Source organism: Enterococcus sp. AMC1157 (assembly GCF_058216555.1).
Map to the genome: position 1 here is coordinate 57,672 of NZ_CM177099.1, position 230,686 is coordinate 288,357.

Genomic DNA, 230,686 nt, shown 5'->3' on the forward strand with positions numbered 1-230,686 from the left:
TGCTCAATGGAAAAATCATCAAAACCTTGAGGCAGGTTTGAAAAAACAATTAGAAGATTTAGAAGGGCAGTCATCTGAACTAGAAGATGCCTTTTATGCTTCCTTAGAATTCGGAACTGCGGGAATGCGAGGCGTCTTAGGACCAGGGATCAATCGTATGAATCTTTACACGATTCGTCAAGCAACAGAAGGCTTAGCACGCTTTATGAACACACAAGATCCAGATACAAGAAGACGTGGAGTGGCAATTGCCTATGATTCACGCCATTTTTCTCCCGAATTTGCAATGGAAGCGGCTAAAACATTAGCAAAACACGATATTCCTGCTTATGTATTTGAAAGCCTACGTCCAACACCAGAATTATCTTTTGCTGTTCGTTATTTAAAAACCTTTACTGGAATTATGATTACCGCATCTCATAATCCATCTAATTACAATGGATATAAGGTGTATGGTGAAGATGGGGGACAAATGCCACCTGCAGATGCAGATGCATTGACTCGTTTTGTAAGAGAAATCGAAAATCCACTAGAAGTACCTGTTTTATCAGAAGAAGAAGCAAAACACAGCGGATTAATTAATATTATTGGCGAAGAAATTGATATTGCTTACTTGAAAGAAGTGAAAACAGTTACTGTTAATCAAGAATTAATTGATGAAATGGGCGATAGCTTAAAACTAGTTTATACACCATTACACGGAACTGGAAAAATGTTAGGAGAGAAAGCTTTAAAACAAGCTGGTTTCAAACAATTTATTTTAGAACCTGAACAAGCAATTGCAGATCCAAACTTTAGTACGGTTAAGTCACCGAATCCAGAAGAACACTCTGCTTTTGAATATGCAATTCGTTTAGGTGAAAAAGAAGGCGCAGATTTATTAATTGCGACGGACCCAGATGCCGATCGTTTAGGAGCGGCTGTTCGTTTACCGAATGGAGAATACCAAGTATTAACAGGAAACCAAATTGGTGCAATCTTAGTTCGTTATATTTTAGAAGCGCACAAACAAGCAGGTACTTTACCTGAAAACGCAGCGGTATTAAAATCAATCGTTTCTAGTGAATTACCAACTGCGGTTGCTAAAAGCTACGGAGCAACAATGTTTAATGTATTAACTGGCTTTAAATTTATCGCAGAAAAAATCCAACAATTTGAGGAAGATCATTCTCATACCTTTATGTTTGGTTTTGAAGAAAGTTATGGCTATCTTGTGAAACCATTTGTACGGGACAAAGATGCCATTCAAGCATTAGTTTTATTTGCCGAAGTTGCTGCTTATTACAAAAAAGAAGGCAAAACTGTATATGATGCTTTACAAGAAATTTTTGAAGAATATGGTTATTATGCAGAAAAAACAATCTCTGTTACGATGAGTGGTCAAGAGGGAGCTGCAAAAATTGCTGCCTTAATGAAAACTTTCCGTGAGAAATCACCGGCTGATTTTGCAGGTGTGAAGGTTGCTCAAACAGAAGATTTCAAATTATTAACACGTCAAACAGCAGATGGAGCAACAGAAGAAATGACAACACCACCGTCTGATGTATTGAAATATGTCTTAACGGATGAAAGTTGGATTGCTGTTCGTCCTTCAGGAACAGAACCTAAAATTAAGTTCTACATTGGAGTTAAAGCAGATAGCGACGAACAAGCACAACAGAAAATTGCTGATTTAGAAGCCGCAGTGAATGAAATTACTGGTGCTTAGTAGTATACTAAACACAGGAATCTTCGGAAATGTAGCCTATCATTAATTAAATCAAGAGACTGTGATGAAATTTATTTCCGAATAATAATAATGTCAATCATTATTGGAGTTTATTTTCACGGTCTCTCGTTTTTGTTGGAGGATTAATTATGGAAAAACCAACTATCCAAGAGATAGAAAAAGTCAGCCAAATTTTTAAGGTGTTAAGTGATGTGACTCGTTTGAAAATTGTTCTGACGTTAAAGTCAGGTGAACGAAACGTGACATCTATTGCTGAAGTTGTTGAAATGGAACAATCAGCGGTTTCTCATCAATTAAAATTATTGAGAGATAATGATGTGGTTAAGTCCAGACGTGATGGAAAAACGATTTTTTACAGTTTGAATGACCATCATGTATTAGAAATTTTAGACAAAACCTTTACACATATTCATCATTTGTGAAACAAAAGGGTTTCCATAGATGGAAAGTCCTTTTTTTTTATACAAATATTTGGTATGCTAGTAGAAAAAATTATGAGAGAAAAATGAAAGTGTTTTAATCTTACTTTCAGTTAGGAGTTTATATGAAAGAATTACGAGTGGGCATTTTAGGTTTGGGGGTTGTTGGCAGTGGAACGGTTAAAGTACTGTCAGATCATCAAACGAAAATTAAGGAACAAACTGGGAAAACTCTTTCGATTGTGAAAGCTCTGATTCGTCCAGGGGAAGACAAAGAAGATTTTGCCAAAGAATATGGCTTAACCTTAACAACGGAATTATCTGAGATTGTTGAAGATGATTCATTAGATATAGTAATTGAATTGATTGGTAAAGTTCATCCGGCTAAAGAATTTATTACGGCAGCTTTACAGAATGGCAAACATGTTGTAACAGCTAACAAAGATTTAATTGCCCAACATGGCGTGGAATTAATCGACATCGCTAAAGAAAATCATGTGTCCTTATTCTATGAAGCCAGTGTAGCTGGTGGGATTCCAATTTTGCGCACACTGACTGCCAACTATTTAGCAGATGAGATTACTAACATTCGTGGAATTGTTAATGGAACAACCAACTACATGCTAACAAAAATGTTAGAAAATGGAACTTCTTATGAAGAAGCTTTGTCCGAAGCACAAACATTGGGTTTTGCCGAATCAGATCCAACAAATGATGTAGATGGAATTGATGCTGCCTATAAAATGGTCATTTTAACTCAATTTGCTTATGGTATGGATGTTACTTTGGATGACTTAGAGATTAAAGGGATTCGCGGGTTGTCTGATTTAGATGTTTCCCAAGCAAATAAATTTGGTTATGAAATTAAATTGATTGGTGAATCAGTAAAAACAGAGGGCAGTGTAGATGTTTCAGTTGGTCCTGTCTTAGTGCCAAAAACACATCCATTAGCTTCTATTAAAAATGAATTTAATGGCGTATTTATTAACAGTACTGGTATTGATCAATCGATGTTTTACGGACCTGGCGCAGGGTCGTTACCAACCGCAACAAGTGTAGTTTCCGATGTTGCCGCAATTGCTAAAAATCAGGCATTGGGTATTCCAGCCCCACAATTTAATGAATACCGACGTCCATTAGTTTTAACAACTGCTGAACAAGCAAAATCTAAGTATTATTTTGCAATAAATGCCACAGAAGAAACAGTCGCAACTATCTTCAATGAATTAGCGATTGCTACTGAAGAAATTGATGAAAATAACGGACGTATTTCTGTTATAACTACTTCGATAAATCGTGTTCAATTAGCGGAACTTGAAGAAAAGTTAGCAACAATTTTAGAGCAAAGAATGAAGGTAATGGAGGCGTAATAAATGAAAATTCGTGTCCCAGCTACTAGTGCCAATTTAGGACCTGGTTTTGATTCTTGTGGTATTGCTTTGTCGATGTATCTATCGATCGAAGTATTAGATGAACATGATAAGTGGGAGATCAATCATTCCCTTGGAGAAGATATTCCTAGCGATGAAAATAATTTATTAATTCAAACAGCATTAAAATTGGTTCCTTCATTGAAACCTCAAAAATTAAAAATGACTTCCAATATTCCATTAACTAGAGGTTTAGGAAGTAGTTCCTCAGTGATTGTAGCTGGGATTGAATTGGCGAATCGTTTAGGGCAGTTAAATTTATCCAATCGACAAAAAGTTGAGATTGCAACTGAGATTGAAGGTCATCCGGATAATGTAGCTCCAGCAATTTGCGGAGATTTTGTCGTCGCGTGTCATTTATCTGAGCAAGGTGCTTCAACGGTTCCATATGTTAAACATTATTTTCCAGAATGCGACATTCTAGCCTTTGTTCCAAACAAGGAATTGGCTACTAGTGAAAGTCGAGGAGTTTTACCAGAGTCACTTTCTTATAAAGAAGCGGTGAAAGCAAGTGGAATTGCCAATGTAATGATTGCAGCAATTATTAACGGAAATCTACCATTAGCGGGAAAAATGATGGAAGAAGATCGTTGGCATGAAAGTTATCGCGGAAAATTAGTCCCTCATTTAGGAGCAATTCGTCAAATTTGCCATGAGGAAGGTGCTTACGGTTGTTTCTTGAGTGGAGCAGGACCGACTGTATTAATTATGACACCTCCAGAAAGAACAGAAACAATCAGTAAACTATTGCGAGCATTAGATGGGACAGCTAAAATTGAGTCTTTGTCTGTTGATCGTGAAGGAGTACAAGTCTTCTAATCAAGGAATTGACAAAACAATAGAACCAGTTATACTTATAGTAAATTCAAATACAAATTGCGATGAAAAGAAGAGTAAAAAATAAGGAATTTCAAGAGAGCTTCGATGGGTGGGAAGAAGCAAGGAATTATTTTTGAAGATGGTCTTTGAGCAGATAATGAATAGATTATCGGGTTAGCCCGTTATAGCTTCCCAGTATGATGGTACTGGTTGAGGTCATTTTTGTGAAAAAATGACAAAAAAAGGTGGTAACACGCAGTGATAGCTCGCGTCCTTTCCAAGTGGAGAGGGTGTGGGCTTTTTTTGTCTTAAAAGTAAGTAAATTGAAATTTCAAGTAAAGACAAAAGTACTAAAGTATAACGAATTTTATTTAATTAAAGGAGGTAATGGAATGCCGATTAAACTTCCAGCTGATTTTCCTGCAAAATCAGTATTAGAACAAGAAGATATTTTTGCAATTGAAGAAAAACGAGCCAAACACCAAGATATTCGACCTTTGCGCTTTTTATTGTTGAATTTAATGCCAAATAAAATTGATACGGAAATTCAGCTTCTGCGTTTGATTAGTCAAAGTCCGTTACAAATTGACGTGGATTTTTTAAAACTGATCTCTCATAAAAATAAAAATACGAGCCCTAATCATTTGTCTAAATTTTATTTGTCATTTGAAGAGATTCTTAATCAAAGTTACGATGGTTTGATTATTACAGGAGCACCCGTGGAAACCTTGCCTTTTGAGGAAGTTGATTATTGGGAAGAGTTGGTTCAAATTATGGATTGGAGTCAGACCAATACCACATCGGTCATCCATATTTGTTGGGGAGCTCAGGCAGGTTTGTATCATCATTATGGTGTAGAGAAGATTCCTTATGATCAAAAATTATTTGGTATCTATCCTCAACGCTTAAAAATCAACCATCGTCTGTTTCGAGGATTTGATGATGTTTTTGTCGGACCACAATCTAGATACACAGGAATTAAAGAAGAACAGATTGATGAAAAAAAATTACGGATTGTTGCGAGTGACGAAGAAATTGGGGCAACCATTTTAATTTCCGCAGATGATCATAACATTTTTCTTTTAGGTCATTTTGAATATGATACGGATAGTTTAAAAGATGAGTATCTAAGGGATTTAAATAAAGGAATAAATCCGCAGTTTCCAGTAAATTATTTTGATGATGAAAAAACCATGACGACCACGAATTGTTGGCGAGGAAATGCTCACTTGTTGTATCATAATTGGTTAAATGATGTTTATCAAATGACACCTTATCACTTAGAGGATATCCCTAAACTGAATAGGGAGAAACAAGGAAGATAATAAAAAAGCATAACAAGCGACACAAATAGTTGCTTGTTATGCTTTTATTAATAAGAAAATTAAAACTCATCTACATCAGTTACATAATAGCTATGGTCAACTAAGTCTAACTCACTTAAAATCATTGAAGCTGTTTCCTCTATTGATAGGGAAGCAACATTAATAATTGTACAACCTAATTTTTGATATAAATCATTGGCAAATTCCAATTCTTCTTTAATTTTTTCAATATCAGAATAAGCAGTATCGGGATTTAATCCATAAGCAATCATCCGCTCTTTTCGAATATTGTTTAAGACATTCGGATCATTAGTTAAACCAACGATTTTTTTAGGATCTATTTCCCAAAGTTGCTTAGGAATATGGGCTTGAGGAACCAGTGGGAGATTAGCTACTTTTAAATTTTTATTGGCCAAAAAGAGACTTAATGGTGTTTTAGAAGTACGAGAAACACCTAACAAGACAACATCTGCTTCCAAGAAACCACGAGGATCTTTTCCATCATCATATTTCACGGCAAACTCCATTGCTTTAATTCGTTTGAAATAGTTTTTGTTCAGATGATGTAATGCCCCAGGTTCTCTTGTTGGTTCGACACCAGTACGATGTGCAATTTCTGCAACAGGAGGTGTCAAAACATCAAAGTGAAACAATCCACTCTCTTCACAAAAATGATTCACTAAATCAACTAATGATTCTTCAATTAAGGTGTGTAAAATTAAAGCATCATGTTTTTTTGCATCAGCTAAAGTTTGCAGAAGTGCCGATTTTGTTGTGATAAAAGTGCGTCGAAATACTTCGAACTCAACAGATGGATATTGTGCCATCGTCGCTTGCGCTAGTTTTGAAGCAGTTTCCCCAGCAGAATCTGAAATAACGAAAAAAGTTAACAAGTTTTCTTTTTTTTGTTCAGTCATATAATCTCCCTCACTTGCATTTTAGTCAATCTTATTATACCATACACTCATTAAAAACAATCGGAATGATTTTGATTTGGAGGGATGAGTATGAAAAATCAGTCAGCGATTGATCAAGCGATGCAAACCTTGAAAGAACATGGATTGAAATATACTAAAAAAAGAGAAACAATGATTACTTTTTTGGCAAGAAGCAATCGATATGTGGCTGCTAGAGATTTACACACTTACATGAATGAAAAGTATCCTGGGCTAAGTTACGATACCATTTACCGAAACTTACATGATTTTTCTGAAATTGGTATTTTAGAAGAAACTGAATTAAATGGAGAAATGAAATTCCGTTTCCACTGTTGTTTACATGTAGGAGGGCATCATCACCATCATTTTATCTGTACAATTTGTGGAAAAACGAAAGAATTATCTTTATGTCCAATGGATTTTTTCCAAGATCAGTTACCTGGATGCAAGATTGAAAGCCATCGTTTTGAAATTTTAGGACGTTGTGAAGAATGTCAGCTTGCTTAATTTTTTCAATGGGTTTTCAAAATATTCAGAAAAAAATTGTAAAAACATCCAATTTCTTTAGAAGTTTTTCCTATAACGACTTGACACTGTTCGGACACTTAGCTATAATTTTTAAAGGACAGTATTGCTATAGGAAGTATTTATTTCAATAGCAAAAACGGTTACTTTTTAAGCTCGGAGGGAGGGGAATTTACATGTCAAAAACAGTCGTTCGTAAAAACGAATCTCTTGATGATGCTCTTCGTCGCTTCAAACGTTCCGTTTCAAAAGCTGGTACGTTACAAGAATCACGTAAACGTGAGTTTTATGAAAAACCAAGCGTGAAACGTAAGAAAAAATCTGAAGCAGCTAGAAAACGTAAAAAATTCTAATACGCTGTAATGAAGTGGAGCTGGTAGTGTGTCACTACTTAGTAAACTGAACGATGATATGAAGACGGCGATGAAGGCAAAGGAGAAAGAGACCTTGCAAGTCATTCGCATGTTAAAAGCATCGTTGCAAAATGAACAAATCAAGGTCGGTCGCGACTTGACAGAAGATGAAGAGTTGACAGTTTTATCTCGTGAGATGAAACAGCGACGTGATTCTTTAGCCGAATTTGAAAAAGCGGGTCGTGAAGACTTAGCTGAAAAAACCAAGGGTGAAATTACAATCGTTGAACAATATTTACCTGAGCAATTAACTGATGAAGAAATTCGTCAGATAGTTACTACTGCGATTGAAAAAACTGGCGCAACTTCTCCAAAGGAATTTGGAAAAGTTATGGGTGTTGTAATGCCTCTAGTCAAAGGTAAAGCAGACGGAAACCAAGTGAACGCAATCGTAAAAGAATTATTGAATCAAGCGTAATGATCCGCCGCAGACAAGCAATTGTCTGCGGTTTTTTTTGCTTAAACGAATCAATTTATTTAATTGTTAATAATGGATAATTTATCTTCTTCTTCGGATTGTGAATGAAGGATTTCATTCATTGGAAAATTTAATTTCTGTAAACACTAGCTTTGGTACTCAAGGTAGAAAATTTCAGCTATATTTTTCCAAATTTAAAATAGTGCAGAAACTGGAAATACATATTGGAGAAAAGTCAGGCATAGCGAATGGAAGATGAGGATGAATTATACAGTGTTGGAAGTAGTGAAATTCTACTTCTTACACTGTATTTGAACGCCGAAAGGACTGAGACTCTAAAGAGGCTCAGTCCGGTTTCTCGCAGTGCCTGTACTTTTCGGAAAGATGTATTGGAAGTTATAAAATGTTAATTTTTATTATTCGTTTATGGTTAATTATAAATAGTCTAGCTCTTTCTTTAGAAGACTCTCATCGTATAAGAATAACCAATTTTTCTTTTAGCAAGAATATGTTATTATTATATAGAATGTAGATAAAAAAGGAGCGGAAATTTTTGACAGAAGAGCAATCTTTAGAAATTAAACTAACAGAGTCTGATGATGTCAGTATGCTGTTAGGAAACCATGATAAACATATTAAGGTTATTGAAGATACAACTCAAACAACGATTCGTTCAAGAGGAGAAATTATACAAATCAAAGGAAGCCAAGAAAAAATTGAATTAGCAGCCTCTGTCATTCGTTCGATACAAGAACTAATTAGACGAGGAATTCAAGTGCATACACCCGATGTGGTGACTGCCTTAAAAATGGCAAGTAAAGGCACACTATCAACATTTGTTGATATGTATGAAGAAGAAATTCTTAAGGACCGAAATGGGAAGCCAATCCGAGTAAAAAATGTTGGGCAGAAGAAATATATTGATGCTGTTCGTTCCCATGATGTAACTTTTGGTATCGGACCAGCAGGAACAGGGAAAACCTTTTTGGCAGTTGTATTAGCGATTGCTGCTTTAAAAAAAGGGCAAGTTCAAAAAATTATTTTAACAAGACCGGCAGTCGAAGCTGGTGAAAATTTAGGTTTTTTACCAGGAGACTTAAAAGAAAAAGTCGATCCTTATTTACGACCAGTCTATGATGCCTTGTATCAAATTTTTGGTATGGAGCATACGAATCGCTTAATGGAGCGTGGAGTGATTGAAATTGCGCCTCTTGCCTATATGCGAGGACGTACCTTAGAAGATGCGTTTGTCATTTTAGATGAGGCACAAAATACCACAATTGCTCAAATGAAGATGTTTTTAACTCGTTTAGGTTATAATTCAAAAATGATTGTCAATGGAGATACCAGTCAAATTGACTTACCTAGAGGAGTAACTAGTGGATTAGTTCATGCAGAGCGCACACTAAGTAAAATCAACAAAATTGCTTTTGCTGTATTTGAGGCAAGTGATGTCGTACGTCATCCAGTTGTCGCAGAAATTATTCAAGCATACGATCAAGCAGATCTACGTGACGTAAGATAATTTTGTTGAGAAGGAGGGGAAATCAATGATTATTCTACCTTTACGAAAAATTCGAGAACGGTTAGGTAAATTTTTTACTCCGATCGTTTTATTAATATTTTTCTTATCAATGGGTGGTTTAACTTATACAAGTGTTCAACCACGAACTGTTGATTATCGAGAGGGACAAGTAGCAGAGCAAAGTATTCGTGCAAATAAGACCATCGAAAATACAACTGCTACAGAACAGAAACGTCAGTTAGCTGCAGAATCAGTGATCCCAGAATATACGTATCAACAAGATATTGCCCAAACTCAACACAATTTAGTGGAACACTTATTTAATTTAGTAGCGAATGTCAATCAAGCAAGTGATGAAGAAAATCAACGTCGAGAATCGGAAAGTGGAGACGAAGATGCTCGTTTAGTTTCGACAGACGAAAAGATAGCCATGCTAAAAAAGGAATTTGAAAGTATTGATTCGGATAATTTGAATTTTTATCAAAGAATCAGTAATACTTTTTTCCAAAATGTATTTGCTTTAAATGAAGAAGAATTAACGTCGGTCAAAGAAAATAGTTTAAATCTAATTGATGAACAGATGGGAAATCAGATTCGTCAATCTGGTTTAGCGGAAGTTCGTCGAGCAGCAGAAGACAAGTTAGAGATGTTGGATTTGTCCAATACTCAAGTCCAAGCAGTTCGAACCATGATTAATCAAGGAATTGTTGCTAATACTTTTTTAAATGAACGTCGTACTGAAGAATTGCAAGAAGCAGCCAAAGATGCGATTCGTCCGGTTATGATTTATCAAGGAGAAATTATTGTTCGTGAGGGCTCGCAAATTGATGCTAATGCCATTGAAAAACTTACATTATTAGGGATGACTAGTCAAAGTACCTCAATTTTTCCAATTGTAGCGATGACAGCGGCAATTATATTACAATTAATTGTGTTAATGTACTACATGAAACAACTAGAAGATAATGAAAAACGCCAAAATGCTGTCGCTTTTTATGTCATAATGATGGTTTTAAGCATTTTGGTTATGAAATTTTTCCAGATTTTCCAAACGGAATTAATGCCTTTTATCCCGTTGTTTTATCCAGCGGCATTTGTACCTCTTGTATTGAGTTTATTTATTAACCGTCGTTTAGGTATTTTGTCGGCTGTTTTTCAAGTGATTTCAGCTATGCTGATTTTTTATCACTCGATTGGAACCAATAATTTAACCATTATTTTGATTTCGTATATGTTTTCAGGATTAATGGGAACAGTTATTTCAAGAAAACGAATTGCTGATCAAGGAATTACTTCCTTAGTATGGGTTGTTGTGTTTCCATTTATTATGAATGTCATTTTAGTGATTTTCCAAGGAATGGATTTTGCAAGTGGTCAGACATGGATTACACTCGTGGCAAGTATCGCCGGAAGTATTCTTTCCTTATTATTGACAATCGGCTTGCATCAATACATCGAATTATTGATTACAGACGATAGTGTAATTGTTTTGAATGAACTAAGTAATCCAAATCATCCGTTATTGAAACAATTATTAGAAGAAGCACCAGGAACGTATCATCACAGTATGATGGTCGCAAACTTGAGTGCCAATGCCGTGGCAGAAATTGGTGGTGAGTCGCTACTAACTCGAGTAGCTTGTTACTATCATGATATTGGAAAATTAAAACATGCGAATTTCTTTGTGGAAAATTTACCAGCAGGAGCAGAAAATCCACATAATTTCTTACTACCTGAAGATAGTAAACAAATTATTTTTGGACATGTCATTGATGGGGCTAAAATTTTAGAAGAAAAAAATATGCCACAAATGGTGATTGATATATGTCGTCAACATCATGGAACAACCTTAATGAAGTTTTTCTATGTAAAAGCGAAAGAACGTAACTCAGAGACAACGGAAGAAGAATTTCGTTATCCTGGACCAATTCCACAAACGAAGGAAGCAGCAGTGGTAAGTATTGCGGATAGTTGTGAAGCAGCAGTTCGTGCGATGGACAATCCAACGAATGAAAAAATCAGAGAATTTGTTTCTAACTTAATTACTGGTCGTATTTTAGACGGTCAATTAGATGACTCAGGATTAACGTTAAAAGAAATTCGGATTATTGAAAAATCATTGATTAATGGTTTATGTAGTACCTTCCATTCAAGAATTAAATATCCGAAGATGAAATCTGAAGCGGAGAAAATGAAAGAAGAACAGGAAAGAAGAGAAAAATGATGGAGATTACCTTTATTGATGAAACAAATTCTGTTTCGCAAGACAAAATTACTGATATTGATTCATTATTACAGTTTTCTGCAAATTATTTAAAATTATCAGCAGATACTGAAATGTCTGTTACTTTCATGGACAATGCAGCGATTCAAGAAATTAATCGGACATATCGTGGCAAAGATACTCCAACTGATGTCATCAGTTTTGCGATGGAAGACGAAGGAGAAGACGAAGTACCAATTATTTTTGAAGAAGAACTTGAGTTTGATATGCCACGTACACTAGGTGACATTATGATTTCAATCGAACGAGCACAAGAGCAAGCGGAGGAATATGGACATAGTTATGACCGAGAATTAGGCTTTCTAGCATTGCATGGCTTTTTGCATATTAACGGTTATGATCACATGACACCCGAAGATGAGAAGGAAATGTTTGGATTACAAAAGGAAATTTTGGATGCCTATGGACTGGAAAGATAGAAGTGTAGATAAGAAAACAAATATTGCGAAGAACAAACGATTCATTAACTCAGTAGAATTTGCAATCACTGGAATAAAGACCGTCTTTCATGATGAACGTAATATGCGTAATCATTCGTTCGTAGGAGTTTTAGTAATAATTCTAGGATTCATTTTCCAGTTGAATCGTTTTGAGTGGCTGTGGTTATTGTTGTGCATTTTTTTAATGCTCATTATGGAAATCATAAATACTGCTTTTGAAAATGTAGTAGATATGGTCACCAATAAACATTTCCACCCATTAGGAAAAAAAGTCAAAGATATGGCCGCAGGTGCGGTCTTGATTACTTCTGTTTTTTCAGTTGTTGTCGGTTTGATTATTTTTCTCCCTAAAGTACTTCAGTTCTTTTTTAACTAAAAACTATTAACTATTGAAACAGAAACAATCAGGAGGATATTATGACAGAACATAAATCAGGCTTTGTTGCGATTGTTGGTCGCCCAAATGTTGGGAAATCTACCTTATTAAATCGCATTGTTGGGCAAAAAATTGCTATTATGAGTGATAAAGCTCAAACAACTAGAAATAAAATTCAAGGAGTTTACACAACTCCAGATACACAAATTGTCTTTATTGACACCCCCGGAATCCATAAACCGAAGCATCGTTTAGGTGACTTTATGGTGGAAACAGCTTATAGTGCGTTAAGAGAAGTTGACGTGACGTTATTCATGATTAGTGCGGATCAAAAACGTGGTAAAGGGGATGACTTCATTATTGAACGCTTGAAAAAAAGTGAAGTTCCTGTTTATTTAATCGTCAATAAAATTGATAAAGTTCATCCAGATGCTTTACTAGAAACAATTCAGGACTATTCAAGTCAAATGGAGTTTGCAGAAGTTGTACCGATTTCTGCAACTGAAGGTAATAATTTTGAAACCTTGATGAATGTGTTAGAAGAAAATATGCCTGAAGGACCACAATATTTCCCAGAAGATCAAATTACAGATCACCCTGAATATTTTATTGTTTCTGAATTAATTCGTGAAAAAGTACTATTGTTAACAAGAGATGAAGTTCCTCATTCAGTTGCAGTAGTCGTTGATTCAATGAAACGTAATGAAAATGATAAAGTCCATGTTCAAGCAACAATTATCATCGAACGTGATAGCCAAAAAGGGATCATTATTGGTAAAGGCGGTAAAATGTTAAAAGTCATTGGTACCAAAGCCCGTCAAGATATTGAACGTCTATTAGGTGATAAAGTTTATTTAGAATTATGGGTAAAAGTTCAAAAAGATTGGCGCGACAAACAAACCTACTTGAAGGACTTTGGTTACCGTCAAGATGATTACTAATCAAACGAGCTAGATGAATTTCAAATACTTCTGTTTACTAGAAACTTGAAAAGTAAAACTTCCAGTCCAATTGTCCGAAAAAGTCACTCATTACCAGAGACCGCTCTGAGCCTCCTAAAGGAGTCTCAGAGCTTTCGGGGTTCAAACACAGTGTAAGAAGTAGAAAAACACTACTCCTAACACTGTGTAATTCATCCTCATCTATAGCTGGTGATGAGTGCTTTTCTCCCAGTTGGACTTCCAGTTTTGAAATTCATAGTTGCATTAAATACATAATTGCAATTATTTACACTCAGAAACTGGAAGGACAAACGGAGAAAAATCCTTGTCGTGGTATAAAGAGCTGAATGAATTACTCTGAATTAGTGCAACTAGCACCTAGTCAGAGTTTGAACGATAGCAGCCAAAGAGACTCTGTCAAGAGGCTCGTGGCGGTCTTCCACAACAAGGTAGTTTTCGGAGCTTTGTTCTGGAAGTTTCCGTTTTCATCTAATTTTAATTGTACATAATAACTTTCAAACAGTTATCAAAGTAGTGAGGAGGAGAGAAGATGGCGATTGCTGAATCAAAGGGAATTCTTTTGTTTAGTAGAGACTATAAAGAAAAAGACAAGTTAGTTAAAATTTTTACTGAATCAGCTGGTAAACAAATGTTTTTTGTCAAAGGCGCCCATCGGAAAAATAATCCTCTCGCTCCGGCATTGTTGCCCTATACCGAAGCCGTTTATATTGGTAAGTTTAATAGTGAAGGACTTTCTTTTTTAAATGCGGCAAAAGAGGTTCATCCTTTTCGAAACATCCAAAACGATATTTTTGCGGCAGCCTATGCAACGTATATGATGAATTTGGCTGACGCTGCGATTGAAGATCGGGTCTATGATCCTAATCTGTATAGTTTTTTGAAACAAGCACTTTTGATGATGGATCAAGGAAATGATGGGGAAGTTTTAACTAATATTTTTGAAATTCAAATTTTACAAAGATTTGGTATTGCTATCGACTGGCAGAAATGTGCTATTTGTGGAGAAACTCATGGAAAATTTGATTACACCTCTGCTCATAATGGAGTTCTGTGCCAACGTCATTGGGAAAGAGACCCAAGGCGCTATCATGCCGATCCTGTGGCCATCCATTTTATTCGAATTTTTTCTCAAATTACTTACGATCAAATTAAAAATATCGAATTAAAGCCAGAAACAAAAAAAAGCATTCGTCAAACGATTGATGCCCTTTTTGAAGAGTATGTAGGACTTCATTTAAAGAGTAAAAAATTCATTGATCGAATGGGCGATTGGGAAAATCTTCTTCAGCCAAAGACATGAGTCTCATAAGAGATTGATGTCTTTTTTTCATAGCCAAAAATTTCTCACGATTGTCAAAAGTATCGTTGGAGGAGAGTATTCTTGTTGAAGTTTACCTCGCCATTTAATTTTATTCGGGAATTGCAGGAATAATTTATAGAAAATTTAGAAATCTAGCCAGTATTGATTGATTTTTAATGAAAATATAATTATGATAATCTTAATACATTTTAATCTATAATAGAGGGAGTGGGGTTTTGGAAAATCTGTTTTCAGTATTAAGACCTGAAGAACAAATCGCATTACATCTTAGAGGGCTTTATCAGTGGCATGGTTTTCAACTATACCACCTAAGTAGTTTTGAAGAATATGGACTATATAGCCAAAATAAAAATTATTTAGATGAGTCCCAAGTCATCACTTTTACAGGTGGTGATGGTCGAATTATGGCATTAAAGCCAGATATTACTTTGTCGATTGTCAAAAATACACCACCAGGGGAGACTCGTAAGGTTTATTATAACGAGGACGTGTATCGACATGACCGTCAAAATAGTGAATATTTACGAATCCATCAAACGGGTTTGGAATATATTGGCGATATTGGTCAAAAAGAAGAGTTAGAAGTACTACATTTAGCCTTAGAAAGTTTATCGGTGGCTGGTGGGGGAGTTTTAGATATTTCTCATATGGGAGTCTTAAAAGCTATCTGTCAATTGTTTCCAAATGAGTGTCATCAAGAAGTTATTAAAGCCTTACAGCAAAAGAGTCCCCATACTTTGCGTATTCTAGGTGAAAGATCAGGAGTTTTGGAAGAAAAAATTCAATTGTTGGAAGAATTAACTACACTTTCTGGAGATTTTAATCAAGCTTATCAAAAAGCAGAAAGATTACTGAAAAATCCAATTGCTTTGGATGCTTTAGAAGAAGTAAAAAGTTTATATGATGCTTTACAAAAGGAAGAACGTATACCTCAAAACATGGAAATTCGTTTAGATTTTTCGATTGTTAATGATGCGGCTTATTATAGTGGCTTATTGTTTCAGGGTTTTGTTCAAAATAATAAGCAAGCGGTTCTTTTTGGTGGTCGTTACGATCATTTATTGCAAAAACAAGATAAAAGCCAACGTGGTATAGGATTTGGTATGCACTTGAATGATTTAGGTCGTGAAAAAGAGTTAGATCACTCAAATGATTATCTTTGTTTTGCTCTACCAAAAGGACGGATGGCTGATTCAGTTTACCAACTTCTTGTAGCAGCAGGTTTTGCTAGTGAAAATGTTTTTGAAGATAATCGAAAATTAATTTTTATAGACGAAGAGAAAAAACTGAAATTCTTCTTAGTGAAACCTAGTGATGTAGCTATTTATGTGGAACATGGTGTTGCTGATATTGGAGTTATCGGCAAAGATGTTTTAGATGAAACCGAACCAAATGTTTTAGAAGTTTTAGACTTACAAAAAGCAAAATGTAAAATGGCAGTCGCAGCACATAAGGATTTTAAGCAGGATAATTCTCGTATCTTACGTGTAGCGACTAAATATCCAAATACGACACGTAAATTCTTCAGTCGCAAAGGACAGGCTGTTGAGCTGATTCAATTACATGGTTCAATTGAGTTGGCCCCGTTATTGCATTTATCTGATGTTATTGTGGATATTGTCGAAACAGGAACGACTTTAAGAGAAAATGATTTAGAAGTCATTCAAGACATTGCTTTATCCTCTGCTCGAATGGTAGTTAACCATTCAACATGGCGTTTTAAGGAAAAAACTGTACAAAGATTGTTAGAGAAGGTGAAGGAACAATTATGATTAAGATTCGAACGACCAAAGAAGAAAGTATTGAGTCATTAGTTGCTCGTCAAGCAGGCGAGAGTCAAGATGTTTCCGCATCAGTCTCTGAAATTTTACAAGAAGTACGTAAAAAAGGCGATCAAGCCTTGCAATTTTTTACCAAAAAGTTTGATCAGGCTGAAATAACCAATTTCCGTGTGGAAGATAGTGAAATAGAAACTGCGTTACAATCAACTTCTGCAGATTTTTTGAAAATTTTAGAAGAGGCAAAAAAAAATATCACTGTCTTTCATGAGAAGCAATTACAACGTGGTTTTATTACAACCGATGAAAAAGGAATTGTGATGGGGCAACGAGTGATTCCACTTGATAGTGTCGGTGTTTATGTTCCAGGTGGAACCGCGGCTTATCCAAGTACGGTATTGATGGATGTTTTACCAGCCAAAATTGCTGGGGTTGAAAAAATTGTGATGATTACTCCTCCAAATAAGGAAGGAAACATTCCGACAGCCATTTTAGCGGCTGCTCATATAGCAGGTGTGGATGAAATTTACAAACTAGGTGGTGCTCAAGGAGTCGCTGCTTTAGCTTATGGAACTGAAACTATTCCAAGTGTCGATAAAATTGTTGGTCCGGGAAATATTTATGTAGCGACAGCTAAACGGATGGTCTATGGCATCGTAGATATTGATATGATTGCTGGTCCAAGTGATATCTTGATTGTAGCGGATGAAACGTCGGAGCCTAGTTGGCTGGCAGCTGATTTATTGGCCCAAGCGGAACATGATACCTTGGCACAGGCAGTCCTAGTGACGACCAGTCAAACAATTGCTGAAAAAGTTCAAGAAGAGTTGACGATTCAGTTAGCTGAATTGCCTCGAAAAGCAATTGCTCAAACTTCTCTTGAAACAAATGGCAAACTGATTGTTGCCGAAAATGTAACGGAAGCACTAGAAATTGCCAATCGTATCGCACCAGAACATTTGGAATTGTGCGTAGCGGAACCTTTTGCTCTCTTAGGGAAAGTCAAACATGCAGGCAGTGTATTTTTAGGACATCATACGCCAGAAGTATTAGGGGATTATTTTGCTGGACCTAATCATACATTACCTACTGAAGGCACAGCTCGCTTTTATTCTCCATTGTCAGTCGATGATTATATTAAGAAAAGTAGCTATCTATACTATTCAAAAGAAGCTTTACAAGGAGCCGCCGATTCAGTGATTGAATTTGCCGAAACAGAAGGCTTAAGCGGTCATGCCCGTTCAATGGCTATTCGTAAAGATACCCGTTAGAAATTTTAATACTTTATTAGAAATAAGGAGAATATTCAATGAGTTTTTTAGATCAAAAATTTCAATATTTAACACCGTATGTTCCTGGTGAACAAGCAATACAAGAAGAAGTTATTAAATTAAATACTAATGAAAATCCTTATGAGCCACCGAAAGCTGTGGTTGAAGCTGCCAAAGCTGCTTCTGAAACACTCAATCGTTATTCAGATCCAGATTGTCAGGAGATTGTTATTCCTTTAGCCGAACACTTAGGAGTGGCACCTGAAAATGTCATTGTGGGAAATGGTAGTGATGAAATTCTTTCTTTTCTTTTTCAAGGTTTTATGGAGAAAGGGGCTCAATTTCCTGATATTACTTATGGTTTCTATCCAGTCTATAGTGACTTGTTTCAATTAAAAGCTAGTACGATTCCTTTAAAAGACGACTTAACAATTGACTTAGAAGATTATGCCGGTGAAGAAACAGTTATTTTTGCGAATCCCAATGCGCCAACAGGTTTAGGTATCTCACCAACAGTTATTTGTGATTTTGCCAAAGCAAATCCTAATCGTTTGATTATTATAGATGAAGCTTACGGGGATTTTGGTGATGTATCTGCCGTTCCTTATTTAAAAGACCATCCTAATTTGTTAGTAGTAGGAACTTTCTCAAAATCGCGTCAGTTAGCTGGCGGACGTTTAGGGTACGCAATAGGTTCTCCTGAAGTTATTGCTGATTTGAATAAGTTACGTTTTAGTTATAATCCTTACAATGTTAACAGTATGACTTTAGCTTGTGGCGCTGCTTCATTAGCTTCACAAGATTATGTTGAAGCATGTACCAATAAAATTATCGAAACTCGAGAATGGATGAAGTCTGAATTAAGAAAATTAGATTTTGAAGTAACAGACAGTCAAACTAATTTCTTATTTTTACAACATCCAAGAGTGACAGGTGAAAAAATATTTACGTATTTAAAAGAGAAAAATATTTTCATTCGTTGGTTTAACCAGTCGAGAATTGTGAACTATGTGCGAATTTCCATTGGTACACAAGCGGAGATGGAAAAATGCCTAGCAGTAATAAAACAAATCGAAGGAGTGGAGTCATGAGAACAGCTTCAGTGACGAGAAATACGACCGAAACAAAGATCAAGTTAACCGTAAATATTGATGGAACAGGGAAACAAAGTTTTAAAACCGGTGTGGGATTTTTAGATCATATGTTGGAATTATTCTGTCGTCATGGTCGCTTTGATATTGAATTAGTTTGTGATGGAGATGTTCATGTGGATGCCCATCATACAACAGAAGATGTGGCAATTGCTTTAGGAAGAGCTTTTTCTGAAGCTTTAGGAGAACGCCGAGGAATTATTCGTTATGGTAGTTTTTTACTTCCAATGGATGAAAGCTTAGTCATGACGGCGATTGATATTAGTGGTCGTGGCATGGCAGTTGTGAAATTGGAAATCCCAAGTCAAAAAATTGGCACACAGTTTGATACGGAATTAGTAGAAGAGTTTTTTATCGCTTTTGCTAGAGAATTAGGAGCAGCGATTCATCTTCATCAAATCGCTGGAACAAACAGTCATCATATTGTTGAAGCGTGTTTTAAAGGATTTGGAAGAGCGTTAGGGCAAGCAACAAGTATTGATGAGGTTGCACCAGATGAAATTCCTTCCACCAAGGGTACAATTATTTAGGAGGTCAACAATGATTGCAATTATTGATTACGGAGTTGGAAATTTATTTAGTTTATCGCGATCTCTAGAATTTTTAAGAATTGAAAGTACGATAACTAACGATGTGGATGTCTTAAAAACAGCTGATCAAATTATTTTACCCGGTGTTGGTGCTTTTGGTGACGCCATTCAAAAACTGCGAGAACATCAATTAGAAACACCAATCAAAGAATTAGTTGCAGCTGGAAAACCATTTCTAGGTATTTGTTTGGGAATGCAATTGTTGTTTGAAAAAAGTAGTGAATTTGGCGAACATCGCGGTTTAGGTTTACTTTCGGGAGAGATTGTTTCTTTAAAAGAAGCTTTGCAAAAAGAAAATCTTTCTTTGAAAGTACCTCATATTGGTTGGAATGAACTGCTGGTAAAAAAAGAATCGGTTTTATTAAAGGAATTTCAACAAGGGGAACAAGTCTATTATGTACACAGTTTTTATGCGACCAATTGTGAGGACAGCTTGATTGCCACCAGTGAGTATGGTATTGAGGTTCCCGGCTTAGTTGAAAAAGGCAATGTCTATGGTGCACAATTTCATCCAGAAAAAAGTGGCGCTGTTGGTTTGCAAATGTTAAAAGCATTTTCGGAGGTGAAGGCATGAAGATTTTCCCAGCAATTGATTTGTTAAATGAAAAAGTTGTCCGACTATATCAAGGAGATTATGAACAACAAGAAATTTTTGGCGAAGATCCTGTGGCTTTTGCGAAAGGATTTGAAGACAAAGGCGCAAAATATCTGCATTTGATTGATTTAGATGGAGCAAAAGATGGCGAACTACGCTACTTTAAAACGGCTGAAAAAATTGTTGAACAGACAAACTTATTTGTTGAAGTAGGTGGAGGAATTCGTGATGAAGCAACGATTGAACGCTGTTTACAAGCTGGCGTACATCGCGTTATCATTGGGACCTTACCTCAAAAAAATCCATCTTTAGCCAAAAAATTAATTGAAAAATATGGCGAAAAAATTGCTGTTGGAGTAGATGCTCGTGATGGGAAAGTGGCGGTAGAAGGTTGGTTAGAAACCACTGAAACAGATGCTTTTGAATTTTGTAAAGAATTAGCATCCTGGGGTGTTAAAACAATTATTTTTACTGAAATTTCTCGTGATGGTACTGGACAAGGGATCAACATCCCATTGTATCAACAGCTTCTGGAAATTGAAGGAGTGGAATTTGTTGCTTCAGGTGGCGTAGCAAGTATACAAGATATTACTTTATTGAAGGAAATCGGTGTTCCTAGTGTAATCGTCGGCAAAGCCTTATATAAAGGTGACTTGAAACTAGAAGATGTATTGAAGGAAGGGGAATAAGATGATTTCAAAACGAATTATTCCCTGTTTAGACGTTCGTGATGGTCGGGTTGTGAAAGGTGTTAATTTTGCAGGACTAAGGGATGTCAATGATCCGGTTACTTTGGCTAAATTTTACAATCAACAAGGTGCGGATGAATTGGTCTTTTACGATATTACCGCTTCTGCAGAAGGGCGAGGAATTTTTACCGACATTTTACAAGCCGTTGCCTCCGAGGTCTTTATTCCTTTAACTGTTGGTGGTGGAATCAATGAATTAAAGGATTTCGAACGGGTCCTAAACTGTGGCGCGGATAAAGTCAGTGTCAATTCAGGAGCCATTCGTCAGCCTAAATTGATTGAAGAAGGTGCTAAACGTTATGGAAGCCAGTGTGTCGTGTTGTCGGTTGACATTCGACGTGTTGGCAATCAATGGCATGTATTTGCTAAAGGTGGTCGAGAAGATACTGGAATTGATGCATTAGAATGGATCCGTCAGGGAGAAGCAAATGGTGCAGGAGAATTAGTCATTAATAGTATGGATACCGATGGCGTAAAACAAGGCTTTGATTTACCGCTGTTAAAAGCTATTACTGAATTTTCATCCTTACCGATTGTTGCTTCCGGTGGTGCAGGAAATGCCGAAGATTTTATTGAGCTATTTCAGTTACCGAATATTGAAGCTGGTTTAGCCGCCTCCATTTTTCATTATGGGGAAGTAAAAATTCCTGATTTAAAAGCACAATTAGCTAAAGAAAATATTCCTGTACGCAGAGTTTAGACAAGGAGGATTTTATGGAATTAAAATTTGATGCCAATGGTTTAATCCCAGTTGTGGTTCAAGATGCCACAACTAAAGAAGTTTTAACTGTGGCTTATATGAATAAAGAAAGTTTCGAACTAACCTTAAAAGACAAGCTGATGACGTATTATTCACGTAGTCGTCAAGAATTATGGCGCAAGGGAGAAACTAGTGGAAATTATCAACATTTGGTTTCTCTAAAAGCCGATTGTGATCAAGATGCACTAGTGGCACTAGTTCAAAAAGACGGTCCTGCTTGTCATACAGGAGCAGAAAGTTGTTTTTACGAAACAATCGTTGAAGGAGAAGAATCAGAAGTATATTCTTTGCAACAGCTATACGATTTAATTAAAACTCGCAAAGACACTCCACAAGAAGGAAGCTACACCAGCTATCTTTTTGAAAAAGGCAAAGAAAAAATCCTCAAAAAAATTGGAGAGGAATCCACGGAAGTTGTAATCGGTTCTATGAAAGAAGACACCGAGGAAACGATCTATGAAATTGCTGATTTAGCCTATCATCTACTAGTGTTAATGAATGAAATGGATATTTCTGTCGATCAAGTAGCCGATGAATTAGCAAAACGACACGTTGTCGATCATAAAGTAAAACAAGAAACCAAACAATAAGAGTGAACCAAGAAGTCATTTTATGGCTTCTTGGTTTTTGTTTGTGGATAGAGCCGAATTTATAAGAGTGTAGAAATCAGATTTATGCACCAAAAGCGGTGAAAAAGGTGCAAATCACCGAGCATTGCACCAAAAGCGTTTAGAAAAGGTGCAAAACGCCGAGCATTGCACCAAAGGCGGCAAGAAAAAGTGCAAACAACCGAACTTTGCACCAAAAACGGTAGAAAAAAGTACAAAAGCCAGATTTATGCACCAAAATTCTAAAGAAAAGGTGCGAAACTCAATTATAGGATAAGCTATTCAAATACAATCGGAAGGTTTCTAAATCTTCTGGAAAAAAATAATCTTTAATCTTCCTCAAACGAGGAGGTCCGTACAATTCTTTCAAATACTTCGGACCTAGATAGCTACCTGAAGCAAATGTTTCTCGAATAGCCAGAATCGCTGATTGTGCGCCTTTTTCAGGACTTTGTGCAATTAAATTTGTCGCCAGACGAATCCATTGTTTTGTTTTTCCAGCGATACGACCGTTAAAAATTTCAGTATTAGAGTAACCAGGATGTGCTGCTAGTACTTGCCAAGTCGGGTGTTCTTCGGCAAACAATGCAGTCAACAACAAATCTGCATACTTACTTTGACCATAAACTAATTTAGGTAAATGACCATCAATTGTTGAAATATCTAAATGTTTGTGGTGGCCAGCGACACTACACATAAAGATGCATTTAGGTTTAGTGGCTTTATCTAAAAGAGGAGCTAATTTTTTAGTTAATTGATGAGGGCCAAATGTATTTGTCATCCAAACTTTACTAAAAACGTGATTCATGGCAGAAATTTTTGCCCCAGAATTTTCAAAAATTCCAGCATTATTTACTAGAATATCTATACAAGGATAACGATTATTTAAATCATTTACCAAAGAATCAATAGAGGACAAAGAACATAAATCCAAAGCAACAACATCGAAACTGCCCTTTAAGGAACGTATTGCTTCTTTTCCTTGCATTACATCTCGACAAGCAACAATAATATGAGTATCGGGAGCAGCCAACCCTTTGACAATTTCTAATCCAAGCCCACGATTTCCACCAGTGACTAAAATATATTTCATATGATTTCCTCATCTCATTAAACTTTTAACGCACTGCTACATTTTGAAAATTATCAAACCATTCTTCAATTTCTTCGTCACTATCAATCTTTAAAATTTTGAAAATTTGATATGCAAATTCAACTGCTGCCGTTTCATTTGCAGTTATAAACCCGTTATCGTAAACAACTTGGGCGAAGATATAGAAATTTTCGCCAGTGTATTCTTTTACACTTTGAAATAGACTTAAAGCATCTCCTGTATGACGGATTTCATTAAAAAATCCATGCTTGCAAAGGAAGTAAGTTGCGCCACAAATTGCAGCAACTGGAATCTCCACTGCTCTACTGTTTTGATAAAATCAGCAATTTGCGGATAATTAACTGTTTCTCATGAAAGACCTCCAGGCATGATAACCATAGCAAGTTCATCAAAATTGGTGAAATCTGCTACACTAAAATCTAAGCTACTATTGATGCCACCCATCGATATCTTATTTTCATTATCCACCGCAATTGTTTTAACCGTATAGTCAGAGAATGAATTAGCGACAGCCATAGCATAAATCGCTTCCCAATCATTCCAATGATCAGTTGACACAACAAGAATTAATTTTTTTCCAAGAGCAAAACTTCTTCAATTTTTTCTATCTTATTTTCTATTGTACTTGAGAATTCATGGAGATTCTACAATTGATAGGGTGTTTCAACAATAAAGATTTGTTATTTGAAAAATAAACATGAAACTTTCATTTGACAAATCACCTCTATAAGAATTATTATAGATGTAATCAAATACGTGCATTGAACAATTTTAAGGAAAAAGAGCCCCCTTTGATAGCGAACTTGGGAAAGTGAGAGCCAAGCAAGGAACTTTTTACCGCAGGCGATTGAGAGCACAAGACAAACGAAGCTGCCGAGCAATCGGAAGTAGGGTGGAACCGCGAGTAAATCTATTCGTCCCTATATCTAGACAATTATTTTAATTGTTTTAGATATAGGGACTTTTTGCTGTGAATCACTACGATTCGCCGAACAAAGTGAGAGCGAGAGTAGATCCTTCAAGAACTTAGCGATTTATCGCTTAGAGCTTGATGAGATCGTAACGAAGTGGAGTGATGAACAGTACTAGCTGAGCGAAGCGAGGGTAGTTACCATAGTTCGAATCACTACGATTCGCCGAACAAAGTGAGAGCGAGAGTAGATCCTTCAAGAACTTAGCGATTTATCGCTTAGAGGTTGATGAGATCGTAACGAAGTGGAGTGATGAACAGTACTAGCTGAGCGAAGCGAGGGTAATTGCCTTAGTCCCAAAAAACTACGATTCGCCTAAAAAATTTCACAACTTTCAACCGCAATAAAAATTTTGTCAAAAACACGAAAAAGGAGCATAACTATGAGTCAAAAATTATCTGTTCAAGAAATGATTTTAACATTACAAAAATTTTGGTCTGACAATGGTTGTATGCTGATGCAAGCATATGATACTGAAAAAGGAGCAGGAACCATGAGCCCGTATACGTTATTACGTGCGATTGGTCCAGAGCCATGGAATGCTGCTTATGTAGAACCTTCACGTCGTCCAGCTGACGGTCGTTATGGTCAAAATCCAAACCGTTTGTATCAACATCATCAATTCCAAGTGGTGATGAAACCTTCACCAGAAAATATCCAAGAATTATACTTGGAGAGCTTAGAAAAATTAGGTATCAATCCGTTAGAACATGACATCCGCTTTGTAGAAGATAACTGGGAAAATCCATCAATGGGTTGTGCTGGTTTAGGTTGGGAAGTTTGGCTAGACGGAATGGAAATCACTCAGTTTACTTACTTCCAACAAGTTGGTGGCTTAGCTTGTAATCCTGTGACCTCTGAAATTACTTATGGTTTAGAACGTTTGGCTTCTTATATTCAAGAAGTGGAAAGTGTCTATGAATTAGAGTGGGCACCAGGAGTGAAATACGGAGAAATTTTCAAGCAACCAGAGTACGAACATTCAAAATATTCCTTTGAAATTAGTAATCAAGAGATGCTTTTAGAGAACTTTGTTAAGTTTGAAACTGAAGCAAAACGTTGTATTGAAGAAAGTCTTGTGCATCCAGCCTATGATTATATTCTAAAATGTAGCCATACCTTTAACTTGTTAGATGCAAGAGGAGCCGTTTCAGTAACTGAACGTGCTGGATATTTAGCTCGTATTCGTAATATGGCTCGTGAAGTTGCAAAGTTATTTGTAGATGAACGTAAAAAACTTGGTTATCCATTATTAGATCGTGAAACCGCTGAAAAATTATTGCAGGAGGAAGAATAAGATGGCAAAAAATCTACTATTTGAAATTGGTTTAGAAGAATTACCTGCACATGTTGTTGTTCCAAGTATGAACCAATTAAAAGAAAAAACTGAAAAATTTCTAAAAGAAAACCGACTAGATTTTGAAGAAATTCAAGCTTTTTCAACACCTAGACGTTTAGCAATTCATGTAAGCAGTCTTGCTGAAAAACAAGAAGACGTGGAAGAAGAAGTGAAAGGGCCTGCCAAAAAGATTGCTTTGGATGCAGAAGGTAATTGGTCAAAAGCAGCCCAAGGATTTGTTCGTGGACAAGGACTAACAACCGAGGATATCACGTTTAAAGAGTTAAAAGGTGTCGAGTATGTTTATGTAACGAAACATACGGCTGGGAAAACTGCCACAGAAGTACTAACTGGTTTAAAAGAAGTTATCACAAGCTTGGCCTTCCCAGTAACGATGCATTGGAACAAATATGAGTTTGAATACATTCGTCCGATTCGTTGGTTGGTGGCTTTATTAGGGGATGAAGTGATCCCTTTTGAGATTTTAAATGTGTCGACAGGTCGTATTTCTCGTGGTCATCGATTCTTAGGACATGAAGTGACATTTAAACATGCAGACGACTATTTAGAAAATTTAAAAGAACAATTTGTTCTAGCTGATTCAAAAGAACGTGAAGCATTAGTTGTCAAACAAATCGAACAAATTGCCTCAGAAAATAATTGGCAAATTGATTTAGATGAAGATTTATTGGATGAAGTAAATAATTTAGTTGAATATCCAACCGCTTTTGTTGGGAATTTTGATGAAAAATATTTAGCTGTTCCAGATGAAGTTTTAGTCACTTCAATGAAAGAACACCAACGTTACTTTGATGTCCGCAATGCAGCAGGAGATTTGTTGCCTCATTTTGTCTCTGTTCGTAACGGAAATAGCGACAAAATTGAAAATGTCATCAAAGGAAATGAAAAAGTCTTAATCGCTCGTTTAGAAGATGCGGAATTTTTCTACAGTGAAGATCAAAAATTAACGATTGACCAATGTGTAGCTAAATTAAAAAATGTGACTTTCCATGAAAAAATCGGTTCGATTTACGAAAAAATGCAACGGGTTGGTGTGGAAGCACAAATTATTGGTGAGAATGTTGGCTTAACAACAGAAGAGTTAGCTGATTTACAACGTGCTTCTGAAATTTATAAATTTGACTTAGTCACGAATATGGTGGGAGAATTCCCTGAATTGCAAGGGATTATGGGTGAAAAATACGCCCTATTACAAGGGGAAAAACCTGCAGTTGCTCAAGCGATTCGCGAGCATTACTTACCAATTTCTAGTGAAGGTGAACTACCAATCTCAAGTGTTGGTGCTGTTTTAGCGATTGCTGATAAATTAGATAGTGTGCTTTCATTCTTTGCAGTAGGCATGCGTCCAAGTGGTTCTAATGATCCATATGCGTTGCGTCGTCAATCTTATGGAATTGTGCGTATCATTGCAGACAAGGAATGGAAGTTCCCATTTGCTGGCTTACAACGAATGATTGAAGCGAAAGTTAATGCTGATCAAACACTTTATGGTGTAGAATTAGCTGATGCGGATAAACAAGTACTAGACTTTATGTACGCACGTTTGCGTCAGTATTTCTTAACCCAAAATATTCGCCACGATGTGATTGATGCAGTGATCAATGCAGAGGAAGAAGATATTCATCGTTTATTTGAGACAGCTGAGATGCTAAAATCTCATCTAAATGACGAAGACTTCAAGCCATCGATTGAAGCTCTTACACGTGTTATCAACTTAGCGAAAAAAGCACAAGCAGAAGAAATTGCAATTAATCCTGCACTATTCGAAAATGAAGCAGAAACAGCTTTATACAATGCAGTGATTGAATTAAAAGCTAGATTTGAACATCAAACAGTGGAACAAAATTATGGTTCATTAGTCGCTTTACGTCCATTGATTGAAGCTTACTTCGAGCAAACAATGGTCATGGTGGATGATGAAGCCGTTCGTAATAATCGTCTGTTACAATTAAGACAAATTGCTGAAATGGCACAAACTATCGCAAGTTTAGATTCATTGATTACGAAATAAACTAAAATGAGACAATGAAAATTAAAGTTCATTGTCTCATTTTTTACTATCATAGACGCTGAAAGAAAAGAACTAGGTGTCTATAAATAAAGGAAGTGATCCAATATACAGCAAAAAGTCATTCAAAGAATGTGGGCATTTGTGTTAGCTATCTTTTTTTCATTAGGTGTAATCAAGCAATTAGTGGATGGTTTGCAGATCAATGATTCTTATGAAATGGGTGTGTTTATCGGAACGTTAGTCATTCCAGCTTTCTTCTATTTTCTTGCGTTTAAGAAGAAACAAAAGTGAATTCTCTTAGAAGTAATTGCTGGTATTTTCATATATAAGCTTAATTGAAAATATCGGAAAATTGCGTTAGACTTATTTTTTAAGGCTTTTTTTTAAAGCATATGTCGATTTATTAGAACAAATGATTAATCAGTGATTGTATATTTGAATAAGAGTAAGTTAAAAAAGACGATTTCTAGCTTAAAAATCGTCTTTTTTCATTCTAATTAGGTTACATCAAATAAATCAATTTCAACAATATCGGAATATATAGCATATACAGTAACACTGAATAGCCCATACTAGAAGCAGCAAATTCTTCATCAGCGTGATAATTTCTTGCCAGAATAGGGACTGAATTTTGAACAGGCATAGCTGATTGGATAATAAATACTTGCAGCATCAAAGTTGGGACGGTAATCCATCTACCAATCAGCCAAACAATCAGTGGAGAGACAATGAATCGACCAATCAACACACCTAAAATATCTTTGTTCATTTTCAAATTTTTCACCCCATTAAAGTAAACCATAATTCCGATGGAGAGCATGGATAATGGTGTAGTTAAATCAGCTAGATAAGTACCGAAGCTGTTGACGATAACAGGAACTCTTAGTGAAAGTAGCATCCAAATCAAGCCAATAATAAAACCGATTAACGCTGGAGAAAAGATTTTTTTCAAGGCAACCAGTGGGTGAAATGAAATTCGAGCTTCTTCAATTTGTGGACTGTCTGTCGCAATCAAATAGATACCAATTGTCCAAAAAATAGTGGTATTAATGATGTAATAAAGTAAAACAAAAGGAATCGAGATTTCGCCAAAAATCGCTAAATTAATGGGCAAACCAATAAAAATCGTGTTAGAACAGGTGACCATTGTCGAAAAAGTTCCTTGACGGGTCTCAGTAATCCGAAAAATTTTACGATAAAGAAAAGTGAAAAGTAGTGTAACTAACATAGACAATAACGGGATAACCATTCCCGAAAATAAAGATAAAAACTCATCTCTTGAAAAGTTAGCAGTAATGTTTAAAAACATACTAAATGGTAGCGAAAAATTTAAAACAAGTTTGGAAAATACATCCGCTGTACGATTGCTGAACCATTTTTTATAAGATAACAAATAACCTAAAAACATTAATAAGAAAATAACAATAATATTTAAATACGCCTCTAACAAAATAACACCTCCTTTTTACAAAAAATGTTCTTTCCTTAAAAATAAGAAAAGAACATTTTTTTATTTATTATTTTTTGCGTTGTTGTTTACCTGCGTTTCGTCCAGTACCATTTTTAGGTCTTGGATTAGCAGCTACAGCTTTTTTAGGAGCTGCTTTTGGTACTTCATCCATAGGTGTAACTACAACTTTTGGTGGGTTTTCTTTCATTTCTTGGGCAACTTGTTCTTTAATTTTTGGTTTCATGATAACATTTGTAATGAACGTTTGGAAACAACCGAACAATCCACCGACTACCCAATACAAAGTCACACCAGCTGGCGCAGATAATGACATGAAGGTAATCATCAATGGTGAAACAATCATCATGCTTCTCATTGATTTCTTTTGTTCTTCTGGGACACCAATCATAGAAATAAAGCTTTGAGCAACATAAGAAATACCTGCAATGGCTACTAATAAAATACTACGTTCTCCTAATGGAATACCATAGAAGCTTGCTGACTCAATCCCAGGTGTGAACTGAGCAGTAAAGAAGAGTGCGGTAAAGATTGGCATTTGGATTAACATTGGTAGACAACCGATTCCACCCATCATACTCATATTGTTTTCTTTATAGATACTTTGCATTTCTTGGTTGGCTGCTAATTGTTCTTCTTGTGTTTTGGCAGCTTTTGCTTTCTTTTGTGCAAGTGTAATTTGTGGCTTAATGTATTCCATTTTTTCACTTTGGATCATCGATTTTTTCGATTGATTAATTCCTGTTGGTAAAATAAGGAAACGAACAATAATGGTTACGATAATAATTGCCCAACCAAAACCAAAGCCCCAGTTTGTCGCAATATAGGTTAACGCTCTGCCTAACGGTTCAACTAAAAAGCGATAAACTAAACCAGTGGTATCCGGAGAACCATCTTCCAAACGACTAACACATCCTGACAAAACAATCATTAATCCGATAAGTCCAGAACCCATCAACCATTTTTTCATTTTTCTCATGTACTTCTTCCTCTACTTATACTTATTTAAATTTAGACAATCATAACTATACTAAAAATTCCGAAGCATTTCAATGAACAACGCCCAATTTATTTGTGAAGGAAATATGAAGAAGTGACTATGGATAGTTAAACAGAAAATAAAAATGTACAAACTGTTCCTTCTTTAAGTTATTCATTGCTAAAAAGAGAACTCATCAGTTGTACAAAAAAACACAGTGGAGGAAGTAGGAAAGGACTCCCTTAATCACTGTGTAGTTTGTATGTCTCCAATATTAAGAAGAAGTATAACTCGCCCATACGTAATAAAAGAATTAATTTGTCACAAAGGAATCTCTTTCGGTAATAGAGGCATCTTCTTCTAGATCAAACTTAGATACTCGTCCAACAGGAGTAGGGGACTCTTTAACTTTTTGAATAAATAGTTCGATCACCTCGTCTTCTCCCATGGCTTCAATCGTAACAGAACCATCATCTTCATTTCGAGCGCTGCCATAAACACCTAATTGATCAGCTAACATTTTTGTTGTAATTCGAAAGCCAACTCCTTGCACGCGACCGTCCACATTCATTCGAATTTTTCTCATGATTTTTCCTCCTATTCATTGTCCTTACAAATTAAATGATAGCGTTTTTTTGATGTTTGGACAAGTCTCAGCAAAACATTCATGTTATAATGATGCGGGGTGAGAAGATGAAAGAAATCCAATCAACAAAAAATCAATTAATCAAAGAACGAAAGAAATTACATAAACGAAAATTTCGCGAACTAGAAGCCAGATATTTATTAGAAGGATTTCATCTAGTTGAAGAAGCTTTAAATTGTGGCGCACAAATCGAAGAGCTTTTTGTTGATGAACGTGGTTTAAAGGAATGGAAAAGCTGGAGAAATCAGTCCATTGATCAAGTTTATTTCGTTTCTGACGAAGTGATGAAGAGTTTGTCTGATTTACCTACACCACAAGGTATGATTGCGGTTGTACAAAAAGAAGAGCCTACATTTGATACTTTATTGGGAAAATGGCTCTTATTAGATAATGTGCAAGATCCGGGAAATGTAGGAACGATGATACGTACAGCGGATGCTGCAGGCTTTTCTGGAGTGATCTTGGGTACAGGTACAGCAGATATTTACAGCACAAAAGTTTTGCGAAGTATGCAGGGAAGTCAATTTCATTTGCCAGTTGTCTCAAAAGATTTACTTGAATGGATTCCTCAGATGAAAGAACATGGGGTACCAGTTTATGGAACTGAATTAAATACCGAAGCAGTGACGGTTTCTGAAATTTCTAAAAGTGAAAATGTTGCTTTAATCTTAGGAAATGAAGGACAAGGTGTTTCAAAAACTATTTTAGAAATGACGGATAAAAATTTATACATTCCTATCTATGGCAAAGCTGAGTCGCTAAACGTTGGTGTTGCAGCCGGAATTCTAATGTATGCATTTGTGTGAAAAAAGAAGACTCTTTAAGGAACTATTAAAAAATGCTTTTTTATATTAAAAGTTCTAGAATTCATAGAAAATCGTGTTATACTTGATGGTGAACAAAAAAATTAAAAAGGTGGCCAATCAGTTATATGACAGCAGCATGGCAAAAAGACAAAGAGTATCTCTCTTACGTAGAAGATTTACTTGCAACTGAAGAAGTCCAAAAATTATCAGAATTCGTTCAACATATGCATTCTACTCGTTTAGAGCATTCGATTAGTGTTTCTTATCAAAGCTATCGACTAGCGAAACGTTGGAATGGCGATGCCAAAGCAACTGCTCGTGCTGGCTTGCTACATGATCTTTTCTATTATGATTGGCGTACCACAAAATTCGATGAAGGTACACATGCATATGTACATCCAAGAATTGCTTGTAAAAATGCAGAGAAAATCACAGAGCTTTCCGAATTAGAAAAAGACATTATCATTAAACATATGTGGGGTGCGACCATTGCTCCTCCAAAGTACAAAGAAAGTTATATTGTTACGTTAGTAGATAAATATTGTGCTATCGAAGAAGCAACTAGCCCGATTGTTGAATCCCTTCGTTTGAAATGGCATCGTGCTATGCGTTGGACACAGTCTGTATAAGAATTTAAAAATACCTGACAGCATACTGTCAGGCATTTTTTATCCATAAATTTTAGGCACAATTAGTAAGATAAGAGAAACTAGTAATAAACCTAAAGCTATTAATCCAACGATAATAAAATGTCGTTTTTTATTCATAGCTACAATGGCGATAAACTCTCTTAAGAAAGCATTAGGTAAATAATAAAAGGCAGTTTTAGAACCAATTCCATCTGCTTTTAAACCAGCCCATCTTGCAAAAATCCCTGCTCGAAAAATATGATAGTTGTTAGAAGAAAAGATAACATTGGCTTTAGATATTGGTTGTTGCAGGATGATTTCTTTTGAAAACTTCATATTTTCTAGGGTTGTTGTAGAATTTGTTTCAACCAAGATATTTTCTTCGGGTATGTTTTGTGTTAGAGCATAATTTTTCATGGCAATCCCTTCAGGAATTTTTTCATCGGGGCCTTGGCCACCTGACATGATAAGTTTTGGCGGTTGTTGATATTTTTCTTGTCTACGATAGAAAGCAATCGCTTTGTCAATTCTTTGTGCCAATAGTGGTGTTACTCGTTCGCCATCAATCAACCCAGCACCTAAAATGATAATAAAATCCTGCTTGAGACGAGGTTGATTAAATTGATATAAAATCGAGACTGTTAAAAAATTTAAAAATACACTCGCAAAATAAATGAATCCTGCAGGTAAAATAGCCATTATGGGACTTAACCATTCTGGAATTCGGTTAGAGATAAAATGATCGTAAATGAGTAAAAACGTCAGTCCAATAGCAGTAATCAAAGTCAAAAGATTAGCCAATGAACGAGATTCACGGCGAAGAACAATCACTGCATTCCAGTACAATAAAATGGTTAATCCAGTTATTCCAAATAAAGTAACTGCCAATAAAATAAATAGTGCACCAAAAATTAATAAAAGTACCATTGAATTATTTGTGCGTATATAGTTAAAAGCTAAATAAATACCGGAAATAATTAAAAAGATGTTAAATAAAAAGCCATTTCTCAAATGAGTTTTTTCATACCGATAGCTCAAAAAGAACAATCCGAAAAATGTGAGAGGAATTATCCAAAAAAAGGAACTTTCCTGAGACTCAATAATGCCTAAATAGACTGATAAATTCAGCAATGTCCAACTACCCCAATAAAAAAATTGCTGAGAGTCTTGTTTATTTTTCTGCCATAAATATAAGATTCCCATCCCCGATATATAAGGAACCATAAAAGTTAATACCTGTCTAATATCCATTCCATCCCTCCGTTCAATAATTAGTATAGCGAACTTTGTCAGATAAATCTTGTATTATTTTTGTTCGCTCAAAAAAGAAAAATCCGTTACAATAGAAGAGAAGGAAGTCATTTTCTACTAAATGACTTAACTAGAATAAGATCTACATCGAAAGAGGAGGAATTTTTTGTGGAGATTGGTGAAGTGATTCGTAAAATATTACCAGAATTTACCGTAATTGGAAAAGAAGGAAAAGGACTTGCTTCTGAGGGTGGTTCGTGGGTACCTACACTATGGGAACTAGCAACAGAACATTTTGAAGATCTTGCAGAAGTAGCGGGAGACGTTGATATCGAACCTGTTCAGTTATGGGGATTGATGAGTGACGAAATCTCGTGGTTAGATCCTTGGCAAGAGACAGGGAGATATTTAGCGGGGATGCAACTACCGCCAGAAGTAGAGACTCCTGAAGGATGGACTAGATGGGTGATACCAGAAATGGAATATTTGGTAGTTAAAACCAATGAAGCTAATTTGGAAACAATGACTCAAAAAATGTTTGAAGAGATTTTACCTCAACAAGGAGTTGCTTTAGTTGCAGCAATTCAAGAACATTACTTACCAGAATTTACTGCTGGAGAAGTAGAATTATATTTCCCAATTAACATTTTATAGAAAGAATACCCGGATGAGAGAGATTGCCTTGAAAAAAGCATCTTATCGTCCGGGTATTTTTTGTATTTAATTAATTAAACCAACCACTTACTGTTGTATAAAGACTACGATATAAACGAACAAAGAAATTCACTCTTTCAACTTCTTGCGTGGTTTGAATAGCACCCATAAGAGTGGTTTGATCATCTTCTTCTAAATAACCTAATGAGTCATCAAGATTAACCTCGAAAGTTCCTACGGATGTTCCTTGAGCAATCGGTGCTTGAAGTTCTCCATCAGTTAATAAATTCTCCATTAGCTCAACAGTAAATGTTAGAGTTTCGGAATCTACTGATGTAGGAAACCAAGCTGTCAATGCTTGAGCTGCAATGACAGGAACAGAAGGCTCTTTTCCTTCATGAACTGGAGCTACAGGAAAATCAGGTACAGTATCTCCGGCTGCAATAATTTCTTCTTGTCGCCAATTGTCGTAACTATAATCCATGAGACGAGCTGTTTCTGTGAAGCGAGCAGCAGGATCATCTTCATGATTGGTAGCATTTAGTACCACAGTAATAATTCGTTGACCATCTTTAGTCATTGTTCCAACAAAACAAGCACCTGCTAAATCGGTAGTGCCTGTTTTCAATCCATCGACACCATCTTTAGGAAAGTGGCTTTCTGGCAACAACCAATTCCAATTTTCCATTTCTACTGGCGAATAAGTATGCTTACCAAATACTTTAGTGTGGGTAGCAGCCACTTCTAGTATATGAGGGAAATCTTGAATTAAATGACGCGCAACAATGGCTAATTCACGAGCTGTTAAAAGATTTTCATCGTCTTCTTGAGAGCCTGGGTAAAGAGTTGTCAAGTATTCGTTGTTTAAACCTGAACTGTTTACAATTTGGGCGTCTTGAATACCCCATTCAGCTAGCTGTGCTTTCATCATGTCAACAAAAGCCGCCTCTGAACCAGCGATACGAATAGCTAAAGCCATAATTGAGGCATTAGCAGATTGAATCATAGTGGAATCGTAAAGTTCTTGAACAGTATAAGTAAATTCTGGATATAAAGGGACGTTTGAAAGTAATGGGTGGGTACTTAAGGCAGCGACTTCTTCATCGATCGTAATTTCTTCATCCCAAGACAGTCGACCTTCAGCCACTTCTTTTTCAACTAAATAAATACTAATTAATTTGGTAATGGAGGCAATCCCCATTTTTTCGTCTCCGTTTTGATTGTAAAAAATCTTTCCAGTTTCCACATCAACAGACAAGGCTGCTTTTGCTTCGATTTGGAAATCAGTTTCTTCGGCAAAAACTGTAACTAATGGCAAAAAGTTGCTCATTAAAAAAAATAATCCCATCAATAAGGGAAGTAGGCGTTTTTTATTCACTCTTTCGTCTCCTTTATGTAGTTTCAACTACAGAGTGTAACAAAGACTACACAAGGTTTCAATAGTTAGGCGATAACTCAAAGAAAAAAAGAAGGAATGATTCTATTAATTATCTTTGGAGAAGAAATTTCAAAAACTCCCAGTCCAGTTGTCCAGAAAAATTCTCATTTTTATAAGAGACATATTAAACAGCCTAGAATATCCTAACTATGAGTAGTTGGATTTTCTAGGCTGTTTGAAAATTATAGTCAATGGATCTTGTTTGAATGTGACTGTGTTTTAACAGGAACTTTGACTTTGGTATCTTGTTGTAAGACTTGATAAGCAAGAACTGTTAAACCAATTAGCAATATACATAACGCAAATATTGAAAACAGAGAAACAAATGTTGCTGCCATAAACACTCCTTCTTTCTAAATATATTTGAACGTGGACGATGGGAATCGAACCCACACCTTAATATATAAATAAGTACCCCTTATTTAACGGAACACCTTGTTCATCCACAATAAATTAAATTCTAGTTAAAGAAAACGAAGTATCTTCAGTTTCGTCATAAAAAGAAAAGTGATCTTCCTTTTTTTCGAAGGCAATTTCATAACCCATTGAATCGATAAAAGCTAATCGATTATCTGATTGATATAGGACAGTATCAGCTTCTAGTTTGTCTTGAATATGCACTTGTAAGTCTTTGGTAACTGTTAATTTGATAGGCCGTTTATGCTTATCGTAGTACATCCAATTCCCAATAAATACTTGCTTTTTAACTTCCGTCTTTTTCCGATGAATGAGTACTGAGCCAATGATTCCTGTAAACAAGGAAGCGCCCAGAATAAACATTCTTTTTTTCAAAGAATCACTTCCGATCTTTAATGAATTCATACTATTATTATATCATGGGAAGAATGAAAATATCTCGCAGGAAGATTGGATTTTTCAAGAAGTTTTTGTGATTATGTGTTAAACTTTTGCTATGCATAGATAGAGAAAAGGAGCCCTTATGAACTATTCAGCCGTGCAATCTGCTTATTTTTTGACTCGCGATAATCGCTTTATCGCTAGCTGTCGTCTAAAAGAAACAAATGAAATTGTGACAGTGCATGTAATAAATACAGTAAGAAGCAAAGAACTCTTACTTTCTAATGCTTTAGTTGCTTTAGAATATTGTCCAAGTCCAAAGCGAAAAACAAGTTATGACTTAATTGCAGTAAAAAAAGATAACGATTGGTATAATATAGATAGTCAAGCTCCTAATCAACTAGTGTCAGATGGAATAAAAGAAAAAAAGATTCTTTTACCCCATTTAAAAGGATCAATTGATTATTTGAAACGAGAGGTTGTCTTCCAACATTCGACTTTCGATTTTTATTTTGAAACCACACAAGGTGAAAAAGGATTTATAGAAGTGAAAGGCATGACTTGGAAAATCAAAAAGTAGGTGCTTTTCCAGATGCACCTACAGTTCGAGGATTAAAACATGTCAATGAATTGAACCTCGCTCAAAAAGAAGGTTTTCATTGCTACGTGCTTTTTGTAGCAAAATTTGAAAACTTAGAAATTGCTACGATTCATACGACAATGCAACCAAAGCTATACCAAGCAATGAAGTTTGCCAAAGAAAATAGTGTAGAAGTGTTAACCTATGCCTGTAAAGTAACACCTAGAAAAATTGATATTCATCAACCAATTCCTTTCGATTTAGAAAAAGAATTTATTGATCCAAATTTATAGAAAAGAGGGAAATACTATGATTAATTTAGGGATTATTGGAACAAACTGGATTACCCATCAATTTGTTGATGCGGCTTTAGATTCAGGGAAATATGCATTAAGTGCAGTTTATTCAAGAAAAATAGAAACAGCACAAGAATTTGCTTGTAAACATTATGGAGAAATTGCTTGTGAGACAGAATTAGAAGATTTCTTGACTACACCAAGACTAGATGTTGTGTATATTGCTTCACCAAATAGCTTGCATTTTGGTCAAGCCAAAGCAGCGATTCAAGCAGGGAAACACGTGATTGTAGAAAAACCCGCATTTTCCACACCAAAAGAAATGGCTGAAATTATCGCTTTATCAAAAGAAAACAAAGTGTTTTTCTTTGAAGCAGCTCGAAACGTTCATGAAGAAAGTTTTAAAGTAATCAAAGAATCCTTGCCTGAACCAAAACACATTATTGGGGCTAATTTTAGTTATATGAAGTATTCTTCTCGATATGACCAAGTATTAGAGGGCCAAGAACCTAATATCTTTTCTCCACGTTTTTCAGGTGGCTCATTGGCTGATTTAGGTGTATATCCTATCTATGCAGCATTAGGTTGGTTTGGGAAACCTCAAGAGGTGCATCATTTTGCTCGTAAGATTGCGACCGGTGTAGATGGAATTGGAACAGCTATTTTACGCTATGAAAACTATGATGTTACGATTCAACATGGAAAAATTGGTAACTCTGCTTTGCCTTCAGAAATTTATTTCGACAATGGAACACTTTATCTGAACGCGATTAACGCAATTGAAAAAGCAAAATTAGAGATTCGCGGTGAAGAAACGGTTGAACTAGAAGTGACTGCTAAAGCTAATCCGATGATTGAAGAAGCGATTAATTTTGCGGAAATCATTCAAGATCCAGATAATGCTGAAAACCAAGCACGTTATCAAGAATTGCTTGATTTAGCAAGAGATGTTAATGAAGTATTATATGAACTAAGAACACAAGCAGGCGTGCATTATGCCGCTGATGAAGAATAGAGGAACGAAAAAAGATGTTTGAAAATAATTTGCCGGAAAAATGGCAAAATCGATGGACAGAAGAGGGATTTACTGCCCCTTCTGTCATTCAAGAGAAAGTATATCAACCACTATTAGCTGGTGAGAATCTAGTAGGAATTTCGCCAACTGGTTCAGGGAAAACCTTAGCGTATCTTTTACCGACTTTAGCCAAAGTTATTCCAGGAGAAGGCAATCAACTACTTGTATTAACTTCTTCTCAAGAATTGGGTATCCAAGTAGCAGAAGTTGCTAGAGTTTGGGGAAGAGAACTAGACTTAAATGTTCAACCGATCATTGGAGGAGCAAATGTTAAGCGACAAATTGAAAAACTGAAAGCCAAACCAGAAGTTTTAATTGGGACACCTGGACGAGTAGTCGAACTGATTAAGCAGAAAAAAATTAAAGCGCATTTGCTTCAAACAGTTATTTTTGATGAAGCAGATCAATTATTTTTACCAGGAACTAGTGAATTAGTAGAAGAAATTATAAAAAGTTTCCAACAGGAGTTACAGTACGCCTTCTTTTCAGCAACAGCGGATCAAGCGTTGCCGGCGATTGAAAAGGTTGTACCGAATATCTTTGTTTATGATGTAACAAAGGAAGACCGTAGCAAAGGTGAAGTTAAACATTATTATTTAGTCTATCCAGCCCGACGAACAGTAGATGCTTTGCGTCGTTTTGCTCACTTGAAAGACTTTCAAGGATTGGTGTTTTTTAATCAACTCCAAGATTTAGGCAGTGCAGAAGAAAAGTTACTCTTTCATCAACTTCCAGTCGCTTCTTTAGCTTCTGATCAATCCAAAGAGTTAAGAAGAATGGCATTAGAACTATTTAAACAAGGAAAAATTGTTGAACTATTAACAACAGATGTTGCTTCAAGAGGAATTGATATTAATGAATTACCTTTTGTCATCAATCATGAAGTACCTCTGACTAAAGAAAGCTATTTGCATCGCTCTGGTCGTGTCGGTCGAATGGGAGCTTCTGGGGAAGTTATTACCTTGGTTCAAGACAACACCCTATCTTACCTAAAAAAAATAGCTAAAGAATTAGACATCACTATAGAAGAAGTCTTTTTACATGGCGGTGCTTTACACACAGAACGTCCAGAAAAAGAAGAACGAGAAGTTGTGAGAGAGTCAAAAGCTAAACCAAAAGTAAAAGAGCTTCGACCGATTGAAAAGCCGATGAAAAAAAATAAAAAGCGCAAGAAGGATCAAAAAAATAAAGGAGCTCGAAAAAGAAAAGACTAATGATGAGGGAGGTGTGTCATGTTCTCTAGAAAAGATGAAATCTTACAGACGATTGAATTACACAAAAATGGCTTGACTGCAGCAGAAGTCGCAGACATTTTACAAATGGATCGAAGTAATGCGAGTCGCTATTTAAGTGAGCTGTTTAAAGAAGATAAAATTGCCAAAAAAAGTGGTCGCCCCGTCATCTATCAACCAACTTCTGATGAACAAATACACGTAGATGCTTCCACTGATATTAGTTTTGATACCTTGGTAGGAGCGAATGCTTCATTGAAAGTTAGTATCCAACAGGCGAAAGCAGCTATTTTGTATCCGCCAAGAGGTTTGCATACCATTATTTTTGGTGAAACTGGAACAGGTAAGTCCATGTTCGCTGAATGTATGTATCATTTTGCGATGCAATCAAAAGTTTTAAAAAAAGATGCTCCCTTTGTTTCTTTTAATTGTGCGGATTACGCACAGAACCCTCAATTATTATTTGGACATATTTTTGGGATTCGTAAAGGAGCCTATACTGGAGCAAGTGAAGATTCTCCAGGATTAATTGCGAAAGCTGATGGAGGCATTTTATTTTTAGACGAAATTCATCGTATGCCTCCTGAAGGACAAGAGATGCTTTTCACTTTTATTGATAAAGGAATGTATCGACCGTTAGGAGAAAGTAGTCAAACCTATGAAGCTTCAGTACAAATCATTGGAGCGACAACTGAATCATCGGAAAGCTTTTTAACAACCTTTAACCGACGTATTCCAATGGCAATCACACTCCCTAACTTGACCTCACGTTCATTAGATGAGCGGTATGAAATTATTTCATTATTTATCAAACAAGAAGCCAATCGATTAAATCAAGGAATTCAAGTAGAAAAAGATGCAATTTTATCTTTTATGCTTTATGATGCGGAGGCAAATATCGGACAAATCAAGCGAGATTTGAAATTGGTTTGTGCAAAAGCTTTTTTACGATACCGTACTCACAAGCAAAATAATTTGATGATTCGAAAACGAGATTGTTCATTACAAGTTCAAAAAGGATTATTAAAAGTCAAGGAGATGTCTGATCGTCTGGAACGTTTTTTAGAAGGGAAGGGAGATTACTTAACCTTCGAACCAGGGGAACCAGATGTTGTTTGGTCACAAGATCCCGAACGTAATATGCAAGTCTATAACGATATAGAAGAAAAAGTGGCAACTTTAAGCCAAACTGGTGTGGAAAGTGTCGATTTAGAAAAATTGATTTCACGAGATGTAGATGCTTATTTTGAAGCTTATGTGGAAGAATTAACTCAAACACCTGTACACAAGAACCTAATTCCTCAAAAGGTTTGGCAATTAACGAATCAGTTATATGATATTGCTGAAAAAGAATTGGATCGGAAATACAATGAAAAAGCTCGTTTTGCCTTTGCTTTACATTTACAAAGCACCTTGGATCGAATCAATGATGGACATATGATTGTCCATCCTGATTTAAATACTGTACGCAAACAATTGAAGTCAGAATTTCAAGTGGCTCTTGATTTATCGTCTTTAATTGAAGATGAATGTGACATAGAAATTCCATTTGATGAAATAGGGTTCATTAGTATGTTTTTATCCATTCAAGTGGGTGATTTCGAACCATTACCTATCAACAAAGTAGCAATTGTTGTTTTGATGCATGGGTGTGGGACTGCTAGTAGTATGCTAGAAACCGCACAAGAATTATTAGGTACAACAACAGGTCACGCGATGAATATGTCTTTAGATACAGAAGTGAAAGTTATGTATGATCAATTATTAGAATATGTAACAGAAAATAAAGTTAAGTTATCTAATGGTTTGTTGCTTTTGACTGATATGGGATCATTGAATTCTTTTGCCAATTTAATTTATGAAGAAACAGGTATTCGAACTAAAGCGATCTCAATGACTAGTACGATGATTGTAATTGAAGCTTTACGAATGTCAGATTCTGGTCGTAGTTTAGAAGATATGTATCAAAATATTCAGATGTCCTTTGAATCAATTGTCCGTGAGCAATTTAGAAGCACACAAGAAGCGAAAGGTTCCAAAAAGGCCATTGTTGTTACTTGTTTTACCGGAGAAGGAGTTGCAGCGAAATTGTACCAACGAATTTCTCCAATTGTGGATGAATCAAAAGTTGAAATTATTCAAATGCAATTTATCGAACGAGAAACATTTAAGAAACATATCGATGGTTTGCTAGAAGAATACGAGATAAAAGCCATTGCTGGAACAGTTGAGGTAGATTATCAAAATATTCCTTTCTTCTCAGCATATGATGTTTTTGATGATGAAAAACTAAATGTTTTAAAACGAATTGTCGGAGATGAAGTACCGATTGAATCTATTGTAGATTCCTTGAGAGATACCTTAGTGAATATTCGCTCACTAGGTAACTTAATCAAAGACTTACAACAAGCCGTACATCAAATTCAGAATCAGTTACATTTAGTTGTAGAACCTAGTGTCGAAGCAGGCTTGATTATTCATTTAGCATTTTTAGTGGAAAGCTTATTGAAAGACGAAGAAACACGTCGTTTCCCAGATCTTGTGGAGTTTCAACGCCAATATAGATTGGAAGCTGATCAAGTTCGAACTATTTTAATGCCTATTGAACGGAACAACTATGTGCGAATTTCAGAAGACGAAATAGCCTTCTTATTAAAAGCCTTTATTGAAAATCACATCGAAAGTGTGTCTGATACTTACACAGTTAATTAAGTGTGTAAACACAAATGAGTTAGTGTGTAAATATTTGATATAGACCAAAAGCTGATTTATCAACTTTTGGTCTATATTATTTTTGGCACACTTCTTGCTTTATAGTTAAGTGTAAAGATTAAACAGTAAGGGAGTGAAAAAAATGGCTCAAAAAACAATCATGTTAGTTTGTTCTGCGGGAATGAGTACTAGCTTATTGGTTACTAAAATGCAAAAGGCAGCAGAAGACAAAGGAATTAGTGCGGATATCTTTGCGGTATCAGCTTCTGAAGCTGATCAGCATTTAGAATCAAAAAACGTTGATGTTCTTTTATTAGGACCTCAAGTTCGCTTTATGAAAACTCAGTTTGAACAAAAATTAGCACCGAAAGGAATTCCTTTGGACATCATCAATATGGCAGATTACGGTATGATGAATGGGGAAAAAGTTTTAGCTCAAGCGGAAAGCTTGATGAAGTAAAAAAATGGAGGGTACAAAGATGGATGAACAAAATTTAGAAGCAATCATGGGTTTGATTATGTATGGAGGAAATGCGAAAAGTGACGCAATGGAAGCAATTGCTGCAGCAAAAGCAGGTGATTTTGAATTAGCAGATCAAAAAGTCAAAGATGCTGAAGCCTCTTTAGTAGAAGCTCATCATTCCCAAACTGGTTTACTTACGCAAGAAGCACAAGGCAACCATATGACGGTTACTTTACTAACTGTTCATTCTCAAGATCATTTGATGACTTCAATTGCATTTACCGATCTAGCTAAAGAAATTATTGATGTTTACCGACGTATTGAAGAAAAATAAAATTTGAATTCATAGCTACTTTGAACGGATAGCAAGTTGGTAATAGACACACTACTTTTATGAACTTATAGGAGGAACACAAAATGGAAGCATTATCAGGATGGTTAGAAAGACACGTCTTACCTATCGCAGCCAAAGTTGGCTCACAAAAACATTTAGTCGCAATTCGTGACGCATTTATCAGTATGATGCCTGTTACAATGGCAGGAGCAATTGCTGTATTGTTAAACGCCTTTGTTCGTGATTTCCCAGGAGCATATATCAAATCTGGTGCACTTTACAACGAAGCAGAAGGAATCAACGTTATTACAAAATTCTTCCAACCATTAATCGCAGTTAATGGTTTGGTATGGACAGGTACTTTAGCTATTATGGCGGTTGTATTCGCTGCTTCATTGGGTTATAACCTTGCTAAGGCCTACAATGTGGATGGATTATCAGGAGCTTTAGTTTCATTATCAGCATTTATTATGGGTATTCCACAGTCAGCTAGCTTGTCTTTAACTTTAGGTGAAACATTACCAACAGAAGCAGTCGATATCATTAACAATGCTGGTTGGACTGTAGACGGAACAACAATTAGTGCTGGTGGTTGGGGTTACTTCCCATTTGGTGCTTACATGGGCGGTACAGGATTATTTACCGCATTGATTTTTGGTTTCATTTCAGTAGTTATTTTTGCTAAACTAATGAACAAAAACATTATTATCAAAATGCCTGATTCAGTGCCACCAGCAGTAGCTCGTGCATTTGCAGCGATTATTCCAGGTTTAGCAGGTTTATTCGCCTCAGGTTTAGTTTACTACTTATTCGAAAGATTTGTAGGTATGCCAATCATTGACTGGATTTCAACATCTATTCAAGCACCTTTATTAGGTTTATCTCAAGGTTACCTAGCAGTATTTATTATCGTATTGTTAGTTCACGTTTTATGGTTCTTTGGTTTACATGGTACTAATATTATGGGACCAGTATTACAAACTGTATACGGTGTAGCAATGGTTGAAAACACAAATGCTTACCAATTAGGTGAACAAGTACCTTATCAATGGGTTGCAGGTTCATTTGAAGCCTTTGTTTGGCCGGGTGGTGCCGGAGTAACGTTGATGTTGTTAGTAGCAATCATCATTTTCTCTAAACGTGCAGATTACAAAACAATCGGGAATTTAGCTATCGGACCTGGTATCTTTAACATTAATGAACCAGTTATGTTCGGTTTACCAATTGTATTGAATCCATTGTTCATGATTCCGTTTATCTTAGCTCCAATTGTAACAGCAACAATAGCTTACACTGCAACTATGATTGGTTGGGTAGCACCAGTAGTGGTAAATGTTCCATGGGTAATGCCAGCTGTTTTAAGTGGATTTTTAGCAACAGGTGGTGACTGGAGAGCGATTATTCTAACACTTATTAACTTAGCAGTAGCTTTAGTTATCTGGGCACCATTTATTATTGCCGCAAACAGAATCGATCCAGCGAATCAAGATTAATCATTAACTTCTAGCTGGGTGGCTACCACCCAGCTAGTAAGTTATAATAAAGAAAGCAGGTATCATTTATTAAGATTAGGAGAATTTATATGATTACAATTAATTCAGCAATGCAACAAGAGAATATTAAAGCATTATTAGCAGCTATCGATCAAGATGGTATTACTTATACATTCAAAGAGAAAAAAGGAATTGCTTTGGTTTTTGACGTAACAGGAGATAAAGAAGCAGCTATTCGTTTAGCTAAAGATGCTATCAAAGCAGAAGATTGGGGTCGCGTATTATATTTTAACGTAGTTTAAGATGCTATAATAAATAGGAACAGGTGAATAAAATGGTAAAGAATGGTTTAGCAATTATAACTTTAGGTTTGCTCTTTTTCATATTTAGTGCCAATGCTAGAACCGGTGATTATAATTGGCCGAATATCATTGTCTCTGTTTTCTTTATTATCATTGGAATCGTCGTCTTTAAAATAGGCAATCGAAGAGAAAAAGAAAAGAAAGCTGAGGATAAAAAGCATGGAAATCGTTAAAAAATTACAAGTTCCAGCTGATTTTTTCTATCAAAAAGTGATCGAATCAGTTATTTATGAAGTGCAAGATACCACTGGCAGAACCTTAAATGAGTCACAATTAGCGGGTTTCGAATATGTAAAAAAATACAACGATAAAACTAGTGCGACAATCAAAATAGAATCGGCTAAAACCAATGAAAATTACGCCTTTCGCACATTAACGACTCGTAATGATTTTCATGTAGAATATCAAATTACGGCAATTGATGAAACAAGTTGTGAAGTTAAATATACTGAAAAAATGAATTCGAACGGGTGGATTCAAAGTATGAATGACATGGTTGTTGGCTCAGTGCTAGGATTTTTAAAGAAACGTCAATTTAAACGTATGTTAACGATGATAGAAGAAATGTATTAAAGGGTCAGTAGGGCTCTTTTTTGCGTTTTACATATAAAATTTATTGAGGTGATTATTTTTGAGACAGACAAATAATGAAAAAGCTTTTGAGTTAGCCCAATACGCTTTCCGATTTAACAAGGATCAAAAAACGCAAAATCGATTTAATTTTTTATTGGATCATTCCAAACATTACGCTTCTTTTGATGGAGAAATTTTGGCTAGTCAAGTGATAGCCACTCCTCTTAAAATTCAATTTTTCCAAGAAACGTTTGATATGATGGGGATTGGTTTTGTTTCTTCAGATCCTTCTTTTCGTGGAGAAGGTCGAATTGATCAACTGATGAGGAAAATTTTACAAGATTGTCGAGAAAATAATGTATTGTTTTCTTATTTAGCACCTTTTTCTTATCCTTTTTATAGAAGATATGGCTACGAATTAATTTTTGAACGAATTGCTTATCAAGTTCCTAGTCATGAATGGCCAGATAGTCCTAAAGTTACTGGTTATGTTCGACGAAAACCATGGACGGCTTGTCAGTCTACTATCAAAAAACTTTATCAAAGCTCTTCAAAGAATAAACATGGAGGAGTACAGCGAGAAGATTGGTGGTTAGAATACAAATATCATTTACCAGAAAGTTTTGATTTTGCTATTTATTACAATTCACAGGACAACGCTCAAGGTTATTTAATCTATCAAGTAAAAGACGATATTTTTTCTTGTGTGGAGTGGGTTTATTTAACAGGAGAAGCATACAAAGGATTAAATCGTTATATCGCTTCCCACAAAGATTCAACTAAAGAAATTCATTATGAACACGGATACGATAAAAATAACCATTTCTTTCTACAAGCAAAGCCATTATCAAAAGCTAGTATTCGACCGGAAATGATGGCAAGAATTGTTGATGTTGAAGCTTTTCTAGAAGTATATCCTTTTGAAAATTTAGAAAAACCTTTTGCAATTGTGATCGAAGAAGATTTGTATGCTCCATGGAATCAAGGTGTGTTTGAAATTGATCAGTCTGGAATAGTTTCAAAAGTCGATACAACTAAACTTCCTAAACTAACGACAGATATTCAACGATTTACACAATTATTTTTAGGTTATCAATCGATCGAAGAACTGAGCTTTCACGAACTCATTCAAATAGATAAAGAGATAGGTCCGTCAATTGCTAAAATTTTACCCACACAAGTTCCCGTATTGGAAGATTATTTCTAAAAAAAACCACTTCATTGAGTAGTCGATGAAGTGGTTTTATCTTTGTGAAATTCGCGTTGAGTTAGTAGGCAATGATTTGAGCTTCTGGATTAAAAAAGTGTACCAATGCTAAATCTATGCACTAAAAAATAGGAAAAAATGGAAAACCCAAAAATGGATTCCTTCTTGCCTATTGGTAAAGTTAGCGATAAAATAGAAGAAGTCATTTTAGTCCTCTTAGTTTAATGGATAAAACAAGAACCTCCTAAGCGGTTGTTGGGGCACACGCCCAATTCTTTCCTGTCCCAGTACCTCAGTAGGATAGAGGGACCGCCTCCTAAGCGGTACGTCGCAGGTTCAATTCCTGTCTGGGACGTTTTTTATCACGTCAGAAGCCTGTTGATATAAGGTTTCTGACTTTTTGTATTTTGGGAATAATTAAATAGATGAGCTTATAAAGTGTTAGCAGAACACCCGCCTTTTTCATTTTTTTCAATTGAAATTTGCTAACACTTTTTTTATTTTCGGGAAATTTAGGTATTTTTTGCTAACACTGCTAACACTTTTTTTGCTGAAAGGAGAGCAACCCCCTTTGCTAACACTCCGAAATTGCCGAATTTAACAATTTTTCTTTCGCTTCTGGAGATAAATTTTTAAGCAAGGCCAATAACTTCTCCTCATCATTTATCGGATCATCAAGAGGTGCTGCTTTCAAATTGTCATAGAATTCGTCATCTAATTTCTTCGCATTGAAGCGTCGGTCTTCATCAACGATTTCTGAATACACGTCGGTGACCATTTCTGCTTCCGCATGACCCGTATCGCCTTGAACCGATTTAATATCGCCATTGGTTATCTTTAGCTTATATTTGGTGCTTAAATGACGGAGACTGTGAAAGACAACGACTTCGAGGTCATTTTCCTCACACAAGAGCTGGAATCGATTGCGGATAATCCGGCTTTCAACTGGATTACCATTTTCTAAGGCAATAACAAGCCCATAGTCGTGATAGTCCTCGCCTAAAAATTCCTTTAATTCCGCTTGATCTTTTTTATATTGGACTAAGGACAGTGCCAAAGTCTTTGGCAGCCAGACCGTGCGATTACTTGATTCTGTTTTAGGCGTTTTCAAAACTAAGCGGGTGGTGCAATGTGGTTTATGCGTCGGAAAAACTTTGAGAATCTCTTTGTCTTTAAGTTTCTGCATAGCTGAATAAGAAGTTCGAGCCAGTTCTTTATTAACAATCACACGAGCATTCCCATTTTCGATCGATTCCTCATCGATGATCACGTCCTCCCAGGAAAAGCCTGTGATCTCGCCAATGCGTAGAGAACAGGAGAAAGCCAGATGCATGCATAAGAGAAGTAAATCGTCTTCTGCAAGGTTTATGGCCTTTTTAAAGGTATTAATATCCCATACCTTCCGCTTTGCCCTGATCAATTTTGGCAAAGTCGCAAGCGAAGCAGGATTTCTCATTTTTGTATCCAAGTATTCCCATTTGATCGCCTGATTTAAAGCATAGCGGATAATATCGTGAATCTTCTTGATATTCGCTGGCTGAACACAGCGGTCGGTCTTTTTACGATTGGCTCTGGGAACTTCTGGAACACTCAGCAGTTGAATATAATACTGTGAAAGAACTTTAGTCGTGATATCCGTTAACTTCATTTTGCCAATCAAAGGATTAATATAATTACGAATGGTACCGACTTTACCGCTGTAAGTATTGGTCGACCACTTTGAGACACCATAAACATTGACAAAAATCTCGAGAAATTCACTTAAAGTAATCTCACTGTCTGAGGCTTTTGATTCTGCTATTGATTTTTTCTGTTGGATGATGGCTTGTTCTTCCAAAGGAACAAGCGTATAACCGTTTTTCTGCTGATAATACTCAATAAAAGACTTTCGAGCTTTGGCTTCTTTTTTTGTATACATGCTATCCCATTTCTGTTTCCGTTTTCCCTCAGGATCAAGATACCAATAGATAACTGAAAATTTGGTTTTTCTTTGTTTAATTGTTGCCATGACTATCTCTCCTTAAATGATTGTGGATTCAACCATTTATCGAAAGAGGATTTAGATACTCGAATCATTCTGCATACGCGAATGGAATGAAATTCTTGTCGTCTGATCAGCTGTTAGACGGATTTCTTACTGATGTCCAGAATAGAGGCAATCTCATCAACAGTATATGTTTTCTTATTGCAAGGGGGCGTACCCACAGTGTTTTTATCTTTAGCAATCATAAAATTAAATAGCTCCTTTCTTTGCGTCATTAAGATAAGGAAAGCACTGCTTCTAACATCTTCATCTTAACAGGATGATTCAGTTTTGAATATAACTGTTTGCAGTGCTTTGCCTTATCTTATGAATTGAAAAGCAATCGTTACAATGAATTCATGATCTAGACGGTCGAGGAAGACCCACAGAAATTTTATCTCTTCTCATACGCGGAGAGCTACCCAATGCGGTGAAGCGTTCAAGGTAGGTGTATCATTATCTCAATTTACGTTTCATGGCTTTCTCAAATCCCTACAATGAGAATTTTTACTCAAATGAACTCGCTCGTTTCTGTTAGAAAGTCTTGGCGGATTTGGTAAAATAGCTCCACATAAATTGAACGTACCTAATCATGTTATGTAGTTTTCAAAGGACAAATAAGCAGAAGTGAATTGTAAGTCTTATCAAGTGACTAATATCTTTTCACACTAAGTACCAATCAGAAGGTGAAAAACTTGCACTTCTAGCGAAATTTTTTGAGCTTATTAACAAAAACTAAAGAAATTCTGAAAGTAAAAGCTAAAATTTCAAAGTTCAAATACCGTTCACACTATAACCCGACGACAAAAGAAAAAATGACGGAAATTTTGAATGAAACTTTTAACTCTTGATAGGATTCAATAATTTCACCTAACGGGGACGACATAATCATTGAATCTTAAATTTAAGAATTTCGGTTATCAGACAGGTTTCAAGTAGTTAAAATCAGAAGGATAGTGATTCACACTTTCAAATTGACTGACAACATAATCATCTAGTTCTGAAAAAAATAAATTCACTTTTAGAGAGACGACTCAAATATTTTAGGAAACATTTGCGTTTGTTTTCGATAGGTCTTTTATAGATATAGTCAAATTGCATCCCAATTCTAGTTTAAAATTGGGAAGAGCTCATTTTTGTCTACATCTCCTTTCATAATATAACCCAACACAAAAAGTCAAAATGACGGAATTTTTCAAAAAAAGTCCCATTAAATCAATATGGAATAACTTCTTTCCATGAAAAATTCCCTTTTGAATAGAACTAAAAATCTAGGTATGAGCTTGAATGAAATTCAACACTTCATCAATGATAATCAGCTTGATATTCAGATGTTTATTGAAGAAGAAAAAAGAAGAGTTAAAAGGGCGATTACAGATTTACAGTTAAGTTTGATGCACTTATCTAGATTAAGGGAGAAGTTAGAAAAGGATCTAGAGATAACGCCAACAGTTCTAACATTTTTTTCAAAGATGGATAACAAAGAAGATCTTCAAAAATCATACACGGATAGACTACCGAAGAATATTGATAAAATTCCAGCATTTAATGCATACGAATGGCGTATGTTTGTGAAAGATTTAAGTTTTTGTTTCGAAAAAGATTTACCGGTGACTCAAAAGAAAATGATTAAGTGTATTTTATATTGGAAAAAAGAAGTTTTGAATAGACAAGAAGTGACCCAGCCGTTGATAGAATTTGTGGAAAATTTTATAAACAAAATTTCACTAGTGTTGCATAAAAACATTTTAGAATATTCTGAAAAGTCGGTTTTCTGAAAATAGGTCAAAAGAAACTGTGCTGACGCAGAGGATGACTTTTTCCAGAAAATTTTTTACTTGTTATTCAACTGAAAACCAAAAGTAACGAACCATTTTTCCTCTTTCTCAGGTGGGAATTAACTTTTCAACCCAACATTCAAAGGGCCGAAATAGTAAATAACGAAAGAAACGTTTGATTTGGAACACCGATTTTTTCGTTTTCGTCTCCAATTTGACGAGAAACGTAAGGAGAGCGGAAATCATGGTTAAAATCAACTGACTCTGCACGCCTTTTTCACTTTGAGAAAAGAACGTTTTACTGGTCATGTGTTGTTTGATGTGTTTGAAAAACAATTCGATTTGCCAACGAGCGTGATACATATCGGAAATCTCTTTTGAAGAGACGTCCATTCGATTGGTAATAAATTGAAATTCACGTCCACTTTTATCTTGAATAGTAACTAGTCGGAAATTTGCGGTCAGATAGGTTTTAGAACCTAAACGAACGAGCTCATCTCGTAGAATTTCTGCTTCCGACGATTTCTCCAGGGGGTCTATCACGTGAACGTTGGTATTTTTCTTGATCCGAGTGACGAAGAAATAGCCGTCCCAATGCATCTGATCCATTTTTTCAAAATCTAAGTAGCCACGGTCAAAAACGTAGGTCGCTTCAGGTTTGTTCACCAGCAAGGGTAGTTGATTGACATCATGTTCACGAGCATTCGTTAAGGTAAAATCAGTAGGATACATCGTAGTATCATCCATATAACAGTAGTTTAAGTGCAATTTAATCCCTGACTTGGTTTTCCGAAAAGTCGCCCATTTGTGGCGATTGAGACTCAGAGAAAACGTACTGGAATCAATTAGATACAGACTATTTCGCTTAGTTGGCTTGATTTGATGTTGGACTTTTTCTAACAGTTGTTGGAAAATTTCCTCTAATATTTTGGGTTCAAGGGCATTAAAGGCACGAGACAATTGGGAATGACTAATGGTTGTCACATCGGTTTCAACTTGAAGGGATTCGTTGATAAGAGACGTGCTCAAGTCACGCAAGCTCTCTTTTTCTTCGTTAATGCCGTAGAGAAAAAGCTTCAAGACGGATTCAAAAAAAAGCTTTTTACGATACGCATTGTAGTGAATAACAAATTTTTTTGAGTAAACAGAAAGATTTTCTAAATTTATGGCAGAAAACCATTTATTAAATGCAGAATTTGTTTTATACTTATCCATGCTTTGGTCCTTTTTATTGGTCTTGGATAAGTCATCCAAGTGCTAGTATAAAGGATTTTTTTGTTTCATGGAATAGGTTATAATTTTAATGCAACACTAGTGACAAAATTTAAGTAATACTTTAGGAATGACAGAAGATCTCTATAAATTTTTAATTAAACGCATCAATGAATATGATAAATAAGGGTAACATTCGTTCATTTCAGTGAAGAACAGTTACTTTTTTAGCCACCATGATTGGTTTTAAAATTGTGTCACCACTGAAGGATATAGTTTAATGAGTCATGGGTACTTCCAAAAGTTACTAATTACTTTGGGCTTATCAAGTTGTGTGAAGACTACAATGTTTCTTTTAGTAACATGCATTAGGATGCTTATTTTCTAGTAAAAAAGGAATGTCAACTATTCGTAAAAAGTTGACATCAAAAAAATTCAATCAAAGGTTGTTATATCAACATTTTCAAGCTTTTTTTGTTTATTTGTTTTGTATTTCTACCCCCCTGTTAGATATAGGGGGTAAACGAAAAGTTGACGCGAAAAACGCGCCAACTTTTAAACAGCCAAAACCGGGATTTTATGCTTCGCACAACCCGGCTTTGACTGTTAAGTATGACTTTTGAGAAACTATTTTTTTAATTTGTACTTTAGTAGAAAAACTTCTAAACTAAATTTGCTAAAGATTTCTATTGAAGTTGCTAAACTATTTTTCAGGAAACTCGAAAATTGTTTCAATGGGAACATTGAGAACTCGTGAAATATCGATGGCTAGCTTTAGGGATGGATTATATTTAGCAGATTCCAGTCGGATAATAGTTTCACGGCGGACACCGACTTGATTGGCCAAGTCTTCTTGGGTAAGTTCTGCAAGCTGACGGTATTTTTTTAAATGACTAGTGTATTGTTCCATTCTCTAATTCACTCCCACTATTGTTTTTCATAGTACCAAAATGACAAAGCATAGGTAATGAAAGTAATACCCCAACCTAAAGCAGCAATTATAAGAATAGTCACACGTGAAATATCAAATAAAACAATGCCTGTTCCTACGATAAATAAAGTAATGGTTGGAACAAATAGGGTAGCGGCTTGTGCTTTTAAACGATTTTCAAAATAACGTTCGTCGGGCATTTCAGCTGCCAACTTGGCAGTAAAATACACGCTAAAAAATGCCAGAAAACTAAAATTGAATAAGTCGTTGATATTGTGAGTAAAAAAATAACGAAAACCCAACAAACCGAAAAAGCCGAACAACCAGATGAAACGAATATACTTTCGTCGGGTATACTTTTTATTACTTAGTTTAAGATGAGACATGTTACAGACCTCCTGATAATGTTGATAAAATGATTGCAAATAGTATCATAATCACCGGCACGATATACTTTCGTGGATGATGCCATAAGTCACTTTCTACTTTCCAATCAAGTAATGGAAATTTCATTTCCAAAGTAACTGTTAGTAACGAACTGGTAATTGAAAACAGTAAGGAATTTAAGACCATGACCGAAGAGAATGGCCCAATTATCATTTGCCAGCTGACCAATAAAATTATACATGAAACGATGTTTACAAAAAAGAGAAAATTCGCATATGGTAAGAGGATTTTTTTTGTCTGTCTTGGCAGAGCTCGTATTTGATGATATAAATCTTTATCACTCGACAAAATGATGCCTAAAGGCGTATTTAGGCACATAAATACAAATCCAAAGGACATAAAATTGGAAGGCAAATAATGTCCAGCCATTAGTGAAAACAAGACTCCAAAAAGCCATATCATCAGTGTATTTATAATATATCTTTTATTGCTTATCAAGTATCTTAAAATATAAAAAATAAAATTATCTCTTGTATGTTCAATGATATCCTTACTACTTTCTTTTTTTTCAGTGTGTATAGCAAAAGGAAAGATGAGAAATCCACTAATAAAGAAACACGCTATCATACCAATCAAATTAGATGGATAAAAATGACTGACCGCCAAATAAACAATCAATAAGGTACCTACTTTTGTAAGAAAGATGTATAAAGTCGTGGTCAGAAAAACAGCTGAGTAAAATTTTATAGGATCTTCCGGTAACATCAGCTGCCCCTGTAGGTTTTCGATTGTCGTGTCAGCAGATAGAACTTGAATAAAACCTCCAATCGTCAGAAAAGCCGTTGTCAGATAAAGAACCGTTGGACTGATCATTAGCTCAATTCCAGAGGTATGTATTCCTGCAAAGAGAATAACCCAAAGGATAAGGTTTCTGGGCAAACGTTCATACTTTGCGCCCATAAAGTTTTTCATATTAATTTTAAGTATTCTTAACATGAAGAGCCTCCCGGATGATGTCCTCGTTAATTTGCTGGTCTTTAAACTCCCTGTCAATCTGTCCTTTTTTTAAGACAAGAACTCGATCAGCCGTTAAGCAGATACTTTCTAAAATATGAGAAGAGAACAGAACGGTTCCAATTGTGCGGTAATTGTTGATTAAGTCATAAAGATATTCAGTACTTTGAAAATCCAATCCGTTTACTGGCTCATCAAGAAATAGAAAAGGAGGACAGAGGGCAAACCCAGTGATTAGAAAAACTTTTTTTCTATTTCCGGTAGATAAATCACGAATCAACTTATTCTGATAATTAGTAAAGTTAAAACCTAGCAGCAAATTTTCTTTTTTTTGTAAATCGATTTTTTTGTCATATGAATCGAAAACGTGCTGAAAATACTCATTGAAAGTATAATACTGGAATGAATTATCTTCTGAAAACACAGTATAACGAGTCTTTTTAAAATTACGATCGGAGTAGTTTATTCCACCTGTATAGTTCTTGTGTACTCCGGATAGAGTATTAATCAAGGTGGTTTTCCCAGCACCATTCAATCCTATAAGTCCAACTACTTCATTAGTAGAAAGATTCAAAGTTAAATGATCAATGATAGGTTTTCCTTTTTGGTACCAGATGGTTAAATCTTTGAAAGATAAGCAACTATCCATAATTTAAACTATCCTTCCTTATTTTGTTTGAATGCAGAATAGAGAAACACCGCACCAATTATAAGCGACAAAGCACTGTACCACCAAGACAGGTTTTCACTGACTAAGTTAAGTATCCCCACAATAATCCAAATTAGCCCAATAATTATTCGAAAAAATTTTTTACTCATAACAATCATATCCTTTCTTAGTGATATATTTGCAACTTTATATTACAAATATATCACTTTTTGTGAAGAGTTCAAGTGAAAAGTTTAATAATTTTTGCTTTAAATAAAAAATAAAAGTTGGCCTAATAATTGTGCCAACTTTAATCAACGTCGATTGTAAAATTAAGCTAGACAACTAAAAAGATCATTTGTGCTACACTCAAAATAGTTCCGACCAAAGAATTATTAAAGAGTGAGTACAAATGACCTACACCCATCTTACAACAGACGACTGGTAATCATAGAGTCTTATTTCAAAAATAATCAATCCGTTGCCAAAACTGCGCAATGCTTAGGACGTGCGCGACAAACGATTCATAACGTGTATCAATTTTTGAAAACTGGTGCTACGATACTGAACTACTATCAACAATACAAAGAAAACAAAAAACGCTGCGGTAGACGCTCGATTGCTTTACCAGAGGAACAAAAAGAATATGTTCAAAAGAGGGTTGTTCAAGGGTGGACACCGGATGTGATTGTCGGCCGCTCGGAAATGAAACTTGATTGTTCAGTCCGTACACTGTATCGAATGTTTCAAACTGGCGCATTTAATGTGCGTGATTTGCCTATGAAAGGCAAACGAAAACCAAATGGACACCAAGAAAAACGTGGGAAACAAGCTTTTCGGCGCAGTATACATGAGCGCATCAAGGAGCATCCAGAATTTGAAAACGAGTTTGGCCATCTTGAAGGAGACACTATTGTCGGTCGAAAACACAAAAGTGCTGTTATTACATTGGTGGAACGTTTGTCAAAAGTGATTATTACATTGAAGCCAGCCGGTAGACAGGCAATGGACATTGAAAATCGAATTAATCATTGGTTTCAAATGGATCCTAAACATCTGTTTAAATCAATTACGTTTGACTGTGGGAAAGAATTTTCAAATTGGAAAGCTATGGGAAATCAAAATGATATTGATATTTATTTTGCGGATCCAGGCACCCCGTCACAACGCGCTCTAAATGAACATTCAAATGGATTATTACGTCGTGATGGATTAGTTAAAGCCATGGACTTCAATGAAGTATCAGAATCATTTATTCAAGCTGTTGCTTCCAAACGAAATCACATCCCAAGAAAATCTCTAAAGTATCAAACACCGATGGAAATATTTTTGAGAAATATAAAACCAGATGATTTGTCTAACTTAATTTGACAAATGAAATTATTAAAAGATATGAATGATTTATTAGCTTTGGAAAATCAGAGAGATACAAAAACGGCTTTTCTTATCCAAAATGCGATGTTTTATGTAGATGATGCTTACTTTGCAGCTCAAATAGAATCAGGTAGTGAAAATAAAGAGTGCTAAGAGTGGGTGAATTAATGATATTTTCGGTGAAAGTGACTCCATCTGATTATGAAGAAATAGAGTGTTTGTTGATTAATGCTGATAGTGTTGAAACAGCTTTGTATTTAGCTGAAAAAGAAGTGAAAGAGAATAATGAGTATTTAGGTATAGAAATAGAACCGAATTTTAACATAGAAGAAGTTGTTCTGAAAAATAATAAAGTATTAGCCACTGTGATTAACTGGTAGTATAGTCAACATGTCATTTATCTTATAAGTAAAAACTTCACGCCTTTATCATCAGCGTGGAGTACATAAAGTTTTTAAAATAAAATTTACCACAATATATTGTAGCATACCTCATGTAAATTATAGATAAATCCCATTAAAACACTATATATGGTGTTTTTGACTAGAAACACAAGGTTTGACATTTTTATTTATCCGAAGTATTATTTCGTTAGTAGATCTAGCTCATACCGTCCGCGGTTGGGCATTTTTTTTTAGGGAGAAAAGCTAATGAATGCTAGAAAGAGTATCGCTGATAACCGTCCATTCAAGACAATAGATGATCAAATATTAGGGTTAAAAAGTAGAGGTTTAATAATCGAAAATGTTAGTCACACTAGAGATGTATTGTTGAAAAATAATTATTATTGTGTGATAAACGGCTATAAAAAACCGTTTTTAAAGTTAGATAATAACAGTAAATGTGTTATACCTGAGGAGTATAATGAAAAAACTAGATTTTCAGAAATATATAACCTTTATAAAATGGATAAAGAACTCCGGAGTACATTGTTGAATGTTATTTTGAGTTTTGAAAATAAGATGAAGGCACTAGTTTCCTATCAATTTTCTCTCCAACATCCAGAAAAGTATAGTTATTTACATTATTCGAATTATTCAGATAATCCCAATGATCTTTCTGATGTTCTAAAGAATATTCAAAAACTCTCGAATAAAATTGAAGTACATAAAACAAAGAAATATGATAATGCGATTAAACATTATATTAACAGACACAGTAATGTTCCTCTCTGGGTTTTGTCTAATTTTTTAACATTTGGAGAACTGCAGTACTTATTTTTATCTTTGGAAGATAAAGTAAAAAACGATGTTGCTAAAGTAGTTAGTATAGATTTTCAAAAAGAAACTAAATCGGTCGAGAAAATTGATATTGAAGAGTTGAAGATGATATTAAAAACAGCAAACCTCTTTAGAAATGTATGTGCTCATGATGAGGTTTTATATAATTACAAAATGGGTAAGAAAATAAAATCTAGGATATTTATAAAATATTTTGATGATAACCGAAGTTTCAATCCTTCTTCTGGATTGAAGGATTGCGATGCAACCCTATTTGTTATGATTTCACTCTTGAAATTAGTGTTATCTAATAAAGAATTTAGGGAGCTTATCAGAAATATTGATCGAATTTTCAAAACTTATCATAATAAATTTAACTCTGTGGATTTTAAAATAATTATGGCAGAAATGGGGTTCTCTCCGAATTGGAAAGACCAGTTAAAAATAAAAGTATAGCTCCATCCACACTTGGATAGGGCTTATTTTTTTGTGCCAAATTTTGTGCCAAAAATAATTGCAACACCAAGAAACGTATAGCTATTAAATTGCAATATAAAAGAAGAAACTTGCTTTTTAGCAACGTAAATTAGCTAAATGTACATAATGAAGTTTGTAGGGGACGTTTAAAAAGGATCATCAACCTTGAATTATATGAGGGAGACGATCCTTTTTGTTAATTTTCTTCTAAAATTCCACCAAAAAATCTTCCACTACTTTCGCAAATAAAAAAGATTGCTCTGTATTTAATTCATGTTTACCATTGGTGATGAGATATAATTGGCTATTTGGAATTAGACTAGCTAATTCTTTGGCTGAGGGTAAATTAGGTTGATCTTTTTCTCCGCAGATAATAAGTGTTGGCAGGTTTATGTTAGCCACTTAATTTTATAAATGAAGTGAAGATAAAGAACCCATCAATTGAAGAGCTTGTTTTTTCGCTAAACCTAGTTGAGTAAAACTTTTTTTCGGTAAAAATCGGAAAACGGTATTTTGAAAGAAAAGTAATGCTTTATTAGGTGTTTCAAATTGTGGAGCAGATAGAATAACACCTTTTAAAAATGGATGAGGAGTGATAGCTTGTTTCAACGCCAAAATTGCTCCTAAAGATAATCCGCAAAGAACAAAAGGTTCGTCAACGAATCCAAGTTTTTTGAGAGAAATGAATCTAGACTATCTAAAGAAAGAATTTCATCATCCGTCACATGATGAAATAAATGAATGAGAGATGAAGAATAGTTTGTCGGTAAGCATTCGATCACAGAGTCCCAAGATTTTGCTGTTTGTCCTAATCCGTTTAGAAAGATGATTTTCATTTTCAAACTCATTTGTATATAAAATATGTCTTATTTTATCATAAGAAACTATGTTATAAAAAAATCATATCCATCCGAAACTGATTATCTTTATCATTTAGCCTTTTTGGTGTGTAAAAGTGCTATAACAGAAGTAGAGAAGAATCAATCAGAAAAGGGGATGGAAATAATGAGAGCACGGATAGGTACGATTATTTGTACAGTTTTTTTGATTATTGGCTTCATTTTTGATCTGGGTTTACAATGGGAGTATAGTTGGTTGCTTTACTTATTAGCTATCGTTGCTGGTGGAATTGAGCTTACGATTGATGGTGTAAAAGAGCTAATTCAAGAGAAACATTTTAACGTAGATTTACTTATGATGATTGCGGCAGTTAGTGCAGGGATGATTGGTGATTGGCGCGAGGGAGCTTTGTTGATTTTTATTTTTAGTATGAGTCATTTGCTAGAAGAGTATGCAACTGAAAAAAGTGCAAGAGAAATTAAACGTTTAATTAATCGGCAACCTCAGACTGCTCGTAAAATATTGGAGCAAGGTGGTTATCAAACGGTGCAAGTGGAAGATCTATTAGTAGGAGATCATCTAGCAGTTTTTAAAGGTGAGAACATTCCAACGGATGGTATCATTTTAATGGGAGCATCGGAAATTGATGAATCAGTGGTGAATGGTGAAAGTATGCCACAGATGAAGGAAATTGGAAAAGAAGTTTTCGGTGGAACTATCAATCTAGGAAACGAATTAACCATTGAAGTCAACAAAGAAAAATCGCAAACGGTTTTTGCAAAAATCATTCAGTTGGTGGAAAAGGCTCAAAATAGCCAAACGACAACTGAAAGTTTTATTCAAAAAGTGGAAAACAGATATGTTATGACAATAGTTTTGGGTGTTCCCTTAGCGATTTTATTCTTTCATCTTATCTTAAATTGGACATGGAATGAAAGTTTATATCGTGGTGTGAATTTGTTAGTTGTAGCTAGTCCTTGTGCTCTGGTTGCGAGTAGCACACCAGCGTTATTGAGCGCGATTAGTAATGGCGCGCGTCATGGTGTCATATTCAAAGGAGGAACTTATTTAGAAGAATTAGCCGAAATTAAAAGCATTGCTTTTGATAAAACTGGCACGCTTACGAAAGGACAACCTAGTGTGACTGATGTTGTTTGGGTCGCGCCTGAAGAAGAGATTCTACCTTATGTCCTTGGTTTGGAAGCGAAAAGTACCCATCCTTTAGCAAAAGCTATTCTAAATCATTGGGAAAATATAAATAGTAAACGATTGGTTACCGAAGAATTGACGGCACAAGGAATTCAAAGCACGGTCGAGGGAACTATTTATTATATTGGAAAAAAACGAGGCAATTATCCTGATACAGAAACAATCGAAACTTGGAAAAAACAAGGAAAAACAGTTATTTATGTAGAGTGTAATCATGATTTTGCTGGAGCAATTGCTTTACTGGATACCTTAAACAAAAATGCCAAATTAGCAGTAGACTATTTTAATCAAGTAGGAGTCCATACGCTGATGTTGACAGGAGACAACTATCAAACTGCAGAAACAATCGCTAATGAATCCGGCATTAAAGAATTTAAGGCAGAGTTATTACCAGAGGATAAAGTGAATTTTGTGCAAAATCAAAAAAGTACTTTAGGGAAAAATGCGATGGTTGGCGATGGCGTTAATGATGCTCCAGCTCTTGCGACAGCTACGATTGGTGTAGCAATGGGTGAGGGAACTGATGTGGCAATGGATATTGCAGATGTAGTTATTATGGAGAATAACTTAGCTAAGTTAGTATACACTCACAAATTGTCTCAAAAAATGAAAAAAATTATTAAACAAAATATTATATTTAGTGTGGCGGTGATCGCTGTTTTGATTGTTGTGAACATTCTTCAAGTTTTGACAATTCCTTTAGCAGTTGTCGGTCATGAAGGGAGTACAATTTTAGTCATTTTGAATGGTTTAAGAATGTTGAAAAAAATCAAATAAAAAACAAGTCCATGGTAGATTGTGATCATGGACTTGTTTTAATTGAATAGCGATTGATGTATATAAGAAAAGTGGTAAAAAAATTTCAAATCGATTCCACCGTTCGAAAAAAACGAAAAAGTCGAACACGAGCTTGCGCCACTGTTCGAAAAAACGAGAAAATCGAACGCGGGCTCATGCCACCGTTCAAAATATCCAAAAATTCACTTGTAGAATTAATTTTTCTTAGAATAAACCGAACCATCCGATAAGACTACTAATCATCATGATACTGATTGGGCTAAGTTTTTCCTTTGTCAAAAAAAATAATGAGACTAAAACAAATAAGAATGAATAGATACCACTTATAGCTGAGAATCCTAGTTGAATAGCAACGAAAAAAATAATTGCTACAGATGCGGCATTCACACCTTCTAATAGGATAGTTATCCAAGTGATAGATAATAATTTTTCGTAAAAGGGATAAACAATACCGATAAATAAAAATGGGGGTAAGAAAATGCCAACAGTAGCTAAAAAACTGCCCGACAGTCCGTTTAAAAGATAACCGATAGCTGTTGCAGTTGTAAAAACTGGGCCAGGTGTTACTTCACCAATGACGACCATATCTAATAGTTCTTGATGAGTTATCCATTGTAAGTTTTCAACAAAAGTGGTTCTTAAAAAGGAAATCAATACATACCCACTACCATAAAGTACGGAGCCAATTTTGATAAACGAAAAGAAGAGGAAACTTAAACTAAAAGGTTCTATACTAGATAATTTATTTTTTGAATGAAAGAAGTGTAAGTAGAGTGATAAGAGCCCACCAAGTGCTAAAACAGTAAACTCTGAAAAATTGAAGAATAAGAGCATTAAACAAATGATAAAAATAAAGCTGGTATTTGCTGTTTTAAAACTACTTTTAGATAGTTTATAAACAGCTACCAAAATAATGGAAAAAATAGCAGGTACTGCACCTTCGAAGATAGTTGCAATTTGTGGGATATCTTTGTAAGAAACATAAAACGCAGTGATGGCAATAACGACACTTACAGCAGGTAAAATAAAGGAGAAACCAGCGATGAGTAAACCGATAAATTTCGCTTTTTTATAACCGATAAGTAAAGCCATCTCAGTTGAATTTGGTCCGGGAATTAAATTGGTGAAGCTTAACATAGTTAAAAATTCTTTATCACTATACCAATGTCTTTTTTCTACAACTTCTTCTCGCATGAGGGCAATATGAGCAGCTGGTCCACCATAAGCAAAAAATCCTAATTTTAAAAAAATATGCAATAATTCTTTGTAAATTGACATGGGAAAACCTCCGTTAGAAGTTAATTTATTTAAAATAAGTATAGCAAGGGCAATTTTCTGAGGTCAAAGTTAATTTTGTGTTATTTATGTAAATTTTATTGTAGAAACTTCAACTTCGGTAATAACACATAAAAGTGAGTACTTGAAAACGATTTCTGATACAATAGAAATAAGAAAAAAAGTTCAAAAATAACTGAGGTGTATGGGATGTATAGAGCAAAGAAAAATAGACAAAGAATAGTTATCATCATCTTGTCAATAATATTGGTGATTACTTGTCTTGTTACGGGGTGGCTAGTGATGAATAGTTTATCCAACACTAATGAAGGGCAGGTAGAATCTTCACAGGGAGTTGATCATTCATCATCCAATGAAGAATCAGAGAATGAGAATCAACCAGAGGACGAACAGGAACCATTGAGTGAACCCTTGCTAGGATTGACGGAAAAAGAAACATTTGAAGAGACGTTTACCCCGAAAGAAGGAGAATTTATTTTACGTTCAGTTGGAGATTTATTGATACATGATCGGATATCTAATTTAGCAAATATTGAACATCCGATCCATCAAGAAGCCATCGCTCAACTTGAAAAAGAAGGAATCGACGTGAATTCTATTAGTGTGGAAGATTTTGGAGATTCAGAGACACACTATGATTTTGCACCGATGTTGGCTAAGATTACACCTTATACTGAATACGCAGATGCGACAATTGCTAATCTGGAAGTTATTGCTGCTTATCCAGATTTACCGGTTTCTGATTATCCACAGTTTAATGCTCCAAATACAATTTTAACAAACATCAAAAAGATGGGCGTTGATATTGTTAGTAATGGAACGAATCATACTTTGGATTATTACAGTGAAGGGGCGCTATTATCAATCAAACATATCAAGGAAGCTGACCTGATGTATGTAGGTAGTTATGAAAGCTTTGAAGATCAACAAACACCGAGAGTGATTGATAAAAACGGCATCAAAGTAGGTTTTTTAACGTATTCATATGGAACAAATGGTATCCCCGTAGAAGCGGAAAAAGAATACACAATCAGTTTAGTTGATATTGACCGTATGGTAAAAGAAGTCCGAGAATTGGATGAAATTGTTGATGCGGTGGTAGTGACCCTTCAGTTAGGTCAGGAATATGATACGTTGCCAGATGATAATCAACGCTTTGTCTTTGAAATGCTTAGTGAAGCAGGGACGAAACTAATTTTAGGTGGACATCCTCATGTCTTACAGCCGATGGATTGGTACAACAATAATCAAACATTTGCCATTTATTCTCAGGCTAGCTTTCTTTCAGGACAGGAACGTGCAGATAATAAACAAGGTGGAATTACAGAAGTTACTTTCAAACGTCAAGAAGATGGAGAAGTAGTGGTAGCAAATCCTAAATTTATGCCAACTTATATTTTTGGCGCACCCGAAGAACAAATGTACGAAGTAGTTCCTTATGCAGATTTTGCTAAATATGGTATCCCTGATGGTCAGGCATGGTGGGATACGATCAAAGCGAGAATGACTACTTATACAGATGAATTTAAATATGTCACTTATTTGGAAACAAGTAAAACAATTGAAGAAGAAAATAAGTATCGTTAATCTTAAATTCAAGAAAAATTTAAAAAAAGAAGAGCAAAACTGCAACAAGAAATTTTGTTCTTCTTGTTTTTGTATTTTTTCGTAAAAAAGTATAATTTACCTATAGAACTTGATAAAATAAAAGCAACGTCATGTACGTAAATAAATGAACTAATTTTCCATAATTTGAAAACGGTTAAATTAGCTTGTTAAATTGAAAGGAATGAAGAAGATGGGATTTCCAGAAAATTTTTTATGGGGTGGGGCAACAGCCGCCAATTAGTATAAAGCTGGCTATGTATCAGGAGGAAAAGGTCTAAGCACGTTGGATGCTATTACTGGAGGTAATCAAAATGAACCTCGAATGATTACTTTTAAAAAAATGGAGAAATCAAACGAATTACCAGAGAAGAGAGTCTTCCTGAAGGTGCCGTTGGTTATATCGATCCAGAGCAATAATATCCAAGCCATGTAGCAACTGATTTTTACAATCATTATAAAGAAGATATCGCTTTATTTGCTGAAATGGGCTTTAAATGTTTCCGCTTCTCTTTCGCTTGGTCAAGAATTTGTCCAAAAGGAACAGACGAGATTAATGAAGAAGGCTTGAAATTTTATGATGATGTCATTGATGAATTATTAAATTATGGGATTGAACCAGTTGTAACAATTAACCATTTTGATATTCCAATGTATTTGGCTGATGAATATGATGGTTGGTCAAATCGTAAAGTAATTGACTACTTCTTATTCTTCTGTGAAACAGTCTTTAAACGTTATAAAGATAAAGTGAAGTATTGGATGACCTTTAATGAAATCAATTTCTTAAGAAGTTGGACACAAATTGGGATTCACAATAGTGATCAACAAACGAAATTCCAAGCGGTTCATCATTTATTTGTAGCAAGTGCAAAAGACGTTCTTTTGGGTCACGAAATTAACCCAGATTTCCAAATTGGAATGATGGTCTCTTATATTCCTAGCTATCCAATGACGAGTCAACCGGAAGATGTTTTCGCAGCAATTGAATACAATCGCCAACACGAATTTTATATTGATGTTCAAGTAAAAGGTTATTATCCTGAACACAAATTGAAAGAATTTGAACGTAAAGGTATTACAATTGTTAAAGAAGACGGCGATGATGAAATTATTGCCAAAGGAAAAGTTGACTATATTGGTTTTAGTTACTATATGTCAACAGCTTCTACAGTCAATCCTGAAAAAGTAAAATACGTTGGTGGTAACCAAGTGCCAGCAGTTAAAAACCCTTATTTAACAGAATCTGAATGGGGTTGGGCTGTTGATCCATTAGGTCTAAGAATTTCATTAATTCAAATGTACGAACGTTACAATGTTCCATTATTTATTGTTGAAAATGGTTTTGGAGCTATTGATGAATTTAACGAAAATGGTGAAATTATTGATGATTACCGTATCGATTACTTTGCCAAACATATTCAATGTATGAAAGATGCAGTTGAACTTGATGGGGTAGAATTGATTGGTTACACTCCTTGGGGTTGTATTGATTTAGTTTCCGCTGGAACGGGTGAAATGAAAAAACGTTATGGCTTCATTCATGTAGACATGGATGATACAGGAAACGGCACACTAAAACGTACGAAGAAAAAATCATTTGATTGGTACAAAAACTTCATTGAATCAAATGGTGAAAACTTATAAAAACAACGAATAGTTGATTGAACACGTATGAAAAGAAAATTTTAAGTTTGTGGAAACTTAGAATTCTTCTTTAAATGCGTGTTTTTTTGATGAATCATTTAATTACATAAAGCTGGAAGGAAAAATGTAGAAAGATTATGGGTTATTTTCTCTAAATTTTTAAAATCAGTAGGTTAAGTGAAGATAAAAAGAAGCTTTTTGGTGATCTAAAATAACTAATAGCTTTAATTTTCTTAATTATAATAAAAAAATCATTTTACATGTAACTTTTTATGACATGAGTCTTGATTTTTAAATTTCCCCATGATATAGTATTAAAAACGAATAACAGAGTTGCAAAACTCGCCTTATGAAAGCATGTTCGTTTCCCTATTTTATGTAATTTCCTCTATTTTTATTGGAAATACCGGTAGTTTTGGTATGCTACCAACCCTTATTTGGTCGAAGAAAAAGTTAGTGCCTTTTTCTTCGATTTTTTTTATTTAAAAAAGAACAGAGTGAAATTTTCAAGCTACTTATGTTAATTTATTTAACATAAAAAGGCTTGGGAATTTATTTTATTTATAAATGATAGAATAAAGTATGTATATTATTCATACTCGCGCATGAATTTTAAAGAGAAAAATTGACATTTGTTTCATTTTTAACTAAAATTTCCCTTGTAATGTAAATGTTATGTTTTATAACATTTGCAAAAAGAGAGGAGTGACAAAGATGAATTCAACTATTCTATTGGTTTGCTTAGCCGGAGAGAGTGCAAAACTTTTGGCTCAACGGATAAAAGAAGCCGCATCAGAAAAAAGTGAACCGTTAAATATTCAGACGTGTTCTTTTGCGGAAGTTGATTTTTTCATTCGACAAGATGTAAAAATGATTCTTTTAGCTCCCCATGTCAGTTTTTTAGAGAAACAATTAATAGAAAAAATAGATTCAACAGTTACTTCATTAGCGATTATTCCAGCAGCCTATTATGGCAGAATGAATGGTTTAGGTGTACTCAATTTAATTAACAACCAATTGGAACAATTAGTTATTTAAGAAAGACTAACTATATAAAGTCAAGTGAAAATAAATAAAATCTTCTGATTGAAAAATAACGAATAAGTGCATCACAAATAAACCTCAGAAAGATTATTTTTTCACTACTGACGAATTTCATACGGTTCATTCTTTGTTAGAATGGCATGAATAATATAGCATAGCTTTCTTGAAACAGCGCCAATCGCTGTAAGATGGTGTTTTCCTTCTGCTCGTTTCTTATCATAAAAGGCTTTGAAAACTGGATCACATCTGGACGCAATGAGTGCCGCTTGAAACAGTGCTTTTCTTAAGTAGGGAGAGCCACGTTTACTCATCACGTTGTGAGTGGCTTCATATTCACCAGATTTTGAGACAGACGCATCGATTCCTGCGTAAGCTACTAGTTTTTTAGGCGTAGAAAATTTCTGAATATCGCCAATTTCACCTAAAATCGTCGCACCAAGGACAGCTCCAATACCAGGAACGGTTTCTATGACCGAATGAAGAGAAGCCATTAATTGTGCAATTTCTTCTTCTGTTCGTTTAATTTGTTCTTCTAAAAAGCTGAGTTGATCAATCATAGAACGTAATTGAAAAACAAAGGCATCTTGAGCAAAACGAACACCAAAAGAATGAGCGGCGGCTGTTTTCAGTGCCTCTGCCTTGCTTTGTCCAACACGACTTCGACTCGCTACACGGAGTGTTTCAGCTAATGTTTCGGCAGAAACTTGATTGAATTCATCAGGAGACGAAAACTCAGATAGGACGGCTTTGGAGGCCTTGCCAAAAATGCCAACTTTTGAAAACACCTTTTCGTACTCAGGAAAGATTTGGTCTAGTATGGCAATGACTTTTCGTTTAAAGTCGCCAGCTGTGCCAACAAGATATGAACGATAACGAGTCAATTGACGTAAGGAGAACATGGTTTCGTCCGCTAAAGCTGTTTCGTTGAATGAACCGTAGCGAATTAAGTCAGCAATTAATACTGAGTCGATACTATCATTTTTTCGTTTACGAATTTCAGTTCCTTTTCTCCAGCCATCTGTTTGAATGGGATTGATGACGTGAACAAGAAACTGTTGTTCATCAAGAAATGAGAAAAGGGCTAACCAATAGTGACCGGTGGCTTCCATACCAACAAGAAAGTCCTCTGTGGAATCAGAGAAAGAAGTAAGTCGTTCTAAAAGAGCGTGAGTACCGTCCAAAGAATTCGCAAAAGAAAAAACTTTAAGTAGGACTTTTCCTTCGTCATTCATGACGGAAGCGACGTGTGTTCGTTTGCCAATATCAATACCTAGATAAAACATAAGCACACCTTCTTTACAAAATTTGGATTGATTGCCACTCAACTGAAAAGCGTCACTACCTTGTTCTAGATACGGAGTAAGGCATTTGCCTTCAACATCTAACTCATTCGTAAACAGCTTAATAGAGAGAGGGATTAGTCTTTCGATTACGAGTTTGAAAACTCAAGGAAGAAACAATCTACCTCTCAATCCATTAAGTATATTTTCTCAAATAATTGAGTAAATACCAAATAAAAAATAACAAAAGGTTCCTAAGGTTCTCCTCTAAAAATCGGAAGATTAAAGCCTTAAATATAATATACAAGGAAGATAGACAAGTGACTTTACAAGAGAAAATCATCGAAGAATTAGGTGTCAAACCAACGATTGACCCCACAGAGGAAATTAGAAAAAGTATTGATTTTTTGAAAGAATATTTAAAGAAACATCCTTTTTTAAAAAGTTATGTGCTGGGAATTAGTGGCGGACAAGACTCGGCATTATGTGGAAGACTAGCCCAATTAGCTGTGGAAGAGTTACGAGCTGAAACTGGCGATGATTCTTATCAGTTCTTTGCTGTTCGGTTACCCTATGGCAAACAAGCAGATGAAGAAGATGCCCAACGATCTTTGGCCTTCATTCAACCAGATCACGAATTACGAGTGGATATCCAAGCTGCTGTTGATGGAGAAGTGGCTGTTTTAAAAGAAGCTGGTGTGAATGTTTCTGATTTTAATAAAGGGAACATCAAAGCCAGACAACGAATGATTACACAATATGCGATTGCTGGTGAACATGCTGGAGTAGTGATTGGGACAGACCATGGGGCAGAAAATATTACTGGATTTTTTACAAAATATGGAGATGGTGGAGCAGATATTCTACCTATTTTCCGATTAAATAAGCGCCAAGGAAAACTATTATTAGCAGAGTTAGGTGCTTCAGAAGACATCTATACAAAAATTCCAACGGCAGATTTGGAAGATGGTCAACCATTGATTGCGGATGAAGTAGCTTTAGGCGTGACATACGATGCAATTGACGATTATTTAGAAGGCAAAGAAGTACCTAAAAAAGCCAAAGAAACAATTGAGAATTGGTGGAATAAAACCCAGCACAAACGTTATTTACCGATTACTATTTTCGATGACTTTTGGAAATAATAAGGATAAAAACAAACAGGCTATGACGAACTTTTAAAGACGTCATAGCCTGTTTGTTGATTATTCGGGTTTGATTTCTAGTAATTTTTCAAATTCTTCACGAACCTGAGGAACATCTAGTCCCACAATTACTTGCAGGGAAGTTCCTTTTCTAACAACACCATGAGCGCCAATTGAACGAAAGGTACCATCTTCTGCGACTAGAGTTTCATCCGCTACACTGACTCTTAAGCGTGTGGCACAGTTGGTTACAGTTTTTATATTATCTGTTCCTCCTAAGGCTTCTAGATAATAAGCTGCTTTTTCAGCGAAAGGACTAATTTCAACAGTTTCTTCATTAGCGGAACCTGATTTTTTTTCTTTATAATCTTGACGACTATACAATTTAATATCAACAGTTTCTTTTTCTCTTCCGGGAGTTGGAAGATCCCATCTTAAAATTAAGAAGCGGAAGACAACTAGATAGATGCCAACAAAAAGTAAACCAATAATTAATTGGGTGAAAATTTCTGTTTTATGATTTGCAAACATTGGGATCCAGTTATTTGCCAGTAAACTTAACACTCCACCAGGCATATTTCCTACAACCCCAAAACCAAACATTGTGGCAGCCATTGTTGCTGCTAAGATAGAGTGAATCAAAAATAAAGGAGGAGAGATAAATAAGAACGTAAATTCTAAGGGTTCTGTAACGCCACCAACCATAGCGGTTAATGTCACAGGAATTAAAATAGAAAGGACTCTTTTTTTATTTTCTGGTTTAGCAGTTAAGTAAAGTGCTGCAGCAATTCCGACTGAGGCGAAAATTTTTGCATTCCCTTGAAGGGCAAAGCCACCAGCAGGGAACAATTCTTTTAAAGGTTGTGTGGATGCAGCAAAAGTATTCAAATTTTCCATCCAAGCAAATGTGATTCCTTCAGGAACAATTGCTGGACCATATAAAAACGGAGAAGCGACAAAATGATGGAGACCTGTTGGAATAAGGAATCGATCAAGGAAAGTATAAATCCAAACACCTAAAACACCAGAACCAGCCAAGAATGTTTGCATTGAAAAAATACCCACTTGAATTTTTGGCCAAATAAAGGCAACTAAAAAGGCTACAGGTAACATTACAAAGAAACCGAGTATGACGATATAAGCAGAGCCTTGAAAAATGCCTAACCAATCAGGTAGTTTGGTTTCAAAATAACGATTGTGTAGCCAAACTACGATGGCTGAGATGATAATAGCCCCAATAATCCCTGTGTCTAAGGTTTTAATATTAGCAATCATCTTTAATCCACTAGTCCCACCAGCATCTGTGGCAAAGTCTACTCCGAAGAAACCACCGAAATTCTTGAGCATACCGCTAACAAAATATTGAAAAGTTAAATAAAGCACAAAAGATTCCATAACAGCACGAGCATTGGCTTTTTTTGCTAAACCAATAGGTAAACCAATCACAAATAATAATTCCATTTGATTAAAAACTGTCCAAGCACCAGATTCAATAATTGACCAAATGCCATGCCACAAAGTACCTTCCGTTGCTATACTGCCAACAATCATCGGGTTTTTAAAAACTACTGCTAAAGAAACCATCAAACCTGAAAAAGTAAAAAGTAGAACGGGTGTAAACATTGCGCCCCCAAAACGCTGAATTTTTTCCATCAATTTCTATCACTCCTTCTATCTATTTGGTTGATTAGAATGACAATCATTCTAATCAACCAATCTGTACTAACTAACTCAAGAGCTAATAATTACATCAAAATCTGCATAAACTTTGTTAACATCCGTTCCGATGACAATTTGTAAGTCATGTTCGCTTTGTTTAACGATTGCAAGTGCCCCAGTTTTACGAATAGATTCTTCATCTACGACACTCATATCTTTAACGTTTAATCTCAAACGAGTCATACAGTTTGAATAACTAGAAACATTGTCTTTGCCACCAACAAATTGTAGAATTTTTTTCGCCATATAATAGTAGTTACTATGATTTAGTTTAAGTTGTAACTCTTCTTCAGTGACTTCATCACTAATTTCAATTTGTTCCACACGTCCAGGAGTTAGGACATTGTCTCTGATAATGATTGTTTTAAAAGTAAAATAGTAGAGAACCCCAAAGACTAGACCGATTGGGAAAATCATCCAAGCGCGTTCACCCAGATTGTATAACAAGGCGTATTGAATAATATTTTTACCACCACCGTGACTGACACCTAATAATGCGGTTACGACACCAGCTAAACCACTATACAATGCGTGGAAGAAATACAGCTTAGGAGAAGCAAACATGAAAGTAAACTCAATTGGTTCAGTAATACCACCTAAAACAGAAGTAATTGCTCCAGAAGTCATCAAACCTTTCACTTCTTCTTTTTGATCATCAAAGGCTGTTCGATAAATTGCATATGCAATTGCTGGTACACCGAAGAAGAAGGCAATATAAACACCGGGACCGTAAATTCCAGCAGCGACATCTCCTGCAAGGAAGCGAGGGGTAAGTCCTCTGACGATTTCACCTGTTTCTGTTGTATATGTGCCTAATTCAAATAAGAAATAAGCATTTAGTACATGGTGTAAACCGAATGGAATTAAAATTCTTTGTAGGAAAATGAAGAGAAATACACCAAGTACACCTAAACTAGCAATTCCGGTACTTAGAGCTGCCAACCACATTTGTGGGTAAACCCATACGATTGAAAACACATAAGCCATAACAATTGCTAAAATAGGAGAAAGGGTAATAACCATTTTTTCTCCACCAAAGAAGGCAAGGAAAGCTGGCACATTCCATTGACGGGAATAATTATATAAAATAGCGACCATTGCACCAAAGATAATTCCACCAAAAACGCCCATATTAATTGTTTCGTTCAAAAGAGCTATATTTGATTTGAATATCAAAAAAGAAATAGAAGTAGCAAACATGACGTAAACTTTTTCATTACCTTTTGAATAAGCAACTGCGGCAGCCATCGCAAAAATTAAATCTAAGTTTCCTATAATAATAGAACTAGCATTAGCAATGACAGGAACATCCATCATGGCTGGTGAGAACAGATTTCCGATGATTGCGGTAATTGGAATAATCGCAATAGGAATCATCATTGTTTTACCTAATAAAGACAACTGAGTAGAAATTTTATTCCATACTTTTTTCATTTGAGAAACATCCTTCCGTGAATCATTTATTTTGTTGTAATTGTTGAATACGTAAAACATGAATACTTAAATAAATTTGTTCGTTTTCACTAAGTTTTTTTTCAAATAATTGTTTAGATAGAACATTTGCTTTGTTTGTAACCTGATTCAATTTAATCAAGTCCATTTCTTTAATTCGCAAGAATCCATCTCCTAAAATAACTTCGCTGGTATCTTTTTGATTGCTAATCAATCGTTGGGCTAAAAATTTTAAGTGAACAATTAATCGCTCGTAAATCCAATCATTGTAGGCCCCTTCGACTTCGTAGCTTTCGCTAATGATTCGAATCATTTCTTTAATAAATTCTGTGATTCGATAAACATCAGTATTATTTCCTCGCATGGAAGCATTCAAAACATGCATTGCTAAATAGGAAGCTTCATCATCATCGAAAGTTGTCTTGTATTTTTTATTTACCAACTCAACTCCAAATTGCCCAACAGCAAATTCTTTTGGATAAAAAACTTTAATTTCCGTCATCAATAAATTAGGAACAATAATGTCTTGATGAAACATTTCTATTTTAAAGGAAATATGATCTGCAAGTTGGAGTAGTAGAGAGTCCAATAGAGGATAATCAATGGTTGCTTGAGCTTTAATAAAAATTTCTCGGGCAATTTCTAAAACTTCTACATCAATGCGATCAATAATTTGTTGAATGTCTTGTTTATTTGGTTCAGATAATTTAAAAAATTGATAACTTTCATCAAAGGGTAATTCTTTTTTGCCACGCACTTTATGTCCAATTCCTCGACCGGTAACCAAAGCAACTTGATCGGTATCAGTAAGCACGGCAACAATGTTATTGTTGTATATTTTTAATATTTCCATAAGCTATCTCAAACCTTTCATCACAGAGTGTGGAGAAACTTGATTTCTTGTTCGGTATGAGCAGATTGACCTCCTTCGTGTCCACTAAAAGGATAGTAGAAGATTTCTTTTGGAGACTGTATGCGATTATAGGTGGCGAAAAATGCTTCTGCCGGACAAACATTGTCAACACCACCAACTGAAGCGAGTAAAGGAACAGTTAGTTTTTCCGCTAAATTTTTGGTGTCAAAATAACTTTGATTGTGTAAGATGAGTGCTAATTTATCTGGATCATGTTTACAAATTGATTGAAAAGCCTTAAAAGAACCAGTTCCTTTCAAAATACGTTGATCAATGTCGCTGTTACTTGGTACATTGGCAAGTATGGCGGTTGCATTTTGTATAAGGCAACCAATTGCTACAGCTAAACCACCTGCTTGGCTAGTTCCTTCTAGCACGTACTCAGAATAGCCTAACTTTTCTGGTAAAAGAGAAGCCAGCATCATATCAGTGTAAATCATTTTTAAGTAACACGTTTCTAAATTAAAAGCATTTAATGTGATAACTTCTGACATTGGACCCATTAGTGGTGTATTACAACCAGTTTCTCCTCCTTGAAGTCGTACATCAAAAGTTAATACATCGTAACCAGCATCTAACCAATGAAAATAAAGATGAGGTTCACGCTTTGAACTTCGATAACCATGGCTGGTTAACAAACATTTTTTGTTTTGATTATTCTTGCTACGAATGTACCAACCATAGACTTTTGTGCCATCTAATGCAGGAAATACAATTTTAAAAATTTCTTTTGTTGAATAAAAATAAGTTTCTTCTGTTAATGAATAAGTCAAATTAAATTGGATTACTTCTCGAATCTGTTGTTCCCAAAATTCATCAAAATCTTTTGCTTTTGTCTCCTTTCCAAGGTAAGATAAGTAGTTTTCGGGGATATTTTTGGCCATTTTTTCTCCTCCATTCCTAAAAAAGCGCAAAAAAAGGCAAAACTTGTAAGTTTTGCCTTTAGCAGTAGCACCTTATCCAAAATATAGCACAGTGAAAAAAGGATGTCAACGCTTTCTTTTTAAAAAAATGATATTTTGTGTGAGATTAGCTAACAAAATAAGAAAATACAAAAATAATAATTATTTTTTTAACTTTTATTTCTAAGGTTTTGCTTGGATTATGCGAAGTGTAAAAATATTGTGTTATTATTGAAGGGAAAATATTTATGTACTAAAATTTGAATAAGAATGATTTAATAAATACTACAGAGAATGTATCACACCGATGAAGTTATCAAAACAAAATTTTTTGAAATCACAGATTACAGTAACTGAATAATCAAATTATTAAGAACTTTATCTAAAATTGAATTATTTCGTGAACAAATAGAGCGGAGCCAATAAACAATGAACCTAGAAGAACAAAACAACAAATCTTAAGTGGTGTTATATACAATGACTTAACCAAAAAATTAGTTGAAGCTCGAGAAAAAGCCGTAATATTGACTAACCAATACAATCAAAGTTTTGGTCAAGTGCCAGCAGTCAGAGAAAAACTATTGAAAGAACTGTTACACTTAGTAGGAGAAGAGGCTTATTTTGAGCCGAATTTTCGTTGCGAATTTGGATTTAATATTTCTGTAGGCAAACAGTTTTATGCCAATTTCGATTGTGTCATGTTAGACGGTGAAGGAATTGAGATAGGCGATCATGTCTTATTTGGCCCAAGAGTCGGCATTTATACTTCTAATCATGCAATCGATGCCCAAGAACGTGCTGCTGGCGGCTGTTATGCCAAAAAAGTGACTATCGGAAATAATGTTTGGATTGGTGCAGGCGTTCATATCAATCAAGGAGTAACAATTGGCGACAATTCGATTATCGGTTCAGGAAGCGTCATTAATAAAGATATTCCGGCGAATGTCATTGCTGCTGGTGTTCCTTGTAAAGTGATTCGTGAAATTACAGAAGCGGATAAAACAGGTTTTCGTCCTTAAAGCTACATAATGATTTTTATAGAAAGGATACAAAATGATTTTATCAAAAAAAGAATTAAAAAAAGCTTTTCAATTAGTCGGTCTTAAACAAGGCGATTATGTCATTGTGCACACTTCTTTAAGTGAGCTGGGGTATGTGATTGGGGGACCGCAAACAGTCATTGAGGCTCTATTGGAAACAGTCGGATCAGAAGGCACGATTATGATGCCTACTCAAAGTTGGAAAAATCTATCACCAGAACAGGGAGTACATGGAGACGTTCCAGAAGAAGCATGGGAAAAATTAAAAGAATATTTACCTGCTTACGATAAAAGAATCACCCCAACCAATACGATGGGAGCAGTCGCTGAAATGTTTCGCATTTGGCCAGGAACTGTCAGAAGTGATCATCCCGCTCGTTCGTTTGCAGCGAATGGTTCAAAAGCTGAATATCTGATTGAGAATCATGATTTGAGCGATATTTTTGGTCAAAGCTCACCTTTAGGGAAGTTATATGAATTGGAAGGAAAAGTACTCTTAATCGGAGTGGGTCATGATAAAAACACATCGATTCATCTAGCAGATGTTCTTGCAGACTATCCGGAAAAATCAAATGAAACTGTCAGCAGTGTTGTCACCGTGAATGGACAAAGAAAATGGGTTGAATATACGACCTTAAAAGTTGATGGAGAAGATTTTGTTTCAATTGGTAAAGATTTTGAACGAACCAATAGTGTGATGCAAACCTCATTAAATGGCGCAGTCATCACAAGTATGAGTCAGAAAGCGCTAGTTGATTTTTCGATAGAGTGGATGGAGAAAAATAGATAATTTTTTAATAGACTCTTTACATAGGGCGCACTCCAAACTGTATACTAGAATTAAATTCAACTAAAGGAGTCACTATATGAAGAAAATACTCTATTTAATGCGTCATAGAGAAACCTTATTTAATATCCGCCGAAAAATTCAAGGAGCCTGTGACTCTCCGCTAACAGAAAAAGGAATAGCTCAAGCACAAGCAGCACGTAAATTATTCGAAGAAAAGGGAATTACCTTTGATACTGCCTATTCATCTAGTTCCGAACGTTGTTGTGATACGTTAGAACTTATTACCGATCTACCTTACAAAAGATTAAAAGGACTAAGAGAAATGAACTTTGGAGGAGAAAGTGAAGATTTGAATCCTCAAGATAAAAGTACATTCTTTTTACAATTTGGTGGTGAATCTAGAGAACAGATCCGACTACGGATGCGAGCAACGTGCACAGAAATCATGAAAAATGACGGACATCAATCAGTATTGGCAGTCTCTCATGCGGGAGCTGGCTTACATTTTATTTCTAATTGCATGGATCCAATGGAAGAATTATACAAAGGTTTTGGTAACTGTGTAATTATTAAATATGAGTTTGATACTGAAACAGAAGAGTTTACTTTCTTAGATTCCTATCGCCCTGTTTAATTAATAGAGAAAAGAGTAGATGAATATGAATATTTCAGAAGTCAGTAAAAAATTTGACTTAACTCCAGATACTTTACGTTATTATGAAAAAAAGCGATTGACCTTACCTGTTACTAGAGATAAAAATAATAATCGAGCATATACTGAATACGATTTGAAGTGGGTTTATTTTGCTAAAGTCATACGAAAAGCTGGCGTTTCAGTGGAAGCATTGGCACAATATGTCGCTTTATTTAAACAAGGTCGAGAAGAATCAATGGAGGACCGACAAGAAATTTTGTTGCAACAAAAACAAGCATTACAGCAGAAAATAGCTGACTTAAACGAGGCACTGGATTATCTTTCTCATAAAATGGAAAATAACGGCAAACACCTAACTCAATTTGAAAAGACACTAGATCCAGACGAAAACTCTGATTTAGGATAGTCAAAGAGCGTTCTTCGAAAAAAAGAGAAAAACGAAAGAAAACAGCCGTTCGTTCTTCGAAAAAAGGGAAAAATGAAAGAAAACAGCCGTTCGTTCTTCGAAAAAAGTAAAAAACGGAAGAATACAACCGTTCGTTCTTCGAAAAAAAGTAAAAATCACAGAAGATCCCCCATAAAAACAGAGAGAAGAACTCACAATAGTGTTTCTCCTTTCTGTTTATATTGTATTAAGCTTCTAATGTTAAAAAATCAGGAATCCGAACTGGATGTTTATCTAACACAATTTGTGTTGGTTTAACACCGTTGTTTAAAAGAATATCAATATTTTGGATTAAAAATTCATCACTGCCGACAACATAATAAAGACCTTCTTGGTCACCAGCAAGTTTCTCAACTTCTTGATAATAATCCGCACGGTTATTTACGTATTCTGAAGTGAAATTCTTTTCTGAATCAGTCTTAAAAATATCGGCAAATAGGTTATTTTTAGTGGATTCAATATTAAGTGAATGAACACTTCTTACTTGCTCTTGATTGGCAAAGTAGTCTAGAACTAGGGGTCTAAAGGTTGCTAAACCAACACCAGATGAAAGTAAATAAACATTTTGACTGGATCGTTTTAAAGGGACGTTTGTGCTCACTTTGAATAAAGCAACTTTTGAACCAACATCCATTCCTCTCAAAATGCTCTTGAACTCAGAGCACTGTTCTTTAATTCTAGTAGTGATTCCAATCAATTTTTCTTCTGGTAAAGTAGAAATTGACATATGACGAACCAAACTACGATTCGGACGTTCTCCGGCATTAAAACCTTCCAATGCAAGATGGGTATGAGCGCCTTCTTCCCAACTAAATCCTTCCGGGCAATCCAGAAAAAATGTCTTTACTTCCGGTGTTTCATCTATAATACGATTAATTGTTGTCCAATGAATTTGCATAAAAACACTCCTTTGAAATAAAAAACTTTAAAAAAGTTTCTGTATAATCCTTTTTTTAAAAACTATTGAGAACGATTCTCAATTAGTAGTATAAGCGATAAAAAAATAAAAAGAAAGGAAGAAGTTTTAAAAGAGAAACTCAAGAACCTCTAGTACTGTTGATGCTAGAGTTTATTTGATTAGTAATCGGTTGTCTGACTAAGGTTTTGCCAGTAATTTCACTGGAAACATTCCAAGTATGCGTCCTAGACCTAACTCTAAGGGAAGAGAAAAGTATTGACTTGGAGTATACTCCAAGAATTATAGTAAGGATAAGAATATTTTTTTAAGGAGAAGATAAGATGACTGATGTAGTAGTATTAACTGGTGCTGGGCAAATTGGTATGGCAATTGCTCGTAGAATGAGCTACGGTAAAAAAATGATTGTCGCTGATAAGCAAAAGAAAAATGCGAAATTAATCGCCAAGACTTTGATAGAAGCAGGATTTGATGCGGAAGCTACCATAGTAGATATTTCTTCACGAACATCGATTCAAGCTTTACTGGCTAAAGCACAAAAATATGGTGAAATAAGTACGTTGATAAATGCTGCGGGTGTTTCTCCTAGTCAGGCATCAATTGAAACCATTTTGAAAATTGATTTATATGGAACAGCAGTGTTGTTGGAAGAAGTAGGAAAAGTAATTAAACCAAATGGTGTGGGAGTGACAATTTCCAGCCAATCAGGCTATCGGATGCCAGCGTTGACAACCGAAGAAGATTATTTTTTAGCAACCACGCCGACAGAGGAATTATTATCGTTAACTTTCTTACAACCGAAAAATTTAGAAAATAGTTTACATGCTTATCAAATGGCAAAGCGTGGCAATGTCAAACGAGTAATGTCAGAAGCAGTTAAGTGGGGAGAAAATGGAGCTAGAATCAATTCAATTTCACCAGGAATAATTGTCACGCCGCTAGCTTTAGATGAATTTAATGGGGAACGAGGAGATTTTTATAAAAATATGTTTGCTAAAAGTCCAGCTGGCCGTCCTGGAACAGCAGATGAAGTGGCAAACGTTGCAGAACTCTTAATGAGTCAACAAGGTGCTTTTATTACTGGTTCAGACATTTTGATTGATGGTGGGGCAACAGCTTCCTTTTTTTACGGACCGTTGCAGCCTAACTAAAATCAGCTATTGCCAGAAGAAGGAAAATAGCGCATTATTTAGGTAGAGGATTGGTGAAGAAGATGAATATGAAAGAGCTTTGTCAATTATGTGAGATTTCTGCAGATACAATTCGATATTACGAAAAAATTGGGATTATTCCTCCAATAAAGAGAAATACCAGTGGGATTCGTACCTTTGACGAGGAAGATATTCGTTGGATTGAATTTGTAAAACAAATGCGCAGGGCAGATATTCCGATTAAAATGTTGACGGAATATCTGGCATTATTTAGACAAGGAAATCAAACGATTGAGGAACGCAAAGCATTATTACGAAATCAAATTGAAGAAGTTGAAACAAGAATTGTTGCGATGAATCAAGGTTTGGAGCGTTTGAAGTATAAACTAATTAATTATGAAAATCATGCCTTCCCAGCAGAACAAGCATTAAAAAAATTTGAAGAGTAGGGGTTACTAAAAAATGGAAATTCGATTATTACGCTATTTTTTAACGATTGCTTCAGAAGAAAGTATTTCTAAAGCAGCCAAAATTTTAGGAATCACTCAACCTACTTTAAGTCGGCAATTAAAGCAATTCGAAAACTCCTTAGGTACGGAATTATTTTATCGAGAAAATGCCAAAATGTTTTTAACCGAATCTGGACAATTTTTAAAAAGTCGCGGAGAAGAGATTTTGTTGTTAAATGATCGTACGGAACAAGAATTTTTGAACCAGAAGGAAGAAGTTTTGAATGGTCATATCATGATTGGTTGCGTGGAGGCAGACAACTCAGACACGATTGCAATGTTTTTGGAAGAGTTGATGGCTCAACATCCACAGGTACATTTTACTATGTTTAGTGGTACAAGTGATATTATCTCGGAACGATTGGATAAGGGACTGTTAGATATAGCACTCTTGCTTGAACCAGTTTCTACAGAAAAATATGAAAAAATTATACTGCCTAGAAAAGAACGCTGGGGTCTGCTTGTGTCGAGAGAATCTTTTTTGGCAACAAAAGATAGTGTAACACCAGAAGATTTGATTGGTATTCCATTATTGTGTACTTCTCGAGTTGAAGTACAAGAGATGATTCAATCTTGGATTCCTTCAGAAGAAAAACTTAATATAGTAGGAAGCTACAATTTAGTCTTTAATGTCTTTTCTCTGGTAGATAATAAAGTGGGCTCTGCTCTGGCAATCGAAGGAGCAATCTCCAATCGAAAAAATGAGAATTTAAAATTTTTACCCTTATTACCTAAAAAACAAACCAACTGTGTCTTGGTTTGGAAAAAGAATAGTCTGTTGACACCAACTGTTTCAAAATTTGTTGGAATGGTGAGAGAAGCCTTTGAATCTTAAATAGATTTGAAGGCTTTTTAGTTTATCTTGAAAAAGATGAAAAAAGCAAAGATAAAAGACAGTTTATCATTGAAAATGAAAAACTGAAGATAATTTTGAATCAAGAGTATACCTCATAGGCATATATATCTGTCTAATGGGCATTGGACGCATAGTTCTTGAGAGCGTAAAATAAACATATATTAAAAGTTGACCTAATTTTCGGAGGTGATGGAATGACAATTGTCTTATATTTTTCAAGGAGTGGTGAAAATCTGATTGAGGGGCAAATCCAGCCTTTATCAAAAGGAAATACTCAACTATTAGCGGAAAAAATTAGTCAAAAATTGAATGTACCTATTTTTGAAATCACGCCAATTTTAGCTTATCCCTATAGTTATAACGAGACAGTCAAACTAGTTGAACAGGAGAAAATAGCTGGAGTGTATCGTAAATTTCAAAAGATAGAATGTGACTTTGATTCTGTTGATCAGATTTTTTTAGGATTTCCCAATTGGTGTGGCACCATGCCGAAAGTCGTGCATCATTTTTTAAGTCAAATGAATTTGTCTGATAAAGTTATTTATCCCTTTTGTACCCATGAAGGGAGTGCTTTCGGAAGCAGCTTGATTGAATTAAAAAAGATTTGCCCAAATTCGGAAATAAAAATTGGATTGCCAGTGAGAGGATCTAGGGTAAAAAAATCAGATTTATCTATCCTAAATTGGTTAAGTCAGTATCAAATGAATGGAGGAGCATATTATGACAAAGTTTGAAGAAGTTAAAAATGGAGTAATCTTTCCCAGTGGAGAAAAAAATGAAGCTTTTGCACAATATTTTATTGGTCAAAGCTACTTAAAAAATTTGGTAGCTGATCCAGCGATTAATGTAAGTGTTGGTAATGTGACTTTTGAACCAGGATGCCGCAATAATTGGCATATTCATCACGACGGTTTTCAAATCTTACTCGTTACAGGTGGCGAAAGTTGGTATCAAGAAGAGGGAAAAGAAGCGCAATTTTTGAAAGCTGGAGATGTAATTGTGACACATAATGGCGTGAAACATTGGCACGGTGCAGCAAAAGATAGTTGGTTTGAGCACATCGCTATTACAGCAGGGACACCTGAATGGATGGAACCTGTTTCTGATGAATTGTATTTAGCTTTATAAAATAAAGAAAGAAGGAATTTAACATGCCAAAACAAACAGCAGGAAGAGATAATCTAGGAGAATTTGCCCCACAATTTGCAGCTTTAAACGATGACGTATTATTCGGAGAAGTCTGGGATCGAGAAAAACAACTCTCTCCTCGTGATCGTAGTTTAATTACTGTTGCAAGTTTATTGACCCAAGGAGTTCCTCAATTAGAAGCTCACTTAAATATTGCCAAACAAAATGGTGTAACTAAAGAAGAAATCGTTGAGTTAATCACACATTTAGCTTTTTATGCAGGATGGCCAAAAGCGTGGTCAGCATTTAATTTAGCGAAAGAAATTTTTGGGGAAGAGTAAAAATAAACAGAAGCTTCGTTACTTTTATGAATAACGAAGTCTCGTTTGATAAATAGACATAGGAGAAATGATGATGAAATTTTTTTCAACGAAATTATTAGCTATTTTTTCTGCAGCTTTGATGGTTGCATCAGCACCCGCTATTTCAGCAAACATCCCGGCAATCCAAGCAGATTTTCCTCAAGTTGATCCGATTTATGTAGGATTATTGACAACTATTCCATCTTTATTTTTAATTTTAGGTGTATTTTTAACTAGTTTGTTGGAAAAATTGGTAGGTAGTAAATCCACAATTCTAATTGGTTTAGCCATTGTCGGTATTTTTGGAACCTTACCGGCATGGTATCAAGGAAATTTTGCTCTGTTGTTTATTTCTAGAGCATTATTAGGATTGGGAATTGGTTTATTTAATCGTTTATTAATTCAAATTATTCGTCGACTATACGAAGACAATCCTCGATATAAAGCCAAAGCTCTTGGTTTAGAAAGTGCTTTTGAGGGTCTAGGTGGAATCATGATGACATTTACCGTTGGACAACTTCTAAAAATTAATTGGACCTATTCTTTTGTTGTTTATGCGATGGCATTTTTAGGCTTCGTATTGATTGCTATCTTTATTCCGAATAAAGAAACCAATTTAGCGGAGAATCATCACCAATTGGATCACAAAATTGATAAAAGTCGTCAAATAAAAATGTATAGTATGGGGTTTTTCTTGTTTTGTATAGTTATTTTATTTATTAATTACAATTTACAAATCACACCTTTATTAATTGAAAAAGGTTTAGGAAATGCTACGGAAGGAAGCAATATGATTGCTGCTATTGGTGCAGGGGCATTTCTGGCAGGAAATTTATTCGGACGAACTTTACAAATCTTCGGAAAAAAATTATTACCAATTGCTATTTTTTTAGCGGGAACCTTCATTTTTTTAGCAACTTTATCCAATCATGTTTTCTTAACATTGCTTTGTTCAATGGGTCTAGGTTTTTCTTTCCGAAATATCATGCCATACTTTATGAACACTTTTACGAATGGTGGGGAGAAAATTGCCAAACTTGGTACGACAATTGTTTTAGTTGCTTATAATATAGGAGCAACATTATCCCCGTATATTTCACGTTTTATCACTCGTGTTAGTAGTAAGGAAGTTGCTACTTTTCAGCTGTCTATGACTGCTTTTAGTTTTTTTTGCTTTAGCAGTTATTGCTGTATTTGTTTACAAAAGAATGTCATTTGAAGAGTAAAGGAGAATGGATATGGATTACGTAAAATTAGGTAATACTGGTCTGGATGTGTCTCGTATTTGTTTAGGTTCAATGAGTTTTGGTGATCCGAAAAATTGGATTCACAAATGGGTTTTAGAAGATGAAGACAGTCGTCCGATTATCAAACGAGCACTGGAACTAGGAATTAATTTTTTTGATACAGCAAATGTGTATTCTTTAGGGCGAAGTGAAGAAATTTTAGGGAAAGCCTTAAAAGATTATGCGAACCGAGATGAAATTGTTTTAGCAACAAAAGTGCATCAAAAAATGTTTGATGGACCAAACGGACAAGGGTTGTCTCGCAAAGCAATTATGTCACAAATTGATCAAAGTCTAAAACGTCTGCAAACAGACTATGTGGATTTGTATATCATTCATCGGTGGGATTACAATACACCGATTGAAGAAACAATGGAAGCTTTGCATGATGTTGTAAAAGCCGGAAAAGCACGTTATATAGGAGCTTCAGCGATGTTTGCTTATCAATTTCAAAAAGCCAACAACGTCGCAGAAAAAAATGGTTGGACTAAATTTGTGTCCATGCAAAATCATTTGAATCTCATGTACCGTGAGGAAGAAAGAGAGATGATTCCTTATTGTGTTGATCAAGGAATTGCACTGACTCCATACAGTCCATTAGCTTCTGGAAGACTAGTAAAACCTTTTTCAGAAACGAGTTTAAGAAGAGAAACGGATTCCGTTCAAAGTGATAAGTATGATGAATCTGCAGAAAAAGATCGAATCATCATTGAACGTGTGGCGAAAATTGCAGACAAACACCACGTTAGTCGAGTTGAAGTGGCTTTAGCATGGCTATTACAAAAGAAAAATCTCGCTGCACCAGTAATTGGGGCAACTAAACTTAGCCATGTGGAAACAGCCGTCAAAGCAGTAGATTTCAAACTGTCGCCAGAAGATGTCACTTATTTGGAAGAAGAGTATGTGCCACATAAGATTGTTGGATTTTCGTAGAGGTAGGAGAACATTTCAAAGAACCAATACAATCAGTCAATATGCTTTTGGAGCTTTGTTTGGAGATTTCAAGCTTAGATAAACGAATTTTATAAAAGCGCTTGACTTAAAGTTATCTTTAACTGATACAATTTATTTAAAGAGTAATTTTTAAATAAATCACTCAAAGCAAAGGAGCGAATGAGAAATGGAAAAAAGATTATTAGGTAAAAATGGTTTGATTACTTCAGAATTAGGATTTGGATGTATGGGCTTAAACTAACATAGAGGTCCAGCTAAAGAGCGTAATGAGATGATTAAAGTTGTTCATGCGGAAATTGATGCTGGAATTACTATGTTTGATACTGCGGAAGTTTATGGACCATTTACGAATGAAGAATTGGTAGGAGAGGTTTTAGTTGGACGTAGAAAAGAAGTTCAAATTGCTACTAAAGGAGGTTTTAAGAATGACGGTTAAAACAATGAAGTAGATAGTAGTCCAGAAACAATCACTGCTGTAGAAGGCTCGCTAAAACGTTTGAAAACAGATTATATTACCTTGTATTATATCCACCGTATCGATCCTAACATTCCGATTGAGGAAGTTGCTCACACTATTCAAAAGTTAAAACAAGAAGGAAAGATGCTACATTGTGGGATTTCGGAGGCCAGTGCACAAACCATTAGACGAGCTCATGCGGTAGAGCCAATAGCTGCTGTTGAGAGTGAGTACTCCTTGTGGTGGCGTGAAGTTGAAAAAGATGTGTTCTCTGTGTTAGAAGAATTAGAGATTGGCTTAGTTGCTTATAGTCCATTAGGTCGAGGATTCTTAACAGGAAAAATGGGAAATGCTTGTCAGGAATTATTAGCTGTAGCAGATGATGTGACTGCTAGCCACAACGAGGATGGTATTGCATTATCTTTGAAGAAATATGGATTAATTTAATTGAAAGGAGCAAAATAATGGAGATTGGAATTGGAACATATTCATTTGGAGGAGTTGCAAGTTATCTAGGATTAGGTCCGACATTATTGGAAAAACTACAGAAAATCAAATCATTGGGTTTTGATTTTTTGGAGTTATTACCTAGTGATTTAGCCTATGAGACAGACGATATCAAACGATGATTGAATGAAACTGGGCTGAAAGCACAAACGATTCATGCAGAACCAACAGAAGAGATTGTTCAAAAATTTGTAGCAATCAGTGGTAAAGCAGTGATTTGGGCTGGTACTCCATTTTGTAACAAAGAAGAAGCCATTGAAGTTGCTCATCTATTGGATCAAATGGCTAAAATGGCAGAGCCCTATGGAATTAAAATTGGGTATCATAATCACAGTCAGGAATTTTATTTTGATCAAGGACAAGCGTTACTAGAGTATTTGTTGGATAATAGTGAAAAATGTTTCGTTCAACTAGATTGTGGTTGGGCAATGAATGGCGATATGTATCCACCTTATTTTATTCGCAAATTTAAGAATCGAATTATCTCTATTCACGTCAAAGAAAATAGCAAAGTGGTCGGTCCAGGAGAAAGACCAGCTTCTAGAAAAGAGCAACAGCCAGCATTTTTCCCTCCGAACGTTGAACAATTACCAGTAGAGGAACGTCAAAAAATTCTGGATGACTTAACGGAACAATTTAAAGACACGACTGTCAATTTTTCGAATCAATGTAAAATGGGGGCTGAAGAATCCAATCTAAACTGGAAATAAAAGCAGCTTTAGAAGAACAAGATTTTGCTGCCTATTGGGTTGTAGAGCGTGAAGGATTTTATGATGATCATGACAAGTGTATTGCAGATGATTGTGCTTGGTTGAAAGAGAATTTATAAAAGAAAAGCAAAATCCCTTTATTCAGGATTTTGCTTTTCTTTTAGTTTTTTTGGAATAGTAATTTGGACAGTCGTACCTTTGCCCAGTTGAGATTCATAGTTTATCGCATCATTTAAACCATAGTATAAAGCAATACGTTGTCTGACATTACGAATTCCATAATGCTTTCCCTTGTGTGTTAAAACAGATTGTGTTTGTTCAGGAGTCATTCCATGACCATTATCAATAATTTCAAATTGCAAATTATCTACTAAGTCAATTCCTCTGATAACTAATTTTCCACGACGATCGTCTTCAATGTGATCAATACCATGAAAAATGGCATTTTCAACAAACGGTTGAATCAATAGAGTAATAATTTCATACTGCTTAATATTTTCATCAATATCTAACTCTAAATCAAATGAATAGTTGTGCATTTTCATCTGAATTTTTGCATAGGTAATTGTTAAGTCTAGCTCTTTTGCAATCAATAATCGACTTTTTCCATCATTTAGACTTAGACGATAAAACTGAGACAATAATCGTGCCATTTCACTGATATCATCATTTCCACTGATGACTGCTTTATTATTAATCAAAGAGAGCGAGTTATAAAAAAAGTGAGGATTAATTTGAGCTTGTAAGGCCCTAAGTTCATGTTTTTGTTGTTGGATTTCCGATTTGTAAACTTTATCAATTAACTCCTGAATTTGTTGAATCATTCGATAAAAGCTATTGTATAATTTTCCAATTTCATCATTGCTTTGGTAAGTCGGTTTTATATTCAAGGTTTTTTCAGGTAAGTCATTCATTTGAGTTGCCAATTTTTGAATAGGAGCAACGACTGTTCTAGACAATGCAGTTATCGATAGACTTAATGTAATAATCGCAAATAAAAATATTAAAAAAGCGACAAATACAAGAGCAAAAACGCCATTATAAATCGAGTAAGTTGGTCTGGATAAAACAATCTCCCAAGAATTATTCAATGATTTTTTATTTTCAATACTAGAGTGATCAAATTTTTGAAAAAATCTTGAGAAAAAAGATAAATTCTCTGATTTTGTTTCATTTGAAAATTGAAAGAGCACTTGATCTTCTAAGTTAACAACTTTTAGATTATAAGGATCATTTGAAACAGTGTCTAAATCTTCGAAAATAGCTTGAGGAGAGAGCTGAAACACAATAATGTTGGTATCCTTATTTCTTGCCGAAAATAATTGGCTATATAAATAAATTTGTTGATTTTCTTCATCAAAGTAATAAGAAATACTAGTTGTATTATTCAATTTAAAATTAGAAGTAATATCATTAGGCTCAATTTTTTTTACATATCTTCCGTGATTGTAAAGATTGATTGTGGTGTACAGTGTAATATTTGCAATAGAGTCTTTTTGAGAGTAAATACTTCTGAATAAAGGAACAACGGTGTTGATATACAAGTCATATTGCTCAAAATTAGAAGGATTTTCGATCGCTAATTCATCAATCAAGAACTGAGAACTTGTTATAAAAGAAATTGCTTCTTCGTAAGTTGTCAAACGTAAATTAATCTGTTGGTAAATGGAACTTAAGTTATCTTGATTATTGATGGTTTCTCTTTCAAAAATAAAATGGCGAATAATTCCAATACTGAAAAAAGTTAACAATAATAATGGAACGATACTGGCAAGAAAGGAGATAGTAATAATCTTTCTTTGAAAGGACGAGTTTTGAAAATTGGTTCTAAATTTCTTTTTCATGAGCGATCTTTCCTTTGGCTTTTCTAAATCTATCAGGTGTCGTTCCCGTATATTTCTGAAAACTTTTAATAAAGTAAGAATAGTTGTTGAAGCCGATCATTTCACTTATTTCACCTACACGGTGGTGGGATTCAACTAATAATTGTTTGGCTCTTTCCATACGAATTTCATTTAAATATTTTGTAATACCAACTTTTTCTTCTCTTTTAAATAAATCACTCAAATATTTTGGAGCTAGATGAACATTGTTTGCGAGTATTTCTAAATTCAAATCCTCACTATAATGATTCCAAATGTAGTTTTTTGTTTCTCTTACGTAATCATTGGTTGTTTTATTCAGAACTTCCATCCTCTGTTCAACTAGTTGCATCAAGGCATCAAGAGCTGGGGCAATTTGAACAAATTCTGTGGCTTCTAAAATAGTTTGTAGACCAAGTTGGATATTTAGAGAGTCTATGTTGGTTTCTGTCATAATTAACCGATAAATGTTAGCAAAGAAAAATTTAACAATGCTAGGTGATTCACTGGCAGATTGTCCATAGTTTGTTAATAGCGAATTCAATGTATCTGTGACATTTTGAAAATCATGGTTTTGTAGACTATCCTTGAGTTGATTAAACAGCTCATTTTCATTTACTGCATTATCTGTAGATAATGATATTTTTTCTTTTCCAATATTTTCTTTCTTATAAAAACTTTTCGTAATTTTATCTTCTAATTGTTTATAGACAGATTCGATTTTTGAAGGATTTTCGATGGGTGCAGAAATTTCAATAGTAACCTCAATTTTCAGTTCTTTTTTTAAGTATTGTTGCAATATTCTTCTTTGAAAAATTAATTCGTTTATGCTTTTCAAATGGACTAATCCCAAAAATCTTGTGAGATTTGTTCGAATAAAGGTCATGTTATCAATTGAATGATAATGCAAATAATTTTCTAGTTTTCCTGCTTCATAATTGTCTACGTCCAATGTCATCAAATAATAGGTATGAGAAATAATGGGCGAAGCAATCGATTGCTCATATTGATCAAGCTTATCAAAGGGAAGCCCTTTAAAAAGTTTAATCAAAATATCTTGTTGTTCAACACGTTCAATTTGTTTGTTTGCTATTTTTTTCTTTTTAATTATTTGAATGAGTAAATCTAATTGATTATTAAACTCTTCAGGATTAATTGGTTTTAAGAGATAGTTAACTGCTTGAAGCTCCAGAGCTTTCTTTGCATAGCTAAAATTGTCATAACCACTGATAAATAAAATAGGAACATCAGGATTACTTTCTCTAATAACCTCAGCCAATTCGATTCCTGTTGTGAAAGGCATTTGAACATCAGTTATCAATAAGTCGACAGTTTGATTCTTCATGATTTCAAGAGCTTCTTTACCGTTTTTGGCTTCATATATATGCCAGACTTCAGCTCTTTTTTCTAATAAAAACCTCAAAAGTTGTCGTTGATCTAAATGATCATCTGCAATTAGTACTTTATACATGCTGAAACCTCCTATTAAACTAGTTCAACAATAAAATTATAGACTTATTTACTGATACATACAAATAAGTTTCAAATAAATAAATGAAAACGCTTCACTTTGTGGAATTTTTACTATAAAAATGGAAAAAGTTTTATTTTAAGAATGTAAACGATTGCGTATACTTGAATTATCAAATAACGGAGGGAAACAAAAATGAAAAATTGGAAGAAAAAAGTATTATTTTCAATGTTAGCGATTGCACCACTAGCTTTAGCTGCTTGTGGAGGGGGAGAACAGACAGATGAAGCCCCAGTAAATGAAGATGGAAGTATTGTGGTTACTTTAGGACAACAAACTTCTGCAAATCCCAAATTTCCACAAGGTGATTCATATGGAGATAATGCATATAGACGTTTAGTTAAGGAAAAGCTAGGAGCAGAATTAGAAAGTGCTTTTGAAGCTAACGGAGATGATTATGATCGTCAAGTTTCTTTAGCGATTGCCGCTGGGGAAATTCCTGACATGATGATTGTAGGCAGAGATGAATTAGAAGAACTTGCAGACAATGATTTAATTGCAGATTTGACAGAAGTTTATGAAGAATATGCAAGTGATAATATTAAAGAAATTTATGAATCTTTTGACAGCGTACAGTTAGATGCTGGTACTTTTGATGATAAATTAATGGGTCTTGCAGGGACTGCTAATGATTTTGGACCTAATATGGTTTGGATTCGACAAGATTGGTTAGACGATTTGAATATTGAACTTGACCAAGACGGAAATAACGCCATCACATTAGAAGAGTTAGAGAGCACAGCAAAAACTTTCCAAGACCAAGATGCAGGTGGGACAGGGAATACTATGGGCTTGGCTTTTGCACACTGGTTAACAGGAGATAGTCATGGTGGTTCAGGTTATACAGCAAATGCGATGATTAATGCCTTTGGTGCCTATCCAAAAACATATTTAACAGAAGCCGGTGGAGAACTTGTTTATGGATCGAATACTCCTGAAATGAAAGAAGCGTTAACTCAAATAAATGAATGGTTTAATTCTGGTATTTTAGATCCTCAGTTTGGTACAAGAACGTATGATGATATCAATGCAATGATGGTAAATGGTGAGCTTGGAATTATTCCAGGACCTTGGCATATGTCAGATTGGGGATTAGTTCAAGCAAGAACGGCTAATCCAGAAGCTGAGTTTATTCCTTACGCTATTGAAAATAATGATGGAATTGTAAATGGAGTTAATAAACCAGGAGTTGGCGGATTTGTTGTTGTACGAAAAGGATTCGAAAAACCTGAGTTAGCTATTGAGATTATTAACTTGATTTATGATGAAGTACCAAATGCAGAAGATATGGAAAATGATTTTCCAGAAATGTATGCCTATGCTCAAGCTGCTGTTGATGGAACTGCAAGACCATTTAATATTGAAGTATTTAGAAACTTAAGTGAGTTAGCAGATGCGTCTGAAGCATCTGAAGCAGCTTTAGGAAATTCAAATATTGAAGACATTTCAAGTTTCATTGTTCAAAATAATGCACGTAAGATTAAAGCTTACCTAGATAATCCTGCAGAATCTGATCCTACTGACTGGGCAGTTTATGCTTCTCGCTTACTTGCAGTGGATAATGTTATGGGCGGTGTTCGTGAAAAAGAAGTATTTAATGAAGTAATTCCAGTTGCCGTTTTTGAAACTATTAGAGCAAATGAACGTAATGGAGCTCAAATTGCTAAGCTAGAAGAAGAAACATTTATCAAGTTTGTAACTGGGGAAGAGCCAATGGAAAACTTTGATAATTATGTAAATACTTGGAATGAACAAGGCGGAACAGCAATCTTGGAAGAAATGCAAACTATCTTAGAATCAAAATAATAAGTTAGTAAAAAGTGGAGCATTTGATTCTTAGGACCAAATGCTCTCTTTTTAGTTAATCAAAGGAGTAGATGAAATTGGAAAAGAAAATACCGAAAAAAAATACTTGGTTTTCTAAAGATCAATGGCTATTTTTAGCAATGATTGTTCCAGGTATGATCTTTTTATTAGTTTTTGCTTATGCACCAATGTTTGGCTTAATCATGGCTTTTCAGGATTTTGTACCTGCAAGAGGATTTATTCGTTCTGATTTTGTTGGACTCGAAAATTTCAGATATCTTATGAACTTACCAGATATCTGGAGAGTAACCTATAATACAGTATTCATTGCTGTGGGTAAAATTGTCTTTAATACGATTATTCCAATTATGTTTGCTATTTTATTAAATGAGATTCGTGTGAAATGGATGAAAAAATCTATGCAGACAATTGTTTACTTACCTCATTTTCTTTCATGGGTAATTTTGGCTTCCGTTGTAGTAAATTTATTCAATTTAGACGGTACAGTCAATCAAATTCTAGAGAGTATTGGCTTGAATCCAATTAATTTTTTAGGAAGTAATAAAGCATTTCCTCATTTGTTAATTTGGACAGATGTATGGAAAGGCTTTGGATATAACTCAATTATTTTCCTAGCAGCTATTACTTCGATTGATCCAGGTACTTATGAAGCAGCAAAAATGGACGGAGCGAATTGGTTCCAACAAGTCAGATATGTCACATTACCTGGTATGATGCCATTTATTATTTTGATGACTATTTTAGCTTTACCGGGAATCTTGAGTGCAGGTTTTGACCAAGTCTACAACTTATATTCACCGCCCGTTTATGCAAGCGGAGATGTTTTAGATACCTATATTTATCGAATAGGTTTAATTGGACGAGACTATAGTTTAGGAGCAGCGGTAGGATTAGTTCGTTCAATCATTGGATTAATTCTTATTTATGGTTCGAATAAAGTTGCAGAAAAAGCAACGAATCGAGTGATGTTCTAAATGAGAGGAGAGAAATTTTAATGAAAGAAAAATTTGGTGTTCGCCAATTTATTATTTATCTAATTGTTATATTATTGACACTTTCTTGTTTAATTCCATTATTGAATGTTGTCGCTCTGTCATTAAGTAGTTCTCAAGCGGTGACAGCTAATCGAGTGGGGCTTTGGCCAGTAGATTTTACTATAGGAGCTTATGAACGAATCATGAGTGATTCGCAATTCTGGCGTTCATTTGGTATTTCTGTTTTTCGTGTATTTGCTTCATTAATATTAAATATTGTATTAATCGTTACTCTAGCTTATCCATTGTCAAAATCACATAAAGTATTTAAATCTAGAAAATTCTTTATGAGTTTAATGATTTTTGCAATGTTGTTCAATGGAGGGATGATTCCAACATATTTAATTGTGCGAAATTTGGGTTTACTTAATAGTATCTGGTCCTTAATTTTACCAGGTGCAGTGCCAATTGGTAGTGTGATTCTGGTGATGAACTTCTTCCGAGGTGTACCAAAATCATTAGAAGAATCTGCATTACTTGATGGTGCCAATTCTTGGGATATTATGATGAAAATTTATGTACCGATATCTTTGCCATCGCTGGCGACTGTTTCATTATTTAGTATTGTAGGAAGTTGGAATGACTTCTTTGGTGGACTAATTTATATGACTAAAATTGAAAATTATCCTTTGATGACTTATATCCAATCACTTTCAATTAATATTGCTGAGATGCTACAAAATTCAGCTGGAATGACCAGTGAGCAATTGCAGAGCTTGTTGTCGGTATCCAATCGAAATCTAAATGCAGCAAAAATCGTAATTGCGATTATTCCATTGTTAGTGATTTATCCATTTTTACAAAAATATTTTGTCCAAGGAATTGTTGTTGGAGCAGTAAAGGAGTAGAGAAGTTATGCAAGATTTTTTCCGTGTCGAGGGTCTATTTTATCGTGTGATGTCGAAAGTTTGGGGATTACTTATTCTTAATTTGTTGATGTTGTTAACTAGCCTTCCGATTCTTACTATAGGAGCAGCCCAAACGGCAGGTTTTGTAATCACTACAAGGATCATTAGCGGAAATGAAACACAGATTGTTTCTACCTATTTTAATTCTTTTAGAAAAAATTTTAGGCAAAGTACGATCGTATGGGGAATTTTATTAGCTATTTTTATGGTGTTAATTACAAATTGGATGTACTTAATAAATGGTAATCAGTTGTTGAGTTGGATAACTGTTGGAGTTCTGATTGTAACACTACTAGCTTTTAACATCTTTCAGTTTTGTTTCTTCTACATTTCAAGGTATCAAGATTCTCTAAAACAAATGGTTCAAAATCTTGTAAAACTATCTTTAAAATATCCAATTTACAGTATTTTATTAATGTTAATTTTAGTGATTCCTTATTTATTTATGTTACTTTCTCCGTATTTAATGGTGTTTGTTATTTACATTAGTATTTTTGTAGGAATTAGTTTCATGCATTTTTTACGCACATATGTGTTATTAGCTCTATTTAATAGAGTTGAAGAATAGATTTTAGAGAATAAAAGGAGACAATCAAAAAATGACAAAACATTGGTGGCAAGAAGTGGTGGTGTATCAAATTTATCCACGAAGCTTCAAAGATAGTAACGGCGATGGAATCGGTGATATCCGTGGCATGATTAGTGAATTGGATTATTTACAAAACTTAGGCATTGGCGCCATTTGGTTATCGCCAGTTTATCAATCGCCTAACGATGACAATGGTTATGATATTTCTGATTATCAAGCGATTATGGATGAATTTGGCAATATGGCAGATATGGACGAATTTTTAGCGGAAGCCAACAAACGCGACATTAAAGTTGTGATGGATTTAGTAGTCAATCACACTTCTGATGAACATCGTTGGTTTGTTGAAGCCAAAAAAGGCACAGACAATCCGTACCGAGAGTATTATGTCTGGGCAGATCCGGCAGAAGATGGTGGTGTGCCGAATGGCTTACGTTCAACTTTCTCAGGAACGGCTTGGGAATTGGACGAAACAAGTGGCCAATATTATTTACACTTATTCAGTAAAAAACAGCCCGATTTGAATTGGGAAAATCAAGAGATGCGCCAAGCTGTCTATGACATGATGAATTTCTGGATTGACAAAGGTATTGGTGGGTTCCGTTTAGATGTGATTGATTTAGTTGGAAAAATTCCAATGGAAGGCATTACTGGTAATGGTCCGAAGTTACATGAGTATTTACAAGAAATGAATCAAGCGACTTTTGGCAAGCATGATTTGTTAACGGTAGGTGAAACTTGGGGAGCCACACCAGAAATTGCTAAATTGTATTCCAATCCTGAACGCAAAGAATTATCAATGGTCTTCCAGTTTGAACACATCGGCTTGGACCAACAAGCAGGCAAAGAGAAATGGGATTTAAAACCTGTTGAAATTGCCGAATTAAAAACGGTTTTAGCCAAATGGCAAACTGAACTAGGTAATGAGGGTTGGAACTCTCTGTTTTGGAACAACCATGATTTACCCCGCATGCTTTCTCGTTGGGGGAACGACCAAGAGTACCGTGTGGAAAGTGCTAAGATGTTAGCGATTCTTTTACACATGATGAAAGGCACTCCTTATATCTATCAAGGCGAAGAAATCGGGATGACCAACACGGCTATTACCGATATTTCTCAAGCCGAAGATATTGAAACAGTGAATATGTACAACGAACGATTAGCGCAAGGTTATGAAAAAGAAGATATTATTGCGTCAATTAATGCCAAAGGTCGAGACAATGCTCGTCGTCCAATGGCTTGGACAGCCAGTCGCAATGGTGGTTTCACGGATGGCACCCCTTGGTTGGCATTAAATAAAAACTACCAAGAAATCAATGTCTCCCAAGCCTTGGCAGATAAAGACTCCATTTTTTATACCTATCAAAAATTGGTTCAACTGCGGAAAGCACACCCAATTATGATTTGGGGAGACTTTGAATTAGTGGAAACAGCGGATGAAGTATTCAGCTATAGCCGTAGCTATCAAGGAGAGCGTTGGTTAGTGGTGACGAACTTCTCGAATGACAAGCAAACTTTCTCTTCAAACGAGGAAGTCGAAAAAGTAATCATTCAAAACACAGCAACAGAAATCACTTCATTGCAAGAAATGAGCTTAACCCCTTGGCAGGCATTTGTAGTGAAAGTTAAATAAGAGAAAATGAAAAGACAATCAAATCTGGTTGTCTTTTCATTTTAGAAAGGAATAACTAAATGGAAAAAATAAGACAAGTTATAGCATTGTTTCTATTCGTAGGAATGGTTTTACTAACCGGTTGTCAAATAAGTGGAGGTGAAATAATGATTACTGATTTTGTAACTGATAAAGCAATGTATCATCCTGCAGAAGAAATAAATTTTGAGATGACTTTAAAAAATAAAACGGCAGAAGAAGGAAGCGGGACATATCGAGTAACTATATATCATTTAGAGAAATTGGTTGATACGATTGAAGGTCAATGGTCATTAAACGAAGAACGTCTCGATTTTTCTTGGCAAGCACCTGAAGAAGATTTCAAAGGCTATTTGATCAAAGCGGAAATTTTAGATCAAAAAGGGAAATTATTAACAGAAAAAACAACAGCAGTAGACATTTCTTCAAATTGGACAAAGTTCCCGCGCTATGGCTATTTGACCGACTTTACTTCAGAAGCAAATCCAGAAGCAATCATTGAGCAAATGAAAAATTGGCAATTAAATAGTATTGAATATTACGATTGGAAATTTTTACACCATCAACCAATACCAGAAGATGGTTCGATGAGTTGGCAGGATTGGGCAGGAAGGAATATTGATGGCAATATTGTCAAAAAATACATTGAGGAAGCAAAAGATAAAAACATGGTGAATATGTCCTACAACATGATCTATGCAGCTACCAATAATTATGAAGAGTACGGTATTAAAGATGAGTGGGGACTTTGGTATGCAGAAGATCATGGAGAAAGAACTCGTCGACCAGGTGATCGTTTCACCTTCCACATGGGAACAAGTCCTTCAAGACAATCAGATTTATTTTTCTTTGATATTGAAAATCCAGAATGGCAAGATTATATTATCGCTAAAAATTTAGATGCCTTGGAAATTATGGGATTTGATGGGTGGCATGGTGACACTGTTGGCGAATGGGGACGTATGTGGACCGTAGATGAAGTGGATAGTGAGGCTTCAGGAAAATATGTCAAAGATGGTTACACAAAATTTCTTAATCGGGCTAAAGAAAAATTGGGAGAAAAATACCTTTCCTTTAATCCGGTGGGAGCACAAGGAATCGAAAATGTAAATAAAGCCAATGTGGATGTATTGTATGCAGAAATTTGGCCGTGGGATTTTGATAGTGAAGGAAATCAATATGATACGTACATGTCTTTGAAGCGTGAGATTGACCAATCCAGACTAGAAAGTGGTGGAAAATCACTCATCATCCCAGCGTATATGCAGTATGACTATGCAGAAATCGCGATGAATAAACCCTTTAACATGTCTGCAGTTTTATTAACAGATGCCGCTGTCTATGCCGCTGGAGGTTCTCGAATAGAATTGGGAGATGGTATGAGCATGCTGTCCAATGAATATTTTCCAAAAAATAATTTAAAAATGAGTGAAGAGCATCTACAAAGACAACAAAATCTACAAAATTTTATTGTTGCCTACGAAAATTTGTTACGTGATGGGTTGGAAGATAACCATAATAAAATTCATATTGATGGGTATGAAAGCTCATCTCAAGGGGATCCCAACAAAATTTGGGCATATAGTAAAGCCAATGAAAACTATGAGACCATTCAGTTAATCAATTTATTGGGTGTTCAGTCTGATGACTGGCGGGCAAATGAAGGAAAAAAAGAAACACCAACCAAAGTTGAACATATTGAAATCAAATATTATACAGACGAAGCAATTAATTCTGCTTGGGTCACCTCACCAGATTCAGATTTTAATTCGGTATCAATAGAATTAAAAATAGAGCAGGGAACAGATGAGACAGGAGATTATGTACAAGTTACTGTTCCTTCATTGGAATATTGGACGATGGTTTATTTCAAGAAATAAGTGAATAAAAATTACAAAGACAGAGATACAATGATGTCGAAGTCAAGAAATTTTTCAACACTCCTTGACTTCGACTATACTCCAAGGGATATAGTAAATTCAACTATTTATTGTAGATGGAGGGATGAAATGGAGAAGAAACGATTATTTAATTATCAAGTTGATTTTATAAATGGCAATATTTTCTCGTCATTAGTTCTTTTTGCAGTTCCTATATTTATTTCAAATATTTTTCAACAACTATATAATACGGCAGATGTGATGGTTGTTGGGAATGTGTTGGGCGATACGTCTTTAGCAGCTGTTGGAAGTACCACGGCTATTTATGATTTATTGTTAGGTTTTTGTTTGGGAATTGGTAGTGGCTTATCGATAGTAACAGCTAGAAGTTTTGTCTCTAAGAATAAGGAGTTACTAAAAAAATCTATTGCAAGTGCACTGATTATCAGAAGTGTCGTGTCTATTCTGGTAACAATCATTGCTCATTTTATTTTATATCCTTTGCTAGAGATTCTAGGAACGCCTGCGGATATTGTCTAGGAGGCTTACGAGTATATTTCGACATTGACTACATTTATCATTGGAATGAAAAGAATAAACTAACACAAAAATTGCTTCTCTTACAGGATCAAATCAATCAATTAGATAGCTATATTAAAAATATTTATATGAATGAATAGAAAAAAGAACTGGATTAGTAAGCAATCCAGTTCTTTTTATAGGGGGAGAATTAGTTAATGAAAGCATCGTCAGCGCCATCTTGTGTAATTTCTATGACTAATTTGTGGGGGAGGCAAATACTCGTTTGCCCATTTTTTGAAATCCAACTTGTTTTTACAGCAATTTGATCTGGACTGTTATCTTCTTTTACACGGATTTTTCCATCTTGAATTTGTACGATATTATATTGTCCATCTGCTGGATAGTAGGTCTTTTCCATTTCTGCTTCTTGATCCAAATTAAATCTGTCCACTTCTTTGCCATCAATACGTACTATCGCGTATCGATCATAAGTATCGTCGATTTCTTTTGTCTGAGTAGCAAAAATATAGTGAGGGAGAAAAGAGAAGACAATTAAACCAAAAATAATGATAAAATCAAAAGGTTTTATTTTATACTGTGCCAGTTTTTTCATAGGTTACCAACTTGCCTTTGTTATACCAGGAATCTGTCCTAGATGAGCATATTTTCGAAAATTTACTCGAGACATGCCAAACTTTCGCATGTAAGCTCGTGGTCTACCGTCAATCTCATCACGATATTTAAGACGATTAGGATTAGAGTCCTTTGGTAATTTTGCCAAGGCGGCAGTATTTCCTTCTTGCTGTAGCTCTCTTCTTAAATCAGCGTATTTAGCAACGAGTTCTTTTTGTTTTTGATACTTAGCTATTTTTGATTTTTTTGCCATTTATATCATCCCTTAGTTTTATTTCTTTTGTATAGCTTGATAATTTTAAGTGCACGTTTTCTTGTTTTGATATTTGGGCTTTTTAATCGGCGATAAGCACTAGATACATCTTGTTTTTCCATAATGATTTCCTTTCTTAATGAGCCAGCATTTCTTGAGCAATTTCTTGGTCTGAAAGGTCAGCAGGATAATAAGTTGGCCAATTGTCCACTTCGTCTATCAATGCTTCTTGGCTCTCATTACCAAAATAAATATGGTAGTGATACGATTTTGTAGGTTCAATCGAGTGATCACTGAATTGTACATATTTAAAGGCTTCAGATTCTGCATCTGTTGCTTCAAATAAGAAACGCACGCCACGGTTACCAGCTTCATAATTCAAAATTTCTTTTCCAGCATAACGATAGTTAGATTTTACTGAAGTACCATCATCAAAAATGAATTCCATTGAATCATCCGTGATGTTGATTTCTTTCACATCTGTTTGGTAACCAACCGTATAGTATTCTTTATACTCTTCGGCTGTTTTACTATCACTTTGTTTCGCTTTATAATCGAACACTTGATCTAAAGTCCCGTTTTCAAGTAGAGGATAAACTGAACGCCATTCACCAGCCCAATCAGATAATGGTCTATCTTGGACAGCATCATCTTCGAAATAACCATTATAGACTGTTTTTTCTTTTTCTTCAACATGGTCATGATCGTCTTCAGTAGGGTTTTCTGTATCAGTTGTTTTTCTTAAAGCAGTAAGATTTTCTGCCATCACAGACAGATAGTTTACTCCAGCGTCAATATCTTCTTGAGTTAAACTTTCTAATGGATTCAAGACTTCTAATTCCACATTTGCCTCACTAGCTAATGTGCGAGCAATTGAATCTTTTGCGTTCGCTTCAAAGTAAATATATTGTACGCCATGTTCAGTGACAAAGTCTTTTAATTCCGCTAAACGAGCAGGAGAAGGTTCTTCGTTAGGTGACAATCCAGCAATGGGTACTTGTGTCAAACCGTAATCTAAAGCTAAATAACCGAATGCAGAATGTTGAGTAACAAAACTTGTTTGTTTGGCTTGACTAAATGCTTCACGATATTCTTGATCTAAGGCAGTTAGTTCGCTTAATAAGTTTGCAGCATTTGTTGTAAATACTACTTCTTTTTCAGGATAAGCAGCAATTAGTTGGTCACGGATACTTTCAACTTGGTGTATGGCACGGTAAGGTGAAATCCATACGTGTGGATCCAATTCATGAAAATGTCCATCTTCACCATGGTCATGACCGTCTTCTTCGTGTTCATGATCGTAATCATCTTCATCGTGATTGTGAGTGTCAGCCTCGTCATGATCGTGGTCATAATCATCTTCACCATGACTGTGACCATGGTCGTGGTCATCAGATCCAGGAAGTAAAAGCATACCTTCCGTTGCTTTAATCACTTCTACATTTCCTTCTTCTAAGGATTGGGTAATAGAAGGGACCCACATTTCCATATTTTCATTATTGTAAACAAACACGTCTGCATCTTGAATACTCGCCATATCTTTAGCGGAAGGCTCGTAGTCATGGGAATCGGTTCCCGCAGGCATTAGTAAATGAACGTCTCCTTCATCGCCAATAATATTTTTAGTGAAATCATACATCGGGTAAAAAGTTGTCATTACCTGTAATTTTTCTGTTGAGGAGTCTCCTGAAGAGTCTCCAGATGTATTTGTCGAACAAGCTCCAAGCACTAAAGCACTCAAGAGCGATAAACCTAACAAAACTTTTTTCATTTTGTTACACTCGCTTTCTAAAAATGATTAATTGAACTAAAACGTAATAATTACGATTTGTAACAAAAACTAATTTAGCACAATCTAAATTTGAAAGTCAAGTGTTTTATTGGAAGTTTTATTTGAAAAACTATTTAAAGGTGATTATTTACAAACAAAACAAAAATTACTTCCGATCAATCTTTGTGAAAAATAGCAGATATTATGAGAGAAAAGTTTCATTTTTTTACTCCTGATCAATAAAAAATTTTGTTTCATAGGAAGTTTTTTGAATTGGATGGTAATGTAAGTAGCCAATTGGTTGTTTTCTTTTGGTTCGTAACCTTTTATAATAGTTCAAAGGATGTGAAATGATGGTTTTAAAAATACTAACAATTGGTGGCTCTGACACTTGGGGTGGCGGAGGCATTCAGACGGATCTCAAAACATTTGAAAACTTACAATCATTTGGTTTGAGTGTCTTAACTTGTATAGCGGTTGAAAAAAATGAGGACTTTGTTATTCGAAGTTTGCCAGCCTATTTAATAGATGAACAATTGAAAACAATCGAATCATCTTTTCAATTGGATGGAATCAAAATTGGACTGTTAAGCAATCTTGAGACTATCGAACTTGTCCAAGACTTTTGCAAACGAAATCGCGGTAATTTTCCAATCATTTTAGATCCAGTTTTGGCATTTAAAGAGACAGAACAACATTTACAAGATGAATATATAGATAAAATAAAAAAATTAATTCCATTTGCAGATGTTGTGACCCCAAATTTGAAAGAAATGAAATTATTGACTAACTATAGTGAAATTCAAACTATTTCTGATATGGAAAAAACATGCCAACAATTATTTGCTGAAACGGGCACACCGATTCTTTTAAAAGGTGGTACTAAAATCGCTAAAGATTCGGCGATAGATTATTATATGGATGGTAAAGTCGCTCAGAAATTTGATGGCCCAATCTCTGAGAAAAAGACAATTAATGGTGCAGGCTGCTGTCTTTCTGCAGCCATCTGTTCCTATCTAGTACAAGGTTTTTCAATGATTGAAAGTATTAAGCTAAGCAAACGTTTTGTTTATGAAGCTATCGAAAATGGAGTATCACTAGGGGCTGATGGCAACGTCTGGCATCCTAATCTTGAAAGGAGCTCTCAATAATGAGTTTACAAAAAAATTTCGTACACATCGCTATGTTGACAGCATTGACTGTTGTCGTTTCGCTTTTATTTATTTTTCCAGTTCCTGCAACAAATGGGTTTGTGACTCTTTGTGAAGTTGGGATATACACAGCAGCTTATTTACTCGGTCCTTTGGGTGGTTTTTGGGTAGGTGCGTTAAGTGGAGGATTGATCGATTTATTTTCTGGTTACCCTCAATGGATTATTTTTTCAATTGTGATTCATGGAATTCAAGGAGCAATCGCGGGTTATTTCTTTCAGAAGCAGTGGAAATATAAAAACTGGTTTGGTTTAGGAATTGCAAGTTTGGTGATGGTGGTTGGTTATGCATTGGCGACAGCTCTTTTATATACTTGGCCAGCAGGAATTGCTTCAATTTTTGGTAATATCGTCCAAAATATTTTTGGCAGTGCCTTGACGGTATTGTTAATTTCAGCGCTACGTAAAATTAAATTGCCTTTGATGAAAGAAGGGAAATAATGGAAAAAGAGGCGTTAATTCAAGAACTAAGCCAAATGGTTGAAGAAATTTTAGAAGCAGCCAATTTAAAAGACGGCGACACCTTCGTTTTGGGTTGTAGCACGAGTGAGATTTCAGGAGGAATCATTGGGAAAAATCCTAGTAAAGAAATTGGAGAATGGATTATTACAACATTAAAAACAATTTTAGATCCTCAGGGTATTTTTCTTGCTGTGCAAGGTTGTGAACATCTTAATCGAGCATTAGTTGTCGAACGTAGGATTGCAGAAAAGAAAAATTGGGAAATTGTATCCGTGTTGCCAAGTCTACATGCAGGTGGAGCGTGTTCAGTGGCTGCTTTCAAATACTTTGAAGATCCAGTTGAAGTTGAATCAGTCATTGGACAAGCGGGAATTGATATCGGTGATACTTCGATTGGTATGCATATTAAACATGTGCAAGTACCTGTTAGACCTACAAAAAAAGAACTAGGTCATGCGCATGTCACAGCATTACGTTCTCGTCCAAAATATATTGGTGGCCCAAGAGCTGCTTACTAAAAATATATCTTATAACAAGTCACTAGTGTTGCATAAAAGTATTTTAGAATATTCTGAAAACTACTTTCTCTGGAAATAAGCCAAAAAAACTGTGCTGACGCAGAGGATGACTTTTTCCAGAAAATTTTTTACCTGTTATTTAGCTGAAAACCAAAAGTGACACGCCATTTTCTTGTTCTCATGTTGGAATCAACTTCTCTAACCAACACTCAAACGGAAGAAACAGTAAATAACGAAAGAATCGTTTGATTTGAAACACAGATTGTTTTGTGTTGGTTTCTACTTTAATAAGAAAGGTTAACAGTGCGGAAATCATGGTTAAAATCAACTGATTATGCACGCCCTGTTCACTTTGAGAAAAAAACGTTTTACTGGTCATGTGTTGTTTGATATGTTTGAAAAACAATTCAATTTGCCAACGCGCGTGATACATATCAGAGATTTCTTTTGAAGAGACGTCCATTCGATTGGTAATAAATTGAAATTCACGTCTACTTTTATCTTGAACAGTAACGAGTCGGAAATTGGCAGTCAGATAAGTCTTAGAACCCAAACGAACCAGTTCATCTCGTAGAATTTCTTTTTCTGGTGATGTTTCCAGTGTTTCTATCAAGTGAACATGGGTGTTCTTTTTGATACGTGTAACGAAGAAGTAGCCGTCCCCATGCATCTGATCCATCTTTTCAAAGTCCAAGTAGCCACGATCAAACACGTAGGTCGCTTCAGGTTTATTCACCAGCAAGGGCAGTTGATTGACATCATGTTCACGGGCATTGGTTAAGGTAAAATCAGTGGGATACATCGTGGCATCGTTCATATAACAGTAGTTTAAGTGTAACTTAACGCCTGATTTTGTTTGGCGAAAAGTCGCCCATTTGTGGCGATTGAGACTCAGAGAAAACGTACTGGAATCAATCAGATACAGACTATTTCGCTTAGTTGGTCTTGTCTGAGAGTGGATTTTTTCTAAAAGCTGTTGGAAGATTTCTTCTAACACGCTGGAATCAAGTGCATTGAACGCACGTGATAATTGCGTATGACTGATGGTGGTCACGTCGGTTTCTAGTTGAAGTGATTCGTTGATGAGAGACGTACTCAAGTCACGCAAACTCTCTTTTTCTTCATTAATTGCGTAGAGAAAAAGCTTCAACACCGCTTCAAAAGAGAGTTTTTTCCGATATGAATTGTAATTGACAATGAATTGTTTAGCAGAAACAGAAAGATTTTCTACATTTATGGCAGAAAACCATTTATTAAATGCCGAATTTGTTTTATACTTATCCATGAGTTAGTCCTTTTTATTGGTCTTGGATAAGTCATCCGAGTACTAGTATAAAGGATTTTTTTGTTTCATGGAACAGTACAATTTTTTATGCAACACTAGTGATAACAAGTATCAATTAAATTTGAAAAAGTTCTAACTAATGTCATTTTTAACATTAGTTAGAACTTTTTCTTTTGGAAATTTTTTATTAATAATAGACAGACTTTCAGAATTTTTCTTTAAACTGTACATTCTTCACACAAGCCAAAGATGGTAATGTCATGTCCTGTAATTTTGAAATGGTTTTCGGAAGCTAATTCGGGTAAAAATTTTTTAATCAGGCAACCGATGGGGATCATTTTTTGACAATTCGTACAAATCATAAAATGATTGTGACCAGAGTTCGCTAAGTAAAAATAAGCAGTGGATTCTACCATCGTTTTATTAATCATTTTTTCTTCCAATAATTTATCCATATTTCGATAAACAGTCGATAGATTCATCGTATCATCACCTACAAGTTGATAAATCATTTCCGCACTTAGCGCGTTGTCAGGTCGTTTTTCAAATAAATCAATAATGGCTTTTCTTTGCTTGGTCATTCTCATAAAATCGAACTCCTTTCTCTAAGAAAATATATGTATTAGTATAGCTAAAATGCGAATGATTTGCAATTAATCGTTGACGAAAGGGAATCATGTAGTTTAGAATACTTGCAAATGGTTCGCAATAACTATTTTGTTTTTTATATAACAGAAATAATTAATAGAAAGAAGAGGGATATAAGATGGCGTTAATACCAGTGACGATTTTAACTGGCTTTTTAGGGTCGGGAAAAACAACTTTGTTAAATCAATTATTGAAAACAAAGGGGCGAGAAAAAGTCATTATCATCATGAATGAATTTGGTGATACAAGCATAGATCATGATCTTGTCTTAATCGATGAAGACGAGCGAATATTTCAAATGAACAATGGCTGTATGTGTTGTATATTGCGTGAAGATCTAGCAGAAATGTTCTTAGGGATTATGTCGATAATAGAGGGTAGTCAGATTGATATAGATCGAGTGATTGTTGAAACAAGCGGTTTGGCAGAACCTAGCCCCATTGCGCAAACAATTTTAAGAACACCAGTTTTAAGTGAATCTTTTATGATTGATAGTATTTTAACTTTAGTAGATGCAAAAAATGCAACCTATCAATTAGATCACTACCCAGAAGCGGCAGAACAAATCGCATTTGCAGACCGGCTACTACTGACAAAAACAGATGAAGTACCAAAGGAAGAATTAAGTGAATTGCAGAAAAAATTAGCCAAAATTAATCCATTCATTGATAAGTATCCTCTTCAATCAACAGAAATCTTCAATGAACTAATTGGTTTGAATTTATTCGATCATGATCTAGACGATAATCAAATTGAAGCAGATATTGATCATATGATTGATAATCATCAGCATCACGATACTCATGACCATAACGAGCATCATCACCATCATGTGCATACTCCAGTGAACAGCTTTGTCATTCAAATAGACGAGAAGCTTGCACCAGATGATGTTGCTTTTTGGATTCAACGTTTGATCCGATTGTACGGCATGGATCTAATGCGTTACAAAGGGCTGTTAAATATTGAAGGTCATAAACGACCAGTCGTTCTTCAAGGTGTAAATATGGCTTTTCGATTAGATGAAGGAGAATCTTGGAAGGGAGAACCAACAACTAAAATTGTTTTGATTGGTCAAAATCTGCCAGAAGCTGAGATTCGTGCGTTGATTATTGGAAACCGAAGTTAGTCTTTACAAAGAATATCAAATCAATTCAATTCTTAAAAAAAGTAACGATTATCTAGTTTTGATCGAAAAATTCAGTCAATAGAAAGAGATGTATCTTATGGACAAGGAAAAACAGGCTTATTTAATGCCAATTACAATTGTATCAGGATATTTAGGTTCTGGAAAAACAAGTTTACTTTTGCATTTATTAAAATGTAAAGGAGATCTTCGATTGGGAATTATTGCTAATGATTAAGCAGAAATTAATGTTGATGCCAAAATTATTCAAAAATCTCCTTTTTTTACAGAAGAGGACCAATTAATTTCTCTTCAATCAGGTAGCATCAGTCGGTATTTGAGTGGCCAATTAATCGTGGCAGTGAATCAATTAACGAAATCTCAAGCTGTAGACTATATTCTGATTGAATCTTCAGGAATTGCACAACCGGATTTAATTGCTAAATCTATTGCTCGAGGTGAAACGATTCTCGGTGAAAAATTAAAAGAGTTCTGTCGTCTAGATACCTTGGTGAGTGTGGTAGATGCCTTTCGTTTATTGCAACAATTTACACCAGAGAATGGGCGCTTTAACATGGAATTTCAAAGCAGTAACCAAGTTATTATTAATCAGATCGAGTGTTGTGACGTTCTCTTATTCAACAAAATTGATTTGATTAGTCCGGAAGAGAAAAAATATTTACTATCTTTGATTCGACAAATTCAGCCACATGCAAAAATTGTAGAAAGTACTTTTTGCCAATTTCCAATCAGTCATGTGCTAAATACACATTTATTTGATGAAAAAACCAGTTTCAGACAAATTGCGTCTCATCTAGACAATTCCAGTCAAATCGAAAAAGAGTTAGCCATTCAAAGCTTTGTCTATTGTCGAAGAGAACCTTTTCATCCAGAACGTTTTGATGCTTGGTTAAATCGTTGGCCTAAAGAAATTATTCGTTGCAAGGGAGTTGTATGGTTTGTCACTCAGCCTAACAATGCTATTAAAATCTCACAATCAGGTAGGGCAATAGATACTAGTCATAGCGGGTATTGGATTGCATCTTTAAAACAATGGGAAGTTGAACAAATGATGAAAATCAGAAAAATCTACCAGAAATCTGGGATACAAATTACGGGGACCGTATGATTGAATTAGTTTTTATTGGAACAAATTTAAACCAGGGAAAACTGATTCAGGAGTTAGATACTTGCTTGATTACTAGTCAAGACACTATAGCAAATGTAAAAGATCCATTTGAGTTTAAAGAAGTGTAAAAAGAAAAATTTATTTTTTATTGTTGACAAGGTATTTAAAAACTGATAAATTGTACATTGTCTAAAACGTAATTATTACGATTTGTGTTTTTTAAATAAAGAAAGGGCGATTAAATGGCTAAAAAATCGAAAATAGAAAAAGCTCGTAAACAACGAGAATTGATTGAAAAATATGCAGACTTGCGTAGAGAATTAAAAAAAGCTGGTGACTACAAAGCCTTAGCTAAGTTACCTAAAGACTCTCATCCGAACAGATACAACAATCGAGATTTGATTGACGGAAGACCGAGAGCCTACATGAGAAAATTCGGCATGTCCCGAATTAATTTCAGAAAGCTTGCACACAAGGGACAAATTCCTGGTGTAAAAAAAGCAAGTTGGTAAAACTTTAAGAATAGGAGAGAAGATAATGGCAGTTCCAGCACGAAAAACTTCAAAAGCAAAAAAGAATTTAAGACGTACACATCAAAAAGTAAGCAAACCCGAGATATCTTATGATGAAACTATTGGTGAATATCGCCGTAGTCATCGTGTATCTTTGAATGGTTATTACAAAGGAAAAAAAGTAATCGATTAAGAGGTGAAAGCTATGAATATTATTTATCCACCCCTAGTTGAACAGAGTATTCAATTTCATTTTCCAGAACATCAATCGACAGAACTACCAAAAGCGGAGATGTATCGAATGATGGTGGAAAGAGGGATTATTACAGAAAATGGCATGCCTACCGAATACGCTTTAGAAAATGGATTAGTTAAAGATTATTATGAAGAAGAGAATCTCAGCTTCGAAGAATTTTTGATGATTTATCCTTATTTTGAGCGATATGATGCGGATTTATTTCAGAACATTGATGGTTTCTGGGAAATGCCACTAAGAATAAAAGAAGAAATTTTACAAGAGTTGTCCTCTGGTAATTTAGATTATGATGAAAAAATGCAAGTAGAGGAATATTTAGCAGATCGTTAATTTTCCTATTACTCGTTAAAGGAGAGCATGAACATGAGACAAAATATTATCTTGGAATGTGTAGAAACCAAAGAACGAATTTATCTAACTAGTAAAAATAAACGAAATACTCCAGATCGTTTGGAGTTGATGAAATACTCACCGAAATTAAAAAGAAAAGCACTTTTTAGAGAAACAAAATAAGTAAACGAAGCAAGAAAAACTCCTTATTTCGAGAATTTCTTGCTTGTTTGTTTTAGGATTTACAAGCCATCTAGGCCACCAGCACCACCATCATGTCCGCCAACTAAATGACTTCTGGCAACACTTCTTGCACCTTCTAATTTACTGGTCGCATGAATAATCGAAGTAAAGCCATATTTTTCTCGAATAAGGTCAATAATTTGATCCAATCTTTCATTAGATTCTATTTTATTCGGATCTTCAAAGAGGGTTAGTTGTCGATTTCTGGTATAAACCAACTTTGAATAACTGATGCCAACATGGCGAATGGCTTGACCTTGATAATATTTATCGAAAAGGTAAAGGCAATAACGTTTTAATTCTTTCGTCTGGTTTGTTGCATCAATTTTCATCTGGTGAGAAAAACTTTTGTCTTTTTCACCATAAGCGGAACCAATATAAAGACTGACACATTGAGTGAGACAACCATGTCTGCGAATCCTTGCTGCAACTTGTTCGGCCATTTCCCCTACAACTATTCTGATTTCATGAACATCTGTATAATTTTTGGGTAAAACTTGACTGTTACCATAAGATTTTTCTTTAGGAACGGGAGAAGTTTCCGATAGAATAGTTCGATCGATACCATTTGCATGATAATTCAATTGCTCACCAATCACACCAAATCGCTGAGCAAGTAAATCAGGATCTGCATGAGCCAATTGGTAAATAGTATCGATACCTAGTTTATATAGTCGTTTTTGTGTTCGGTATCCAATCCCCCAGAAATCAGTCATCACTGGAATTTTCCAAACAGTATCAGCAATAGTATCATAAGTCCATTCAGCCTTAAATTTGTGTTGGTAATTATGTTTTGCAGCATTATCTAAAGCTAATTTGGCAAGAAGAGGATTATCTCTAATTCCTACGGTTAAAACAAGTCCCAGTTCTTCATGTACTGTTTTTTGAATCAAAGAAGATATCTAATAACGTTTTTGTTGTATAGTTAATCTTGGATCAGGAAAAAATAAGTTGAGTGATGCCGTGACATCTAGGATTGCTTCATCAATGGAGTAAATCAATAAATCTTCCTCTGCAACAAAACGACTAAAAATTTCGATGATTTGCATATTTTTTTCAATATAATAGCTCATACGCTGAGGTACTTTGTGGAGTTCTGGATGATTAGGTACATTATCTGATCGGGTAACATTTGAAACACCAAGAACTTCTTTGGCTTTAGGTGACGCTGCTAAAATCAAGCCATTACCAGTATTATCACTACTACTCATGACTACCAGCATTGTCTCTAAAGGATCAAGTCCAAGCGCCACACACTCGACAGTAGCATAGAAGCTTTTTACATCGATAAAAAAGAATATCTCGCCTAGGCTCATGAGTGTAATCTATTTTTGGTATGGGGATTCACCTAATTTCTATTAATGTATTAAAATTTCTTAAAACCGAAATTTTAGTCTAGTTGAAATTTCGGATACCATCCTACTAGCTTGGAGTTCCTAGTGCTACTTCGATTTAGAGTATTCAAATTTTCAAAATCAAAAATTTGAGTCCTATTCTCTCCACGCATACCATCTCACTAGTTTGAAGTTCCTAGTAAGTGAGACTGGCAAAGTAGGAGTGGCAACCTCGTTCGTAATAAAGTATTTAAATTTCTCAAAGTTGCAATCTTACTCTGACAAATCTGTAAAATATTTTACCTGCCATTTTTGAGTAGCGAGAGCAGTTTTATTTAGTTGAGAACACCATGTTGGATAAAAGCGCATAGCCATTTTGCCTTTTGTATGTTGACTAGTGAGTATATTTTTCTTGATGGCAATGTCTTTTGGTATTAGAAAAATACCTTTTCGATTTTCATCATGGATTACAATAGCTAATAGTTCTGGAGAAGTTACATCAGTATAGGGAACATTTTGATATTGCTTATTTTTCATCCAAAATACAGTAAAATATCCAGCTTTCTTTGAAGTTTTTTTGGCGAGTCTTGATCGAATGAATTGATTGGAATCTACTGTTTTTATCAGAATCCCTTCATAATCAGAATTCCATCGTTCTTCTTTTAATACTTTAAATTCACCGAATGTTTTTTTTAAAATATCAAATGACAGCATATAATTGTGTTCTCCTTCGTAAATATAGTTACATTATACGAACTAATGTTCTTGTTTGTAAAGCGTTAATTTTTTGTAACCGTTTCATTTGGATGGAAGTCTCTGTCATGATACACTGAATATGTAAGATATAATTTGTAGGAGGGTATGTTTATGGCGAAAATTGGAAAAGAATTGTTGGATCAACTTACTTCTGAAGGTGTCAAAGGACCGTTTCTCACGATTATGTTAAACACTCATGTGGCACATCAGGATATTGAAAAAGATCAATTGAAGTTTAAAAACTTTGCGAAAGAAGCAAAGAAAAGATTTGAAAAAAAATATCCTGATCAAGACTGGTCAAATTTTCAAGACAAAATTGACACATTATTGAGTGATCGAGATTTCTGGCGCAGTGCAACAACGAGTGTGGCGGTAATTTTAACAGACAAGGAAACTTATATTCATCGATTGAGTATTCGTGTCGATGATCAATACTATGTAGGGGATACTCCTTATTTACTTGCGATTATCAAAAATGCCCAATTTAACTATGATTACTATTTATTAGGTTTAAATCGGGACTCTCTAAAGCTATATGTAATGTACAATAAAAAAGTATCTGAAGTACCATTGCCAGATGATGCACCAACAGATATCAAAATTGCTTTAGGAGAAGAAATCACAGGTGGAAATCTGAATTTTCGTGCGCAAGGTTCAAATGGTGGACGAGATTCTGTAGCCTACCATGGTGTGAGTGCAAAAGATGAAGAAGTAGAAATCGATTGGATCAACTATTACCAAGCAGTGGATAGTTATCTGAAAGATGAGTTTCCAAATGAAGAAAAATTACCGATTTATCTGTATGCTTTACCAGAAAACCAAACGATGTTTAAGAAAGTTGCGAAAAACCCAAGTGTCGATAGCCAATTTGCAGTCTCTGCTTCACCTTCACAATTATCGACTAGTCAAATTGAAAAAAGCGTCAATCAACTTGATGAACAACTAGCAGCAAAAGAAGTAGAAAATTATCAAAAATTAATTGAACGAAAACATTTTGATCAATTAGCTGATATCAAACAAGCTGCGTCATCAGGTCGAATTTCCGATTTGTTTATTTCCACTTCTAATTTGATTGATGGTTTTGGTGAAAATCCTGAAACTGAGTATGATTGGAGACAAGTTTTAAACACATTGGCAGACGATACGATTCGCAATGGTGGTACGGTATATGTATTGGATCAAGACGATGCACCAGGACAAAAAGAATTAGTAGCCATTTTACGGTATTAAGCGATTTTGATTTTGGACAAGGACCTGCTTTTTCTTAAAAAAGTTTGATAAATAGTACACTTAATAGTCAGATAAAAAATGATAAGCTTTCAAGTCATTCGTGCGTAAAGAATAGACATTCTGAGAAATCAATCTTAATCTATTTACAAGAGTTTCAAACATTTCGAAGTTCAAACGTTGTGTAAGAAAGTGATTAAAACTGGAAGAACAAAACGTAGAAAGTCATTGGTCGTTTTCCAAAGAGCTGAATGAATTACACTGACTTAGTGCGATTAGTGCGATTAGCGCTTAGTCAGCGTTTGAACGTCAGCAGCCAAAGAGACTCTGTAAAGAGGCTCGTGGCGGTCTGACATGACCAATGAGCTTTTGGAGTTTTGTTCTGGAGGTTTCAAGGTTGATTTAGCTTTGACTGTAAATAGTGATAGCTAAATAACAGATTCTTTTTAAATAAACATAAAAAAAGTAGCTATTTTTTATTTACCTGTGCTATAATATATTTGTAGTTTTTGTACGGTAAATTATGGTAGTTTGTTTCATTTAAAAACATCTTCCAAATTTTCACCTAACAAGTAATTGCAAAATATGTGTGAATACACAAGGAGGATTTTTTAACATGGAAACAGGTACAGTAAAATGGTTTAACGCAGACAAAGGTTTTGGATTTATCACTGCAGAAAATGGAAACGACGTATTCGTTCACTTTTCAGCTATCCAAACTGATGGTTTCAAAACATTAGAAGAAGGCCAAACAGTAACTTTTGATATCGAAGAAGGTCAACGTGGCCCTCAAGCTACTAACGTTGCTAAAGCTTAATTCTATATGATTAGTCAAGACGAAGCATTGTGCTTCGTCTTTTTTTGTGCACTAAACTTTATAAGAAACGTTTTTCTTAAAAAGATCTTTGATAGTTTTTACTAAGCTAGTCGAATTTCCTTGGTTTGTAGTATAATAGAAAAAGCGGATCAAGGAGGGATAAAATTGAAAACCACCACCTATGCAATTGTAGATATTGAGACAACAGGGACGGATCCGAAAGTCGATCGAATTATTCAGTTTGGCTGTGTTTTAGTAGAAAATAGTGAAATCGTTGGACGTTTTTCTGCTGATATTAATCCAGGGCAACCAATTTCGAAACAAATTCAAAGTTTGACTAAAATTTCTAATAAGCGTGTGAAGAAAGCACCTTTTTTTGAAGATATTGCGATCACTATTTTTAATCTGTTGGAAGATACGGTTTTTGTTGCTCATAATATTCATTTTGACTACAATTTTTTAAATCATGAATTACAACGCTGTGGTATGCCTCCTTTAACCATTCCCGGTGTGGATACAGTCGAGTTAGCACAGATTTTTTTACCGACAGAAATTAGTTTTCGATTGGGAGATTTGGCAGAAAGTCTAGATCTTTCTCATGATAATCCTCATCAAGCGGATAGTGATGCTGAAGTGACAGCGGAATTATTAATTTATATCGAAAAGGTTATGAAAAAGTTACCATTAATTACTGTCGAACAAATAGCTAAGTTAAGTGAAGCAACCAGTCGTCAAACAGGAGAATATATCCAAAAAATTCTTCAAGAAATGCAAGAAAGTCCAGAAAGGCTAAATCCTGAGATAGCAGTGATTGATGGGATTGCCTTAAGAAAAAAAGAAGTACAGTTATTTGAAGAACAACAATTTGCCAAAGCGTTTCCGGTAAGTAAAAAAGAAAAAATAACTCTTTATCAAGAAAAACTAACTTATCGTAAAGAACAAGGCAAATTAATGAATAGTATTTATCGACATTTTGCTGAAGAAGGACCTAAGGATTTGTTGATGGAGGCCTCTACAGGTATGGGAAAAACCATCGGCTATCTTTTACCGGCTCACTATCTAGCAACACCAGAAGAGCCAGTCATTATTAGTACCGTATCTATTTTGTTGCAACAACAGTTGATGAATCAAGATATCCCTTTGCTTAACACAATTTTAGAACAACCGATTCAAGCAACAATTGTTAAAAGCAAACGACACTATATTGATTTGCAACGATTTAAAGCGACATTGACCGTACCTTTAAAACAAAAGCAATACGCGATGTATCAAATGGGTATCTTAGTCTGGTTAACCCAAACGACAACAGGAGATTTTGCGGAACTTAATTTGATTCGTTTGAATCATACTTTGTTTCAAGAAATACAACATCGTGGAATTGAATACTTATCAACGAAGCAAGCCTTTTATCAGGAAGATTTTTTACGCCATCTTCATGCAAAGATGAAACAAAGTAATGTTTTGATTGTGAATCATGCCTTATTGGCACAAGAAACACAGCGAAAAGAGCAGCTAATTCCTAATAGTCGTTACTTGATTATTGATGAAGCCCATCATTTGCCTGATACTTTGGAAAAAGTGTCTAATCTATTTGTAGATACCGCTTCTTTTGAGAAAAAATTAGGACAATTCCAAGACTCGGGTCAATTTTTTGATTTGATTGAGATGTTATTAGATAACAATGAAGAATTGTTACGGATATTTCAATTATACCGACAAGAATTAAGAGCAATTATTGATGTACAGGAAGATATTTTTGCGGAATGGACAGCTAATTGGCCAGTTAAAGAAGAAAAAATTGTGACCGAAACAGAGCGCCAAGCAGTTAGTTTAAGTACCGAAAAAAATATTCAACGTTTATTGCTTTATTATGAAGAGGTTTTGCAATTACAGGAAGAGTTATTACCAGGAATGACCCAAATCAGTGATGCGTGGCTTAATCGTCAACAGATTCTTTTTGGTCAATTGATTTCTTTTTTTGAAGAAATGTCTAAACAAGCAACAATCATTCAATGCTGGTTTAATGACTGGTCGAAAAACTATGTGCATTTTATTTTTCCTTATGGGAATCGAATGACAGCAAAAATTCAGCTCGTTGATTTTGATGCAGCTCTTTTACCTAATACTCGTTGGTATGACCGATATGAAAAAATCTTATATCTTGGAGGAACATTAAGAGTTTCTGGTAATCGCCAGTATTTTGCCAATCGCTTAGGAATTCCAGAAGCATCGTTAAAAGTGATTCCTTCTGTATATGATTATGAAAAACAAGCACAACTTTTTGTTCTAGATACTGATATTGTTCCTAAAGAGTTATCTGTACCAGAATATGTTTATTTTTTAACTCGTCAATTAACGATTTTATTAAAAGACACGAATCAACCGGTATTGGTTTTATTTACTTCCCATGATATTTTGCAAAGAGTCTATGAACGAATGCATATGCACTTTTTAGAACATGGACGTGAAATTATCGCCCAAGGTATTGGAGGGAGTCGAGAGAAGCTTTTAAAACGATTCATGCAATCGAAGAACAGTATTTTATTTGGAGCAGATAGTTTTTGGGAAGGGGTAGATTTGCCAGGTGATGCCTTGCAGTTGTTAATTGTAACAAGATTGCCTTTTGAAAATCCTGAACGCTTATTGGTCCAAGCTAGATATGACTACTTAAAAGAAGCCGGTATGAATCCATTTATGGAAGAAACACTTCCTAAAGCAGCTTTAAAACTAAGACAAGGTTTAGGACGTTTAATTCGTTCTGAAGAGGATAAGGGAACGATGGTCATTTTAGACTCTCGGATTGTGCGTACGAAATATGGAAAAAAAATCGCCCGTGCGCTCCCTAAGGAATTACCAATAATCGAAGCATCTATAGAAGAAATAAAAGAAGCTACCTTAAATTTTATCGAAAAACAAGAAAATGAATAAAAAATAGTACAGATTCCTAAAAAGTTTTTGTATAATAAAAGCTAGTTATGAAAGGAGTGTAAGACTTGGACAAAAGCGAAAAAAGAGAAAAAAAATTAGCGATTACTGCTTTGACGGCAGCTACCGTTATGTTAAGTATTATTCTTTTTTCATCAATTTTTTACATTCGATCTTCTCGCCCTTTGAGACAAGCGAAGGCCGAGGCGACACAATTGGCACAAGAATACGTTGACATGGAAGAAATTGATTCTTTTTATTGGTTTACTCGTGAGGAAACGTATTTTACTGTTTTTGGGGAAGATGCAGACAGTCAAGAGCTAATTGCAGTGATTCCAAAATCTGGTGAACAGATTACCGTACTTAATCAAAATGAGGGGATTTCAGAGGCGGACGTAAAAAGCATCATTCGCTCAGAATATTCTGATGAAGAAATTGAGAAAGTTAGTTTCGGTCTATTTGATAATCAAGCAGTTTGGGAAGTAATGACTGGCGGTGCTTCTGGAAATACTTACTACTTGGTAACATTTAAAGAAGGCGAAATAATAAAAGTGATTGAAAATATTTAAGTAGTGGAAGGGTGAATGGTATGAAATTATCGAAACGTATGGAAACATTAGAACCATCAGTAACTCTTATGGCATCAGCGAAAGCCAAAGAACTTAAAAGTCAGGGAGTAGATGTTTTAAGTGTGACTTTGGGAGAACCAGACTTTCCAACACCAAAACACATTCAAAAAGCAGCAATCGAAGCGATTGAATCAGGAAAGGCAAGCTTTTATACACCAACGTCAGGTATTCCTGAATTACGCCAAGCAATTATTTCTTATATAAAGGAATTTTATGGACTTACTTATGATATTTCACAAACTTTGGTCACTGATGGAGCAAAATTTGCATTGTATGCTTTATTTCAAGCTCTTTTAGACGAAGGTGATGAAGTGATTATCCCTACACCTTATTGGGTTAGTTATGGTGAACAAGTGAAACTTGCAGATGGGACACCTGTCTTTGTACAAGCCAAAGATGAAAATCAGTTCAAAGTGACCGTCGAGCAATTGGAAGCAGCACGTACAGAAAATTCGAAAGCTGTGATTATCAATTCTCCTTCTAATCCAACTGGGATGATTTATACGTATGAGGAATTAAAAGAAATCGGTGAATGGGCAGTTACACATGATTTATTAATTATTGCAGATGATATTTATGGACGTTTAGTTTATGGAGACAATCAATTCACACCGATTGCGACAATTTCTGAAGAGATTTGCAAACAAACGTTGATTATTAATGGAGTCTCAAAATCTTATTCTATGACAGGTTGGCGAATTGGGTTTGCTGTAGGAGATAAAGACTTAATTAAAGCGATGACAGATATCGCCTCACAAGCGACTAGTAATCCGACAGCTGTCAGTCAATATGCTGCGGTTGAAGCATTAATAGGAAATCAATCTCCAGTAGAAGAAATGCGCCAAGCTTTTGAAGAACGATTAAATAAATTATATCCTTTAGTATTAGAAATTCCGGGAGTAAAATTAACAAAACCTCAAGGAGCCTTTTATCTATTTCCAAATGTAAAAGGAACAATGGAATTATGTGGCTATACAGATGTAACTGCGTTTACTGATGACTTATTAAAAGAAGCTCATGTAGCGCTAGTTACTGGTGCTGGTTTTGGTGCAGAAGAAAACATTCGAATGAGTTACGCTTCAGATTGGGTAACTTTAGAAGAAACCGTTAATCGAATCAAAGCTTTTGTTGAAAAGAAACGCAGAAAGTAATACACTTTGATAGTATGTAAAAAAGAATGGAGAGACACAAGTGGAACAAATTCAAATTATTGATGCAAAAAATCACGTAGGCGAAACAGTCAAAATTGGTGCTTGGGTAGCTAACAAGCGTTCAAGTGGGAAAATCGCATTTTTACAATTAAGAGATGGTTCAGCGAACTTTCAAGGAATTGTTGTAAAAAATGAAGTAGGAGAAGAAATTTTCCAAGAAGCAAAAAACTTAACTCAAGAAACATCAATTTGGGTAACAGGTGAAATTCGTGAAGACAGCCGTTCTAAATTTGGTTACGAAATTGGCGTAACTGGGATTGAAGTGATTGCTGAAAGTCATGATTATCCAATTACACCTAAAGAGCATGGAACTGAATTCTTGATGGATCACCGTCATTTATGGTTGCGTTCGTCTAGACAACATGCAGTGATGCAAATTCGTAATGAAATTATTCGTGCGACGTATGAATTTTTCAATGACCGTCATTTTATCAAAATTGATCCACCAATTCTAACTGGTTCAGCACCAGAAGGAACAACTGACTTATTTGAAACGAATTATTTTGACCAAAAAGCATACCTATCTCAATCAGGTCAATTATATATGGAAGCTGCGGCGATGGCTTTTGGTAAAGTATTCTCATTCGGTCCAACTTTCCGTGCTGAAAAATCTAAGACACGCCGTCATTTAATCGAGTTTTGGATGATTGAACCTGAAATGGCTTTTGTTCATCAAGAAGAAAGTTTAGAAGTTCAAGAACAATATGTGGCTTTCTTAGTACAAAATGTTTTAGATAATTGCGAAATGGCTTTGGATACATTAGGTCGTGACCGTGAAGTATTAGAAAAATATACAAAATTACCTTATCCACGTATTTCTTACGACGATGCGATTGAATTATTGAAGAAAAATGGCATTGATGACATTGAGTGGGGCGATGACTTTGGTTCGCCACACGAAACGTTTATCGCAAATTCATACGATCAACCAGTATTCATCTTAAATTATCCTAAAGCGATTAAACCTTTCTACATGAAAAAACATCCTACTCGTGAAGATGTGGTAATTTGTGCGGATATGATTGCACCAGAAGGATATGGAGAAATCATCGGTGGATCTGAGCGTAATGTCGATTATGCTGATCTATTAGAAGAAGTAAAAGCACATGGTTTAAATCCTGAAGAGTATTCATGGTATTTAGATTTACGTAAATATGGTTCTGTGCCACATTCTGGATTTGGTTTAGGTTTAGAACGTACAGTTACTTGGTTATCAGGTATCGAACACGTTCGTGAAGCAAGCCCGTTCCCTCGTTTATTAAATCGTATTTATCCATAATAGTTAAAAGCAATCTTTTTTAAATGAAAAGATTGCTTTTTTTGCTCAAATGACTTGTATGTTTTCGAAATACGTGTTATGTATATAGTGTGACATCTATTAATTAAGCATGATTATTAAACGATCTTTAAGGGGGAGTTATCATGATTCAAATGGAGGATTTTAAAGTAGGGGAACGGTTTGAAGTGCAACCTAGAAACTTCCATCGTAGGTTTGTCGGCAAGGTTCTTAGTGTTCGTGGAGCAGCAATTTTATTTGAAATAGAGAGTTATGACAGGTGCGATCAAGATAAGGTAAAAGAGGATCGCTTAGTCGAGGTAGAAGAATTAGATGTGAAACATCATTTAGATGGACGATGTTTCTTTAGTTAAACAGATAAGAGAGAGCTATTAGAAAAGAAATTTTCTAAGGCTTTCTTTTTTCTATTAGGTTGTAATCACTAGCGGATAATGCTATTTTTATATAATAGGACTAAACTACTCAAAAATTAACTGAATATAATTGATTAATTGAGTATAAAAGTTAGGATGGGGATAATGAAAAGAAAAGTTTTTTATGTTGGTATGATGTTTACGCTATTATTAGGTAGCTTTCCGATAACGATTTTTGGAGAAACGGTGACAAGTAGTAGTGAAAGTGAAATAGATGTAATCAAGGAAACCTTAGAAAGTACTTATTTTGAATCTTATGAAGAAGATGATGAATTAACTGAACTTCCGATTGAAACTAGTGAAACCGTCATTGAAGAGACCGAAGAAACTTTGGAAGTTATTGAAGAGGAAACAGAGAGTCCAATCGCTGAAGAAACCATTGATACAGAATATCTTGAAGAATTTGATGATTTATCACCTATGAATGAAGCACTTGCTTATCCTAGTCAACGTTCGGATTTGTCAGTAGGCTTCCAAACTTTTGCTACAGTTGCTACGACTCCTTCTGTAAAAGCGACAGATACAAATGTTCCACAGAAAAGTTTTATCGATGTTTCTTCTCATAATGGGAATCTTACTGTAGATAACTATAAAACCATCAAATCTTATGGTGTTGAAGGTGTAGTTGTTAAATTAACCGAGTATACCACTTATAAAAATCCTTATGCAAAAGATCAAGTGAAAAATGCAATAGCAGCTGGATTAAAAGTATCTGTATATCATTATAGCTGGTTTACTGATAAAGAGAGTGCTAGAAAAGAAGCTGACTATTTTGCAAATATGGCAGAAGAATTGGGATTACCCATAGATACTGTCATGGTCAATGACATTGAAGAACCACAAATTGCCGATAATAAAAATCATACAAGTAATTCTTTAGAATTTGAGAAACGTTTGAATGAACGAGGGTTTAAAAACGTCAATCATTATATCGGTTTATATTGGATCACAGGAAAAAGAATCGATGCCGCTGCATTAGGTAATAAAAAAGTTTGGGTTGCAGCCTATCCATATATACTAAGTAATGAAGCAAGATATACAGAATATGGCGCTTGGCAATGGTCTGCTCGATTGACATTCCCGGGAATTAGCGGAGAATTTGATATTTCTGCAGATTATGCGAAGAATTATACTTCTACTCCGATAGTTAATGACAATATCACTGAAAATAAAGTTGGTCCATATCAATCATATGGAAAGTACATCACGATTAGTTCTCCAAATTATGAAATTTGGCAAAATTTTTCTTGGGAAAAACGTGATCATTCAGCGAATTATCATGGACAAACGTTGCAAGCAAGAGGTTATTATCAACATTCTAATGGTAATCGTTACCTATCTTTATATAATAATCAAGGTATATGGTTAGGTTATATAGATTCAAATGCTACAAAAGTGTCAACAGGTAGACATGGTGTATATCAGAGTTATGGTAAATTTGTTACAATCACTTCACCAAATTATGAAATTTGGCAAAGTTTTTCTTGGAATATAAGAAATCATTCATCAAATTATTATGGTCAAACCTTACAGGCAAGAGGATACTATCAACATTTTAATGGAAGACGTTATCTGTCACTGTACGATAATAAGGGAAATTGGTTAGGATATATTAATGCGCATGGAACACGTTTGGGGAATGGTAGACAAGGTATTTATCAAAACTATGATAGATACGTAACAATTACTTCACGTAACTATGAGTTATGGCAAAATTTTTCATGGAAATTAAAATCTATTTCTTCAAATTATTATGGACAAAGACTATTAGCAAAAGGGTACTATAACCATTTTAACGGAAGACGGTACTTATCATTATACGATAGTAAAGGAAACTGGTTAGGATATATAAATGAACGAGGAACGACTTTGAGATGATGATTTGAACGATATCTCAGCTATTGATGCCTGAATGAACAGCTGTTGTGTCACTAGAATAAAAGCTCTCAAATAATGTGTTTCAGTTGTTATCACATTATTTGAGAGCTTTAAGTAGGTTTAAAGAATAAATATAAAATATATTAAATAAATGTATAAGAAGCCGATTGGTCTTATTAACTAAAAGGATCTTTAAATACAAAAGTTAGGATGAAAAACAAGTTTATTATTACAAGCTTAACAATCACTCTTTTGTTGAGTCAATTCCAGCGTCAGTTTTTGCTACAAAAAAAAACGAGAAGATACTATTTTAGAGACTTTAGATAGCATCTCTTCAACAAATGAAAGTTCTATCGAATCAAACATTAGTGAAATAATTGAAAGTGAATTGATGCTAGAAGAAATTACAGAGCAATCCGAAAGCATAGGAAAGACTGAAGAGTATGAAGAGACAGAACAAACTCAGGATGAATCAATCGATTTTACCGAAGCTACAGAAGCCGATGAGGAACTTGAAGAATATGAGAAAGTTGAACTCCAATTTTTTGATGAGTACTTTGTATATCCAAGTATTCGATCAACGGTACTTATCAATGATATTGAAAAATTAAATGATGCAGAGGATCATACTTCAAACTCAAAAACGTTTGAGTTTAGATTAAACGAATTAGGCTTTGGAAAAGTAAATCATTAAATAAGTGGTGAATGGATCAAAAAAGACTTAATTAATTCGGATGAACTTGGAAAAATAAAATATGGGTCGCTGCTTATTCATATCAAGTCTCAGAAAGTCAACATTATACAGTTATGCTGCATGGCAATGGACTAATCAAATGGTTTTACCAGATATTGTAGGCGCATTTTCCGTGTCTTCTAACTATATTGACGCAGAGCCACGACAAGCAGTCCAATTGAGCACTTTTGCTACCACTTTGATTGATAGCAGTGAAAATGTTGGAAAATACGTTACAATAAAATCGAGTGTACCTTTGTGGAAACTAGAGGATAAAGAAACAAGAAAAGACGGTAATAATACTGGATTAATTGGACAAACCTTGCAAATCAAAGAAGAGGTGATTGATTCAAAATATGTCACTTTTTATTTACTAATCAACAATAAACAAAATGAAATAGGCTATGTAAATGTTAGTGATGTGAATGTCATAGATAGCCGAGGTGGATCATATCACAGTTATGGAAAGTTTGTAACTGTCGTATCACCTAATTAAGAAATTTGGGAGAATTTTAGTCGGAAACAACGTAATCATTCGTCTAAGTATCACAATAGTTACTTACAAGTCAGAGGATATTATGGTCATTTTAATGGTTCACGTTACTTATCACTTTATACGACAACGGGTGTATGGGTTGGTTATATTAATGAAACAGGAACTAAATTAGCTAATAATAGATGTGGAATATACCAAAGCTATGGCAAATATGTAAAAATAAAGTCAAAAAATTATGATATTTGGCAAGATTTTGCTTGGAGAAAACGAGGTCATTCTTCTAAATATCATAACCAAGAGTTAGAGGCGAGAGGTTATTATGAACATTCTAACGGTGACCGATATCTTTCTTTGTACGATAACAATGGTAAATGGATTGGTTACATCAATCAGACTGGAACGAAGGATAAACCTATTGTAAAAGAAAAAACGGATCAAGTACAAAAATTACTTGATCAAAGTTATAGATCTTCGAATTATGGAATCTATGTTATGAGCTTGGTGGATGGGTCTATAGCTCAAAAAAATGGAAGTACCTCCTTTACTGCTGCAAGTACAGGCAAACTGCCAGCGTTGTATTATATACAAAAAATGATACTAGATGGTAATAGAGATAGTGATAGATTATATACCTATACGATGCAATTAATAATATCCCGCGTGCATATATGCGTGGAGGAGCAGGAATGGGAAACGCTTTGGAACACAGTACTCTTTAAATACTATGATGAATTGGACTGCTAAGTATTCAGATAATCAAGGAACAAATTTCTTAGCTTATTATGGTGCAAATAGCTATGATGCAGCAATGAAAAAGGAAATTAATGAGATTATTGGAAAAAGTTGGACAACACCTTTTAGAGTTTCTGCAAAAGATAATGCCTTATTAATGGAAGCTATCTATAATCAAGATGGAAAATTAGTAAATGACTTATCAAATACGAATTATGATAATCAACGTATTCCTAAATAAATTCCTAATAATGTAAAAGTGGCGCATAAAATTGGTGATTTAAAATGTTATGCTCATGATGCAGCAATTGTATATGCTGATCACCCATATGTTATTGTGGTTATGACACAGCATGTGGAATACGAAGCAATTTCACAGTTATCTAAACAGGTCTATGATATTTTGAAATAAAATTTCTATCAATTCTTAAAAATATGATAATAAAATAAAAAGTTATATGGGCAAGACAAAAATCCCCATATAACTTTTTTGTTACAAACATTTCAAAATAATAAGAAAGCGTAACTTTGTTTTGATTTTGTATATGTTTCATGTAAAATAGGAAAGGGTTAAGAGGGGGGGAGATTTTTTGACAGACAAGATCATTTTATATTTTAAAACATTGTATATTCTTTTGATTAAAAGTATGAATAAAAGAAAAATCTCACATAAACATAATAATATTATATTTCTACTTAGTTTTCCATCCACCAGTGAGTATATACTTGAGAGTCTCTACACTGAATTTGGTGATAGGTTAGTAATTTGTTATACTAGTAATGCAAAACAGTTAGCTATTGACTATCAAAAAAAAGGATGTAATGTTTATCCTTTAAAAAATTTGTATGTATTATGTAAAAAAATAGTTCCGATAATACAATTTAGTAGAGTCGTTCTGTGTGATAATTATTTTGTTTTTTTAGCAGGTATTAAATTTGATGGCATAACTGAAGTGATTCAATTATGGCATGCCAATGGTGCTATAAAAAAATTTGGACTAGAAGCAAATTATGCTAAAAATGTTGGTGGATTAAATAAACAAAGATACACAGGTGTATATCAAAAATTTACAAAATATGTTGTTAGCTCTAACAAAATGAAAGAAATATTTGCAAAAAATTATCAACAACATGTAGATGAACTGCCTTTCGGCTATCCTTTGACAGATTTATATTTTAATCAAATGTGGATTGAAGCTACTAAAAAAAAGTTTCAAGAATTATTTCCCGATACCAAAAAGGTGTTACTTTATGTGCCCACCTATAGAGAAAATAATATACAAAATCCGATTGATTTTAAACAACTAAAAAAAGAAGTTCAAAACGAATGGACACTATTCATTAAGCCACACCCACATGACACTAATTTAAAAAAAACATTAGGTGATGTAAACGAAGTAATTAGTGACTTTCGAGGAATGAGTTTACAGGAGTTACTTCCTAATGTTGACTGTCTAATCACCGATTACTCATCAGTACCTTTTGAATATTCATTAGTCAAACCAAAAGGAAAAATGATTTTTTATTGTTATGATTTTGAATTTTATCAAGAGAGTGTCGGGCTTGAGGAAGATTTTGAATTTTGGGCACCTGGCAAAATTGTTAGAACACAAAATGAGTTGATAGATGAGATAAATAATAAGACGCTTTATTGCAATTTTAATGAGTTTAATCAATTGTGGAATGAATATGTGAACGGTTCATCTCAAAAACAGTTAATAGAATGGGTGAAACAAAAAAATGTGGCCTGAAAAAATTATGGGAATTCCAGTTGATGCGATTAGCTATGTAGACATCATAAATGATTTAAATAGATATTTTGAGTCTGATACTCAAATGAGGGTAACTAGTATTAATCCTCAAATTGTATTAGAAGCACATAAATATCCAGAAATTATTAAATATATTAAACAAAGTACACATCGAATTCCTGATGGTATTGGTATTGTTATGGTATCAAAATTTACTAATGGCAAAATTAAGGAAAGAGTTGCAGGCTTTGATCTAATGGTGAAATTTTTAGAATATGCTGATAAGCATAAGAAAAAGTGTTTTTTTTATGGAGCTCAGCCGAAAGTATTGCTTGATACTTTAAAAAATGTCAAAAAAAAGTATCCCAATTTAATTATTGCTGGAAGTCTAGATGGGTATGTAAATATTTCGGATGAAAAAATTACAAAAAAAATCAATCAGGCAGATACAGATTTTTTATTTGTTGCAATGGGATTTCCTTTACAAGAGCAATGGTTAAGTAGAAATTCTGCAAAACTAACAGCTAATGTTCTACAAGATGTGGGCGGAAGTTTTGACGTATTGAGTGGTCATGTAAAAAGAGCACCCAAAATTTTTATTACCCTGCATTTAGAATGGCTATATCGTTCATTAATGGATCGAAAAAGAATGTACAGAATTACACAGTTACCTATATTTTTTATTAAAAGTTTAATTTGGTATAAAAAAAATCTTAAAAAAAGAAATTTTGATTGAATAAAAGAAAGTTTAATATTTTTGGAGATGAGTTTATGAAGTTATCAAGTTTGTTATCACTTAAAAAAAAAGCCAATATTGAAATGGATTTAGCAACATCTTTTGCGGAGATTTACGAGAACAGTCAAATAGAAGATAATCTTGTTTTATATGAGTGTCGTGATGGTAAAAGTATGACTGATTCACCATTGGCAATATTTAAATATTTACTAAAAGATGAAATAGGGGAAAATTTAAAACATATTTGGATTTATGATGGAAATGTCTCTGATTGGGATAAAATTATTGATAAGTATAAGAATAATTCGAATGTGTTTTTTGTTGAACGGAATTCTCAACAGTATCTGTATTACTTAACAACAGCGAAGTATTTAATTAATAACTCTACTTTCCAATCATTTTTCATACCAAAAAATGAACAGGTTGTAATTAATACGTGGCATGGTATACCTTTAAAAAAAATGGGATATGATATTGAAACTGGGAACCCAGCTGGACTTCAGAATGTTATTCGGAATTTTCTCTTCACGGACATTTTGGTTAGTCCTAATAATCACACTACAAAAATGTTTACCAATAGTTTTAAATTACAAGATGCATATGAAGGTAGAATATTAGAAAGTGGTTACCCAAGAATTGATCTAACATTAAATATAAATCGAGAGCAGGTTTTCAAAGAATTGGTTTTTCAGGGAATAACCATCGATACAGATAAAAAGGTGATTTTATATTGCCCCACATGGAAAGGGACAAATGTACACCATCCTGTTGTTAGTCAAATCGAACAAATTATTGCAGAGTCAAATTTTTTAAGAGAAGGTATATCGGAAGAGTACAATGTACTTATTAAGGTACATCCGTTTATTTATAGAGAAGCGAGTAAATATGAGGAACTAAAAGCATATCTAGTTCCTGACTATTTTGATCCAAATGAGTTGATGAGTGCTGTTGATTTACTTATAACAGACTATTCAAGTATTTTCTTTGATTTTTTACAAACCAATAGACCTATTATCTTTTATTGCTGGGATAAAGAATTATATGAAAATAATCGAGGCTTATATATATCAGAAGAAGATTTACCTGGTCCTGTTCTTAATACAATTGTGGAAGTTCTTATTCAAATTAAAAACTTAAAAAATATGCAACTTGAATATTCAAAAAAATATATTGAGGCTAAAAATTCATTTCTCCCTTATGAAGATGGTAACTCAACGAAACGTCTTGTTGAATATATTTTTCAACAAAAGGAGCCCGAAAAAGGAGAAATTGTTACTTGTTATAATCAAAATAAAATAAAACTATTATTTTATACTGGAGGTATGAAAAATAATGGAATAACCTCTAGTATGATAAACTTGCTTAAAAATATGGATTATACTAAATATGATGTAACTTGTTTCACTGGCTTTCCTAGGACTCAAGAATCTATAAAAAATATACTATCGATTCCTAAAGAAGTTAGGTTTGTATACAAACCAGGATATGCAATACTCTTGAAATCTGAGCAAAAAAAATTAAATAAGTTTAATAAAGATTGCATTAAAAATTCTGATTTACCAATTCCATGGAAAGGTATTGAAAGAGAAGCAAAGCGAGTTTTTTCCAACAGAAATTTTGATATAGCCATTGATTTTAGTGGTTATAGTTTTTATTGGGCAAAATATATTATCGGATCAGTAGCCAAACGTAAAATATGTTTTCTTCATAGTGATATGATGGCAGATAAAGAGAAAGTAGTAAATGGGGTAAAAGTCCATGAAAAAACACTATCTGCATTATTTATTAATTATTCCAAATTTGATAGGTTACTAGCAGTTTCTCCAATGATGGCAGAAGTTAATCAAAATAATTTGAAGAACTGGATTACTAAAGAAAAGATTGGCTTCTCTTTAAATACATTAGATATGGATAAATTGTTTAATAAAACTATCTCGTATTCTCCGAAGGTACTTGAATTTGAAGAAATTGATATAGCATTAACACCAACAGATACAACATATGATTTATATCACTTTTGGGATAGCTTAAATTCGAAACAAATGATTTTTAAGGGAGAAAAAATTAGAGCAATTGTTTCTAAATCTTTTGAAGGAGAACTAAGGTACAAAATTCTAGTTGATGATATTTTCTGTGGATGGGTTAAATCTGATGAATTTGAGCGAAAATATCCTCAGATTATAAAAGAAGAAAATGTTAGTCAGTTTGGATATGTAAAAAGAAATAGTAATAGATATTTGTGGATAGATTTGCCTATAAATAATACTGCAAGAATGGTCAGTAAAATTAAAGATTATCAATACTTACTAGTGAATATTGATAAAATTGTTGAAACTGAAGATGGAAAACTTTTTTATCATATTAAAAGAGATAATATAAATCTTGGATGGGTAAATTCTTCGGCAATTTCAATAGTTAAAGACTATATAACAATTCGTAAGTTAAAAAATAAATATAGTAATAGATATAAAAAAGAAACTTTTGATAATAGAATACTGGAAACGGTACTAGAACGCGGAGGGGTTGTTCTTAAATCAATTCCAACTAAAGATAGTTGGAACAAGACAATACAAAATAAAAAAACAGTATCTGAGCTGGAGAATTTTATTAATAAAAAATTTAAGTTTACAATGAAAGTTTTGACCACTGATGGATGGTATTATAGAATTTGGAGTTCTAAAGAATATATTGGTTGGGTAAATGAACGAAATGTAGAAGAATTAAAAGAAGATGAGATTCTGTTTACTGAAGTTTTTAGAGGCAATATAAAATTGAACGAAAATAAATTATTTAATTCTATTTCTTTATCAGATTATACTCCAGCTCTAAAAAAAGAGTATTCAATTATCTCTCGTGTAACAACTTTAAAAAATGACCTTTTAGAAACAGCGGATCACTTTTATGTTGATTCTAACAAAGTAGGAAGTATCCGAGACCTAGATCAAAGAGATATTAATGGTAATATAGTAGAATTTAATGATTCTTCATTTAATATTATTTGTATAGGACGACTTTCTCCAGAAAAACAGCAAAAAGAATTGATAGAGGCGTTTCATAGATTCAATAAAAAACACAAAAATTCGAATCTTTATTTATTGGGAGATGGTATTCTTAAAAATGAATTGATAGAATTAGTGGAGAAGCTAGATTTAACGAATGCAGTCTTTCTATTAGGCCATCAAGAGAATCCTTATGAAATATTGAGACAGTGTCAATTGTTAGCTTTAACTTCTGCATATGAAGGGCAACCAATGGTGTTACTAGAAGCTATGGCTGTTGGAGTACCTGTTGTGGCAACAAATATACCTGCGACACAGTATGTGCTTCAAAATGGAAAACATGGATTATTAGCTGAAGATAATAGTGTTGAAGGAATAGCCAAAATGTTAGAAGAAGCGTATTCTAAAAAGTTGGCTCCAGCTGATTTTAATGCCCATAAATATAATAGTGTGGCAATCCAAATGTTTTATGATGGAATAAAAGGAGATGTAAAATAGTATGAATTATTTAATTACGGGTGGAGCAGGGTTTATTGGTTCATCTTTAGCAAACTACCTTGTAAATAGAGATCATAATGTTACTGTTATTGATGACCTCTCTATGGGAAATAAAGAAAATTTAAAAATAAATAATATTACTTTTATACATGGAGATGTTTGTGATAAGGAACTAATGGAAAAAGTTTTGGTAGATGAACAATTTGACTATATATTTTTTCTAGCAGCTATTGCCAGCGTGGCAGATTCTGTAAAAAGACCTATGTACACACACAATGTCAATTTTGACAGTGTATTAAATTTTTTAGAATTATGTAAAAAATACCAATATCAATTGAAAAGAATAGTTTTTTCTTCTTCTGCAGCTGTTTATGGTGATGAAGAGACATTACCTAAGAAAGAAGAATCGATTATTAGGCCATTGACACCTTATGCTATTGACAAATTCGCAGCTGAAAAATATGTACTTGCTTATAATAATTTATATCAAGTTCCAACTACTGCAGTACGATTCTTCAATGTATATGGAATGAATCAAAATCCGAGCTCAGTCTATTCGGGAGTGCTATCGATAATAACTGATAATTTTAAAAAAATATTACAAAATGAATCAACAGAATTTTATCTGTTTGGTGATGGAAGCCAATCTCGCGATTTTATTTTTATCGAAGATGTTATTCAAGCGTTACTGTTAGTTTCTGAAAAAGAAGAATCACTAGGAGAAGTGTATAATGTAGGTACGGGAGTTAATACTTCTCTTAAAGAAATTATAGGTTTGTTTGAAGAAGTTTCTAAAAAAACGCTTCCTATAAAATATTTGGAGACTAGAGTAGGGGATATTAAAGATTCCTATGCAGATATTTCTAAACTCAAAAAATTAGGTTTTAATCCTGAATATAGTCTTCATAGAGGAATTGAAAAATACTTTAATTATGAAATAAATAAAGGAAAGGTTTTGCATGACTAATGCAAAACCTTTTCTCTTTATTTGTAAAGAAGAACTTTGAATATTATAATAGCAATAACGATTATAAAAATAGAATTTGAGGTACATTATGTCATTAAAAAAGAATACTATGCTGCTTGCTAAATCAACAGTTAACGCACTAAAAAATAAAGCTTCGATATTGAATTATTATTATGCAAAAAAATATGATCAAACAGAGATAAATGAAAATTTAATATTGTATGAAAATAGAGATGGTCAATCCATCACGGATAGTCCTTTAGCCTTATTTTTACAGATCTGTAAAGACCCTAAATATGAAAATTTTGAACATATATGGGTTATCCAAGGAAATGAAGCTCAACTAAAACTTCTAATTCCAGAGGAGTTTATTTCGAGAGTAAAATTTATAAAAAGAAATACTAAAGAATATATCAATTATTTATTAACTTCAAAATATTTGGTAAACAATTCAACTTTTCAATCCTTTTTTGTTAAAAAAAAGGATCAAATATATATTAATACTTGGCATGGTACACCATTAAAATATATGGGATTTGATATTCCAGGAAACCCTAAACATTCACAAAACGTTCTTCGGAATTTGTTGATGGTAGATTATTTCTTAAGTCCGAATAGTTACACAACAAAAATTTTCTCTGAAAGTTATAAATTACAAGATATTTATCCAGGAACAATTATTGAGGCTGGATATCCCAGAATTGATATGACATTTCAAAATAATAATAGAAAAGTACTAGAGAAGGTGCTTAAAGAAACAAAAATTGAACTGAATGATGAAAAAAAAATCATTTTATATACACCCACATGGAAAGGTACTTCTATTCAAAATCCAACTATAAATATCAGCCAAATAATAACAGAAATTAAATATCTTCAAGAAAAATTGAATGATGAATATCAGTTACTGATCAAAGTACATCCATATGTATATCCATTTATTAAAAATAATCCTAGTATTCAAGATGTATTGGTTCCAGATTTTTGTGATGCTAATCAACTTCTAGGGAGTGTAGACATTCTAATTACAGATTATTCGAGTATCTTTTTTGATTTTTTAGTGACAGATAAGCCCATTATTTTTTATGTGTGGGATAAAGATATATATTCTTTTGAACGTGGGATGTATTTAGAGGAATCAGAATTTCCAGGTCCAGTAGCAGAGAATGTAGATGAGCTAATTGATGTTATAGATAAAATAGATTTATTCAATAAAGAATATCAAGAGAAATATAGAAAAGCTAAAGAAAAATTTGTACAATATGATGATGGAAATGTCAGTGAAAGAATCGTAAACTATATATTTTTGAAACAAAATATTCAATCAAACCACGGTAGAACTTTAAAAATAGCTTCTGACAAAAAAAGAATAGTTATTTATCCTGGAAATTTATTAAACAATGGAATTACAACTAGTTTTTTGAATTTGATGAATAATATTGACTATGATATTTATGACGTAACAGTTTTTGTCGAACCTACAGGAGACGAAGGGATGATTAATCTATTAAAAATTAATTCCAACGTTAGATTTCTTTTTAAACCGGGTATTCCAATTTATACAATTAAAGAAGATTTTATGAATAGAAAAATACAGGCTGAAGGATTGTCTGAAAACGAAAGAGATCGATATCCTAGAGCTGCTTTCAGACGCGAGAGTAATCGTTTGTTAGCTAATTTATCATTTGATGTATCTATTGATTTTAGTGGCTATAGTTTTTTTTGGGCGAAATTACTGTTAGGAGCTAATGCAAAAAAATATATTATATTTCAACATAATGATTTAATGTCAGATTCAAAAAAAGTTATTAACGGAGTAATGCCTCATAGAGAGTCACTAAGAGCACTGTTTTCTATTTACTTTAATTTTGATAGAATACTGAGTGTTTCCCCGTCTACAATGAAAATAAATGAAGAAAATTTAAGTAAATATGTTCAAGCTAGTCAAATAGGATATGCAATAAATACGATTAATATCGAATCTATTTTGCAATCAAATAATAAGATAAATGAAATAAAACAAGATAGCAAAATAAACCGAGTAAATTTATTGTTTCAAGTGAAAGATGCAGAAAACCATGTGTATTTCAAAAATATTCAGTCAATAAATTGCAATGAGAGAAGCAAATACTATTTAAGTAAAGAGGATAAAATATTAGCTGTAGCAAACATAGAAGTTGATAATCAATTATATTATAAATGTTTAATTAATAATCGATATATTGGTTGGTTTGAAAGTAGTATTTTAATTGAAATGGAAAATGAAGTTTTTGATATAGAAAAAGTCAATTTAGTTGCTACTGTATTTAATATGAAAGACAAGTTTATATGGAAAAAATTAGAAACCGTTTTTCAAAAAGAGTGTGTTTCACAATTAGATTATTTAGTAAATACTTATGTTTTTATTGATAAAAAAGCTGATACTTTAAAAGGAGAATTTTACCATATCAATCTAAATAAAACTGATATAGGTTGGGTAGAGTCAAGTACATTAGCGCGTTTTCATAAGCTTTCCTTCTTTTCACCTTTAAAATATTATTTTGAAAAACAAAATAGAAAGAAGAATATAGGAATAACTGAAAGATATATTTCTTTGAATAATGAAATCTCTTTAGCAACTGACTTTAATGAAGTCGGTAAAATTTGGAAAAATCCTCCAGGTACCACTATGTCGGAGGAGAAATCGAAAAAATTGGATTTAACCAGAAATTATTTTTGTGATGCGGAGGTTACAATCAATGGAAAGTATTTTGATAGGATAATCAATGCGAATAATGAAGCTATAGGTTGGATAGAAAAGAAAAATCTTTCAAAACCGCATTCGCAAATAAGTTATTTAAAAATATCCCATGATAAAAATTCTATAGATTCTAACTATTTTAATTTTGTTACTATGGGGAGGTTATCTCCTGAAAAAAATCATTTGAATCTGATTCGAGCATTTCACTTACTCACTTTGAAGAAGTCTAATATAAGGTTGTATATATTAGGAGAAGGTGTATTAGAAGGTGAACTTCGTGATAAAATTGAAGAACTAGAATTAGAAAATTTAGTGTTCATGTTAGGATATATTCCAGAACCATATAGATTTATCGAACAAAATAATGTATTTGTATTACCTTCAATATACGAGGGGCAACCAATGGTATTACTGGAAGCTATGACGCTACAAATGAAAATTCTTGCTACAAACATCCCAGCAAATAAAAATGTTCTTGGTGAAGATGAAAAATATGGAATGTTAATAAATGGAACAGATGTTCAATCCATATACAAAGGTCTTTTAAAAATAATTAATTTTGAAGGAACATTTGAGCAATTCGACTGTGTTAAGTACAACAAAGAGGCAGTACAAAATTTTTATGAAGAAATAGAAGTAGAGTAGGAGAGCTTTTATGTCAATTAAAACTAAACTACGAACTAACCTAATGACGCCCAACGAATTATACTATTTAAAAAGTCTAAAAAGGCCCATCTTAAAAAAAACTATCCTGTTAGAAGCTTCTCATGGTAGAGAGATATCAGGACATATTTTTTCATTGGCGGAAAAAATAAAAAAAGGCTACCCTGATTTTAAAATTTATATTGCCCTAAGGAAAGAAACTTCAGTTCCGAGTGATTTTGAGCCTTTTATTATCAAACACATGAGCAAGGATTATTTAAAGCTACTGGCAACTTGTGAGTATTTAATTAATGATACTTCCTTTTGGGGATTTTTTCATAAACGCAAAGACCAAAAATACTTTATTTTTTGGCATGGAACCCCTTTGAAGCATCTTGGTAAATCAACACAAGTCCAAGGTTACGGTAATGTACAGCGAAATCTTGCTGCAGCGGATAAAATTTTTGTGAGTAATGAGTTTACAAAAGAGATCATTGTTCAAGATTTTGGGATTAAAGATATTGTTGATAATCAGATTGTTGTTGCACCATCGCCTAGAAATAGCTCTTTATTTAATAATCAGGTGGTTCCTAAAAGATATTTATATATGCCAACTTGGAGAGGGGTAAATGTTTCAGATGTTTCTTTATCCAATAGAATGTTGGAGGAGCTTGAACAACTAGATAAGTTACTATTAGATGACGAGGAAATGTATGTAAAGCTACATCCTTATGAAGCCGCCTTGTTAAATTTTCAAGAACAAGGCTATCAGCACTTAAAACCTTATCCAGAAGAAACGGATCTCTACCATTTTTTACAGACAGTTGAAAAACTAGTGACTGATTATTCATCTATCATGTTTGATTTTGCAGTAACAAACCGAGAGATTGTATTATTTACTTTTGATGAACAAGAATATCAAAGTGAGCGTGGAATGTATTTAAGTGTGGATGAATTACCGTTTAATAAAGCAACAACGGCACAAAACCTCATTTATTTATTAAGAGAATCGAATAAAATAAATTATGAGAAATTACAGCAAAACTATACGCCTTATGATTCCAAATTAGGAACTACTATCGTTTTAGACTATTTGTTAGGTGATAAAAAAAGTCAATCTATTGTTGAGTATTCTAATTCGAATGGTAAAGAGAATGTTTTGATTTATGCATATCAATTAGCAGATAATGGGATTACCGCGTCACTTTTAAATCTAATGAATACAGCAGACTTAACTAAACGTAATTATATTTTAATTTGGCAAGAAGGCATGATTCCTGAAGAATTAGAATATAAAATTCAGCAGCTGCCAATTGAAATGTATACATTTATTCAAATGAAGAAAATACAAGCGACTCTTTTAGAGACAGCCCAAACTATGCTTTACATGAATCAACTACCTGCTAACAAGAATACTCTGACAAAAATGTATCAAAGAGAGTTTGATCGATTGTTTCCTAATATGAAGATAGGACACTTTATTCATTATCCGGGGTACGATCGCTCTTATGCAGTTTGGACTTGGGCTTTAAAACCATTGGGAATTCAAACGTCTATTTTTGTTCATACTGACATGGAAAAAGAATTTAAAATTAGTCCGCATTTGAAACCCAAAATTATTTTTGATGCCTACGAGCAAGCAGATCATGTCGTTTGTGTATCTAAGCCAATTGAGAAAAAGGTTTTGGGGATGGTTCCAAAGGCAAATACTATTGTGATGGAAGTATTGCTTAATATTCTCGAGGTACAGAGGATTTCAGAAATGTCTTTACCTGAGACTATACCGGTAAGTTTGTTAAAAGATTTTTCTAATGATGAAATTACTGTTTTTATTTCAGTAGGAAGATTTTCAAAGCAAAAAGGATACGATCGATTGATTAGTGCTTTTGAAAAACTTAATAATAGCGAAACAAGACTGGTATTAGTTTGTTCATACGGACCAGAAAAAGCAGCTATTGAAGAGCAGATAGCCAAAAGTTTTTTTAAAAAAAATATCTATCTTTTTGACAATCTAGTGGAACCTTATAATTTAATTAAACAAGCAAATGCTTTTGTTTTCAGTAGTCGTTATGAAGGATTAGGAATGGTTGTTTTTGAAGCTTTAGCCGTGGAGACGCCAGTAATTATGACTAATATCGAAGAAACCCTAGAAGTTTTAGAAGGAAATGACAAGACTTTGGTTGTCGATAATTCAACCGAAGGATTATTAGAAGGGTTGGAAAAATTTATAAAAATTGGTTTTAAAGGTGAAAAATTTGATTTTGAAAAACATGAAAAAGAATCTCTTCAAGTTTGGGAATCTTTATTTAGTTCAAAGTAATCTTTCATTTTTATTAAAATCATTCCACTCCTCCAGACTTTCGTGTATAATGATACAAGTTAGACACATGATAGTAAGGAGGAGTTGTTTTGAGTAACAAACAACACTCAGATAAAAAAGATTCAGTAAACAAAACGAATCTATCTAATCAAAATTTAGAAGAAGACACATTACGTTCTTCATATACAAAAAGGGAGTCAAACGGAATGGATCGATCAACTAGAAGTAATAAGAGATTAGAAAGAAGAAAAGAAGATAAAGTGGTAGGTAGAATCGTCACAATCATTGTTCTAGTTTTACTGGTTGTAGGCGGCGTGTTTGGTTTTTCTACGTATCGTTATATTTCATCTAGTTTACAACCTTTAGATGCAACCAATTCAGAAAAAGTATTAGTTAGTATACCAAGTGGTTCATCCAATAAAATGATTGGTGAAATTTTAGAGGAAGATCAAGTGATTAAAAGTGGTATGGTATTTAACTACTATACAAAATTTAACAACATGGCTGATTTCCAAGCTGGAAAATACCAAATGTCTCCAGACATGACTTTGGATGAAATTGGCGCATTACTTCAAGAAGGTGGCTTAGCTGCAGATCAAGCAGATGCTCGGATTTTAATTCCTGAAGGCTACGACGTGGATCAAGTTGGAGATGCCATTGCAGAAAATACAGATCTAAGCAAAGATGATTTCTTGGCATTGATGGTAGATCAAGATTATTTTGAAAGATTAGTTGAAAAATATCCTCGTCTTTTATCTGATGTCAGCAAAGTCAAAGAAGTCCGTTATCCATTAGAAGGGTATTTGTTCCCAGCAACCTATGATTATTATAAGGGAATGAGTTTAGAAACAATCGTTGAAGAGATGGTATTAGCGATGAATAATGTGATGTATGGCTATTATGATGAAATTGACGAATCTGATTTAAATGTTCATGAAGTGTTAACATTGGCTTCATTAGTTGAAAAAGAAGGTCAAACAGAAGAAGATCGTAAAAACATTGCACAAGTGTTTTTCAATCGTTTGGCAATCGATATGCCACTTCAGTCGGATATTTCTATCTTATATGCTCTAGGTGTTCATAAAGAACTTGTATTATTCGAAGATTTAGAAGTTGACTCACCGTATAATTTGTATCAAAATCGAGGATTTGGACCAGGACCTTTTGATAACCCAAGTCAGCAAGCGATAGAAGCAGTAATAAATCCAATCGAAAATGATTATTATTATTTTGTAGCGGATATAGATACCCAAGAAGTTTTTTATGCAGAAACTTTAGATGAGCATAATGAATTAGTCGAAAAATACGTGAATAATAAAGATTAGATAATATTAGTAACAAAAAGAGTTTACAATTGAAGAAAAGAATGGTAATCTTTTGTGGATTTAAACAAAAGATTACCATTTTACGTAGTCAAATATAATGTGGAAAGATATAAAGGAGATTTTGTTTATGGTAGAAAAAGTATACCCAATGACACTTGAAGGAAAAGAGAAGTTGGAACAAGAATTAGAAGAATTAAAAACGGTTAAACGTAGTGAAATTATTGAACGTATTAAGGTAGCTCGTAGTTTTGGTGATCTTTCTGAGAACTCTGAATACGAATCTGCAAAAGACGAGCAAGCCTTTGTAGAAGGTCGTATCACTACTTTAGAAACTATGATTCGTTTTGCAGAAATCATTGATAATAATGGTGTGGATCAAGATGAAGTTTCAATCGGTAAAACGGTTGTATTTAAAGAACTACCAGATGAAGAAGAAGAAGAATATACAATTGTGGGAAGTGCTGAAGCTGATCCATTTTCTGGTAAAATTTCGAACGATTCACCAATCGCTCAAGCGTTGATTGGTAAAAAAATAGACGACGAAGTTACTATTTCGACTCCAGGTGGGAATATGCTCGTAAAAATCATCGATGTAAAATAAGAATTAAGTTGTATTAATAGGAATAAACCAGTAAGGTTTATTCCTATTTTTTAGGTTTTCAGCCTACCGACTGATGAATTTTATTTTTTTTTTTAGTATGATTGATAGAGAAAATAAGGTGATTCATTTCATGAAGATAGTATAATAGATGAAATGTTGCGCAAGGATGTCAGTTCCACTTACTAGGAACCCCGAGCTAGTGGAATGATATACGGCATTTCAATCGGACTAAAATTTCGTTTTTTCGAAATTTTAATACATTAAAAGAAATAAGGAGGAAATTTTATGAGGAGTCCATGGCGATTCTTTTTTATAGTAGAAGCGTTGTTATTTGTTTTAGCTATTTGGCAAATCATCAATAACATTGCCTTACTTATACTATTAACTGCGGGGATTTTGACAGTATATCTTTCGTTTAGAAGAAGAAAAGAGACCAAAAATAAGCATTTTCAATTAGTCATTGGTGTACTGATGATTTTAATCAGCTTATTAAATAGTCCTGCATTATGGTTAATGGTTGTTTTTGCCATTTTATTTATCGGATTAAAAGGAGTAGAAATATCAGGAATTGATTTTTCTAGATACTCTTTTTGGAATAAGAAGCAGATGATTATGGTTGAAACGGAAGAGCCAGAAAATCATGACGGTAAAAAGAAACAGCAGAGATGGTTAGGGAATGAGCGAATTGGAAGCAAGATATATGAGTGGGATGACATTAATATTAGTGTCGTATCAGGTGATACGATCATTGATTTAGGCAATACAATATTACCAAAAAATGATAATATTATTTTAGTAAGAAAAGGACTTGGTAGAACTCGTATATTGATTCCTACTGGGATTGGTGTACAGTTAGAACATGCAACTTTTGCGGGAACGGTAACTTTTGAATCTAAAGAAACACAACTTCAAAATGAGATATTAAAGATTTATAGTAGCGATTATAGCGAGAGTCCCAGACGCTTAAAAATTATTTCAAATACACTAGTTGGCGATCTCGAGGTGATTAGAGTATGATGGTTAAAACCACGAAAACCATGATTGGTGTTTACAGTGGCATTGCAGCTTTTTTAATTTTATTGTTTGTCTTGTTTTCTTATTTTTTCGCAATAGGACAACATAGATGGTGGTTACAACTATTTCAAGTACGCATCTTTTTTGTCCCGTTGATTTTTTATTTATTGGCTCTATCTGTAGCAACAGGTTTATCAATCTTTTTATTGCTTTCATTTACACAACGACGTTTAGTAACACCTGTTGAAGAAAAACTGAGATTATTAGCCAGTGGTAATTTTGAGAGTCCTGCATTGAATGAAAAGATGCCTTTGTCAGCAAACAATAAAGATTTATTTGATATGGATCAAGACATTCATGAAGTGAGAAATAAATTAGTAGAAATGTCAACTGAGCTTCAAATTTTAAATGCACGACCACAAGTTGTGGATGGTGAAACAAAAGAAGAAATATTAGAAAATGAACGACATCGTTTAGCTAGAGAGTTACATGATTCTGTGTCTCAACAATTATTCGCGGCAATGATGATGATGTCAGCACTCAATGAACAAGCGATAAAAACCGATGCTCCCGAAGTTCAAAAAAAACAGTTGGGAATGGTCTCAGATATTATCAATGCTTCTCAATCAGAGATGCGTGCGTTATTATTACATTTAAGACCGGTTACGCTGGAAGGTAAAAGTTTGAAGCAAGGAATTGAGCAATTATTAAAAGAATTACAAACCAAAGTAAATATCGCACTTAAATGGGATATCGAGGATTTAACGATTCCTAATAGTATTGAAGATCAACTTTTTCGTGTGATTCAAGAATTACTTTCGAATACGTTACGTCACGCAAAAGCTGATGAGTTAGAAGTATACTTAAATTTAATTGACCAAAATGTTTTATTAAGAGTAATAGATGATGGTGTAGGTTTTAATGTGGAACAGCAACAACAAAAGGCTGGAAGCTACGGTTTAATGAATATTCGTGAACGGATTGCTGGAGTTGGCGGCACATTAAAAATCATTAGTTTTAAAAATCAAGGAACAAGTATAGAAATTAAAATTCCGATATTAAAGGAGGTTCCACATAGATGATAAGAGTGTTGTTGGTAGATGATCATGAAATGGTTAGATTGGGTGTGTCGTCTTATTTATTGATTCAAGAGGATATTGAAGTTGTAGGTGAGGCTGGAAACGGTCTGATTGGCTATGAGAAAGCTTTAGAACTAAGACCGGATATCATTTTAATGGATTTAGTAATGGATGAAATGGATGGTATCGAATCTACTAAATTGATATTAAAAGAATGGCCAGAAGCGAAAATTATCATTGTCACAAGTTTTATTGATGACGAAAAAGTATATCCAGCGATTGAAGCAGGAGCGGCAGGATATATGTTAAAAACATCAACTGCTCATGAAATTGCGGATGCAATCCGAGCAACACAAAAAGGTGAACGAGTGCTTGAACCAGAAGTAACAAATAAAATGATGAATCGTATGACGAATAGATCTTTCCAATTACATGAAGATTTAACGAATCGTGAACGAGAAGTATTAATGCTCATTTCTCAAGGTAAAAGTAATCAAGAAATCGCAGATGAGTTATTTATTACTTTGAAGACTGTTAAGACACATGTATCTAATATTTTATCAAAGCTTGAAGTTGATGATCGTACACAAGCAGCTATTTATGCATTTAAACATAAATTAGTTAAGTAATCTTTCTTTGAGTAAATAACAACCTTTGTTATAATGTAGAGGTATTCTTTTAAGGAGAGCGAAGGAAAATGAGACAGAATTATGCAATTATTGGTTTAGGCCGTTTTGGTGGCAGTATCTGCCGAACACTAGTGGAATCTGGTCAAGAAGTATTAGCTATTGATAGTAGTGAAGATCGGGTGAATGAATACATGAATATAGCTACTCATGCGGTCGTTGGGAATGCTCAAGATGAAATGACTTTACGCTCTTTAGGTATCAGAAATTTTGATCATGTAATTGTCGCGATTGGAGAAGACATCCAAGCAAGTATTTTAGTTACGTTGATGATTAAAGAGATGGGTGTACCAAACGTTGTTGCTAAAGCCCAAAATGAGTACCATGCACGTGTGTTGGAAAAAATTGGTGCTGATCGAGTAGTCCATCCAGAGCGCGATATGGGTGTAAGAATTGCTCATAATTTAGTATCAAAAAATATTCTGGAATTTATTGAGCTTTCTGATGAATTCTCTTTGGCTGAAATAAAAGTGGCCAATCCAAAATTTTTTAATAAGTCATTATTGGAACTTAATTTCCGTCAACGATTTGGTTTGACTGTTGTCGCTATTCGACGTGTCGGTGGTGATGTGGTAGTTTCACCAGCAGCGAATGAAATTGTCAGGGAAAATGATAATTTGTTAGTAATTGGGGATACAGATGAAGTAGATATACTTGATGAAAAATTAAATGATTAGGGGTGCCAAGATGGAGTTAACGATAACTGATGCAGCATTAAAATGGTTTGAAAAAGAGATTAAACTACAATCCGGTATGGGGATTCGTTTTTTTGGGAAAGTATATGGAAATACCCAAGTACATGATGGCTTTTCAGTAGGGATGTCAGCTGATCGACCAGAAAATCCACTATTTAAAAAACAAGTTGGCGAAATTTTATTTTTTGGTGAAGAAACGGATGATTGGTTTTTTAAAGGACTTAATATGACGGTGGATTTTGATGAAAAATTAAATGAACCTAAATATGTATTTACTGAAATATAAAAGTTTTTTAAAAGACTAATCGCTTTCGGCGATTAGTCTTTTCATTGAATACGGAGGAGTAAATTATGCGATTATCAATTGTGGTTCCATGTTATAACGAACAAGAGGCCGTACCATTGTTTGTGAATGAAGTGGAAAAGATTGTCAATCAACTGAATATTGAAGCTGAATATATTTTCATTAATGATGGTTCTACTGACCAGACCTTAAAAGTTATTCGTAAAGTATACCGTAAACTACCACATAAGATTAGATACTTGTCTTTTTCGAGAAATTTTGGAAAAGAGGCAGCTTTATATGCAGGATTAAAAGCCGCAAAAGGAGAGCTAGTAACAGTGATGGATGCAGATTTGCAAGATCCTCCTGAATTGTTACCTCAAATGATTGAAATTTTGGAGACTGGAAAATTCGATTGTGTAGGTACAAGAAGAACGAGTCGTCAAGGAGAACCAGTGATTCGTAGTTTCTTCGCACGGTTATTTTATAAAGTAATCAATCGTTTTGGGGATACATTAATGGTAGATGGTGCTCGAGACTTTCGTTTAATGACAAGGCAAATGGTTGATTCTGTTTTAGAAGTTTCTGAATACAATCGTTTCTCGAAAGGTATTTTTAGCTGGGTAGGGTTTGAGACAACCTATCTTGAATTTGAAAATCGTGAACGAATTGCTGGTAAATCATCGTGGTCTTTTTGGAGTTTATTCAAATATTCTATTGATGGAATTGTAAACTTTTCTGATGCGCCATTAAATTTTGCTTCATTTATCGGAGCTTTTTCTTGTGTGGGTGCGGGAATTTCCTTACTCTTTATTGTGATTAGAGCATTGGTTTTTGGTGATCCAACAAGTGGATGGCCATCAATGGTATCTATTATGTTATTTATGGGTGGTTTGCAATTATTGTGTTTAGGAATCATTGGTAAATACATTGGAAAAATTTTTTTAGAAACCAAAAATCGTCCAATTTATATCATTAAAGAAACTGATGAAGATCAAAAAAGAGTCGTTGACGAATAATTTCAACGACTCTTTTTTTTAATATCCTGTTTTCACATTGACCATATTGCGGACAAGAGTATTTTTTTCATTAAAGTTAGCTAAATTTTCCAAAAAGATAGGCATAAAGGCTCTTTGGAAATGTGGTGTATACCCAGAAATATGTGGGGTAATTAGGATGTTTGTTAAATCCCACAAAGGATGATCCTCAGGTAATGGTTCTTCTTCAAAGACATCTAAAGCTGCAAAAGCAATTGTTTGATTTTTTAGTGCTTGATAAATGGCTTCGGTATCCACACTAGCTCCACGTCCTACATTGATAAATGTTCCTGATGGTTTCATCAAGTTGAAAAATTCTTCATCAAATAAATGATGGGTATCTTCAGTCAGTGGTAAAATATTAATTACGACATCTGCTTTTTGAGTTTGATGAGCCAACTCGATTAAGGAGTGAGTTTCATCAAAGTAATCAATTTTTCTTCCATTGGTATTTATTCCAATCGGATGGCAGCCAAAGAATGATAGACTTTTAGCAAGACGCTGTCCAATACGTCCAGTTCCTACAATCAAGATTCGTAGGTCCTCTAAATTGCAAAAATTCTCTGAGGTATACCAGTTTTTCTTTTGCTGCTGTTCGATGGCTTCAAATAACCCTCTTGTTTTCATAAAAAGTACAGCTAATAAATGATCGGTAATCGATTGAGCGTGGATTCCACTAGCGTTAGACAATAAAATATTGTATTCGTCTAATTTTTTTAATGGTAGTGTATCTACACCAGCTGAAATGGATTGAATCCATTTTAAAGAAGTATTCGGGAAAAGTAATTTTTCTTCCCACTCTTTTTGCCACCCAATAGTAATGACAACTTTTTGCCAGTCAAATGAATCAGTAATATCCTCTTTTGAGAAAAATTGATACTCTGGCGCGATTTCTTTTGCTTGGCGAATAAATTCATCTCTAAAAGAACGTGTAGTTAAAATATACTTTGTCATCGTTGCACCCTCCAATTTAAAACTATAATCTAAGTGTAGCAAATTCTATAAAAAAAAGACATTCAAAAAAATGAATGTCAGTTAATTGGTGGTTTTCTTCGCTCAACCTGATTAAATAATATGATACAACACATAACAATGAAGAAGTTGGCATTAAATCCAGGCAAGAAAAAAGTTATGGCGGTTGTTATTAGCACTGGAATTGTGCTGATAAAAGTCAAAACTTTAAAATTATCCATTAAACGATTAGGAATTCTTCGAAAGAGATTGGAAAAATTTGCCAATAAAGCAGCCATAAAGACAATAAAAATTAAATTGATAAATGTAGGAAAAAGAACCGTTACATACACTAGAATGATTGCCCACCAAGGTGTTTGTTCTCCTGCAAGTACAGATTGTAACATCTGATTATTTAATCCGGGTAAGTTATCATACGGAATACTTAGTACATTGCTTCCGAGTAAAGCCGTAGTAATTTCATTAGCTGGCAAGGCTAAGACTAGTTTATCGGCTAACAAACCCATGCTTAGGAAATTTCCTACCATATCGTTAGGGACATCTTCAGGACTGCGAATTCCCTCGGGATCAAAGGTAAAGATAATCGAATCTGTTTGGTAAATAAATCCTTCTGTAACATCTGTCACTAAAGCGCCATTTTCAATAGTAAAATCTGGCAATTGCTCAGTGATTTCCTGTCCATCTTTTTGAATATCGCTGTAGAAGCCAATGACTTGAGTAAATAGAGGAACAGCAGCAAGTAGACTTAAAAGGAATATATAAAATATTGTTTTCCCGAAATTAAGTTTTTTTGCATGAGTTAATTGTTTAATATCTAATAAAGAATATTTTGCTAATTGAATAAGAGACATGGTAAAATCCTTTCATAATCAATGTTTAAACACTATGGTTTATTGTAGCAGAATAATTTTAGAAACAAAATGGTTAAAAAGTGAATTTTCTATGAAAAGAGGAATATGGGTGAAAGTCTTAAAAAAAGGAATCAGATGGTTGAAGAAAAACAAGCTTTATGTAATTAGTAGCTATCTTTTTTTTGGAGTATTGACAACAATTGTCAATATTATTATTCATTTCATTGGCTTAAATCTATTTTCATGGCATTATTTATTAGCAACTGTTGTTTCATGGTTTGCTGCAGTGAGTTTTGCATTTGTAACAAATAAAAAGTGGGTATTTGGTTCTATTACAACTACAAAAAAAGAATGGTTCATAGAATTTATGACGTTTATTTTCTATCGACTTGTTTCTTTGGTGATGGATATGGGGAGCATGTTGTTATTAATTGAGGTTTTTCAATTTGATAATCTTTGGGCTAAAATTGTTACCCAAATACTTGTAGTAGTCGCAAACTATTTATTTAGTAAATTGTTCATTTTTTCAAAAAAATAAAAAAAACTAAGCATATTTTTTGTAGAAAACGGTTTTGTTTGATAATCTTAACTTGTAAATAATCATTTAGGAGGAATTGATTTATGACTTACCAATTACCAGAATTACCATATGCTTATGATGCATTAGAACCACACATTGATACGGAAACAATGCACTTACATCATGACAAACACCATAACACTTATGTGACTAACTTAAATGCTGCGGTTGAAAAATATCCTGAACTTAGTGAAAAATCTGTAGAAGATTTGATTTCTGATTTATCGGCAGTTCCTGAAGACATTCGTACAGCAGTACGTAACAATGGTGGCGGACATGCAAACCATACATTGTTCTGGGAAATTATGGCTCCGAATGCTGGTGGCGAACCAGTTGGTGAATTAAAAGAAGCTATCGAAAAAACATTCGGTGGTTTTGATGAATTTAAAACTGAATTCAAAGCAGCTGCAACAACTCGCTTTGGTTCTGGTTGGGCTTGGCTAGCATTAAACAATGGTTTGTTAGAAGTTACTTCTACAGCGAATCAAGATTCTCCATTAATGGATGGTCGTACACCAATCGTTGGTTTAGATGTATGGGAACATGCATACTACCTAAACTACAAAAATGTTCGTCCGGATTACATTGATGCTTTCTGGAATCTTGTAAACTGGGAAAAAGCAAACGAAGTCTATACAGCTTCAAAATAATTAATGTTTTGATGAAGGAAAGTCCAAGGGGCTTTCCTTTTTTCGTGGACTTAAAGAAAGCTTGAGCGTATACTTAAAAGTAATTTTTGAGTAGTGTGTAGGGGGGACAGAATTGCTAGAACGAAAAGAAATACTAAATGAGTCTGATATTCAATGGTTGCACCCAGTGATTGTTGATATTTGGACAGAAGTGTTTACACCGATTATCGGTAAAGACCAAGTAGATTATATGTTGCAAAATTACCAAGGAATTGATAATATACGTCAAGAAATTCAACAAGGAGTACGTTATTTTGCTTTAATGTTTCAAAATGAATGCATAGGTTATACCGCCTATGAATTAAAAACAGACTACATTTATCTAAGTAAAATTTATATTGAAAAAGCTTATCGTGGAAAAGGTTTTATGCGAGAGATTTTTGATTGGTATGATCAATTAAGTCATCAATACCAACGAAAACAACTATTGAGAGTCAATCAAGGTAACGAAAGAGCCATTAAGGTTTATAACAAAAGAGGGTTTAAGTTAATTACTGAAGATATTGTGGATATTGGAGCAGGTTTTCAAATGGTAGATTATTTATTTGAAAAAAATAGTTGATAACGTTTTCCCCTTTGTTATAATGGAAATAGCGAGTTATTCGTTATTTTATTATTGGAGGTTTTATTTTTTATGGAACATGGAACAGTGAAATGGTTTAACAATGAAAAAGGTTTTGGCTTTATTACAGCAGATGGCGGAGATGACTTATTTGTTCATTTTTCAGCAATTCAAGGCGATGGCTTCAAATCTTTAGAAGAAGGACAAGAAGTTGAATTTACAATCGTTGAAGGCTCTCGTGGTCCTCAAGCAGCAGAAGTAACAAAAGTATAAACTTATAGAGAATTAGGGCTGTGACATTAGTCGTCGAACAGTAAAATATCCCAACAAAATTGTTGAGATATTTTTATTTTGTTTTACGTACTGTCCAGCCTTTTTTCATGTCATTTATTTAACTGTTAGTAGAGTTAGATAGGATATAATTGCTATTTCATTCAATATTTGTTATCTTCTTATATATTAAAAGAATATGGTGAGGTTATACAATGAAACGAATAATAACTTATGGAACCTTTGATTTGCTGCATTATGGACATATCAATTTACTCAAACGTGCTAAGGAACAAGGAGATTATTTAGTTGTTGCTTTGTCGACAGACGAGTTCAATTGGAATGAAAAGCAGAAAAAATGTTATTTTTCTTATGAAAAACGTAAACAATTATTGGAAGCAATTCGCTATGTCGATTTAGTCATTCCTGAAGAAGGATGGAATCAAAAAGTTCCTGATATTAAGGAATATCACATTGATACATTTGTAATGGGAGATGACTGGGCTGGAGAATTTGACTTTATTCAGGAAGAAACGACAGCAGAAGTTGTTTATTTAGCAAGAACACCAGAAATATCAACAACTCAGATCAAAAAAGATTTAGAAGCAAAAGGAAAAAAAGCCGAATAATTTTCGGCTTTTTTAATGTTTTTTTAATTCTGTTTTCTAAAATGTTGCTTATTTAAAAAATATGGTATGATAGTTGTGATTTTGTTTCCGAAAAGAGATTTAAGGATGGATGAATACATTGAACAATCAAGAAATTAAAGTGAGAAGTACTTTAGTTACCAAAGAGTACGATCTCTACAAAAAAAAATCAGATAAAGTTAAAGCATTATTTAAATTCTATCATCGAAATGTACCAAGATTTTGGGCATTAAAAGGTGTCAATTTTGAAGTCAGAGCTGGGGAATCAATTGGAATTATCGGAATTAATGGTTCTGGTAAGTCAACTTTATCCAATATTATTGGTGGAATTATTCCACCAACTTCTGGAACGATGGAAGTAAATGGTGAAACTTCTATTATTTCGATTGGAGCAGGGTTAAAATTTCAATTAACCGGTTTAGAGAATATTCGGTTGAAAGCTTTGATGTCAGGAATGACCAATAAAGAAATCGATGAGAAGTTAGACGAAATTATTGCTTTTGCTGACCTGGGGGATTTTATTAATCAACCAGTTAAAAGCTATTCTAGTGGGATGCGTTCACGACTAGGTTTTGCAATTGCGGTCCATAATAATCCTGATATTTTAGTTATTGATGAGGCTTTGTCAGTTGGGGATGAGACATTTTATCAAAAATGTGTCGATAAAATTATGGAATTCAAAGCACAAGGAAAAACAATTTTCTTCGTTAGTCACTCACTAGCCCAAGTGGAAAAATTGTGTGACAAAACAATTTGGATGCATTATGGTGATTTAAAAATGTTTGGACCAACATCGGAAGTCATGAAAGAGTATCGTGATTTTATTAATTGGTTTAAAAAACAACCGAAAAAAGATCAAAAAGTTTACCAAGACAACCAAAAAGAGAGTCAAAAATCTTTTGATTTAGATAGTTTACGTGAAACGTCTAAAGATAGTACAGAACTTCAAGAGCAACAGCTTTCTGAAAAAGAGCTAGCTAAAAACTTAGCGAGAACACCTTTAGGCGAAAAAATGAGTATACCAACAAAAGGTTTATTAGCTGCTACAATTATATTTACAATGTTTTGTATGTTGGTAACTTTTAGTGGGCGCTCATTGACTTATGGATTAACTCACCCTATTGAAACGATTACTAGTATTTTTAAATAGAAATAGATTGTTTACACAATTTAGATAGAAAAGGAAGAATTTTTGTGAAGGAAATTGTCGCTATAATAAAAGAACAATTTAAACATATGGGAATGATTTCCCGCATGTCTCGCTATGAAGATAAAGCGACTTATCAGAGTCATTATTTAGGATTAGCCTGGCAAATATTAAACCCATTAATCCAAATTGGAATCTATTATTTAGTTTTTGGGTTGGGAGTTAACCAAGGAAGAGAAATATCTGAAGTCCCATTTATTATTTGGATGTTAATCGGAATTACTGCCTGGTTTTATATAAGTTCCTCTATTTTAGGTGCTTCTAATAGTATTCATCGCCAAGTTGGAATGGTTGCTAAAATGAAATTTCCAGTAAGTGTATTACCGACGATTAATATTGTTAGTAACTTGTCTTCATACTTTCCAATGGTGATTATTGTTGTATTAACAATGTTAGGTTTTGGTATTATGCCCACAATTTACTGGATTCAGTACCTGTATTATTTCTTCTGTATGTTTGCTTTTCTTTTTGCTTTTGGCTTGTTAAATGCCACAATTACGGTCTTAATTAGGGATTATCACATATTCTTGCAATCTGTTTTACGATTGCTATTTTATGTATCAGGTCCAATTTGGGATATTCAAAATAGGAATTTACCTGTTTGGATGATTAAATTTTTAAGAATTAATCCTATTTACTACATTATTGAAGGTTTCAGAGATACTTTCTTAAGTCGTGAATGGTTCTGGCAAAAGACAGCTTATGGTTTGGTATTTTGGGGAATTGTTTTCACATTGCTGATACTAGGAAGTCATTTGCACATGAAATTCCGTGCGAAATTTGTTGATTACGTTTAAGGAGATGGCAACATCTCCTTTTCATTTATGTTTCAATTGGGTTAAGTTTTTGTAATAAAACTGTCATAATCTTGCTACATAATTAAAAATATGGCAAAATTTAATAGATTACTCCGTGAATGAAAAGAGGAACGACATGCGTTTATATCAAAAATTAATTGTGAGTATTTTAGGATTACTGGCGTTAACAGTCGTTGGCGTAACGGTATATGCTGTTCGAGCTTTTGATGAAGTTAACATTGCAGTCAACAATATTAGTCAAGCAGCTAATCGTCAAACTCAAAAAAGAGAAGTAGCTGTTAGTATTGAAGATCGAGATCCTTTTTCAATTCTTCTTTTGGGAATTGATACTGGCGCGTTGGGTCGAACAGAGCAAGGGCGTTCTGATAGTATGATGTTGGTAACTGTCAATCCTGCAAAAGAACAGTCGACTATTGTTTCTTTGGATCGAGACATAATGTCTGATATGTTGGATGGGATAACTTTTGATAAATTAAATCATGCTTATGCTTACGGTGGTGTGGAGATGTCTATGGACGTGGTTGAAAAATTATTAGATGTACCCGTCGATCACTATGTAACTATCAACATGCAAGGCATGCGAGATCTAATTGATGCTGTAGATGGCATTGAAGTAAATAATAAAATTGATTTTACTTTAGAAGGTGTTCACGTACCTGAAGGTCAGATTACATTAAACGGTAAGACTGGATTAGCTTATGCTCGTATGAGAAAAGAAGATCCAGAAGGAGACATTGGACGCCAAAGAAGACAAAGAGAAGTTTTAACAAAAATTGTTGAAAAAGTTCTGAGTATGGATGGGGTAAGTAACTACCAAAAAATCTTAAAAGCTGTAGAGAAAAATTCTAAAACAGATTTGACTTGGAATGATATGTTAGATATTGCTAAAAACTATTACCCAGCTTTTAATAGTATTGAACAGTACCAATTAGAGGGTCAAGGCGAATTAATTAATGAGATCTATTATCAAATCTTAGGTATCAATGAATTATTAGAAGTTCAAAACGTATTAAAAGAACAATTGGATTTACCTACGAATTCAGAATTGGCAATTGATCCTCAATTTGAATATTCTTATAATGGGTATATTGGGAATCAGTTTTATGATGACACAGATTATTCTGTACAAGATATTGAATATTAACAAAAAGCATGACGATTGGATGTCATGCTTTTTTATTATAATTCTTTGTTTCAAAAAAATATTGTTATCCACAATGAATATTTCGAAAAAAATGTTTCACAGTTTTTTGATAGTATTTCCCTTGAGAATACGATAATAAGAACTTTTTTCGTTAGATGGTTCAATTTTTGTGTTTTCGTGTGAAACATCTTGTTACTTTCAGTTATTATTTTTTGTATAAGGATAAAGTTATTTTATATTTTTCGCTTTTTTAATTTGAGTTTTTTGGTAAAATAGGACAAGTAGTTCAAGCTGTGAAAGGAATGTCATCATGAAGAAATTTGATCAGAATCAAGAAGAGTTATCTTCTCAACATAAATCATATCGTAAATCCCATATCCCATTTCGATTGAATTTGCTATTTTTTGTTATTTTTGGATTATTTATTACACTAATTGTTCAATTGGGATATTTACAAATTGTTAATACCGGGGCGATGGAGCAAGAAATAAAAGCTTCTTCAGTTATTAAAATTCAAGGTAGTACTCCTCGAGGAATTATTTATGATGCTTCTGGAAAACCTTTGGTATCAAATCATGCAAATACAGCCATCACGTTTACACGTCAACTTGAAATGACGGCTGCTGACTTGCTGGATATTACTGAAAAGTTAAGTGAACTGCTTACAGTCGAAGTAGACGAAAATTTGACAGAACGTGACTTAAAAGATTACTGGTTGGCAAATGAGGAACATTTAAAAGAAGCGCAAGAACGAATTGTAGATGATGAAAATCCAGAAGATTTAAGTGAATATGATTTAATTCTTAGTAAGGTTGATTCTGAAGAAATTCAGTTTTCACAAGAGCAATTAGTTGAAGCAACTATTTTTAAACGCTTGAATAGTGCCCAACAATTAAGAACGGTGTTTGTTAAAAATCAAGACGTAACTGATCAAGAAGTTGCTTTGGTTGCGGAACGAATTCAAGACCTCCCTGGTATTTCTACAGGAATGGATTGGGAACGAGAAGTTGTTACTGACAATGATGGTTTGAAGAATATCATTGGACGGGTGTCTGAAGGACTAAGATCAGAAAATGCAGATGAATATTTAGAAAAAGGGTATTCTCTTGATGATCGTGTAGGAACAAGCTTTTTGGAAAGACAATATGAGGATGTTCTTCAAGGGATTCGCTCACAACAAGAAATTACCTTAACAAATGAAGGACGAATTCAGAAGCAAGAAGAAGTTTTCTCTGGTGAAAAAGGCGACAATTTGGTTCTTTCAATTGATACGGAATTTCAAGCTAGAATGGATAAAATTTTAGAAGATGTTTATCGAGGATTGATGAATTCGAATGCTGCTGAATATTCTCCGGGAGTCTATGCTGTCGCTATGAATCCACAGACAGGTAGTATCTTGGCAATGTCAGGTTTCTATCATGACATTGAAGAAAATGAGTTATACGATGATACGATCGGAGTCTATCAACATGCCTTTGAACCCGGATCTGTGATGAAAGCAGCCACGTTAACAGCTGGTTGGCAGAGTGGTGTATTGAATGGTAATGAAGTTCTTTATGATCAGCCAATCTATTTAGAAGGGGCAAATCCTAAAGGTTCGATTTACAATAGAAACGGTCAAAATAATCGTAATATTTCAGCAGTGCAATCTTTGGAATTTTCTTCCAACTCATATATGATGCAAATTGCTTTACGAATACTTGGAATTAATTATCAAGGAAACAAAATCTACATGCCAAGTGTAACTACACAGGAAGAAGCCTATGATAAACTTCGTGCTGCTTTGGGTTCCTATGGTTTAGGTGTATCTACAGGAATTGATCTACCAAATGAAGCAACAGGTTATCAACCAGAAGTCTCTTCATTGTCTGATGCAGCCAATCAAGCCGGTTTGATTCTCGATTTATCTTTCGGACAATATGATACGTATACTGCTATGCAATTAGGACAGTATGTATCGACAATTGCAAATGGCGGAAAAAGAATGCAACCTCATATTGTTGAAGGAATCTATGGGAATGACGAATATGGTAATTTAGGGGAATTAAAAGAAAAAATTGAACCCAAAGTATTAAGTGAAGTTGATCTTTCGGAAGCAGAAATGGATCTTCTTCAAGAAGGTTTTTATCAAATGGTTCATGGAACAGATGGTTTAACTACGGGTCGTCCGTTAAGAAATGCTAAAATGGATCTTGCTGGGAAATCAGGAACGGCCGAAAAAGTTGTTTTTGATGACAATGGAGAACAAATTGAAGTTGTCAATTTAAACATGGTAGCTTATGGACCAACAGAAAACCCTGAAATTGCGGTAGCCGTGGTGGTTCCTCAAATTTTAGCAACAGAAAAAAGTAACCCTAACTATGATATTACTGTTCAAATTATGGATGCCTATTATGATTTATATCTAAAATAAAGAAAAATTAGAGCTGAGAGGCTCTCTTTTTTTGCAATTATTTAGCAATTGAGAAATGAAATATTATCATGTAAAATTCTTATAATTATTTCTCAAAGTCCTACTGAAGTCTATTAATTAGAATTTATGTACAAAGGAACTAGATTTTTAATTTTGCTCTGATTCTCAATGATAGTTCTTCTATTTTTATGTTACAATAACGGAAGGAAATGGAGGAGTTTCTGTGAAGGAATTAAAAGTAAGTGAGTTGATAAAAACTTACGGAGATAAAACGCTTTTTGATCAGATTTCCTTTTTGATTCACGAAAAAGATCGTGTAGGTCTGATTGGTGTGAATGGAACCGGGAAAACAAGTCTATTATCGATCTTATCTGGAAAAGAAAGTGGCGATGGTGATCGTCAGACGGTCTTTTATCCAAGTGATTATCGTATAGGGTATTTATCACAAGCAACGATGTTTGATGAAAATCAAAGTGTATTAGAGACTGTTTTTCAAGGTGAAAGTGAACAATTAAAAACCGTTAAAAGATATGAACAAGCATTATTGGCTTTGGAATCAAATGGTGAAGATAGCTCGGTACAACGAGAATACACTTTAGCTGAAGAAGCCATGAATGAAAAAGATGCGTGGTTAGCAGATACAAATGCCAAAATTATTTTACAAAAATTAGGGATTAGTCAATTACACAAACGGATGGGTGAGTTATCAGGTGGACAACAAAAAAGAGTTGGCTTAGCTCAAGTATTAATTGATGAGCCCGATTTATTATTGTTAGATGAACCAACGAACCATTTAGATTATAAAGCGATTCAATGGTTAGAGGGATATTTAAATCAGTACCGAGGAGCCTTATTGATGGTTACCCATGATCGCTACTTTTTAGATCGAGTAACGAATCGAATCTTTGAGCTTTCTTTTGGTCAATTGCATGAATATCAAGGAAACTATGAAGCTTATGTATTAGAACGTGCTGAAAGAGATCGTGTGGAAAATGAACAGGAACAAAAGCGTAAGCAATTATACAAACAAGAATTAGCCTGGATGCGTGCTGGTGCAAAAGCTCGTACAACAAAACAACAAGCGCGTATCAATCGTTTTGAAGACTTAAAAGAAAATCTTCATCAAGTCAAAAACAATGGCGAAGTTGAGATTGATATTGCCACCAAACGTTTAGGTAAAAAAGTCTTAGAAATTAAAAATGGCGAATTTCAAATAGAAAATAAAAAAATTCTTTCTGATTTTGACTTACTAATTCAATCCAGAGAGCGTTTAGGAATTACTGGAGAAAATGGTGCAGGTAAATCAACCCTATTAAATATTTTGACCGGTCGATTAAAATTAGATGCAGGAGAATTAATCGCAGGTGAAACCGTTCGTTTAGCGTATTATACTCAACAAAATGAAGAAATGAATCCTGAGCAACGTATGATTGCTTACTTACAAGAAGCTGCCGAAGAAGTTCGTCGAAGTGATGGGTCACAAATCAGTGTAGCAGAAATGCTTGAACGTTTTTTGTTTCCTCGTTTTATGCATGGAACAAAAATCGGTAAACTTTCTGGTGGTGAAAGACGTCGCTTATATCTGCTAAAATTATTAATTGGTCAACCAAATGTCTTATTATTAGATGAACCTACCAACGATTTGGATATTGACACATTGACAGTTTTGGAAGATTACTTAGAGTCTTTTCCTGGTGCTGTGATTACAGTTTCTCATGATCGCTATTTTTTAGATAAAGTGGCAGAAAAATTATTGATCTTTAAGGGCAAAGGGAAAATTGACAGTTATTTTGGCTCGATTAATGAGTATTTGCAAGAACAACCCAAAGAGATTTCATTCAAACCAAAAGCAGCGCCTACTCCAGCACCAACAGAATCTAAAAAGAAAAAATTGAGTTATATGGAGAAAAAAGAATGGGAGACCATTGAGGACGAAATTGCTGAATTGGAAGAAAGTGTAGAATCTTTGACAGAAGAAATGAATCATCAAGGAGATAATTTTACACGCTTGCAAGAACTACAAAATCAGATAAATGAAGCTGAATCACAATTGGAAATCAAAATGGAACGTTGGGAATATTTAAGTGAATTAGCTGATAATTGATAGACAATAAAAAAGGTGGAGAAGAAATGGAACAAGCTTATCTAGAATTGGGAAGAAAAATTCTTGAAGAAGGTAATCAAAAAGGAGATCGTACTGGTACAGGTACTAAAAGTATTTTTGGCCATCAAATGCGTTTTGATTTAAGTCAAGGTTTTCCGTTATTGACTACTAAACGTGTTCCTTTTGGTTTAATCAAAAGTGAACTGCTTTGGTTTTTAAAAGGAGACACCAATATTCGCTATCTTTTACAACACAACAATCATATTTGGGATGAATGGGCTTTTGATCGTTATATAAAAAGTGCGGATTATCAGGGACCAGATATGACGGATTTTGGTCGTCGTTCTTTAGTGGATGAAGCTTTTAACGAGCAATATCAAGTAGAACTAGAGACGTTTTGTCAAAAAGTCATTGATGATGAAGCATTTGCCTTAAAACACGGCGATTTAGGGAAAGTTTATGGGTATCAATGGCGACATTGGGAAACATCCAAGGGCGGTTTTATTGATCAAATCAGAGAAGTAATAGAAATGATTAAAACTACACCTGATTCTAGACGGTTAATTGTTTCTGCTTGGAATCCTGAAGACGTGCCAACCATGGCCTTGCCCCCTTGCCATACGATGTTTCAATTTTATGTGAATGATGGTCGTCTGAGCTGTCAATTATATCAGCGAAGTGCGGATGTTTTCTTGGGTGTTCCTTTTAATATTGCCAGTTATGCATTATTAACGCATTTAGTTGCCCATGAAACTGGACTAAAAGTAGGTGATTTTGTTCATACTCTTGGGGATGCACATCTCTATAATAACCATTTTGAGCAAATGAAAGAGCAATTATCTAGAGAAGTAAGACAAGCACCAACACTTATCTTAAATGAAGAGAAGCAATCAATTTTTGATTTTGAGATGGAAGACATACGTGTCGAAGGATATCAACCACACCCAACAATTAAAGCACCGATTGCTGTGTAATGAAAGGAGACCACTCTATGCTAGCTGCTATTTGGGCTCAAGATGAGTCTGGATTAATTGGAAAAGATGCCCAACTTCCTTGGCATTTACCAGCTGATTTGCGTTATTTTAAAGAAAAAACTTTACATCATACAATTGTCATGGGAAGAAAAACTTTTGAAGGAATGGGTGGTCGTCCGTTACCCAATCGAAAAACAATTGTTTTAACTCGAGATAAAAATTACCAAAATGAACAAATCTTAGTGATGCACTCAAAAGAAGATGTGCTTTCCTACGCTGAACAGCAAGAAGATATTGTTTGGATTACTGGGGGATCGCTTATCTATCGCGAATTTATTCCGTATTGTGAAGAGTTGTATCGGACGGTAATTGAAGGAAACTTTCAAGGAGATACGTATTTTCCAGAGATTGATTGGCATGACTGGAAACTAGTAGACTCACAATCGGGGATAGTCGATGAAAAAAATAGCCATTTCCATCGTTTTGAACGATATCAAAAAACACTTAACTGATTAGTCAGCTAAGTGTTTTTTGTTTAAGTGTAAAATAAAATTGAAAAGTACATTAGTCCAGCACCTAACATTACAAAAATATGCCAAACGACATGCATAAAGCGAATATTTTTAATGCTATAGAAATACGCTCCTACTGTGTAAGCGACACCTCCGCCGGCCAATAAAGAAGTACCCATAATTCCTAATGAACGAATCAAAGGGACAAAAGCTATCACACATAACCAACCCATCACAATGTAAATTACAGTAGAGACTTGCGAGATGGTTTCTTTGCGGTGTAAAGTAATCGATTTGTAAACCACACCACCAATTGCTAAGGTCCAAATGAGTCCGAATAAGGTCCAACCTAACCATCCTTTAATACTTAACAAACAAAAGGGTGTATAACTTCCAGCAATCAATAAAAAGATGGAAGAGTGGTCAAAAACCCGGAAAACAATTTTGGCTTTAGTAAAAATTAAACTATGAAAAAGTGTCGAAAATAAAAATAAAAGAATCAAGGTTGATCCATAAATTGCGTAAGAAACGATATGCATCGCAGAACCCAACCTCGCGCCTTTTACAAGTAAAATTACCAAACCGGCAATGCTTAAGCCTAGTCCAATTCCGTGTGTAACTGCATTGAGTACTTCGTTAACAATATTGTATTTACGTGTAAATTTGGAAGTTTCCATAAAGCGACCTCTTTTCGTTTGGAAATAGATGAAAAATCAATTTCTGTCTGTTATACTAATTATAAGAATTGATTTTATGTTATTCTAACACAAATCATAGACAGTTTTAAAGAGAGAGTGGAAGAAGAATGGGAAAACTTAAGATAGTTACTGATTCATCATGTACAATGAAACAAAGCGTTAAAGAGGCGTTAGATATACACGTAGTGCCATTATCAGTTATGATAGATGGTGTTGTATATCCGGATGACGAAAATTTAACAGGTGAAAGTTTTATGGATATGATGTCACGATCCAAAGAACTACCAAAAACAAGTCAACCACCAATTGGGGAATTTGCTCAACTTTATGATGAACTAGGCAAAGATGGTAGTGAAGTGTTATCGATTCATATGACAAAAGCGTTAAGCGGTACCGTGGAAGCTGCTAGACAAGCTAGTAATCTTTCTAAAAGTGAAGTGACTGTGTTTGAAACAGACTTTACGGATCAAGCGTTATCCTTTGCTGTGATTCGAGCGGCAGAAATGGCTCAAGAAGGTAAATCTGCTAAAGAAGTTTTAGAAGTCATTAAGAAACTATTAAGCAACACAAAATTATTTATTGGTCTATCTACGCTAGAAAATCTTGTTAAAGGTGGTAGAATTAGCCGAGCAACTGGTTTAATTTCTAGTTTTTTAAATATGCGCGTAATCATGGAATTAAAGAATGCAGAATTGCTTCCAATTGTTAAAGGACGAGGAACAAAAACTTTTAATAAATGGTTTGATGAATTAAAAAATGAATTAAAAAGTAATCCTCAAATCAAACAAATTGGCATTTCATACGCAGGTGGATTAGAACAAGCTGAGAAATTTAAACGAGAATTACAAGATATTTACCCTAAAATGGATATTAACCTATTGCATACCACACCAATTATTGCTACACATACAGGTGAAGGTGCTTTTGCGATTATGTATTATTCTGAATAGATTTTAGTAAGAAAACACTAAAGCTATCGCGTGAATCCCTATAAGGAAGCGATAGCTTTTTTTGAATCTTGAGATAAGAAATTTTATGGTAAAAGTTAGCGGAATCAATATATTTTGAACTCTATAAAAAAAACTATATAATTCAATCAGCACTAATAACAAATATATAAAACTTTATAAAGAAGGAGTAGACATGAAAACTAAACAAATCACTTTATCAATAATAGGTGTATTTTTATTGTCTTTATTTTTCTTTTTCATCTTTCAAATAAGTTTTCCAAAAGCAACTTCTCGGCTAGAAACAGAGGTAGCTACAACCACTCAGAGTCAGCAAAAAGAAACAATTCGTTTTACTGCTCTAGGAGATTCCTTAACAGAAGGTATTGGGGATGAATCTGGTCAAGGTGGTTTTGTACCGATGGTTGCTAATTCTTTACAAGAAGAATTTAAATTAAGAACAGTGGAAATTGAGAATTTTGGTGTGACAGGAAATCGTAGCGAACAAATTTTGAAACGACTGAAAGAGCAGGAAGATTTAAGAAATAACATTAGTACTTCAGATATTATTACTTTAACCGTAGGCGGTAATGATTTGATGCGTGTTGTTCAAAGAAATATTTTTGGTTTATCTATTAAAACCTTTGAAAAACCCTTGGCTAAATATCAAGAACAATTAACCGAACTTTTAGAGGAAATTCGAACATTAAATCCAGAAGCTCCAATCTATGTTGTTGGGATTTATAATCCATTTTATGTCAATTTTCCTGAAATTACTGATATGCAGACCATTGTTAATAATTGGAACACTGGAACGGAAGAGATTATTTCTGAACAATCAAATACCTATTTTATTCCAGTTAATCAAGTAATTACTGCCGGCTTGGTCAATGAGGTAGAGGATGAAGACATTCAAGAAGGAACTGGAAATGACTTAAACGTTGTTAAAAATACTGCGCTTTATGAAAAAGATCATTTTCACCCGAATCATTTAGGTTACCAATTGATGGCAAGAGTAATTAAAGATGAAATTTCACGTACACAAACAGAATGGTTGCTTGAAAATTGATTCGTTTGCATTACAAATTTGATGTCTTGAAATTAAGAATAACTGGTTACTGTTCACAGCAAACTTGATGCTTCACTGCGAGAGAGGCTTGCTTAGGTCAGCCCGGAACCGCTATAAGTCTGTAGACTCCAGTTGGTCCCTCGATTGACAAAAGCAGAATTCGTTGTGTAGTGTAGCGAATGGATTAAAAAAGTAGCTGTGAATAGGAACATTTACTTAGATGTGGAGGAAAAAAGATGGAAAAGAATACTAAATCTTTTGGGAAAAATGTGCTACAATACTTTTCAAAAGCGAATAAATGGAAAATTGCTTTTTTCGCAGTAATCGCATTTGTTCTTGCAGGAAGTGCCTTTATTTTTTCGAGAATAACAGAAGAAAGAGAATTGATCCAAAATGAAATTCCCCCTTTAGTTGAAAGAGAAGGGCAACCCGTTTTAAATATTCGAAGCAACAAGGAACAAATTAATTCGTTGATTGATTTTTACTTGGATGAATACCAAAAAGATTCAGAAATCACCTATGATTTTATCTTACAAAACGAAGCACTATTAACAGGTGAGTTTAAAATTTTAGGATTTCCAGTGACCTTCTATCTTTATTTTGATCCCTATGTGATGGACGATGGAAATATTCAATTACGAGCGAAAAGTTTGTCGATTGGTACATTAGGTGTTCCAATAAAAGAAGTCATGAAAATGATTCAACGAAACGCTAGTCTACCAGAATGGATCGAAATCGAGCCAGATGAAGAACGGGTCTTTATTCGTTTAGATCAATTTCGAATGCAAAACGGTCTTTTCATCAAAGCTGATCGAATTAATCTAGTTGATGATGAGATTCAAGTGAGCTTATATTTACCTGAGAGGTCAGAAACCTCCGAAGAATAAAGATACAGTGAATAGAACTATAACGAGGAGTGATTGGGATGGAAAGAGCGATTTTTGCAGGAGGTTGTTTTTGGTGTATGGTGCAACCTTTTGACGAACAACCAGGAATCAAATCAGTACTATCAGGCTATACAGCAGGACACGTAGAAAATCCTACCTATGAACAAGTATGCAGTGGAACGACAGGACATACAGAAGCAATAGAAATAATTTTTGATCCAGAAGTGATTTCTTTTAAAGACTTGGTTGAAATTTACTGGCAACAAACAGATCCAACAGATGCCTTTGGTCAATTCCAAGACCGTGGAGATAATTATCGTCCAGTCATCTTCTATTTTAATGAGGAACAAAAAAAGGTAGCTGAAGAAAGTAAACAAGCTTTACAAGATTCTGGTCGCTTTGATAAAGAGATTGTCACAACTATTGAACCATCAGAAACTTTTTATCCTGCGGAGTTGTATCATCAAGATTATTATAAGAAAAATCCTGCAAATTTTGCACGAAATCATGCTTTGCGTGACTCTTTCTTAAAAGAGAAATGGTGAGAGCATGAGAAGAAGTTTTTACCAATATTTGATGACATTAAAGGGACCAAGTTATCTAGATGAAGAACAAATCTTTGCAACCCATGCTAGTCATGATATTCAATTCCCTAAACATTCAGATGATTACGAGGATATTTCAAGTTACTTAGAATTGAATGTGGATTATTTGGAAAATATGGATCTATTTGATGCAATTTGGCAAAAGTATCTAGAAAATAATCAATAATTGATAACAAATTCTGAAGCCTAAAAGAAAGTCTTTTGAGGCTTCTTTTTGTTGTGGTATGATGGTAACTAGAAAAACGATATATAGAAGGAGAGAGCCATGGATAAAAGACAAGTACCATTTCATCAATATCTTATTTCGTTGATTTGTGTGGCAGTCATCTCTGGAGGTGCAGTGTATACTGCAATGAATGAACCAATTCTTGTTAGAGAAACTGAAGAAACAAATGATGAATTAGAAAAAATACATGCTTTGTATGAATCCTTACAAAGCAATTATTATACAGAAGTTGATAAAGATCAGTTAGTTGAAGGTGCCTTAAGAGGAATGACAGAGGCTTTAGACGATCCGTATACTACTTACCTAGGAAAAGATGAAGCTCAGGAGTTGGCACAGTCTTTATCAGATAGCTTCGAAGGAATTGGTGCAACTTTAACAATGGTAGATAAACTTCCAGAAGTCGCACAAGCACCAATTAAAGATAGTCCAGCTGAAAAAGCAGGTTTGCATTTGCATGACAAAATTTTAAAAGTTGATGGCGAAGAAACAACTGGAAAAACATTAAATGAAATTGTTTTAACGATCCGTGGCGAAAAGGGAACCGACGTAACTTTAACCATTGAACGGAATTCAGAAGTTTTTGATGTGACAATTACTCGAGGCAAAATTCCGATTGCTTCCTTGCATTCAGAATTAGATGACGCTCATAAAATTGGTAAAATTCAAATTAGCAGTTTTAATGAAAGTACAGCAAAAGAATTGCAACAAGCTATTACTGATTTGAGAGAAGCAGGAGCCAATTCATTTTCTATTGATTTGCGCCAAAACCCTGGTGGTTATTTAAATCAAGTAGAAATTATGGCAAGTATGTTCTTAGAAGATGGAAAAACGATTGTCCAATTTTCAAATCAAGATGAAATTATCGGAAAAAGCGAAGCCTCTACAGAACTAGACGGTGGCTTCAAAGTTACGGAACCAGTAGTAGTTTTAGTTGATGGAGGAAGTGCTTCTGCCTCAGAAATTTTTGCGGCAGCCTTAAAAGAATCTGGGAATATTCCAATAATTGGTACACGAACTTTCGGAAAAGGTACTGTACAATCAGTTAATGGTTTTGGCGATCAAAGTGAAATTAAAATGACCGTTCAAAAATGGCTGACACCGGATGGAGAATGGGTAAATGATGGAGGGCTAGAACCTTCAATTGAAGTTGATTTCCCTGATTATGCTTATTTAGCCCCTCTGCCCAAAGATCGGATCTTTAAAGAAGGAGACGAAGCAGATTCTATTGAAACATTGAATACTTTTTTAGGTGTTTTAGGATATGAGGTTGAAGGTAATCAATACACAGAAGCAACTAGATTAGCAGTTCAAGAGTTTCAAACAAAAGAAGAATTGACGGTCACAGGTGAAGTAGATGCTGAAACAGCACTTAGAATTGAGCGTGCAATTACAGAACACTTACGAGAAACTGACCAAATGTATGACAAAGCTGTTGAAGTACTGACGGAAGAATGAATAAGATGAAAATAGAAGAGCGCACTTGGACAAAAGAAAAAATTTTTGAAACATTATGGATGATTGTAAAATACAGTTTCGTTGCTGGAACCTTAACATTGTTAATCCGTGGCTTTCTCTTAATTCCATTACCAGTGGAGGGAAATTCCATGGAGGAGACATTGAGCCAAGGAGATATGGTTGTTGTCGAGAAGATGTCAGCCATTAAAAGATTTGATATTGTTGTCTTTCAATTAGCTGATGGCACAACTTATATTAAACGAGTAATTGGTTTACCTGGCGAATCGGTTAGTTATCAAGATGATCAGTTGTTTATTAATGGAGAAATTGTTGTTGAACCCTTTTTAGAGGAGAAAATTGCAGAGAATGAGGATACGATTCCAGTTACTGCTGATTTTCAATTTGAGGAATTAATGGGTGTAGAAAAGTTAGGAAAAGATAGTTATTTTGTTATTGGCGACAATCGAAGAGCTTCAAAAGATAGTCGTTCATTTGGTGCAATTTCTGTAGATGATATCTTTGGTATTGCCCGTTTGGTTTATTACCCATTTCCTCATATAAAATTTATTTAAAAAATGTTGCTAGAAAACTGTTCGGTTTTCTAGCAACATTTTTTATTAAATTTTATTTTTTTGATGAATGATTTACGCAATCTAAAGTTTTTAATGCAACTTTTATGCAAGCGATTTCGTTAAAGCGGTAAGTATGTTATTCTAAAATTAAAGAAAGGGGAGTTATAATGAAAAAATGGCTAGTTATATTATCTTTATTTAGTTTACTAACATTGACTGCTTGCCAATCATCAACTCAGGATGATTTTCAAGTAGAGGATTCTGATTTACATCGTAATTTTTACCAAATTTTTGTAGGAAGTTTTTACGATAGTAATCAAGACGGCTTGGGAGATTTGGCTGGAATTACCGAGAAATTAGATTACTTAAATACAGGAGATGAAGAATCTACGGAAGATTTAAAAATTAATGGTCTTTGGTTGACTCCAATTATGCCATCACCTAGTTATCATAAATATGATGTTGTTGATTACTACGAAATTGATCCTGAATTTGGTACGATGGAAGATTTTGAAACCTTAATTGACGAAGCGGATCAACGAGATATTGGAATCATTATTGATTTGGTTGTTAATCATTCTTCTAGTGAACATCCTTGGTTTCAAAGTGCTTTAGCTAGCTTTGAAGAAGATGCAACGGAAGAAGAATTAAAGTATCGTGATTATTATAATTTTTCACAAGAAGCACAGACTGGCTACACCAAATTAGCCAATGGCTGGTATTATGAAAGTCGTTTTTGGTCAGGGATGCCAGATTTAAATTTAGCCAACCCTGAAGTTAGAGATGAAATTAAAGATATTTCTGAATTTTGGTTAGACAAGGGAGTTGCTGGTTTTAGATTAGATGCAACCAGTCACTTTTTTGAAAATGATACCGAAAAAAATGTTGAATTTTTAGACTGGTTTTCTACGATGGTTAAAGAGTATGATGAACAGGCTTATTTAGTTGGAGAAGCATGGGAATCAAATGATATCATTGAAGCTTTTTATGCAAGTGGAATTGATAGTTTCTTTAACTTTCCGATGTCTCAAGGAAGTGGTTTAGGTGATATTAGTGAAACAGTTAAATCACAAGATGGCAAACGTTTAGGATTAAAAGCTACACAATGGAATGAAATAATTAAAGCTCAAAATCCTGATGCTATCGATGCGGTTTTCTTAGCGAATCATGATAATAATCGATCGGCAGAACTATTTGATACGCTTGAACAAAAGAAAATGGCAGCAAGTGCGTATTTACTATTACCAGGAAATCCTTTTATTTATTACGGAGAAGAAATTGGGATGACTGGGAGTGGGATTGATGAAAATAAACGCTTGCCAATGATGTTTAATGTATCAGAAGAAGGACAACCAAATCCACCAGCAAATGCAACAGTTTCCAGTGAAACAGATGGTGGCACGGTGGAAGAACAGTTAGCGAATCCAGATTCTTTACTAAGTTGGTATCAGCGATTGTTACGCATTAAAGCTAACCATCCTTTGATTGGACGAGGGGAAGTTCAACTGATTCCGACCAATCCTCGTAGTTTAACTGCTTTAAGTTATACTCACGAAGAACATGAAGTATTAGTGATTCACAATTTTTCACAAAACGATACTGTAACTTTCGATTTACCTGAATCGTATGAAAAGTTAACCATTGTCGATCAATTATCTATCAATGGCGAGGAAGGAACAATCAATAATCAAACAGTGACAGTTCCTCCTTATTCTACATTGATAGTTAAGTAAATCTAGTTATTTACGATAGTATTAAAATAGGTTGCAATTAAAAGAAACCTCCAAATTTTCCTTATAAAAAGGAGAACTTGGAGGTTTTTTATCTAGGCTTTTAGTATTTTACAGATAGTTTTTAACAGGAGCAAAAGTTAGCCGATGAATGGGGGTAATTCCATAATCTTTTAAACCATCCAAATGAAGTTTTGTACCATATCCAGCATTTTTATTAAATCCATAATGAGGATATTGTTCATGGTATTCTTTCATTAATTCATCCCGATAAACTTTAGCAATAATGCTCGCAGCAGCAATTGAATTGGAACGAGCATCCCCTTTGATTAGTTTTTCTTGAGGAATTGCTAAATCTAGATTCATTGCATCAATCAATAAGTAATCTGGTTGAACATTCAAGTTAGCGACAGCTTGCATCATAGCTACTTTACTTGCTTGATAAATGTTGATTTTGTCAATTTCTGCCGGAGAAACAATACCAATACCTATACTTAAAGCTTGTTTTTTTATTGATTCAGCTAATTGATTTCTTTTTTGTTCTGAAAGCTGTTTTGAATCATTTAAGCCTAAAATTTCGATATCTTTTGGTAAAATAACAGCGGCTGAAACCACTGGACCTGCTAATGGACCACGACCGACTTCATCAATGCCTGCAATAAATTGATAACCATTTTGATAGCCTGCCAATTCAAACTCTTGCATCTCTAAAAATTTTTCTTTTAGAGCCATTTCTTTAGCAAAACGCTTTTCTAACTGTAGGAGAAGTTTTTGTACTCCCTGACGATTATCTTGTCGCAATGTTTGGATATAGGGATCTTCCAGAGTAGAAATATCTGCTAATTTTAGTTTAATGGCAGCGATGGATTCACTCTTCATCATTTAGACCTTCTTCGTACCGATCTAAGGTATAACGACCTAGTTTTCCTTGGCGAATATCATAGATTACTCGCTCGCTTCCTCGTTGATAATCATCGCGGAAACCTTGCTTTTCAGTAATACGCATTAACAAATCAGGAGCTAACAAAGTCATCTCATCATCGGTTAGTTGATAGCGATTTTGTAATTGACTAGGATAGTAGCGAGCAAAAAAATCTAATCCATAAATTGCAATGTCATCAAGATGTAGAAGCTGGTCTTTAATTGCACCGGTTAGCGCTAGTTTTCTGCCGATTTCTTGATCTTCAAATTTGGGCCATAAAATTCCTGGAGTATCTAAAAGCTCCAAATCATTTCCGTAGCGTAGCCATTGTTGTCCTTTTGTCACACCAGGTTTATTTCCAGTCTGAGCGACTTTTTTCCCTGCTAAGCGATTTAATAAAGTAGACTTACCAACATTGGGAATACCAATAACCATCGCACGAATTGCTCGAGGTTTTAAGCCACGAGTACGGTCTCTTTCAATCTTTTCTTTTAATGCTTCTTTACACTTAGGAACAATATTTTTTACTCCTTTATTGTCTTGAGCGTTGATTGCTAACACAAAATATCCCTTGCTTGTAAAATAATTTTCCCAATGTTTTGTTTGTTGTGGGTCACTTAAATCGGCTTTATTGATTAAAACTAAGCGAGGCTTTTGTTGTAAAATTTGATCTAGCATTGGGTTTCGTGAGGAAATAGGTAAACGTCCATCGACTAATTCAAAAACAATATCGACGAATTTTAATTTCTCACTCACTTCTCTACGGGCTTTTGCCATATGCCCGGGGAACCATTGAATGGCCATGATGTTCACTCCTTGTTTATAACTGATTTATCTATAAGTTAAGACAATAATACACAGTTTACATCATATACGTTTTTGAGAATTGACTCAAGTTTTTAATGTAAAAAAGTCTTTTTTGCGTATTTTAAATAGAAAAGGAGGAGAAGTTATGGACATTCATTCATTAAGTAGCTTAGAAAAGTTAATTTTTAAATTAACTTACTGTAAAGGTATTGGAATAAGTGGGAAATGGAAAATCGTTGCTTTCTCAGAAAAGACTGGGAAAAGTCTTTTTACAGTTGATGAAATGATTCGAATTGCTGGCATTCAGAAACATCAAGATAATTTTCGAGAAAGTTGGTCTAGAATAGATCCTAAATGGTTGGATGAACAAATCAAAGAGCAACAATTTATCACTTGGCGTTCTTCAAAGTATCCAAAAGAATTTGAACATCTTTATCAAGCCCCTTTAATTTTATTTTATCTTGGAGACATTGATCTTTTAAAGAAAAATAAACTTGCTGTTGTAGGAGCTAGAGATGCTTCTGTTTATGCTGGACAAATTTTGCATAAATTTATTCCACAAATTGTTGCTCGGCAATTTGTCTTAATCAGCGGTTTAGCAAGAGGCGTGGATCAATATACCCATGAAATGACGATTCGTGCTGGCGGCAAAACGATTGGAGTCATTGGTTGTGGTTTAGATACATGTTATCCAAGAGAAGTGGGTTATTTGTTTATTGAAATGATTAAAAACCATTTAATTTTAAGTGAGTACCCTAAAGGAACTCCAATACTTAGACACCATTTTCCGATGCGTAACCGGATTATTGCAGGACTTTCAATGGGGACTTGTGTGATTGAAGCCAAGGAAAGAAGTGGCTCTTTGATCACGGCACAGTTAGCCTTGGAATATGGTAGGGAAGTATTTGCTATACCTGGAGATATTATTAATGAACGTTCAAATGGTTGTCATCGTTTAATCCAAGATGGAGCAAAATGCGTCTATTCTATTCAAGATATTTTAGAAGAATTACCTGAGTTTTGATTTGTTTTTCGCTAAATTTTTAATCGCGGTTCTTGACAAACGAATTTCTAATGGATATGATAAGCTACGATTTGTTGTTATCAAACAGGCATATTATATAGTAGGAAAATTTTTTGGGAAGGAGCCATTTATGCATGGCCTATAAATATTTGGTGATTGTAGAATCACCAGCGAAAGCAAAAACGATTGAGAAGTATCTTGGTCGTAATTATAAAGTAGTTGCTAGTGTAGGACATATTCGTGATCTACCTAAAAGTAAAATGGGGATTGATGTAGAAAATAATTATGAACCTCATTATATTTCGATTCGTGGTAAAGGCGATGTAATCAAAGGTCTACGTTCTGCAGCTAAAAAAGCAGAAAAAGTTTACCTCGCAAGTGACCCGGATAGAGAAGGGGAAGCCATTGCCTGGCATTTAGCACATTTATTAGGATTAGACTTAACTGAAAAAAATCGAGTAGTCTTTAATGAAATTACCAAAGATGCGGTTAAAGCAGCCTTTAAGGAACCTCGAACAATTGATGTAGATTTAGTGGATGCCCAACAAGCACGACGCGTATTGGATCGATTGGTAGGTTATTCTATTAGTCCGATTTTATGGCGTAAAGTGAAAAAAGGTTTGAGTGCTGGCCGTGTTCAATCAGTCGCATTAAAAATTATTATTGACCGAGAAAAAGAAATCCGTAACTTTAAGCCAGAAGAATACTGGAGTATTGACGGAAACTTTAAAAAAGGTCGTAAAAAGTTTAAGGCAAACTTCTGGGGTGTGGATGGAAAAAAGAAAAAATTACCTAATGCCGAAAGTGTCAAAGAAGTTACTCAGAGAATCACAGGAAAAGAATATGAAGTAAAAAATGTTGAAAAGAAAGAACGTAAACGTAATCCGGCAGCACCTTTTACAACAAGTAGCTTACAACAAGAAGCAGCTCGTAAACTGAATTTCCGTACGAGAAAGACCATGATGGTAGCCCAACAATTGTATGAAGGAATTGCTTTGGGTCGTCAAGGAACAGTCGGTCTGATTACCTATATGCGTACCGATTCCAAGCGTATTTCAGATACAGCCAAAGCAGAAGTTACAGATTATATCGATTCAACCTTTGGTAAGGAATTTGCGGCTCATGGCGGTAAAAAGCTAAAAAATGCTCAAGGTGCCCAAGATGCTCATGAGGCGATTCGTCCAACAAGTGCTTTGCGAACACCAGATGAAATGAAAAAATTCCTAGACAAAGATCAATTAAAACTTTATACGTTGATTTGGTCTCGTTTTGTTGCTAGTCAAATGACCCCAGCAATTTTAGACACAATGAAAGTGACCTTAGATCAAAATGGTGTTCGTTTTATTGCGAACGGATCAAAAATAAAATTTAAAGGTTTTATGCAGGTTTACGTGGAAGGTCGCGATGATGGTAAGGAAGACAAAGAAAACATTCTGCCTGATTTAGAAGTTGGTGAAATTGTTGAGTCAGTTGATATTGAACCAAAACAACATTTCACGCAACCACCAGCGCGTTTTAGTGAAGCGACATTAATTCGAACACTGGAAGAAAACGGTGTGGGTCGTCCATCAACCTATGCGCCAACTATAGAAACCATTCAACGACGTTATTATGTGAAATTAGCTCAAAAACGATTCGAACCAACTGAATTGGGTGAAATTGTTAATACATTGATTGAAGATTTCTTCCCACAAATTGTTGATGTACATTTTACAGCGGAAATGGAAAATAATTTAGATGAAGTCGAAGATGGAAAAGAAGAGTGGATCAAAGTGGTTGATCAATTTTATCGTCCATTTGTAAAAGAATTAGAGAATGCCGAAGAAAAAATTGAAAAAATTCAAATTAAAGATGAACCAGCTGGATTTGATTGCGACCTATGTGGTCATCCGATGGTGATTAAATTAGGTAGATATGGTAAATTTTATGCCTGCAGTAATTTTCCTGATTGTCGTAATACTAAACCAATTGTAAAAGAAATTGGAGTACCTTGTCCGATTTGTCATAAAGGTCAAGTAATTGAAAGAAAATCTAAGAAAAATCGTATTTTCTATGGTTGTGATCGTTATCCAGAATGTGAATTTACTTCTTGGGATAGACCAGTTGGACGTAATTGTCCAAAATGTGACCACTATTTGGTAGAGAAAAAAGTCAAAGGTGGAAAACAAATAATTTGTCCTAATGGTGACTACGAAGAAAATATACAAAAATAAACCAGAAACAATCCTGTCTTCAATTGATTAGTCAATTTGTTATGTAAAAACGAAAAAAGATAGGATTGTTTTTTTATAAGGAGATTGTTATGAAAACAGTAAACGTCATCGGAGCAGGATTAGCCGGAAGTGAGGCTGCTTGGCAAATTGCTCAAGCGGGTGTTCCAGTTAATCTATTTGAAATGCGTCCAGTCAAATCCACAGAGGCTCATCACACAGGCAACTTTGCAGAATTAGTCTGTTCCAACTCTTTACGAGGGAATAGTTTAGCAAATGCAGTAGGTGTGTTAAAAGAGGAAATGCGCCGATTAGATTCAGTTATTATTACTTCTGCTGATGAAACGGCTGTTCCAGCAGGTGGAGCTTTAGCAGTTGACCGAGATTCTTTTTCTGAATTAATCACTAAGAGAGTTAAAGAACATCCTTTGGTGACGGTTGTGGCAGAAGAAATTACTGAAATTCCTGAGGGGATTACAATTGTTGCAACAGGTCCATTGACTTCAGCACCTTTAGCCCAAGCGATTAAAGATTTTAATGGTTCAGAAGGCTTCTATTTTTATGATGCTGCTGCGCCAATTATTGATAAATCAACAATTGATATGGATAAAGTTTACTTGAAATCACGTTATGACAAAGGGGAAGCAGCCTACCTAAATTGTCCGATGACTGAAGAAGAATTTGATGCTTTTTATGATGCATTAGTCAGCGCGGAAGTTGCACCACTGAAAGAATTTGAAAAAGAAAAATTCTTCGAAGGCTGTATGCCAATCGAAGTGATGGCAAAACGTGGGCGTAAAACTATGTTATTTGGACCGATGAAACCAGTTGGTTTAGAAGATCCTAAAACAGGCAAACGTCCTTTTGCGGTTATTCAATTACGTCAAGACAATGCTGTGGCAACTTTATATAATATTGTTGGTTTCCAAACTCATTTGAAATGGGGAGAACAAAAACGCGTTTTCCGTATGATTCCAGGTTTAGAAAATGCAGAGATTGTTCGTTATGGTGTGATGCATCGTAATAGCTTTATGAATTCACCAGAATTATTGCAAGAAACTTACCAATCTCGTTCAAGAGAAGACTTATTTTTCGCTGGTCAAATGACAGGGGTAGAAGGATACGTGGAAAGTGCAGCTAGTGGATTAGTTGCAGGAATCAATGCAGCTCGTTTAGCGAAGGGAGAAGAACCAATTACGTTCCCACAAGAAACAGCGATTGGAAGCATGGCGTATTATATTACACATGCATCAGGCAAACATTTCCAGCCAATGAATGCCAACTTTGGATTATTCCCAGAATTGCCAGAACGTATTAGAGATAAAAAATCCCGCTATGAAGCGATTGCTAACCGAGCGTTAGAAAGCTTGGAAAACAAAAAAGCTGAAATTAATAAATAATTTAAGACGAGACTCTTGCCAATCAAATGGGGAGAGTCTCTTTGCTTATAAAGCAAAACAAAAATAGAAATAGGTCCAAAAATTTGTAAGAAAGCAACGGATCCATCTCAAAAAGTTCTATAAGGGAATAACAATTATCTTTCTAATACATGCGCTAGGCTTACCTGACGAATTCTGTTTTTGTCGACCGTGGGAACAACTGGAGACGATAGTCTCCAGTCTGTCAAGCTTCAAACTGTAACTAATCGTAGTGCTAAGTTACAGTACCAAGTAGGTATTTTTCATCATCTACTCTGTCTTGCTACGCAAGTCAATCGTAGTGATTCAAAACAGTTCACATTGGCTTTTCTTTCACGGTGAAGGTTTCGTTACGCTAGATTCTTCCAACATTTCTGTAGGTTAACTGCTTGCGGTAAAAATAATGTCAGAAATTGTTGCATTAGATATCGCCTGTTAATCAATTTTCAGCGCAACGCAGAGCGAGGCTTGCGTTGTCGCCACGTCAAGAATTCAATGTGAACTACGCCCAGTTGCCAATTAATTGGTTACTGGGCGTGTGAAGCTTGAAAGCTACAAGACTACGGGCTTGGAGCGGTTCCGGGCTGACCTAAGCAAGACTCTCTCGCAGTGAAGCGTCAAGTTTGTGGTGAATGGTAAAAATCGCTAAGGGAATTTGTCATTTTTCAATATTTTATTTGTCCTTCAATGGTTAAGATAACATCATCTTTCTACGACTTAAGATGTATCTTTTGAAATTTCATTGAAGTGAAGCGCTGTATGCGATATCATTATAGTATAGAATAACCAAAGGAGGATTACCGATGTATCGAAGTTTTATGGAAAATATCTCTTGGTTACAAACAGAATCATTATTTGTTCGATTTTTAGTTTGGGTAATCCTAATGCTTTTAGTTGTTTTTATTTTGTACTTAATGTTTTCATTGTTATTTTTCCCGTTGATGTTATTTTACAACGTATTGACGGATAAAAATAAAAGTAACGCCTTAACGAAAGATGATTATCTTCTAGGTGAACTCACAACTCGTGTTTGTGGTTATTCAATCGGAGAGGTCATAGATGTTGGAAGCGGGACAGCCATTTCTTCTTATCCGGCTAAGCTTTTTAGGGAAGAAGATCGGAAAAATGATGTCTATCTGCCTACTGGTACAAGTGTAATCATTGTTGATTTTGATGAGCAAGGTGTTGCACTAGTCATTAAAAATAATCATAAGAAATAGGAGTGTGGTAAATGTGTTAGAGTTTTTAGGAAGCCCAATTTTTTGGGGAGTCATAGTCTTTGTCGCAGTTTTGTCCTTTTTGATGGTACGTTATCGGATCGGAAAACCCGATGAAGCTTTAATTGTTACAGGTTCATTTTTAGGAAAAGAAGGTATTAAAATTCTTAAAAATAGCGGAACCTTTGTCATTCCAATCGTTCAAAAAGCACATAAATTAAGTTTGTTGACTCATAAATTAGAGATTGGTACGCCGGAAGTTTATACCGAGCAAGGGGTTCCCATTTTAGCAAGTGCAACAGTATTAGTTAAAGTTGGTAACAGCGAAGAGTCAATTAAAACAGCTGCTGAACAATACTTAGGAAAATCAACTAGTGAATTAGAAGACGAAGCACAAGAAGTATTAGAAGGTCACTTACGCGCCATTTTAGGAACGATGACTGTTGAAGCAATTTATAAAAATCGTGATGATTTTGCGGAACAAGTGCAAGAAGTGGCTTCCACAGATTTAAGAAAAATGGGCTTAGAAATTGTGTCGTTTACGATTAAAGATGTGACGGATCCTAATGGGTATCTAGATGCCTTAGGACGACCACAAATTGCGGAAGTAAAGAAAAATGCTGAAGTAGCTGAATCAAATGCTTTAAGAGAAACCCGTATCAAACAAGCAGAAAATGAGCAGTTAGCTCAACATGAAGAAATTCGTCGTAGAACAGAAATTTCTGAAGCAACAAAAGAAATGCAATTAAAACAAGCACAATACAAACAAGAACAAGATGTGGCAGTGGCAAAAGCAGAACAGATCGCCACTGGTGAAAAAATGAAAGTTCGCTTAATTGAACAAGAAAAAAATATTGAGATTCAAGATAAACAAGCGGAATTAAGCGAAAAAGAATTAAATGCAACCTTGCGTAAAAAAGCTGAAGCAGACAAATATGTTGCAGAACAAAATGCCTTGGCGGATAAAGCTCGTGAAATCGCTAAAGCAGAAGCAGAAGCCGAAAAAGTTCGTTTAGCAGCTGAAGCAGAAGCTCGTCGAATTGAACAAATCGGGGCTGCAGAAGCAGATAAAATTGCGAAAGTTGGACAAGCCGAAGCCGAAAGTAAAGAAAAAATGGCAGTTGCTTTACAAAAACTAAATGAAGCGGGTATTTTGATGGAATTCATCAAAGTATTGCCAGAAATTGCTAAAGAAGTGAACGCACCAATTAGTAATATCGAAAAAGTTGTTAGTTTTGGTGGCGGTGATGGTATCCATGAAATGGGTCAAGCAGGTCTTGCACGTACCTTTGAAACAATCAAAGAAACGACAGGTCTGGATTTAGTTGGACTTATTAATGACACAATGGCAACTAAGCAAGGAAACAAAGAAGTTGTTCAAGCTTTAGAAAATCGATACGATGAAAAAACAGTAGTTACAATGGAACAAGAATAGAATTAAACGTAGCTCACTGAACAGGAAAATGGCTGTTCAGTGAGCTTTTTATACATTTTTTCTTTAAAAAACACCAAATATTTAAATAAAGTATATTAAGAAAAAAATAATAATTTCGTGACAAAATTTCACAATTGCGAAGTTTCTTTGAAATATTGATTAAATTCTGACAATTCGATTGCTTTTTTCAAATAGATTATGCTACAGTTAAGGAAATCTTACTTGGAGGAAGTCTATGGATTCAAAGGATTGGGTAAAAGAATTTTTTCGCTATCTAAAAGTTGAAAGAGCTTACTCAGAGGAAACTTTGATTGCGTATAGTCGTGATATCGAGTCTTTTTTTGCTTTTCTTAAGGAAACAGGAGACAGCGATTTTGTGAAAGTAGATTATCGAGATGTACGTGTTTATTTAGCCTATTTAAATAATCATGAAAATAATTACAGTCGAAATACGATTAGTCGTAAAATTGCGAGTTTGCGTTCATTTTACCAATTTCTTCTAAAACAAGAAGTGATTGAGGAAAATCCTTTTTCTTATATTCATTTAAAAAAGAAGAGTATCAAGTTACCGCGTTTTTTTTATGAGAAAGAAATGGAAGCACTGTTTGAGAGTGTTGAAGGATCAGAACCTTTGCAACAAAGGAATCGTGCGTTATTAGAAGTGCTATATGGTTCTGGTTTACGGGTAAGTGAATGTGCGGGACTTGAATTAACCCATATTGATTGGGAGAGTGGTGTATTGTTTATTCGAGGAAAAGGAAACAAAGAAAGATATGTACCTTTTGGAGCCTATGCACAAGAGGCATTAACTACTTACTTTGAAGAAGGTCGTCGATTTTTAATGAATAAATTTGGCAAAGAACATTCTTTTGCCTTTGTGAATCGTTTAGGTGATCCAATTACAACGACTGGGATTGAATATGCTTTAAACCAAGTCATCCGAAAAAGTAGTTTGGATAGTCAAATTCATCCACATATGTTGCGTCATACCTTTGCCACACATTTGTTAAATAATGGTGCTGATATGCGTACAGTCCAAGAATTACTAGGGCATGCTAATTTATCTACTACTCAAATTTATGCCCATGTAACAAAAGAAAGTTTACAAAAAAATTATCGCCAGTTTCATCCAAGAGCAAGTAAGTGAATAGATGATTCACTTTTAAATACAGGAGGGAAAAATTGATGGAATCACAATTTCATTCAACAACAATATGCGCCGTAGAAAAAGACGGAAAGTTTGCTATGGCTGGAGATGGTCAAGTGACCATGGGAGAACAAATTGTTATGAAAGGAACTGCTAGAAAGGTACGTAGAATTTACAATGGTGAAGTAATTGTAGGTTTTGCTGGAAGTGTAGCAGATGCTTTTACCTTAGAAGAAAAATTTGAAGGAAAATTAAACGAATATAATGGAAATTTACAACGAGCTGCGGTCGAATTGGCGCAAGAATGGCGAACGAAACAATCTATGCAAAAATTAGAAGCTATGCTAATTGTCATGAATAAAGATGAAATGTTGTTAGTGTCAGGTACAGGTGAAGTAATTGCTCCAGATGATGGTATTTTAGCTATTGGATCTGGTGGAAACTATGCACTTTCTGCAGCTCGAGCAATGAAAAAATACGCGAGTGAACAATTAACTGCTAAAGAAATTGCTGAAAATGCCTTAAATATTGCAGCAGATATTTGTGTCTTTACAAACCATAATATTATTGTGGAGGAATGTTAAAACTATGATGAATCAAAATATATCACCCAAAGAAATTGTTGCTGAATTAGATCAATATATCGTTGGTCAACATGCAGCTAAAAAATCAGTGGCAGTCGCTTTAAGAAATCGTTATCGTCGTCTGCAATTAGATGAAGGGATGCAACAAGAAGTAACGCCAAAAAATATCTTAATGATTGGCCCTACTGGTGTGGGTAAAACCGAAATTGCTCGTCGTTTAGCTACTATTGTTAAAGCGCCATTTATGAAAGTCGAAGCAACAAAATTTACTGAAGTGGGTTATGTTGGTCGTGATGTTGAATCAATGGTCAGAGATTTAGTTGAAAATGCGATTCAAATTGTTCAAAAAGAACAATATAATCGTGTAAGAATTCAAGCAGAGAAAAAAGCCAATCGTCGTTTAGCTAAGATTTTGGTTCCAGGAATTAAAAAAGAACAAAAACAAGCTTCTAACCCTTATGAACAGATGATGAGCATGTTTAATGCTTCTCAAAAACCAGAAGAACCTAAAGAAGAGTTAACCGATGAAATTCGTGTGAATCGTCAAAGTATTTTCGAACAACTTGAGCGTGGCGTGTTAGATAGCCGAGAAGTGACGATTGAAACAGATGAACCTAAGTTACAAATGCCAGCTATGAATAATGGGCTAGAACAAATGGGAATTGACTTGAACGAAACTTTGGGAGCTTTACGTCCTTCTAAAAAAATTGAGCGCACCGTTACTGTTAAAGAAGCACGAGAATTATTAATTCAAGAAGAGTCTTCAAAATTAGTCAACGATGCTGATATTCATAGTGAAGCCATTCGTTTAGCTGAGTCAAGTGGGATTATTTTTATCGATGAAATTGATAAAGTAACCTCTAAATCACAACAGTCTGGAGAAGTTTCTCGTGAAGGTGTTCAAAGAGATATTTTACCAATTGTTGAAGGTTCTCAAATTAATACGAAATACGGTGCATTACAGTCAGACCATATTTTATTTATCGCTTCAGGTGCTTTTCATTTATCAAAACCAAGCGATTTGATACCAGAATTACAAGGACGTTTTCCAATCCGTGTAGAACTTGATGATTTAACGACTGAAGATTTTGTCAAAATCTTAAAAGAACCAAATAATGCTTTAGTGAAACAATATATCGCTTTATTGGAAACAGAAGACGTTCGTGTCACCTTTACACTGGAAGCTATCGAACGTTTAGCAGCAATTGCCTTCCAAGTCAACCGTGATACGGATAATATTGGTGCAAGAAGATTACACACAATTTTGGAAAAACTTTTAGAAGATTTATTGTTTGAAGCTTCAGATATGCAAATGGCGGAAATTACTATCACAGAAGCTTATGTAGATGAAAAATTGGGGGATATTGCTGAAGATCAAGATTTGAGTCGCTATATTTTATAAAAAAAGGAGAAAAAATGACTACATTACTAGAAAAAACAAGACAAGTGAATGAATTACTGCAGCAAAAAAATACTTTTAATACTGATTTAGATTTGCCTTACAATCAAATGGCGGATATTTTAGCGGATATTTTGGACAGTAATTCTTATATTATCAGCAACGATGGTAGTTTGTTAGGATTTAATGAAAAACACGATGTCAATAATGACCGTGTACGAAACATGTTTGTTGAGAAACAGTTTCCAAAAAATTATACCGATATGGTAGATAATTTACAAAAAACTGAGGCTAATATTCCAATAGATAGTGATATGACGGCTTTTCCGGTGGAATCAAGAGAATTATATCCTAATGGTTTAACCACAGTTGTCCCTATCTTTGGTGCTGGAGAACGATTGGGAACGATTATTCTTTCTAGAATAGAACATTCTTTTAACGAAGAAGATTTAGTGTTAGCGGAATACAGTGCAACTGTGGTGGGGATGCAAATCTTATATCAAACTTCTCGGAATATCGAAGAAGACATTCGTAGTGCAACTGCTGTTCAAATGGCAGTAAACACGTTATCTTACAGCGAATTAAAAGCTGTCCAAGCTATTTTTAATGCTTTAGAAGGAGATGAAGGACGCTTAACTGCTTCTAATATTGCTGATGAGATTGGTATTACACGTTCAGTGATTGTGAATGCATTGAGAAAATTAGAATCAGCAGGAATTATTGAATCTCGTTCGTTAGGAATGAAAGGTACTTATTTGAAGGTTCTGAATAATCGTTTTAAAGAAGAATTAGATAAAGCATAGACATCAAAAGATTTAGGTGATTTTTCAAAAGATGGCATTTATTTTCTTAATATACCAAAGATACTGCAGAAATAGGGAGGGAACAGAATGGACATAACAATTGAAACAGAGCACTTAACAGCAGTTGTTTCTACTGATGGAGCAGAATTAACTAGTCTGAAAAGTAAAGAAACAGATATTGAATACATTTGGCAAGCGGATCCCAAATATTGGAAAAGACATGCACCAGTATTATTTCCATTTGTAGGAGCTTTAAAAGATAATCAGTACACCTACCAAGGAAAAACTTATCAGTTATCTCAACACGGTTTTGCAAGAGACATGGAGTTTCAAGTAATTGAGCAGAATAAAGATAGTGTTCGGTTAATGTTAGAAAGTACCACAGCGACAAAAGAAGTCTATCCTTTTGATTTTAAACTAATCATTGCTTATGAACTAGGTGGAGACGGAATTGTTGTTAAATACTATGTGGAAAATCCTGCCGAAGAAGCAATGTATTTTTCTATTGGTGGTCATCCAGCATTTAATGTTCCTTTGGTTGATGATTTATCTTTTGAAGATTATTACTTAGAACCTTCTCCAATGAAATCACGGTTGATGTTACCTTTAAAAGATGGCTATGTGGATTTAGCCCAACGAACATTAGGTCAGACAAATACCAATATTGCTTTAACTAGAGAATTATTTAAAGTAGATACATTGATTTTTGAAACAAAAGGTTTAAATTCGTTTAGTATTCGAAGTGAGAAATCACCTCATAGTATCACATTAACCTATAATAATTTGCCTTATCTTGGTATCTGGGCCGGAAATTATGGATTGGAGGCACCTTTTGTATGTATTGAACCTTGGGAAGGTGTAGCCGATACTACTGACTCAACGGGTGAACTAACAGAGAAATTAGGCATTCGTAAGTTAGATGCAAAAGATACCTACGAAACAAAGTATGCAATAACGATTAAGTAAAAAAGAAGTTGTGACAAATATTTGTCACAACTTCTTAGACTTGAAAAAGTAAAATTATTTGTTATTTCTTTTTCGATTTATTTAAACCAAAAGGGACCTTATTCTCAGTACCGTCTTTGATTCGTTGGATATTTTCTTTATGACGATAAAAGATAAAGCTGCTCACACAGATGGCGATAATTGTCAGTAGCCAGTCATGTGTGGGTAATATTACGGGTGCGATATAAGGTAAGACAAAGGTAGACAATGTGATTAATGTGGCTGCAATCATACTACTTAAACTAACGATACTTGTAATAAAAAGAGTAATAACAAAAATAACTGTCGAATAGATGAAAAATAATGGCTGATACCCAAGTAGCATTCCGGCACTTGTTGCAACGGCTTTTCCACCTTTAAACCCTGCAAAAACAGGGAAAGTATGACCGATAATTGCAAAGACACCAAACCATAGAGGATTAATTCCTTGGATATTAAAAATCATGGGTAAGCAAGTTGCTAAAGTCCCTTTTAAAATATCCATTAGTAAAACGACAATCCCAGCATTTCGACCTAAAACTCTAAAAGTATTCGTCGTACCTGAATTTCCACTTCCAAATTTTCGGATATCTTTTTTATAAAAGAGCTTTCCAATCCATACACCCGAAGGAATAGAACCTAATAAATATGCAATAACAAATAAAATATACTTCATAATGACCAACTTTCTTTACAGTGCTAGAGCAATTTTATCATGAAAATTCCACTACAACAATAGGAATGATTTCTTTAGGAGGAAGATAGATGTATATGATTCGTAAAGCTGTTTTCGCAGACTTAGATGGACTGATAAAACTAAATGAAAATGAATTGGGTTATCAGCTTTCCGAAGTTATTGTTCAGAAGCAACTCAATAAAGTAATTGCTTCTGAAAGCCATCTATTGTTAGTTGCAGAGCTAGATGGCAACATTGTAGGATATGCTCATGCAAGTGAATATGATGTATTATATTTTGATTCTCTTTATAATTTATTGGGACTTTCCGTTCAAAGCGATTATCAAGGTCGCGGCATTGGGCGAGCTTTAATGAAAGCTGTTGAGGAAGCTGCAGTTTTGAAAGGGAAATCAGGTGTGCGAGTTAATTCTGGTGCACAACGAGAAGCTGCTCATCGATTTTATCAAGCCATTGGTTATCAAAAAATTAAACAACAGGCAAATTTTAGAAAAAATTTAATTTAGGAGGAATTGGTATGAGTTTTAAAAATCCAGAAGATCAAATGATTCAAAACTACTTAGCGGCGGCTAAAAATATTGCGGTTATCGGTTTGAGCAACAAAGAAGACCGTACTAGCTACAGAATTGCTCAATATCTAAAAGAAAAAAATTACAAAATTTTCCCAGTAAACCCGATTCTTGCAGGTCAAGAAATTTTAGGAGAACCAGTTTACGCCAGCTTAAAGGAAATTCCTGAAAAAATTGATATTGTTGATATTTTCCGTCGAGCAGAGTTTTTACCCGAGATTGCCAAAGAATTTATTGAAACGGATGCCAAAGTATTTTGGGCTCAATTAGGTATTGAAAGTCAAGAGGCTGCTGAAATATTAGCTGAGGCTAATCGTCATGATGTTGTTATGGATCGTTGTATCAAAATTGAATTAGAAAAATAAAAAATCATCAAGAAAAATTTCTAAGAACCAGCATTCTTAGAAATTTTTCTTGTCATCTTTTAATTTTTTTGCTTAGTTACTAGAAGATGATGTATAATGATTCGAGTAAATTCGAAGCTTAAAGGAGCGTTTGCGTTGGTAAAAAAACAAACCAATGAGTACAATGACTCTTCAATCCAAGTTTTAGAGGGATTGGAAGCAGTTAGAAAAAGACCTGGAATGTATATTGGATCCACTGATAGTCGTGGATTACATCATTTAGTCTACGAAATTTTTGATAATGCGGTAGATGAAGCACTTTCTGGTTATGGAAATGAAATTAGCGTGACTATTCATAAAGATAATAGTATTAGTGTACAAGATAGTGGAAGAGGAATGCCGGTTGGAATGCATGCTTCTGGTATTCCGACGGTCCAAGTTATTTTTACTGTCCTACATGCGGGAGGTAAATTTGGTCAAGGGGGTTATAAAACTTCTGGAGGCTTACATGGAGTGGGAGCCAGTGTCGTAAATGCACTTTCTAGCTGGTTAAAGGTTTCCATCGTCCGCGATGGTGTAGAATATCAACAAAACTTTATAGATGGCGGAAAACCTGAGTCAACACTAAAAAAAGTTGGTAAAACCAGAAAACCAAATGGAACCAATGTCCATTTCTTACCAGATGCTACTATTTTTTCAGTAACTAAATTTTCTTATAATACATTAGCAGAGCGTTTAAGAGAGTCTGCCTTTTTACTAAGAGGAGTGAAAATTTCTCTCACAGATTTACGTGAAGAAGAAGCGGTAGTGGAAGTTTTCCATTACGAAGATGGTATTAAAGAGTTCGTTAGTTATTTGAATGAAGAGAAAGATACCTTAACACCTATCGCATATTTTTCAGGTGAGCGAGAGGGAATTGAAGTAGAGATTGCTTTTCAATACAATGATGGCTATTCAGAAAATGTATTATCTTTTGTTAATAATGTTCGCACCAAAGATGGTGGTACACACGAAGTCGGCTTGAAAATGTCAATGACTAAGGCCTTCAACGAATACGCACGTAAGGTAAACTTGTTAAAAGAAAAAGACAAAAACTTGGAAGGTAGTGACTTCCGAGAAGGATTAGCGGGGATTTTATCCGTTCGTATTCCTGAAAATCTATTGCAGTTTGAAGGGCAAACCAAAGAAAAATTAGGAACACCAATCGCTCGTAGTGCAGTAGATAACGTTCTAGGGGAACAGCTAGGTTTTTATCTACAAGAAAACAGCGATATGAGCCAGATGCTCGTTCGTAAAGCAATTAAGGCTAGAGAAGCCAGAGAAGCTGCCAGAAAAGCCCGTGAAGAAAGTCGGACAGGGAAAAAACGTAAAAAAGGTGAATCTTTATTATCTGGGAAATTAACACCTGCTCAATCTAGAAATCCACAAAGAAATGAATTGTATTTAGTGGAGGGAGATTCTGCCGGTGGCTCAGCGAAACAAGGCCGTGACCGCAAATTCCAAGCTATTTTGCCTTTACGTGGGAAAGTAATCAATACCGAAAAAGCTAAAATGCAGGATATTTTGAAAAATGAAGAAATCAATACGATGATTTATACCATTGGTGCTGGGGTAGGACCTGAATTTTCAATAGAAGATTGTAATTATGACAAAGTAATCATCATGACCGATGCGGATACCGATGGTGCTCATATTCAAGTCTTGTTATTGACATTCTTTTATCGTTACATGAAGAAACTAATCGAAGCAGGCAAAGTCTATATTGCCTTGCCTCCACTATATAAAGTATCCAAAGGCTCTGGGAAAAAAGAAGTGGTTGAATACGCTTGGACTGATGAAGAATTGATCGAAGTTACTGCAAAAATGGGTCGAGGTTACATGCTTCAACGTTATAAAGGTTTGGGTGAAATGAATGCAGAGCAACTTTGGGAAACAACCATGGATCCTGAAACTCGGACACTGATTCGTGTCAGAATAGGTGATGCTGCCCAAGCAGAAAGACGAGTGACTACTTTAATGGGTGACAAAGTGGAGCCACGAAGAAAATGGATTGAAAAGCATGTTCAGTTTAGTCTAGAAGAAGAAGGTAGTATTCTTGATAAAAAAGAAATAAATCCTTTGATGGAAGAAAAGGCTGTATCAGAAATAAAAGAAATAAATTTATTTGATTAGGAGGTGGTCTCTTGGAACAAGAAAAGAATATACAAGAATTAACATTAGAAGAAGTGATGGGAGATCGCTTTGGTCGCTATTCAAAATACATTATTCAAGAGCGTGCATTACCAGATATTCGTGATGGTTTAAAACCTGTACAACGCCGAATTCTTTATGCGATGAATAAAGACGGCAACACTCATGAAAAAGCTTTTCGTAAATCTGCCAAATCAGTCGGAAATATCATGGGGAATTATCATCCTCATGGAGACAGTAGTATTTATGAAGCAATGGTTCGAATGAGTCAAGACTGGAAGTTAAGAGAAATCTTAATTGAGATGCATGGAAATAACGGAAGCATGGACGGAGATCCACCGGCTGCAATGCGTTATACCGAAGCGAGATTGTCTGAACTTAGTGGGGAACTTTTAAAAGATATTGAGAAAGAAACAGTAGAATTTGTTTGGAACTTTGATGACACTGAAAAAGAACCCACTGTTTTACCAGCAAAATATCCCAATTTGTTAGTGAATGGTTCTACTGGAATTTCGGCAGGTTATGCCACTGAAATTCCTACACATAATTTGGAAGAAATTATCAATGGAACAATCTATTTAATTGACCATCCACAAGCCAGTTTGGATAAATTAATGGAATATATTCCAGGGCCAGATTTTCCTACTGGAGGCATTCTTCAAGGGAAAGAAGAAATTAAAAAAGCTTATACTACAGGTAAAGGGAAAGTTATTTTACGTTCTAAAACGAAAATTGAGTCAATTCGTGGTGGCAAACAACAAATTATTATTAGTGAAATTCCATATGAAGTAAACAAAGCCAATCTAGTGAAAAAAATGGATGAAGTCCGTTTAAACAAGAAGGTTGAAGGGATTGCAGAAGTACGTGACGAAAGTGATCGTACTGGTCTACAAATAGTTGTTGAACTCAAAAAAGATGTAAACGCTGAAGGTATTTTAAACTACTTGTTTAAAAATACTGAGTTACAGATTAACTATAACTTTAATATGGTAGCTATTGATGAGATGCGTCCACAACAAGTCGGATTGAAACGAATTTTAGAAAGTTATATTAAACACCGCCGAGATGTCGTGTTAAAGCGTAGTCAATATGAGCTGAACAAAGCAGAAAAACGTCAACATATTGTAGATGGCTTAATCAAAGCCCTGTCTATTTTAGATGAAGTGATTGCTACCATTCGTGGAAGTAAAGATAAAAAAGATGCGAAAAATAATTTGATTATTCAACATCAATTTACCGAAGAACAAGCAGAAGCAATTGTTACTTTACAATTATACCGTTTGACGAATACAGACATTACTCAACTAAGAGAAGAAGCGGATACTCTGACTAATTTAATAGCAGAGTTAAAAAATATTATTAATAATGAAGCAGAGTTATTAAAAGTTTTGAAAAAAGAGCTTCGAGAAGTGAAAAAACAATATGGTCAAGCACGTTTAACTGAAATTAAAGATGAAATTGAAGAAATCAAAATTGAAACAGAAGTTTTAGTTGCTCAAGAAGACGTAGTAGTGACGGTAACTCATGAAGGTTATATTAAACGCAGTAGTTTGCGTTCTTATGCTGCCTCTAAGCCTGAAGAATTAGGCATGAAAGATGGGGACTACGTTTTATATAGTGCCCAAGCAAATACTTTGGATCATCTTTTGCTTGTCACTAATAAAGGAAATGTCATTTATCGACCAATTCACGAATTACCTGACATGCGTTGGAAAGACATTGGGGAACATATTTCTCAAACGTTATTGAATTTTTCGATTGATGAGTCAATTCTAGCTGTTTATACTTATAAAGACTTGGATCCGTTAAAGAATTTTGTCTTAATCAGTAAAGAAGGATTAATTAAACAGACTAGAATGACAGAATTTGAACCATGGCGAACCTATAAGAGTCGACCATTACAAATGATTAAATTTAAATCTGCTACTGACGAATTAACGAATGTCTTTTTAGTGAATCAAGAAGAGCAAATGGATGTTTTCTTAGCAAGTCATCTTGGTTTTGGTTTAAGGTTCTCATTACTCGATGTTCCTGTGGTTGGACCTAAAGCTTCAGGCGTTAAATCAATGAATTTAAAAGATGAAGATTACGTAGTAAATGGACTTTTAGTTTATCCAGAAGGAGATACGCCTGTTGTAATCATTACGCAACGGGGTGCTGTAAAACGCATGCTCGCACAAGAATTAAATCAATTAGGTCGTGCAAAACGAGGATTAATGATACTAAGAGAACTTAAGAAAAACCCACATCGGATTATTTATATGGGAGAAGGGCATAATCAACAACTTCGGCTTCAAAATCAAAAAGGAGAAGAGCGAATTATTGAAACAAACAGTTTCCCAATAAATGATCGGACATCGAATGGATCTTTTGCAATGGATGAAAAACAAGGAGAAATTCTCTCTGTGATTCAATTTACTGATCCAGCCATAACAAACGGTGGTACTGTTCTATAAAATTATTAAAAAGAGAAACTCTGTATTGATACAGAGTTTCTCTTTTTTTATGCTTGTTCACTAAAAATTATTTGAAAAATAAAGTATTTGATAAATGTTTCACATTTTATAAACAGCTTTAAATAAGTGTTTTTTCGTATTTTTCTAAATAATACATCTTAATTGTTCAATAATATTTATGAAAATGGTTGCAAAGATTTGTTTGTGTGTTATACTATTCACGTAGAGCTGTTACAATTAGTGGACAGAAAATAAGGAGGAACACAAATGGCTTCAGTTACAAACAAAACAGAAAAACTTAACAAAGCTTGGGACGGTTTTAAAGGTGGTCTATGGCAAAACGAAATTAACACACGTAACTTTATTCAAGCGAACTACACTGAATACCGTGGTGATGATAAGTTTTTAGAAGGTATTGCTCCAAGTACAGACAAATTATGGACAAAACTACAAGAACTGTTTGATGTACAACATGAAAAAAATGGTGTTTACGATATGGATACGAACATCCCATCAACACTAACCTCTCATGAACCTGGATATTTAATTAAAGAAGAAGAAAAAATTGTCGGTTTACAAACAGATGTGCCATTAAAACAAGCTTTCCAACCATTTGGTGGGATTAATATGGCGAATAATGCTTTGGTTTCTAATGGTTTTGAAGCAGATGAAGAGATGACAAAAATCTTTACTGAATATCGTAAAACACATAACCAAGGTGTTTTCGATGTTTACACTCCTGAAATGCGTTTAGCACGTAAAAACAAAATCATTACAGGTCTTCCAGATGCTTATGGTCGTGGACGTATCATTGGTGACTATCGACGTATCGCCTTATATGGTGTAGATTTCATGATGGAACAAAAGAAAAAAGATCATGATAATGTTGGTAACAAAGTTATGACAGACGATGTGATTCGTTTACGTGAAGAAATTAGTGAACAATATCGTGCATTAAATGATTTGAAGAAAATGGCTGCTTCATACGGATTTGATATTTCTCGTCCGGCTGAAAATGCTCAAGAAGCTATTCAGTGGTTGTACTTTGGTTATCTTGGGGCGATTAAATCTCAAAATGGTGCTGCAATGTCAATTGGACGTGTTTCAGCCTTTTTAGATATTTATATCGAACGTGACTTAGAGCAAGGGTTAATTACTGAATTTGAAGCTCAAGAAATGATTGATCATTTGATTATGAAATTGCGTATGGTTAAATTTGCTCGTACACCAGAATACAATGAATTGTTCTCTGGTTATCCAATTTGGGCAACTTTATCTATTGCAGGAATGGGTATTGATGGTCGTTCATTAGTAACTAAGAGTGATTTCCGTATCTTGCATACGCTAACAAATATGGGACCTTCTCCAGAACCAAACTTAACTGTTCTATATTCTTCTCATTTACCAGAAGCTTTCAGAACCTATGCATCAAAAATTGCGAAAGAAAGTTCTTCTATCCAATTTGAAAATGATGATTTATTACGTGAAAACTGGGGTTCTGATGACTGTGCAATTGCATGTTGTGTATCTGCAACAGTTATGGGTAAAGATATGCAATTCTTTGGTGCCAGAGCAAACTTGGCTAAAGCAGTCTTATACGCAATCAATGGTGGCGTTGATGAAAAAACTAAAATGCAAGTGGCTCCTAAATTCCGTCCAATGGAAGGTGATGCTTTAGACTACCATGAATTCATGGAACGTTTTAAAGACACTATGGATTGGTTGGCAGAGTTATATGTGAATACATTGAATGTGATTCATTACATGCATGACAAGTATGCATACGAAGCTGTTCAGTTAGCAACGATGGAATCAGACTTACAGCGTACTTTTGCAACTGGTATCGCAGGAATTTCTCATGCTACAGATAGTGTAATGGCAATTAAACACGGAAATGTTCAAGTAATTCGTGATGAAAATGGTATGGCAGTTGATTATGTTCCTCAAAACGAATTTCCAACTTATGGAAATGACAATGAGGAAGCAGATGCCATGGCGAACTGGATTGTAGATTATTTCATGACACAAATTAAACGTCAACATACTTACCGCAATTCAAAACCAACAACTTCATTATTAACAATTACTTCAAATGTGGTTTATGGTAAAGCAACTGGTAATACTCCAGACGGACGTCGTGCTGGAAAACCTCTTGCACCAGGTGCCAACCCATCTTATCAAGATGGTAAATTCTTAGGTGAGAAAAATGGTTTGTTGGCTTCATTAAACTCTACTGCACGTTTAGAATACACACATGCATTAGATGGGATTTCTAATACACAAACAATTAACCCTAACGGATTAGGTAAAGATGAAGACACAAGAGTTAACAACTTGCGTAATGTGATGGATGGCTACTTTGACAAGGGTGGTTATCACTTAAATGTGAACGTGTTTACTAATGAATTATTATTGGATGCACAAAAAAATCCTGAAAAATATCCAAACCTAACGATTCGTGTTTCTGGTTATGCAGTTAAATTCCGTGACTTGACTCCAGAACAACAAGCGGATGTTATCGCAAGAACTTCACACGATAAATTATAAGCGACTAAAAACGAGAGGGTGGCATCAGTGTCACTCTCTTTTCTAAAGAAAGAGGGACTTTTTATGACAACTCCAGTAATGGGCAGAATTCATTCTACGGAAAGTTTTGGAACGGTAGATGGACCGGGTGTCCGTTTTATTGTTTTTACACAAGGGTGTCGAATGCGTTGTCAATTTTGCCATAATCCAGATACATGGAAAATCAATGATCCGAAAGCTTCTTTGCGGTCAACGGATGATGTTCTTGAAGAAGCAAAAAAATATAAAGCTTATTGGGGAGATAAAGGCGGGATTACCGTTAGTGGTGGTGAACCTTTACTTCAAACGGAGTTTTTAATTGATTTATTTAAAAAGGCAAAAGCACAAGGGATTCATACGACGCTTGATACTTGTGGTAAACCATTTACAAGAGAGGAACCTTTCTTTAGTCAATTTGAGGAATTAATGAAATATACGGACTTGTTACTTTTTGATATCAAACACATTGATAACGATGCCCATAAACAATTGACGACACAGTCCAATGAAAATATTTTAGAAATGGCTAAGTATCTTTCTGAAATTGGTAAACCTGTTTGGATTCGTCACGTCTTAGTTCCACAAAGAAGCGACTACGATGAATTTTTGATTCGTCTAGATGAATTTATCAAAACTTTAGATAATGTAGATAAGGTGGAAGTGTTACCTTATCATACGATGGGTAAATACAAATGGGATGAAATGGGGTTAAAATACCCGCTAGAAGGAATTGAGCCTCCGAAAAATGATCGAGTAGAAAATGCGAAAAAGCTCTTGCATATTGATGAATATACAGGTTATTTAACACACTAATTAAGAAAAGTCATGATTGGAAATAAAACGCTTGTCATTTAGTTGATAAGTTGAAGTTTTGTTTTTGCTTCATGGCTTTTTGATGTGTGAGTGTAAATGGTGGTCACATAAAAGAATGATAAGGGACTAAAAAACGACCAATTTCCAGTTCATCCGTTTGGAAGTTTTAAGCTTTATTTAGATTCGATAATAATTCATGACTGAGTAAGATAATTTTATCAATCAAGACTTAGAAAAGGATGGAAATATTCAAGTGATTTTGCTATGATTAAAAGTGAATTGAAAGATTGGAGCGAAGAATATGTCAAAAATTTTAGTCTTTGGACATCAAAATCCTGATACCGATGCAATTGGGGCTGCAATTGCTTTTGCAGAGCTACAAAAAGCGTTAGGTAAAGAAGCGGAAGCAGTAGCTTTAGGTACACCAAATGAAGAGACACAATTTGCATTAAATCATTTCGATGTAGATGCCCCTCGTGTTGTTGAAAAAATTGCTGGAGAAACTTCAGATGTTATGTTAGTAGACCACAATGAATTTCAACAAAGTGTATCAGATATTGTCAAATTAAATGTATTATCAGTTGTCGATCATCATCGAATTGCCAATTTTGAAACAGCTAATCCATTATATTATCGCGCAGAACCAGTAGGCTGTACGAGTACAATTATTTACAAAATGTACCGAGAGAATAACGTTGAAATTCCAAAAGCAATTGCAGGAATGATGTTATCTGCGATTGTCTCAGATACTTTATTATTCAAATCACCTACTTGTACAGACGAAGATGTGCACGCAGCACAAGCGTTGGCCGAAATTGCTGAAATAGAGTTAGAAGTATATGGTTTAGACTTGTTAAAAGCAGGAACGAATTTAAGTGATAAATCAGTTGAAACTTTATTGGATTTAGACGCAAAAAGTTTCCCAATGGGTGATAAAAATGTGCGAATTGCACAAGTAAATACAGTTGATTTAGCGGAAGTATTTGCTCGTCAAAATGAACTTGAATCGGCGATGGAGCAATTGAATAGTGAAAATAGTTATGACTTATTTTTACTAGTAGTGACCAATATTTTAGATAGCGATTCTGAATTATTAGTTGTAGGAGAACCGAAAGAGAATGTTGAAAAGGCCTTTTCTGTGGCGTTAACAAACAACCGAGCCTTCTTGCCGGGTGTTGTGTCTCGTAAAAAACAAGTTGTTCCACAATTGACAGAAACGTTTTAATGAAAAAAGAAGACACTTCAGAGCAGTTTGATTTCTGAGGTGTCTTTTTGATAGGAGAAACAAATGAATGTTATTGTAGAAATAAAAGATCGAGCATTAGGAGAGCTATTAGCTTCTGATTTTTTCAAACAACTTCTTCCGCTTTTGGAAGATAAACCAACATTAAGACAGTTGAAAAAATCTCTGGGAAACAAGATAGAAAAAAACTTAGACCAATTAGTTAGAAAGAACATTGTAAATAGAGATGACCGTCATTATAGTTTGAATATTCCATTGTACGAAGAAGAAAAGGTTGTTTCTGTTTGGGTAGCTAAAATTTTAGATTTTATTGCTGAAACTTCAGAAGACGTTTCTAAAGTTTTGTATCAATTAGCAAGTATTCCAGAGCAAGGAGTCTATGGAATCACAGATAATCAAATTTTTAGTTACACTCATTCAGTAACAAATGGAGAGTTGATGGTTGCGTCTGTTTCTAGAGATGAATGGTCTGGAACGTTACCGAGTTATTTTGATTACTTAAGAAGTAATCAATTAAATCAGAACATGTATGGAGAGGTGCAATCTATTTTAGGAGATGTTGCAGTAGATTATTATTTGGATCAAGTCCAAGTAATTGTTGAAAAAATAATACAAAAACGACGTCGAATTCGCAATAGTATTTTCCTCCATTCCCTTGAAGAGTTTCAGATAGTAAAAGATGGGGAGTTGATTGTGCCATTGTATTTAAAATTAGGGCCTATTTCTTTTTTTGATGAATTTGCTGAACTTACAAGCTGGACGCGTCGAATAATTATAGGCAAAGTCATGGAAGAATTAAAGTTAAAAGACATTACCGTTTTATTATTAAATAAAGAGGATAAAGTGTAACATTGCTTTATTCTTTTTTTTATCTAGTCAAACATAAATTATGAAAAGTGCTTTGTTTTTTATCATTGATATAAATGGAACATTTGGTTTTAATTTTATTTTAATGTAAGTGTTTTCTTGTTTTTTGTTAGTCTAATTAAATTTCAGACAGAACATATGTATTTTTTTCGTTATTTTACGGATTTTTGATAATTTTCGAATATTTAAATCATTTTAATTTTGTGAAAAGAAAATGTAAAGTAATAGCTAAATAATGTTGCTATTTTTCTTTAATGAATGAAAATATTTTCAAACGTTTATATTTAAGCGTTTTTCAAGCATTTGAATGTGAAAAAAGAAAAGAAAACTTTGAATAAAAAGAAAATGAAATTGTGAAATTTTCTTAGTAATTAACATTTTTTTAAGGATTTCATTCTTCGGTTTTTCCTGTTGTTATTTAAAGTATTCTTAAGAAATCTTATTTTAAAAGATTAAAAATGTGATATAATTGTATTAGAAACTGAAAAATGGATAATAAACATCGCTTTTCAGTTTTTATTTTTTATCATAATTAGTTATTTATTAAAGTCGGTTAGGAGTTTTGTAATGGAAATAGGCGATGATGTTTTAAAGGCTGAAAAAAGTTTTTTAACTGGCGAAAATTTTAACTTACAAGCGTTGTTAGGTGTTCATCAGACTGATACAGGATTTACATTTAGAGTGTGGGCACCAAATGCTCAACAAATTTGGCTAGTAGGTAACTTTAATGAATGGGATGAGTCTCTTCCGCTAACTATCCGCCAAGAATCAGGTATTTGGGAAATCACTACCAACATTCCTAAAAAGGGAGATTTGTACAAATTTAAAGTCAAGCAAGCAGACGGTAAGGAATTATTAAAAATAGATCCTTTTGCCATTCGTTTTGAGCAGCGTCCAGGAACTGCTGCAGTTGTCTATCCCATTTTAGAAAAAAAATGGAAAGATGGTTTATGGCGTGGTCGTCAAAAACGACGAAATATCCAACAACGACCGTTAAATATTTATGAAGTTCATGCAGCTTCATGGAAACGTCATCCAGATGGTCGCCCACATACTTTTGCGGATTTAAAAACGGACTTGATTCCTTACGTCAAAGACTTAGGATACACTCATATTGAATTTATGCCTTTAATGGAACATCCCTTAGACATGTCATGGGGGTATCAACTAACTGGATACTTTGGAGTTTGTTCCTACTATGGGACACCAGAGGAATTACAAGATTTTATTGAAGAGTGTCACCTAAATAATATTGGAGTTTTAGTTGATTGGGTTCCAGGCCATTATTGTATGAACGAAGATGCACTTCCTTATTTTGATGGGACACCAATGTTTGAGTATGAAGATCCTGATCGTGCTAAAAACAATCGATGGGGAACCTTATGTTTTGATCTTGGAAAAACACAAGTACAGAGCTTTTTAATATCGAATGCTTTGTATTGGATTGAACAATTTCATTTTGATGGTATTCGTGTAGATGCGGTTTCTAGCATGTTGTACTTAGATTTTGACGAAGGTCCTTGGACACCTAATCATGAAGGTGGTAATCGTAATTTTGAAGGCTATTATTTTTTACAAAAACTAAATGCAGTGATAAAAAAAATCCATCCCGAAACGATTATGATGGCGGAAGAAAGTACTTCGGATACACAAATTACGGGAGCTATCGACAAGGGAGCATTGGGTTTTGATTATAAATGGAATATGGGTTGGATGAACGATGTTTTAAGATTCTATGAAATAGATCCATACTATAGAAAAGACCATTTTCGTTTAATGACTTTCTCTTTTATGTATATGTTTCAAGAAAATTATATTTTAGCTTTGTCTCATGATGAAGTAGTGCATGGCAAAAAAAGTTTAATGCATAAAATGTGGGGCGATCGTTACAATCAATTTGCTAATTTAAGAAATATGTTCACCTTTATGTATACCCATCCTGGTAAGAAGTTGTTGTTTATGGGAGGGGAATATGGTCAATTTCTAGAATGGAAATATGACCATGAGCTGGAATGGGGAAGTTTGCAAGATGAGGCAAATCAAGGCATGTTGCATTTCACTAAAACCTTAAACCAGCTATATAAAGATGAGCCAGCACTTTGGGAGTTAGAAGGGACAGAAGAGACAGTTGAAATTATTGATGCTGATAATTTAGATGAAAGTATCCTAACTTATATTCGCAAAGGGAAAAAGAAAAGTGATTTCTTGATTGTCGTTTTAAATTTAACACCTGTAGAACGACATGATTTTAATATAGGCGTTCCTTATTCTGGAACGTATCAAGAAATATTAAATACAGAAATGGAGGAATTTGGAGGTACTTGGACTAAACATAATGAAAAATCTCAAACAATTGAGAAATCATTCAAACAGTTTGATTATCAAATTCAAACAATTGTACCAGCTCTTGGTGCATTAATTCTTCGTCCAGAAAGTATTCAGGTAAGAAAGAAAAAAACAAAAAATGTTAGTCAATCGAAAGGGGGCAAGGTGGATATTTCACCGAAGTAATGAAAACAGAAATGGTAGCTATGATACTTGCTGGAGGGCAAGGATCACGATTAGGTAAATTAACTAAAAATATAGCTAAACCAGCAGTTCCATTTGGAGGTAGATATCGTATTATTGATTTTGCTTTAAGTAACTGCGCAAACTCTGGAATTAATAATGTAGGGGTTGTCACTCAATATCAACCTTTAGCTTTGAATAACCATATTGGTAATGGAGCAAGCTGGGGATTGGATGGCATTAATGCTGGAGCAACGATTTTACAACCTTACTCAAGTTCAGAAGGTAGTAAATGGTTTGAAGGAACTGCCCATGCGATTTATCAAAATATGTCTTACATCGATGAACTAGATCCTCAATACGTTTTGGTTTTATCTGGGGATCATATTTACAAAATGGATTACGAAGAAATGTTAGACAATCATAAAAGAAACCATGCTTCATTATCAGTAGCTGTTATCGAGGTACCATGGAAAGAAGCATCTCGTTTTGGAATTATGAATACGGACGACAATGATCGAATTATTGAATTTGATGAAAAACCTGCTGAGCCCAAAAGTAATTTGGCTTCTATGGGAATTTATATCTTTAACTGGGGTCGCTTAAGACAAGTATTAACAAATCTAAATGCAAAAGATAGTTCAATGAATGACTTTGGTCACCATGTTATTCCAGCTTATTTAGATAGTGGCGAAAATGTTATTGCTCATCGCTTCTCTGGATACTGGAAAGATGTAGGTACTATTGAGTCATTATGGGAAGCAAATATGGAGTTCCTAAAACCAGACATGGAATTAAATATTCGCGACAAAGCATGGAGGATTTATTCTAAAAATCCAATTTCTCCACCGCATTTTGTTACTAGCACAGGCTCTGCTAAAAACTCATTGATTTCAGATGGCTGTCATATTGCCGGAGATATTGATAACAGTATCTTGTCAGATGATGTTCAAGTGAAAGAAGGAGCAAAAGTAACTGATAGTATTATTATGTCAGGAGCAACCGTTGGTAGAAATGTTAAAATTCATAAAGCAATCATTGGTGAAGATGCAGTTATTGGCGATAATGCTGAAATTGATGGCACAGATGAAATTGCTGTAGTTGGATATTCTGAAGTGATTGGAGTGAAATTGGATGAAGACTAAGATGAGAACCAATAAAATGTGTGCGTTAGTGGGTAATTTGCATCGTTATGACGAGTTATTGCCATTAACAGAACACCGCCCATTAGCAACCCTACCTTTTGATAGCAAATATCGTTTAATAGACTTCAATTTATCTAGTATTGCTAATGCAAATATTAAATCTTTATTTATGGTATTCAATGAAGGAGAAACTCAATCTGTTTTTGACCACATTGGTGGCGGAAAAGAATGGGGATTGGCTGGTATTCAAAATCGTTTCTTCATTCATATCTATCAAGATTTCATTCGTCGTGCAGATAATAATAGTAGCTATTATGACTTAGTTATTGATTACTTAAAAAAATCTAAATCTGAGTATGCTGTATATATGGGAAGTAAAATCTTAGTAAACATTGATTTACGTGCTTTACTTCATATCCATCAAGCGCATGGCAATGAAATGACAATGGTTTATAAACGTGTATCAAAAGATATGGTTTATAAAGAAGATATTGTATTTAAATTGGGACAAGATAATCTTATTGAAGAACAACAATTAGCTAAAGATGCTGAATTAGGCGATGTGGTTAATTTATGTACAGATATTTTTATTATCAAAACTGATAAATTAATTGAAATCTTGAGAGAAAAACAAGCCAATGGAATCTTAGGCAATGTAGAAGGATTTTTAAGAGAACGAGTAGGTGAAGATACGTATGCCTATGAATATACTGGGTATCTAAATAATATTTATGATATTCCATCATACTATAGAGCGAATATGGATATGCTAGATATTTCAAAATTCAATTCATTGCTATATTCAAGTCAAAAAGTGTATACAAAAATGAAGAATGAAGTACCAACTTACTACACAGAAACTTCTGATGTAAAAAACAGCCAATTTGCAACAGGATGTATGATTGAAGGACATGTTGCTAATTCTTTAATTGGTCGTGGTTCAAATATCGAAGAAGGCGCTGAGATTGAAGGATCACTATTATTGCCAAGTACTACAATTAAAAAAGGTGCGATTGTTAAATATGCAATTCTTGATAAAAACGTAGTGGTTGAAGAACGGGTACGCATTGAAGGTACACCAGAAAATCCAGTTGTTGTGAGCAAAGGAAGTACGGTTACAGCAGATGTTATTGGGGGTTAAAAAATGAAACTTTTATTTACTGCAGCTGAATGTGCACCATTTTTTAAAACAGGTGGATTAGGAGACGTTGCTGGTGCGTTACCAAAAGAGCTAACAAAAAAAGGAATTGATACGGTAGTTGTACTACCGTATCATTCCAAAATGCCACCACAGTATAAAGAACAGTGTGAAGATGTTCTTAACTTTACAATTTACGTCGGTTGGCGTGAGCAATACTGCGGCGTAAAAAAATTAGTCCTGAATGGAGTTACGTATTACTTTATTGATAATATGTATTATTTTGATCGGGATGGCATTTATGGTTACTTCGATGATGGTGAACGTTTCGCTTTCTTCCAAATGGCAGTGATTGAATTGATGGAACGGATTGATTTTATTCCTGATGTAATCAATGTCAATGATTATCATACTGGTATGATTCCATTCTTATTAAAAGAAAAATATCGTTGGATTGAAGCTTATAGTAATATCAAAACAATCTTAACTATTCATAATATTGAATTCCAAGGACAGTATGGTTCTGAAATATTACCAAATCTTTTTGGAATGGGTACAGAACGTTATGATGATGGAACTGTTCGAATGGGTGATTCAGTCAATTTCATGAAAGCTGGAATTTTATATGCTGATCGTGTGAACACAGTAAGTCCATCTTATGCTGAGGAAATCAAAACTTCAGAATTTGGTTCAGGTCTAGATCCAATTTTACGGATGGAAAGTGGTAAACTTTCAGGTATTCTGAATGGTATTGATTACGAACTAAATAATCCAGAAACAGATACTGCTTTAGTAAGTCCATATTCTGTGGATGATTTATCAGGTAAAGCAGCAAACAAAGAAGATTTACAACGATTGATGGGCTTACGTCCGAAACCGGAAGTTCCTTTGATTGCCGTTGTTAGTCGTTTGACTTATCAAAAAGGCTTCCATTTAGTTTTAGATGAATTAGAAAACATCTTGCAGTTTGATGTTCAATTTGTCTTATTAGGAACAGGCGATCCAGTATTTGAGAATCGTTTCCAATCAATTGCTGAAAAATATCCAGAAAAATGTTCTGTAAGTATTTCCTTTGATGTGACGCTAGCACAAAAAATATATGCTGGGGCAGATATTTTCTTGATGCCTTCTGCGTTTGAGCCTTGTGGTTTATCACAAATTATCTCAATGCGTTATGGTACATTGCCAGTGGTGCATGAAATTGGTGGACTGAAAGATACTGTAGAACCATTCAATCCAGTTGAAGGAACAGGAACAGGCTTTGGATTCTCTGAATTTACATCTTATCAATTAATGGAATGCTTGAAAAAAGCGATTGATTTATATTATTCATCACCAGAAACCTGGACTGTTCTGATAAAAAATGGAATGTCTAAAGACTTTAGCTGGGAAACTAGCTGTGAAAGATATATTGATTTATATCGTAGTGTTTTATAATAGTACGTATCCGTAACACTGAAAAGACAAGTGAACAGGTCTGAACATTGTCTTGACAATGTTTTGACCTGTTTTTTTAGGGGGTAAGGACCATTTTAACAAAAGATAATTTAAAAGAAGAATTACGACAAAGGGTAAGAGAAAGTTTTGCTTTAGAATTAGAGGATGCTTCAGCAAATGAGCTGTTTTTTACTTTAGGGAATTTTGTTAAAGCTGTCTACAATGATAATTGGCGTGAAACTTGGAAAAACTATTTAAAAGAAGAGCAGAAACAGGCATACTATTTCTCAATTGAATTTTTGCCAGGGAAAATGCTAAAAAGTAACTTATTAAACTTAGGTTTATTAGATTTGGTCAGAGACACTTTAGCCGATCTAGATGTCGATTTAGAAGAGTTGGTAGATGTCGAAAAAGATATGGCGTTAGGAAATGGTGGTTTGGGGCGTTTGGCGTCTTGTTTCATGGATTCCATTGCTTCTTCAGGTCTTCCTGGAAATGGAAATGGTATTCGCTATGACTATGGTCTATTCAAGCAACAATTTGTCGATGGTTATCAAGTAGAATTACCTGATGAATGGTTAAAAAATGGGAACGTTTGGGAAATTCGTCGACCAAGTAAAGCTGTCGATGTCCATTTTGCTGGTACTGTATACATGCAAAAAAATGCTCAGGGAAAAATCAAACCTGTTGCCGAAAATGAAGTTATTTTACGTGCGGTTCCTTATGATACAGGGATGATAGGCTATCAAAATGGGATTGTTAATACTATGCGTTTGTGGGGTGTAGAAATTCCACCTTCAGAAGAAGGAAAATACAAGAGTATTGAAGAACGTCGAGTTTATGAGGATTTAACAGCAGTTTTATATCCAGATGATTCTAATGAGAGAGGTCGTACGATTCGTTTAGTACAAGAATATTTCTTTGTTTCAGCTGGTGTGCAAAGTATAGTTCGTTACTTTAAGAAATTAAATAAACCTTGGGCCGCTTTGAGTGAGAAAGTAGCTATTCATATCAATGATACTCATCCGGCATTGTGTATCCCTGAATTAATGAGAATTTTAATTGATGAAAATGATCTAAGTTGGGAACAAGCATGGGACATTACTGTAAAAGTAATGAGTTATACCAACCATACAATTATGACAGAAGCGCTTGAGAAATGGCCAATTTACCTGATGCAAAGAATGGTACCGCGGATGTATCAAATTATAGAAGAAATTGATCGCCGTTATGTTTTATCGTTGAGTGGAATTCGTTCTGATGAATTAATTCAGCGCACACGTATTATTCAAAATGATCAAGTGCATATGGCTCATTTATCTATTATTGGTAGTCATAGTACTAATGGTGTGGCAAAACTTCATTCTGATTTATTAAAATCAGTCGTTTTACATGATTTTTATACAATTTATCCAGAACGTTTTAACAATAAAACTAATGGGATTGCTCAGCGTCGTTGGTCACAATTAGCGAACGAACCAATGTCTAAAGTTTTGGATGAAACTATTGGGAAACATTGGAGGAAAGATTCTTCTGATTTACGATTGCTGTTAAATTATCAAGATGATAACGGCGTACAAGATAAATTAGCAGCTGCAAAAATGCAGAAAAAAGAAGAGCTAGCGAGCTTTATTCAAACAGAAACTGGCGTTACGGTATCTCCTCATGCGATTTTTGATGTTCAGATTAAACGTCTCCATGCTTATAAACGTCAGCTATTGAATTTGATGCATATTATTAAACTGTATTTTGATTTAAAAGATAATCCTGAGTTAGATATTGAACCACGTGTATTTATTTTTGGTGCGAAAGCCGCTCCAAGCTATACTTATGCAAAAGCGATTATCAAAGCAATCAATGAAGCAGCAAATTTGATTAATAACGACAAATCAATTAATGACAAAATTAAAATTGTCTTTCTTCCGAATTACAATGTCACTTTAGCTGAAAAAATTATTCCAGCAGCAGATGTCAGTGAACAAATTTCACTTGCGTCAAAAGAAGCTTCAGGAACGAGTAATATGAAATTAATGTTAAACGGTGCAGTTACGGTAGCTACCCTAGACGGAGCCAATGTTGAAATTCGTGATGCTGTTGGTGATGAGAATATTTGTGTCTTTGGATTGACGGAAGAAGAGGTCTACGCTTATTATGAGAGTCGGGATTATTCTTCTCAACGAATTTACGATGAAAATCCAACATTACAACGCGTAGTAAACGCCTTTGTAGATGGAACAATTCCAAACATTGAATATGAAGGACGAGAAATTTTTGATTCCTTAATTCGTTATAATGACGAGTACTTCTTGCTTCGTGACTTTGACTCTTACTGTAAAGCACAAGAAAGAATAAATGAAACTTATAAAAATCAAGAGCTATGGCGTAAAATTAGTCTGATTAATATCGCAAACTCGGGTCGTTTTTCATCAGATGACACCGTGAGATTGTACGCAGAAGATATTTGGCAAATTGAACCAATATTTGCTCATACAGAAAAAGAGGGAACTAGTAATGTCTTTAATCCGTTTTAATCCTTGGCAAAGTTATCATAAACAACCTTTTGGTGCTGTTAAAGTAAATAATCTCGCCCGATTATCCGTAGAGGTAATCGGGGAGTATGTTTTCCAAGTAGTTTTAGTTATCCATAAAGATCATCATGAAGAGCAACGAGTTTTGATGGAAAAACAAGAAAATGACTATTATTCTTATCAATACTTCTTTAATCAAGGGAAAGGTTTATATTTCTATCATTTTGAAGTGTATTCAAAAGTGGCTGATAAAGTAGTGACTGAATATTATGGAGCGAGTGAAACGGGAGGAGAAGGGAAGAGTTTTTCTTCACCTAAGGATATTTGGGAATTTCAGATTACTTGTTACGAAAAAAATGAGACAACACCTGACTGGTATCGAAAGGGTATTTTTTATCAAATTTTCCCAGATCGTTTTAATAATGGCAACCCAGATAAAAAAGTTAATGCGCCTAAGAAAAATACCTTTCTTTATGCAACAGAAGAAGATGAACCTGTCTATGTAAAAGGACAAAATGGTGATATCTTACGTTGGGATTTTTTTGGAGGTAACTTACAAGGGATTATTAAAAAAATACCTTACTTAAAAGAATTAGGGATTACAGGAATTTATTTAAATCCTATTTTTGAAGCATGTAGTAATCATCGTTACGATACTTCTGATTATTTTAAAATTGATCCAATGTTAGGGACTGAAGAAGATTTTAAAGAGCTTTTAGAAGAACTACACAAAAATGATATTCGAGTTATTTTAGATGGTGTCTTTAGCCATGTTGGACAAAATAGTCGTTATTTCAATGTTAATGGTGAATATGGTGAAGATATAGGAGCATATCGTAATCGTCATAGTGAGTTTTTTTCTTGGTTTAATTTTATCGATTACCCACACGATTATGAATCTTGGTGGGGCATTAAAGATTTACCAGAAATCAATAAACATGACCATAAATTTCAAAATTATATCTATGGTTTAGAAAATAGTGTATTAACAAAATGGAATGACTTTGGCATTGATGGGTGGCGATTAGACGTTGCGGATGAGTTGCCAGATGAATTTATTAAAGGAATTAGAAATAATTTAAGTCGTTATTCAGATGCTGTTTTAATTGGTGAAGTTTGGGAAGATGCGTCCAATAAGATTTCTTATGAGGTACGCCGAGAGTATATTCTGGGAGATCATTTGCATGGAGTGATGAATTATCCATTACGAGATGGTGCCATTGATTTATTAAATGAACGTAAATCTCCTGAGTTGATTGCTAAAGGCTTAACTCGTTTGTATGAAAACTATCCAAAAGAAATTTTCTTCAATAATTTAAACAATATCGGAACCCATGATACTGAACGTATTTTAACAATGGTTGGCAATCACGTAAAAAAATTAGATTTAGCATTTGGTTTTATGTTCTTATTTCCTGGGGTACCTTGTGTGTATTATGGAGATGAAGCAGGTCTGACTGGTAGAAAAGATCCTGAGAATCGTAAATTTTTCCCGTGGAATGGTGTGAATCAAGAAATCTATGACAACTGTCAAAAATGGATTAAGTATCGTACTGGAAATAAAACATTGGAGGAAGGAGACATGAGTTTCTTCTATACCGATGACTTATTTGGGATTTTAAGAAGAAATGGCAATGAGTATGTAGCAATGTTAATGAATCCAACTAATTATCCAAAATTTATTAGTAGAGATTTAACATTTATAGCTGAAGAAACACCAATGACTCAAGAAATTCGTAGACGTTTGACCAATCGAACCTTAAATGAAAATAGTTACTTCTTAATTAGTAGTCAACAAAAACAGCAAAGTATCGATCGTATTCGAAGTACGGTAGCTGGTTCACTTGTCGATAATTAATTATTAGAGATTTGAGATTAAATATCTGAAAAATAGAAGAGAGATATCGTTTGTAAGGATAATGAAGTGTCCCTCTACAGGGCAAAAGTCTCTCTGTTTTTCGGATATTTTTTTAATGAAAACTTATTAATTAAAGTATTTTAATTCTTTGTTTATTTGAATCTAGTAGTAGTAAAATAAGAGTATAAGAGCTTTGTAGAGACTGTCGTATTTTCTACAAATATGGTATGATAAAAGAAATATGGTGTTAAAGGAATGAGTAGATTATGGCAAATTTTGATGATATCAAGCGGAAACATTTTCGTTTTCCTGCATACTCTGATGATACAGGCGTCAAAATACAATCAGAAAGAAGATATCCATCATTTTCAACTGATGAAAATTGGATTATGACTGAAGAAGATCCATCAGCGAAAGTTTATAGAAACGAAAAAACAGAAGCGCGTTCATTAAGACGTTCACCAAAAGTGAGTCATGAAAAAGCGGGTCAAAGTATCCAGCAGAGAGAAGAATTAAAGCGTCATAAAGAAAATCTTCCAGACTATGCAAAAAAATATCAAACAGAAGTGACTCCAACAGGAAAGAAAAGACTTTTTGGAGATACCGGTCAATCTAGTTTCAAAGTTAATGAAAGAAAAGCTGAACCATCACCAAGTAACAAATCATTAAAAAGAGAATATTCAGGTCGTTCTTATTTTGTTCCTAAATATATTCCTGCTTCAATGATTCCTGATGAACCAGCGAAGGATGTTTCAAATCAAGAATTGCTTGATTCAATGAAAAAAGATAGTTACTTGATGTTTGATACAGAACCAACAGCTTTCCAAGATCGAAAAGATTCTGATCCAGCAGTAAGTAAATTTAAACAACCTAGTTCCGTTGCGATGTCTAGAAGTCAATACCGTGAACAAACAAAAAATGAAAAGAAAAAACCTATCTTAGATCGTTCTTTAAAAGGACTTATTGAAGACGAAAGTACTGAAAATGGAGCTCAAGGTTATTTTAATTAAAAAAAGTACGTTGGTTTTGTAGCCAATGTACTTTTTTAATCTTAGTGGTCGGTATGAATTGTGTGTACCTTGGCAAAATGATCGTTTTGGATGACGCAGTATCGACGGACGACAAATTGGTTTCTGCTATTATACTCTCCTGCAACTACAACAGTAGCATTTTCAGCTACTTCAAATAGAAACATTAAACTGTGAAAAGCAATCAAACAATTAATATCATTTAGATTAAATCTAACTAGAGGAGTGCCGTTGTCTAAGTGCTTTAGTATTTTTATTTTTGATATAGATCCTTTGATAGTCTTCATATTTATCAACTCCAAAGATTATTCATCTCTATTATACAAACGTATGTTCGTTTTAGTCAAGAAGATAATTTTTCAATAAAAAAAGGCCTGTGACATAGGTAGTTTAACAATAAAATATCTGTAGGATAGAAGAAAATCATTCTATTTTTTGGATATTTTTGTCTTGCTTTTACTCATGCCACAGATCCTAAATTTAATGCGGAAGACGGGACTTGAACCCGCATGAGCGTTCGCTCACATGACCCTCAATCATGCTTGTCTGCCATTCCAACACTTCCGCGATAACAATAAAATCTTACTGGTTATCTAAATGAATGTCAATAGAAGAAATAATTATGTTTTTTTTATTTTTTTACAGATTACTTTCCGTTTATTCAGAATATTTGCTATAATATGAACATTAAAAAAATAAATATACATGAAATATTGTTTATTGCTTAATCCAGGTAAGTTGAAAAGAGGATGACTATGAGAGATTTTGAGAAATCAAGTAAACTTGAAGGTGTTAGTTATGATGTTCGTGGCCCAGTTTTAGAAGAAGCGGATCGTATGCAAGAAGAGGGAGTTAGTATTTTAAAATTAAATACTGGGAATCCCGCAACTTTTGGTTTTGAAGCACCTAATGAGATTATTCGTGATTTAATTATGAATGTCCGTTCATCAGAAGGATATTCTGATTCTAAAGGTATTTTTTCTGCTCGTAAAGCAATCGAACAGTATTGCCAATTACAAGATTTTCCTAATGTGACGATTAATGATATCTATACAGGTAATGGTGTAAGTGAGTTAATCACGATGTCTATGCAAGGGCTATGTAACGATGGCGATGAAGTTTTAGTTCCTATGCCTGATTATCCATTATGGACAGCATCGGTTTCTTTAGCTGGAGGAAAGCCCGTTCATTATATTTGTGATGAAGAAAGTGAATGGAACCCCGATATTGCAGATATTCGTTCAAAAATTACTAATAGAACAAAAGCAATTGTGTTGATTAATCCAAATAATCCAACAGGAGCCGTGTATCCGAAAGAAATTTTGGAGCAAATTGTTGAGATTGCACGAGAATTTGATTTAATTATTTTTTCTGATGAAATTTATGATCGTTTGTTGATGGATGATTATGTTCATGTCCCAATTGCGACTTTAGCGCCTGATCATCCGGTAGTTACTTTTAGTGGTCTATCTAAATCACATCGTGTTGCTGGTTTCCGAGTGGGATGGATGGTAATTAGTGGAGATAAACGCCATATTAAAGATTATATTTTAGGATTAAATATGTTGTCATCTATGCGTTTATGTTCGAATGTACTGTCACAGCAAATCGTTCAAACTGCTTTAGGTGGTTATCAAAGTATTGATAAATTACTTTTACCTGGTGGTAGAATCTATGAACAAAGAGAATATATACATCAAGCAATCAATGATATTCCAGGACTTTCCGCTGTGAAACCAAAAGCTGCTTTTTATATGTTTCCTAAAATTGATACTAAACGCTTCAATATTTTGGATGATGAAAAATTTGTGTTAGACTTTTTACATGAACATCATGTTTTATTGGTACATGGTGGTGGATTTAATTGGCAAGAACCAGATCACTTCAGAATTGTGTACCTTCCAAATATGGATGATTTAAAATTGACTACTAATAAAATGCGGGAGTTTTTAGAAACCTATCGACAAAAATAATAAAAGCAGCTCTCTTGATATAGAAGAGGGCTGCTTTTCATTTTATTCGGGAAGTAAGTCACAGATTTTTTTGCTGACAACCATACGGCCGCTATATTTATCCATGATTTCTTTAGAAGGTTCGTTAATTTGTACTAAAAATGAATTTTCGTATTCTCTTTCAATGAAACCAGATAAAGTAAGGTTTTCCCATTTGAATGTTACGTTTGTTTTCGTTTCCATAAACGTCACTCCGATCTAACTAATAAAATTTCCGAACATTAGAAAATTGATAATACTTTTTTAAACATTATGTGTTAAAATGAGCAAAAAGCAAAATGCGAATTAGCATATTTAGGAGGAATTATGAATCAACAAGAAAGTTTTGGAGAAACAATTAAACAAATAAGGAAAGACCAGAATATGACGCAGAAAATATTAGCCCAAGGAATTTGTGCCCAAAGTGTGTTGAGTCGTATCGAAAATGGTTTGGAAATTCCCAATGTACTTGTGTTACAAAGCTTGTGTCAACGCTTAAATGTGACAATGGAACAAATTCTACATTCTGAGTCAGAAGAAATTCAACGAGTCAAAGCATTATTTAGTCGAATTCATTCTTATTTGATTCACAAAGAATATCAGAAGATGTCTGAATTACTAAAAGACAAGAATATAGTGGATCATCTTCATTTTGATACGGATTTTCAATTATATTACTATTATTTGGGTAGCTGTGAATTTTTTCTAACGAAGGAATACAATCAAGCAATTCAATCTTTAAAAAAAGGACTTTCTTATACTTATTCAAAAGATACAAAAACTATTTCTCCTATTGAAATTCTTATTATGAGTTGTTTAGGAAGAGTGTACAGTACCATACATAAATATGAAAAAGCACAAGAATACTTAAAAATGAGTCACGAAGAAATAAATCATATTCCAGAAGAAATTACTCGTTTTGAATTAACCAAAATCTTCTTTAACTATGCCCAATTTCTTTACGATACTGAACAATTTTCCGAAGCATTAACTATGTCCAAAGAAGGAATTAGATGGGGCCAACGAAGATTAAGTTACTATCATATGGAAGAGTTATTCTCACTATGTGGCCAAATCTATGAAAAAACCAATAAAAATAGTGAAGCGGAGTTGTGTTTTGAGTATGCAAAAGTAATGAAAAAAATCTCTGAAATGGTGTAGACCAGTATTGACTTATTTCTCATTTAGGAGTAGTTTAAAACTATAGAGATGTCTTGAATAATAAAGATAAATATTAAATTTATTAATAAGAACAAGGAGAGGAATATAAATGAGAACTTTTGTGTATGGAGATAAATTTTTCTTTCAATCAGGAGTCAAAGGACCGGGATATTTGGAGATAATTGATGGAAAGTTTGGTAATTATTCCACTGACTTATCTGACCAAGAAGGAAAAGTTATTGACTACTCTGGAAAGTGGATTGCGCCAGGACTAGTTGATACACATATCCATGGATACAAAAATCATGATGTTATGGATAATGATGCAGATGGAATTAAAGTCATGTCGGAAGCTCTACTTTCTTGTGGAGTAACTTCCTTTTTACCAACTACCCTCACTTCAAGTAAAGAATTATTAAGAGATGTAGCAAAAACAATCGGTCAAGTAGCTCAAGAAGTTTCTGGAGCTAAAATTCCTGGAATTTACTTCGAAGGTCCATTTTTTACAGAAGAATTTAAAGGTGCTCAAAATCCTTCTTATTTTGGTGATCCTAACATTGAAACTTTCAATGAATGGCAGGAAGCTTCTGGTGGTTTAATTAAAAAAATTGCTCTAGCACCAGAAAGAAAAGGGGCTAAAGAATTCATTGAACAAGTGACTAAAGAAGGGGTTGTTGTTTCTTTGGGCCATAGCAATGGTACCCTAGAAGATGCAACAACTGCTGTGGAAGCAGGGGCGAGCGTTTTTGTTCATGCTTTTAATGGAATGCGAGGATTAAATCATCGTGAACCGGGAATGGTAGGGGCATTATTAAGTTTACATGATGTTTTTTCTGAATTAATTTGTGACGGTCATCATGTGCACCCTTCTGCTGCAGGAATTTTAATGGAAAAAGCTGGGCACGATCACGTTGCTTTAATTACAGATTGTATGATGGCTGGTGGGATGCCTGATGGAGATTATATTTTAGGTGAATTTCCTGTAGTAGTTAAACAAGGAACTGCTCGAATGGAATCAGGGAATTTAGCGGGAAGTATTCTTAAACTAAAAGAAGCCATTAAGAATGTGGTTGATTGGGGATTAGCAACACCGGAACAAGCGGTAATGATGGCTAGTTTAGTACCAGCAATCAGCTGTAAAATTGATGATGTGTGTGGCATGATTAAAAAAGATCGTGATGCAGATTTTATTGTTTTAAATCCTGATATGACTTTAGAAGCAACATATCTAGATGGAATTGAACGTTTTAATTCAACTAAATAGTAGATCGTATGTAAGAAGTGATGATGAATCGCTTCTTTTTTTTGCCAAGTTTATTTTTAAAAAAACGAAAATTATTCCAAGTGTTTTTAATTTTATTAGTGTGATTTGATGAGTGTAGGAAATAAATAGCCAAAGACTAAACAGTATTTGTTTTTTCTAACATAAAATAAAAGCAGTATTTTTTTTGATATGTTAAACTAGAATAGAAATTAGAGGAGGAGAATACATGAGCTACATTGATGTCATAGATGAGGTGAAAAAATATCAAATGGGTGACACTACTATTATGGCGAACGATGGTGTGACATTTGGTGTAGAAAAAGAAGAAGTAGCGGTGATTCTGGGTCCTAGTGGAGCAGGGAAATCAACAGTTTTAAATATACTTGGTGGAATGGATAGTTGTGATAGTGGTCAAATTTTTATTGACGGTGTTGATATCGCTAACTATGATGCGAAGGAACTTACAGAATATCGTCGTAATGATGTAGGCTTTGTTTTTCAGTTTTACAATTTAGTGCCCAACTTAACTGCAAAAGAAAATGTCGAATTGGCTGCTCAGATTGTTGATCAGGCGATGGCTGCGGAAGATATTTTGCTTCAAGTAGGTCTAGGAAAACGAATGAACAACTTTCCTTCACAATTATCTGGTGGTGAGCAACAGCGGGTAACAATTGCTCGCGCCTTAGCAAAAAAACCAAAGCTATTATTATGTGATGAACCGACTGGCGCTCTAGATTATGAAACGGGAAAACAAATCTTACAAATTTTAGAAGATACAGCCCGCAAGGATGGGACTACTGTAGTTATTATTACACATAATTCGCAGATTGCTCCAATGGCAGATCGAGTGATTCGAATCAACGATGCTAAGGTTCGTAGTATTCAGACGAATGAAAATCCTACACCAATTGCAGAAATTGAATGGTAGGAGGTCATTTATATGAAGAAAAGTGCCTTACTTAAAAGTAGCATTCGAGAAATTATCCATTCTCCAGCTCGCTTTTTATCTATTTTAGGAATTATCTTTTTAGGAGTTGCTTTTTTTGTTGGTATCGGTGCGACGGGACCAGATATGTTGAAGTCAGCTGATGAATATTATAAAAAGCAACGATTAGCAGATTTAACAGTTTATTCTAGCTTAGGTTTTTCTGAAAAGGATCGAGAATATCTTTTAGATCAATCTGGTATTAATCGAGCCGATGGACAATATATGACAGATATGTATTTGTCAGAGAAAAATGAAGTTGTTCGACTTTTTAGTTTTAATGAAAAAGCACTGAATTTACCTAAAGTTGAGGCTGGTAGACTTCCAGAAACGGACAATGAAATTGTACTAGATAGTGTCGCACAGGACCGGTACAAATTAGGTGAAACTTTTGAAATTAGCGAGTCTGATGATGAAACGGAGCAATTGGCGGAACATCATTTTGAAATTGTCGGGTTCGTAACAGCGCCTGAATTTATTGATAATTCAAAGCGAGGAAATACGGCCATCGGAAGTGGCTCTATTGATTATTTTGCTTTGTTGCCTGAATCGGTTTTTAGTGGAGAAGACTTTGCTAGACTATTGATTAGTTTTCAAGATTTGAGTCAAGAAGTTGCCTACTCTCAGGAATATGAAGACAAAATAAATAAAAACCAAGATTCGTTAGAAGAACGGTTAGAACCGCGAAGTCAAGAACGATTAAACGAAATTAAAGACAAGGCAAACAAAGAAATTGACGAGAATCAAAAGCTAATTGCTGATGGTGAAGAAGAGTTGGCTAAGGCTGAGTCCGAATTAAAAAAAGCCAAGGAAGAGCTGGATCAAGCAGAACAAGAATTAGCTGATGGAAAAGCTGCGTTTGAATCAAGCATCTCAAGTGCCAAAGCCGAAATCAAAAGTAATGAAGAGCGTCTTGCAGCAAGTGAACAAGAACTGGAAGTTCAAGAAGCCAGACTGACTGAAGGTCAACGGGAATTAGATCGACAAACGGGTGCGTTAGAAGCTAATGAAGCACAACTAGATCAGTTAGTTTCTCAAAGAGAGCAATTAAATTTTCTGCTTGACCAATTAGCTAGTGCCCAAGATACCTATGACGATCTTGTTGTTTTAGCAAAGGAATTAGAAACTGTTTCTGATGAGGAAATTGCTCCTGTACTTGAACAGATCACAAATAATTTACGTTTGTTGTTAGTTCAACTACCAAATGATGACTTAAAAGATCAAATTGAAGGACTTTTAAATCAGATTACCCCTGAGAACATTCAAGGTGTGATTCAAGGAATCTATCTTTTAGGAGAAGTGATTCAGACTCAAAGACAAGTCGCTCAAGATAATCTTAGTCAATTAGAAACGGGTATTGCTACAATTCAATCTGGAAGACAACAAATTGGCGGTGCACAACAGGAATTGGATGCCGGACGCAGACAATTATTAGATGGGAAAAAGCAAATAGTTGATGGAAAGATTCAGCTGGCAGATGCCAAACAAACCTTAGCACTAGAAGAAGAGCGTGGTCGCCGAGAATTAGCTGACGCAGAAGAGGCTTTTCAAGCTGGAAAAGCCGAATATGAATCAGGCTTGGCTACCTTTACGGAACAAAAAGATGAAGAAATGCCTAAACTTCTCGAAGCAAAAGAAGAACTCGCTAAAGCGAAAAAAGAAATTGATGAATTAGAACCAGCTAGTTACACTTTAATGGGTCGAACCAGTAATCCAGGATATGCGGAGTATCAAGAGAATGCTGATCGTATTTCATCAATTGCGACGGTCTTTCCAACAATCTTTTTCTTAATTGCTGCCTTAGTTAGTTTGACAACCATGGGGCGTATGATTGAAGAAAAGCGTGTTGAAATTGGTACGCTAAAAGCATTGGGATATAAAAACCATGAAATCGCACAAAAGTTTTTGATTTACTCTCTTTCTGCGGGCTTAATAGGTTCACTTATGGGTCTGACATTAGGTTTTTATCTATTCCCTCAAATTATTATTAGTGCCTATGGACAACTATATAATATCACAGAATTTACTACTCCTTGGTATCTGAATTATAGTATGATTGGGATTTTGGTAGCATTAATCTGTACAGTTGGCGTTGCTCTGATTGCTTTAAGAGTAGATTTGTTCAGCACACCAGCAGCTTTATTACGACCAAAAGCACCAAAAGCCGGTAAGCGAATTTGGTTAGAGTATTTGACACCTATTTGGAAGAGAATTAGTTTTATTCAAAAAGTAACAATGCGTAATCTTTTCCGTTATAAAGCACGGATGTTAATGACCATCTTTGGTATTGCCGGTTGTACAGCCATGATATTAACAGGATTTGGTTTGCGAGACTCAATTGGTGATATTGTACCTACTCAGTTTTCTAAAATTTGGAGTTATGAAGGAATTGTTACCTTCAACGAAGATGCTAGTGAAGAAGAGTATCAATCTTATTCTGAAACAGTGGAAAATTTACCAACTTATGAGCAGCGTTTAGCTATGAGTTCAGAAACTTTCACGATGGAACAAGCTGGAAAAGCGGGTCAAGATGTTGTGGTATATGTACCCGAGCAATTAGATTACTTGGCAGATTTTGTGCTATTTAACAACCGTCATACAGGAGAACGCTACGAATTAATTGATGATGGGGCAATTATCAATGAAAAACTAGCGAGTCTATTTGATCTCGAAATTGGTGATTCTTTAATTTTACAAAATGCTGACAATCAATCATTTGAAGTGAATATTACTGCGATTGTCGAAAATTATGTGGGACATTTTGCTTATCTCACACCTACCGTATTCAAGGAGACCTTTGATCAAACGCCAGAGTATAATACGGAGTTAATTTTATTCAATGATGAGTTATCCAAAGAGCAAGAACAAGAAATTGGTGAAGCCTTGATGTCGGAAGACAATGTGATAAATGTTAGCTTTTTATCGGATTCTTCGACTGCTTTAGATGAAACGACTGGGACATTAACAATCGTTGTTTGGGTATTAATTATTTCGGCTGGTTTATTGGCGTTAATCGTATTGTACAACCTTAATAATATTAATATTTCTGAAAGAATTCGTGAGTTGTCTACTATCAAAGTATTAGGTTTTTATGACAAAGAAGTAACGATGTATATTTACCGAGAAAATATCTTTTTAACTATTATTGGGATTGCGGTAGGTTTAGCGGGTGGTTTGCTGGTACATCGATTTGTTTTACAGACTGTGGAGCTAGATATGTTGATGTTTTCACCAACCGTTCATTTAACTAGTTACTTATATGCCAGTTTGATTACTATTTTCTTTACGATTGTGGTAGGGATTGTTATGTACTTCAAATTAAAAAATGTCGACATGATTGAAGCCTTAAAATCAAATGAATAGATTGTTCAACTTGTGAATATATTTGTAGAGAGGGAAGCCTAATTTCAAGGTTTTCCCTCTTTTTTACGATCAAAATTACAAATAATGAGGTTGGATGATGTTGTGTTGAAAGTAGTGAACTTATACAGTATTTGAGAATGCCGAAAGGTCCGAAACTTTTGCAAAGAGGGCTCAGGACGATTATTCACAATATTCATTCTTTATAGACAGTTAGACTGGAAAGTTTTAATTCTATTTTTTGACAGTCATTCAACATTTAAAATGCTGTTTAATTAGGAATTTTTCAAGCGTCATGCGTTTTGTTTTTGCCTCTAAATATGGTAAAATATCTTGGTTAGGAGTGATTAAGTGAAGCAAGCAAGTTTTCGCTGGCAATTACCGCAGAAGCAAGAACTACCAACAACATTTACTGAATTGTTAAAAGAACATAATATTCCTCTCTTGTTAGGATCTTTGTTATGGAACCGAAATCTTCGTACTACAGAAGAATTAAATGCGTTTTTACATCCATCTTTGGAGATGTTACATGATCCGTTCCTTTTTCATGATATGGAGAAAGCTGTAGAGCGTATCCAGCAAGCAATTATCGATGGAGAGCGTATTTTAGTCTATGGGGACTATGATGCTGATGGTATAACTAGTACCACGATTATGAAGGAAACCTTGGAATTATTAGGTGCAGAAGTTGAATTTTATTTACCCAATCGATTTAAAGATGGTTATGGACCGAATAAAAAGGTTTATGAAGAAAAAATTGCTGAAGGGATTCAGTTAATTGTAACTGTAGATAATGGGGTTTCTGGAGATGAAGCGATTAGTTATGCTGTGGAGCAAGGCGTAGATGTAATTGTGACCGATCATCACGAAATGCCGACAGACCTACCGCCAGCTTATGCAATTATCCATCCACGTCATCCAGAGGGCAGCTATCCTTTTGGCGAATTAGCAGGTGTAGGAGTAGCTTTTAAAGTGGCGTGTGCTTTATTAGATGAAGTGCCTACTGAATTTTTAGATTTAGTTGCGATTGGAACCATTGCAGATATGGTTTCTTTAACAGATGAGAATCGAGTCTTAGTGTTTTACGGCTTACAAGCGATTTCTCAAACTGAGCGTTTGGGTTTGTCAAAATTGATTGAAGTTAGTGGTGTTTCTACTGAAACGATAGATGAAACTAGTATTGGTTTTTCTATCGGACCTCGATTAAATGCGATTGGACGTTTAGAAGATCCGAATCCGGCCGTGAATTTAATGACAACTTTTGATGAAGAGGAAGCTAGCACTCTAGCAGAAGAATTAAATCAAATTAACAACCGACGAAAAGAATTAGTGGAAACTGTGACTGAAGCAGCGATGAATCAAATTGATCCTAATGCAAGAGTAAATTTGATAGCGGGTGAAAATTGGCATGAAGGAATTCTTGGCATAGTCGCAGGTAGGATTTTAAGAGAAACTGGGAAACCAACAATTGTATTAACCATTAAAGATGATGGCAGTGCAAAAGGTTCCGGTCGTAGTGTGGAATCGGTCAACTTGTTTAAAATGTTAGATGGCATGCGAGAATTGTTAACGAGTTTTGGTGGTCATCACGCAGCAGTAGGATTAAGTCTCGCTGCAACAGATATCCCTGTGTTACAAGAGCGAATGAATCAGTACATGCTTGAACATCAGTTAGAAGGTGGCATAGATTTAATGATAGATGCCATTTTGCCAGTTGCTGCTGTTTCGACAGCTTTTATTGACTCGTTAAAATTATTAGCACCTTTTGGAATGGATAATCCAGTGCCTAAATTTTTATTCGAAAAAGTTGCCGTTGTAAACAGTCGCCAGATTGGTGGCAACAAGCAACATTTAAAATTTACTTTGACGGATGACACCCAACAAAAATTAGAAGGTGTCGGTTTTGGTTTTGGTGATGCAGCGTTAGAATTCCAAAGTGATGAACTAAGTGTGACTGGTCAACTTTCAATTAATGAGTGGAATGGCAATAGGATTCCCCAATTAATGTTAGATGATTATCAAATCAATGCTTTACAAGTTTTTGATTATCGACCAAAAAGAAACCACCAACGATTGGATTTTGAAGAGACTACCTTGTTTTTAAGTTTCTCTGAAAAAAATGCGACTAAGTTTGAAAAAGCAATTAGTCAAAGGATTGTTGTTTTTAAAGATATAGAAAGATTCCAATCAGAAGTGTCAGCTGAAGAGTATCAACAACTGTTGATAATGGACTGCCCAGTTGATTCTGAAGTATTAAAAGACATAACTAGCTACCTGAATCTTTCCCGAGTTTACTTTATGTGTGTGGCAGAAGATGAGGCGTACTTGGACGGTATTGGATCAAGAGAACAATATGCCAAACTTTTCAAATTTATTGCTAGTCAAAAACAGATAGATGTTCGTTACAAACTAAACGTGGTTGCAGATTATCTAAAAATACCTCAAAAATTGTTAGTTTTTATGATTCAAGTATTTTCCGAGTTAGGTTTTGTCACCATTAAGGATGGTGTCATGCAACGAGTAGAAAATCCAACCAATCATCCATTAACAGAAAGTCGTCTTTACCAAGAACGTTTGCAAAAAATTAAAACAGAAGAGTTTTTATTATTAAGTGATATTGCTACTTTAAAAGAATGGTTACTTGCTTAATGATTCTAATAAAATAGTTTTAAATAAAAGAAACAACCTATTAAAAATAAGTATACTAGTCAAAACTAGGAGGAAAAGAAACATGAATTTAAAAGATTATATTGCCAGTATTCCAGATTACCCATCAGAAGGAATTGTTTTTCGTGATATTTCGCCCTTGATGGCTGACGGAGAAGCTTATCGTGCTGCGACGAAACAAATTGTAGACTACGCTAAAGAACAACAAATTGATATGGTTGTCGGACCAGAAGCTCGTGGCTTTATTGTGGGTTGTCCCGTTGCCTTTGAATTAGGAGTGGGTTTTGCTCCCGTTCGTAAACCAGGTAAATTACCTCGCAAAACAATCGAAGTTTCTTATGATTTAGAATATGGTAGTGATACTTTAACACTTCATGAAGATGCGATTCAACCAGGTCAACGTGTTCTGATTTGTGATGATCTATTAGCTACTGGTGGAACTATTAAAGCCACAATTGAGCTAGTTGAAAAACTTGGTGGAGTTGTTGTGGGTTGTGCGTTCTTAATTGAATTAATGGACTTACAAGGACGAGATAAAATTGAAGGATATGACATTTTGACTTTAATGGAATATTAAACAAAAAAGTGACAAGAAGCAGGGGGACTTGCTTCTTGTCACTTTTTATTCGTAATGATAATACTTGGTCATCAACTGACGATGATATTTACGTTCTGCTTGACGAAACTTCTTATCATCCCAAAGAATCATCCATAGAGTGAATAGAGGGCAAACAATTAACATGACAGTCAACGGGCTAAAATTTCCAATCATAATACCAATTAATAAAACAAATATAATAAATCCAAACCGACGAATAGCTTTCATTTTCTTCACCTCTTTATTTAATGCGAACAAATGTTTGTAAGATTATTATACGAATGTTTGTTCGGTTTGTAAAGGAAAAAGTTTAAAAAAATAAAAAAACTTTCTACATTGAAAAATCAACGTAGAAAGTTTTTTTCTATTCTTCATTAAAAGAAATTCCTAAATAAAAATCAAGGCTTAAATAATCATATTCATCATAACTTAAATTAGTTACATAAAGAGTTAGCACAAAATTATCAAATTGTTCTGAAAAAGTTAAATCATCGGGAGAAAGTGTGAATTCGTAATCTCCGCTAGTTGCCTCTACCAAATCTAATAGGAAGTTAAGATCGTAATCAGCAAGGAGATTTTGTTGTTCGTCTTCAAGATGTAGAGCTATTTTTCTCCCTTTAGTTTCATCTGACTGATCAATGAACTCTTCTTCCCAAGTAATGATGTAATGCTGATCTTGGTAGGAAATAGGTATATTAGAATCAGAGATACCAAACTTTCTTTGATAGACACTTAATGGAATAATCATCTCTTGATCGGAAGTATCTATTTGTAAAATAAATGTCGGATCAATTCTAACCGTATAAGTTATTGGATGAATTTCTTCATCTGGATCAGTTGGATCAATTGGTTTTTCCGGAGTGGTTAAGGACCATGAATTGAACCCAAAAGTGCTGGTAAAGTCAATTGTTTGATTTCGTTGAAGGGATAAAGCCTCTACTTGATAAAGCATATTAACTTTTCTTAAATAATTATAACTATCAACAATTTTTTGTTTTTCTGTTTCAGGAATGGATCCATCAGGAATCACTCGATTATCCACTAACATATTATTATCAGTAAGAACGGTTTCCAACTGTTTTACTTGGCTTCTAGTTGCTAGTGAAATGGCATCAATATAAGGAAATATAGATAAAATGGACAAGGCAATCAATAAAGCCGGGATAAGATATATTTTAGGATGAGCAAATAGATAAATGACACTTGAAACTATCGAAAAAATGACAAGTAATAAAATTAAGTAACGTCCATCAGTCAATCCAAAGGTACGTAACTTTACTAGCGAAGAAACACCCTGCAAGGTAGTCACAATCAATAAGATTGGTGGGAAAAACTTTTTGAATAAACGAGTGATGTTGCTAGTGAACGTATCAATTGAAAATAAGGTAAACCATCCGACAATGACATAACTAACTAATAGCGGTTCTAATAAACTATTTTGCAAAAAACCTTGCGTTAAATTTTGTAAAATATATAAAAGTAAAATAAAAGAATAAGCAATGATGAGCGGGATAATGATATAAGACAATAAAATTTCTAAAAATTTGGGAACATTAATCGCTTGTTGGTATTCTTCGTTAATGTCATCATCTGTAGGATAGATAGGGATTAACGATAAAAAATAAATCGGAAAAAATCCACTCCAAATGATTGCGGCGGTTTGTGCAAATAATGTAAATTCTACTTGCGAAATCAAAAATGCAAAGGCACCTAAAATTAGAAATAGTCCGATATTTAAAACGAGAGAATATAAGAAAGATGTGAAGAAGGATTTAATAAAAATAATAAAACTTTTAGAAAAAGCAAACTCCTCTTGTTTCACTGCAGGAATCCAAACACTACTCAATAAAAGGATAAACATCAAAATGGCTGCACGGACACTGTTCGAATAGTTCCAAATATCTCTTCCGTTTAAAAATAAATAATACAAAAAGGAGAGGATAAAACTTCCACCATAAAAAATCCAACGTTTTTTTTCTTGCTTGCTGAAAAAACGTTCAAAAGTTAATTGAGCGACAATTCCTAACATTCCAGCACTAATCAATGACAGAATTTGAGAATCATATGTGATTCGTGAGTTTTGAATGCTGACTAAAATAGTAAACATGGCTAATAAGAAGGAAGCTGTTGAAAACCAAAAACGTGAAATAGCTAGGGTCATATATTTCAAGCGGGCTTGACTTTTTTCTGCTAATTTCATAAGAAACACCTCTTTTTTATTTTATTATACCACCTCTTGTTAAAACACCAATGATAATGCTTTCAGGCTTGATTCTATATAAAGTAATAACTAATATAACCAATGATGGCTGCAATCCCAGTTAATAAAACTGGCTTGATTTTAAATCGTATGTGTAAAACAAATGCGCCAACTACTATTAATAAAGCTAACCAGTCAATCTGAATCGCTTGCCACTGATAAATTGAATTAATGCCAAAAGAAGTGGATAACATAATTGAAAATGCTACCCCAAATAACAAGCCAATGGAAGCAATTTTGATAAAATCAAGCAGTGATTTGAGCCAACGATTCTCATGAATAGAGCGTTCATATTTGATAAATAAGGGGACAATAAGCAAAGAAGGGATACTGACAGTTGCGGTTGCCAGTAGGCCACCGAGGAAGCCAAAATAATACTGTCCAACGTAGGTAGCCGAATTAATTGCAATTGGTCCAGGAATCAGTGCATCTAATGCATTCATATCAGCAAATTCACCAACAGTCATTCCTAATTGCGCGCCTTCTTGATAAATCAAAGCAAGCATGGCATAACCACCGCCAAAGCCTAAAAAGCCAACTTTTAAAAACATGAAAAATAGTTGTAATATTAGTTTACCTCCTTGCGTTTAGCAACTATTAAACCGATTAATCCAGCTGACAAGACAATCCATGGGGCACCGACTAACTGAAAAATAATTAAAAAGAAACTAATGATAGCTAAAAAAGCCTCTATTTTTTCTTTGATACTATATTGTGCGATTGTATAGGCAGCTGCAAATAAAAAAGAAGCTGAGGTAGCTCTCACAGCCGTCAAAGCTAGCAGGATAGGTCCATCTTGTGGAAGTAATTGATATAAGAGAGTGGCTAAAGTCATTAGCAAATAAGCTGGCAAGATAGCGCCTAACCCTGCTAGTAACATCCCTTGAGGACCATTAATTTTCTTTCCAACAAAACAAGCATTAGTCAATGCAATGACTCCTGGGAAGGTTTGAGACAAGGCAGTATATCCATACAGATCTTCTTTTGATATCAATTGATTTTTTTGACATAGTTCTCTCTCAATTAAGGGCAACATAGCCATTCCTCCTGAGAAAGTAAAGCTGCCGGCTATTAAATAAGCTTTAAATAAAATCCAATTTTTTTCATTATAAAATTCTCCTTTCTTTTATCTATGCTATCAATATTTTTAATTGAATAAAATATAAGTATTGTAAGGTAGGTATAACTATATAGTTATGAGGTGACGTATGAATATTCGACAATTAGAGTTGTTTTTAGAAATTTGTAAAAAAGGTTCAATGAGTGAAGAAGCCAAAACCTTATATATTTTGCAAGCCAGCACTTTCAAAAGGGATTCGAGAATTAGAAGAAAGTCTCAAGTTGAAGTTGTTTGATCGGGTACATGGGAAACTCCAACTTAATAAAGAAGGAATAATTTTTCGTAAAAAAGCGATTAAATTATTACATGATTATCAAAAGTTAGAAAAATTTGGCGATGATCTTGATAAATTACCGATGTATATTGGAGTTAGTTTGACCTTAGCTTGAACAAGTTTGACGAAAGTTTTACAATTATTGAAAGAAAAGTATCCTTTAAAACAAATACGAATTTATGCTGAAAATGTAGATCAGATTCAAAATAAATTGCTTGATTATCAAGTGGATTTAGCGTTTGTAGAAGGACGACTTGATGAATCCATCAATAGCATTCAAAAAATTTCTCATTATCCATTATTAATTGTGGGATGATACGATTCGTAGTTGACCTCTAAAACGAAAATAAAAAAAGAAGAGTGTCTAAATTATCCTTTTTTACTAAGAGAAAAAGGAAGTACCTTAAGAGATGGTCTAGATTTGTTGATGCTATCGACTGGACAAACCATCCAACCGATTATCGAAAGTGTCAATACAGAGGTATTAATTCAAGGGGCTTTAGCTGGCTTGGGCTTGACTATCTTACCTGCACCTTTTGCTAAAATGTATATTCAAAACAAACAACTAAGAGAAGTAAAAATTGAGGAGCGTTTATTTACGGAAAATTTTGCCGTTGTACGAAAAAATGAAGAACTCGATCATTATCAAGAGCACTTTATCACTTGTTTTAAGCAAGTCGAAAAAGAATAACTTATAGTTTTTTTAGGTTTGAATAGCTATGATATACTTAAACAAATAAAGAAAAATGAAGGGAGAAAACAATGGCGAAATACGAAGCATTTGTTGATGGAGAATTTAATCAAATTCTAGTTTATTTAGAGGAAGAACTAAAAAAAGGAAGTCAGACCTTAAGTCTAGAAGAAGCAAGTGATTATCAACTTGGAAATACTCGAGTAGCCATACGAGCCTACGAAAGATACAGTTATTGGGGTGGTAATCGTGTAAGTTTACATTTAACTCTAATTTCAGATGGAGAAGAAACGATTGTTACAGCTATCTCGACAGGCGGAAGTCAAGGAATGACAATAAAAATAAATACTTGGAGTGAATCCAATTTCTTAAATACGATTATTCCTGCAATCGAAAAAATTAAAAAATAGCTAGTTGACTAATTTTAGTTCACAAGAATTTAATTATGTTAACTAAAGATAAAAACCAAAATAGTTAGAAATGTATTCCTAACTATTTTGGTTTTTAGTATAAATTAATGAGTCCGTTGCCATTCATTAGAAAATTGATGGAATTCGGAGAGTGGTAAAGCTTTACTAAAGAGATATCCTTGCATATAATTTGCCTGAATTAAACGGGCTAGTTGAGCTTCATTTTCTGTTTCAATGCCTTCACAACAAGTGCGTAAATGTAAACTTTTTGCTAAATCTACAATATGTCGAGCGATAATTCCTTTTTTAGAGTTTTCCTCAACGTTAGTAATAAAAGAAGCATCAATTTTGATAATATCTGCTGGTAGTTCCCCTAACAATGATAGAGCAGAGTGTCCAACTCCAAAATCATCTAAGGCAATCCTAAAACCTCGTCTTTTTAATTCATGCAATATATTAATGGCTAGTTTAGACTGCTCAAATGCTTGATGTTCCGTAATTTCAAAAATAATATTTTGTGGATTTACGTGATATTTTGTTACTAATATTTCAAGTGTTGGTAAAAAATCTGTTTGTTCGGCTTGAGCAACATCCAAGTTAATGGTCACAGTGATTGATTTGTACAGATTATCTCTGAAAACTTTTTCTAAAATCCAATTAGCTAATTCAGATACGCAACTGTGTTCTTCAGCATATTTTGTAATTAAATTTGGTGGAACATAGCCTAGTTCAGAATCATTCCAGCGTAATAGTGCTTCGGCAGCGACAATGTGGTGATCATGATTAAAGATTGGTTGGTAATGTATGTCTAATTCATTATTGGCAATCGCAGATTTTAAACGTTCGACAGTACGTAAGCTATTGATAAATTCTTTTGTCATACATTGTGTATAATAAACGACTTGGTTTGAATCATGTTGTTCTAAACAAATTTCAGCATCTTCTAAAAGAGATTCTAAATTGTTGGTCTCCTTAGGGAAATGTGTAGCTCCTACCTCATAGTTTGGTAAAATCACGTGTTCGTCAATGTGAATCGGCTGTAAAATACAGGATCTAATTTTTTCGATTAATGCTTTGAAATCATCTATATCAGATAGTTCTGTCGCAAGTACAGCGAATATTTCTCTTGATAAACGATAACATTGATAGTTTTTAGGTAATAAGCTATTAATTCTACCAACGGTTTCTAAGGTAACTAATCTTCGGGTTTTTCTGGAGTAAAGAGCAGAAATTTTAGCAATATTACTACAACGAAAAAGGGCAATACCACACGGATCTTCTCGTTTTTCGGCTATTTGTTTGTTTAAATTGTAAGCTATTTGATTGAAATTTGGTAGATTAGTCACACGATCGATGTAGGCAAACCTATCTTTAAAGTCATTGAAATTATTTAACGATTCCGTGTCTAAAAAATATAATGCATATAAAGGCTCTGTATTGGTTTTTAATTGAATTAGTTTAATCCACTGCTTTCGTTTTTTTTCGTGATAATCCAAATAGTCAATGGTTCCCGCCCAATGTCCGTCTGTTGTCGTATGTTGCCAAATATTTTTGACATCAGATTTGTGTAGATTAGCAACCGACAAATCAGTAATTTTTTGACCAAGATATTGGTTAGCATCATTCAGCTGATTTTTTGCCTTGTCATTCATATATATAATTTTTTTATCTTTATCTAAAAGAAAAGTCAAAATAGGAGAAAATTGAACCAATGAAATTAATATTTTAAGTTCAGTAGCAACAGGTTTTGTTTTCTGTAAGGCTTTATCTAATTCTACTGAAAACACGTCTGGATCTGATGAAAAACTGAATGGAAGAAATACATCTTGAAAGAAATATTTATTATCCATCTGCTATGATCCTCCTACCAATTAGTATTTTATAATATACGTTTATTCTACAGTTTTTTCATAAGATATAAAAGCTCAAAATGCGAAAAATGTAAAATAAGATTGTGAGTTATTGTGCTATTAGGATATCTATAAAAGATTTTATCATTTACAGAGTCATAAAAGAATGGATGGTGAATTTTTATGCAATTATAATTTAAAAGTGTAAATCTAAAAATATACCTTTTCTGTCACTGTTCTGATATTATTTTGTCACATTTAAGTAGGGAAGGGATTTCAAAAAGACGAGAAAAGATTCTTCTTAATTGATTCTTAATTAGTTTTATTAAAAAAAAAAGGATAGAAAATTTAATTAGTATTGATCTTTTAGGATTTTAAAAATAGAAGATGACAAAATTTCAATGGATAGTAAACCTGAAATTTTTTGTCATTTTGCTGTCATCCAAAATAAATAATTTCTTGCTATGATTGTCTCAGTTGCTTAGACAACGAAAAATTTTAGCAAGGAGTCTTTAATTATGAAACAACTCAAAACTTTTTTATTAGGAAGCATCACATTACTTGGCTTGCTTGGATTTAGTTCTAAAGCAAGTGCTGAGGAAATAGAACATACAGTTACTTCGAAGGATACTCTTACAGGTATTTCACTAAAATATTTCGGTAACATCGATTACGTGGATTATATTGTAGAAATGAATCAAATTGATAATCCTAATTTGATCTATGATGGGACAACACTTGTTTTTGACACCGAAGTCAATGAGTCGTCTATAAATACAAATGAAGCAACAGTTGCAACGGAATCAAATGAAACAAGTAATGAAAACGAGTACTCAGGAAAAACAATTATGATGGAATCAACTGCTTATAGCTCAGATCCTGCCGATACTTTAGGAGGGGGAACAGTCACTGCCACTGGTCAAAATTTACTAGAAAATCCAATGGCAGTTGCAGTGGATCCAAGTGTAATTCCTTTAGGGACTAGATTGTATGTAGAAGGATACGGAGAAGCAATTGCCAGTGATACAGGTGGCGCAATTAAAGGAAATATTGTTGATGTTCACTTCTCAACCTATGAAGAATGCATTGCATGGGGACGTCGAATGGTTCAAGTAACTATTTTGGACTAGTCAATAATAAAATTTAACTAAAAAAATCCAAGTAGTAGAAGTCGTTAATTAGTGGCTTCTGCTATTTGGATTTTTTATATTGTTAAACGTCTGAGATATCAAAAGAAATCACTCATCTTTCCTCAGATAAAAGATAATAAGCTGCTAACTCTTTCTTGGCTTTTTCGTAGCGTAAGTACTTTATTGATTTTTCTTCAATATCTTTTTCACTAACACCTATTCCAACGATGATTTCTAAACCAAGTCGGTTGGAATTGATATTCCAATAGTCAGTATTTATGTCAAGAATAAATAGAAGTTGCTCTTCTGTTTTTTGATTATATGTATCCCAAAGCTGAAATCCACTTTCTGTTACAGAAAAATAGATTTCAGTCTTTTCTGTACGTTGAATGCTATATACGAAAGGCTGAATTTCACTAAGAGGGATTTTTTTAGTTTGATTCTCTTGAGTGTGGCAAGCATTCAGTCTTTCAAAATTATAGAAAACAGTGTTTAACTTATCGGGAGAAATTTCTGTAAGTATAAAATGTTCATTTAAATAGTTTAAAACATCTTTAGATTCTGAACTCATAATTAACCTCCTAAAAAAGTGAATACGTTTCCTATTTTAACACACTAGGATTTTCGTTGCTTAGGTTAAGATAAATAAGTATGTGTCAATAGTTTTGCGGTAGAAATCTTTTACCATTATTGTTGTTAGATAGTTTAACCTTATTTTTGATTTTATTCTTTTGTCCGGTGCACTTGACAACGAGCCTCCGTCTTTGGATGGCCTGCCGTAAAAAACGCTTCACCATAGATGCGCCAGGCGAATCATTGTCATCCAAAGACGCTCATTATCAAGTGTTCGCAAGCCACCTCACTCTTTTACCCTTTGTTTAGTCTCGTCCTGAAAAAGCTCGTGCTAGTTTACTCATTCCTGTAGAAGATTTTTCGCTCCCAACAATTTTTACCTGATAGGCACCTATATGAGTTTCTCCTTTATTCCATTTTTTAGAAGTCGCTACTCGTACAGCTACTTGTTCTCGTTTTCTTTTTTCAGGTAAGGAAGGACTTGGCGACAAATCTGAAAGAAACCATTCATCTAACTCTTGATTCTTCAAGCTGGCAATGATTCGAAGCATTCCTTCGGCACCTTCGTTTGTCCAATATTTCCCTTGTCCTTTCATTCGGTAGGTATACTGTCTGTGATTGCTTTCGCAGGTACCGATGGTTTTACTTATTCCCTCAGGCAAATTTCGTTGATAGAATGGGCATATCGCTTCCCAATGGCGATCAAGATAGTTTCTTAACTTTCGAACGTGCTCTTGATTTTTAACTGTATCCAATTCGTCCACTAAGCAGCTTTCTGCCGTATCCATGATGACGTGCATTTTATCGTCATCATATTCCTTCCAAATTGCGTCCATCAAAGGCGCTTGGAGTCCTTTCAACCAACCTAAACGTTCTTTCACTTTTCGATTCACATGATACGCATCCAAGAAAAATTCATGTCGTTTACATACGCCTATCAATTCCTCGAACACTGCTTTTTCATAACCTGAACCACCATCACTATTGCTTAATACGACCGTTTCTGATAAATCATACATATTGCCTAGATACTCCATCATTTCCTTTAACGCGGTGAGACGATCCAATGAAACAAAATCTTTTGCATAGATTCTCTGTTTTCGATTCTTTCCGATTTCCACACTGCCTTCGCATACTTGGAAACGATGTCCTTCTAATCTTTTGTTATGTTTTCCTTTGAATATAAACCCATCTCCTTCGATGTATAATACTTTAGGCGTGCGTTTCAGTTGTTTCAATTCAATGTATCGTTCATCTGAAGTTTGTTGCTTTTTTAATTCTTGTCCTGCTTGATTCACCAGTTGGTTCAACTTCTGATGACTAATGGTAAACGGCGCAAATAAGTGAATCGCTAATTCGCCTGTACGGTAGGGAACTTTTGTCGCAAATTCACTTAGATTGCGAACAAGAAGAAGGCTATAACGACCATATTTCTGCCATCCCATGGTTTCATCAAGAGGATAGATTGGTGCTTGATTAGGTTGGATATACCGACGTCGAGTCAGTGAAACTTCTCCAAATGTTGTCACAATGGTACGTGGTAATTTCTTTTCGATTTGATAGCCTTTTTCTTTCATGATTGGAATCAACGACTCATCATATCTTTCAAATGCTTCTCCAACTATTGTTTTAACTGTTTTTTGAATATAAGCACCTAATTGTTTTTCTTTTGAAATATTGTCCATGTCATCCTTTAAAATAGCGACTAAATCATTTATAATTGTATCCATGAAGACCATCCTCTTTTTGTTATAGGCCGCGAAACCTAACATTAAGAATAATGGTCTTCTTTCTTTTTTTCTAGTCCTACCGCAATATATTTTACACTTAGGATAAATAAAAATAGAAAATAGTAAATATGCAACATTAGCCAACAAATATTTATTATTATTGGTTCGAAGAGGACTTAAGGTGTGCTATAATAGAAAAAAAATTAAGGAGGAATGGTTCATGCGAGCTATTTTAACGGTTATTGGAAAAGATAGAGTAGGGATTATTGCTGGGGTTAGTCAAAAGCTATCTGAGCTAGAAATAAACATTGTTGATGTAACACAAACGATTATGCAAGAATATTTTACAATGATGATGATGCTAGAGTTAACTGAACAACCTGATTTTGAGCATATTCGTCAAGAATTGACTAAAGTTGGCGAAGCTTTGGGTGTAAAAATTAGTATTCAAAATGAAGAAATTTTTGAAGCAATGCATAAATTATAATCAGGGGGACCAACATGGAAACAAATCAAATACTTGAAACCATACGAATGGTGGAAGAAGAAAATTTAGATATACGAACAATTACGATGGGGATCTCTTTGTTAGATTGTATGGATGCTGATGCGAATGTTGCCTGTGAAAAGATTTTTAACAAAATCACAACAAAAGCTAAAGATTTGGTCAAAGTTGGCGAAGCGATTGAAATGGAATACGGAATTCCTATCATTAATAAACGAATTTCGGTGACTCCAATCGGTATTATTGCTTCTGCTTCCAAAGCAACAGCGGAAGATTGTGTAAAATTTGCTCATGCTCTGGATCGGGCAGCAACTGAAGTAGGGGTTAACTTCATTGGTGGATACAGTGCCTTAGTAGAGAAAGGTTATCAAGGAGCAGACAAAGCATTGATTGAATCTATTCCTCAAGCTTTGGCAGAAACTTCTTTTGTATGTTCTTCAGTTAATATTGGTTCAACAAAGTCAGGAATTAACATGGATGCCGTCAAATTAATGGGAGAAATTATTAAAAAAACGGCGGAAGCTTCTGATATGGGTTGTGCAAAACTAGTTGTTTTTGCTAATGCTGTTGAAGATAATCCTTTTATGGCAGGTGCTTTTCATGGTGTTGGTGAAGCTGACTGTGTCATTAATGTCGGTGTTAGTGGTCCAGGAGTTGTTAAGCGCGCCTTGGAAAAAGTTAAAGGACAATCTTTTGATGTTGTAGCTGAAACGGTAAAACAAACTGCATTTAAAATTACTCGTATGGGTCAATTAGTGGGACGTGTGGCTTCAGAACGTTTAGATGTTCCTTTTGGGATTGTCGATTTATCTTTGGCTCCTACACCAGCAGTTGGAGACAGTGTGGCGTTGATTTTAGAAGAGATGGGCTTAGAATCTGTTGGTACTCATGGTACAACGGCTGCTTTAGCATTGTTAAACGATGCGGTTAAAAAAGGTGGCGTAATGGCTTGTAATCATGTCGGAGGTTTATCTGGAGCATTTATTCCCGTTTCAGAAGATGCTGGTATGATTAAAGCTGTTCAAAATGGTTTGTTGAATTTAGAAAAATTAGAAGCGATGACAGCTATTTGTTCTGTTGGATTAGATATGATTGCGATCCCTGGAGATACGACTTCTGAGACGATTGCAGCAATGATTGCGGATGAAGCGGCTATTGGTGTGATTAACCACAAGACAACAGCTGTTAGAATTATTCCAGCGAAGGATGCTAAAGTTGGTGATATGATCGAATTTGGTGGTCTATTGGGAACAGCTCCTGTAATGAAAACCAATCCAGCTAAATCGACTGATTTTATTCAACGTGGAGGCAGAATTCCTGCACCAATCCACTCATTTAAAAATTAGAAAGGTTTTTTTATTTATGATTGAGAATTATATTTGGGATTTTGATGGGACACTTTACGATACTTATCCAATTATGTTGGATGCCTATATAAAAACGTTAAAAGGGTATGATATTGAAGCAAATCGTCAAGAAATCTATCAAATTTTAAAAGCAAAATCTTCCGCTTCAGTTGCATCGAAGTACCAGTTAGATTTTGAGGAGTTTGCGACGATTTTTAAGAACCATGAAAAACAAGATCAACGAATTCCAATTTCTTACTTAGGGACCAAAGAAATGTTGGAAAAAATTATCCAATCCGGAAAGAAAAATTATATTATGACTCATCGCACGGTTGCTTCTACCAAAGAGTTGCTCGAAAAAGAAGGAATGTTGGATTTATTTGTAGAGATTGTTGGAACCGAAAATAATTTTGCCCGCAAACCAGATCCAGAAGCATTAAACTATCTGGTAGAGAAATATCAGATGAATCCTGAAAATACTGTAATGATTGGGGATCGTACCATGGATGTGGAAGCAGGAAAAAATGCTGGTATCAAAACTATCTTTTATGATATTGAAAGTATTTTGGAAGACATTTCTGCAGATATTACGGTCAATTCAGTCAAAGAAATGGAAGATTATATTTAAATCTCAGAAAATTTTATAAATTAATAGAAAAAACAGCTTATGAAAAAAAAAAAGCTGTTTTTTTCGTATTTTAAGATAAGGAGGGATTGTATGGAAACAGTAGAAATAATTAAAAAGTACCGGATACAAATTATGGCTATTTTTGGTTTGTTACTAGCTTTCGGTGGGTATCTGCTTTTTTTTAAAGAAGAAGAACCCGATTGGGAAGTAGCACCGCAAGCGACAACTATTTCCAGTGAATTAATTTCAGAGATGATTTTAGTAGATATTAAAGGAGAAATTAAAAATCCTGGTGTTTATGAATTATCGCAAGGGGCCAGAATGCAAGAATTGATTTTAATGGCTGGAGGATTCACTTCTGAAGCAGAAGAAAGACAATTAAACTTAGCGGAACGTTTAGTGGATCAACAGATGGTATATGTACCTAATACAGAAGAGGTTGAACTAGTGACAGAATTACTAGGGAATGAAACGAAAGAATCTTTAATTAATATCAATACTGCGGATATCTCGGAACTACAACAATTAAGTGGAATTGGTCCTGCTAAAGCACAAGCGATTATTGATTATCGAGATGAAAATGGTAAATTTTCTTCTGTGGATGAATTAACTCAAGTCAGTGGTTTTGGTGAAAAAACTTTGGATAAACTAAGAAATTCTATTAAAATTTAAGTGAATTAAAAGTCTATGCGATTAATTTTTCGTTTTAATCACACAATCGCTAACGCAATGTTCGGTGGTGTTCTTTCTTTCAAAATAGGTCTTAAAAGCAGCTAGATATCTTTTTTTTCTAACCAACTATAAATTATTGCGAATAGAAGTACACAAGCGAGAATAGGTCCCAATGAAACAAAACTATGCTCAAACTGATAATGAATGTCAATAAGAAAGTTATACGAATTACCAATCGATCTTAAGAAAAAAGGATAAATAATACTATTTATTTAAACAACTGAAATTTTTTATTAAGAATAAACAAAATAAATGTTATTTGCGTATTTAATAGATGAGTTTGTTAAATTTTTGTTCTTTGAAAATTTCATAATACTATAGTAGTTGCTAAAAATAATATCTAGAGTAAATCTCAAAAGTGTATATTTCAAACGAGAATATCAACTTGGAAAGCATATCCAAAAAAGATGGAGTATGGTAATATCTAGATAAGTTATTTATTAATTTTATAAAAAAAAGCTTTACAATATTTAAGTATGAACAAAAATAGTACAGTCAACAATTTTATTTGAGAAATTAAGTAGCAGCTAAAAAAATACTTTTAAATGGATTATTGAGGAGTTTATAAATGAAAATAGAAGATGAAAAACAATATAGTATGAAGGACTCAACCAGCGATCAAAATAGCGTTGATTCACGTATTCCATGGTCGCAATATTTTATTTCACAAGCGGTTTTGTTAGCGCTAAGAAGTACCTGTACTCGTTTAGAGGTGGGGGCAACTTTGGTAAAAGACAAACGGATTATCGCAGGTGGTTACAATGGATCAGTAAGTGGTGATCATCATTGTATTGATGAAGGATGTTATGTTGTTGATGGACACTGTATTCGAACGATTCATGCAGAGATGAACGCAATTTTACAATGTGCAAAACTAGGAGTCTCAACAGAAGGAGCCGAAATTTATGTGACCCATTTTCCTTGTTTGCCTTGTACAAAAGCTATTTTGCAAGCAGGAATTAAAAAAATCTATTATTTAAATGATTATCACAATAATGAATATGCTTTGGAGTTAATTAAACATGTGGGCGTGGAAGTGGAACAAGTTCATTTGGAGCCTAAATATTTTCAAAAGCTTTCTTTTGGTAGTTTACATGAGAAATAGAACCAATCATCAATGGAAAAACCAGTTGATTTTTCCGTTGGTGGTTGTTAGTTGTTTTATCAATGGTTGGCTGACAAAGCAACCTTTTTTATTTTTAATTAGTGGATATTATATCTTTATACTTTGCTGTAAAAAACAGGTAGCATTATTACTACTCGCTGTTTTTTGCAGTTTTTTTGTGTGGTTACGAATGATTGAAAATCAGCCTCAGACTGTGCCGATGAATGAATTAGTTCAAATAAATTTGACTATTTTTCCTGACACCATTCAAGTGAATGGTGATATTATCACTTTTGAAGCAAAAGCTAAAGAAGGAAAGGTTAGAGCAAGATATCAATTAAATTCATTTGAAGAACAAAAAAGTTGGCAAAAAAGAGGGAATTGGAATAAAACAATAAATGTGACAGGAACTTTTGAAGAAGTTGGCAAGCAACGAAACAAACATAGTTTTGATCCAGAGTCCTATGCTTTTGCGGATAATCAATTAGGAAAGTTGATTATTAAGGATATTTTGAACAGCAAACCATCTAATAGCTTTTATTTAAGAACCATACGAGGAAAAATGATTGATTGGATGGAAGAAAAAATACCATCAAAATTAAGCATTTATATGACTGCTCTACTTCTGGGGTATCGGGATTCTTCTTTTGAGGAGATTCGGGAAATTTATAGTGGAACTGGGATTCTTCATTTTTTCACGATTTCAGGGATGCATGTCTATTTATTTTATGGTTGGTTTTTTAAATTTTTGCGCAGAACTAAGTTAGTATTTTCAGAATTCAGCATGATAGGAGTTGTCATTTTATTTGCTGGAATTGTCATATTTGGTCAATCTGTCAGCGTCTGGCGAGCAACCTTGTTATATTTATTGAGACTAATCTTTAAAGAAAAGCAAATTCATCTTTCGAAAATGGATCGTTTCAGTATTGTTTTATTTTGTCTGCTAATGATACAACCTAAAACTTTATTACAAGTCTCAGGTATCCTTTCTTTGATTATTTCTTGGTTTATATTGATACAACCTATCACTGATATAAATCATCGATTCAAACAATCTCATCGAATTATGATTTTTTCAGCTCCGTTAATTATGTATTATTTTTATGAATTTCCATTATTAGGAGGGTTATTAACTGCTCTAATGGCTCCTGTATTTGCAGGTTTTTTGATGTTGATTTTAGGCTTGTGTGGATTAGTATTATTTCAACTTCCTTATCTGTGGTTAGCTAAATTACTAGTATTTTTATTGGAGCATTTTGAAAAACTCTTAGAAATGACAAAAAAACTTGTGATTCATACTGGAAGTCCGCCACTGATTTTGATGAGTATGACTATTCTAGGTAGTGTACTTTTATTTGAAAAAAAATCAAAATGGTATGCTTTCCCTTTGTTTTTGCTGATATTATTTCAAAAGTTTCCTATACAAACAGTCGTCGCTTTTGTGGATGTCGGTCAAGGGGACAGTATTGTTTTACAAAGCAAATGGAACCAAGAAGTCTATGTGATTGATACGGGTGGTCGTTTATTATTTGAGCGAGAAGCTTGGCAAGAGCGGAATTATCGACCACCGGTGGAGTATAGTTTGTTACCCTATTTAAAAGGGCAAGGTATTGATTCAATTGATGGTTTATTTCTGACTCATGGAGATGCCGATCATATGGGAGATGCGCTGAGACTTATTGAAAAAATTTCCGTAAAAAATGTATATGTGGGTAAGGGGAGCTTGCAACATCAAAGTATTCAAAACCTTAAAAAAAATCTACCAAAAACTACTAACCTTCGAGAAGTGAATGTCAATGAAGTTATTGGGAAACATCCGTCAATAGAAGTTCTCGCTCCCAATTATATAGGAAAAGGTGAGAATGAAGATTCTCTTGTTTTAAAAACAACGATTGGCAAACTTTCTTTTTTATTTATGGGTGATTTGGGAAAAGAAGGGGAACGACAGTTATTAAAGTCATATCCCGATTTGCAAATTGATGTGATGAAACTTGGACATCATGGAAGCAAGACTTCTACAGATCAAGAATTTATTGAAAGAATTCAATTAAAACATGGGATTATTTCTGCTGGTAAAAATAACCGATTTGGACATCCTCATTCTGAAGTCTTGCAGACTTTAGCCGAAACAAACGTTAAAGTATTTCGAACAGACGAGTCAGGAATGATTCGTTATGTTTGGCAGAGGAGTCACACATTTCCTGCCGTTCAAGTTATGATTGAGGACTAGCATTTCTAAGGACTTCGTGATAGGATTACCATTGAAAGAACGGAGGGGAGTAGCATCAATACCCAAGAAGCCTTACAAGAAATTCGTACCAAAAAATTTCATTCTGTTTATTTGATTCTGGGAACGGAAGATTTTTTACAAAATCAGATTAGAGAGAGCTTTTTAACTAGCTTAGAGCTCACTCACGATGATTTGAACTTCGCCCAATTTGATTTAGAACAAGATTCCCTAGATAATGTGTTGGATGAAGCGCAATCGACACCTTTTTTCGGAGATTATCGACTAATTTTTGTTGAAAATCCTTATTTCTTAACAGCAGAGAAAAAAGCCAATGCCCCTGAACAAAATATTGAGGGCTTGTTAGACTATTTAAAAACACCATCGGATACTGCGATTGTTGTTTTTTTTGCAAAATATGAAAAGTTGGATGAACGAAAAAAAGTCAGTAAACAATTAAAAAAAGCAGCTACAGTTGTGGAAGTTCAACCAATGAAAGAGACGGAAGTTCGAAGATATTTGCAACAAATCTTAGACAATGATGGGATTTTGATGGAAAGAGAAGCTTTCGAGCTATTCATTCGATTGACAGATGTTAGCTTGTCAAAAGCAATGCACGAATTAGATAAGTTACGCTTGTATGCAGGAGAGAAAAAACGTATTCCTAAAAAAGCGGTAGAAGAGTTGATTCCCAAATCGTTGGAACATAATGTATTCGATTTGACTAATCATGTGTTAAAGGGGAATACGGAAGCTGCATTGAGATTGTATGAAGATTTGCATACTCAAGGAGAAGAAACAATCAAAATTAACGCGATTTTAATTACACAGCTACGGTTATTGATTCAAACAGCTATTTTGATGAAAGTCGGCTATCAGCAGGGCAATATTGTAGAGACATTAAAAATTCATCCTTATCGAGTAAAATTAGCGATGCAACAAACCAGGAAATTAGACTCGAATTATTTAATGAAATTGTATGATGAATTAATTGAAAATGATTACCTAGTTAAAACAGGACAAATGGAAAAAGAGTTTTTATTCCAGTTATTTGTTTTGAAAACTGGTCAACATTTAAAAAAATAAGAGTAAATAAAAAAAGGAGAAGCAAATGCTTTTCCTTTTTTTGACTATTTAGCGATTTTTTTGCTTAGACGAGATTTGTCGCGGTTAGCTTTGTTTTTGTGGATTAATCCTTTTGACTCAGCCATATCGATTGCTTTCGCAGCATCTTTGTATAACGCATCTACGTTA

The 230,686-nt window shown here is 34.4% G+C and carries 217 protein-coding genes, 2 tRNA genes, 7 pseudogenes and 1 other annotated feature (2 of these 227 only partly in view); of the genes and pseudogenes, 173 read left to right on the forward strand and 53 right to left on the reverse strand.

All coding sequences use genetic code 11. The features are described from left to right. The 5 genes from AC4BBX_RS00280 to AC4BBX_RS00300 form a co-directional block, all read left to right on the forward strand. On the forward strand, positions 1-1,708 hold the 3' portion of the coding sequence (locus tag AC4BBX_RS00280; RefSeq protein WP_490454495.1) for a phospho-sugar mutase. Its footprint begins 20 nt before the window's first position; 1,708 of the gene's 1,728 nt are visible here — the last part of the coding sequence; the start codon falls outside the window, past its left edge; the stop codon is at positions 1,706-1,708. 149 nt (positions 1,709-1,857) lie between these two features. After that, positions 1,858-2,151 carry an ArsR/SmtB family transcription factor gene (locus tag AC4BBX_RS00285; protein WP_490454496.1) on the forward strand — a complete coding sequence of 98 codons (294 nt, stop codon included), beginning with the start codon at positions 1,858-1,860 and terminating at the stop codon, positions 2,149-2,151. Positions 2,152-2,273: 122 nt separating this feature from the next. Beyond that, positions 2,274-3,518: a homoserine dehydrogenase gene (locus tag AC4BBX_RS00290; protein ID WP_490454497.1), complete on the forward strand. Its 1,245-nt coding sequence runs from the start codon at positions 2,274-2,276 to the stop codon at positions 3,516-3,518. Positions 3,519-3,521: 3 nt separating this feature from the next. Continuing rightward, positions 3,522-4,397 (forward strand): homoserine kinase, encoded by an 876-nt coding sequence (gene thrB, locus AC4BBX_RS00295; RefSeq protein ID WP_490454498.1) that lies wholly within the window; start codon positions 3,522-3,524, stop codon positions 4,395-4,397. A gap of 53 nt (positions 4,398-4,450) precedes the next feature. Continuing rightward, positions 4,451-4,676 (forward strand) — a binding site (T-box leader). A 113-nt stretch (positions 4,677-4,789) separates the two neighbouring features. After that, positions 4,790-5,722, forward strand: a complete 933-nt coding sequence (locus AC4BBX_RS00300; RefSeq protein ID WP_490454499.1) for a homoserine O-succinyltransferase — start codon at positions 4,790-4,792, stop codon at positions 5,720-5,722. Between the two features lie 59 nt (positions 5,723-5,781). On the opposite strand, the gene AC4BBX_RS00305 is transcribed toward AC4BBX_RS00300, so the two are convergent. Then, a complete protein-coding gene (locus AC4BBX_RS00305; RefSeq protein WP_490454500.1) occupies positions 5,782-6,639 on the reverse strand; it encodes a pyruvate, water dikinase regulatory protein in 858 nt (285 codons plus the stop codon). Positions 6,640-6,729: 90 nt separating this feature from the next. On the opposite strand from AC4BBX_RS00305, the gene AC4BBX_RS00310 reads away from it, so the two are divergent. From AC4BBX_RS00310 to hisIE, 17 genes are all read left to right on the forward strand, one after another. Beyond that, entirely contained in the window at positions 6,730-7,167 is a 438-nt protein-coding gene (locus tag AC4BBX_RS00310) for a Fur family transcriptional regulator (RefSeq protein WP_490454501.1), read from the forward strand. 194 nt (positions 7,168-7,361) lie between these two features. Next, entirely contained in the window at positions 7,362-7,538 is a 177-nt protein-coding gene (rpsU, locus tag AC4BBX_RS00315; protein ID WP_002356740.1) for a 30S ribosomal protein S21, read from the forward strand. A gap of 28 nt (positions 7,539-7,566) precedes the next feature. Then, on the forward strand, positions 7,567-8,016 hold the full coding sequence (locus AC4BBX_RS00320) for a GatB/YqeY domain-containing protein (protein WP_490454502.1): 450 nt from the start codon (positions 7,567-7,569) through the stop codon (positions 8,014-8,016). Between the two features lie 553 nt (positions 8,017-8,569). Beyond that, positions 8,570-9,541, forward strand: a complete 972-nt coding sequence (locus AC4BBX_RS00325) for a PhoH family protein (protein WP_490454503.1) — start codon at positions 8,570-8,572, stop codon at positions 9,539-9,541. A 25-nt stretch (positions 9,542-9,566) separates the two neighbouring features. Continuing rightward, on the forward strand, positions 9,567-11,765 hold the full coding sequence (locus tag AC4BBX_RS00330) for an HD family phosphohydrolase (protein ID WP_490454504.1): 2,199 nt from the start codon (positions 9,567-9,569) through the stop codon (positions 11,763-11,765). After that, positions 11,765-12,244 carry an rRNA maturation RNase YbeY gene (gene ybeY, locus AC4BBX_RS00335; protein WP_490455728.1) on the forward strand — a complete coding sequence of 160 codons (480 nt, stop codon included), beginning with the start codon at positions 11,765-11,767 and terminating at the stop codon, positions 12,242-12,244. The genes AC4BBX_RS00330 and ybeY overlap by 1 nt, the downstream gene beginning before the upstream one ends. After that, the gene (locus AC4BBX_RS00340; RefSeq protein WP_490454505.1) at positions 12,222-12,641 is read left to right on the forward strand and encodes a diacylglycerol kinase family protein; all 420 of its coding nucleotides are present in this window, start codon (positions 12,222-12,224) and stop codon (positions 12,639-12,641) included. Before ybeY ends, AC4BBX_RS00340 begins: the two co-directional genes overlap by 23 nt. 41 nt (positions 12,642-12,682) lie before the next feature. After that, entirely contained in the window at positions 12,683-13,582 is a 900-nt protein-coding gene (gene era / locus AC4BBX_RS00345) for a GTPase Era (protein WP_490454506.1), read from the forward strand. A gap of 550 nt (positions 13,583-14,132) precedes the next feature. After that, positions 14,133-14,903, forward strand: coding sequence for a DNA repair protein RecO (gene recO, locus AC4BBX_RS00350; protein ID WP_490454507.1), 771 nt, complete (start codon positions 14,133-14,135; stop codon positions 14,901-14,903). A gap of 236 nt (positions 14,904-15,139) precedes the next feature. Next, the gene (gene hisG / locus AC4BBX_RS00355) at positions 15,140-16,696 is read left to right on the forward strand and encodes an ATP phosphoribosyltransferase (protein ID WP_490454508.1); all 1,557 of its coding nucleotides are present in this window, start codon (positions 15,140-15,142) and stop codon (positions 16,694-16,696) included. Then, positions 16,696-17,973, forward strand: a complete 1,278-nt coding sequence (gene hisD, locus AC4BBX_RS00360) for a histidinol dehydrogenase (RefSeq protein WP_490455729.1) — start codon at positions 16,696-16,698, stop codon at positions 17,971-17,973. Before hisG ends, hisD begins: the two co-directional genes overlap by 1 nt. 38 nt (positions 17,974-18,011) lie before the next feature. Then, entirely contained in the window at positions 18,012-19,064 is a 1,053-nt protein-coding gene (gene hisC / locus AC4BBX_RS00365; protein WP_490454509.1) for a histidinol-phosphate transaminase, read from the forward strand. Further along, positions 19,061-19,654: an imidazoleglycerol-phosphate dehydratase HisB gene (hisB, locus tag AC4BBX_RS00370; RefSeq protein WP_490454510.1), complete on the forward strand. Its 594-nt coding sequence runs from the start codon at positions 19,061-19,063 to the stop codon at positions 19,652-19,654. Before hisC ends, hisB begins: the two co-directional genes overlap by 4 nt. Positions 19,655-19,664: 10 nt before the next feature. Continuing rightward, complete coding sequence (hisH, locus tag AC4BBX_RS00375) at positions 19,665-20,288, forward strand: imidazole glycerol phosphate synthase subunit HisH (RefSeq protein ID WP_490454511.1); 624 nt, start codon at positions 19,665-19,667, stop codon at positions 20,286-20,288. After that, a complete protein-coding gene (gene hisA, locus AC4BBX_RS00380) occupies positions 20,285-20,998 on the forward strand; it encodes a 1-(5-phosphoribosyl)-5-[(5-phosphoribosylamino)methylideneamino]imidazole-4-carboxamide isomerase (protein ID WP_490454512.1) in 714 nt (237 codons plus the stop codon). Before hisH ends, hisA begins: the two co-directional genes overlap by 4 nt. Before the next feature lies 1 nt (position 20,999). Beyond that, positions 21,000-21,758: an imidazole glycerol phosphate synthase subunit HisF gene (hisF, locus tag AC4BBX_RS00385; protein WP_490454513.1), complete on the forward strand. Its 759-nt coding sequence runs from the start codon at positions 21,000-21,002 to the stop codon at positions 21,756-21,758. A 14-nt stretch (positions 21,759-21,772) separates the two neighbouring features. Continuing rightward, a complete protein-coding gene (hisIE, locus tag AC4BBX_RS00390; RefSeq protein WP_490454514.1) occupies positions 21,773-22,408 on the forward strand; it encodes a bifunctional phosphoribosyl-AMP cyclohydrolase/phosphoribosyl-ATP diphosphatase HisIE in 636 nt (211 codons plus the stop codon). Between the two features lie 280 nt (positions 22,409-22,688). Here hisIE and AC4BBX_RS00395 read toward each other — a convergent pair whose 3' ends face one another. From AC4BBX_RS00395 to AC4BBX_RS00405, 3 genes are read right to left on the reverse strand one after another with little or no spacing between them, the layout of a single operon-like run. Next, positions 22,689-23,519, reverse strand: a complete 831-nt coding sequence (locus AC4BBX_RS00395; RefSeq protein ID WP_490454515.1) for an SDR family NAD(P)-dependent oxidoreductase — start codon at positions 23,517-23,519, stop codon at positions 22,689-22,691. 25 nt (positions 23,520-23,544) lie between these two features. Then, on the reverse strand, positions 23,545-23,838 hold the full coding sequence (locus AC4BBX_RS00400; RefSeq protein WP_490454516.1) for a DJ-1/PfpI family protein: 294 nt from the start codon (positions 23,836-23,838) through the stop codon (positions 23,545-23,547). Positions 23,839-23,888: 50 nt separating this feature from the next. After that, positions 23,889-24,098: a type 1 glutamine amidotransferase family protein gene (locus AC4BBX_RS00405; RefSeq protein ID WP_490454517.1), complete on the reverse strand. Its 210-nt coding sequence runs from the start codon at positions 24,096-24,098 to the stop codon at positions 23,889-23,891. Between the two features lie 795 nt (positions 24,099-24,893). On the opposite strand from AC4BBX_RS00405, the gene glyQ reads away from it, so the two are divergent. From glyQ to AC4BBX_RS00420, 3 genes are all read left to right on the forward strand, one after another. After that, positions 24,894-25,808 carry a glycine--tRNA ligase subunit alpha gene (glyQ, locus tag AC4BBX_RS00410; protein WP_490454518.1) on the forward strand — a complete coding sequence of 305 codons (915 nt, stop codon included), beginning with the start codon at positions 24,894-24,896 and terminating at the stop codon, positions 25,806-25,808. 1 nt (position 25,809) lies between these two features. Further along, entirely contained in the window at positions 25,810-27,882 is a 2,073-nt protein-coding gene (glyS, locus tag AC4BBX_RS00415) for a glycine--tRNA ligase subunit beta (protein WP_490454519.1), read from the forward strand. A 141-nt stretch (positions 27,883-28,023) separates the two neighbouring features. Next, positions 28,024-28,173 carry a hypothetical protein gene (locus AC4BBX_RS00420; RefSeq protein ID WP_490454520.1) on the forward strand — a complete coding sequence of 50 codons (150 nt, stop codon included), beginning with the start codon at positions 28,024-28,026 and terminating at the stop codon, positions 28,171-28,173. Positions 28,174-28,384: 211 nt separating this feature from the next. Here the strand turns inward: AC4BBX_RS00420 and AC4BBX_RS00425 are convergent, their stop codons facing one another. The 3 genes from AC4BBX_RS00425 to AC4BBX_RS00435 form a co-directional block, all read right to left on the reverse strand. Next, positions 28,385-29,332 carry an AEC family transporter gene (locus AC4BBX_RS00425; RefSeq protein ID WP_490454521.1) on the reverse strand — a complete coding sequence of 316 codons (948 nt, stop codon included), beginning with the start codon at positions 29,330-29,332 and terminating at the stop codon, positions 28,385-28,387. Positions 29,333-29,399: 67 nt separating this feature from the next. Further along, positions 29,400-30,329, reverse strand: coding sequence for a membrane protein insertase YidC (gene yidC, locus AC4BBX_RS00430; RefSeq protein ID WP_490454522.1), 930 nt, complete (start codon positions 30,327-30,329; stop codon positions 29,400-29,402). Between the two features lie 313 nt (positions 30,330-30,642). Further along, on the reverse strand, positions 30,643-30,915 hold the full coding sequence (locus AC4BBX_RS00435; protein ID WP_490454523.1) for an acylphosphatase: 273 nt from the start codon (positions 30,913-30,915) through the stop codon (positions 30,643-30,645). A gap of 107 nt (positions 30,916-31,022) precedes the next feature. Between AC4BBX_RS00435 and AC4BBX_RS00440 the strand changes: the two genes are divergently transcribed. After that, positions 31,023-31,781, forward strand: a complete 759-nt coding sequence (locus tag AC4BBX_RS00440; protein ID WP_490454524.1) for a TrmH family RNA methyltransferase — start codon at positions 31,023-31,025, stop codon at positions 31,779-31,781. A 125-nt stretch (positions 31,782-31,906) separates the two neighbouring features. After that, complete coding sequence (locus AC4BBX_RS00445; protein ID WP_490454525.1) at positions 31,907-32,410, forward strand: HD domain-containing protein; 504 nt, start codon at positions 31,907-31,909, stop codon at positions 32,408-32,410. Between the two features lie 39 nt (positions 32,411-32,449). Here the strand turns inward: AC4BBX_RS00445 and AC4BBX_RS00450 are convergent, their stop codons facing one another. Further along, complete coding sequence (locus AC4BBX_RS00450) at positions 32,450-33,661, reverse strand: YdcF family protein (protein WP_490454526.1); 1,212 nt, start codon at positions 33,659-33,661, stop codon at positions 32,450-32,452. 168 nt (positions 33,662-33,829) lie between these two features. Here AC4BBX_RS00450 and AC4BBX_RS00455 point away from each other — a divergent pair, with 168 nt between their 5' ends. Next, positions 33,830-34,315, forward strand: coding sequence for a GyrI-like domain-containing protein (locus AC4BBX_RS00455; protein ID WP_490454527.1), 486 nt, complete (start codon positions 33,830-33,832; stop codon positions 34,313-34,315). A 70-nt stretch (positions 34,316-34,385) separates the two neighbouring features. On the opposite strand, the gene AC4BBX_RS00460 is transcribed toward AC4BBX_RS00455, so the two are convergent. From AC4BBX_RS00460 to AC4BBX_RS00470, 3 genes are all read right to left on the reverse strand, one after another. Beyond that, positions 34,386-35,663 (reverse strand): serine hydrolase, encoded by a 1,278-nt coding sequence (locus AC4BBX_RS00460; RefSeq protein ID WP_490455730.1) that lies wholly within the window; start codon positions 35,661-35,663, stop codon positions 34,386-34,388. Positions 35,664-35,941: 278 nt separating this feature from the next. After that, a complete protein-coding gene (locus AC4BBX_RS00465) occupies positions 35,942-36,091 on the reverse strand; it encodes a hypothetical protein (RefSeq protein WP_490454528.1) in 150 nt (49 codons plus the stop codon). Positions 36,092-36,206: 115 nt separating this feature from the next. Continuing rightward, entirely contained in the window at positions 36,207-36,545 is a 339-nt protein-coding gene (locus AC4BBX_RS00470) for a DUF4828 domain-containing protein (protein ID WP_490454529.1), read from the reverse strand. A 148-nt stretch (positions 36,546-36,693) separates the two neighbouring features. Between AC4BBX_RS00470 and sfsA the strand changes: the two are divergent. The 12 genes and pseudogenes from sfsA to AC4BBX_RS00530 all read left to right on the forward strand — a co-directional run bounded on the left by sfsA (position 36,694) and on the right by AC4BBX_RS00530 (position 47,233). After that, positions 36,694-37,424 (forward strand): annotated as a pseudogene (gene sfsA, locus AC4BBX_RS00475) (DNA/RNA nuclease SfsA). Positions 37,425-37,440: 16 nt separating this feature from the next. Then, positions 37,441-38,442, forward strand: a complete 1,002-nt coding sequence (locus AC4BBX_RS00480; protein WP_490454530.1) for a Gfo/Idh/MocA family protein — start codon at positions 37,441-37,443, stop codon at positions 38,440-38,442. 14 nt (positions 38,443-38,456) lie between these two features. Next, complete coding sequence (locus tag AC4BBX_RS00485) at positions 38,457-39,716, forward strand: DEAD/DEAH box helicase (protein WP_490454531.1); 1,260 nt, start codon at positions 38,457-38,459, stop codon at positions 39,714-39,716. Between the two features lie 18 nt (positions 39,717-39,734). Further along, on the forward strand, positions 39,735-42,446 hold the full coding sequence (locus AC4BBX_RS00490) for a sigma-54-dependent transcriptional regulator (RefSeq protein ID WP_490454532.1): 2,712 nt from the start codon (positions 39,735-39,737) through the stop codon (positions 42,444-42,446). Between the two features lie 142 nt (positions 42,447-42,588). After that, on the forward strand, positions 42,589-42,906 hold the full coding sequence (locus tag AC4BBX_RS00495; protein ID WP_490454533.1) for a PTS sugar transporter subunit IIB: 318 nt from the start codon (positions 42,589-42,591) through the stop codon (positions 42,904-42,906). A 19-nt stretch (positions 42,907-42,925) separates the two neighbouring features. Further along, positions 42,926-43,243, forward strand: a complete 318-nt coding sequence (locus AC4BBX_RS00500) for a PTS lactose/cellobiose transporter subunit IIA (RefSeq protein ID WP_490454534.1) — start codon at positions 42,926-42,928, stop codon at positions 43,241-43,243. An 83-nt stretch (positions 43,244-43,326) separates the two neighbouring features. Next, positions 43,327-44,736, forward strand: coding sequence for a PTS sugar transporter subunit IIC (locus tag AC4BBX_RS00505; RefSeq protein WP_490454535.1), 1,410 nt, complete (start codon positions 43,327-43,329; stop codon positions 44,734-44,736). Positions 44,737-44,825: 89 nt separating this feature from the next. Next, positions 44,826-45,038 carry a hypothetical protein gene (locus AC4BBX_RS00510; RefSeq protein WP_490454536.1) on the forward strand — a complete coding sequence of 71 codons (213 nt, stop codon included), beginning with the start codon at positions 44,826-44,828 and terminating at the stop codon, positions 45,036-45,038. A 32-nt stretch (positions 45,039-45,070) separates the two neighbouring features. Next, positions 45,071-45,271 (forward strand): hypothetical protein, encoded by a 201-nt coding sequence (locus AC4BBX_RS00515; RefSeq protein WP_490454537.1) that lies wholly within the window; start codon positions 45,071-45,073, stop codon positions 45,269-45,271. Then, positions 45,258-45,671, forward strand: a complete 414-nt coding sequence (locus tag AC4BBX_RS00520; RefSeq protein ID WP_490454538.1) for a DUF3284 domain-containing protein — start codon at positions 45,258-45,260, stop codon at positions 45,669-45,671. The genes AC4BBX_RS00515 and AC4BBX_RS00520 overlap by 14 nt, the downstream gene beginning before the upstream one ends. A 58-nt stretch (positions 45,672-45,729) precedes the next feature. Further along, the gene (locus AC4BBX_RS00525) at positions 45,730-46,878 is read left to right on the forward strand and encodes a GNAT family N-acetyltransferase (RefSeq protein ID WP_490454539.1); all 1,149 of its coding nucleotides are present in this window, start codon (positions 45,730-45,732) and stop codon (positions 46,876-46,878) included. A gap of 281 nt (positions 46,879-47,159) precedes the next feature. Beyond that, a tRNA-Arg gene (locus AC4BBX_RS00530) sits at positions 47,160-47,233 on the forward strand. Positions 47,234-47,452: 219 nt separating this feature from the next. Here the strand turns inward: AC4BBX_RS00530 and AC4BBX_RS00535 are convergent. Then, positions 47,453-48,886, reverse strand: a complete 1,434-nt coding sequence (locus tag AC4BBX_RS00535) for a tyrosine-type recombinase/integrase (protein ID WP_490454540.1) — start codon at positions 48,884-48,886, stop codon at positions 47,453-47,455. 1,298 nt (positions 48,887-50,184) lie between these two features. Here AC4BBX_RS00535 and AC4BBX_RS00540 point away from each other — a divergent pair. Next, on the forward strand, positions 50,185-50,679 hold the full coding sequence (locus tag AC4BBX_RS00540; protein WP_490454541.1) for a hypothetical protein: 495 nt from the start codon (positions 50,185-50,187) through the stop codon (positions 50,677-50,679). Positions 50,680-50,787: 108 nt separating this feature from the next. Here the strand turns inward: AC4BBX_RS00540 and AC4BBX_RS00545 are convergent, their stop codons facing one another. The 5 genes from AC4BBX_RS00545 to AC4BBX_RS00565 form a co-directional block, all read right to left on the reverse strand. Then, complete coding sequence (locus AC4BBX_RS00545) at positions 50,788-51,894, reverse strand: IS4 family transposase (protein WP_313628041.1); 1,107 nt, start codon at positions 51,892-51,894, stop codon at positions 50,788-50,790. Between the two features lie 700 nt (positions 51,895-52,594). Continuing rightward, positions 52,595-52,801, reverse strand: coding sequence for a helix-turn-helix transcriptional regulator (locus tag AC4BBX_RS00550; protein ID WP_490454542.1), 207 nt, complete (start codon positions 52,799-52,801; stop codon positions 52,595-52,597). 17 nt (positions 52,802-52,818) lie between these two features. Continuing rightward, positions 52,819-53,208 carry a DUF2178 domain-containing protein gene (locus AC4BBX_RS00555; protein WP_490454543.1) on the reverse strand — a complete coding sequence of 130 codons (390 nt, stop codon included), beginning with the start codon at positions 53,206-53,208 and terminating at the stop codon, positions 52,819-52,821. 1 nt (position 53,209) lies between these two features. Continuing rightward, positions 53,210-54,205 (reverse strand): hypothetical protein, encoded by a 996-nt coding sequence (locus tag AC4BBX_RS00560; RefSeq protein ID WP_490454544.1) that lies wholly within the window; start codon positions 54,203-54,205, stop codon positions 53,210-53,212. Then, positions 54,189-54,872 (reverse strand): ATP-binding cassette domain-containing protein, encoded by a 684-nt coding sequence (locus tag AC4BBX_RS00565; protein ID WP_490454545.1) that lies wholly within the window; start codon positions 54,870-54,872, stop codon positions 54,189-54,191. Before AC4BBX_RS00565 ends, AC4BBX_RS00560 begins: the two co-directional genes overlap by 17 nt. 412 nt (positions 54,873-55,284) lie before the next feature. On the opposite strand from AC4BBX_RS00565, the pseudogene AC4BBX_RS00570 reads away from it, so the two are divergent. The 4 genes and pseudogenes from AC4BBX_RS00570 (at position 55,285) to AC4BBX_RS00585 (ending at position 57,922) form a co-directional block, all read left to right on the forward strand. Then, positions 55,285-56,243: pseudogene (locus tag AC4BBX_RS00570) on the forward strand (IS30 family transposase). A gap of 3 nt (positions 56,244-56,246) precedes the next feature. Continuing rightward, entirely contained in the window at positions 56,247-56,399 is a 153-nt protein-coding gene (locus tag AC4BBX_RS00575) for a hypothetical protein (RefSeq protein ID WP_490454546.1), read from the forward strand. Positions 56,400-56,401: 2 nt separating this feature from the next. Continuing rightward, the gene (locus AC4BBX_RS00580; protein WP_490454547.1) at positions 56,402-56,626 is read left to right on the forward strand and encodes a hypothetical protein; all 225 of its coding nucleotides are present in this window, start codon (positions 56,402-56,404) and stop codon (positions 56,624-56,626) included. A gap of 270 nt (positions 56,627-56,896) precedes the next feature. Beyond that, on the forward strand, positions 56,897-57,922 hold the full coding sequence (locus tag AC4BBX_RS00585) for an Abi family protein (protein WP_490454548.1): 1,026 nt from the start codon (positions 56,897-56,899) through the stop codon (positions 57,920-57,922). 429 nt (positions 57,923-58,351) lie between these two features. Here AC4BBX_RS00585 and AC4BBX_RS00590 read toward each other — a convergent pair whose 3' ends face one another. Continuing rightward, complete coding sequence (locus AC4BBX_RS00590) at positions 58,352-58,552, reverse strand: hypothetical protein (protein ID WP_490454549.1); 201 nt, start codon at positions 58,550-58,552, stop codon at positions 58,352-58,354. 14 nt (positions 58,553-58,566) lie between these two features. Continuing rightward, positions 58,567-58,779, reverse strand: coding sequence for a hypothetical protein (locus tag AC4BBX_RS00595; protein ID WP_490454550.1), 213 nt, complete (start codon positions 58,777-58,779; stop codon positions 58,567-58,569). A 169-nt stretch (positions 58,780-58,948) separates the two neighbouring features. On the opposite strand from AC4BBX_RS00595, the gene AC4BBX_RS00600 reads away from it, so the two are divergent. After that, complete coding sequence (locus AC4BBX_RS00600) at positions 58,949-60,769, forward strand: heavy metal translocating P-type ATPase (protein WP_490454551.1); 1,821 nt, start codon at positions 58,949-58,951, stop codon at positions 60,767-60,769. Between the two features lie 225 nt (positions 60,770-60,994). Here AC4BBX_RS00600 and AC4BBX_RS00605 read toward each other — a convergent pair whose 3' ends face one another. Further along, positions 60,995-62,068, reverse strand: a complete 1,074-nt coding sequence (locus tag AC4BBX_RS00605; protein WP_490454552.1) for a chromate transporter — start codon at positions 62,066-62,068, stop codon at positions 60,995-60,997. Positions 62,069-62,368: 300 nt separating this feature from the next. On the opposite strand from AC4BBX_RS00605, the gene AC4BBX_RS00610 reads away from it, so the two are divergent. From AC4BBX_RS00610 to AC4BBX_RS00620, 3 genes and pseudogenes are all read left to right on the forward strand, one after another. Next, positions 62,369-63,673 carry a CapA family protein gene (locus tag AC4BBX_RS00610; protein WP_490454553.1) on the forward strand — a complete coding sequence of 435 codons (1,305 nt, stop codon included), beginning with the start codon at positions 62,369-62,371 and terminating at the stop codon, positions 63,671-63,673. 211 nt (positions 63,674-63,884) lie between these two features. Next, positions 63,885-65,338 (forward strand): annotated as a pseudogene (locus AC4BBX_RS00615) (glycoside hydrolase family 1 protein). A 714-nt stretch (positions 65,339-66,052) separates the two neighbouring features. After that, positions 66,053-66,376, forward strand: coding sequence for a PTS sugar transporter subunit IIB (locus AC4BBX_RS00620; RefSeq protein WP_490454554.1), 324 nt, complete (start codon positions 66,053-66,055; stop codon positions 66,374-66,376). Between the two features lie 104 nt (positions 66,377-66,480). On the opposite strand, the gene AC4BBX_RS00625 is transcribed toward AC4BBX_RS00620, so the two are convergent. After that, positions 66,481-67,665, reverse strand: a complete 1,185-nt coding sequence (locus AC4BBX_RS00625; protein ID WP_490454555.1) for an IS110 family RNA-guided transposase — start codon at positions 67,663-67,665, stop codon at positions 66,481-66,483. A gap of 317 nt (positions 67,666-67,982) precedes the next feature. Between AC4BBX_RS00625 and nadE the strand changes: the two genes are divergently transcribed. Then, positions 67,983-68,807, forward strand: a complete 825-nt coding sequence (gene nadE, locus AC4BBX_RS00630; RefSeq protein ID WP_490454556.1) for an NAD(+) synthase — start codon at positions 67,983-67,985, stop codon at positions 68,805-68,807. Positions 68,808-68,867: 60 nt separating this feature from the next. Here nadE and AC4BBX_RS00635 read toward each other — a convergent pair whose 3' ends face one another. The 4 genes from AC4BBX_RS00635 to AC4BBX_RS00650 all read right to left on the reverse strand — a co-directional run bounded on the left by AC4BBX_RS00635 (position 68,868) and on the right by AC4BBX_RS00650 (position 73,775). Next, entirely contained in the window at positions 68,868-70,463 is a 1,596-nt protein-coding gene (locus tag AC4BBX_RS00635) for an alpha-glucoside-specific PTS transporter subunit IIBC (protein ID WP_490454557.1), read from the reverse strand. Between the two features lie 75 nt (positions 70,464-70,538). Beyond that, positions 70,539-71,960, reverse strand: a complete 1,422-nt coding sequence (locus tag AC4BBX_RS00640; protein ID WP_490454558.1) for a PTS transporter subunit EIIC — start codon at positions 71,958-71,960, stop codon at positions 70,539-70,541. 22 nt (positions 71,961-71,982) lie between these two features. Continuing rightward, positions 71,983-72,831 carry a PRD domain-containing protein gene (locus AC4BBX_RS00645; RefSeq protein WP_490454559.1) on the reverse strand — a complete coding sequence of 283 codons (849 nt, stop codon included), beginning with the start codon at positions 72,829-72,831 and terminating at the stop codon, positions 71,983-71,985. Between the two features lie 20 nt (positions 72,832-72,851). Beyond that, positions 72,852-73,775: an acetylxylan esterase gene (locus AC4BBX_RS00650; RefSeq protein ID WP_490454560.1), complete on the reverse strand. Its 924-nt coding sequence runs from the start codon at positions 73,773-73,775 to the stop codon at positions 72,852-72,854. A 488-nt stretch (positions 73,776-74,263) separates the two neighbouring features. On the opposite strand from AC4BBX_RS00650, the gene AC4BBX_RS00655 reads away from it, so the two are divergent. From AC4BBX_RS00655 to AC4BBX_RS00670, 4 genes are all read left to right on the forward strand, one after another. After that, positions 74,264-74,812, forward strand: coding sequence for a sugar O-acetyltransferase (locus tag AC4BBX_RS00655; RefSeq protein ID WP_490455731.1), 549 nt, complete (start codon positions 74,264-74,266; stop codon positions 74,810-74,812). Between the two features lie 34 nt (positions 74,813-74,846). Continuing rightward, positions 74,847-75,623, forward strand: coding sequence for an AAC(3) family N-acetyltransferase (locus AC4BBX_RS00660; protein WP_490454561.1), 777 nt, complete (start codon positions 74,847-74,849; stop codon positions 75,621-75,623). A 76-nt stretch (positions 75,624-75,699) separates the two neighbouring features. After that, entirely contained in the window at positions 75,700-76,257 is a 558-nt protein-coding gene (locus AC4BBX_RS00665) for a histidine phosphatase family protein (protein ID WP_490454562.1), read from the forward strand. A 19-nt stretch (positions 76,258-76,276) separates the two neighbouring features. Further along, complete coding sequence (locus AC4BBX_RS00670) at positions 76,277-76,684, forward strand: MerR family transcriptional regulator (protein ID WP_490454563.1); 408 nt, start codon at positions 76,277-76,279, stop codon at positions 76,682-76,684. Between the two features lie 226 nt (positions 76,685-76,910). On the opposite strand, the gene AC4BBX_RS00675 is transcribed toward AC4BBX_RS00670, so the two are convergent. After that, a complete protein-coding gene (locus AC4BBX_RS00675; protein ID WP_490454564.1) occupies positions 76,911-77,621 on the reverse strand; it encodes a dihydropteridine reductase in 711 nt (236 codons plus the stop codon). A gap of 341 nt (positions 77,622-77,962) precedes the next feature. On the opposite strand from AC4BBX_RS00675, the gene AC4BBX_RS00680 reads away from it, so the two are divergent. The 11 genes and pseudogenes from AC4BBX_RS00680 to AC4BBX_RS00730 all read left to right on the forward strand — a co-directional run bounded on the left by AC4BBX_RS00680 (position 77,963) and on the right by AC4BBX_RS00730 (position 85,559). Next, positions 77,963-78,790 carry an SDR family oxidoreductase gene (locus tag AC4BBX_RS00680; RefSeq protein WP_490454565.1) on the forward strand — a complete coding sequence of 276 codons (828 nt, stop codon included), beginning with the start codon at positions 77,963-77,965 and terminating at the stop codon, positions 78,788-78,790. Positions 78,791-78,852: 62 nt separating this feature from the next. Continuing rightward, the gene (locus tag AC4BBX_RS00685) at positions 78,853-79,239 is read left to right on the forward strand and encodes a MerR family transcriptional regulator (protein ID WP_490455732.1); all 387 of its coding nucleotides are present in this window, start codon (positions 78,853-78,855) and stop codon (positions 79,237-79,239) included. Between the two features lie 13 nt (positions 79,240-79,252). Further along, a complete protein-coding gene (locus AC4BBX_RS00690) occupies positions 79,253-80,134 on the forward strand; it encodes a LysR family transcriptional regulator (RefSeq protein ID WP_490454566.1) in 882 nt (293 codons plus the stop codon). Positions 80,135-80,349: 215 nt separating this feature from the next. Then, positions 80,350-80,889 (forward strand): flavodoxin, encoded by a 540-nt coding sequence (locus AC4BBX_RS00695; protein WP_490454567.1) that lies wholly within the window; start codon positions 80,350-80,352, stop codon positions 80,887-80,889. After that, the gene (locus tag AC4BBX_RS00700) at positions 80,876-81,283 is read left to right on the forward strand and encodes a cupin domain-containing protein (RefSeq protein WP_490454568.1); all 408 of its coding nucleotides are present in this window, start codon (positions 80,876-80,878) and stop codon (positions 81,281-81,283) included. Before AC4BBX_RS00695 ends, AC4BBX_RS00700 begins: the two co-directional genes overlap by 14 nt. Positions 81,284-81,306: 23 nt before the next feature. Beyond that, a complete protein-coding gene (locus AC4BBX_RS00705) occupies positions 81,307-81,624 on the forward strand; it encodes a carboxymuconolactone decarboxylase family protein (RefSeq protein WP_490454569.1) in 318 nt (105 codons plus the stop codon). Between the two features lie 67 nt (positions 81,625-81,691). Next, positions 81,692-82,864 carry an MFS transporter gene (locus tag AC4BBX_RS00710; protein ID WP_490454570.1) on the forward strand — a complete coding sequence of 391 codons (1,173 nt, stop codon included), beginning with the start codon at positions 81,692-81,694 and terminating at the stop codon, positions 82,862-82,864. Between the two features lie 19 nt (positions 82,865-82,883). Next, positions 82,884-83,864, forward strand: coding sequence for an aldo/keto reductase (locus tag AC4BBX_RS00715; RefSeq protein WP_490454571.1), 981 nt, complete (start codon positions 82,884-82,886; stop codon positions 83,862-83,864). Between the two features lie 292 nt (positions 83,865-84,156). Beyond that, a pseudogene (locus AC4BBX_RS00720) lies at positions 84,157-84,789 on the forward strand (aldo/keto reductase). Between the two features lie 17 nt (positions 84,790-84,806). Next, the gene (locus AC4BBX_RS00725) at positions 84,807-84,971 is read left to right on the forward strand and encodes a hypothetical protein (protein WP_490454572.1); all 165 of its coding nucleotides are present in this window, start codon (positions 84,807-84,809) and stop codon (positions 84,969-84,971) included. Beyond that, on the forward strand, positions 84,972-85,559 hold the full coding sequence (locus tag AC4BBX_RS00730; RefSeq protein ID WP_490454573.1) for a sugar phosphate isomerase/epimerase family protein: 588 nt from the start codon (positions 84,972-84,974) through the stop codon (positions 85,557-85,559). A 137-nt stretch (positions 85,560-85,696) separates the two neighbouring features. Here the strand turns inward: AC4BBX_RS00730 and AC4BBX_RS00735 are convergent, their stop codons facing one another. After that, on the reverse strand, positions 85,697-87,403 hold the full coding sequence (locus AC4BBX_RS00735) for a sensor histidine kinase (protein ID WP_490454574.1): 1,707 nt from the start codon (positions 87,401-87,403) through the stop codon (positions 85,697-85,699). After that, a complete protein-coding gene (locus tag AC4BBX_RS00740; RefSeq protein ID WP_490454575.1) occupies positions 87,387-88,892 on the reverse strand; it encodes a response regulator transcription factor in 1,506 nt (501 codons plus the stop codon). Before AC4BBX_RS00740 ends, AC4BBX_RS00735 begins: the two co-directional genes overlap by 17 nt. A gap of 195 nt (positions 88,893-89,087) precedes the next feature. Here AC4BBX_RS00740 and AC4BBX_RS00745 point away from each other — a divergent pair, with 195 nt between their 5' ends. The 7 genes from AC4BBX_RS00745 (at position 89,088) to AC4BBX_RS00775 (ending at position 97,381) form a co-directional block, all read left to right on the forward strand. Next, positions 89,088-90,758 (forward strand): extracellular solute-binding protein, encoded by a 1,671-nt coding sequence (locus AC4BBX_RS00745; RefSeq protein WP_490454576.1) that lies wholly within the window; start codon positions 89,088-89,090, stop codon positions 90,756-90,758. Between the two features lie 71 nt (positions 90,759-90,829). Further along, positions 90,830-91,753 (forward strand): ABC transporter permease, encoded by a 924-nt coding sequence (locus AC4BBX_RS00750; RefSeq protein WP_490454577.1) that lies wholly within the window; start codon positions 90,830-90,832, stop codon positions 91,751-91,753. Between the two features lie 20 nt (positions 91,754-91,773). Then, positions 91,774-92,661, forward strand: coding sequence for a carbohydrate ABC transporter permease (locus tag AC4BBX_RS00755; protein WP_490454578.1), 888 nt, complete (start codon positions 91,774-91,776; stop codon positions 92,659-92,661). A gap of 7 nt (positions 92,662-92,668) precedes the next feature. Next, positions 92,669-93,289: a DUF624 domain-containing protein gene (locus AC4BBX_RS00760; RefSeq protein ID WP_490454579.1), complete on the forward strand. Its 621-nt coding sequence runs from the start codon at positions 92,669-92,671 to the stop codon at positions 93,287-93,289. A 31-nt stretch (positions 93,290-93,320) separates the two neighbouring features. Then, positions 93,321-94,943, forward strand: coding sequence for a glycoside hydrolase family 13 protein (locus tag AC4BBX_RS00765; RefSeq protein ID WP_490454580.1), 1,623 nt, complete (start codon positions 93,321-93,323; stop codon positions 94,941-94,943). A 146-nt stretch (positions 94,944-95,089) separates the two neighbouring features. After that, a complete protein-coding gene (locus AC4BBX_RS00770; RefSeq protein ID WP_490454581.1) occupies positions 95,090-96,841 on the forward strand; it encodes a glycoside hydrolase family 66 protein in 1,752 nt (583 codons plus the stop codon). 129 nt (positions 96,842-96,970) lie between these two features. Continuing rightward, positions 96,971-97,381: an MATE family efflux transporter gene (locus tag AC4BBX_RS00775; protein WP_490454582.1), complete on the forward strand. Its 411-nt coding sequence runs from the start codon at positions 96,971-96,973 to the stop codon at positions 97,379-97,381. A gap of 190 nt (positions 97,382-97,571) precedes the next feature. On the opposite strand, the gene AC4BBX_RS00780 is transcribed toward AC4BBX_RS00775, so the two are convergent. From AC4BBX_RS00780 to AC4BBX_RS00795, 4 genes are read right to left on the reverse strand one after another with little or no spacing between them, the layout of a single operon-like run. After that, a complete protein-coding gene (locus AC4BBX_RS00780) occupies positions 97,572-97,976 on the reverse strand; it encodes a NusG domain II-containing protein (RefSeq protein WP_490454583.1) in 405 nt (134 codons plus the stop codon). A 3-nt stretch (positions 97,977-97,979) separates the two neighbouring features. Further along, the gene (gene rpsN / locus AC4BBX_RS00785; protein WP_490454584.1) at positions 97,980-98,249 is read right to left on the reverse strand and encodes a 30S ribosomal protein S14; all 270 of its coding nucleotides are present in this window, start codon (positions 98,247-98,249) and stop codon (positions 97,980-97,982) included. 5 nt (positions 98,250-98,254) lie between these two features. Beyond that, on the reverse strand, positions 98,255-98,371 hold the full coding sequence (locus AC4BBX_RS00790; protein WP_490454585.1) for a putative metal homeostasis protein: 117 nt from the start codon (positions 98,369-98,371) through the stop codon (positions 98,255-98,257). A gap of 14 nt (positions 98,372-98,385) precedes the next feature. Beyond that, positions 98,386-100,020 carry a zinc ABC transporter substrate-binding protein AdcA gene (locus tag AC4BBX_RS00795; protein ID WP_490454586.1) on the reverse strand — a complete coding sequence of 545 codons (1,635 nt, stop codon included), beginning with the start codon at positions 100,018-100,020 and terminating at the stop codon, positions 98,386-98,388. A 350-nt stretch (positions 100,021-100,370) separates the two neighbouring features. Here AC4BBX_RS00795 and AC4BBX_RS00800 point away from each other — a divergent pair, with 350 nt between their 5' ends. The 3 genes from AC4BBX_RS00800 to AC4BBX_RS00810 are packed head-to-tail and all read left to right on the forward strand — an operon-like array spanning position 100,371 to position 102,210. Continuing rightward, on the forward strand, positions 100,371-101,171 hold the full coding sequence (locus AC4BBX_RS00800; protein WP_490454587.1) for a hydroxymethylpyrimidine/phosphomethylpyrimidine kinase: 801 nt from the start codon (positions 100,371-100,373) through the stop codon (positions 101,169-101,171). Beyond that, a complete protein-coding gene (locus tag AC4BBX_RS00805) occupies positions 101,171-101,671 on the forward strand; it encodes an ECF transporter S component (RefSeq protein WP_490454588.1) in 501 nt (166 codons plus the stop codon). Before AC4BBX_RS00800 ends, AC4BBX_RS00805 begins: the two co-directional genes overlap by 1 nt. Beyond that, complete coding sequence (locus AC4BBX_RS00810) at positions 101,671-102,210, forward strand: TIGR01440 family protein (RefSeq protein WP_490454589.1); 540 nt, start codon at positions 101,671-101,673, stop codon at positions 102,208-102,210. Before AC4BBX_RS00805 ends, AC4BBX_RS00810 begins: the two co-directional genes overlap by 1 nt. A gap of 178 nt (positions 102,211-102,388) precedes the next feature. Here the strand turns inward: AC4BBX_RS00810 and AC4BBX_RS00815 are convergent, their stop codons facing one another. After that, entirely contained in the window at positions 102,389-103,495 is a 1,107-nt protein-coding gene (locus AC4BBX_RS00815) for an IS4 family transposase (RefSeq protein WP_490454590.1), read from the reverse strand. 218 nt (positions 103,496-103,713) lie between these two features. Then, positions 103,714-104,082 (reverse strand): Fur family transcriptional regulator, encoded by a 369-nt coding sequence (locus tag AC4BBX_RS00820; RefSeq protein ID WP_490454591.1) that lies wholly within the window; start codon positions 104,080-104,082, stop codon positions 103,714-103,716. A gap of 179 nt (positions 104,083-104,261) precedes the next feature. On the opposite strand from AC4BBX_RS00820, the gene AC4BBX_RS00825 reads away from it, so the two are divergent. The 8 genes and pseudogenes from AC4BBX_RS00825 (at position 104,262) to rpmG (ending at position 107,679) form a co-directional block, all read left to right on the forward strand. Then, positions 104,262-105,272: a CobW family GTP-binding protein gene (locus AC4BBX_RS00825; RefSeq protein WP_490454592.1), complete on the forward strand. Its 1,011-nt coding sequence runs from the start codon at positions 104,262-104,264 to the stop codon at positions 105,270-105,272. 124 nt (positions 105,273-105,396) lie between these two features. Continuing rightward, positions 105,397-105,981, forward strand: a pseudogene (locus AC4BBX_RS00830) (CobW family GTP-binding protein); the annotation flags it as partial. A gap of 45 nt (positions 105,982-106,026) precedes the next feature. After that, a complete protein-coding gene (locus AC4BBX_RS00835) occupies positions 106,027-106,398 on the forward strand; it encodes a GTP-binding protein (protein ID WP_490455733.1) in 372 nt (123 codons plus the stop codon). Beyond that, on the forward strand, positions 106,395-106,526 hold the full coding sequence (locus AC4BBX_RS00840) for a hypothetical protein (protein ID WP_490454593.1): 132 nt from the start codon (positions 106,395-106,397) through the stop codon (positions 106,524-106,526). The genes AC4BBX_RS00835 and AC4BBX_RS00840 overlap by 4 nt, the downstream gene beginning before the upstream one ends. Before the next feature lie 114 nt (positions 106,527-106,640). Next, positions 106,641-106,910, forward strand: a complete 270-nt coding sequence (gene rpsN / locus AC4BBX_RS00845; RefSeq protein ID WP_490454594.1) for a 30S ribosomal protein S14 — start codon at positions 106,641-106,643, stop codon at positions 106,908-106,910. A gap of 25 nt (positions 106,911-106,935) precedes the next feature. Further along, entirely contained in the window at positions 106,936-107,103 is a 168-nt protein-coding gene (gene rpmF, locus AC4BBX_RS00850; RefSeq protein WP_490454595.1) for a 50S ribosomal protein L32, read from the forward strand. Positions 107,104-107,115: 12 nt separating this feature from the next. Continuing rightward, positions 107,116-107,496: a hypothetical protein gene (locus tag AC4BBX_RS00855; RefSeq protein ID WP_490454596.1), complete on the forward strand. Its 381-nt coding sequence runs from the start codon at positions 107,116-107,118 to the stop codon at positions 107,494-107,496. Between the two features lie 33 nt (positions 107,497-107,529). Next, entirely contained in the window at positions 107,530-107,679 is a 150-nt protein-coding gene (gene rpmG / locus AC4BBX_RS00860) for a 50S ribosomal protein L33 (protein WP_490454597.1), read from the forward strand. A gap of 59 nt (positions 107,680-107,738) precedes the next feature. Here the strand turns inward: rpmG and AC4BBX_RS00865 are convergent. Next, positions 107,739-109,077: pseudogene (locus AC4BBX_RS00865) on the reverse strand (Y-family DNA polymerase). 269 nt (positions 109,078-109,346) lie between these two features. Then, the gene (locus AC4BBX_RS00870) at positions 109,347-109,787 is read right to left on the reverse strand and encodes a MepB family protein (RefSeq protein ID WP_490454598.1); all 441 of its coding nucleotides are present in this window, start codon (positions 109,785-109,787) and stop codon (positions 109,347-109,349) included. A gap of 153 nt (positions 109,788-109,940) precedes the next feature. On the opposite strand from AC4BBX_RS00870, the gene AC4BBX_RS00875 reads away from it, so the two are divergent. The 27 genes from AC4BBX_RS00875 to AC4BBX_RS01005 all read left to right on the forward strand — a co-directional run bounded on the left by AC4BBX_RS00875 (position 109,941) and on the right by AC4BBX_RS01005 (position 141,542). Next, positions 109,941-111,059, forward strand: a complete 1,119-nt coding sequence (locus AC4BBX_RS00875; protein WP_490454599.1) for a baeRF6 domain-containing protein — start codon at positions 109,941-109,943, stop codon at positions 111,057-111,059. A gap of 613 nt (positions 111,060-111,672) precedes the next feature. Next, positions 111,673-111,873 (forward strand): cold-shock protein, encoded by a 201-nt coding sequence (locus AC4BBX_RS00880; RefSeq protein ID WP_490454600.1) that lies wholly within the window; start codon positions 111,673-111,675, stop codon positions 111,871-111,873. A 165-nt stretch (positions 111,874-112,038) separates the two neighbouring features. Continuing rightward, a complete protein-coding gene (locus AC4BBX_RS00885) occupies positions 112,039-114,801 on the forward strand; it encodes a helicase C-terminal domain-containing protein (RefSeq protein ID WP_490454601.1) in 2,763 nt (920 codons plus the stop codon). Positions 114,802-114,866: 65 nt separating this feature from the next. Continuing rightward, entirely contained in the window at positions 114,867-115,367 is a 501-nt protein-coding gene (locus AC4BBX_RS00890; protein ID WP_490454602.1) for a cell wall elongation regulator TseB-like domain-containing protein, read from the forward strand. A 20-nt stretch (positions 115,368-115,387) separates the two neighbouring features. Continuing rightward, entirely contained in the window at positions 115,388-116,578 is a 1,191-nt protein-coding gene (locus AC4BBX_RS00895; RefSeq protein WP_490454603.1) for a pyridoxal phosphate-dependent aminotransferase, read from the forward strand. A 40-nt stretch (positions 116,579-116,618) separates the two neighbouring features. Further along, positions 116,619-117,917: an asparagine--tRNA ligase gene (asnS, locus tag AC4BBX_RS00900; RefSeq protein WP_490454604.1), complete on the forward strand. Its 1,299-nt coding sequence runs from the start codon at positions 116,619-116,621 to the stop codon at positions 117,915-117,917. Positions 117,918-118,060: 143 nt separating this feature from the next. Continuing rightward, positions 118,061-118,288: a hypothetical protein gene (locus AC4BBX_RS00905; RefSeq protein ID WP_490454605.1), complete on the forward strand. Its 228-nt coding sequence runs from the start codon at positions 118,061-118,063 to the stop codon at positions 118,286-118,288. A gap of 165 nt (positions 118,289-118,453) precedes the next feature. Beyond that, positions 118,454-120,226 carry a GH25 family lysozyme gene (locus tag AC4BBX_RS00910; protein ID WP_490454606.1) on the forward strand — a complete coding sequence of 591 codons (1,773 nt, stop codon included), beginning with the start codon at positions 118,454-118,456 and terminating at the stop codon, positions 120,224-120,226. A 391-nt stretch (positions 120,227-120,617) separates the two neighbouring features. Continuing rightward, positions 120,618-120,920 (forward strand): hypothetical protein, encoded by a 303-nt coding sequence (locus AC4BBX_RS00915; RefSeq protein ID WP_490454607.1) that lies wholly within the window; start codon positions 120,618-120,620, stop codon positions 120,918-120,920. Between the two features lie 139 nt (positions 120,921-121,059). After that, positions 121,060-121,455 (forward strand): hypothetical protein, encoded by a 396-nt coding sequence (locus AC4BBX_RS00920; RefSeq protein WP_490454608.1) that lies wholly within the window; start codon positions 121,060-121,062, stop codon positions 121,453-121,455. A 351-nt stretch (positions 121,456-121,806) separates the two neighbouring features. Next, positions 121,807-122,199 carry a serine hydrolase gene (locus AC4BBX_RS00925; protein WP_490454609.1) on the forward strand — a complete coding sequence of 131 codons (393 nt, stop codon included), beginning with the start codon at positions 121,807-121,809 and terminating at the stop codon, positions 122,197-122,199. Further along, on the forward strand, positions 122,180-122,428 hold the full coding sequence (locus AC4BBX_RS00930; protein ID WP_490454610.1) for a hypothetical protein: 249 nt from the start codon (positions 122,180-122,182) through the stop codon (positions 122,426-122,428). Before AC4BBX_RS00925 ends, AC4BBX_RS00930 begins: the two co-directional genes overlap by 20 nt. Before the next feature lie 18 nt (positions 122,429-122,446). After that, complete coding sequence (locus AC4BBX_RS00935) at positions 122,447-122,599, forward strand: serine hydrolase (protein ID WP_490454611.1); 153 nt, start codon at positions 122,447-122,449, stop codon at positions 122,597-122,599. A gap of 178 nt (positions 122,600-122,777) precedes the next feature. Next, positions 122,778-123,938 (forward strand): CDP-glycerol glycerophosphotransferase family protein, encoded by a 1,161-nt coding sequence (locus AC4BBX_RS00940; RefSeq protein WP_490454612.1) that lies wholly within the window; start codon positions 122,778-122,780, stop codon positions 123,936-123,938. Further along, positions 123,928-124,674: a WecB/TagA/CpsF family glycosyltransferase gene (locus tag AC4BBX_RS00945; RefSeq protein ID WP_490454613.1), complete on the forward strand. Its 747-nt coding sequence runs from the start codon at positions 123,928-123,930 to the stop codon at positions 124,672-124,674. Before AC4BBX_RS00940 ends, AC4BBX_RS00945 begins: the two co-directional genes overlap by 11 nt. A 35-nt stretch (positions 124,675-124,709) precedes the next feature. Beyond that, complete coding sequence (locus AC4BBX_RS00950) at positions 124,710-128,171, forward strand: CDP-glycerol glycerophosphotransferase family protein (protein ID WP_490454614.1); 3,462 nt, start codon at positions 124,710-124,712, stop codon at positions 128,169-128,171. A 1-nt stretch (position 128,172) separates the two neighbouring features. Further along, positions 128,173-129,138, forward strand: coding sequence for an NAD-dependent epimerase/dehydratase family protein (locus tag AC4BBX_RS00955; protein ID WP_490454615.1), 966 nt, complete (start codon positions 128,173-128,175; stop codon positions 129,136-129,138). Positions 129,139-129,226: 88 nt separating this feature from the next. After that, on the forward strand, positions 129,227-132,523 hold the full coding sequence (locus tag AC4BBX_RS00960) for a CDP-glycerol glycerophosphotransferase family protein (protein WP_490454616.1): 3,297 nt from the start codon (positions 129,227-129,229) through the stop codon (positions 132,521-132,523). A 10-nt stretch (positions 132,524-132,533) separates the two neighbouring features. Beyond that, entirely contained in the window at positions 132,534-134,840 is a 2,307-nt protein-coding gene (locus AC4BBX_RS00965) for a CDP-glycerol glycerophosphotransferase family protein (protein WP_490454617.1), read from the forward strand. 89 nt (positions 134,841-134,929) lie between these two features. Next, the gene (mltG, locus tag AC4BBX_RS00970; RefSeq protein WP_490454618.1) at positions 134,930-136,165 is read left to right on the forward strand and encodes an endolytic transglycosylase MltG; all 1,236 of its coding nucleotides are present in this window, start codon (positions 134,930-134,932) and stop codon (positions 136,163-136,165) included. 127 nt (positions 136,166-136,292) lie between these two features. Further along, complete coding sequence (gene greA / locus AC4BBX_RS00975) at positions 136,293-136,766, forward strand: transcription elongation factor GreA (protein WP_490454619.1); 474 nt, start codon at positions 136,293-136,295, stop codon at positions 136,764-136,766. 285 nt (positions 136,767-137,051) lie between these two features. Next, a complete protein-coding gene (gene liaF, locus AC4BBX_RS00980) occupies positions 137,052-137,783 on the forward strand; it encodes a cell wall-active antibiotics response protein LiaF (RefSeq protein WP_490454620.1) in 732 nt (243 codons plus the stop codon). Then, entirely contained in the window at positions 137,780-138,862 is a 1,083-nt protein-coding gene (locus tag AC4BBX_RS00985; RefSeq protein WP_490454621.1) for a sensor histidine kinase, read from the forward strand. Before liaF ends, AC4BBX_RS00985 begins: the two co-directional genes overlap by 4 nt. After that, entirely contained in the window at positions 138,859-139,488 is a 630-nt protein-coding gene (locus tag AC4BBX_RS00990) for a response regulator transcription factor (RefSeq protein ID WP_490454622.1), read from the forward strand. The genes AC4BBX_RS00985 and AC4BBX_RS00990 overlap by 4 nt, the downstream gene beginning before the upstream one ends. Before the next feature lie 68 nt (positions 139,489-139,556). Then, a complete protein-coding gene (locus AC4BBX_RS00995) occupies positions 139,557-140,222 on the forward strand; it encodes a potassium channel family protein (protein ID WP_490454623.1) in 666 nt (221 codons plus the stop codon). 10 nt (positions 140,223-140,232) lie between these two features. Then, positions 140,233-140,526: a HesB/YadR/YfhF family protein gene (locus tag AC4BBX_RS01000; protein WP_490454624.1), complete on the forward strand. Its 294-nt coding sequence runs from the start codon at positions 140,233-140,235 to the stop codon at positions 140,524-140,526. 65 nt (positions 140,527-140,591) lie between these two features. Then, the gene (locus AC4BBX_RS01005) at positions 140,592-141,542 is read left to right on the forward strand and encodes a glycosyltransferase family 2 protein (RefSeq protein ID WP_490454625.1); all 951 of its coding nucleotides are present in this window, start codon (positions 140,592-140,594) and stop codon (positions 141,540-141,542) included. 18 nt (positions 141,543-141,560) lie between these two features. Here AC4BBX_RS01005 and AC4BBX_RS01010 read toward each other — a convergent pair whose 3' ends face one another. Continuing rightward, complete coding sequence (locus AC4BBX_RS01010) at positions 141,561-142,514, reverse strand: phosphoglycerate dehydrogenase (RefSeq protein ID WP_490454626.1); 954 nt, start codon at positions 142,512-142,514, stop codon at positions 141,561-141,563. A 77-nt stretch (positions 142,515-142,591) separates the two neighbouring features. Further along, complete coding sequence (locus AC4BBX_RS01015) at positions 142,592-143,383, reverse strand: DUF1189 domain-containing protein (protein ID WP_490454627.1); 792 nt, start codon at positions 143,381-143,383, stop codon at positions 142,592-142,594. A gap of 109 nt (positions 143,384-143,492) precedes the next feature. On the opposite strand from AC4BBX_RS01015, the gene AC4BBX_RS01020 reads away from it, so the two are divergent. The 12 genes from AC4BBX_RS01020 to AC4BBX_RS01075 all read left to right on the forward strand — a co-directional run bounded on the left by AC4BBX_RS01020 (position 143,493) and on the right by AC4BBX_RS01075 (position 155,303). Further along, positions 143,493-143,921, forward strand: coding sequence for a GtrA family protein (locus AC4BBX_RS01020; RefSeq protein ID WP_490454628.1), 429 nt, complete (start codon positions 143,493-143,495; stop codon positions 143,919-143,921). Positions 143,922-144,004: 83 nt separating this feature from the next. Next, complete coding sequence (locus tag AC4BBX_RS01025; protein ID WP_490454629.1) at positions 144,005-144,613, forward strand: superoxide dismutase; 609 nt, start codon at positions 144,005-144,007, stop codon at positions 144,611-144,613. A 112-nt stretch (positions 144,614-144,725) separates the two neighbouring features. Next, complete coding sequence (locus AC4BBX_RS01030; RefSeq protein WP_490454630.1) at positions 144,726-145,214, forward strand: GNAT family N-acetyltransferase; 489 nt, start codon at positions 144,726-144,728, stop codon at positions 145,212-145,214. Between the two features lie 72 nt (positions 145,215-145,286). After that, positions 145,287-145,487, forward strand: a complete 201-nt coding sequence (locus AC4BBX_RS01035; protein WP_490454631.1) for a cold-shock protein — start codon at positions 145,287-145,289, stop codon at positions 145,485-145,487. A gap of 212 nt (positions 145,488-145,699) precedes the next feature. Continuing rightward, on the forward strand, positions 145,700-146,113 hold the full coding sequence (tagD, locus tag AC4BBX_RS01040) for a glycerol-3-phosphate cytidylyltransferase (RefSeq protein WP_490454632.1): 414 nt from the start codon (positions 145,700-145,702) through the stop codon (positions 146,111-146,113). A gap of 109 nt (positions 146,114-146,222) precedes the next feature. Further along, positions 146,223-147,281, forward strand: a complete 1,059-nt coding sequence (locus tag AC4BBX_RS01045; RefSeq protein WP_490454633.1) for an ABC transporter ATP-binding protein — start codon at positions 146,223-146,225, stop codon at positions 147,279-147,281. A gap of 44 nt (positions 147,282-147,325) precedes the next feature. Continuing rightward, on the forward strand, positions 147,326-148,135 hold the full coding sequence (locus tag AC4BBX_RS01050) for an ABC transporter permease (RefSeq protein WP_490454634.1): 810 nt from the start codon (positions 147,326-147,328) through the stop codon (positions 148,133-148,135). A gap of 136 nt (positions 148,136-148,271) precedes the next feature. After that, positions 148,272-149,300 (forward strand): LCP family glycopolymer transferase, encoded by a 1,029-nt coding sequence (locus AC4BBX_RS01055; RefSeq protein ID WP_490454635.1) that lies wholly within the window; start codon positions 148,272-148,274, stop codon positions 149,298-149,300. 310 nt (positions 149,301-149,610) lie between these two features. Continuing rightward, a complete protein-coding gene (locus tag AC4BBX_RS01060) occupies positions 149,611-151,713 on the forward strand; it encodes a peptidoglycan D,D-transpeptidase FtsI family protein (protein ID WP_490454636.1) in 2,103 nt (700 codons plus the stop codon). Positions 151,714-151,936: 223 nt separating this feature from the next. After that, positions 151,937-153,817, forward strand: a complete 1,881-nt coding sequence (locus tag AC4BBX_RS01065; protein ID WP_490454637.1) for an ABC-F family ATP-binding cassette domain-containing protein — start codon at positions 151,937-151,939, stop codon at positions 153,815-153,817. A gap of 26 nt (positions 153,818-153,843) precedes the next feature. Continuing rightward, positions 153,844-154,791 carry a thymidylate synthase gene (locus tag AC4BBX_RS01070; RefSeq protein ID WP_490454638.1) on the forward strand — a complete coding sequence of 316 codons (948 nt, stop codon included), beginning with the start codon at positions 153,844-153,846 and terminating at the stop codon, positions 154,789-154,791. 17 nt (positions 154,792-154,808) lie between these two features. Further along, positions 154,809-155,303, forward strand: a complete 495-nt coding sequence (locus AC4BBX_RS01075) for a dihydrofolate reductase (RefSeq protein ID WP_490454639.1) — start codon at positions 154,809-154,811, stop codon at positions 155,301-155,303. Positions 155,304-155,326: 23 nt separating this feature from the next. On the opposite strand, the gene trhA is transcribed toward AC4BBX_RS01075, so the two are convergent. Continuing rightward, positions 155,327-155,980, reverse strand: coding sequence for a PAQR family membrane homeostasis protein TrhA (trhA, locus tag AC4BBX_RS01080; RefSeq protein ID WP_490454640.1), 654 nt, complete (start codon positions 155,978-155,980; stop codon positions 155,327-155,329). A 128-nt stretch (positions 155,981-156,108) separates the two neighbouring features. Between trhA and AC4BBX_RS01085 the strand changes: the two genes are divergently transcribed. The 8 genes from AC4BBX_RS01085 to AC4BBX_RS01120 all read left to right on the forward strand — a co-directional run bounded on the left by AC4BBX_RS01085 (position 156,109) and on the right by AC4BBX_RS01120 (position 163,495). Then, positions 156,109-156,951, forward strand: a complete 843-nt coding sequence (locus tag AC4BBX_RS01085) for a DegV family protein (RefSeq protein WP_490454641.1) — start codon at positions 156,109-156,111, stop codon at positions 156,949-156,951. Between the two features lie 193 nt (positions 156,952-157,144). Next, on the forward strand, positions 157,145-158,017 hold the full coding sequence (locus tag AC4BBX_RS01090) for an SGNH/GDSL hydrolase family protein (RefSeq protein WP_490454642.1): 873 nt from the start codon (positions 157,145-157,147) through the stop codon (positions 158,015-158,017). A gap of 236 nt (positions 158,018-158,253) precedes the next feature. Beyond that, entirely contained in the window at positions 158,254-158,904 is a 651-nt protein-coding gene (locus tag AC4BBX_RS01095) for a YpmS family protein (protein ID WP_490454643.1), read from the forward strand. Between the two features lie 38 nt (positions 158,905-158,942). Continuing rightward, on the forward strand, positions 158,943-159,449 hold the full coding sequence (gene msrA / locus AC4BBX_RS01100; RefSeq protein ID WP_490454644.1) for a peptide-methionine (S)-S-oxide reductase MsrA: 507 nt from the start codon (positions 158,943-158,945) through the stop codon (positions 159,447-159,449). 4 nt (positions 159,450-159,453) lie between these two features. Continuing rightward, positions 159,454-159,675 (forward strand): YozE family protein, encoded by a 222-nt coding sequence (locus AC4BBX_RS01105; protein ID WP_490454645.1) that lies wholly within the window; start codon positions 159,454-159,456, stop codon positions 159,673-159,675. A 99-nt stretch (positions 159,676-159,774) separates the two neighbouring features. After that, positions 159,775-161,190, forward strand: a complete 1,416-nt coding sequence (locus tag AC4BBX_RS01110; RefSeq protein WP_490454646.1) for a S41 family peptidase — start codon at positions 159,775-159,777, stop codon at positions 161,188-161,190. A gap of 5 nt (positions 161,191-161,195) precedes the next feature. Further along, the gene (gene lepB, locus AC4BBX_RS01115) at positions 161,196-161,762 is read left to right on the forward strand and encodes a signal peptidase I (protein ID WP_490454647.1); all 567 of its coding nucleotides are present in this window, start codon (positions 161,196-161,198) and stop codon (positions 161,760-161,762) included. A 167-nt stretch (positions 161,763-161,929) separates the two neighbouring features. After that, positions 161,930-163,495 (forward strand): alpha-amylase family glycosyl hydrolase, encoded by a 1,566-nt coding sequence (locus tag AC4BBX_RS01120; protein WP_490454648.1) that lies wholly within the window; start codon positions 161,930-161,932, stop codon positions 163,493-163,495. Between the two features lie 108 nt (positions 163,496-163,603). On the opposite strand, the gene rnhB is transcribed toward AC4BBX_RS01120, so the two are convergent. Continuing rightward, the gene (rnhB, locus tag AC4BBX_RS01125; protein ID WP_490455734.1) at positions 163,604-164,371 is read right to left on the reverse strand and encodes a ribonuclease HII; all 768 of its coding nucleotides are present in this window, start codon (positions 164,369-164,371) and stop codon (positions 163,604-163,606) included. Then, positions 164,361-165,218: a ribosome biogenesis GTPase YlqF gene (ylqF, locus tag AC4BBX_RS01130; protein ID WP_490454649.1), complete on the reverse strand. Its 858-nt coding sequence runs from the start codon at positions 165,216-165,218 to the stop codon at positions 164,361-164,363. The genes rnhB and ylqF overlap by 11 nt, the downstream gene beginning before the upstream one ends. A 148-nt stretch (positions 165,219-165,366) precedes the next feature. Here ylqF and dprA point away from each other — a divergent pair, with 148 nt between their 5' ends. From dprA to AC4BBX_RS01180, 10 genes are all read left to right on the forward strand, one after another. Beyond that, a complete protein-coding gene (dprA, locus tag AC4BBX_RS01135) occupies positions 165,367-166,245 on the forward strand; it encodes a DNA-processing protein DprA (protein WP_490454650.1) in 879 nt (292 codons plus the stop codon). A 134-nt stretch (positions 166,246-166,379) separates the two neighbouring features. After that, the gene (topA, locus tag AC4BBX_RS01140; RefSeq protein ID WP_490454651.1) at positions 166,380-168,458 is read left to right on the forward strand and encodes a type I DNA topoisomerase; all 2,079 of its coding nucleotides are present in this window, start codon (positions 166,380-166,382) and stop codon (positions 168,456-168,458) included. 89 nt (positions 168,459-168,547) lie between these two features. After that, positions 168,548-169,855 (forward strand): FADH(2)-oxidizing methylenetetrahydrofolate--tRNA-(uracil(54)-C(5))-methyltransferase TrmFO, encoded by a 1,308-nt coding sequence (gene trmFO, locus AC4BBX_RS01145; RefSeq protein ID WP_490454652.1) that lies wholly within the window; start codon positions 168,548-168,550, stop codon positions 169,853-169,855. 821 nt (positions 169,856-170,676) lie between these two features. Then, on the forward strand, positions 170,677-171,093 hold the full coding sequence (locus AC4BBX_RS01150; protein WP_490454653.1) for a hypothetical protein: 417 nt from the start codon (positions 170,677-170,679) through the stop codon (positions 171,091-171,093). A gap of 13 nt (positions 171,094-171,106) precedes the next feature. Continuing rightward, positions 171,107-172,525: a flotillin family protein gene (locus AC4BBX_RS01155; RefSeq protein ID WP_490454654.1), complete on the forward strand. Its 1,419-nt coding sequence runs from the start codon at positions 171,107-171,109 to the stop codon at positions 172,523-172,525. Between the two features lie 235 nt (positions 172,526-172,760). Then, complete coding sequence (xerC, locus tag AC4BBX_RS01160) at positions 172,761-173,672, forward strand: tyrosine recombinase XerC (protein WP_490454655.1); 912 nt, start codon at positions 172,761-172,763, stop codon at positions 173,670-173,672. A 35-nt stretch (positions 173,673-173,707) separates the two neighbouring features. Then, a complete protein-coding gene (hslV, locus tag AC4BBX_RS01165) occupies positions 173,708-174,256 on the forward strand; it encodes an ATP-dependent protease subunit HslV (protein WP_490454656.1) in 549 nt (182 codons plus the stop codon). A 4-nt stretch (positions 174,257-174,260) separates the two neighbouring features. Then, entirely contained in the window at positions 174,261-175,658 is a 1,398-nt protein-coding gene (gene hslU / locus AC4BBX_RS01170) for an ATP-dependent protease ATPase subunit HslU (RefSeq protein WP_490454657.1), read from the forward strand. 14 nt (positions 175,659-175,672) lie between these two features. Further along, a complete protein-coding gene (gene codY / locus AC4BBX_RS01175; protein ID WP_490454658.1) occupies positions 175,673-176,458 on the forward strand; it encodes a GTP-sensing pleiotropic transcriptional regulator CodY in 786 nt (261 codons plus the stop codon). A gap of 87 nt (positions 176,459-176,545) precedes the next feature. Then, positions 176,546-177,424, forward strand: a complete 879-nt coding sequence (locus tag AC4BBX_RS01180) for an aldose 1-epimerase family protein (RefSeq protein ID WP_490454659.1) — start codon at positions 176,546-176,548, stop codon at positions 177,422-177,424. Between the two features lie 61 nt (positions 177,425-177,485). Here AC4BBX_RS01180 and plsY read toward each other — a convergent pair whose 3' ends face one another. Continuing rightward, on the reverse strand, positions 177,486-178,118 hold the full coding sequence (gene plsY, locus AC4BBX_RS01185) for a glycerol-3-phosphate 1-O-acyltransferase PlsY (protein WP_490454660.1): 633 nt from the start codon (positions 178,116-178,118) through the stop codon (positions 177,486-177,488). A gap of 89 nt (positions 178,119-178,207) precedes the next feature. Here plsY and AC4BBX_RS01190 point away from each other — a divergent pair, with 89 nt between their 5' ends. From AC4BBX_RS01190 to AC4BBX_RS01260, 15 genes are all read left to right on the forward strand, one after another. Next, the gene (locus AC4BBX_RS01190; RefSeq protein WP_490454661.1) at positions 178,208-178,642 is read left to right on the forward strand and encodes a GNAT family N-acetyltransferase; all 435 of its coding nucleotides are present in this window, start codon (positions 178,208-178,210) and stop codon (positions 178,640-178,642) included. An 11-nt stretch (positions 178,643-178,653) separates the two neighbouring features. Next, positions 178,654-179,070 (forward strand): CoA-binding protein, encoded by a 417-nt coding sequence (locus AC4BBX_RS01195; protein WP_490454662.1) that lies wholly within the window; start codon positions 178,654-178,656, stop codon positions 179,068-179,070. Positions 179,071-179,205: 135 nt separating this feature from the next. Next, positions 179,206-181,221: a DNA topoisomerase IV subunit B gene (gene parE, locus AC4BBX_RS01200; RefSeq protein ID WP_490454663.1), complete on the forward strand. Its 2,016-nt coding sequence runs from the start codon at positions 179,206-179,208 to the stop codon at positions 181,219-181,221. A gap of 11 nt (positions 181,222-181,232) precedes the next feature. Further along, positions 181,233-183,695, forward strand: a complete 2,463-nt coding sequence (gene parC, locus AC4BBX_RS01205) for a DNA topoisomerase IV subunit A (RefSeq protein ID WP_490454664.1) — start codon at positions 181,233-181,235, stop codon at positions 183,693-183,695. Between the two features lie 267 nt (positions 183,696-183,962). Beyond that, on the forward strand, positions 183,963-186,242 hold the full coding sequence (gene pflB, locus AC4BBX_RS01210; protein WP_490454665.1) for a formate C-acetyltransferase: 2,280 nt from the start codon (positions 183,963-183,965) through the stop codon (positions 186,240-186,242). Positions 186,243-186,305: 63 nt separating this feature from the next. Continuing rightward, a complete protein-coding gene (gene pflA / locus AC4BBX_RS01215; RefSeq protein ID WP_490454666.1) occupies positions 186,306-187,073 on the forward strand; it encodes a pyruvate formate-lyase-activating protein in 768 nt (255 codons plus the stop codon). 301 nt (positions 187,074-187,374) lie between these two features. Continuing rightward, complete coding sequence (locus tag AC4BBX_RS01220; RefSeq protein WP_490454667.1) at positions 187,375-188,298, forward strand: manganese-dependent inorganic pyrophosphatase; 924 nt, start codon at positions 187,375-187,377, stop codon at positions 188,296-188,298. A 63-nt stretch (positions 188,299-188,361) separates the two neighbouring features. Next, positions 188,362-189,165, forward strand: a complete 804-nt coding sequence (locus AC4BBX_RS01225) for a DUF1803 domain-containing protein (RefSeq protein ID WP_490454668.1) — start codon at positions 188,362-188,364, stop codon at positions 189,163-189,165. Between the two features lie 585 nt (positions 189,166-189,750). Next, positions 189,751-191,694, forward strand: coding sequence for a 1,4-alpha-glucan branching protein GlgB (glgB, locus tag AC4BBX_RS01230; RefSeq protein WP_490454669.1), 1,944 nt, complete (start codon positions 189,751-189,753; stop codon positions 191,692-191,694). After that, entirely contained in the window at positions 191,694-192,836 is a 1,143-nt protein-coding gene (locus tag AC4BBX_RS01235) for a glucose-1-phosphate adenylyltransferase (RefSeq protein ID WP_490454670.1), read from the forward strand. The genes glgB and AC4BBX_RS01235 overlap by 1 nt, the downstream gene beginning before the upstream one ends. A 1-nt stretch (position 192,837) precedes the next feature. Continuing rightward, positions 192,838-193,977: a glucose-1-phosphate adenylyltransferase subunit GlgD gene (glgD, locus tag AC4BBX_RS01240; protein WP_490455735.1), complete on the forward strand. Its 1,140-nt coding sequence runs from the start codon at positions 192,838-192,840 to the stop codon at positions 193,975-193,977. 3 nt (positions 193,978-193,980) lie between these two features. Then, positions 193,981-195,411, forward strand: a complete 1,431-nt coding sequence (gene glgA / locus AC4BBX_RS01245; RefSeq protein ID WP_490454671.1) for a glycogen synthase GlgA — start codon at positions 193,981-193,983, stop codon at positions 195,409-195,411. 92 nt (positions 195,412-195,503) lie between these two features. Then, on the forward strand, positions 195,504-197,942 hold the full coding sequence (locus AC4BBX_RS01250) for a glycogen/starch/alpha-glucan phosphorylase (RefSeq protein ID WP_490455736.1): 2,439 nt from the start codon (positions 195,504-195,506) through the stop codon (positions 197,940-197,942). Continuing rightward, positions 197,923-199,797: a glycoside hydrolase family 13 protein gene (locus tag AC4BBX_RS01255; RefSeq protein ID WP_490454672.1), complete on the forward strand. Its 1,875-nt coding sequence runs from the start codon at positions 197,923-197,925 to the stop codon at positions 199,795-199,797. The genes AC4BBX_RS01250 and AC4BBX_RS01255 overlap by 20 nt, the downstream gene beginning before the upstream one ends. A gap of 266 nt (positions 199,798-200,063) precedes the next feature. Beyond that, positions 200,064-200,807 carry a hypothetical protein gene (locus tag AC4BBX_RS01260; RefSeq protein WP_490454673.1) on the forward strand — a complete coding sequence of 248 codons (744 nt, stop codon included), beginning with the start codon at positions 200,064-200,066 and terminating at the stop codon, positions 200,805-200,807. Positions 200,808-200,848: 41 nt separating this feature from the next. Here the strand turns inward: AC4BBX_RS01260 and AC4BBX_RS01265 are convergent, their stop codons facing one another. Beyond that, a complete protein-coding gene (locus tag AC4BBX_RS01265) occupies positions 200,849-201,112 on the reverse strand; it encodes a hypothetical protein (protein WP_490454674.1) in 264 nt (87 codons plus the stop codon). Between the two features lie 197 nt (positions 201,113-201,309). Continuing rightward, positions 201,310-201,392, reverse strand: a tRNA-Leu gene (locus AC4BBX_RS01270). A 188-nt stretch (positions 201,393-201,580) separates the two neighbouring features. On the opposite strand from AC4BBX_RS01270, the gene AC4BBX_RS01275 reads away from it, so the two are divergent. Further along, complete coding sequence (locus AC4BBX_RS01275; protein ID WP_490454675.1) at positions 201,581-202,798, forward strand: pyridoxal phosphate-dependent aminotransferase; 1,218 nt, start codon at positions 201,581-201,583, stop codon at positions 202,796-202,798. Between the two features lie 42 nt (positions 202,799-202,840). On the opposite strand, the gene AC4BBX_RS01280 is transcribed toward AC4BBX_RS01275, so the two are convergent. Continuing rightward, positions 202,841-203,020, reverse strand: coding sequence for a DUF2187 domain-containing protein (locus tag AC4BBX_RS01280; protein WP_490454676.1), 180 nt, complete (start codon positions 203,018-203,020; stop codon positions 202,841-202,843). Between the two features lie 123 nt (positions 203,021-203,143). Here AC4BBX_RS01280 and AC4BBX_RS01285 point away from each other — a divergent pair, with 123 nt between their 5' ends. The 6 genes from AC4BBX_RS01285 to AC4BBX_RS01310 all read left to right on the forward strand — a co-directional run bounded on the left by AC4BBX_RS01285 (position 203,144) and on the right by AC4BBX_RS01310 (position 212,830). Beyond that, positions 203,144-203,977 carry a helix-turn-helix domain-containing protein gene (locus AC4BBX_RS01285; RefSeq protein ID WP_490454677.1) on the forward strand — a complete coding sequence of 278 codons (834 nt, stop codon included), beginning with the start codon at positions 203,144-203,146 and terminating at the stop codon, positions 203,975-203,977. A 109-nt stretch (positions 203,978-204,086) separates the two neighbouring features. After that, complete coding sequence (gene nagA / locus AC4BBX_RS01290) at positions 204,087-205,241, forward strand: N-acetylglucosamine-6-phosphate deacetylase (RefSeq protein WP_490454678.1); 1,155 nt, start codon at positions 204,087-204,089, stop codon at positions 205,239-205,241. Between the two features lie 226 nt (positions 205,242-205,467). Then, positions 205,468-206,169 (forward strand): ABC transporter ATP-binding protein, encoded by a 702-nt coding sequence (locus tag AC4BBX_RS01295; RefSeq protein ID WP_490454679.1) that lies wholly within the window; start codon positions 205,468-205,470, stop codon positions 206,167-206,169. 12 nt (positions 206,170-206,181) lie between these two features. Beyond that, entirely contained in the window at positions 206,182-209,589 is a 3,408-nt protein-coding gene (locus AC4BBX_RS01300) for an ABC transporter permease (RefSeq protein WP_490454680.1), read from the forward strand. A gap of 348 nt (positions 209,590-209,937) precedes the next feature. Continuing rightward, the gene (recJ, locus tag AC4BBX_RS01305; RefSeq protein WP_490454681.1) at positions 209,938-212,235 is read left to right on the forward strand and encodes a single-stranded-DNA-specific exonuclease RecJ; all 2,298 of its coding nucleotides are present in this window, start codon (positions 209,938-209,940) and stop codon (positions 212,233-212,235) included. Positions 212,236-212,317: 82 nt separating this feature from the next. Continuing rightward, positions 212,318-212,830 (forward strand): adenine phosphoribosyltransferase, encoded by a 513-nt coding sequence (locus AC4BBX_RS01310; protein ID WP_490454682.1) that lies wholly within the window; start codon positions 212,318-212,320, stop codon positions 212,828-212,830. Positions 212,831-212,875: 45 nt separating this feature from the next. On the opposite strand, the gene AC4BBX_RS01315 is transcribed toward AC4BBX_RS01310, so the two are convergent. The 4 genes from AC4BBX_RS01315 to AC4BBX_RS01330 all read right to left on the reverse strand — a co-directional run bounded on the left by AC4BBX_RS01315 (position 212,876) and on the right by AC4BBX_RS01330 (position 216,204). Then, on the reverse strand, positions 212,876-213,079 hold the full coding sequence (locus AC4BBX_RS01315; RefSeq protein ID WP_490454683.1) for a hypothetical protein: 204 nt from the start codon (positions 213,077-213,079) through the stop codon (positions 212,876-212,878). A 136-nt stretch (positions 213,080-213,215) separates the two neighbouring features. Then, positions 213,216-215,051, reverse strand: coding sequence for a DUF4153 domain-containing protein (locus AC4BBX_RS01320; protein ID WP_490454684.1), 1,836 nt, complete (start codon positions 215,049-215,051; stop codon positions 213,216-213,218). Between the two features lie 74 nt (positions 215,052-215,125). Then, a complete protein-coding gene (locus tag AC4BBX_RS01325) occupies positions 215,126-215,680 on the reverse strand; it encodes a chromate transporter (protein ID WP_490455737.1) in 555 nt (184 codons plus the stop codon). Then, positions 215,680-216,204: a chromate transporter gene (locus AC4BBX_RS01330; protein ID WP_490455738.1), complete on the reverse strand. Its 525-nt coding sequence runs from the start codon at positions 216,202-216,204 to the stop codon at positions 215,680-215,682. Before AC4BBX_RS01330 ends, AC4BBX_RS01325 begins: the two co-directional genes overlap by 1 nt. A gap of 170 nt (positions 216,205-216,374) precedes the next feature. On the opposite strand from AC4BBX_RS01330, the gene AC4BBX_RS01335 reads away from it, so the two are divergent. The 3 genes and pseudogenes from AC4BBX_RS01335 to AC4BBX_RS01345 all read left to right on the forward strand — a co-directional run bounded on the left by AC4BBX_RS01335 (position 216,375) and on the right by AC4BBX_RS01345 (position 217,606). Continuing rightward, on the forward strand, positions 216,375-216,620 hold the full coding sequence (locus AC4BBX_RS01335) for a LysR family transcriptional regulator (RefSeq protein WP_490454685.1): 246 nt from the start codon (positions 216,375-216,377) through the stop codon (positions 216,618-216,620). Between the two features lie 6 nt (positions 216,621-216,626). Continuing rightward, positions 216,627-217,196, forward strand: a pseudogene (locus AC4BBX_RS01340) (substrate-binding domain-containing protein). Between the two features lie 71 nt (positions 217,197-217,267). Next, a complete protein-coding gene (locus tag AC4BBX_RS01345) occupies positions 217,268-217,606 on the forward strand; it encodes a DUF6054 family protein (protein ID WP_490454686.1) in 339 nt (112 codons plus the stop codon). A gap of 104 nt (positions 217,607-217,710) precedes the next feature. On the opposite strand, the gene AC4BBX_RS01350 is transcribed toward AC4BBX_RS01345, so the two are convergent. After that, positions 217,711-219,456, reverse strand: a complete 1,746-nt coding sequence (locus tag AC4BBX_RS01350) for an EAL domain-containing protein (protein WP_490454687.1) — start codon at positions 219,454-219,456, stop codon at positions 217,711-217,713. A gap of 518 nt (positions 219,457-219,974) precedes the next feature. On the opposite strand from AC4BBX_RS01350, the gene AC4BBX_RS01355 reads away from it, so the two are divergent. Then, entirely contained in the window at positions 219,975-220,586 is a 612-nt protein-coding gene (locus AC4BBX_RS01355; protein WP_490454688.1) for a 3D domain-containing protein, read from the forward strand. 112 nt (positions 220,587-220,698) lie between these two features. Here AC4BBX_RS01355 and AC4BBX_RS01360 read toward each other — a convergent pair whose 3' ends face one another. Both AC4BBX_RS01360 and AC4BBX_RS01365 read right to left on the reverse strand, forming a co-directional pair. Further along, on the reverse strand, positions 220,699-221,157 hold the full coding sequence (locus AC4BBX_RS01360) for a hypothetical protein (RefSeq protein WP_490454689.1): 459 nt from the start codon (positions 221,155-221,157) through the stop codon (positions 220,699-220,701). Positions 221,158-221,464: 307 nt separating this feature from the next. Beyond that, a complete protein-coding gene (locus AC4BBX_RS01365; RefSeq protein ID WP_490453691.1) occupies positions 221,465-222,889 on the reverse strand; it encodes an ISLre2 family transposase in 1,425 nt (474 codons plus the stop codon). Positions 222,890-223,109: 220 nt separating this feature from the next. On the opposite strand from AC4BBX_RS01365, the gene AC4BBX_RS01370 reads away from it, so the two are divergent. From AC4BBX_RS01370 to holA, 7 genes are all read left to right on the forward strand, one after another. Next, complete coding sequence (locus AC4BBX_RS01370; RefSeq protein ID WP_490454690.1) at positions 223,110-223,376, forward strand: ACT domain-containing protein; 267 nt, start codon at positions 223,110-223,112, stop codon at positions 223,374-223,376. A 14-nt stretch (positions 223,377-223,390) separates the two neighbouring features. Next, positions 223,391-224,740 (forward strand): PFL family protein, encoded by a 1,350-nt coding sequence (locus AC4BBX_RS01375; RefSeq protein WP_490454691.1) that lies wholly within the window; start codon positions 223,391-223,393, stop codon positions 224,738-224,740. A gap of 16 nt (positions 224,741-224,756) precedes the next feature. Beyond that, entirely contained in the window at positions 224,757-225,368 is a 612-nt protein-coding gene (locus AC4BBX_RS01380) for an HAD-IA family hydrolase (protein ID WP_490454692.1), read from the forward strand. Between the two features lie 90 nt (positions 225,369-225,458). Then, entirely contained in the window at positions 225,459-226,040 is a 582-nt protein-coding gene (locus tag AC4BBX_RS01385; protein WP_490454693.1) for a helix-hairpin-helix domain-containing protein, read from the forward strand. A 658-nt stretch (positions 226,041-226,698) separates the two neighbouring features. Further along, positions 226,699-227,205 carry a ComE operon protein 2 gene (locus AC4BBX_RS01390; protein WP_490455739.1) on the forward strand — a complete coding sequence of 169 codons (507 nt, stop codon included), beginning with the start codon at positions 226,699-226,701 and terminating at the stop codon, positions 227,203-227,205. Between the two features lie 190 nt (positions 227,206-227,395). After that, positions 227,396-229,435: a DNA internalization-related competence protein ComEC/Rec2 gene (locus AC4BBX_RS01395; RefSeq protein WP_490454694.1), complete on the forward strand. Its 2,040-nt coding sequence runs from the start codon at positions 227,396-227,398 to the stop codon at positions 229,433-229,435. 54 nt (positions 229,436-229,489) lie between these two features. After that, positions 229,490-230,518, forward strand: coding sequence for a DNA polymerase III subunit delta (gene holA, locus AC4BBX_RS01400; RefSeq protein ID WP_490455740.1), 1,029 nt, complete (start codon positions 229,490-229,492; stop codon positions 230,516-230,518). Positions 230,519-230,562: 44 nt separating this feature from the next. Here the strand turns inward: holA and rpsT are convergent, their stop codons facing one another. Then, on the reverse strand, positions 230,563-230,686 hold the end of the coding sequence (gene rpsT / locus AC4BBX_RS01405) for a 30S ribosomal protein S20 (protein ID WP_490454695.1). 131 nt of this gene lie beyond the right edge of the window; only the last 124 of its 255 coding nucleotides appear in the window; the start codon falls outside the window, past its right edge — the gene reads right to left on this strand; its stop codon occupies positions 230,563-230,565.

What these genes read in the sequence shown, in the direction of transcription:
- AC4BBX_RS00820 (WP_490454591.1), bottom strand. Translation starts at nt 104,082, where the DNA reads ATGAGAATGACCAAGCAAAGAAAAGCCATTATTGATTTATTTGAAAAA.
- AC4BBX_RS01110 (WP_490454646.1), top strand. Translation starts at nt 159,775, where the DNA reads ATGGATAAAAGACAAGTACCATTTCATCAATATCTTATTTCGTTGATT.
- AC4BBX_RS01105 (WP_490454645.1), top strand. Translation starts at nt 159,454, where the DNA reads ATGAGAAGAAGTTTTTACCAATATTTGATGACATTAAAGGGACCAAGT.
- AC4BBX_RS00445 (WP_490454525.1), top strand. Translation starts at nt 31,907, where the DNA reads ATGACAGCAGCATGGCAAAAAGACAAAGAGTATCTCTCTTACGTAGAA.
- rpmF (WP_490454595.1), top strand. Translation starts at nt 106,936, where the DNA reads ATGGCAGTTCCAGCACGAAAAACTTCAAAAGCAAAAAAGAATTTAAGA.
- trmFO (WP_490454652.1), top strand. Translation starts at nt 168,548, where the DNA reads ATGAAAACAGTAAACGTCATCGGAGCAGGATTAGCCGGAAGTGAGGCT.
- AC4BBX_RS00955 (WP_490454615.1), top strand. Translation starts at nt 128,173, where the DNA reads ATGAATTATTTAATTACGGGTGGAGCAGGGTTTATTGGTTCATCTTTA.
- AC4BBX_RS00895 (WP_490454603.1), top strand. Translation starts at nt 115,388, where the DNA reads ATGAAATTATCGAAACGTATGGAAACATTAGAACCATCAGTAACTCTT.
- AC4BBX_RS00995 (WP_490454623.1), top strand. Translation starts at nt 139,557, where the DNA reads ATGAGACAGAATTATGCAATTATTGGTTTAGGCCGTTTTGGTGGCAGT.
- AC4BBX_RS01285 (WP_490454677.1), top strand. Translation starts at nt 203,144, where the DNA reads ATGAATCAACAAGAAAGTTTTGGAGAAACAATTAAACAAATAAGGAAA.
- AC4BBX_RS00960 (WP_490454616.1), top strand. Translation starts at nt 129,227, where the DNA reads ATGTCATTAAAAAAGAATACTATGCTGCTTGCTAAATCAACAGTTAAC.
- AC4BBX_RS01090 (WP_490454642.1), top strand. Translation starts at nt 157,145, where the DNA reads ATGAAAACTAAACAAATCACTTTATCAATAATAGGTGTATTTTTATTG.
- AC4BBX_RS00700 (WP_490454568.1), top strand. Translation starts at nt 80,876, where the DNA reads ATGACAAAGTTTGAAGAAGTTAAAAATGGAGTAATCTTTCCCAGTGGA.
- AC4BBX_RS00875 (WP_490454599.1), top strand. Translation starts at nt 109,941, where the DNA reads ATGGCGAAAATTGGAAAAGAATTGTTGGATCAACTTACTTCTGAAGGT.
- AC4BBX_RS01365 (WP_490453691.1), bottom strand. Translation starts at nt 222,889, where the DNA reads ATGGATACAATTATAAATGATTTAGTCGCTATTTTAAAGGATGACATG.
- AC4BBX_RS00870 (WP_490454598.1), bottom strand. Translation starts at nt 109,787, where the DNA reads ATGCTGTCATTTGATATTTTAAAAAAAACATTCGGTGAATTTAAAGTA.
- AC4BBX_RS01035 (WP_490454631.1), top strand. Translation starts at nt 145,287, where the DNA reads ATGGAACATGGAACAGTGAAATGGTTTAACAATGAAAAAGGTTTTGGC.
- codY (WP_490454658.1), top strand. Translation starts at nt 175,673, where the DNA reads ATGACTACATTACTAGAAAAAACAAGACAAGTGAATGAATTACTGCAG.
- AC4BBX_RS01370 (WP_490454690.1), top strand. Translation starts at nt 223,110, where the DNA reads ATGCGAGCTATTTTAACGGTTATTGGAAAAGATAGAGTAGGGATTATT.
- xerC (WP_490454655.1), top strand. Translation starts at nt 172,761, where the DNA reads ATGGATTCAAAGGATTGGGTAAAAGAATTTTTTCGCTATCTAAAAGTT.
- AC4BBX_RS00600 (WP_490454551.1), top strand. Translation starts at nt 58,949, where the DNA reads ATGAGAGCACGGATAGGTACGATTATTTGTACAGTTTTTTTGATTATT.
- AC4BBX_RS01255 (WP_490454672.1), top strand. Translation starts at nt 197,923, where the DNA reads ATGTCTTTAATCCGTTTTAATCCTTGGCAAAGTTATCATAAACAACCT.
- AC4BBX_RS00745 (WP_490454576.1), top strand. Translation starts at nt 89,088, where the DNA reads ATGAAAAATTGGAAGAAAAAAGTATTATTTTCAATGTTAGCGATTGCA.
- greA (WP_490454619.1), top strand. Translation starts at nt 136,293, where the DNA reads ATGGTAGAAAAAGTATACCCAATGACACTTGAAGGAAAAGAGAAGTTG.
- AC4BBX_RS00725 (WP_490454572.1), top strand. Translation starts at nt 84,807, where the DNA reads ATGGAGATTGGAATTGGAACATATTCATTTGGAGGAGTTGCAAGTTAT.
- AC4BBX_RS00840 (WP_490454593.1), top strand. Translation starts at nt 106,395, where the DNA reads ATGATTGAATTAGTTTTTATTGGAACAAATTTAAACCAGGGAAAACTG.
- AC4BBX_RS01000 (WP_490454624.1), top strand. Translation starts at nt 140,233, where the DNA reads ATGGAGTTAACGATAACTGATGCAGCATTAAAATGGTTTGAAAAAGAG.
- AC4BBX_RS00395 (WP_490454515.1), bottom strand. Translation starts at nt 23,519, where the DNA reads ATGAAATATATTTTAGTCACTGGTGGAAATCGTGGGCTTGGATTAGAA.
- AC4BBX_RS00585 (WP_490454548.1), top strand. Translation starts at nt 56,897, where the DNA reads ATGAATGCTAGAAAGAGTATCGCTGATAACCGTCCATTCAAGACAATA.
- AC4BBX_RS00740 (WP_490454575.1), bottom strand. Translation starts at nt 88,892, where the DNA reads ATGTATAAAGTACTAATTGCAGATGATCATTTAGATCAACGACAACTT.
- AC4BBX_RS00485 (WP_490454531.1), top strand. Translation starts at nt 38,457, where the DNA reads ATGTTTGAAAATAATTTGCCGGAAAAATGGCAAAATCGATGGACAGAA.
- AC4BBX_RS00765 (WP_490454580.1), top strand. Translation starts at nt 93,321, where the DNA reads ATGACAAAACATTGGTGGCAAGAAGTGGTGGTGTATCAAATTTATCCA.
- AC4BBX_RS01070 (WP_490454638.1), top strand. Translation starts at nt 153,844, where the DNA reads ATGGAACAAGCTTATCTAGAATTGGGAAGAAAAATTCTTGAAGAAGGT.
- AC4BBX_RS00665 (WP_490454562.1), top strand. Translation starts at nt 75,700, where the DNA reads ATGAAGAAAATACTCTATTTAATGCGTCATAGAGAAACCTTATTTAAT.
- recO (WP_490454507.1), top strand. Translation starts at nt 14,133, where the DNA reads ATGGCGATTGCTGAATCAAAGGGAATTCTTTTGTTTAGTAGAGACTAT.
- hisC (WP_490454509.1), top strand. Translation starts at nt 18,012, where the DNA reads ATGAGTTTTTTAGATCAAAAATTTCAATATTTAACACCGTATGTTCCT.
- AC4BBX_RS00625 (WP_490454555.1), bottom strand. Translation starts at nt 67,665, where the DNA reads ATGTTTTATCTAGGTATTGATATTGGCAAACGAACACACGTCGCTTCC.
- AC4BBX_RS01005 (WP_490454625.1), top strand. Translation starts at nt 140,592, where the DNA reads ATGCGATTATCAATTGTGGTTCCATGTTATAACGAACAAGAGGCCGTA.
- AC4BBX_RS01180 (WP_490454659.1), top strand. Translation starts at nt 176,546, where the DNA reads ATGGACATAACAATTGAAACAGAGCACTTAACAGCAGTTGTTTCTACT.
- AC4BBX_RS01295 (WP_490454679.1), top strand. Translation starts at nt 205,468, where the DNA reads ATGAGCTACATTGATGTCATAGATGAGGTGAAAAAATATCAAATGGGT.
- AC4BBX_RS00650 (WP_490454560.1), bottom strand. Translation starts at nt 73,775, where the DNA reads ATGGCCAAAAATATCCCCGAAAACTACTTATCTTACCTTGGAAAGGAG.
- AC4BBX_RS01075 (WP_490454639.1), top strand. Translation starts at nt 154,809, where the DNA reads ATGCTAGCTGCTATTTGGGCTCAAGATGAGTCTGGATTAATTGGAAAA.
- hisA (WP_490454512.1), top strand. Translation starts at nt 20,285, where the DNA reads ATGAAGATTTTCCCAGCAATTGATTTGTTAAATGAAAAAGTTGTCCGA.
- thrB (WP_490454498.1), top strand. Translation starts at nt 3,522, where the DNA reads ATGAAAATTCGTGTCCCAGCTACTAGTGCCAATTTAGGACCTGGTTTT.
- AC4BBX_RS00705 (WP_490454569.1), top strand. Translation starts at nt 81,307, where the DNA reads ATGCCAAAACAAACAGCAGGAAGAGATAATCTAGGAGAATTTGCCCCA.
- AC4BBX_RS00290 (WP_490454497.1), top strand. Translation starts at nt 2,274, where the DNA reads ATGAAAGAATTACGAGTGGGCATTTTAGGTTTGGGGGTTGTTGGCAGT.
- AC4BBX_RS00575 (WP_490454546.1), top strand. Translation starts at nt 56,247, where the DNA reads ATGAAATTATTAAAAGATATGAATGATTTATTAGCTTTGGAAAATCAG.
- AC4BBX_RS01120 (WP_490454648.1), top strand. Translation starts at nt 161,930, where the DNA reads ATGAAAAAATGGCTAGTTATATTATCTTTATTTAGTTTACTAACATTG.
- lepB (WP_490454647.1), top strand. Translation starts at nt 161,196, where the DNA reads ATGAAAATAGAAGAGCGCACTTGGACAAAAGAAAAAATTTTTGAAACA.
- AC4BBX_RS01275 (WP_490454675.1), top strand. Translation starts at nt 201,581, where the DNA reads ATGAGAGATTTTGAGAAATCAAGTAAACTTGAAGGTGTTAGTTATGAT.
- AC4BBX_RS00550 (WP_490454542.1), bottom strand. Translation starts at nt 52,801, where the DNA reads ATGGAACAATACACTAGTCATTTAAAAAAATACCGTCAGCTTGCAGAA.
- AC4BBX_RS00920 (WP_490454608.1), top strand. Translation starts at nt 121,060, where the DNA reads ATGGTTTTACCAGATATTGTAGGCGCATTTTCCGTGTCTTCTAACTAT.
- AC4BBX_RS01015 (WP_490454627.1), bottom strand. Translation starts at nt 143,383, where the DNA reads ATGTCTCTTATTCAATTAGCAAAATATTCTTTATTAGATATTAAACAA.
- plsY (WP_490454660.1), bottom strand. Translation starts at nt 178,118, where the DNA reads ATGAAGTATATTTTATTTGTTATTGCATATTTATTAGGTTCTATTCCT.
- AC4BBX_RS01280 (WP_490454676.1), bottom strand. Translation starts at nt 203,020, where the DNA reads ATGGAAACGAAAACAAACGTAACATTCAAATGGGAAAACCTTACTTTA.
- AC4BBX_RS00460 (WP_490455730.1), bottom strand. Translation starts at nt 35,663, where the DNA reads ATGGGATTATTTTTTTTAATGAGCAACTTTTTGCCATTAGTTACAGTT.
- AC4BBX_RS00510 (WP_490454536.1), top strand. Translation starts at nt 44,826, where the DNA reads ATGATTACAATTAATTCAGCAATGCAACAAGAGAATATTAAAGCATTA.
- ybeY (WP_490455728.1), top strand. Translation starts at nt 11,765, where the DNA reads ATGGAGATTACCTTTATTGATGAAACAAATTCTGTTTCGCAAGACAAA.
- AC4BBX_RS01010 (WP_490454626.1), bottom strand. Translation starts at nt 142,514, where the DNA reads ATGACAAAGTATATTTTAACTACACGTTCTTTTAGAGATGAATTTATT.
- AC4BBX_RS00675 (WP_490454564.1), bottom strand. Translation starts at nt 77,621, where the DNA reads ATGCAAATTCATTGGACAACAATTAATCGTATTATAGATGAAACACCG.
- glgD (WP_490455735.1), top strand. Translation starts at nt 192,838, where the DNA reads ATGAGAACCAATAAAATGTGTGCGTTAGTGGGTAATTTGCATCGTTAT.
- trhA (WP_490454640.1), bottom strand. Translation starts at nt 155,980, where the DNA reads ATGGAAACTTCCAAATTTACACGTAAATACAATATTGTTAACGAAGTA.
- AC4BBX_RS00805 (WP_490454588.1), top strand. Translation starts at nt 101,171, where the DNA reads ATGAGTTTACAAAAAAATTTCGTACACATCGCTATGTTGACAGCATTG.
- pflB (WP_490454665.1), top strand. Translation starts at nt 183,963, where the DNA reads ATGGCTTCAGTTACAAACAAAACAGAAAAACTTAACAAAGCTTGGGAC.
- AC4BBX_RS00610 (WP_490454553.1), top strand. Translation starts at nt 62,369, where the DNA reads ATGAATAGTTTATCCAACACTAATGAAGGGCAGGTAGAATCTTCACAG.
- ylqF (WP_490454649.1), bottom strand. Translation starts at nt 165,218, where the DNA reads ATGGCCATTCAATGGTTCCCCGGGCATATGGCAAAAGCCCGTAGAGAA.
- hisH (WP_490454511.1), top strand. Translation starts at nt 19,665, where the DNA reads ATGATTGCAATTATTGATTACGGAGTTGGAAATTTATTTAGTTTATCG.
- AC4BBX_RS01260 (WP_490454673.1), top strand. Translation starts at nt 200,064, where the DNA reads ATGGCAAATTTTGATGATATCAAGCGGAAACATTTTCGTTTTCCTGCA.
- rpsN (WP_490454584.1), bottom strand. Translation starts at nt 98,249, where the DNA reads ATGGCAAAAAAATCAAAAATAGCTAAGTATCAAAAACAAAAAGAACTC.
- AC4BBX_RS01300 (WP_490454680.1), top strand. Translation starts at nt 206,182, where the DNA reads ATGAAGAAAAGTGCCTTACTTAAAAGTAGCATTCGAGAAATTATCCAT.
- rnhB (WP_490455734.1), bottom strand. Translation starts at nt 164,371, where the DNA reads ATGAAGAGTGAATCCATCGCTGCCATTAAACTAAAATTAGCAGATATT.
- AC4BBX_RS00985 (WP_490454621.1), top strand. Translation starts at nt 137,780, where the DNA reads ATGATGGTTAAAACCACGAAAACCATGATTGGTGTTTACAGTGGCATT.
- AC4BBX_RS00285 (WP_490454496.1), top strand. Translation starts at nt 1,858, where the DNA reads ATGGAAAAACCAACTATCCAAGAGATAGAAAAAGTCAGCCAAATTTTT.
- AC4BBX_RS00490 (WP_490454532.1), top strand. Translation starts at nt 39,735, where the DNA reads ATGTTCTCTAGAAAAGATGAAATCTTACAGACGATTGAATTACACAAA.
- AC4BBX_RS00515 (WP_490454537.1), top strand. Translation starts at nt 45,071, where the DNA reads ATGGTAAAGAATGGTTTAGCAATTATAACTTTAGGTTTGCTCTTTTTC.
- AC4BBX_RS00450 (WP_490454526.1), bottom strand. Translation starts at nt 33,661, where the DNA reads ATGGATATTAGACAGGTATTAACTTTTATGGTTCCTTATATATCGGGG.
- AC4BBX_RS00500 (WP_490454534.1), top strand. Translation starts at nt 42,926, where the DNA reads ATGGATGAACAAAATTTAGAAGCAATCATGGGTTTGATTATGTATGGA.
- liaF (WP_490454620.1), top strand. Translation starts at nt 137,052, where the DNA reads ATGAGGAGTCCATGGCGATTCTTTTTTATAGTAGAAGCGTTGTTATTT.
- tagD (WP_490454632.1), top strand. Translation starts at nt 145,700, where the DNA reads ATGAAACGAATAATAACTTATGGAACCTTTGATTTGCTGCATTATGGA.
- AC4BBX_RS00340 (WP_490454505.1), top strand. Translation starts at nt 12,222, where the DNA reads ATGCCTATGGACTGGAAAGATAGAAGTGTAGATAAGAAAACAAATATT.
- hisIE (WP_490454514.1), top strand. Translation starts at nt 21,773, where the DNA reads ATGGAATTAAAATTTGATGCCAATGGTTTAATCCCAGTTGTGGTTCAA.
- AC4BBX_RS01045 (WP_490454633.1), top strand. Translation starts at nt 146,223, where the DNA reads ATGAATACATTGAACAATCAAGAAATTAAAGTGAGAAGTACTTTAGTT.
- AC4BBX_RS01380 (WP_490454692.1), top strand. Translation starts at nt 224,757, where the DNA reads ATGATTGAGAATTATATTTGGGATTTTGATGGGACACTTTACGATACT.
- AC4BBX_RS00595 (WP_490454550.1), bottom strand. Translation starts at nt 58,779, where the DNA reads ATGAAAATCATCTTTCTAAACGGATTAGGACAAACAGCAAAATCTTGG.
- AC4BBX_RS01355 (WP_490454688.1), top strand. Translation starts at nt 219,975, where the DNA reads ATGAAACAACTCAAAACTTTTTTATTAGGAAGCATCACATTACTTGGC.
- msrA (WP_490454644.1), top strand. Translation starts at nt 158,943, where the DNA reads ATGGAAAGAGCGATTTTTGCAGGAGGTTGTTTTTGGTGTATGGTGCAA.
- AC4BBX_RS00735 (WP_490454574.1), bottom strand. Translation starts at nt 87,403, where the DNA reads ATGAAAAAGAAATTTAGAACCAATTTTCAAAACTCGTCCTTTCAAAGA.
- AC4BBX_RS00560 (WP_490454544.1), bottom strand. Translation starts at nt 54,205, where the DNA reads ATGTTAAGAATACTTAAAATTAATATGAAAAACTTTATGGGCGCAAAG.
- rpsN (WP_490454594.1), top strand. Translation starts at nt 106,641, where the DNA reads ATGGCTAAAAAATCGAAAATAGAAAAAGCTCGTAAACAACGAGAATTG.
- AC4BBX_RS00950 (WP_490454614.1), top strand. Translation starts at nt 124,710, where the DNA reads ATGAAGTTATCAAGTTTGTTATCACTTAAAAAAAAAGCCAATATTGAA.
- AC4BBX_RS00800 (WP_490454587.1), top strand. Translation starts at nt 100,371, where the DNA reads ATGATGGTTTTAAAAATACTAACAATTGGTGGCTCTGACACTTGGGGT.
- AC4BBX_RS00640 (WP_490454558.1), bottom strand. Translation starts at nt 71,960, where the DNA reads ATGAAAAAAGTATGGAATAAAATTTCTACTCAGTTGTCTTTATTAGGT.
- AC4BBX_RS00330 (WP_490454504.1), top strand. Translation starts at nt 9,567, where the DNA reads ATGATTATTCTACCTTTACGAAAAATTCGAGAACGGTTAGGTAAATTT.
- AC4BBX_RS00905 (WP_490454605.1), top strand. Translation starts at nt 118,061, where the DNA reads ATGATTCAAATGGAGGATTTTAAAGTAGGGGAACGGTTTGAAGTGCAA.
- AC4BBX_RS00855 (WP_490454596.1), top strand. Translation starts at nt 107,116, where the DNA reads ATGAATATTATTTATCCACCCCTAGTTGAACAGAGTATTCAATTTCAT.
- AC4BBX_RS00990 (WP_490454622.1), top strand. Translation starts at nt 138,859, where the DNA reads ATGATAAGAGTGTTGTTGGTAGATGATCATGAAATGGTTAGATTGGGT.
- AC4BBX_RS00915 (WP_490454607.1), top strand. Translation starts at nt 120,618, where the DNA reads ATGCTAGAAGAAATTACAGAGCAATCCGAAAGCATAGGAAAGACTGAA.
- AC4BBX_RS01265 (WP_490454674.1), bottom strand. Translation starts at nt 201,112, where the DNA reads ATGAAGACTATCAAAGGATCTATATCAAAAATAAAAATACTAAAGCAC.
- AC4BBX_RS01320 (WP_490454684.1), bottom strand. Translation starts at nt 215,051, where the DNA reads ATGAAATTAGCAGAAAAAAGTCAAGCCCGCTTGAAATATATGACCCTA.
- AC4BBX_RS01055 (WP_490454635.1), top strand. Translation starts at nt 148,272, where the DNA reads ATGCGTTTATATCAAAAATTAATTGTGAGTATTTTAGGATTACTGGCG.
- AC4BBX_RS00555 (WP_490454543.1), bottom strand. Translation starts at nt 53,208, where the DNA reads ATGTCTCATCTTAAACTAAGTAATAAAAAGTATACCCGACGAAAGTAT.
- topA (WP_490454651.1), top strand. Translation starts at nt 166,380, where the DNA reads ATGGCCTATAAATATTTGGTGATTGTAGAATCACCAGCGAAAGCAAAA.
- AC4BBX_RS01375 (WP_490454691.1), top strand. Translation starts at nt 223,391, where the DNA reads ATGGAAACAAATCAAATACTTGAAACCATACGAATGGTGGAAGAAGAA.
- AC4BBX_RS01350 (WP_490454687.1), bottom strand. Translation starts at nt 219,456, where the DNA reads ATGGATAATAAATATTTCTTTCAAGATGTATTTCTTCCATTCAGTTTT.
- AC4BBX_RS00480 (WP_490454530.1), top strand. Translation starts at nt 37,441, where the DNA reads ATGATTAATTTAGGGATTATTGGAACAAACTGGATTACCCATCAATTT.
- AC4BBX_RS00790 (WP_490454585.1), bottom strand. Translation starts at nt 98,371, where the DNA reads ATGGAAAAACAAGATGTATCTAGTGCTTATCGCCGATTAAAAAGCCCA.
- AC4BBX_RS00505 (WP_490454535.1), top strand. Translation starts at nt 43,327, where the DNA reads ATGGAAGCATTATCAGGATGGTTAGAAAGACACGTCTTACCTATCGCA.
- AC4BBX_RS00440 (WP_490454524.1), top strand. Translation starts at nt 31,023, where the DNA reads ATGAAAGAAATCCAATCAACAAAAAATCAATTAATCAAAGAACGAAAG.
- dprA (WP_490454650.1), top strand. Translation starts at nt 165,367, where the DNA reads ATGGACATTCATTCATTAAGTAGCTTAGAAAAGTTAATTTTTAAATTA.
- AC4BBX_RS00435 (WP_490454523.1), bottom strand. Translation starts at nt 30,915, where the DNA reads ATGAGAAAAATTCGAATGAATGTGGACGGTCGCGTGCAAGGAGTTGGC.
- hisB (WP_490454510.1), top strand. Translation starts at nt 19,061, where the DNA reads ATGAGAACAGCTTCAGTGACGAGAAATACGACCGAAACAAAGATCAAG.
- AC4BBX_RS00945 (WP_490454613.1), top strand. Translation starts at nt 123,928, where the DNA reads ATGTGGCCTGAAAAAATTATGGGAATTCCAGTTGATGCGATTAGCTAT.
- AC4BBX_RS00495 (WP_490454533.1), top strand. Translation starts at nt 42,589, where the DNA reads ATGGCTCAAAAAACAATCATGTTAGTTTGTTCTGCGGGAATGAGTACT.
- AC4BBX_RS01390 (WP_490455739.1), top strand. Translation starts at nt 226,699, where the DNA reads ATGAAGGACTCAACCAGCGATCAAAATAGCGTTGATTCACGTATTCCA.
- AC4BBX_RS00685 (WP_490455732.1), top strand. Translation starts at nt 78,853, where the DNA reads ATGAATATGAAAGAGCTTTGTCAATTATGTGAGATTTCTGCAGATACA.
- glyQ (WP_490454518.1), top strand. Translation starts at nt 24,894, where the DNA reads ATGAGTCAAAAATTATCTGTTCAAGAAATGATTTTAACATTACAAAAA.
- AC4BBX_RS01345 (WP_490454686.1), top strand. Translation starts at nt 217,268, where the DNA reads ATGGCGAAATACGAAGCATTTGTTGATGGAGAATTTAATCAAATTCTA.
- AC4BBX_RS00565 (WP_490454545.1), bottom strand. Translation starts at nt 54,872, where the DNA reads ATGGATAGTTGCTTATCTTTCAAAGATTTAACCATCTGGTACCAAAAA.
- AC4BBX_RS00760 (WP_490454579.1), top strand. Translation starts at nt 92,669, where the DNA reads ATGCAAGATTTTTTCCGTGTCGAGGGTCTATTTTATCGTGTGATGTCG.
- AC4BBX_RS00465 (WP_490454528.1), bottom strand. Translation starts at nt 36,091, where the DNA reads ATGGCAGCAACATTTGTTTCTCTGTTTTCAATATTTGCGTTATGTATA.
- AC4BBX_RS00910 (WP_490454606.1), top strand. Translation starts at nt 118,454, where the DNA reads ATGAAAAGAAAAGTTTTTTATGTTGGTATGATGTTTACGCTATTATTA.
- AC4BBX_RS00710 (WP_490454570.1), top strand. Translation starts at nt 81,692, where the DNA reads ATGATGATGAAATTTTTTTCAACGAAATTATTAGCTATTTTTTCTGCA.
- AC4BBX_RS00770 (WP_490454581.1), top strand. Translation starts at nt 95,090, where the DNA reads ATGATTACTGATTTTGTAACTGATAAAGCAATGTATCATCCTGCAGAA.
- AC4BBX_RS00535 (WP_490454540.1), bottom strand. Translation starts at nt 48,886, where the DNA reads ATGGCAACAATTAAACAAAGAAAAACCAAATTTTCAGTTATCTATTGG.
- AC4BBX_RS00690 (WP_490454566.1), top strand. Translation starts at nt 79,253, where the DNA reads ATGGAAATTCGATTATTACGCTATTTTTTAACGATTGCTTCAGAAGAA.
- hisF (WP_490454513.1), top strand. Translation starts at nt 21,000, where the DNA reads ATGATTTCAAAACGAATTATTCCCTGTTTAGACGTTCGTGATGGTCGG.
- rpmG (WP_490454597.1), top strand. Translation starts at nt 107,530, where the DNA reads ATGAGACAAAATATTATCTTGGAATGTGTAGAAACCAAAGAACGAATT.
- AC4BBX_RS01220 (WP_490454667.1), top strand. Translation starts at nt 187,375, where the DNA reads ATGTCAAAAATTTTAGTCTTTGGACATCAAAATCCTGATACCGATGCA.
- AC4BBX_RS01385 (WP_490454693.1), top strand. Translation starts at nt 225,459, where the DNA reads ATGGAAACAGTAGAAATAATTAAAAAGTACCGGATACAAATTATGGCT.
- AC4BBX_RS01225 (WP_490454668.1), top strand. Translation starts at nt 188,362, where the DNA reads ATGAATGTTATTGTAGAAATAAAAGATCGAGCATTAGGAGAGCTATTA.
- AC4BBX_RS01190 (WP_490454661.1), top strand. Translation starts at nt 178,208, where the DNA reads ATGTATATGATTCGTAAAGCTGTTTTCGCAGACTTAGATGGACTGATA.
- AC4BBX_RS01095 (WP_490454643.1), top strand. Translation starts at nt 158,254, where the DNA reads ATGGAAAAGAATACTAAATCTTTTGGGAAAAATGTGCTACAATACTTT.
- AC4BBX_RS00620 (WP_490454554.1), top strand. Translation starts at nt 66,053, where the DNA reads ATGAATTCAACTATTCTATTGGTTTGCTTAGCCGGAGAGAGTGCAAAA.
- glgB (WP_490454669.1), top strand. Translation starts at nt 189,751, where the DNA reads ATGGAAATAGGCGATGATGTTTTAAAGGCTGAAAAAAGTTTTTTAACT.
- AC4BBX_RS00660 (WP_490454561.1), top strand. Translation starts at nt 74,847, where the DNA reads ATGATTTTATCAAAAAAAGAATTAAAAAAAGCTTTTCAATTAGTCGGT.
- AC4BBX_RS00305 (WP_490454500.1), bottom strand. Translation starts at nt 6,639, where the DNA reads ATGACTGAACAAAAAAAAGAAAACTTGTTAACTTTTTTCGTTATTTCA.
- AC4BBX_RS01085 (WP_490454641.1), top strand. Translation starts at nt 156,109, where the DNA reads ATGGGAAAACTTAAGATAGTTACTGATTCATCATGTACAATGAAACAA.
- AC4BBX_RS00310 (WP_490454501.1), top strand. Translation starts at nt 6,730, where the DNA reads ATGAAAAATCAGTCAGCGATTGATCAAGCGATGCAAACCTTGAAAGAA.
- AC4BBX_RS00520 (WP_490454538.1), top strand. Translation starts at nt 45,258, where the DNA reads ATGGAAATCGTTAAAAAATTACAAGTTCCAGCTGATTTTTTCTATCAA.
- AC4BBX_RS01195 (WP_490454662.1), top strand. Translation starts at nt 178,654, where the DNA reads ATGAGTTTTAAAAATCCAGAAGATCAAATGATTCAAAACTACTTAGCG.
- pflA (WP_490454666.1), top strand. Translation starts at nt 186,306, where the DNA reads ATGACAACTCCAGTAATGGGCAGAATTCATTCTACGGAAAGTTTTGGA.
- AC4BBX_RS00670 (WP_490454563.1), top strand. Translation starts at nt 76,277, where the DNA reads ATGAATATGAATATTTCAGAAGTCAGTAAAAAATTTGACTTAACTCCA.
- AC4BBX_RS00775 (WP_490454582.1), top strand. Translation starts at nt 96,971, where the DNA reads ATGGAGAAGAAACGATTATTTAATTATCAAGTTGATTTTATAAATGGC.
- AC4BBX_RS01025 (WP_490454629.1), top strand. Translation starts at nt 144,005, where the DNA reads ATGACTTACCAATTACCAGAATTACCATATGCTTATGATGCATTAGAA.
- yidC (WP_490454522.1), bottom strand. Translation starts at nt 30,329, where the DNA reads ATGAGAAAAATGAAAAAATGGTTGATGGGTTCTGGACTTATCGGATTA.
- AC4BBX_RS00715 (WP_490454571.1), top strand. Translation starts at nt 82,884, where the DNA reads ATGGATTACGTAAAATTAGGTAATACTGGTCTGGATGTGTCTCGTATT.
- AC4BBX_RS00300 (WP_490454499.1), top strand. Translation starts at nt 4,790, where the DNA reads ATGCCGATTAAACTTCCAGCTGATTTTCCTGCAAAATCAGTATTAGAA.
- glgA (WP_490454671.1), top strand. Translation starts at nt 193,981, where the DNA reads ATGAAACTTTTATTTACTGCAGCTGAATGTGCACCATTTTTTAAAACA.
- AC4BBX_RS00965 (WP_490454617.1), top strand. Translation starts at nt 132,534, where the DNA reads ATGTCAATTAAAACTAAACTACGAACTAACCTAATGACGCCCAACGAA.
- AC4BBX_RS00815 (WP_490454590.1), bottom strand. Translation starts at nt 103,495, where the DNA reads ATGGATAAGTATAAAACAAATTCGGCATTTAATAAATGGTTTTCTGCC.
- AC4BBX_RS00930 (WP_490454610.1), top strand. Translation starts at nt 122,180, where the DNA reads ATGATGAATTGGACTGCTAAGTATTCAGATAATCAAGGAACAAATTTC.
- AC4BBX_RS01360 (WP_490454689.1), bottom strand. Translation starts at nt 221,157, where the DNA reads ATGAGTTCAGAATCTAAAGATGTTTTAAACTATTTAAATGAACATTTT.
- AC4BBX_RS00750 (WP_490454577.1), top strand. Translation starts at nt 90,830, where the DNA reads ATGAAATTGGAAAAGAAAATACCGAAAAAAAATACTTGGTTTTCTAAA.
- AC4BBX_RS01150 (WP_490454653.1), top strand. Translation starts at nt 170,677, where the DNA reads ATGTATCGAAGTTTTATGGAAAATATCTCTTGGTTACAAACAGAATCA.
- AC4BBX_RS00810 (WP_490454589.1), top strand. Translation starts at nt 101,671, where the DNA reads ATGGAAAAAGAGGCGTTAATTCAAGAACTAAGCCAAATGGTTGAAGAA.
- AC4BBX_RS01315 (WP_490454683.1), bottom strand. Translation starts at nt 213,079, where the DNA reads ATGAAAGCTATTCGTCGGTTTGGATTTATTATATTTGTTTTATTAATT.
- nagA (WP_490454678.1), top strand. Translation starts at nt 204,087, where the DNA reads ATGAGAACTTTTGTGTATGGAGATAAATTTTTCTTTCAATCAGGAGTC.
- AC4BBX_RS00695 (WP_490454567.1), top strand. Translation starts at nt 80,350, where the DNA reads ATGACAATTGTCTTATATTTTTCAAGGAGTGGTGAAAATCTGATTGAG.
- rpsU (WP_002356740.1), top strand. Translation starts at nt 7,362, where the DNA reads ATGTCAAAAACAGTCGTTCGTAAAAACGAATCTCTTGATGATGCTCTT.
- AC4BBX_RS00545 (WP_313628041.1), bottom strand. Translation starts at nt 51,894, where the DNA reads ATGGATAAGTATAAAACAAATTCTGCATTTAATAAATGGTTTTCTGCC.
- hslU (WP_490454657.1), top strand. Translation starts at nt 174,261, where the DNA reads ATGATGAATCAAAATATATCACCCAAAGAAATTGTTGCTGAATTAGAT.
- AC4BBX_RS00605 (WP_490454552.1), bottom strand. Translation starts at nt 62,068, where the DNA reads ATGTCAATTTACAAAGAATTATTGCATATTTTTTTAAAATTAGGATTT.
- AC4BBX_RS00880 (WP_490454600.1), top strand. Translation starts at nt 111,673, where the DNA reads ATGGAAACAGGTACAGTAAAATGGTTTAACGCAGACAAAGGTTTTGGA.
- AC4BBX_RS00645 (WP_490454559.1), bottom strand. Translation starts at nt 72,831, where the DNA reads ATGGAAATATTAAAAATATACAACAATAACATTGTTGCCGTGCTTACT.
- AC4BBX_RS01060 (WP_490454636.1), top strand. Translation starts at nt 149,611, where the DNA reads ATGAAGAAATTTGATCAGAATCAAGAAGAGTTATCTTCTCAACATAAA.
- AC4BBX_RS01395 (WP_490454694.1), top strand. Translation starts at nt 227,396, where the DNA reads ATGATTGAAAATCAGCCTCAGACTGTGCCGATGAATGAATTAGTTCAA.
- era (WP_490454506.1), top strand. Translation starts at nt 12,683, where the DNA reads ATGACAGAACATAAATCAGGCTTTGTTGCGATTGTTGGTCGCCCAAAT.
- glyS (WP_490454519.1), top strand. Translation starts at nt 25,810, where the DNA reads ATGGCAAAAAATCTACTATTTGAAATTGGTTTAGAAGAATTACCTGCA.
- AC4BBX_RS00780 (WP_490454583.1), bottom strand. Translation starts at nt 97,976, where the DNA reads ATGAAAAAACTGGCACAGTATAAAATAAAACCTTTTGATTTTATCATT.
- AC4BBX_RS01310 (WP_490454682.1), top strand. Translation starts at nt 212,318, where the DNA reads ATGAATTTAAAAGATTATATTGCCAGTATTCCAGATTACCCATCAGAA.
- AC4BBX_RS01235 (WP_490454670.1), top strand. Translation starts at nt 191,694, where the DNA reads ATGAAAACAGAAATGGTAGCTATGATACTTGCTGGAGGGCAAGGATCA.
- AC4BBX_RS00825 (WP_490454592.1), top strand. Translation starts at nt 104,262, where the DNA reads ATGGCGTTAATACCAGTGACGATTTTAACTGGCTTTTTAGGGTCGGGA.
- AC4BBX_RS00795 (WP_490454586.1), bottom strand. Translation starts at nt 100,020, where the DNA reads ATGAAAAAAGTTTTGTTAGGTTTATCGCTCTTGAGTGCTTTAGTGCTT.
- AC4BBX_RS00680 (WP_490454565.1), top strand. Translation starts at nt 77,963, where the DNA reads ATGACTGATGTAGTAGTATTAACTGGTGCTGGGCAAATTGGTATGGCA.
- AC4BBX_RS00755 (WP_490454578.1), top strand. Translation starts at nt 91,774, where the DNA reads ATGAAAGAAAAATTTGGTGTTCGCCAATTTATTATTTATCTAATTGTT.